We start from the raw sequence: 224,111 nt of genomic DNA, 5'->3' as shown, positions 1-224,111 counted from the left end.
GCCGATACATGCCGCGGCAAGGGCGGCCGCGATACAGGACAGGTGCGGGCGCTTGCCGCTACGGCGATGATCCGGTCTCATCGTTGTCTCCTCCTTTTTGATATTACTGTATGCGTGTTATTGTTTTGCGCATACTGTATGAGCAAAAGAAAGGGGTGTCAACGAAGAAAAACCCGGCCATGCCCGGTTGTCCTGGCTTGCGCGCGGAGCTAGTGCGCCTGCACGTCCTCGTCGCGCAGGCCCATCGCTGCGCGGTAGGCGGCCTTGACCTCGTCCGGCTGTCCGGCCTGGAACGGATAGTCGGCCAGGTGCTTGCCCAGTATGGGATGCGCCAGCAATTGTTCGCGGGTCAGGCCCTCGGTGAACAGATGGCGTCCGGCTATGGGCAGCTCGACGCATTCGTTCACGGCCGGGTCGCGGATCAGCCCGCTGGGATCGCGTCCATCCGCCACGGCGTCCATGTCCTCGCCGAAGCGCTTGCGCAGCATGGCGATGCCGCGGTCGCTGGAGGCCAGGTTTTCCTTGGTGCGATCGGCGATGGTGCCTTGCCCGACCCAGGCCACGAAATCCTGGTTCATGACGTGGCTGGAGATCCAGCGGCCGGTGTCGGGGTCCACCACGGGGCCGTGCCAGGCCGGGATGGGCCCTTGTTCATAGGGCTCCTGTTCCTTGGGAACGCGCGAGAAGGCCCAGGCGATGCTGAGCGTGTTCTCGTCGTCGATGGGGATCCGCCATTCGATGTGGTCGCCCAGGCAGAACGCCTGTGGCCACAGGCAGACGCGGCCGACGGTCCACAGGGGATGGCGCTCGCTGGTGTCTTCGCGCAGCCGCTTGTAGATGATGCCGTAGTCGAATTCCTCGAAATCCACCTTGATGTGCGTGGGCGCGTAGGGGCCGGTCTCGCCCTTGAGGCGAATGCTCCAGTTCGAGTGCATCCATTCGAAGTGCACGGGATCGATGGAGTTCTCCTGGCACTGCAGCCAGTTGCAGGGAATCTCGGAGATGACGATCTGGGCGAAGCCGTTCTTCCAGGTGAAGGGTTCCCAGTTGGGAACCAGCGGCGCGGGCTGCGGGCCGAGATAGGCCCACAGCATGCCGGCCTTCTGTTCCACCGGATAGGCGGTGATGCGCAGGCGTTCCTTCATGCGGGCATGGGGCGCCGCGATGTCCTCGTAGGGTTGCTCGGTACAGCGGCCGTCGCGGTCGAACAGCCAGCCGTGGTAGTTGCAGCGAAGGCCCGATTGCTCGACGAAGCCATAGGACAGGTCCGCCCGCCGGTGGGCGCAGCGCCGGTCGATCAGGCCGAAGTTGCCGCCCAGGTCCTTGTACAGCACGAGATCTTCGCCCAGCAGCCGGACGGGCTTGGTCTCCATCTTGTCGAATTCGCTGACCGCCGCGATGGGGTGCCAATAGCGCCGTAGCAATTCCCCCATGGGGGTGCCGGGCCCCACCTGGGTCAATTGACGGTTCTTCGCTTCGCTAAGCATGTGTCGTCTCCCTCTGCATCCGGCGACCACCATGCGGGTCTGCCTGCAAGTCGTTCATTGTTGGTGAATCAAGTCTGCTATTTAACATACAGTATGCGTGTTAGGGTGTTCGTGTCAAGATGGAACCTCGCGCGTGAACGCGGCGCGTCCGTGCCGCTGGCGATGTTTCTGGGGAAACTCCTTGCCAGGATTATAGACTTAATCTATATAATGGTATTACAGTTAGTGCAAACAAAGCGAAGGCCTTCAACGGAGTGCAGGACAGAGATGAGACAAGACCAAGCGAATGCCGCCAGCAAGGGCGGCGAAGTCATCCCCGCGCAATCGGTGGGCGAAGCCTACCTGGCATTGCTCAAGCAACGCGGGATCGACTATTTCTACGTCGGAGCGGGTACCGACACGGTCTCGATCGTCGAGGCCTACGCCCGGGCGGACCAGTCAGGCATCGCGTTCCCGAAGCCCGTCCTGTGTACGCACGAGAACCTCGCCGTGGGCATGGCGCACGGCTACTTCATGATTTCGCAGAAGCCCCAGGCCGTGATGCTGCATGTCAGCGTGGGGGCGGCCAATGCCGTGTGCGGGATCATGAATGCCGCGCGCAGCCAGGTCCCGATGCTGTTCACGGCCGGGCGCACGCCGCTGTTCCAGGACGGCAAGCGCGGTTCGCGCAATGGCGAGATCCATTGGGCGCAGGAGATGCTCGACCAGGGCGGCATGGTGCGCGAGCTGGTCAAGTGGGACTATGAATTGCGGGACGGTTGCAACATGGAGCAGGTGGTCGATCGCGCCATCGGCATCAGCATGGCCGAGCCGCGCGGGCCCGTCTACCTGATGCTGCCGCGCGAGATCCTGGCCCAGGAAGTGGATGGCTTCCGGCCATCCATGCCCGTGGCCATCCCCGCGCCGCCCCATCCGGATGTGGCGGCCGTACGCGAACTCGCGCGGCGGATCGCCGCGGCCAGCCATCCGGTCATCGTCACCACCGCCAGCGGCGCGGATCCGGAAACCGTGGGCCTGCTGGTCAAGCTGGCCGAACGTTTCGGGGTGGGCGTGGCCGAGGCGAAAGCCCGCCACACGAATTTTCCGTCCAGCCACGCACTGCACCTGGGACATGACGCGGATGCGGTCTTCGCCAAGGCCGATGCGCTGCTGTTCCTGGAAACCGACGTGCCCTGGATCCCGGGCAAGACGCGCCCGCGCGACGAGGCCTTCGTCGCCCATGCAGGCACCGATCCGCTGTTCAACCGCTACGCCGTGCGCAGCTTCCGCTCCGATCTGACTCTGACGACCAACGCCCGCGCGCTGATCGAGGCCTTGCATGCGGCGCTGGAAGAGCAGGGCGCCGCGGACACGGCGGCGGCCCGCCGCGCCGCACTGGAGGCGTCGGCCGACGCCACGCGGCAGGCTGCGCGCAACGTCATGCAGCGCGTGCTGGCCAAGGACGGCCCCATCACCAAACTGTTCCTGACGCACTGCCTGGACGAGGTGCGTCCGCAGGACGCCATTCTCGTCAACGAGTACTCGGCCATCCGGCCGCAGATGCGCTTCGACGAACCCGGCACCTATTTCGGCAATCCTTCCGCCGCCGGCCTGGGCTGGGGCCTGCCGGCCGCGCTGGGCGCGCAGCAGGCGGCGCCGGACAAAACCGTCATCTGCGTCGTGGGCGACGGCGCGTACATCTTCGCCAATCCTGCCGCCTGCCATCATGCCGCGGCGGCGCACAAACTGCCGGTGCTGACCGTGGTGTTCAACAATGCCCGCTGGGAAGCCGTGTATCGGTCCACGCTCACGGTGTACCCCGGCACGCATGCGGCCCGCTATGCGGAAGAGCACGAGACCAAGACCGGTCCGCTGTCGTCGCTGGATCCGGTGCCGGACTTCGAGAAGTACGCCGAAGCCTCCGGCGGCTGGGCCGAGCGCGTGACGCGCCGCGAGGACCTGGTGCCGGCGCTGCGGCGCGCGCTGGAGGTGGTGACGAAGGAAAAGCGCCACGCGCTGCTGAACGTCATCGGCGCCTGATGGGGGGAGCCGTACCGTGAGCGCCAGCCTCCACGTGCATATCCGCGCCATCCGCTACGAGGCGCAGGCTGCCGCCCTTCACCGCGGGTGCTCCGGTTGCCGGGGCGAGCGCCTGGTCCTGGATCTTTGAGCGGGGCGAGGCGCCGCCCCGTGGCCGTCAGGCGCCGGCCAGCCGCTTCTCCACCAGGCCCTGCACCGCCTTGTCGTAGCCCGTCGCGAACTCCGCGAATACCGGGTCCGATTCCATCGTCTTCCACCAACGCGCGATGCGGCCCGTGCCCGAGGTCGGATCCGCGAGCCCGAACATGGGCGCGGCCACGCGGCGGATCTGGACCATGGGCGGCAGCAGCGCGCAGTCGGCCAGCGATGGCTGGCTGCCGGCGGCGTACGGCCCATCGGCCATGTGGCGCTCGACGTGGGCCAGCCCCGCGGCCAGGCCCTCGAGTGCCGCGGCGCGGGCCTGCTGGTCGGCATCGGCCACGCCCACCTGCCGCATCAGCGTCGTGCTGTGCGCCGCTGCGTACAGGTCGTAGACGCGCGCGATGAGACGGGCCCGCGCCTTGTCCTGCGGCGTACCCGGCAAGCCGGGGCGCTGCGGATGCAGCTCTTCCAGGAATTCACAGATGACGCTCGACTCCGGCAACAACTGGCCATCGTCCGTTTGCAGCACCGGGATCTTGCCGATGGGGTTGATGGCCTTGAACTCCGGCGAGTGCAGGCCGCCGGGCGGCGATTCGCGCGTCAGGTCCAGGCCCTTGAGCCGCGCGAACAGCATGACGCGGGCGGTATAGGGCGAGGGAGGGAAGCCGATGAGTTTCATGAAGTCTCCTTGGGGGGGCGGGTGGCGCATGGCTTGCGCCATAATGTATATAGTAATACAGTATGCGTAATTAAGAATCAACATCAAGGCAGGGGACAGCCATGCATATCGAGTCGGTGTCGTGCATCGACGACCTTCGGCGCGCGGCGCAGGCGCGGATCCCGCGATTCGCCTACACCTTCCTGGCCGGCGGCGCCGGCAACGACGCCGGCGTGCGCCGCAACGAGCAAGCGCTGGCACGCCTGCTGTTCGCACCGCGCGGCATGGCGACGGGGCGGGTGGATGCGAGCGTGCGATTGTTCGGCCGGACCTATGCGCAGCCCTTCGGCTTCGCACCGGTCGGCATGGCGAACCTGGCCTGGGCCGGGTGCGATCTCATGCTGGCCGAGACGGCCCGGCGTGAATCGCTGCCCTATGTGGTCAGCGCGGCCGCGTCCACCGACCTGGAGACGCTGGCAGGGCGCGCGCCCGACAGTTGCTGGTTCCAGCTCTACATGCTGCGCGACGACGAACTCAACTTCGCGCTGCTGGACCGGGTGGCGGCGGCGGGCATCGAGGTCCTGGTCGTGACCGTGGACACGCCGGTACGCTCGCGGCGCAACGGTTCCATACGCGAGCGCTTCGAGCAGCCGTTCCAGCCGCATCCGCGCTTCGTGCTGGACGTGGCGCGGCATCCGCGCTGGGCCCTGCGCACGGCGCGCGCCGGCATGCCCAACCTGATGAACTATGCGCGCTACGTGGAAGGGGGCGACATCCACCGGGTGGCCGCCTTCATGAAGGCTCAGTCGCGCGGCGGCGTGAGCTGGGACGATATCGCCATGCTGCGCCGGAAGTGGAAGGGGCCGCTGGTGATCAAGGGCATCCTGGATGCCGGCGATGCCTCGCGCGCGGTCCGGGAGGGCGCCGACGCGGTCTGGGTATCCAACCACGGCGGCCGGCAGCTCGAATCCGCGCCGGCCACCATTTCGGTGCTGCCGGCGGTGCGGGAGGCGGTGGGAACGCTGCCGGTGCTGTTCGACAGCGGCGTGCGCGGCGGCGAGGACATCGTCAAGGCCGGCGCGCTGGGCGCGACGATGGCCTTCTGCGGACGCGCGCCCATTTTCGGCGCGGCGGCGTTCGGCGCGGCGGGCGTCGCCAAGGCATACGCGGTGCTGGCCGACGAAGTCCGGACCACGCTGGCGCAGATCGGCTGCCGCCGTTTCGCCGACCTGTCGCCTGTCTTCATCCATCGCGGCGCACCCGGACAGGGCGAGCCGGCCCGGGTGTCCGCGGCCCGCGCGGCCTGACGGGTGTCCCACCGTGCCGCGGGTTATTCCGGGCTGATGCCTTCGGTCTTGATGACCTGTTTCCAGCGGTCGAATTCGGTGCGGGTGAGCCGGCCCAGGTCCTCGGGCGAGCCCAGCACCACGTTGAAGCCCGTATCGGCCAGCGCGGTGCGCATGGCCGGCGCGTCGAAGATGGCCTTCAGCTCGCGGTTGAGCCGCGCCACGACAGGCTCCGGGGTTCCCGCCGGCGCGTACAGCCCGACCCAGACCGCCAGCCGATAGCCGGGATAGCCCAGTTCCTCCAGGGTGGGCACGTCGGCCATCAGGGGCGAGCGCGCTGCACCCGTCTGGGCGATGGCCTTGAGCTTGCCCGAGGCCACCAGCGGCCGCGCCGCCTCGATCGGGGCGATCATCATGGTCACGCTGCCCTGGACCACGTCCATGATCGCGCTGTTCAGGCCGCCGGCGGGTATGTGGCGCATCTTCACCCCCACCATGTTCTGCAGCACGGTCGTGTACAGGTGGGCGGTGGAGGCGATGCCCGGCGAGGCATAGGACGCATCGTCGGGGCGGGCCTTGAGCAGGGCCACCAGTTCCTTGAAGTTGCCGGCTGGTGTGTTCGCGCCGGTGATGACGACCTGGGCGCTTTCGGCGATCTGGCCCACGGGCACGAAGCTCTTGACCGGATCGTAGGGCGTGGGGCGAAAGGCGGGCGTGATGACCAGCGTGGTGGGGCCGACCATGAGCGTATGGCCGTCCGGCGCGGCACCGGCGGCGTAGGCCGTGCCGATGATGCCGCTGGCGCCCGACCGGTTCTCGACATAGGTGTTCTGGCCCAGTCGTTGCGACAGTTGTTCGGCCGCGCGCCGGGCGATGGCGTCCGCGCTGGTGCCCGGACTGTAGGGAACGACGATCTTGACCGCGCGGCGGGGGTAGGGCGACGAGGCGGCCGGGTCGGGCTGCGCCTGGACGCCGGTGCAACAGACGAGCAGCCCGACCGCAAGCGGCAGTCCGGCTGAGAACGGGAACGCGTGAACCATGGCTGTCTCCATGCTGGGGTGGGCCGGCTTTCTACGTGCCGGACTCTATCTATAATATATAATATATATGAAATTAGACAAGAGAAAAGCATGAGCGCACGCGGCTCCGCCCGCCGTCTCGGGTCAGGACAGCGGGCGGAGCAGGACTCGAGGGGGAGGGGCGTCAGTCCGCGCGCGAGGCGGTGTCCGCTTCCTGGGACAGCGTCCTGGCGCGCTGGTAGGCCAACCGTTCCCGCATCAGCCTGGCCGCTTCCACGCCGTCGGCGGACTCGATGGCCTCGAGCAGCAGTTTGTGGTGGCGCACGATGCGGACCGCCGATGCCGAAGTGAGGTTGGGGCGCAGCACCGGTTCGAGCACGAAACTCAGCGCGTGGAACTGCGCAAGCAGGATGCGGCTGTGGGACGCGCGCACGATGGCTTCGTGAAAGCGCATGGATGCATCGGCGAAGCGGTCGAGCTCGCCTTTCAGCGAGGACAGCTCGGCCAACACGCCGCGCAGATGCTCCAGGTCGGCCTCGTCGCGCCGTTCCGCCGCCAGCCTGGCGGCCATTTCCTCGATCGCCATCTGCGCGTCGAACACTTCGCCCGAGGTGATGCCGATGAGCTTGAGGTGGATGGCCAGCGCGTCGGCCAGCCGGTCCGGGTTGCCTTGGGCGACCCAGACGCCGCCGCGGGCGCCCATGCGGATCTCGACGATGCCCAGCCCTTCCAGCGTGCGCAGGGCGTCGCGCGCCGCCATGCGGCTGACGCCGAACTGCTCGGACAGCGCGGCTTCGCTGCCCAGGAACTGTCCGGCGACGATTTCCCGGTTCAGGACCGCCGCCCGTATCTGCGCCACGATGCCGCCCGACAGCGTGGCGTTGGGGACGGCTGCCCACGAGGGGGGCGAAGAAAGAGGCTTGCTGACCAATCCTGATCCTTTGAGGACAAAGCGTGACGGCGGTGGACCGCATTATAGGGCGCCGTGCCTTGCTTGGTTTAAGTATGATATATAATATATATAGGCATGGAGCCTCGCGCTCTTCCTTTCTATCCTTAGACACTGGCTGATCATGCTGAACCAAGAAAAGAACGAGTTGCTGACCCGCGTGGGGCGGGGCACGCCGATGGGGGAACTGCTGCGGCGCTACTGGATGCCGGTCGCGGGCGTCACGGAGTTCGACAGCCGCGCAACCAAGGCCGTGCGCTTGTTCGGCGAAGACCTGGTGCTTTATCGCGACCTGGAAGGCAGATGGGGGCTGGTCGATCGCCATTGCCCGCACCGCCGGGCGGACCTGGCCTACGGTTTCCCGGAGTCCGAGGGCCTGCGCTGCAACTATCACGGCTGGCGCTTCGGCGCGGACGGCGCATGCCTGGAGCAACCCTACGAGGACGTTGCCCATCCCGAGGCGCGCATGAAGGACCGCATCCGGATCACGGCCTATCCCGTCCAGGAAAAGGCCGGTCTGCTGTGGGCCTACATGGGACCGGCCCCGGCGCCGCTCCTGCCCGACTGGGAGGCCTTTTCGTGGCCCAACGGCTTTCGCCAGATCGTGCTGTCGGAAATCCCCTGCAACTGGTTCCAGTGCCAGGAGAACTCCATCGATCCGGTGCACTTCGAGTGGATGCACAACAACTGGAGCCTGCGCCAGCAGGGGGTGCTGCAACCCTATTCGCCCGTGCACAAGGAGGTCGGCTTCGACGAGTTCGAGCATGGCTTCCTGTACCGGCGGGTCCGGGGCAACGGCAGGAAAGAGGACCCGCTGTGGGCGGTCGGGCGCGTCTGCCTGTGGCCCAACGCGGTGTTCCTGGGGGACCACTTCGAGTGGCGCGTGCCCATCGACGACGAGAACACGCTGAGCGTGTGCTGGTCCTACACCCGCGTTCCCCGGGAAAGCGAACCGTATGTGCAGCCCTCCATTCCCACCTGGCACGGCCCCATCCGCGACGAGCGCGGCGACTGGATCTCGTCGCACGTGATGAACCAGGACTTCGTGGCATGGGTGGGGCAGGGGCGTATCGCGGACCGCAGCCTGGAGAACCTGAGCGCCAGCGACCGGGGCATCACCATGATCCGCAAGAAGTTCTTCGAGGAACTGGACGCTGTGGCGGCAGGCGCGGACCCCAAGGGAGTGATGCGCGATCCGGACAGGAATCACCGGGTGGAACTGCCCCTTGCCTTTCGCGAGATCCTGACCGGCGGACTGCCGCTGGCGGAACTGAAGGCCCATCCGGTGTTCGGCCGGCACCTGCACGACTATGTCTTCCAGGCCGGACAGCCCGAACCGGTGGCGCGGGCGTATCGCCAGGCCATGGGACTGGAGGATGACGGAGGCCACTGAGTCCCTCCGCGCCGCAAGGGCCGGGACTGGTCCAAATGCGGCGGATATGTATAATACTGTATGAGTGTTATAGCGAGGTTGGAGGAGACCCACCCATGATCATCGATTGCCATGCCCATGTAAGCGCGCCCACGGAACTGTGGGCCTACAAGGCGAGCCTGCTCGCCAGCCGCGGCAGCCACGGCCGCGGCAAGGTGAAAGTCACGGACGACGAGATCCGGGCCGCCGCCAACAAGGCCGAGACCTGGCCGATGGGGCACCTGGACTACCTGAAGAAACACGGCACGGACCTGCAGCTGGTGTCGCCCCGTCCTTTCCAGCTGATGCAGTCCGAGCGTCCGGCGCGGATCATCGACTGGTTCACCGAGGAGTGCAACAACATCATCTACCGGCAGACCCAGCTTTTTCCGGAGACCTTCGCCGGCGTGGCGGGCCTGCCCCAGGTGGCGGGCGAGCCGATCGAGCGGGTGCTGCCCGAACTGGAGCGCTGCATCCGAGAACTGGGTTTCGGCGGCTGTCTGTTGAACCCCGATCCGTTCGAGAACGGTTCGGAAGAAGCGCCGCCGCTGGGCGACCGCTACTGGTATCCGCTGTACGAGAAGCTGTGCGAACTGGACGTGCCGGCGCACATCCACGGCACGGGATCGCGTTCCGAGCGCGTGCCCTATTCGCTGCACTTCATCAACGAAGAGACGGTGGCGGTATTCGGCCTGCTGAACTCCAACGTCTACAAGGATTTCCCCGACCTGAAGGTGGTGGTCAGCCACGGCGGCGGCGCCATCCCCTACCAGCTGGGCCGCTTCCAGGCGCCCTCGCTGCGGCGGCCCGAGGGCGACCGCTTCACCGATCGCCTGGAAAAGCTCTACTTCGACACGGTGCTGTATACCGAGGAAGCGCTGCGCCTGCTGATCAAGACGGTGGGCGTGGACCGCTGCCTGTTCGGCACGGAGTGCCCCGGCGTGGGGTCGTCGGTCGATCCGGCCACGGGCCGCTCGATGGACGACGTCAAGCCGCTGATCGAGGGCTTCGACTGGCTGAGCGCGGCCGACAAGAAGAAGATCTTCGAGGACAACGCCCGCAAGGTCTTCAAGCTGCGGCAGTAGGAACCAGGACGGGGCGCCGCCGGCGCGCCCCGTGCCCGAAGGGACGGACATGAGCACGACCGCCAATGCGCCCGCGCTGCGCACCCCCGTATCGCTGCTGACGGGCTTCCTGGGCAGCGGCAAGACCACGCTGCTGGGCCGCCTGATCCGCCATCCGGGCATGGCCGACACTGCGGTCATCATCAACGAGTTCGGCGAGATCGGCCTGGACCATCATCTGGTCGAGGCGGTCAGCGGCGAGGCCGTGCTGCTGGCCAGCGGCTGTGTCTGCTGCACGATACGCGACGACCTGGCCGCCACGCTGCGCGAGCTGCACGACAAGCGCGAGCGGGGCGAGATCCCGGCCTTTCGCCGGGTCGTGATCGAGACCACCGGGCTGGCCGATCCCGCGCCCATCATTCATTCGCTGCTCAGGCACGCCGATGTCCGCCAGCTGTATGCGCTGGACAGCGTCATCTCGACCATCGATGCCGTCAACGCGGAGGCCCAGCTCGACCGCCAGCCCGAATCCGTGAAGCAGGCGGCGGTGGCGGACCGCCTGGTACTGACCAAGACCGACCTGGTGGACGAGGCGCGGACCGAGGCCCTGCTGGGGCGGTTGGCGCGCCTGAATCCCGGGGCCGACGTGGTGCGCGCCGACCGTGGCGAGGTGGACCCGGCGCGCCTGTTCGAAGTGGGCGCGCTGCCTCGGCACCGCGCGGCCGATACCGGCGATGAACCGGAACCGGACGGGTACCTGGCCGGTGTCATGCGTCACGTCTGCGGCCCGGATTGCGAGCATGCGGGCAGGGCGGGCCGGCACGACGCCGGCATACGCACGCACGCCTTCCGTTTCCAGCAGCCCCTGGACTGGGAACGCGTCAGCGCCTGGCTGGGCGGGCTGGCCTATTTCCATGGCGATGCCCTGTTGCGGATGAAGGGCCTGTTGAACCTCAGGGGCGAAAGCGCGCCGGTCGCCGTGCACGCGGTACAGCATCTGTTCCACGATCCCGTCACGCTCGCGCGGTGGCCTGACCAGGATCGCGATTCCCGCCTGGTGTTCATCACCAAGGGCCTGGACCGGGAGGTGATCGCCGATGCGCTCGCCCTGGCCATGGCCGAGGACTGACCATGACAACGAATCGAACGCACGCCGTGATCCAAGGAGACGGAAATGGCTGAGGTAGTGTGCGCGCTGGCGTGCTCGCACGGCCCCTTGCTGGCGACGCCGCCGGACATGTGGGACCTGCGCGCGGGCGCCGATCGCGAGAACAAGCGGCATTGGTACCGCGGCAGGCAGATGGACTACGCCACGCTGCTGGCGGAACGGCAGCCGGGCTTCCACGACGAGGCCAGCCTGCCGCAGCGGCAACTGCGCCACGACGCCTGCCAGCGGGCGCTGGACGAGATGGCGCGGCGGTTCCGCGCCGCGCGGCCGGACGTGGCCATCATCCTGGGCAACGACCAGCGCGAGGTCTTCCGCGAGGACCTGACCGCCGGCTTTACCGTCTATGCCGGCGACGAGATTCCCAACACCCCCTTGTCCGAAGAGCAGGTCCGGCGCCTGCCGCCCGGCGTCGCGGTGGCCGAGGAAGGCCACTGCCCGCCAGGGGGCGCGATCTATCCGGGCGACAGGCGGACCGCCGAGAGCCTGGTGCAGGCCTTGGTGGCCGAGTCCTTCGACGTGGCGGTGTCGTACCGGCTGCCCGGCGGCGCGGATCGCCAGCACGGCATTCCCCACGCTTTCGGCTTCATCTACCGCCGCATCATGGAAGATGCGCCGCCGCCGTCGGTGCCCGTCTTCACCAACGTGGGCGTGCCGCCCAACCGGCCGCTCACGCGGCGCTGCCTGCAGATGGGGCATGCGCTGGCCAAGGGCATCGCGGCGCTGCCGTCCGATCTGCGGGTGGCCATCGTGGCCTCGGGCGGCTTCACCCATTTCGTCGTGGACGAAGAACTGGACCGCCGGATCCTGGACGCCATGCGCAGGGGCGACGAGGCGGCGCTGGCCGCCGTGCCCGAGTCGCATTTCGAGGGCAATACCTGCGAGATCAAGAGCTGGTATCCGCTGGTGGCGGCCATGAACGACCTGGGCCGCAGGATGGAAGTGATCGACTACGTGCCGTGCTACCGGACCGAGGCCGGGACGGGCAGCGGCATGGCCTTCGCGTCGTGGCAATGACGCGGCGCAAGAACCGAGGGAATGCAAGACATGGATAGCAAGGACATCGTGCGGCGCATGCAGCGCATCGACAGCTGCGCCTTTTCGGATGCGCTGGACAAGCTGGGCTTGAAAGGGACGGTGACGGGCCTGCCCAGGCGCGCCGCGAGCCGCCGCATTGCCGGGCGGGTGGTGACGCTCAAGCTGGTCGAGGCGTCGCTGGCGCCCCGCCACGACGGGCCGCCCCGGCACCTGGGCACCACCGCCATCGAAGCGGCCGAGCCCGGGGATATCGTCGTCGTCGAACAGCGCACGGGCGTGGACGCGGGATCGTGGGGCGGCATCCTGTCGCTGGGCGCGAAGCTGCGCGGCCTGGCGGGCGTGATCGCCGACGGTCCGGTGCGCGATGCGGACGAGGCGCACGAGTACGACTTCCCCATCTATGCGCGCGCCACCACCGCGTTCACCGCGCGCGGCCGCGTGGCCGAGGCGGGTACCAACGTACCCGTGCGGATCGGCGACGTGACCGTCCAGGCCGGCGACTACGCGGTCGCCGACAGCAGCGGCGCGGTGTTCATACCCGCCGAGCAGGCCGAGGCCGTGCTGCGCGTGGCCGAGGAGATCGCCGCGCGCGAGGCCGCCATGGCGCGCGCGCTGATGGCCGGCCAGCGCATCACCGACGTGATGGGCGCCAACTACGAGAACATGCTGGCCCGCTGAAACGGGGCGGCGCAACGACGAACGACCGGAGACGACATGGACAAGAACGTAGAACGCATCGCCAGGCTGGATACCGCCACGCTGAGCGATGCGCTGGACCGGCTGGGCATCCAGGGCCAGTGCCACGGCATCAAGCCCCGCACCGCCGGTTTCCGCCTGGCGGGACGCGCCTTCACCATCCTGTATGGCCCCGCTTCCACGCCGCCGGGCACGGTGGGCGATTTCATCGACGACGTGCCCGACGGCCACGTCGTCGTGCTGGACAATGGCGGACGGGTGGATTGCACCGTGTGGGGCGACATCATGACCGAGATCGCCCACCGCCGGAAGCTGGGCGGCACCGTGATCGACGGCATCTGCCGCGACGTGTCGCTGTGCATGGACCTGGGCTACCCGGTCTTCAGCCGCGACCACTGGATGCGCACCGGCAAGGACCGCGTGCAGGTCGAGGCCACCAACGTGCCGGTCAATATCGGCAACGCCCGTGTCGCGCCGGGCGACCTGCTGCGCGGCGACGCCGACGGGCTGGTCGCGGTGCCGCAGGCGCACGAGGAAGCCGTGCTGGCGGCGGCCGAGGAGATCGCGATGGTCGAAGACCGCATCCGCGAGGCGGTGCGGGGCGGCATGCGCCTGGACGAGGCGCGGCGCGAGTTCGGCTATCACACCCTGCAAACGAGGAAGAAATGAGCCAGAGCCGTTTCCCGTTCATGTCGCTGCCCACCGTCACGGTGGATATCGAGCGGCCCAGCCCGGCCCAGCTGGAGCAGGCCGCGGCGCTGCCCAGTTCGACGCTGCACGAGGCGGCCGGCAAGATCGGCGCGCTGCCGTCGGCGATCAAGCCGGTGCATCCCTCGTTCCGCATCTGCGGTGCCGCCGTGACGGTACAGTCGCCGCCGGCCGACAACCTGTGGCTGCATCGCGCCATCGTCGCCGCGCAGCCGGGCGACGTGCTGGTGGTGCACGTCGGCGGCCACTACGAGGCGGGCTATTGGGGCGAGGTCATGTCGCAGGCGGCTCGCGCCCGCGGCCTGGCGGGGCTGGTCATCGACGGCTGCGTGCGCGACGGCGCCATCCTGGAGCGCTTCGGCTTTCCCGTCTTCGCGCGCGGCCTGTGCATACGGGGCACGGGCAAGGACTTCGATGCGCGCGGCTGGATCAACGCGCCGACGCTGTTCGGCGACGTCACCGTGCAGCCGGGCGACCTGATCGTGGGCGATACCGACGGCGTGGTCGCCATTCCCCGCGCCCGCATCGACGAGGTCCTGGCCAAGGCCCGCCAGCGCGAGGAGGATGAGGCCCGCATCATCGAGCGCCTGGCGGCAGGTGAAAACTCCCTGGACATCTATAACTGGAACCGGTGACCGGCTATAGGAGGAACAGCGTCGCCAGGCCCAGGAAGATGAAGAACCCCATGGTGTCGGTCGCGAAGGTCAGCAGGACCGAGGAGCCGATGGCCGGGTCCTTGCCGAAGCGGCTGCGGGTCAGGGGGACCAGCATGCCTATGCAGGCGCCGACCAGCAGGTTCAGGACCATGGCGGCCATCATGACGAGGCCGAGCGAGTAGCGGCCGGAGATCGCCCAGGCGAACAGGGCGGCGACCGCGCCGCCGCCCAGGCCCACCACCAGCGCGATTTCCAGCTCGCGGCGCACCAGCTTGCCGACGTTGGCCGAGTTGATGCGGCCCACGGCCAGAGCCCGGATGATCAGGGTCATGGTCTGGTTGCCGGAGTTGCCGCCTATGCCGGCGACGATGGACATCAGGAAGGCCAGGATGACGATGTGGCCCACGGTGTCCTCGAAGCGCGAGGCGACGAAGGCGGCGGTCGAGGCGGTGCACAGGTTGACCAGCAGCCAGGGCGCGCGGTTGCGGATGGCCTGCGGGATGGGGGCGAAGATGTCTTCTTCCTGCAGGCCGGCCTTGGACAGCGCCTGCTCGTCCGAGGCCTCGCGGATCACGTCCACCACCTCGTTCACGGTCACGCGCCCGATCAGGCGGCCCACGGCGTCCACCACCGGCGCCGACACCAGGTCGTAGCGCTCGAACGCGGCGGCGGCCTCGTCGGCCTCGTCCAGCGGCGCCAGGGTCAGGATCTCGGTTTCCATCACGTCGGCCACCTGCGTATCGGGGTCGCTGACGATGAGGCGGTTGATGGCCAGGCTGCCCATCAGCTTGTCGTGCCGGTCGACCACGAAGATCTGGTCGGTGTGGTCGGGCAGTTCCTGCAGGCGCCGCAGGTAGCGCAGCACCACTTCCAGCGTGACGTCGTTGCGCACGCGGACCATCTCGAAGTCCATGATGGCCCCGACCGAATCCTCGGGGTAGCTCATGACCTCGGTCAGGCGGGCGCGCTCCTCGTCGGTCAGGCCCTTCTGGACCTCGGCCACCACCTCGGGCGGCAGGTCGGGGGCCAGGTCGGCCAGCTCGTCGGCCTCGAGGTTCTCGGTCGCGGCGACCAGTTCCTCCTGGTCCATGGTCGAGATGAGCGACTCGCGGACCCAGTCGGCGACCTCCAGCAGGATCTCGCCGGCGCGCTCGGGACGGACCAGTTGCCAGACCGCCTGCCGGTCTTCCTTGGGCAGGGATTCGAGGATGAAGGCGATATCGGCCGGATGCAGGTCCTCGAGCAGCGCGCCGAGTTCGGCGTCATGCTGGCGATGGACCAGGGCCTCGACCAGCGGGGCGCGGGTATCGCCGGCTTCCTGCCGGTGGACCAGTTCTTCGACCAGGTGCTGGCGTCGCAGCAGTTCCTGGACATGCTCCAGGGCTTCCTGGGCATCTTCGGGCTCGAGCCGGTTGCGCTCGAGCGATTTGAGTTGGGTTGCTTGTTCGACCATCGCGCGGGAAAACACAAGACGGCCCCGCACGGGCCTTGGGTCTGGCGCCTGACGCGGGCGGACTCAGATGGGGCTCGAACGGAGGCCGGGGAACAAAAGGCCGGCTGGTAGTAAGGGTCTAGGTCGTGGCTGTGAGGCCATACCGGAAAAGCAGCACGCATGCACTGCGAAGTTGACGACGCCGCAATTGTACGCGCGCCACATGACATTCGGCCGCATTGCCCCGCCGGTTGGCGAGTTTGGTTGCAATTGAGTCACGGAATGGCCGCGCCTGGCATCCAGCGCAGCAGGCGGTCAGTGCGCGAGGCGAGGTAGGCCGAGCCCCGGTTCTTGTCGTAGAACCGGGGCCGGGGCAGCATGGAGGCCAGCCGCGCGGCCTGGTAGGACGACAGGTTGGCGGCCGAGGTATTGAAATAGTGGCGGGCCGCTGCCTCGGCGCCGAAGACGCCTTCGCCCCATTCGGCGATGTTCAGGTACAGCTCCAGGATGCGCTGCTTGGTCATGACCAGCTCGATCATGTAGGTGATGACCACTTCCTGGCCCTTGCGCAGGTAGTTGCGGGAGTTAGACAGGAACAGGTTCTTGGCGACCTGCTGGGTGATGGTGGAGCCGCCGCGCATGGGCCGCGAAGGCGGCTTGCGGCCGCGAGCCATCGCGCGTTCGGTCGCTTCGGCCAGTTGGCGGTTGTGGTCGTAGGCCTTTTCGACGGCGTTCCAGTCTATGCCGCCATGTTCCAGGAAATTGGCGTCTTCGGCGGCCACGGCGGCGCGCTTGAGGTTGTTGCTGATGCGGCCGTAGTCCACCCACTGGTAGTTCAGGCGCCGGTGGGGATCGCGCTCCTGCAGCCGCGCGAGTTCGCTGCGCATGATCGAGGTCGAGCCCGGCGGCATGTAGGCATACCAGAGCACCCAGCCGAACAGCCAGACCTGGTACAGCAGCACCAGCGCCACCGCGGCCAGTACCAGGCGCATGGCCATGCCCGCGACGCGGGCGGCAAGCGAGCGGCGGCGGACGGGGCGCGCGGGGCGGCGGGGAGGCATGTCAGGCGGAAAGCAGCTTGCGCAGGGCGGCCAGCACCGGCGCCGGATCGGGCCGCACGCCGCGCCAGATGTGGAAGCTCTCGGCCGCCTGGCCGACCAGCATGCCCAGGCCGTCGGCGGTGGCCGAGGCGCCGTCGGCCATGGCCTGGCGCAGGAAGGCGGTGGGGCGGGCGGCGTACATCAGGTCGTAGGCCATCGCGCCCGCGGCGTAGGCGCCAGCCGGCAGAGGGGGGGCTTCATCGTCCAGGCTGCTGGCGGTGGCGTTGATCACGAGGTCCCAGCCGCCGCCGGCCGGCAGGTCGGCATAGCCGCTTCCCCGCAGCGTGGCCTGGCCGGCGGGGAACGAGGCCGCCAGTTCCTCGGCGCGGGCCGCGGTGCGGTTGGCGATGTCGATGCGGGCACAGCCGGCCTCGATCAGCGGCAGCAGGATGCCGCGCGCGGCGCCGCCGGCCCCGGCCAGCAGCACCCGCGCGCCGGCCAGGCGGACGCCCAGCCGCCGCAGGTCGGCGATCAGGCCGACGCCGTCGGTGTTGCAGCCGTGCAGCCGTCCGTCGGCCATCCACAGGGTGTTGACCGCCCCGGCCGCCATGGCGCGGGGGCTCAGCTGGGCGCGGGCCAGCTCGAAGGCCTGCAGCTTGAAGGGGACGGTGACGTTCAACCCGCCGCCGCCCGCGGCGAAGAAGCCGGAGACCCGGGGGGCGAAGTCGTCGACGGGCGCGCAGATGGCCTCGTAGGTGAGGTCCTGGCCGGTCTGCTCGGCGAACCGCGCGTGTATCCAGGGCGATTTGCTATGGGCGACGGGATTGCCGATGACGGCGTAGCGGGTGGGAGCGGAGGACATCAGCCGGGTTTCGCGAGTAGCTTGTCGTTGGTGAAGTACCAGGTGCGCGTGATGGCCAGCACGTCGGTGTCGCGCGCGATCTGGGGCGGGAACGGGGCGAACGGCGTGGCCAGCGCGACGATGCGCCTGGCCGCATCGTTGAGTATTTTATGTTCCGACGGCTTGTCGATGTCCATGCGTTCGACGGTGCCGTCGCTGCGTATATATACCGTCATGCGCAGGGAGCCGTATACCTTGCCGCGGGCCGCCGCCGGGTAGTTCTGGTTGCCCAGCGTCTCGACCCGCTGCCGCCACTGCTCGACATACACCGCGAAGCGGTATTCCGAGGTGGACGGGGCGAAGAAGTGCCGGCGCGGGCGCTTGTTGTAGTCGTCGACGCGCTGGGAGATCTCGGCGAACTGGCGGGCGAGCTGTTCGGCCCGTACCTGGGTGGGGTTGCGTTCGGGGGCGGGCGCGCCCAGCGGACCGGGAGGCGTGGGCGCCTGGCCGTGGTCGCGCGACAGCGAGGCGGCCAGGCGGCGCTGCTCGGCTTCCAGCGCGGCCTGGCGCTGCTGCAGTTCGGCCAGCAGCTTGCCGTCGCGGCTGGCGGCCGAGTGCGGCACCGGCGCCTTGGCATGCCCGGCGGCGGCATCGCCGCCGCCATCGCTGGCGACCTGCGCCCGCAATTGGGCCTGGGCCGGGGCGTGGCCGGTGCCAGCGTTGAGCAGCACCACTTCCAGCCCGTCGTCGCGTTCGGGGCGCGTGGGCCCGGGCGCGGTGAAGTGCAGGGCGAACAGGATGAGGTGGGCGAACAGCGAGATCGCCAGCGCACTCATCAGGTAGCGCCGGTCGGGCCGGGTGGTCCAGTCCTCGGCCAGTTGACCGAGGACGCGCGCGCCGGCGCGCCGGAGCCGGCGCGCCGGCGGATCCTGCGTGGAAGAAGGCCGGGGGCCGGAGGCCGCGGGCTTGCCGTCAGGGGGAAGGGGGGGAGCGGGGGGATGCGACACCCCGCGATTGTAAAGCGTCAGGCGGGGGCGGATGGCCGCACGGCATAGCGCGGCGGGCGGCCGGACAGGCCGTCTTCCAGGCTTTCGAGCATCATGTCGAGCTGCACCAGGATGGCGGCGGGCGATCGGCCCGAGATGTGGGGCGTCAGCACGACGTTGTCCATGCCCGCCAGTTCGGCCAGCAGCGCGGCGGGCGGCTCGGGTTCTTCCTCGAGCACGTCCAGGCCGGCCCCGGCCAGTTGCCCGGCGCGCAGCGCCTCCAGCAGGTCGTCGGTCTTGAGCACCGATCCGCGCGCGACGTTGATGACGACGCCGCCCGGCCCCAGGGCCTGGAACATTTCGCGGTTCAGCAGGTGGCGCGTGCGCGGCCCGCCGGGGCAGCAGGCGAACAGGAAGTCGCTGTTGCGGGCGAGTTCGAGCGGGTCGGCGTAGTAGGTGCCGGGCGCGCCCGGCTTGGGGGAAGGGTTGTGGTAGCCGATGTCGGCGCCGCAGGCGGCGGCGCGTTCGGCGACCATGCGGCCGATCTGGCCCAGGCCGATGATGCCCACCCGGGACTTGTTCAGGCTGGCGCGGGGGGCGCGCAGGGACGTCCAGGCTTCGCCGCGGGCCAGCCGGTTGCTCAAGGTCCGCAGGCCCCGCGCCAGCGCGAGGGCCAGGCCTATCGCATGGTCGGCCACCGTGGCGGCATTGGCGCCGGGGGCGTTGGTGACCACGATGCCCCGGGCATGGGCGTCGGCGATGTCGATGTTTTCGGTACCCGCGCCCATGGAGCATATCACCCGCAGGCGCGGCAGCCTGTCCATCTGGGCGGCGGTCAGGCCGGTCGAGCCGTTGGTGACCACCGCTTCGACGTCGGCGACGGCGGCGGCGCCGAAGTCCGGCGCGCTCTCGTGCAGGCGGTAGTGCCGCGCGATACCGTCGCGCAGCGCGGGCGGCAGGGGAATGATGGACAGGACGTGGCGGGTCATGGGTGGTTCTTTCCTGGAATGGGGATGCGCCGCGCGGGACACGGCGCACGGGCCGAACCGTTTCAGGCGGCCGGCTTGACCTCCTTCACGGCGCCCTTCCAGCCATTTTCCGTGATGTCGAAGACCGTGCCGTCCGGCATCCGGTATTTGACCTCATAAAACACGTTGGGGTCGGTTTCCTTGCGGCCGGTCAGGTAGGTGCCGCCGGCTTCGGTGATGCGCTTCTCGGCGGCTTCCAGGTCGTCGACCCACATGCCGAAGTGGATCACGCCGCGCACATCCTTCAGGCCCGCATAGCCGGGCACGGTCTCGTTGGCGAAGTTCAGCAGCGCCACGTTCATGACGCCGTCCGTCATGTAGATGCCCCGCATGGCCTTGCCGGCCCGGGTCATGCCGAAGGCCTTCTCGAAGAATTGGGCCGCGGCTTCGGGATCTTCCACCGAGAGAGCGATGTGCCTGAGTTTTTCCATGAGTGCTCCTGGTCGTTCAAGGGCTGATGGGGCTTCCCATCTTTTGGTGTTCCATTCTATATTACAGGTATACCAAAATTAATAAAGGATTTTTGTTGTAGTTTTTTTGGATACCTGTAATCGATTTGGCATGTAAGTTGCATCGGATGTCTCCGTGTGGCCCGGCGCCTCGGGTGAGCGCGTCGTGGGCCACTCCACCAAATCTGGAGCTCGGAATGAACAAGCAACGCAGGTCTTGCATGAAGGCGGGGGCCGTGGCCCTGGCCATGGCGGCATCGGGGGTGGCATGGACGGCCGGCGCGGCCGCGGATTCCTGGCCGGTGCGGCCCATCACCATCGTGGTGCCCTACGCACCGGGCGGCAACACCGACCTGATGGCGCGGCTGATCGGCGAGCAGCTTGCCAAGGCCTTGCACGTGCCGGTGGTGGTCGACAACAAGGCCGGTGCGGCGGGCCTGATCGCGGCGGAGTACGTGGCGCGATCGCCGGCCGACGGCTACACGCTATTCATGGGCACGCTTACGCAGATTTCCACGGCGCCGTTCACCAACAAGATCCGCTACGACCCGGTGAAGGACTTCGTGCCCATCGCCAACGTGGGCGGCAATCCGTTCGTGATCACGGTCAATGCGCGCGTGCCGGCGCGGGACGTGCAGGAGTTGATCGCCTATGCCAAGAAGCATCCCGGCAAGCTCAACATGGGGAACGCCGGCGTGGGCGGGCTGACGCATCTCTCGGCGCTGGTCTTCGCCAAGTACACGGGCATCGACGTGGTGGAAGTGCCGTACAAGGGGGCGTCGCTGGCGCTGGGCGACGTGGTGGCCGGACAGATCGACATGTATTCCGGCAACCTGTCCGAGGTCGTGCCCTATGCCCGCGACGCGCGCGTCCGGTTGCTGGGCGTGTCCAGCAAGAACCGCGTCAAGCAACTGCCGGATGTCCCGGCCCTGGCCGAATCGGTGCCCGGCATTCCCGAGGTCGAGACCTGGAACGGGCTGCTGGGGCCGGCGGGCATGCCGGCGCAAGCCGTGGACCGGATCTCCGGCGCGGTCCTGGCGGCGCTTGCCGATCCCGTCTTCCGCAAGAAGCTCGAGGACGCCGGCATCACCCCGCTGCCCGAGGCCAAGGAGCAGTTCGCCCGGCGCATCCGCCGCGACATCGAAGTGTGGAAACCGATGATCGAGATGGCCGGCATCAAACCCGAATAATCCAGGAGGAGGATCATGATGCAAGCAGACAAGCAGCGCGTTCTCATCGTCGGGGCCGGCCCCGTCGGCATGGTGTGCGCGCTGGCGCTGAACCGGCAGGGCATACCGGTGACCGTGTTCGAGCAGGAGCCCGGCCCGGTCAAGGACCAGCGCGCCGCGTCCATCCACCCGACCACGCTGGAGATGCTGGACGAGCTGGACGTGACCCGGACCATCGTGCCGCGCGGCCTGGTTTCCGAAACCTACCAGTACCGCGACCGGGTCAGCGGGAAACTGATCGCGGAGTTCGACCTGCGCGGGATGGCGGACGTCTTCCGCTTCCCCTTCGTGCTGCAATACGAACAGTACAAGCTGACGGGGGACATCGCGCAGCAATATGCCGACGAGTCGGATTTCGACGTACGCTACGGGCATGCGGTCGAACAGATCGAGCAGCATGCCGATCAGGTCGAGATCTCGGTCCGGGGGCCCGACGGCATCCGGCGCTATCGCGGCGCCTACCTGATCGGCGCGGACGGCGGGCGCAGCACCGTGCGCAAGGCCGCCGGCATCCCGTTCGAAGGCTTCACCTACCAGGAACGTTTCATCAAGATCGCGACCAGCTTCGATTTCCAGAAAGCCCATCCCGACTACGCCTATCGCAACTATTTTTCGGACCCGGACGAGTGGTGCAACCTGTTCAAGGTCCGGGGCGAGGCCGGGGAAGGGCTGTGGCGCGCCATTTTCCCGACCCGCGTGGACGAGTCCGAGGACGAGGCGCTGAGCGAACGGGGCGTCGAGGCCAGGCTGCAGAAGTTCTTCCCCAAGGCCGGGCGCTACGAAGTGGCCTACTGCAACGTGTACGGCGTGAACCAGCGCGTGGCGCAGACCTTCCGGCGCGGCCGCCTTCTGCTGGCCGGCGATGCGGCGCACGTCAACAATCCCATCGGCGGCATGGGCATGAACGGCGGCATCCACGACGCCATCAACCTGGCCGGCAAGCTGGGCGCGGTGCTGAGAGGCGGGGACGACGCCCTGCTGGACCAGTACAGCCGCCAGCGGCGCCATGCCGCGGTGGCCTTCGTGCAGGCGCAGACCATCGCCAACAAGAAAATGCTGGAAGAAAAAGACGAGGCCAGCCGCCAGAAGAAATTCGAAGAGCTGGCGCGCATCGCGGACGATCCGGCCGGCGCGCGGCAGTACATGCGCCGCGCCTCGCTGCTGGAGAGCCTGGAAACCGCCAATGCCATCACCTGAGGACACCATGATCGATCCCACCCGCACGCTGGGCAGCCTGCCGCCCGAGCAGGCCGCCGAACTCGAGCGCGCCGGCCCCATCTGGGGCACCGACATCAATCGCTTCCGCGACCTGGTCGTCAAGCTGTACTCGCCGCTGGTGGCGGCGGCGCCCAAGGACGGGATGACCGTCGCGCGCAATCTGCCCTACGGGGACAGCGCGCGCCAGGTGCTGGACATCTTCACGCCCGACGGCGCGCGCGATGCCGACGTCGTGGTCTTCGTGCACGGCGGCGCCTTCATTCGCGGGTCCAAGAGCGCCAATGGCCATATCTACGACAATGTGTCGTACTGGTTCGCGCGCCAGGGCATGGTGGCGGTCAACATGGAATACCGCCTGGCGGGCGAGGCGCCGTTCCCCGGCGGCGCCGACGACGTGGCCGCCGCCGTGCGCTGGCTGGCCGGGCACGTGTCCGCCCATGGCGGCAATCCGCGCCGCATGTTCCTGATCGGACACTCGGCGGGCGGCACGCACGTGGCCACCTATTGCTTCGATCCGCGCCGGGGCTATCGGCCCGATCCCGGCGTGCTGGGCGCGGTGCTGGTCAGCGCGCGGCTGCGGGCCGACACGCTGCCGGGCAATCCCAACGCCAGGGCGGTCGAGGCCTACTTCGGCACCGATCCGGCCCGCCACGAGGCCGACTCGCCCATGGCGTACGCCGCCGAGTCGGACCTGCCGGTGATGATCGCCATCGCGCAATACGAGAATCCCTACCTGGACCTGTACGGGCTGGAGTTCTGCCAGCGCGTGGCCCGCGCGCGCGGCTACGTCCCGCGTTTCGTGCAGATGATGCGGCACAACCATACGTCCATCGTCGCCCATTTCGACAGCGGCGAGGAAACGCTGGGCCGCGAGATCCTGGACTTCTTCCGCAGCATTGCCTGAGCTTCCCATTTAGAGGTTTCCATGAGTGACTCCGCCACGCTGGCCACCCGTGCCCAGCCGCTGGGCAAGTATCCCCACTACAAGACCATGGGTGACAGCATCTACCTGTCCGGCATCAGCGCCCGGCTGCCCGACGGCTCCATCGCCGGTACCACCCGCCATGCCGACGGCAGCGTGACCCGCGACATCGAGGTCCAGACCCGGGTGGTGATCGAGAACGTGCGGGCGACGCTGGCCGAGGCCGGCGCGACCCTGGCCGACTGCATCGACATCCTGGTATTTCTGACCGATATGAAGGATTTCCCGAAATACAATGCCGTCTACGGCGAGTATTTCGATGCAGGCGGCCCCACCCGCACCACGGTGGCGGTCAGCGAGCTTCCGCGTCCCGACATGATCGTCGAGATGAAGGTGGTGGCATGCCGGCCCCGGCCGTGACCGCATGCGTTACAGACCTATCGGGTAGTCATGTCCACGATTTCCTCCAAGATCTCCAAGCAGCTGGCTGAACAAATCATCGACGGCACCTATCCGCCGGGCACCAAGCTCGAGGAGCGGTCGCTGGCCGAGAAATTCAACGTGTCCCGTACGCCCATCCGCGAGGCCTTGCGCGAACTGGGCAGCCGGGGGCTGGTGGAGGTGATGCCGCGCCGGGGCGTGGTGGTCGCTTCCATCGGGGTCAAGGAACTGGCCAAGCTGCTGGAGGCCGACTGCGAGCTGGAAGCGCTGTGCGCGCGGCGCGCCGCCGAATGCATGACGGCGATGGAAAAGAAAGAGCTCGAGTTCATCTACGAGCAGAGCGCCGAGTTCGCCCGGAACGAGGACGTCGCCGGCTATCTGAACAACAACCGCCAGTTCCACGCCCATATCCTGGCCGGCGCCCACAACGAGGTGCTGGCCTCGATGGTGGCCGACCTGCGCGAGCGGCTGGCGCCGTTCCGCCAGGCCCAGGCCCACGTGAACGACCGGCTGTCGGTGTCGCACGACGAGCACGAGCCCATCGTCAAGGCCATCCTGGGCGGCGACCCCGAGGGGGCGTACAACGCCATGCGCAGCCACCATGCGCGCCTCAGCAACCACGTGCTGCGGCTGATCCGCTCGCGCCAGGACGAGGACGCCTGAGCCTGCGGGGCCGGCAGGCGACCGCCGCAAGCCGGCTCAGGCCCCTTCTTCCGGCTTCGGTCCGTCGCCCGGGGCGGGGGCGCCGGCGTCGTCCAGGCGCTGGTCCGTGGGATCGGGGCCGTCCGCCGCATCCGTCTCGGCGATCTCCGCCGCGGTTTCGGCCGTCGGCTCGTCCTCGATGTCCTCGGCGCCCCCCTGCGCATCCACCACGTCCAGGAAGCGGCAGTCCAGGCTCAGGTCGAGTTCGTCGTCGCCCATGATTTCCAGCAGCACGTGGCGGCCGCGCTCCAGCTCCGGCAGGGTACCCACGCGTGTATAGAAGGGCGCGTCCTTGAGCCTGACCAGGTCTTCGCGCAGGACCACGGCCTCTATGCGGCGCAGGCCCTGCTGCTTGATCCAGCGCAGGCACCAGAAGCGTTCCATGGCCTGCTGGAAGTCGGCATAGGCGCCGTACTTGGCCTCGAAGGCGCTGATGACGGCGTACAGGTCGGCTTCGCGGGGCTTGAAGGGGGCGACCAGGCGCGCCGACACGCCGTGCTCGATGGCGGCGATCAACTGGCCCTGGTTGACCAGGTCCACATAGCGCCGCAGCGGCGAGGTGCACCAGGCGTATTGCGGCACGCCTATGGAATCGTGGGGCGCCGCGGCCGTTCCCATCCGTACCCGGCCCATCTGCTGCGAGCGGTAGATGCCCGGCACGCCGCACGACGACAGCAGTCCGCCCCAGAGGTTGTTGGCCAGGATCATGTATTCGGCCACCAGCCGGTCCAGCGGCGCGTTGCGCTTGCGCTGCTCGATGCGCACGTGCGCCGATTCGGGGTGGTCGGGGTCGCCGTCCACGTAGAAGCTGAAATCGACCCGGTTGTTCGACTCGGGCTTGCCGCGGACTTCGTCGCGGCGCCGGGACAGGGCCTTGGCCAGCCGCCACAGCGGGCGGAAGACGTGGCCGTAGGGCAGCTCGGCGGCGGGGTCGTCCAGCTGTTCCTCGCCGATCAGGTCGTCCAGCGTGTTGTGGCGCAGGTTTTCGCGCACGACGATGCGCTCGATGCGCGATTCGTGAGACAGGATCTCGCCGGTGTCGGGATGGGCCACGACGTACAGCGACAGGGCGGGCACGGGCCGGCCGGCGTCCAGCGAGAACGCGGCGATCACCTCGTCGGGCTGCATCGGGATCTTGGCGCCCGGCATGTAGACCGTCGACATGCGCGCGCGCGCCAGCGCGTCCAGGTCACTGTCGCGCGTGACGGCCAGGGCCGGGACGGCGATGTGGATGCCGACCCGGAGCGTGCCGTCGTCCAGCGCCTGCACCGATAGCGCATCGTCGATCTCGGTGGTCGTGATGTCGTCCACCGAATAGGCTTCGACGTCGGCCAGCGGCAGGTCGCGGGCGATGGCGGGCACCTCGGCCGGGGCGAAGCCCGTGCCGCGCGGAAAATGCTGCGCGTAGAAGCGGCGCTTGTGGATGGCGATCGCGCTGGGGAAGGCGCCCAGGTTCATCAGCAGCCGTTCGGGGCGCATCTGCAACTGGGTGCAGGCGGCGTCCAGCGCCTTCCATTCCAGGGTGTTTTTGTCGGGCTTGAACAGCAGGGTCTCGGCCTGCCGGGCCAGCGGCTCGGGCAGGGTGCCGGCCTTGATCTCGTCCACCCAGGCTTGCTGCTGTTCGGCCTGGCGCTTCTTTTTTTCCAGGGCCGCCAGCGCGGCCGCCAGGATGTCGGGCGGGGCGGGACGGTACTTCCCCTTGCCGCGGCGATGGAAATAGACCGGCGCGCCGTGCACGCGCAGCAGCATGGCGGTCTGCTCCACCGGGGTGGGCGCGTGGCCGTAGTATTCCTCGGCCAGCACCGGGATGTCGAAGTCGTCCTTGGGCGCGCATTCCCACAGGAATTCCAGGTCCAGGTCCTGCGAGGCCGCGTCGGCCTCCTTCAGCAGGGCCTCGGGCGACGGCTGCTCGAAACGCACGATGACCGCGGATTTCTTGATCTTGCTGCGCTTGCCGCTGGCCGCCTCGACCTGCAGGCTGGTGTCGGTTTCGCTCAGGACAGTGGCGGCCTTGAACCCGCCGTCATCCTCGTAGAGGACATGCATCGTGTGTTTACCCTGGGATGGATTCGTCGTCTGCCGCGGCGTCGGCGAAAGCCAGGACGCCGGGCAGGTAATGCTCGAAATCGGAGATGCCGTGGTCGCCGCCTTCGATGATGTGCTGCCACGCGCCCGCGTAGTGGTCGCGCATCTCGCGCCAGTCCAGCACTTCGTCGCCGGTGGCCGCCAATAGATAGTAGCGGCAGGGGCGGGTGATGCGCGCGACGGCGTAGGCGCGCAACTCGTCCACGTGGCCGGCGGTGAAGCTGAAGGGCTGGCCGTCGTGGTAGGACAGGTGTTCGCCCACCTGCGTGGCGAGGTCGCGCGCGCCGTGGACGACGGGATTGAGCAGGGCGGCGCGGCAGCCCAGCCGTTCGGCCAGCCAGGTCGCGTAGTAGCCGCCCAGCGAGGAGCCCACCAGGGTCAGTTCGCCGCCGTTCGCGCGCGCATGCCGCTGCATGTCGCGCGCCAGCGGCTCGGCCAGCTCCATGGCCTCGCGCGGGCTGGCCGGCAACTGCGGGCAGGCCCATTCGCGCCGGCGGCCGCGCTCGGCCATGGCCTGCGCCAACTGCCGCGCCTTGGCCGAGGCAGGAGAGGAACGGAACCCGTGCAGGTAGAGCAGCATCATGCCGAGCCGGTACCGGGGGCACGCTCGCGCAGCGCCCGCAGCAGTTTGTCGTGCACGCCGCCGAAGCCGCCGTTGCTCATCACCACCACGTGGTCGCCGGGCCGCGCCGCGGCCGCGATGGCCGCGACCATGGCGGACAGGTCCGACCAGCCGCTGGCCCGGGCGCCCAGCGGGGCCAGGGCCTCGGCCGGGTCCCAGCCCAGCGCGTGCTTGCCGTCCTGCGCGCCGAAGCAGAACACCAGGTCGGCGTCCTGCAGCGAGCCGGGAAGCTGCGCCTTCATGGCGCCCAGCTTCATGGTGTTCGAGCGGGGTTCCAGGACGGCCAGGATGCGCTCGCCCGGGACCCGGGCGCGCAGGCCCGCCAGGGTGGTGGCGATGGCGGTGGGGTGGTGGGCGAAGTCGTCGTAGACCCGCACGCCGTCCACGGTGCCGCGCAGCTCCATGCGGCGCTTGACCCCGGCGAAGCGGCTCAGGGCCGCCACGGCGTCCGCCGGGACCACGCCCACGTGCTCGGCCGCCGCGATCGCCGCCAGGGCATTCATCCGGTTGTGCTCGCCGCTCAGCGTCCAGGCCACGCGGCCTGCGGACGTGCCGCGGTGGATGACTTCGAAGGCGCCCGATGCGTCCTCCGGTCCCGCCTGCCAGTCGCCTTCGGCGCCGAACGTGACGGTTTCCGACCAGCATCCGCGCGCCAGCACGCGGTCGATGGCGGGCGTGCGGGTGGGCGCGACGATCCGCCCCTGGCCGGGAATGGTCCGGACCAGGTGATGGAATTGGGTTTCGATCGCGGCCAGATCGGGGAAGATGTCGGCGTGATCGTATTCCAGGTTGTTCAGGATGGCGGTGCGGGGCCGGTAGTGGACGAACTTCGAGCGCTTGTCGAAGAAGGCCGTGTCGTACTCGTCGGCCTCGATCGCGAACACCGGCCGCCCTGTGCCCCGGCCAGGCGAGAGGCGCGCCGACACGCCGAAGTCCTGCGGCACGCCGCCCACCAGGAAGGACGGCTGCAGCCCGGCCGACTCCAGGATCCAGGCCAGCATCGAGGTGGTCGTCGTCTTGCCGTGCGTGCCGGCCACGGCCAGCACGTGGTGGCCGGGCAGGACATGTTCGCCCAGCCACTGCGGGCCGGACGTGTAGGGCAGGCCTTCGTTCAGGATGGCTTCCATCAGCGGGTTGCCGCGGCTTACCACGTTGCCGACCACGAACAGGTCCGGCGCGAGCGCCGTCTGGCCGGCATCGAAACCCTCGATCAGTTCTATGCCTTGTTCCATGAGCTGGGTGCTCATGGGCGGGTAGACGCCGGCGTCGCAGCCGGTGACGCGGTGCCCGGCCGCCCGCGCGATCAGCGCCAGGCCGCCCATGAAGGTGCCGCAGATGCCGAGTATGTGTAGATGCATGGTTGCCTGCTTCCGGTCGGGGTATGGATTGTAGACGCCCGGGCCGGTCCGGGCCGTCGCGGGGCCGGGCCGGGGACGAAGTATGATGTCGGGGTCACCTCCTCGGAGCAATCATGTCGTTTTCTTCTTTGCGCCAGGAAATCGCCGCCGCCGCGGCCCGGATGATCGCCGAGGACGGGCTGGACTACAGCACCGCCAAGCGCAAGGCGGTCAAGCAACTGGTGGGGGCCGGCAGCCTGCCCCGCGGCGACGTGCTGCCGGACAATGACGAAATAGAGAACGAGGTCCGCGAATATCAGGCCCTGTTCATGGGGGATACCCAGCCCGCGCGCCTGGCCAGGCTGCGGCGGGTGGCGCTGTCGGTCATGGACCTGCTGGAACGATTCCAGCCCTATCTGGTCGGTCCTGTCTGGAACGGCACCGCCGGCGAGCATTCCGACATCGCCCTGCAGTGCTTCGCCGACTCATCCAAGGAAGTCGAGATATTTCTCCTGAACCATGGCATCAAGTACGAAGTGGGCGAACGCCCGGATTTCCGCGGCCGCGGCAAGGTCGAGGCCCTGTACTTCCTCTGGCAGAAGGAAGGCGTCATGTTGAGCATCTATGATGGCCTGGCGCTGCGCGGCGCCTTGAAGCCCGGCCCCGACGGCCGCGCCGAGCGCGGCGACGCGCGGGCCGTGGCGCGGCTGCTGGACGACGTCGAGGGGCGGATGCAGGGGCAAACGGCATGAGCGCGCCCAAAGGGGGCGCGGCCTCCCGCGGGGAGGACGGCGCGCGACAGCAGGGGAGTACGGCGAGCGGATCTTCCCGCCGCCGGCTGCTGGTGTACGGCGGCACCGGCCTGGCGGCGGCCCTGGTGGGCGGCGGCGTGGCCTGGTGGCGCCTGGCGCCGACCGCGGCGTCCGACCGGGCGGTGAACATCCTGTACGCGCAGACCCTGGAAGGGCTCGACGGCCGTTCCTATCCGTTCCAGCAATGGCGGGGACGGCGCCTGGTGGTGAATTTCTGGGCGACCTGGTGCCCGCCCTGCGTGGACGAGATGCCGGAACTGGACATGCTGCACCAGGAATTCGCCAATACCGCGCAGTTTGTCGGGATCGGCATCGATTCGGCCGCCAACATGCGGAAATTCGTTGAAAAAGTGCCCGTAGGTTATCCTTTGCTGATCGCCGGCAACGTCGGTACGGAACTGGCCCGCGAGCTGGGCAATGCCAGCGGCGGACTGCCGTACACGGTAGTGATCGACGAAAAAGGGGCGGTAATCCATCAGTATTCCGGCCGGATCAAGCCCGATACGTTGCGGGGCGTGCTCAGGCCCGCCTGAAGGCGTCCCTACACCCGGGACATCCCCGGGGGGTGGGATGGTCCCGACATGGCAGAATCGTCGAATTCGTTACAATTGATAGACAATATGGCGTGTTTTGCGTAAAAATCGCGCCCTTCCGTATCGCATCGCAGGCATATGGCCCATCGCATCCTGGTTCTGCACGGCCCGAATCTGAATCTGCTCGGCACGCGCGAGCCCGGTATCTATGGTGCGACGACACTGGCCGACATCGATGCACGGCTGCAGGCCCTGGCGCAGCAGCACGGCGCGTCGCTCGCCTCGTTCCAGAGCAACCATGAAGGTGCGCTGGTCGACCGCATCCAGGCGGCCGCGGGCGAAGGCGTCGATTTCATCGTGATCAATCCGGCGGCCTACACGCACACCAGCGTGGCGGTCAGGGATGCGCTCGCGGCGGTGGCGGTGCCGTTCATCGAAGTCCATTTGTCGAACGTGCACAAGCGGGAAGCCTTCAGGCACCGTTCGTATTTCTCCGACCTGGCCGTTGGCGTGATCGCCGGGCTGGGCGCCGATGGCTATGAAGCGGCCGTGCGCTACGCGCTGTCGCATTGAAGAAAATTACTGGGGAAGCCCCATGGATCTTAGAAAACTGAAAACCTTGATCGACCTGGTTGCCGAATCCGGCATCGCCGAGCTGGAGATCACCGAAGGCGAAGGCAAGGTGCGCATCGTCAAGTTCGCGCAAGGCGGCCAGCTCGCCGCCGCGCCCGCGGTCCAGGCCTACCAGGTCATGCCGCAGGCCGCCCCCGCGCCGGCCCCGGCAGCCGAAGCCGCGCCCGCCCCGGCGCCCGTCGTGGCCCAGGGCCACGTCGTCAAGTCGCCCATGGTCGGCACCTTCTATCGCGCGCCCAATCCCGGCGCCGCGGCATTCGTCGACGTCGGCCAGGCGGTCAAGGAAGGCGACCCGCTGTGCATCATCGAGGCCATGAAGCTGCTCAACGAGATCGAGGCCGACAAGGCCGGTACCATCAAGGAAATCCTGGTCGAGAACGGCCAGCCGGTCGAATACGGCCAACCCCTGTTCGTGATCGGCTGACCGGTCGACACCATGCGCATCGACACCCTGCCCGTTGATGCGCTTCACACCGTGTTATCAGTCGGGCGCCGGGACCGGCGCGCCAGTCCCGGCAAGGCATCGTCCGCCACGACGCCGCCGGAGGAAGCCGCCCCGACCAGCCGTCCGACTTTTTCAGGACATTCGTTCATGTTTGAAAAGATCCTGATCGCGAATCGCGGGGAAATCGCCCTGCGCATCCAGCGCGCCTGCCGCGAGCTGGGGATCAAGAGCGTGGTCGTGCACTCCGAGGCCGACCGCGAGGCGAAGTACGTCAAGCTGGCCGACGAGTCGGTCTGCATCGGGCCCGCGCCGTCGCGCGAGAGCTACCTGAACATGCCGGCCATCATCTCGGCGGCCGAGGTCACCGACGCCGAAGCCATCCATCCCGGCTATGGCTTCCTGTCCGAGAATGCCGATTTCGCCGAGCGGGTCGAGAAGAGCGGTTTCGTGTTCATCGGCCCCAAGCCCGAGTCCATCCGCATGATGGGCGACAAGGTCAGCGCCAAGCAGGCCATGATCGCGGCCGGCGTCCCCGTCGTGCCCGGTTCCGACGGCGCGCTGCCCGAGGATCCGAAGGAAATCATCCAGATCGCCCGCAAGGTCGGCTATCCGGTCATCATCAAGGCCGCCGGCGGCGGTGGCGGACGCGGCATGCGCGTGGTCCATACCGAGGCCGCGCTGCTCAACGCCGTGACCATGACGCGGTCCGAGGCCGCGGCGGCGTTCAACAATCCCGACGTGTACATGGAGAAGTTCCTCGAGAACCCCCGCCACGTCGAGATCCAGGTCCTGGCGGACGGCCAGCGCGGCGCGATCTGGCTGGGCGAGCGGGACTGCTCGATGCAGCGCCGCCACCAGAAGATCATCGAGGAAGCGCCGGCGCCTCACATTCCGCGCCGGCTGATCGACCGCATCGGCGACCGCTGCGCCGACGCCTGCCGCAAGATCGGCTATCGCGGCGCGGGCACGTTCGAGTTCCTGTACGAGAACGGCGAGTTCTATTTCATCGAAATGAACACCCGCATCCAGGTCGAGCACCCGGTCACCGAGGCGATCACGGGCGTGGACCTGGTGCAGGAGCAGATCCGCATCGCCGCCGGCGAGAAGCTGCGGCTGCGCCAGCGCGACATCGTGTTCCGCGGCCATGCCATCGAATGCCGGATCAATGCCGAGGATCCGTTCCGCTTCACTCCCAGCCCGGGCCGCATCACCAACTGGCACGTGCCCGGAGGCCCCGGCATCCGCGTCGATTCGCACGTCTACAACGGCTATTTCGTGCCGCCCAACTACGACTCCATGATCGCCAAGGTCATCGCCTATGGCGATACGCGCGACCAGGCACTGGCGCGCATGCGCATCGCCCTGTCGGAAATGGCGGTCGACGGCATTTCGACCAACATCGCGCTGCATCGCGAACTGCTCCAGGATGCCCGCTTCATCGAAGGCGGAACCAACATCCATTATCTGGAGCATCGCCTGTCCCAGCGTCCGGACTGAAGGTAGCGAGTCCGTATGCGCGAACTGGTGTTCGACTGCCCCGAGCAATTGGCCGAGCCGCTGTCCGACGCGCTGCTGGAAGCGGGCGTGTTGTCGGTGTCGGTCGAGGATGCCGATTTCGGCACCGAGGCCGAACGGCCCTTGTTCGGTGAGCCCGGCCTCGAGCCGGAAACCCAGGCCTGGTCGCGCAATCGCGTCGTGGCGCTGCTGCCCGACGGCGAGGATCCGGCCCAGTTGCTGGCCCTTGCCTGCGCGGCCTGCGGCATCGACGACACCCCTGCCTGGCAATTGCGCGAGGTGCCGGATGCCGACTGGGTCCGCCTGACCCAGTCGCAGTTCGAGCCCATCGAGGTCGATGCCCGCATCTGGATCGTGCCGACCTGGCACGAGGTGCCGGACCGCCCGGGCACCATCTCCATCCGCCTCGATCCGGGCCTGGCCTTCGGCACCGGCAGCCATCCCACCACGCATCTGTGCCTGGCCTGGCTGGCCGCCAATCTGCGGGCTGGCCGCAGCGTGCTGGACTACGGCTGCGGTTCGGGCATCCTGGCGATCGCCGCGCGCAAGCTCGGCGCCGGCGAAACCGTGGGCATCGACATCGACCCGCAGGCGGTCCAGTCCGCCCAGGCCAATGCGCAGGCCAACGGGGTCGAGGTGCTGACCGGGCTGCCCGATGTGCGCCAGGGCTGGCGCGCCGACGTCGTGGTGGCCAACATCCTGTCCAATCCGCTCAAGGTGCTGGCGCCCATGTTGTGCGATCGCGTGTTGCCGGGCGGCGACCTGATCCTGTCGGGCGTGCTCGAGCGGCAGGCCGACGAAGTCGCGCGGGCGTATGCGCCATGGATCGAGATGAAGGTCTGGCGCGCGCTGGACGGTTGGGTCTGCCTGCACGGGCAGCGTCCCGCCTGACGGACGCCCGGCATGACGCTCGCCACTCGCTGCCCCCAGTGCGCCACGGCGTTCCGGGTGGCCCCGGACCAGATCAAGCTGCGTGGCGGCTGGGTGCGGTGCGGGGTCTGCAACGAAGTCTTCGATAGCAGCCAGAGCCTGATCGAGCTGGACCCGGCCGGCGGCGCGCCGCGCCCGGTGGCCGCCGGACCGGCCTTTCCGCCCGAGGCGCCAATCTCTTCGCCCGAGGCGCCGGCTTCCCCGCCCGAGTCGCCGGTCGAGCCGCACGTGCTGCGCCGGCGCGGAGAAGGCCTGGTCGCCTCCATGCAAGACGATGGCAGCCAGGCGCCTACGCCGGAACCCACGCCCTCGTTCTCTTCGCCGCTGGCCGTTGCCGCCGGCGAAGCCGGCGTGCCGGACCGCGAGGCAACGCCGGGCGCCGAGTCCTTTCCGGTCGCGGGCGCTTCGCCGAAGCCGGCCTTGACGGACGAGGCGGCCGATGGCGCCCTGCCTTCGGTGCTGCGATCCCGCCGCGCCGCGCCGGCCACGGCATCCGACGGTGCGCCGGTCCAGCCGCCGGATGCGGAGGTCGGACCCGCCGTCGCCGTCCCGACGACGCCTGCCCTTGGCTCCGCCGAAGACGCACACGCTCCCATCGTGGGCGAATCCCGCCCACGCGAACGGGAGTCCCGCGGCGACGAGGCGCCCGATTTCCTGGACGAAGAGGCCCGGCAACGCCGGCGGCGTGCCCAGTGGCTGTGGGGCCTGGCCGCGCTGATCGCGCTACTGGTCCTGCTGGCTCAGGCGGCCTGGATCTTCCGTGCCGAGATCGCGACCCGCGTGCCCATGCTCCGTCCCGCCATGGAGCGGCTGTGCCAGCGGTGGCAGTGCACGGTCGGCTACCCCCGCGCGCCCGAACTGCTGGTCATCGAGTCCTCGTCCGTCGAGCCCTGGTCGCCCGAGTCGCCGGGATTTGCGCCTCCCATCGCCGACGAGGCCGAGCCGGTGCCGGGCGAGTCCGCCGGCATCGTGCTGCCGACGCGCCAGCTGGCGCTGCGGATGGTGTTGCGCAACCGCGCCACCTTTCCGCAGTCCTGGCCCGCCATCGAACTGTCGCTGATGGACCTGTCCGACGCGGTGGCCGCCCGCCGCGTGCTGCTGCCCTCGGTCTATCTGTCGCCCCGGGATTTCGCCCAGCCGCTGGGACCGCTCCAGGAGCGGGTCCTGCGGATTCCCATCGAAACCATCGACGCCCACGCCACCGGCTACCGCGTCGCCATCTTCTATCCGTGACCGCCATGGCCCATCCCGAAACCGCTCCCGTCATCATCTGCGGCTCCGTTGCGTTCGATACGATCATGGTGTTCGAAGGCAAGTTCCAGGAGCACATCCTGCCGGAGCAGGTGCACGCGCTCAGCGTGTCCTTTCTCGTGCCGTCCATGCGCAAGGAGTACGGCGGCTGCGCCGGCAACATCGCTTACAACATGCGGCTGCTGGGCGGCACGCCCGTGCCCGTGGCCACGGTGGGCGAGGACGCGGGCGACTACCTGCGCCGCATGCGCGAGCAAGGCACCAACGTCGACTGGGTCAAGGTCGTACCCGGCACCTTCACGGCGCAGTGCTTCATCACGACCGACCTGGCGGACAACCAGATCACCGCATTCCACCCCGGGGCCATGTCGGCGGCGGCCACCAACGACCTGACCGGCGCGCCCGGCGTCTGGGGCATCGTCGCGCCCGACGCGAAGGACGGCATGTTCGCCCATGCGCGGCGGCTGCACGCGCAAGGCATCCCCTTCATCTTCGACCTGGGGCAGGCCATGCCGCTGTTCAACGGCGAGGACCTGGAGGAAATGCTGGCGCTGGCGCAGGTGCTGACCGTCAACGATTACGAGGCCCATGTGGTCGAGCAGCGCACGGGCCGCAGCATGGCGGACATCGCCGCGGGCCTGCAGGCGGCCATCGTGACCCGGGGCGAGAAAGGCTCGACGCTGCTGACCGGCGGCCAGGAGATCCACATCGATCCCGTCAAGGCCGAGGCCGTGGTGGACCCCACCGGTTGCGGGGATGCCTATCGCGCCGGGCTGCTGTACGGCCTGACCGTGGGATGGCGCTGGGAAGACTGCTGCAAGCTGGCCAGCCTGATGGGCGCCATCAAGATCGCCTGCCGGGGCCCGCAGAACCACCAGATCAGCCGCGAGGAGATTTCGTCGCGCCTGGAACGCAGCTACGGGCTTTCGCTGCCGCAAGGCTGATGCGATTCGCCGTGGTCATGGTTTGAAACAACCTGGGCCGGTCGGGGGCGGGCGCCCAAGGGCCGGTGGGCGAACCGACAGGGTATAAATCCAGTCCAAGATCTTTGTTTCATACCAAGAAGAGGGCGCTGCGGCGTTTCTCCGCTTTTCCATCAGGATGGCTCTATGAACCCAAGCAATTCGTCTCTTTCCCTGGCTGCCGGGCGCGGGCGCGCCCTGGCGGTGGCTGCCGCGCTGTCGGCGCTGGCGCTTTTGGCCGGATGCGCGACGGGCAGCAACTCGGCGTCGGTCTATGACCGCAACCAGGCTCAGCGCGAGCAGGTGGTGCGCATGGGGACGGTGGAGTCGGTGCGACGCGTCACGATCGACCGCGGCCAGACCGGCGTGGGCACGGCCGGCGGCGCGATCGTCGGCGGCGTGGCGGGCAGCAGCATAGGCGGGGGCCGTGGCCAGATCATCACCTCGGTGCTGGGCGCGATCGCCGGCGGCATCGCCGGGCAGGCCGTGGAAGGCGGGATGTCCAAGCGCGAAGGCCTGGAAATCACCGTCCGCTTCCAGAACGGGGAGTTGCGCTCCATCGTGCAGGAAGCCGACGAGATGTTCTATGTCGGGGACCGTGTGCGCGTGTTGAGCGGCACCGGCGCCACCCGCGTCACGCACCTGTAAGGCAACGAGGCCGGCGCCGCTTGCCCGGCGGCGCCGCATCGATACCGGGGCGGGCCCTGGGCCCGCGTGGCCTTACAGCCCGAAGATGGGCAGGCCGATGCGGGACAGCACCATCAGCGCGATCTGCGTCAGCAGGAACAGGACCAGCGGCGACAGATCCAGGCTACCCAGCGAAGGCAGCACGCGCCGGATCGGATCCAGCAGCGGGGCCGTCAACGCGTGAAGGACCGGCATGGCCGGCGCGCCGGGGTTGACCCACGACAGGATCACCATCAGCAGCGTGACCCACATCACCAGATTGATGGACCACTTGAGCATCAGCATCAGCGCGATCCACAGCCCCTCGGGCAGCATGGAAAGCGGATTGCCCCCCGCAACCAGGATGATGGCCGCCAGATAGACCAGCGCCGTCAGCCAGGCCGCCACCAGGCAGGCCCAATCCACGCCACCCCGCCCCCCCAGCACCCGCCGCAGCGGAATCACGATCCAGTCCGTGACCTGGAACACGGTCCGCGAAATGGGGTTGTACGGCGGCATCCGCACGAACTGCAGCCACAAGCGCAGCAACAGCACGGCCCCGTAAAGGGTGAAAACGACGTTGAGCAAAAACCGGGCGATATCGCCAACCATGAGGACTCCGGGCACCGTACTGCTGTTCAGCAGGTTGTAAGCAAAAGATTATAACCCCCCCCCCCTACGCGCTGACGCGCGCCCCCCAGGGGGCGGCACTGGCGGACCGGCAAAGCCGGATCCGCGGTGCCCTGGATCAAGGCAAGCAAGCGGTGCTTCGCACCGAGATATCCTACGCAGACCCAGGATGCGGTGGATCCGGCTCCGCCGGTCCACCCGCATCGCCCCCTGGGGGGCGCGCGAAGCGCGTAGGGGGGGCCACAAAAAACCCCGCCAAAGCTCGCACCTTGGCGGGGTTTGAATCAGAGCGCAAGGCGCTCCGATTAGGGCTTACGGGCGGCTGCCCGTAGGGAAGGGCCAAGCAGCGGCAGGGTTGAGCGCCGTTTTCGCGCCCGGCGCAGCCGCGGTGGACGGCGCAGGGGCAGGCTTTTTGGCTGCAGGCTTCTTGGGAGCAGCCTTCTTGGCCGGCGCCTTCTTCGCAGCAGGCTTCTTGGCAGCAGCGGCCTTCTTGGCCGGGGCCTTTTTCGCCGCGGGCTTCTTGGCGGCGGCAGCCTTCTTGGCCGGGGCCTTCTTGGCTGCGACCTTCTTCACTGCGGCTTTCTTAGCCGGAGCCTTCTTGGCCGCAACCTTCTTCACTGCGGCTTTCTTGGCCGGAGCCTTCTTGGCCGCGACCTTCTTCACTGCAGCTTTCTTGGCCGGGGCCTTCTTGGCCGCGACCTTCTTCACTGCGGCTTTCTTGGCCGGGGCCTTCTTGGCCGCAACCTTCTTCACTGCCGCCTTCTTGGCCGGGGCTTTCTTAGCCGGGGCTTTCTTGGCTACCGCTTTCTTCGCGGCCTTCTTGGCTGTCGCCATGGTCTGCTCCTTTACGAGACGTTCAGGGACCCAGAACACGAACCCGCTCGGACCATCCTCACGGGCTATTCATCGGCGCAAGCCCTGCTGGTGAACGAAACCTCAACAGCGGAATCAGTTTGCGCTAATGAATGCTGCACACAGCCATTCGACATACCCCGCAACTGGTGCGACCCATGTCGAATGACTTGGCAGGCGGTTTCCCGCCTGCCGGATGACACCCCCGTTTGCCCGGCCGCCAATGCTTCGTCTTCGACAAAGCAACATGCGCAGGGGCCGGATGGTGCGCTGGGCGAGGGGACCTGCCCCATGCGCCGCGTCTGAACTCATCCGGGCCCTGCCGGGCGCCCGAGGGCGCCTGATCCTGTCTACGTGTGGTCTAGTCCCAGCTCAGCGCCCCGCCGGTCTGGTACTCGATCACACGCGTTTCAAAGAAATTGCGTTCTTTCTTCAAGTCGATCATTTCCGCCATCCACGGGAAGGGGTTCTCTTCCTGCGGGAACAGCGGTTCGATGCCGATCTGCTGGCAGCGGCGGTTGGCGATGAAGCGCAGATACGATTTGAACATCGGCGCATTCAGGCCCAGCACGCCGCGCGGCATGGTGTCTTCGGCGTAAGCGTATTCGAGTTCGACCGCCTTGCGGAAGAGTCCGCGGATTTCCTCGCGGAATTCCGGCGTCCACAGATGCGGGTTCTCGAGCTTGATCGTGTTGATGAGGTCGATGCCGAAGTTGCAGTGCATGGACTCGTCCCGCAGGATGTACATGTACTGCTCGGCCGCGCCGGTCATCTTGTTCTGCCGGCCCAGCGCCAGGATCTGGGTGAAGCCGACGTAGAAGAACAGGCCTTCCATCAGGCATGCGAAGACGATCAGCGACTTCAGCAGGGTCTGGTCGGCCTCCGGCGTGCCCGTCTTGAAGTTCGGGTCGGCGATGGCGTCGATGAAGGGGATCAGGAACTCGTCCTTGGCGCGGATGGACGGAACTTCATTGTAGGCATTGAAGATTTCCGACTCGTCCAGGTCCAGGCTTTCGACGATGTACTGGTAGGCGTGGGTGTGGATCGCTTCCTCGAAGGCCTGGCGCAGCAGGAACTGCCGGCACTCCGGGGCGGTGATGTGGCGATACGTGCCCAGCACGATGTTGTTCGCGGCGAGCGAGTCGGCCGTGACGAAGAACCCCAGGTTGCGCTTGATGATGCGGCGCTCGTCCTCGGTCAGGCCCTCGGGGTTCTTCCACAGCGCGATGTCGCGCGACATGTTGATTTCCTGCGGCATCCAGTGGTTGGCGCAGGTGGCCAGGTATTTTTCCCAAGCCCACTTGTACTTGAACGGGACCAGCTGGTTGACGTCCGTCTGGCCGTTGATGATGCGCTTGTCCGCGATGTTGACGCGACGCGAGGAGGCGGCGCCGGGCGCCGCAGCGCCCGCGGCCAGCGCGACCTCGTCGAACGCGCCGGCGTGTTCGCGCGGCGCGGCGGTGCCCGCCGGCTGCAGGGCCGGCGTGGCGGAGGGGGTGGATACTTCTTCGTCCCAAGACAACATAGATCGACTCCGGTATTCAGCGGGGGTTATTGGCAGGCTTCGCACTCTTCGAAGCCAGGGTCACCCGGCTTCATGGTGCATACCGCCCCGACGATTTCCGGTTCCGGAAGGTTGGTGCCCGCCGCGGACATTCCCGCATTGGACGAGGCCGTGGGCACGGCGTTCAATTCGCCGCCGCGTCCGGTCGATTTTTCAGCGCTGGTCGCACCCAGGGTGCGCAGGTAGTAGGTGGTCTTCAGGCCGCGCTGCCAGGCCAGCTTGTACGTCTCGTCCAGCTTCTTGCCCGATGCGCCCGCCATATAGATATTGAGCGATTGCGACTGGTCGATCCACTTCTGGCGGCGCGCCGCGCATTCCACGAGCCAACGGGGCTCTACCTCGAAGGCCGTCGCATACAGCTTGCGCAGCTCGGGAGGCACCCGGTCGATCTTGGCGAGACTGCCATCGAAGTACTTCAGGTCTGCGATCATCACCTCGTCCCACAGCCCGAGCTTCTTGAGATCACGCACCAAGTAATCGTTGACGATCGTGAATTCGCCGGAGAGATTCGATTTGACGTACAAGTTCTGATAAGTCGGTTCAATGCACGCAGATACGCCAATGATATTGGAAATCGTCGCCGTCGGGGCAATAGCGATGCAGTTCGAATTGCGCATGCCATGCAGTTTGATGCGCTCGCGCAACGCATTCCAGTCCATCGACGCGCTTTCGTCGATGTCGACGTAGCCTCCGCGCTCTTCGCGCAGCAGCTTGATGGAATCCTGCGGAAGAATGCCGCGGTCCCACAGCGAGCCTTCGAACGACGAGTAGCGGCCGCGTTCCTCGGCCAGTTCGGTCGACGCGAGGTAGGCGTAGTAGCACACCGCTTCCATCGAGCGGTCGGCGAATTCGATGGCGGCATCCGACGCGTAGGGCACGCGCATGATGTGCAGCGCATCCTGGAAGCCCATGATGCCCATGCCGACGGGACGATGGCGCAGGTTGGAGTTGCGGGCCTTGTCGACGGCGTAATAGTTGATGTCGATCACGTTGTCGAGCATGCGCATGGCGACGTGGATCGTGCTGCGCAGCTTGTCGTGGTCGAGCTCGACCGTGCCGTCGGCGTTGGTCTTCAAGTGCGCGACGAGGTTGACCGACCCCAGGTTGCAGACCGCGATCTCGGACTCGTTGGTGTTCAGCGTGATCTCGGTGCACAGGTTGGAGCTGTGGACGACGCCGACGTGCTGCTGGGGCGAGCGGATGTTGCAGGGATCCTTGAACGTGATCCACGGGTGGCCGGTCTCGAACAGCATCGAGAGCATCTTGCGCCACAGCGACATGGCCGGGATCTTCTTGAAGAGCTTCAGTTCGCCGCTGGCGACCTTGGCTTCATAGCCCAGGTAGGCCTTCTCGAATTCCTTGCCGACCTTGTCGTGCAGGTCGGGGCAGTCGGACGGCGAGAACAGGGTCCATTCGGCATTGTCCATGACGCGCTTCATGAACAGGTCGGGGATCCAGTTGGCCGTGTTCATGTCGTGGGTGCGGCGGCGCTCGTCGCCGGTGTTCTTGCGCAGTTCGAGGAATTCCTCGATGTCCAGGTGCCACGTCTCGAGGTACGTGCACACGGCGCCCTTGCGCTTGCCGCCCTGGTTGACCGCCACCGCGGTGTCGTTGACCACCTTCAGGAAGGGGACCACGCCCTGGCTTTCGCCGTTGGTGCCCTTGATGTGGCTGCGCAGCGCGCGCACGGGGGTCCAGTCGTTGCCCAGGCCGCCGGCGTACTTGGCCAGCAGCGCGTTTTCCTTGATGGCGTCGTAGATGCTTTCCAGGCTGTCGGCCACCGTGGTCAGGTAGCACGACGACAGCTGCGAGTGCAGGGTGCCGGCGTTGAACAGGGTCGGCGTCGAGCTCATGAAGTCGAACGACGACAGGATGTTGTAGAACTCGATGGCGCGGGCTTCGCGGTCGGTTTCTTCCAGGGCCAGGCCCATCGCGACGCGCATGAAGAAGGCCTGCGGCAGCTCGATGCGGGTGCCCTTGATGTGCAGGAAGTAGCGGTCGTACAGGGTCTGCAGGCCCAGGTAGGTGAACTGCAGGTCGCGCGTATCCTTCAGCGCCGCGCCCAGGCGCGCCAGGTCGAAGGTGGCCAGCTTGGGGTCAAGCAGGCCGCCCTCGATGCCGCGAGCGATGAACTGCGGGAAATATTCGGCGTAACGCGTGGCCATGGCGGCTTGTTCGACCTCCTCGCCCAGCACTTCCTTGCGGATGGTGTGCAGCAAGAGACGTGCCGTGACCGTGCTGTAGGCCGGATCCTTTTCCAGCTGCGAGCGCGCGGCCAGGATGGCGGACTTGAAGATCTCGTCGGTGGAGACGCCGTCGTACAGGTTCTTGACGGTTTCCTTGAAGATGCCCTCGGCCGAGACGAATTCCTCCAGGCCCGAGCACGCGGCCTGGATGATGGCCTGCAGGTGCTGGGGGTCGAGCGGGATGCGCAGGCCGTTCTCGGTGACGTGCACGACCGCCTGGTCGGGCGAGGTGTGCATCAGCGCACGCTGCTGGGCGCGCTTTTCACGGTACAGCACGTAGGCGCGCGCGACGTCATGCTCGCCGGAGCGCATCAGCGCCAGTTCGACCTGGTCCTGGATGTCTTCGATATGGACCGTGCCGCCGCTGGGCTGGCGGCGGACCAGCGCGTGGACGACCTGTTTGGTCAGGCCTTCGACGAGCTCGCGCACACGCGCGGAAGCAGCGCCCTGGCCACCGTTGACGGCCAGGAAGGCCTTGGTCAGCGCGATGGAAATCTTGCCGGGTTCGAATCCGACCACGGCGCCGTTGCGCCGGATGACCTTGTGGTCGGAATACGCGGTCTGGTCGGCTTCGGTCTGTGCGGGCTTGGAAGCTAGCGGCGCAGCGGTCGATTGGGCCGAGGGAGTCGAGAGTTGCATAAGGCCTCCTGGATGCATGAAGGCGCGGGGGGCCGCGCCGGTACTCGGTGTTCTGGGATTTGCAGCGAATATTCTTGATTACAAGGGCGTCAGGCCGCGCCGGAGCGCGGCTTGGGGCCTAACGACGAGGTGCGCGGCAGTGGCCGCCGCACATCCGGGCTGGTCTGGATAAGCCATGTTTTCCCCCTCCCTTGCAGCGCGGGCACTACATCTAGTGGTGTGTGACCGGCAAGGCACTAATTCTAGGGGGGTGCAGATTGTACGGCAAGTGTCAAAATGTTGCTGGCGGAGAGAATCCGGCGCTCGCATAGGCAAATCGGGCTCTATTTATTAGACAGCCAGCAACCATGCGTGTTTCACGACGAAAGGTGCACGAGGCACGCGTGAAATGCGGCGTTTGCAGCGCGTGAAACAGAGCGGGCGCGGGCTGGGCGTGGGCGGGCCGGGGTTGGCGAGGGCGAGATTCTACAGGAGGGGAAGGGCGGTCCAGCCCGTTTCCCGGCCGTAGCGGGCCCAGTCGAAGGCGGGGCCGGGGTCGGTCTTGCGGCCGGGGGCGATGTGCTCGTGGCCGCGGACGGCCTGCAGGGGGTAGCGGGCGCGCAGGGCCGGGGTGAGCCAGGCCAGGGCGCGGTACTGGGCGTCGGTGAAGGGCACGGTGTCGCAGCCTTCGAGTTCGATGCCGATGGAGAAGTCGTTGCAGCGTTCGCGGCCGTCGTGGCAGGAGACGCCGGCGTGCCAGGCCCGGCGGTCGGTGCTGGCGAACTGGACGATGGCGCCGTTGCGGTCGATCAGGAAGTGGGCCGAGACCTTCAGGCCGCGCAGGCAGTCGAACCAGGGGTGGGCATCGCAATCGAGGGTGTTGGTGAACAGGGCCTCGACGTAGGGGCCGCCGAATTCGCCGGGCGGCAGGCTGATGTTGTGCAGGACCAGCAGCGAGATTTCCGTGCCGGGGGGCCGCTCGTCGGTGTTGGGGGAAGGGACCCGGCGCACGGCGGGGTGGTCGATCCAGCCCTGGCCGTCCAGCCGCGCGGCGACGTTCATTTGCCGGGACCCTTCAGCGAGTGGGCCAGGCTGCAATAGTTATAGCCCTTGCGCCGCACGGCTTCGGACGGCGGCAGGTGGATGCCGCAATGGGCGCAGCGCACCATGCCGTCGGCCGGGAAGCGGCTGGCGTCGGCCCGACGCGATTCGCGGCGGTGGCCCTTGACCGCGCTGCGGGCGGCGATGCGGGCCACCAGCAGGGCGACCACGATGACGAACACCCAGAAAAGTAGCTTGCCCATGGTGGTTGGGGGTCCTGGTTTCTAGCGGTGCAGGATGAACTCGAGCACGAACCGGGTGCCGGTGTAGGCCAGCAGCAGGAAGGCGAAGCCGACCAGCGTCCAGCGCAGCGCGATGCGGCCGCGCCAGCCCCAGACCTGGCGTCCCAGCAGCAGCAGGCCGAAGGTCAGCCATGAGAGCAGCGTGAAGACGGTCTTGTGGTCCAGGGGCAGCGCGGTGCCCGACAGCGACTCGGAGATGACGATGCCGCTGATGACGGCCAGGGTCAGCAGCACGAAGCCGACCCAGATCAGCCGGAACAGCAGGCGTTCGAGCACCAGCAGGGGCGGCACGGCGTCGAACAGGCGGGCGTAGACCCGGGCCGAGTGCCGGGGCTGGGGCGGGTTGCTGGCCGAGATGTCGTGCAGGCGCCGGTCGGCCGAGGCCATCAGCAGCGCGTGCAGGGCGGCGATGGTGATCATGCTGTAGGCGGCCAGCGCGATGGCCAGGTGCACGCGCAGCCAGCCGCTGTCGGCATGGGCGATGACGCGGCCCTCGGGAAAGACCACGGGCAGCACGGTGCCGATCACGCCCAGCGGCATCAGCCAGAGCCGCAGGCCGTCGATGGCCACCCACAGGCTTTCGGCCCAGAAGACGACCAGGCCCAGCCACAGCGCGGCCGAGATGCCCAGAGCGAAGCCCAGCTTCAGGTTGCCGTCCCCCAGCATGGCCTGCTGGACCGCCAGGCCGTGCAGGATCAGCACCAGCGCCAGCCCCAGGCGCTCGGCGGAGCCGGTCCGGGGTTCGGGGTGCGACGAGACGGCTCGCCACGCGAATACCGTCAACAAGGCGTAACCGGCCGCAGCCAGTGCGTGCAATACAATTCCCATATCCATGGAAGTGTAAGCGAATCCCATTCATGCTCGATAACCTTACCGCCCGCCTGTCGCGCGTCGTCAAGACCCTGAAGGGGGAAGCGCGCCTGACCGAGGCGAATACGCAGGAAATGCTGCGCGAAGTCCGTCTGGCGCTGCTGGAAGCCGACGTGTCCCTGCCGGTCGTGCGCGAGTTCGTCGCGCGGGTCAAGGAAAAGGCGTTGGGCGAGGACGTCATGGGCAGCCTGACGCCCGGCCAGGCGCTGGTGGGCGTGGTCCACAAGGAACTCACCGCCCTCATGGGCGGCGACCTCGGACCCCACGCGAGCGAGCTGTCGCTGGCCCAGCAGCCCCCCGCCGTGATCCTGATGGCGGGCCTGCAGGGCTCGGGCAAGACCACCACCACCGGCAAGCTGGCCCGCTGGCTGGCCGAAGGCGGCCATGTCCAGAACGGCCGCAAGACGGGCAAGAAGAAGGTGCTGGTGGTCAGCGCCGACGTCTACCGTCCCGCCGCCATCGAGCAGTTGAAGACCGTGGCCGCGCAGGCCGGCGTCGACTTCCTGCCCTCGTCGGCCGACCAGGCGCCCGAGGCCATCGCCCGCAACGCGCTCGACCATGCCCGCAAGCACCATTACGACGTGCTGATCGTCGATACGGCCGGCCGCCTGGGCATCGACGAGGCGCTGATGAACGAGATCCGCGCGCTGCATGCCCTGCTCGAGCCGATCGAGACCCTGTTCGTGGTCGACGCCATGCTGGGCCAGGACGCGGTCAACGTGGCCAAGGCCTTCAACGACGCCCTGCCGCTGACCGGCGTGGTCCTGACCAAGCTGGATGGCGATGCGCGCGGCGGCGCCGCGCTGTCGGTGCGCCACGTCACCGGCAAGCCGCTGAAGTTCGTCGGCGTGTCCGAGAAGCTGTCCGGCCTCGAGCCCTTCCATCCCGAGCGCATGGCGCAGCGGGTGCTGGGCATGGGCGACATCCTGTCGCTGGTCGAGGAAGCCCAGCGCGCGATCGACGTGGACGAGGCGCAGAAGCTGGCCGCCAAGCTCAAGTCGGGCGACAAGTTCGACCTGAACGATTTCCGCGCCCAGATCGCGCAGATGAAGAACCTGGGCGACATGGGCTCGCTGCTGGAGAAGCTGCCGGCGCAATTCTCGCAGGCGGCCTCGCAAATCGACAGCAAGCAGGCTGGCAAGCAGATCCGGCGCATGGAAGGCATCCTGAACTCCATGACCGAGCTCGAGCGTGCCAAGCCCGAGCTGATCAAGGCCTCGCGCAAGCGCCGCATCGCCACCGGCGCCGGCGTGCAGGTGCAGGAGGTCAACCGCATGCTGTCGCAGTTCGAGCAGATGCAGGCCATGATGAAGCAGATGAAAAAAGGCGGCATGGCCAAGATGATGCGCGCCATGGGCGGCATGAAGGCGCTGCGCGGCATGAAAGGCTTGCCTGGACTCAAGTAAAGCCCCGACAATCGCGGTTCCGTGGTCCCGTCTCCAGGAACGATGAGCGCAGCGCCGCAGCCAGGCCGTCTAGTGTGGGATGCCGCAGCCGGCGACGGCCGCCTGTCGGTCGAGGGCGACTGGTCGCTGGCGGGCTTCGAGGCCCTGCGCCGCGAGACCGCCCGTTTCGATGCGGTCCCCCAGGTGCGCGTGCTGGACCTCAGCCGGCTGGGCGTCCTGGACACCGCGGGCGCCGCGCTGCTGGTCGACCTGCTGGGCGCGGAGCGCCTGCCCGGGTTGCTGGCCTCCGGCCCCCCGGTGGAGGCATCGCGCCGCGCCTTGCTCGACACCATCATCCGCGCCCAGGGCGCGGTCCAGCAATGCAAGCCACCCGAGCCGCCGTCGCCGGTGGCCGAGCTGCTGTGCCACGTGGGCGAAGCCGCCGAGCAGTTCTGGAAGCACGCCGCGGGCCTGTGCGGGTTCATCGGCCTGACGCTCGAAAGCCTGGGCCGTTCGCTGGTGCGTCCGCGCACGTGGCGACTCACGGCCACCGTCGCCCAGATCGAGCAGATCGGACTGAACGCCGTTCCCATCATCGCCTTGCTGACTTTCCTGGTCGGCGCCGTCGTGGCCTTCCTGGGCGCCACGGTGCTGCGGGACTTCGGCGCCACGCTCTATACGATCAACCTGGTCGGCTTCGCCTTCCTGCGCGAGTTCGCCGTGCTGCTGACCGCCATCCTGATGGCGGGCCGGACCGCCAGCGCCTTCACCGCGCAGATCGGCTCGATGAAGGCCAACGAGGAAATCGACGCCATCCGGGCCCTCGGGCTCGACCCCATCAACATGCTGGTGCTGCCGCGCGTGCTGGCCATGCTGGTGTCGCTGCCCGTGCTGACCTTCATGTCCATGCTGACCGGCATCGCCGGCGGCATGGTGGTCTGCGCCTGGAGCCTGGACATCCCGCCGTCGCTGTTCCTGTCCACCCTGCGCGAGAGCCTGGACGTGCGGCATTTCTACGTGGGCATCGTCAAGGCGCCGATCCTGGCCTTCATCATCGCCGTGATCGGCTGCCTGGAGGGCTTCAAGGTCAGCGGCAGCGCCCAGTCCGTGGGCGAGCACACCACCTCCAGCGTCGTGCAGGCGATCTTCATGGTGATCCTGATCGACGCGCTGGCGGCGCTGTTCTTCATGGAGATGGGATGGTGACGGCCGACGAACCCATCGTGCGCGTGCGCGGGCTGGTCAACCGCTTCGGCGCCCAGACCGTGCACGAAGGGCTGGACCTGGACATCCGCCGGGGCGAGATCCTGGGCGTGGTGGGCGGGTCGGGCTCGGGCAAGTCGGTGCTGCTGCGTTCCATCGTGGGGCTGCGGCGGCCGACCGCCGGCAGCGTGCAGGTGTTCGGCCAGGCGCTGGACGAGCTGTCCCCCGAGCTGCGTTCGCGCCAGGAGCGCCGGATGGGGGTGCTGTTCCAGCGCGGCGCGCTGTTCTCCTCGCTGTCCGTGACCGAGAACGCCGCGCTGCCGCTGATCGAGCACGCGGGCCTGGCGCGGCCCGAGGCCGAGCGGCTGGCGCGGCTCAAGCTGGCGCTGGCGGGCCTGCCGGTCGAGGCCGGCGCCAAGTCCCCGGCCTCGCTGTCGGGCGGCATGGTCAAGCGGGCGGCGCTGGCGCGCGCCCTGGCGCTGGATCCCGACCTGCTGTTCCTGGACGAGCCCACGGCGGGACTGGATCCGATCGGCGCGGCCGCCTTCGACGACCTGATCCGCACCTTGCGGGACGCGCTGGGGTTGACCGTGTTCCTGGTCACGCATGATCTGGATACGCTCTACGCCATTTGCGACCGGGTGGCGGTGCTGTCGCAGCGCAAGGTGCTGGTGGTGGACCGGCTGGAAGTGGTGGAGCGGGTCGACGATCCGTGGATACAGGAGTATTTCCAGGGGCCGCGCGGACGCGCGGCGTCGCGGGCGGCCGAACGGCCGCGCAAGGAGGAGTAGATGGAAACCCGGGCGCATCATGTCGTGATCGGCCTGTTCCTCGTCATCGCGGTGACGGGGGCCCTGCTGTTCGCGCTGTGGCTGGCCAAGAGCCATTCGGACGCCAGCGTGGCGCAGTTCGACATCGTGTTCAACGAAGCGGTCAACGGACTGTCCGAGGGCAGCGCCGTCATGTACAGCGGCATCAAGGTGGGCGACGTGGCGCGGCTGCGGCTCGATCCCGTGGACCCGCGCAAAGTGGTGGCGCGGATACGGATCGCCAGCGACGTGCCGGTCAAGGAGGACACGGTGGCGCGCCTGCGCCTGACCGGCGTCACCGGTACCTCGGTGATCCAACTCGGCAGCGGCACGCCCGAGAGCCCGCGCCTTCTGCCCAAGGGCGACGAGGTGCCGGTCATCGTGGCCCTGCCGTCGCCCATCACCCAGCTGCTGGCGGGCGGCGAGGACCTGATGCTGAACATCAACGAGATGGTCGCCAGCGCGCGCCAGATCATGTCGCCCCAGAATGCCCGGCAGATCAGCCGCATCCTGGAACATCTCGAGGAAAGCACCGCCGAGCTGGCCGCGCAGCGCGAGGGCTTCGCGAAGCTGAGCGGGCAACTGGGCGAGATCGGCCGGCAGACGTCCGAGGCCCTGGCCAAGGCCAACTCGCTGATGACGCACACCGACGAACTGGTCGGCTCGCAGGGGAAGGACACCATGCAGAGCGCCCAGCAGGCCATGGCCTCGTTGGCGCGCGCCAGCGACAGCATCGACCGGCTGGTGCAGGAGAATCGCGGCGCGCTGGGCAGCGGCGCCCAGAGCCTGAGCGAGCTGGGCGGCGCGCTGCGCGAGATGCAGGCGACGATGGCGTCGCTGCGGGCCATCACCCGCCGCCTCGAGGACAATCCGGCCGACTACCTGCTGGGCCGCGAACAACCCAAGGAGTTCACCCCATGAGACGCGCGGGCGCAATCATCCGTTGGGCGGGCATGTCGCTGGCGGTGCTGGCTTCGGCGTGCACGCTGCTGCCGGAACAGAAGACGGTCGACATCTACCGGCTGCCGGCCACGCAGGCGGCGCCTGCGCCGGGAGGCAGGGCCCAGGCCTGGTCGCTGCGCATACGCAGCCCCCATGCCAACGCCGTGCTGGACAGCGCGCGCATCGCCGTCATCGTCCAGGGCGACCAGATCAGCACCTATGGCGGAGCGCGCTGGACCGACGCGCCGCCGACCCTGGTGCGCACCCGCCTGGCGCAGGCCTTCAGGCTGGACGGCCGCGTCGCGTCGGTGTCGACCACCGACAGCAACGTGCGCGCGGACCTGGAGCTGGACAGCGACCTGCGGGCCTTCCAGAGCGAATACCGCGGCGCGGTGCCCCATGCGGTCGTCAGCCTGGACGTGCGGTTGATCTCGACCTCGACGCGGCGCGTGGTGGCCTCGCGCAGCTTCGAGGTCGCGCAGCCGGCAGGCGGGGTCCAGGTGCCGGCCGTGGTGTCGGCCTTCGGCCTGGCCACCGACGCGCTGGCCGCGCAGGTGGTCCAGTGGGCGGTGGAGCAGGGGGCCGCGGTTCAATCCGGCAGGCCGGAGTAATCGCCGCCCGTACCGGGATTGTGGACGTCCTTTTTTGTGGATACCATCAACTATATGGTTGATTTAATCAATCATATACGGGCGCCCGCCAGCGGCGCCGATGACCACATGGCCAAGGAGACGTTCGATGATCGTTCTGGAAAGGGTGGGGCGCAGGGTCGGAGGAGTGTTCTGCATGGCGGCGGCCGCTTGGGCGGGAGGAAGCGCCGGAGCCGCCGAACCGCCCGCGGCGGGATTTCCGGGGCGCACGGTCCAGGTGATCGTGCCCTATCCGCCGGGCGGCCTGACCGACGGACTGGTCAGGCAGTTGGCGGCCGAGCTGGGCCAGTCATGGAAGCAGAGCGTGGTCGTGGAAAACCGGGGCGGCGGCGGCACGACCATAGGCACCGCGCAGGTGGCCCGTGCTCAGCCTGATGGCCATACCCTGCTGTTCACCAGCACGGGCCTGGTCACCAACCAGATCCTGATGAAATCGCTGCCCTACGAGGCGGACGCCCTGGCGCCCGTGGCGATGGGCGGCACCGCGCCCAACGTGCTGTACGTGCGGCCCGGGCTGCCCGTCCGGTCGGTGGCCGAACTGGTGGCCTATGCGAAGGCCCGGCCCGGCGAGGTGAAGTTCGCCTCGACCGGGAACGGTTCGAGCCCGCACCTGACGGCCGAGCTGCTGGCGTCCCGCGCGGGCATTTTCATCCTGCACGTGCCTTACAAGGGGGCGGGGCCAGCCTTGACCGACCTGCTGGCCGGCCATGTCGATGCCATGTTCCACTTCCCCGCGTCCCTTGCCCTGGCCAGGCAGGGCAAGCTGCGGGCGCTGGCGGTGGCCGCCGACGAGCGCCTGGCCGACGCGCCGGACCTGCCCACCGTGGTGCAGGCGGGCGTGCCGGGCGTGGTATCCGGAAGCTGGTTCGGCTTCTTCGTGCCGTCCGCGACGCCGGAGGCGATCCAGGACAAGATCCATCGCGACGTGGCGCAGGCCCTGCGGGCGCCTGCGGTGCAGCGCTACATGCAGGAGTCGGGACTGGTGTCCCCGCCCATGTCGCGCGCCCAGTTCTCGGCCTTCATCGAGCACGAGCGCGACAAGTGGGCCGAGGTCATCCGGACGCGCAACATCCGGCTGGAATAGCGGCGGTCAGTTGGCCTGCGCCAGCCGGGCCAGCGTGGCGGCCAGCGCTTCGCCCACGGGGATCTTGGCGGCCGCTTCGTCGCGGCGGCCCTGCAGTTCGATCTGCCCCTCCTTCAGGCCGCGGTCGCCGATGGTGACGCGCACCGGCACGCCGATGAGCTCCCAGTCGGCGAACATCACGCCCGGGCGTTCGTCGCGGTCGTCCAGGATCGCGTCGACGCCGGCTTCCTTCAGGCCTTCGTAGAGCTTGGTCGCGGCTTCGCGCACCGCTTCGCTCTTGCCCCAGCCCACCGGGCAGACGACCACCTCGAACGGCGCCAGCGCGCGCGGCCAGATGATGCCGCGCCCGTCGTGATGCTGTTCGATGGCGGCGCCCAGCAGGCGCGTGACGCCTATGCCGTAGCAGCCCATCTGCAGCAGCGCGGGCTTGCCGGTCTCGTCCAGGTAGGTGGCCTTGAGCGCCTCGGAATACTTGGTGCCCAGGAAGAACACATGGCCGACCTCGATTCCGCGCTGGATCGCCAGCGGGCCGCTGCCGTCCGGCGACGGGTCTCCGTCGACGACGTTGCGCAGGTCGGCCACCAGGTCGGGCTCGGGCAGGTCGCGTCCCCAGTTCACCCCCACGTAGTGGTGGTCGGCCTGGTTGGCGCCGGTGACGAAGTCGTGCAGGTTGGCAACGGTGCGATCGGCCACCACCTTGACCGGCTTGGCGGTGCCCACGGGCCCGATGAAGCCCGGCACGCAGCCGAAGTGCTCGACGATCTCGGCATCGGTGGCGAAGCGGTAGCCACGGTCCAGGCCGGGGATCTTGCCGGCCTTGATCTCGTTCAGTTCATGGTCGGCGCGCACCAGCAGCAGCCAGATCTGGACCGGCTTGCCGGGCTCTTCCGGTTCGACCGCCAGCGCGAGGGATTTCACGTGGCTGGCCAGCGGCAGGCCCAGCATCTGGGCCACGGCTTCGCACTTGGCGGCGCCGGGGGTCGGGGTTTTCTCCAGGGCCCGGCCGGGCGCCGCGCGCTGGGCGACCAGGCAGGGGGCCTCGGCCAGCTCGATGTTGGCGGCGTACTGCGTGGCCGGGTTGTAGACGATGAGGTCCTCGCCGGTGTCGGCGATGACCTGGAATTCATGGCTGCGCGTGCCGCCGATGGAGCCGGTGTCGGCCGCCACGGCGCGGAAGGTCAGCCCCATGCGGGTGAAGATGCGCATGTATGCGTCGTACATGGCGTCGTAGCTCTTCTGGGCGCCGGCTTCGTCGCGATCGAAGGAATAGGCGTCCTTCATCGTGAACTCGCGGCCCCGCATGACGCCGAAACGCGGCCGGCGCTCGTCGCGGAACTTGGTCTGGATGTGGTAGAAATTCTTGGGAAGCTGGCGCCAGCTGTGGATCTCGTTGCGGGCGATGTCCGTGATGACCTCTTCCGAGGTCGGCTGCAGCACGAAGTCGCGGCCGTGGCGGTCCTTCATGCGCAGCAGCTCGGGGCCGTACTGTTCCCAGCGGCCCGATTCCATCCACAGCTCGGCGGGCTGCACCACCGGCATCAGCAGCTCGAGCGCGCCGGCGCGGTTCATTTCCTCGCGGATGATGGCCTCGACCTTGCGGATGACCCGCAGGCCGATGGGCATATAGTTGTAGATGCCGCCGGCCAGCTTGCGGATCATGCCCGCACGGGTCATGAGCTGGTGGCTGACGATCTCGGCGTCGGACGGTGCTTCCTTGAGGGTGCCGATATGGAACTGCGATGCGCGCATTGCGGTGCTCACGTGGGTGGATACGAGTTCGGCCCCCTGGGCCTATAATTGACTCAATTGTATGAGAATCGCTGGGGTGGCTCATGCTGGATCGTGAAGGTTACCGTCCCAACGTCGGCATCATCCTCGTCAACCAGAAGAACGAGGTCTTCTGGGGCAAGCGCGTCAACGAACATTCCTGGCAGTTCCCGCAGGGCGGCATCAAGCACGGTGAAAGCCCTGTCCAGGCGATGTTCCGCGAGCTCCACGAAGAAGTGGGCCTGCGGCCCGAGCATGTCCGCATATTGGGTAGAACACGCGACTGGTTGCGCTATAACGTGCCCGAACACTTCGTCAGGCGTGAATGGCGCGGGCACTACAAAGGTCAGAAGCAGATCTGGTTCCTGCTTCGGATGCAGGGGCGCGATTGCGACGTCTGCCTGCGGGCGTCGTCGCATCCGGAGTTCGACGCGTGGCGCTGGAGTTCCTACTGGGTTCCGCTGGAATCGGTCATCGAGTTCAAGCGCGACGTCTATACGCTGGCCTTGAACGAGCTTGCGGTCGTGCTCTTCCGCCGGAACCACGAGACCCGGTACCTGCGCCAGCACATCGGTTCGCACCGGCGCGGCCAGGGCGAACCGCAGGCGTCCCTGTCCAAGGAAGCGCCCGAGGTCTGACCCTCGCGACTCCGCCGCGAGGGTTCGGGTATCGTGTCGGGTGCAACCTGTATATGGAAAACACTTATGCCTAGTCAGTTCGCCGGGGCGCGTCCTGCCCGCCGGCCCCTGCGCGCCGCCGCCTGGGCCGGCGCCGGATGCCTGACCCTGCTTCTTGCCGCCTGCGGCAGCCAGCCGCGAGGCGAGGGCAACTACCTGCTGGACGACATCGATGCCCAGCGCACCTTGCCCGATGCCGGATGGGAAGCCCTGAAGTCGGAATTGCCGCCCGTGCCCACCGAGGCCGACGTGCTGCCCGTGGAAAACCTGTCGCGCAACGAACGTTTCCGCTTCGGCGTGGATCCGCGCTCCATCCAGATCGCCCCGGGGCTGATCGTGCGCTATACGCTGCGCGCGGTCAGCGACATGGGGGCCGAGAACATCTCGTACGAGTCGGTCCGTTGCGGGACGCGCGAGTGGCGCACGGTGGCGCTGTACCGGCCCGGTGCCGGCTGGCAGCGCCCGGTGCACGACGAGTGGCGCCCCTTGCTTCCCAATACGATCCAGCACCTGCTGCGCAACGGCGTGCTCTGCTCGGGCGGCGGCCCGGCCGGCGCCAAGGCGTCGGACCTGGCCTATCGCGTGCGCCACTGGGACCGCTACGCCGACGCCATGGCGGGCCGCAACACGCAGTGACCGGCATGCGGGCGGGCGGATGATCCCGCCTGGGCCGCCGTCAGCAGCCGACCAGCGTCACGGTGATGCGCCTGCGGTGCGGGCGCCGGCGGTGTTCCCACAGGTAGACGCCCTGCCAGGTTCCCAGCGCCAGGTCGCCGCCGGCCAGCGGCAGCGTCACGCTTGCCGCGGTCAACGCCGCCCTGACGTGGGCCGGCATGTCGTCCGGGCCTTCGGCATCGTGCGCATACAGCGGATCGCCGTCCGGGACCAGGCGTGAAAAATAGCGTTCCAGGTCGGCCAGCACGTCGGGATCGGCGTTTTCGGTCACCAGCAGCGAACAACTGGTGTGGTGGGCGAAGACGTGCGCCACGCCGGCATTCATGCCGCTTTCCCGCGCGTGGCGCCGGACGTGCCCGGTGATTTCGATCAGGCGGCGGCCGGGCGTCTCGATGGTGAAGGCGTGCTGGGCCACGAGGGCTGGAGAGGTTTTCATGGCGCGGGCATCCTGCGTGCACAAACAAAAACGCACAGCCTGAGCTGTGCGCTTGCGTGCCTGGCTACAGGCTTGTCGACCAGATCAATGGTCGGGGCGAGAGGATTCGAACCTCCGACTCCTGCGTCCCGAACGCAGTACTCTACCAGGCTGAGCTACGCCCCGACTTGTCGGTCCGGCCTGCCGGCTACGGGCTGTACAACTTGCCCGGCAGGCCGTCTTGCTTTTTTCAGCGATCTCGGTTGATCGCGAAAGCGCAGAATTCTAGCAGAGAATCCCGGAAAGCGGAAACGGGGTAGCCGGAAATCGCCGTGATCGCCGCGTCCGCCTCGATCCGGGCCCGGGCGCGGGTGTAGTCCAGGGCGTCCGATTCCCGGATCGCGGCGGCGACGGCGGCGAAATCGCCTTCGCCGTTTTCGATCGCGGTGCGCACCAGTGTCTGCTGCGCCGGCGTGCCCACGTCCAGCAGGCGGATCAGCGGCAGCGTGGGCTTGCCTTCGCGCAGGTCGTCGCCCAGGTTCTTGCCCAGCGCCTCGGCCTCGCCGCTGTAGTCGAGCACGTCGTCGATCAGCTGGAATGCCGTGCCGGCGCGCCGGCCGTATTCCGCCGCCGCGGCTTCCTGGTCGGGCGTGGCGCCGGCCAGCACCGCGGCCAGCTGGGCCGAGGCCTCGAACAGCCGGGCGGTCTTGTAGCGCACCACCTGCAGATAGCGCTCCTCGGTCACCAGGGGGTCGTGCACGTTCAGCAGTTGCAGCACCTCGCCCTCGGCAATGACGTTGGTGGCATCGGCCAGGATCTGCATGACGCGGACCGAGCCGGTCTCGACCATCATCTGGAACGAGCGGGAATGCAGGAAGTCGCCCACCAGCACGCTGGCGGCGTTGCCGAAGACCGCGTTGGCCGTGGCGCGGCCCCGCCGCAGCGCCGATTCGTCGACCACGTCGTCGTGCAGCAGCGTGGCCGTATGGATGAATTCCACCACCGCGGCCAGCAAATGATGCTGCTGCCCCTCGTATCCCAGCGCCCGGGCGACCATCAGCAGCAGGGCAGGCCGCATCCGCTTGCCGCCCGCGCCTATGATGTAGTCGGCGATGGTGCGGATGAGCGGGACGTCGGAGTCGAGTCGTGCCCGGATGACGGCATCGACGCGCTGCATGTCGTCGGCAATGGGGGCGAACAGGGTCGGCAGGCTCAAGGGGAATCCGTGGGTAGACTGGCCGTTGCCGGCCAGGTGTGCAACAAAAGCCGAGATGCAACAACCGGCGGCATGGCGTACAGAGAGGCCCGCGAGCGGGCGGCGGCGCCCGAAAGCGCCGTGGCAACGAAATTATACCGGGGCTGTGCGCGGGGCGATGCCGGGATTGACGCCGCGGTACAACTCCGGTTATAGTCTATGGTTCGACCCCCATTGGGGGTTCGAGCTTTGAACAATCCAAGAGGTCATCCCATGTACGCGGTCATAAAAACCGGTGGCAAGCAGTATCGCGTTGCCGCTGGCGAAAAACTGAAGATAGAACAGATACCGGCAGACATCGGGCAAGAGATCACGCTGGACCAGGTCCTGGCAGTGGGCGAAGGCGATCAACTCAAGATCGGCGCGCCTCTTCTGTCCGGTGCCGTGGTCACGGCCAAGGTTCTTGCACACGGTCGCCACGACAAGGTCCGCATCTTCAAGATGCGTCGGCGCAAGCACTACCAGAAGCGCCAAGGCCACCGTCAAAACTACACCGAAATCCAGATCGGCACCATTTCCGCCTGATGGGAGCCCGGCGCGGCCGGGCACCGGAATGTAGGCAAGAATCGGTAACGAACAAGCAGGAGTGCAAACATGGCACAGAAAAAGGGCGGCGGTTCCACACGGAACGGCCGCGACTCAGAAGCGAAACGCCTGGGCGTCAAGGCCTACGGCGGTGAATTGATCCCGGCTGGCTCGATCATCGTGCGCCAGCGCGGCACCCGTTTCCACCCCGGCGTCAACGTCGGCGTGGGCAAGGACCACACCCTGTTCGCGCTGGTCGACGGCCGCGTGCAGTTCGCGGTCAAGGGCGCCCTGCGCAAGCATACCGTCTCGATCGATCCTGTGTAAGTAATAGACCCCCCTACGCGCTGACGCGCGCCCAGCATGGTGAGCCCCCAGCCGCTGCGCGGCAGCCCCCCGAGGGGGCCGGGGCCCGCCTTGGGGCGGCCCGGCGCCGGGCCCCGAGGGGCGGCACTGGCGGACCGGCGGAGCCGGATCCGCTGTGCCCTGGATCTGGGCTTGGCTTCGTGGGGTAGGGTATGTGGTCACGGGGAGCCTTGGCTCCCCGGAAAAATAGCGCCGCCGCGCGATGTTACGCGTGGGGGCTTTTTTTTATGATCGCGCTAGTATTGGCACTTGCACGGTCATTTCTTTTGAATCTTTGAAACCCCGCCGCCGCGCCTCCCGGGATGCGGTGGATCCGGCTTTGCCGGTCCACCCGCATCGCCCCTGGGGGGCGCGCGAAGCGCGTAGGGGGGGGCATGAAATTCGTCGACGAAGCCACCATCGAGGTAGTTGCCGGCAAGGGCGGCAATGGCGTGGCGAGCTTTCGCCGCGAGAAATTCATTCCCTTCGGCGGACCCGATGGCGGTGATGGCGGGCGGGGCGGCAGTGTCTACGCCGTGGCCGACCGCAACATCAATACGCTGATCGACTACCGCTACGCCCGTCTGCACCGCGCCCAGAACGGCGAGCAGGGCAGCGGTTCCGACCGCTATGGCGCCGGCGGCAGCGACATCACGCTGCGCATGCCGGTGGGCACCATGGTCTACGACGCCGAGACCAACGAGCTGCTGTTCGACCTGGCTACCCATGGCCAGAAGGTCGTGCTGGCCGCCGGCGGCAACGGCGGCCTGGGCAACCTGCACTTCAAGTCCAGCACCAACCGCGCGCCGCGGCAGTTCACCCACGGCCGCCCGGGCGAACAGCGCAAGCTGCGGCTGGAGCTGAAGGTGCTGGCCGACGTCGGCTTGCTGGGCATGCCCAACGCCGGCAAGTCCACGCTGATCCGCAAGCTGTCGAACGCCCGGCCCAAGGTGGCCGACTACCCGTTCACCACCTTGCATCCGAACCTGGGCGTGGTGCGCACCGATGCCGAACGCAGCTTCGTGATCGCCGACATTCCCGGGCTGATCGAGGGCGCGTCCGAGGGCGCCGGGCTGGGGCACCAGTTCCTGCGCCACCTGTCGCGCACGCGCCTGCTGCTGCACCTGGTGGACGTGGCGCCCATGGATCCCACGGTGGACCCCGTGCACGAGGCGCGTGCCATCGTCGAGGAATTGCGCCGCTACGACCCGGCCCTGTACGAGAAGCCGCGCTGGCTGGTGCTCAACAAGGTCGACATGGTGGACGACCCGCAGGGCCTGAAAGAGGCGTTCTGCCTGGAGTTCGGCTGGGACGGCCCGGTATTCTGCATTTCCGCGCTGGCCGGCGACGGTACCCAGGAACTGGCCTGGGCCGTCCAGAACTGGCTGGACGAGCAGCGCGAGGCCGAGCAGGCCTTCGACGAGGACCCGCGCTTCGTCGAAACCCAGGCGTCCGCGGCCAAGCCGGCGCCCGTCCGCCGCCGCCCGCCGCGCCGTGCGCCGGCCGATGGCGGTGACGCGGGGCCGCAGACGCCCGAAGATGCCCCCGACGACGGCGGCGATGCCGGCGGCGAAGGCGGCGATGGTGGTGGCGACGGCGATTGAGTTCCACGATGAATAGCACTTCCGTGATCGCCGCCGCCCGGCGGCTCGTGATCAAAGTAGGCTCCTCGCTGGTCACCGACGAGGGACGCGGCCTGGACCGGCGGGCGCTGCTGCGCTGGGCCGGGCAGATCGCGCACCTGCGCGCGCTGGGCAAGGAAGTCGTCCTGGTCTCCAGCGGCGCCATCGCGGAAGGCATGCTGCGCCTGGGCTGGGACAAGCGGCCCACGCTGGTACCCGAACTGCAGGCGGCCGCGGCGGTCGGCCAGATGGGCCTGGCGCAGGCCTACGAAAGCGTATTCGCCGAACATGCGCTGCATACCGCGCAGATCCTGCTGACCCATGAGGACCTGTCGGACCGCACGCGCTACCTGAACGCGCGGTCGACGCTGTTCACGCTGCTGCGCCTGGGCGTGGTGCCCATCATCAACGAGAACGACACGGTGGTCACCGACGAGATCAAGTTCGGCGACAACGACACCCTGGGCGCGCTCGTGACCAACCTGATCGAGGCGGACGCCCTGATCATCCTGACCGACCAGGCCGGGTTGTATTCGGCCGATCCGCGCAAGCATCCCGACGCGAAGTTCGTGTCGCATGCGCGCGCGGGCGATCCCGAACTGGAGTCCATGGCCGGCGGCGCCGGCAGCAGCCTGGGCAAGGGCGGGATGCTGACCAAGATCCTGGCCGCCAAGCGGGCGGCCGGCAGCGGCGCGCATACCGTGATCGCGTCGGGCCGAGAACCGGACGTGCTGGTGCGGCTGGCCGGCGGAACCTGCATAGGGACCGAACTGCGCGCCTCGCTGCCGCTGTTGTCGGCGCGCAAGCAATGGATCGCCGACCACCTGCAACTGCGCGGACGCGTCACCGTGGACGAGGGAGCGGCCCTGGCGCTGACCCGCGACCACAAGAGCCTGCTGCCCATAGGCGTGACCGCGGTCGAGGGCGAGTTCGAGCGCGGCGACGTCGTGGCCTGCGTGGACGCCTCCGGCAAGGAACTGGCGCGCGGGCTGATCAACTACTCCTCCGGTGCGACCCGCCGCATCATGCGCCAGCCCTCGAGCCGGATCGAGGCGCTGCTGGGCAGCATGGAAGAGCCCGAGCTCATGCATCGGGACAACATGGTCATCCGCTGACCGCGATTCTCCGTATATCGACGGCAACAACCCAGGCACGGGGGCGACGTTCCGATGGACGTCGTCCCCGTGCCTCTGTTATTTTGTGTACGCTGTACACATTTGTCGTCCCCACCCATCCACCATGCCGCGTGCCGGCATGAGGAGCTCATCCGTGACTGCCGACCTAGACCGCCGCAAACGCTGGCTGGCCCTGATGGTGCTGTGCCTGGGCGTGCTGATGATCGTGCTCGACACGACGATCGTCAACGTGGCGCTGCCTTCCATCCGCGATGACCTGAAGTTCTCCGAGACCGCGCTGGTCTGGGTGGTAAACGCCTACATGCTGACTTTCGGCGGCTTCCTGCTGCTGGGCGGGCGGCTGGGCGACCTGTACGGGCACCGGCGGCTGTTCGTCGCCGGCATCGCGCTGTTCACCCTGGCGTCGCTGGCCTGCGGGCTGGCCCAGTCCCAGGCCGTGCTGGTGGCGGCGCGCGCGGTGCAAGGCCTGGGCGGGGCGGTGGTTTCCGCGGTGTCGCTGTCCCTGATCATGATGCTGTTCCCCGAGCAGGAGGACCGCGCCAAGGCCATGGGCGTCTACGGCTTCGTGTGCGCGGGGGGCGGCAGCATAGGCGTGCTGCTGGGAGGCTTCCTGACCAGCGTGCTCAGCTGGCATTGGATCTTCCTGGTCAACCTGCCCATAGGCGCCGCCGTCTACGGCCTGTGCATGGCGCTGCTGCCGGCGAAGGGCGGCCAGCCCGGCGAGCGGCTGGACATGGCCGGCGCGGCGGCCATCACCGCCTCGCTGATGCTGGCCGTGTATGCGGTGGTCAATGGCAACGAACGCGGCTGGACCTCTTTCCATACATTGGGCTTGCTGGGCGCCGCCGCCGTCCTGCTGGCGGCTTTCCTGGCCATCGAGTCCCGGGTGCGCGCGCCGCTGATGCCCCTGGCGCTGTTCCGGCTGCGCAACGTGGCCACGGCCAACGCGGCGGGCGTGCTGTGGGCCGCCGCCATGTTCGCCGCCTTCTTCATTTCCGCGCTGTACCTGCAAGTGGTGCTGGGCTACAGCCCCATGCAGGTGGGCCTTGCTTTCCTGCCGGCCAACATCATCATGGCGGTGTTCTCGCTCGGCCTGTCGGCGCGGCTGGTGATGCGCTTCGGCATCCGCGCGCCGCTGGCCTGCGGGCTGGCGCTGGCGTCGGTGGGGCTGGCGCTGTTCGCGCGCGCGCCGATCCAGGGCGATTTCCTGATCGATGTGCTGCCCGCCATGTCGCTGCTTGGCCTGGGCGCGGGCATCGCGTTCAACCCCATGCTGCTGGCGGCCATGAACGACGTGGACCCCCGCGATGCCGGACTGGCCTCGGGGGTGGTGAATACCTCGTTCATGATGGGAGGCGCGCTGGGCCTGGCCGTGCTGGCCAGCCTGGCGGCGGCGCGCACGAGTTTCCTGCTGGAGCGGGGCGCCGCCGAGGCGGCCGCGCTGAATGGCGGCTACCAGCTGGCCTTCGCCCTGGGCGCCGCATGCGGCGCGGTGGCCGCGGTCCTGTGCGCGATGCTGCTGCGTCCGCCCGCCACGGCACGGGCGGGCGATTCCGCGCCGGCGGCGTAGCGGCGCCGGGCGGGCCGGGGCGGGAGGGGTACGGTCGGGCCAGATGCGCGCGGGCGTCGCTCGCGCTACCATCTGCCTGCGTCTTGGCCGACGCCTCCACGCAACGCAGGTTTCACTAGGTCTCCTCCGTATGCGCTACATCCTTTCGCTGGACCAGGGCACGACCAGTTCGCGCGCCCTGCTGATCGACCACGCCGGGCAGATCGTCGCCGTCGCCCAGAAGGAATTCCCCCAGTTATTCCCCCGTCCGGGCTGGGTCGAGCACGACCCCGAGGACATCTGGCAATCGCAACTGGCCGTGGCTCGTGCCTGCCTGGCGCGGGCTCCCACCTCGCTCGTGGGCAACGGTTATTCGCGTGCGCCCGCCATCGCGATCGGCATCACGAATCAGCGCGAGACCACGGTGCTGTGGGACCGCATCACCGGCAAACCGGTGGCGCATGCCATCGTCTGGCAGGATCGGCGCACGGCCGATCGCTGCGACCAATTGCGCCGGGAAGGGCATGAGGCGCTGATCCAGCGCAAGACCGGGCTGGTGCTGGACGCCTATTTTTCCGCCTCCAAGCTGCAATGGCTGCTGGACCACGTGCCGGGCGCCAGGCAGCGTGCGCGCAACGGCGAACTGGCTTTCGGCACCGTCGACGCCTGGCTGATCTGGAAGCTGACCAACGGCCGCGTGCACGCCACCGACGCCAGCAATGCCTCGCGCACGCTGCTGTTCGACATCCATCGCATGGCCTGGGACGAGGAATTGCTGGACGTGTTCGACATCCCGGCCAGCGTGCTGCCCGCCGTGGTGCCGTCGTGCGCGGTACTGGGCGAGACCGAGCCCGATCTGTTCGGCGCGGCGGTGCCGATCGCGGGCGTGGCGGGCGACCAGCAGGCGGCCACGTTCGGGCAGGCCTGCTTCGAGCCCGGCATGGTCAAGAACACCTATGGCACCGGCTGCTTCATGCTGATGAACACCGGCACCGTGCCCATGCCCAGCCAGAACAAGCTGGTGGCCACGGTCGGCTGGCAGGGGCCGGCCGCCGCCGATCCGGCCACGCGCACCGCCTATTGCCTGGAGGCGTCGGTGTTCATGGCGGGCGCCACCATCCAGTGGCTGCGCGACGGCTTGAAGATGATCGCCAGCGCCCCCGAGGTCGAGCCGCTGGCCGCCAGCGTGGCCGACGCGGGCGACGTCTACCTGGTACCGGCCTTCACAGGACTGGGTGCGCCCGACTGGGACGCCTATGCGCGCGGCACGCTGATCGGCCTGACGCGCGGCACGACCCGCGCCCACATCGCCCGCGCGGCGCTGGAGTCGATCGCGTTGCAGGCCACCGATGCGCTGACCGCGATGATGGGCGATTCCAGCCTGGCCATCCGGGAATTGAGGGTGGACGGCGGCGCCTGCGGCAACGACCTGCTGATGCAGATGCAGGCCGATTTCCTGGGCGTACCGGTGGTGCGGCCCCAGGTTACCGAGACGACGGCGCTGGGCGCGGCCCACCTGGCGGGCCTGGCCACGGGGTTCTGGGCCGACGGGGCCGAGATCGCCTCGCAATGGGCGCTGGACCGGCGCTTCGAGCCGTCGATGTCCGAGACCGCCCGCCGTGCCAAGGTCGAGCGCTGGCGCGAGGCGGTCGCGCGCTCCCGCGCGTGGGCCCGGACTTGACCGTGTCCACGCAGGCGCCGCTGCGTACCGACCGGGCCGGGTTGCTGGCCCGGCTGGCCGAGCCCCGGGATTACGACGTGGCGGTGATAGGCGGCGGCGCCACCGGCCTGGGCGTGGCGCTGGATGCGGCCACGCGAGGCCTGCGCGTGGTGCTGGTCGAGGCCCATGACTTCGCCAAGGGCACCTCCTCGCGCGCGACCAAGCTCGTGCACGGCGGCGTGCGCTACCTGGAGCAACGCAATTTTCCGCTGGTGCGCGAGGCTTTGCGAGAACGGCAGATCCTGTTGCGCAACGCGCCGCACCTGGCGCAGCCGCTGCCCTTCGTCGTGCCCGCCTACCGGTTCTGGGAAAAACCGTACTACGGAACGGGCCTGGTCCTGTACGACGTGCTGGCCGGCAAGGCCGGCCTGGGGCGCACGCGCTGGCTGGACGCGCGGGCCATCACGGCCCGCCAGCCCGGGCTGCGGACGCAGGGGCTGCGCGGCGGCATCGAATATTGGGACGGCCAGTTCGACGATGCCCGGCTGGCCATCGCACTGGCGCGCACCGCGGCGCGCGAGGGAGCGCTGCTGGTCAACCATTGCGCCGCCGTCGGCCTGGTCCGTGAACAGGGCAGGGTGGCCGGCGTGCGGTGCGAGGACCGCGAAACCGGCCGCTCGTACGTCCTGCGCGCCGCCTGCGTGGTGAACGCCGCGGGCATCTGGGTCGACGCGGTGCGGCGCCTGGACGCCCGCGCGGAGGCGGTCGAGGACACCATCGTGTTCAGCCAGGGCGCGCACGTGGTCGTATCGCGCGACTTCCTGCCCGGGGACCGGGCGCTGCTGGTGCCCCGCACGCGCGACGGCCGGGTGCTGTTCGCGTTGCCCTGGATGGGCAGGACCGTTATCGGCACCACCGATACGCCCCGGCCCAGCCAGGAGCTGGAGCCGCGCCCGCTGGCCGAGGAAGTGGACTTCCTGCTGGGCGAGGCCGGCCGCTACCTGGCGCGCGCGCCAGGTGTCCGCGACGTCTCCAGTGCCTGGGCGGGCCTGCGTCCGCTGGTGCGCCCGGCGGAACACGCCAGCACCAAGGATGTCAGCCGCGAGCACGTGGTGCGGGTCGAGGACGACGGACTGGTCACCGTGGCCGGCGGCAAATGGACCACGTACCGGGCCATGGCCCAGGACACGGTGGATGCCTGCCTGGATGCCGGCCTGTTGAAATCCGCCGGCCCCTGCGCGACGGCCGACCATCCCCTGGTGGGGGCCGAGCCGGGCAGGCACAGCATCGGCGATGCGCCGGGCCTGTGGGGATATGGCAGCGAACGGGATGCGGTGCTTGCCCTGCCGGGCGCCGATCGCGAACTGGGGGGCGGACTGACCGAGGCCATGGTGCGCTTTGCCGCGCGCCACGAATACGCGCGCACGGTCGAGGACGTGCTGGCGCGCCGCTCGCGCCTGCTGTTCCTGGATGTCCGCCTGGCTCGCGAGCTGGCGGACGAGGTCGGGAGGCTGATGGCCGAGGAGACCGGCGTCGACGCGGGCGCCGGGGCGTTCCGCGATCTGGCGGACAGCTACTTGCGCTGGCCGGCGGATGCGTCCTCGTCGGGCACCACCAGCTTCTCCAGGTAGGCCAGGTCCTCGCGCAACAGCCGCAGGGATTCCTTGACGTCCGGCACCCGTGCCCGGCGCGACTCGTCGCGCCGCAGGGCGTGGATGGCCATGTCGGCGATGGCCTCGGCCACTTCCTGCTGGCCCAGGCGCCCGCTGGGCTTGAACCACCACGCGGTCCAGTTGCACATGCCGATCAGCCCGAAGGCCGCGACGTGGGGGTCGGCCATGCGGAAATGGCCGAGCTGGATGCCGCGTTCGATGATGCCGCTGAAGTCCGCCAGCACGCTACGGCGCGCCGTATGCATGGAGGCGCGCTGGCGCTGCGTGAGATCCGATTCATTGCGGTCGGCCACGCGGAACTCGGCCGGGCGCGACAGGATGAGGTTGGCGTAGTCGGTGACCAGCTCCCGCAGGGCTTCGGCCGGATCGCGGTCCTGGCGGGAGACGGCGGCGTTGGCCAGTTCCCGGGCCGAGGTCAGGATCTCCTCGGTCAGCGCCCGCAGGATCGCGTCCTTGTTCTTGAAGTAGTAGTAGACGGCGGTACGGCTCAGGCCCAGCGATTCGGCGATGTCCTGCATGCTGGTGCCGCCCGTGCCGCGTTCGATGAAGAGCTTGGCGGCGGCGTCCAGGATGGCGCTGCGCAGGACTTCCCCTTTCATCGTCGCCTTGGTGGGAAGCTCGTTCACGGATAGGGACTTTCCAGGATATGCGGCCGGAACGGGTGCCGGCCCAGGGGCCGATTATGGCATGTCGAAACCCCGTCTTCCCAGGGAAAACGGGGATGGTCGCGAATTTTTTTGACACGTCTGTCTGAATTTCTACGTGTATTGACATATTAGTCAAAAAATAGTCGAATGTGACAAAAGACGGTTGCACCAGCCGTCCGCGTCACCAGGAGACCCATCGTGAGCACCGGCGCCAACGCCCCCCAGCACGTCACCGCAGGATTCTTGAACACCGACTGGAACCCCCGCGATCTTCCGGCCGGCGCCTCCACCCGCAACGTCGTCCTGCGCACCGATGACGACGCCGCCACCACGGGTTCGCTGTACCTGCCCGCGGGCCCCCGGCCCCGGACCGTCGTGTGCGTGATGCACCCGCGCGAATTCATGGCCTGCCACTACCTCATCCCCGACATCGTCGGCGCCGGCTACGCGGCCTGGTCGCAGGGCGCGCGCTCGGTCGGCAACGACCTGCGCCTGGAGCACGAGACCGCGCTGCACGACGTGGCCGCCGGGCTGGCCTTCCTGCGGGGCCAGGGGTTCGAGCACATCGTGCTGCTGGGCAATTCGGGCGGCGCGGGCCTGTATTCCTTCTACGTCCAGCAGTCCTCGCTTCCGCCCGCCGAGCGCATCGCCCGCACCCCGGGCGGCAGGCCGTCCGGCCTGGCCGGGCTGGAGATGCCCGGGGTCCAGGGGCTGGTGCTGGTGGGACCGCATCCCGGGCAGGGCGCGCTGCTGATGAATTGCATCGATCCCTCGGTGCTGGACGAAGGGGACGCGCTGTCGGTCGACCCCGCCCTGGATCCGCTGAATCCCGGCAACGGCTATCGCCCCGGCGGACAGGCGCGCTATGCGCCGGAGTTCGTCGCGCGCTACCGGCAGGCCCAGCGCGCCCGCGTGGAACGGCTGGATGCGCTGGCGCGGCAGTTCATCGCCCAGCGGCTGGCGGCGCGCAAGGCGCTCAAGGGCCGCGAGGATGCCTCCCAGGCCGAGCGCCGGGCGGCTGCCCATACCCCCGTGATGACGGTCTGGCGCACCGATGCCGACCTGCGCTGCCTGGACCTCGGCCTGGATCCGTCGGATCGGCATCCCGGTTCGCTGTGGGGCCGCGATCCCTACGCCTCGAACTACGGCGCCGTCGGCTTCGCGCGCTTCTGCACGCCCGAGAGCTGGCTGTCGACCTGGTCCGGCCTGTCGTCCAACGCCAGCCTGGCCGCTGCCGCGGGTGCCATCGTCCAGCCTACCCTGGTCATCGAATACACGGGCGACCAGGCCTGCTTCCCGGGCGACGTGCGCGCCATCCACGACGCCCTGGCCACGGCCGACAAGCGCCATCTGCGGGTGCGCGGCGACCACCACGGCCGCGCGCTGACCGAGGGCGAGGAGCCGGGCCGCTACGAGGCCGGCCGCCAGCTGGCGGCCTGGCTGCGCGAGCGTTTCGCGCACTGACCATCATCCATAGGCAAGGGGAAACGACATGAGCAGCAGCCCGAACGCCAGCGCCACGCTGGCAGGCAAGACGACCGCAGCCGCTCCCGGGGCGCCATCCGCCCACGGGCTGGCGCTGCGCGGCGTCGATCACACCGCGCGTCCCACCTGGAAGCTGCGCGAGACCGTCGCGTTCTACCGGGACATCCTGGGCCTGCCCCTGATCCACGTGATCTCGGCGCGCGGCTGGGGGCCGGCCACGCATCCGGACTTCCTGCATTTCTTCTTCGACAGCGGCAACGGCAGCACCATCGCCTTTTTTTATTACCTGGGCTCGGAGCCGCCCGAGGCCATGCGCGACCGTCCGGTCATGGCGCCCGTGCCCGACGACCACGTGTTCGACGCCACCCACACCGCCTGGCTGGTCCAGGGGCAGGACGAGCTGCGCGCGTGGAAGAAGAAGCTGGAGGATGCCGGCCTGCAGGTGTCGGTCGAGACCACCCATGAAGTGATCGAGTCGATCTACGTGCGCGATCCGAACGGCTACTTCATCGAGTTCACGCGCAAGCTGCGTCCGCTGACCCAGGTGGATGCCCTGGACGGCCACCTGACGCTGCAGGCCGCGCTGGAAGCCGAGGACGAGGCCCGGGCCGGACAGCGGCGCGTGTCGGACATCGCCGAAATCTGGTCGCGCAAGGCCCGGCTGGTGGCCGAGCACGTGCAGCCCGGCCAGGCGCAGGCCACGCCGGCGGTGCGCATCTTCGTGCCCCGCGTGCGCGAGTTCGCCGCCATCGTCGAGGATGCGCGCGGCCGCGGCGATTGCCGCGTACAGGCCCTGGGCGACTACGACCGCATCGAAAGCGACGGCCCCATCGAGTTCCGCCGCAAGACGCTGGGACTCAAGCCCGCCATCTGGTATGGCCTGTTCACTGGCGGCGTGCAGGGCCGCATCGAAACGCTGGACCGGGACCGGGTCCGCATCGTTCCAGAGGCCGCCTGAAGTCAGGGCGGAGGAGACCACCATGCAAGACATACGGCACCCGATAGAAGGGGTCATCTACCATCCGGCCGAACGCGCCGCATCCTACCTGGACAGCGGCGCGTGGATGCGGTCCTCGGTGGGCGACGCCCTGCGCGCCACGGCGCGGCGCCTGCCCGGCAAGACGGCGTTCATCTCCGACGAGGGCAGCCTGAGCTTCCAGGAACTGGACGAGCAATCGGAACGGCTCGGCGCTGCGCTGCTGGAAGCGGGCCTCGCGCCCGGCGACCGCGCCATCTTCCAGATGGGCACCACGCTGGAAACCGTACTGGCGCTGGCGGCCTGCTACAAGGCCGGCATCGTGCCCGTCTGCTCGCTGCCCCAGCATCGCGAACTGGAGATCGGCCAACTGATCCGGCAATCGGCGGCGCGCGGCTATTTCGTGCAGGCCGATTTCCATCCCAGCTTCGACCTTGCTGCCTTCGCCCGCAAGATGGCCGAAGGCAGCGATACGCTGCGCCATCTGGTCGTCGCGCGTGGGCCGGCGGGCGAGGGCGGGCTGTCCCTGCGCGACCTGATCGCCGGCATGCCGCTCGCGGCCGCGCGCCGGCGCCTGGCCGAGGCGCCGCCGGGACTGGGCGACGTGCTGAGTTTCCAGCTCTCGGGCGGCACGACGGGGATGCCCAAGATCATTCCGCGCTTTCATGCCGAATACCTCGGCCATGCGCTGGCCTGCGCGGGCATGTACAAGCTGCGCGAAGACGACCGCTTCATGTGGGCGCTGCCGTTGCTGCACAACGCGGCCCAGGTGTACGTGCTGATCCCGGTATTCGCCATGGGCGTGTCCGCCGTGCTGATGCCCAGGCTGGACCTCGTCCGCATGCTGGAGCTGATCGAGGAACACCGGGTCACCCGCGCCGTCTCCATCGGCCCCATCGCCCCGCAGCTCATGACCTATCCGGACCTGGCCAGGCACGATCTGTCGGCCTTGCGCCTGTTCATCACCATGAGCCGCGCCGATCGCCTGGAGGCGCACCTGGGCGTGCCTTGTTCCAACCTGTTCGGCATCACCGAGGGGCTGCTGCTGGGGTCCCCGCCCGACGCGCCGGCCGCCAGGCGTTTCCAGACCCAGGGCTGCTCCGGCTGCCCGCAGGACGAACTGCGCCTGCTGGAGCCCGATTCGGAAAAGCCGGTGGCGCCCGGACAGATGGGCGAACTGTGCTTCCGCGGTCCCTCCACGCTGCCGGGCTTCTTCAACGCGCCCGAGGCGAACGCCCAGGCCTATACGTCGGACGGCTTCTATCGGACCGGCGACATGATGACCGCCCACGTGGTCGACGGCGTCACCTGCTACGCCTTCGAAGGCCGGCTGCGCGACAACATCAACCGCGGCGGCGAGAAGATAGGCTGCGAGGAGGTCGAAGGGCTGGTGGGCGCGCACCCGGCGGTGGCCGAGGCGCGGCTGGTGGCCATGCCCGATCCCGTCTATGGCGAGAAGGGCTGCATCTACATCGTGCCGCGCCCCGGGCAGACCGCGCCGCAGGTCAAGGAACTGGCGGACTTCCTGGTCGCCCAGGGCCTGGCCAAGTACAAGTGCCCCGAGCGGGTCGAAGTGATCGACGCCTTCCCGGTGACCAAGGTGGGCAAGCTGGACAAGCCCGCGCTCAAGCGCATGATCGCCGAGAAGCTGGCGGGCGAGACCGGTGCCCAGGACCAGGATCCCGGGCAAGGGAGCCCGGCATGACCAGCACCGAACACGTGCTCTCGAGCACGCCCTTCGTCGTGCGCCGCCGCGTCAAATGGGGCGACTGCGACCCCGCCGGCGTGGTCTACACCGTGACCTTCGGCGAATACGTCATCTCCGCCGTCGAACTGTTCTACGGCATGCTGTTCGATTCCACGCCCCAGCGCGTCAAGGACGAGCTCGGCTTCGGCACGCCCAGCCGCGCGCTGTCGTTCGACTTCCGCGGTTCGTTGTGGCCGGACGACGAATTCGACATGCGCGTGACCGTGGAGGACATCCGCCAGCACACCTACGCGCTCGACATCACCGCCACCACGGCGGCCGGGCAGACCGCCTTCATCGCCAAGCTGACCCCCATCTGCGTCGCCCGCGGCGAACGCCGGGCCATCCCCGTGCCCGGCGTGCTGCGCGACGCCTTGTCCTCTTATCAGGCCGCCTGCGGCGCCGCCGCGACGGCAGGGAGCCCCGCATCATGAAAATCGCCGTCATCGGAGCCGGCCCCGCCGGCCTGTACTTCTCGCTGCTGGCCAAGAAGCACGACCCGTCCCACCAGATCCACGTCTACGAACAGAACCCCGCCGGCGCCACCTACGGCTGGGGCGTCGTGTTCTCGGACGTCGGCCTGTCCTTCCTGCAGGAGGCCGATCCCGAGTTCTTCAAGGCCTTCGTGGCCCACCACGAACGCTGCGACTACATGGAGATCGTCCACCGCGGCACCCACGTCCAGGTCCACGGCAACCACTTCTCGCGCACCGCCCGCATCGACATGCTGCGCGTGCTGGAAGACGCCTGCCGGCGCGAGGGGATCGAGATCGAACACGACCGCCGGATCGACGACGTATCCGCGCTGGCGCGCGAGGTGGACCTGGTGGTGGCGGCCGACGGCGGCAACAGCGCCGTGCGCAAGCAGTTCGCCGACCACTTCCAGCCCAGCTTCGAGAAGCGGCGCAACAAATTCGCCTGGTACGGCACCCGCCAGCGCTTCCACCCGGTCTCGCTCATCTTCCGCGAGACCCCGCACGGCGTGTTCATCGCCCACAGCTACCAGTACAGCCCCGAACTGAGCACCTTCCTGGTCGAGGTCGATCCCGACACCTGGCGGCGCGCCGGCCTGCACGAAGCCAGCGAGGACGAGAGCCGCCGCTACTGCGCCGACGTGTTCCGTCCCGAACTGGGCGGCAACGAACTCCTGACCAATCGCTCGCTCTGGTTCGAGGCCAACATCGTCCGCAACGAACGCTGGACCTGCGGCAACATCGTCCTGCTGGGCGATGCGCTGCGCACCGTGCACTTCTCGCTGGGCTCCGGCACGCGCATGGCCATGCAGGACGCCATCGCCCTGCACCAGGGGCTGGTGCGCCACCCCGGCGACCTGCAGCAAGCCTTCGCCGCCTTCGAAACCCAGCGCCGCCCCGCTTCGTCCAGCTTCCAGAACGCCGCCGCGCGCAGCCTGGACTGGTACGAAAACGTCGCCGACAAGATGCATCTCGACCCGGTCTCGTTCGCCTACGACTACATGCGGCGCACCGGCCAGGTCAGCCATGAAGACCTGAAACAGCGCGACCCCCATTTCGCGGCCGCGTGCGAGGCGCTGTCCTGCCACCAGCGGACGCCCGCGACAGCCTGATTCCCCCACACCAACGAAACACACACGAGGAGACACCATGAAAACCATCCTGCGCGGCGCCGCCGCCCTAGTCCTGGCCCTGGGCGCCGGCCATGCCGGTGCCCAGGCCCCCGCCTATCCCTCCAAGCCCGTGCGGATCGTCCTGCCGTACTCGGTCGGCAGCGGTCCCGACGCCGTCACCCGACTGGTCGGCGAAAAACTGTCCAAGACCTGGGGCCAGCCCATCATCGTCGAGAACAAGCCTGGCGCCAACGGCTGGCTCGCCATCGGCGACGTCAAGCGCGCCGCGCCCGACGGCCTGTCCCTGGTCGTGGTCGACAACACCCACATGACCCTGCACCCGCACCTGTACAAGAAACTGCCCTTCGACCCCGTTGCCGACTTCGAGCCCGCCTCGCCCGTCTACACCACCAACTTCTTCATCGTCGTCTCGGCCAAGTCCCCCTGGAACAACGTCGCCGACCTCATCGCCGACGCCAAGGCCAAGGGAGGCAACCAGACCTACGGCACCTGGGGCCTGGGCAGCGTCGCGCACATCGGCGCCTCCATGTTCCAGACCCAGACCGGCACCCACATGACCCACGTGCCCTTCAAGGAACTGCCGCAGCTCTACACCGCCGTCGCCACCGGCGAAGTCGACTGGGCCTTCGGCACCGCCGCCACCGTGGCCCAGCTCTACCAGGCCAAGAAGGTCAAGCTGCTGGCCCTGGCCGCGCCCAGGCGCCTGGCCCTGTATTCCGGCGTGCCCACCGTCTCGGAGGCCGGCGGTCCGGCCAACTTCGAACTCAAGACCTGGGTCGCCCTGTTCGCGCCCAAGGGCACCCCCAAGGCCGCCATCGACGCCATCAACAGCGGCGTCGCCAAGGCCGTGGCCGAGCCCGACGTGCGCAAACAGTTCGACACCTTCGGCTTCGAAGCCTGGCCCGCCTCGGCCGCCGACCTGGCCCAGGCCGTCAAGGCCGATACCCAGCGCTTCGAATCCGTCGTCAAGCTCGCTAATATCACCCTCGACTAAACCGCGCAGGAAACGCCATGACATCCCGCCTCTACCGCATCGGCCAGATCGTCCCCAGCTCCAACACCACCATGGAGACGGAAATCCCGGCCATGCTCCGCGCCCGCGAGGCCATCCGGCCCGAACGCTTCACCTTCCATTCCAGCCGCATGCGCATGCACAAGGTCACCAAGGAAGAACTCGAAGCCATGAACCGCGAAGGCCTGCGCTGCGCCGCCGAACTGGCCGACGCCCGCGTGGATGTCATGAGCACCGCCTGCCTGGTCGCCATCATGGCCATGGGCCTGGGCTACCACCGCCAGACCGAACGCGAGCTGGCCGAGGTCGCGCGCGCCAACCACTGCGACGCGCCCGTCATGACCTCGGCCGGCGCGCTGGTCGAGGGATTGCACCGCCTGGGCGCCAAGCGCATCTCGCTCATGGCCCCCTACATGCGCCCGCTGACCGACCTCGTCGTGAAGTACATCGAGAACGAAGGTATCGAGGTGGTCGACGCCAAGTGCTTCGAGATCCCCGACAACCTGGAGGTCGGCCGGCGCGACCCCATGCAACTGGTCGAGGACGTGAAGACGCTGAATACCCGCGGCGTCGACGCCGTGGTGCTGTCGGCGTGCGTGCAGATGCCGTCGCTGCCGGCGATACAGGTGGTGCAGGACCGGCTGGAGGTGCCGGTGGTCTCGACGGCGGTGTGTACGGTCAGGGGGATGCTGGAGAGGCTGGGGCTGGAGGCCGTGGTGCCGGGGGCGGGGGCGTTGCTGGCGGGGTAGGCCGGGTCAGGACGCGTAGCCGTCCGGATTCTGCGATTGCCAGCGCCAGCCGTCGGCACACATGTCTTCCAGGGTGCGGGTGGCTTGCCAGCCCAGGAGAGCCTGGGCGGCGGAGGGGTCGGCCCAGCATTCGGCGATGTCGCCGGGGCGGCGGGGTTGGAACTCGTAGGGGATCTTTCTGCCGCTGACCGTGCTGAAAGTGCGCACCAACTCCAGGACGCTGGTGCCCCGTCCTGTGCCCAGGTTGATTGCGGTAAAGCCCCCCATCGTTTCCTGGGCGTGTTCAAGTGCCTTGACGTGGCCGATGGCCAGGTCCACGACATGGATATAGTCGCGCACCCCGGTTCCATCCACCGTGGGGTAGTCGTTGCCGAAGATGTTCAGATGGGAACGTTTGCCAACCGCGACCTGGGTGATGAACGGAAAAAGGTTGTTGGGTATGCCCTGCGGCGCCTCTCCCAGCATCCCGCTGGGATGGGCTCCGATGGGGTTGAAATACCGCAGACAAATGGCCCGTCGTTCGGGGAACGCCGCGCACCAGTCACGCAGGACTTGCTCCACCATGGCTTTCGTCTGGCCATACGGATTCACCGGCGCGATCGGATGCCTTTCGGTGTACGGCTGTTCGCGCGGAATACCGTAAACGGTTGCGGATGAACTGAAGACGATGGTGCGGACCCGTGCCCGGTCCATCGCCTGCAGCAGGGTCAGCGTCCCGGCGACGTTGGTCTGGTAGTAGTCCAGCGGTGCAGCGACGGATTCGCCCACCGCTTTCAGGCCGGCGAAGTGCACCACCCCCTGGACGGAGGCTCCGCGTGCCGCGGCCTGGCGAAATACTGCATCCAGCGTGGCGGCATTCCTGATATCTCCTTCGATGACCTCGAGGGCATGGCCGGTCAACGCTTCGACACGCCTGAGCGCATGCATCGAACCGTTCGAAAAATCATCGAGGACGATCGGGCGATAGCCGGCTTGGATGAGCTCGATCAGGGTATGGGGCCCGATGTAGCCGGCGCCGCCGGTGACGAGCAGGGTCGGGCTGGAAGCTCGCTGCAAGGCGTGACCTCGAAGGCTGGATGACATGGCGCCAACCATACCGGACCGGCGCGTGGGCATTGTAACGAAAAGCGCGGGTATTCCCGTGGATGAGCGAGATGGTCGGGTTAAACTGCGGCTTCGCCGTCGGCCGGCCCCGTGTCGGGCTTTTTTTCTTCGTCTTCTAGGACTACTGCCAGATGGGACTTGTTCCAATCATCCTCTCCGGAGGCAAGGGTACGCGCCTGTGGCCGGTGTCTCGGGAACTGCATCCCAAGCCTTTCATTCGTTTGGCGGATGGTGAAAGTTTTCTCCAGAAGGCGTATCGGCGGGCCATCGGGCTCGACGGCGTCTCCCGGGTCATTACGGTCACGAACCGGTTGCTGTCGTTCAAGACGATGGATGAATATCGGGCGCTTGGCCTGTCCGAAATCGAATGCGGCATGATCCTGGAGCCTGTGGGACGCAACACGGCGCCGGCCTTCGCCGCCGCCGCGGCGACTGTGTCTCGGCGATTCGGGCCGCAGGAGGTATTGCTGTTTCTGACCGCCGACCACCTGATCGAGGATATTCCCGCGTTCACGCAGGCCGTGGAGCAGGCGGTTCGACTGGCAGAGTCCGGCAGGATCGTGACGTTCGGAATCCGCCCGGACGCGCCGGAGACAGGCTATGGCTACATCGAGGCATCGGGATCCGACGTGCTGCGGTTCGTTGAAAAGCCTACCCAGGAACGGGCGCAGGAGTTTCTTGCCAGTGGCCGATATCTTTGGAATTCGGGCATGTTCTGCGTGCGCGCCGACGTGGCCGAGGCCGAGCTGAAGTTGCACGCAGCCGATGTCTGGCAGTTCGCCGAGCAAAGCGCCGCATCGGCGCGCGTGCTGGAAGGGCGCCACGAATGGCAGGTCATGCTCGACGAGGCGGCCTTTGCCCTCGCGCCTGATATTTCCGTCGATCACGCTCTCATGGAAAAAACCGAAAGGGCGTCGGTCGTGCCTTGCGACATAGGCTGGAGCGACATCGGGTCCTGGGCGGCGTTCGGCGAGCTGTTTCCCAAGGACGGCGACGGCAACCGGATCGATGGCGACGTCATCGCGGTCGATACCGTGAATTGCTATGTCCATAGCGATGCCAGGGTCGTCGGTACCGTAGGTTTGAAGGATCTGGTCATCGTCGATACGCCCGATGCCTTGCTGGTCGCACATCGGGACAACTTGCAGGACATCAAGCAGGTCGTGGCGCGGCTCAAGCAACGTGGGGACGATGCCTACCAGATTCATCGAACGGTCCACCGTCCTTGGGGCACCTATACGGTCTTGGAAGAGGCGCAGCGGTACAAGATCAAACGCATCGTCGTTCATCCCGGGCAGACCCTTTCCCTGCAGATGCACCACCATCGCAGCGAGCATTGGGTCGTCGTAAGCGGCATGGCGAGCGTGACGAATGGAGATCAGACTTTCCTCGTGCGTAGCAACGAGTCCACGTATATCCCTTCTGGCCACAAGCACCGGCTGGAGAACCCGGGGATCATCGATCTTGTCATGATCGAAGTGCAAAGCGGGGAGTACCTGGGCGAGGACGATATCGTCAGGTTCGAGGATGCCTATGGCAGGGGCTGAATGGGTGAGGTGGAAGCGCATGGCCATGTTCATCTTGCCGGAGGCATCGCCTGAAACATGTCTGATGTGAACGAGCCTTTCATTTCCGGCCTTGTCTCGGTCGTCATGCCTGCGTACAACTCGGCTGCGACCCTTGCTGCGGCCATCGAGTCGGTGCTTGCCCAGGAGTACGGCGAACTCGAGCTCTATGTCGTGGACGACCATTCCGTCGACGCGACTCGTCGTCTTGCCGAGGCATTCGGGAAGAAGGATGCCAGGGTCCGTGTGCTGAGCACGGACTCGGGCAAAGGCGTCGCTCCCGCCCGCAATACCGCGTTGCGCCGTTGCAGGGGGGAGTTCGTAGCCTTTATCGACGCGGACGACAGGTGGGACCCTGAAAAACTTCGGGTGCAACTGGCAGCCCTGTCCGATTCCGGCCTTGCCCTGGCCGCGACGAGTTACCGTGTCGTGGACCAGCATGGCGCAGACTGCGGCCTGGTCCGGATCGACGGAACCGCCGGCTATGGCGACCTGCTGAAAGGCAATGTGCTGGGCTGTTCCACGGTCTTGGTCGATCGCACACGGACAGGCACTTTTCTGATGCCCGAGGAAGTCAATGAAGACTACCTGACCTGGCTGGCTTTGACGAAAAAATACGGGCCGGCGTTGTGCGTTCGCCAGGTGCTTGCCACCTACACCAAATCCAGCGCATCGCTATCGGGTTCCAAGCTGCGTGCGGCACAATGGCAGTGGCGCGTCTATCGCGAGGTGCTGAAGTTTTCGGCCGTTCGCTCCGCGTATCTGTTCGCTCACTACGCCTGCAGAGGCGTGGGAAAGCATTTCTTTTCCGGCCGTTCGGCTGAGCGGCCGTCGTCGAATTCAGCATGATAGTTTTCATCCGCTCACATGTTCCCCAGCTCGATGGAAGGATGCGGAAATACCGGCAGGCCTTGGCGGAAGCCGGCATGCGGACTGTCGCCCTGGGCTGGCTGCGGGGCGAGAGCATTCCGAATGTGGACGAAGCCAACGACGCCTTTTACCGGCGCCCGGCTCCGCTGGGAGGCGGCTGGCGGAACGTGCTGAATCTCGTGCTTTGGAATGGTTTCGTATTGCGGTGGCTGTGGCACAACCGGCGCGATATCGATCTCGTCCACGGTGTGGATTTCGACTCCTGTCTTCCCGCCTACGTGTTCAGTCGCTTGCGCCGGGTGCCTTTCGTGTTCGACCTCTACGACAAATATACGGAGACCCGCGGCATGGCGGGCCCGGTCGCGGCTGTGATCGACACGCTGGAATCCTGGGTGGCGAGCAAGGCCGATCTCGTCCTGCTGGCCGATGCATCACGCTACGAACAGCATGGCTTGCGCCCGTCTTCCCGCATCCGGGTGCTTGAAAACGTGCCAGTGTCCGGGCACGACTTGTCCTATCGGGCGGTTCAGCCGCAGGTGCCGATACGTATCGGCTATTTCGGTGTCCTGGAGGAACGCAACAGGGGACTGGAAGATCTGATTGCCGCCTGCACACGCTCGGCGGGCAAGGTGGAGTTGCATCTGGCCGGTTATGGTCCGGTGGCGCCGTTGGCGCGAGAGGCGGCCCGACAGCATGAAAACGTGACGTTCCATGGCGCGATGGACGTGGCGGCGGGCCTCTCCTTGATGTCGTCGATGGACGTCGTGGCGGGTTTCTATTACCTGACCGTGCCCAATCACCGCTTTGCCGCTCCCAACAAGTATTACGAGCATCTGCTGCTGGGGCGACCGTTGCTGACGACGAAGGGGACGCCACCCGGGGACAAGGTCGGTCAATATGAAACGGGCTGGGCATTGGACGAAGGTGAAGCCCCTATTCTGCAGTGGCTGGCTGATGTCGGCCCGGCAGAGATCGAAAGGCGTGGCCGAAATGCCCGGATGAAATGGGATACGGAGTACGAGAACTATTACGAGGAGAACTATGCCGGGTTTTATGCCGAGTACGTGCGCGGCCGGATTGCGGCGCGCAGGAATGACCGGGTGAAATGATGAAAGTCCTACTCGTATTTGGCACTCGCCCCGAAGCCATCAAGATGGCGCCGGTATACAAGGCGCTGATGGCCGCCAAGGGCGTGCAGGCGGAAGTGTGCGTTACGGGACAGCACCGGGAAATGCTGGATCAGGTTCTTGACTGGTTCCGGATGAAGCCCGCCTACGACCTGAGCGTCATGAAGAAGAACCAGTCCCTGTCGGACATCACTTCCCGCATTCTGACTCGGATGGATGAGGTCTTGTCGGCATCCAGGCCGAACCTCGTGCTCGTCCATGGAGACACCAGCACGACCTTCGCTGGCGCGTTGGCGGCCTTCTATCACAAGATTCCCGTGGGCCACGTCGAAGCCGGCTTGCGCACGCACAATCTGCTTTCGCCGTGGCCGGAAGAGGCCAACCGCCAACTGACTTCGGTGTTGACCCGCTTCCATTTCGCTCCGACGACGACGGCGCAGCGGAACCTGCAGGGCGAAGGGATCGCCGCAAGCAACATTCACGTCGTGGGTAATACTGTCGTGGACGCCTTGCTCGAAACGGCTGCGCGTTTGAAGAGCGAAACGCTGGAACTGGAGATGCGTGCGCGTTTTTCCTTCATTCGCCAGGATGCCCGCATGATCCTGGTGACCGGACATCGGCGCGAGAATTTCGGAGCCGGTTTCGAACAGATCTGCGCGGCGTTGAAACAACTGGCGCAGCGGAAAGATCTCGACATCGTCTATCCCGTCCATTTGAACCCGCAGGTGCGAGAGCCGGTTCAGCGGGTGCTGGGGAAAATCAGGAACGTGCACCTGATCGAGCCGTGCGACTACATGTCCTTCGTGTGGCTGATGCAGCGCTCGTACCTCATCCTGACCGATTCGGGAGGCGTCCAGGAAGAGGCGCCGTCGTTGGGCAAGCCAGTCCTGGTCATGCGGGATACGACCGAGCGGCCCGAAGCCGTGGAGGCGGGAACGGTCAAGCTCGTGGGGACCGATTCGGACAGGATTCTGGACGAGGCCTGGGCCCTGCTGGATTCCACGGAAAAATATCGCGCCATGGCGGAAAGGCACAATCCCTACGGAGATGGCCGCGCCGCCGAACGGATCGTGAGCTGCCTGCTACAGCAGTTGCCGTCCTGAAGACGGGGCTGCTGTGTCACGTGTCTGGCGTGTCACCTGCCTGTTTCCAATTGCTTGAATAGCGCATCCCACAGCGCGCCTACTTTCTCCATCCTGTAAGCCTGCGCTGTCTTCAGCGCTACGAGGCTCATGGCTTGTCTGACGGCGGGGGCGTCGATCAGCGTTTTTATTCCCTTGGCCAGCGCACCAACATCTTCCGGGGCGCACAGCAGGCCGTCGACCTGATCCGTGATGATGTCCCGCGGACCGAAGTCGCAATCGAACGAGACGATGGGCAGTCCGCAGGTTTGAGCCTCCAGCATGACCAGGGGAAAACCTTCGAATCGAGAACTCACCGCCAGCAGTGACGCGGTCTCGTAGAACGAAGCCAGATCGTTCGAAAAGGGAAGAAACTCGACCGAACTTCCCAGGTCCAGTTCCTGGGCCTGCCGCTCCAGCTGTGTGCGCAGTTCACCTTCGCCGATTATCGACAGGCGCCAACCGGCAACATCACTCCTTATGAGATGCCATGCCGCCAACAACAGGTCGAACCCCTTTTGATGGCTGCAACGTCCCACGGCTAGAACAATTGGCTGTCTTGTCCGTCCAGCGGACGGCACGAGGTTTACCGGATTCGGTATTTGCACGACAAGCCGGTTGTATCCGTGCGCTTCATAGTAGCGTCGTTGCGTGGAGGTCAGTGCGATCAGGGCGTGGGCCCTGGGGTACAGCAACCGGCATAACCAGCGAGTGTGCCGTCCAAACCCGCGCGGGTTGTTGTGGTCGCATATCACCAGTTTGAACCTTCGGCCGAGCATGAGCAGGAGCAGGGCCGACCAGGGGCCATTTGCGACCACGACATCGGCCGAGGCCAGCGCCGCACTCTGTTTCAGGCGGCGTAGAGCCTTCCAGTACTCGAGCAGACGTTGCCAGCGGCTGCTCCTTTCTTTCCCGCCCAGGCTGTGAACCGCCACCCTCGCATCGAGATCGTACGGAGGAATGACGGGTTCTTGCCTGATCAGTAGCGTCACTTCGTGGCCTTGTTCCGCCCAGTGGCTGCTCATCAAGCTCATGACGCGCTCGACTCCGCCTTTTATCCTGAACTCATCGTAGACTGAGACGATTCTCAAAGCGCACGCACTCCCATACGCGATTTACGAAGCTTGAAAAATACGGTACCCATGCCGATTGATGCGGCGGTCGTATATCCAGCGATCAGCCCGGCGATGCCAGTCAGCCATTCGCCCCGATCGCCCAGCCACAGCACCAGGAAGCACACCAGGAATCCGCCCAGCCACTTCGCGGCAATCAACCTGAAGTACCTCAGGCGTACCAACAAGGCCGTGACCCCGGTATCGAAGAAACCGACTACCGTGATCCACGAGGCTGCGCGCAAGATTTCCTGCACTTGCACGAATCTTTCCCCAAAAATCGCGGTGGTAAGTAAACCGGAGAAGAGATAAAAACCAATGACGGCTGCGAGCCCCAGGCACGTCAATATTATCAAGAGCCGTCCGGCGTTTCTGGCCACTATTGACAGGTTCTCATGTCGATACAAGAGTCTTGGGGCCAGGGCTGTCATGACGACAGGCCCGAAGAACATGACACTATCCATCAGACTCATGGCCGCGGCGTATTCGCCAAAAATCGCTGGCGGCAGTGAAATGCCTAGAACCAGCCGGTCCATGCGCTGCATGCCTATCATCAAGGCAAGCCCTAACCATACGGGGACGCTCGCCCGAAGCAATCTCGCCGTGTGTCGCCGCGTTGGACGCCAGTCCCAGGGCCGCCCGTCATCCGCGATGAGGTAGACGTAGGCAGCGGCGATGACGATGGTTTCAGCCAGGTAGATTGCCAGCATCGAGAGGACACCGCCGCCCAGCGCGGCGACCCCGGCGATAGCCACCAGCTTCAGGACACTTGTCTGGAAGCGGATGCGCGCGATCACTCTGGTATTGGACGCGGATTCTCTGATGATCCGCAGGATATTGAAGGGTTCCGCGATGAGCAGACTCAGCGCCATGATGGCCACCCCTTGTCCGACCGTGCCGCTGAACCAAAACAATCCGCTCGTTGCCATGAGAAGCATGGCAACGCCGCCAAGGGCCAACCGGATCAATAGTGCAGAACCCAGGATGCCTTGCCGGGATTTTACGTAGGACAGTTTCACCAGATCCGGAGCGATGACTTCCGCTCCGCAGCCCAGCGTAACTGCGGAAAAAATGAACAGCACGGCAAGTACGTACTGAAATTCGCCGTAATGCTGGGGACCCAGTGCCCGGGCAATGATTCCTATGGATATGAAGGAAAAGGCCAGTTGCACGGCCTTCTCCATGGATAGCCATGCCAGACTATGTATGCTGGGATTTCGCAGCAGATTTGCGCAGCGGTCGAAACGCATGGAGGGCGGGCCTATATCGATAGTCGCGGCATTCAAGCAGATTCAGAGCTTTCTTCGGATAGATGCCTTCGTGATGCTCGCGCGAGCCCGCATACCCGTGCTCCTTGCCCTGGAGCCCCTGGGTGCCACGGTTTTCAGAAGATGCGTGCGCGGATCATGCCTGGCGAACTGCTCTGCAGTCCGTGTCATGTCGTTTCGACCGACGCCATGCAAGCCAACGGTTCCATGCAGAGCCGGCGGCGATTGCATCGGGACTGATGGCGAAGAACAGCCACAGGAAGGGAAGATGGAAGTACGCGCCCTTCAGCAGGAATACCCCTATCAGTAATAATGTTGATGGCCGGTAGCTCGTGAACAAGTAGGCAGAAAAAACAAGCAGGATGACGATGCCGACAACCAGGCCGTAGGTGGTAAGAGTGGTGATGGGAAAGGTCAGGTCGTTCAGCGCCTGGTAGTACATCGGGTCGCCGCTGATATAGCCTTCCAGTCCATAGCCGGTTGCCCACAGCGTTGGGGTTTTCAAAAATTCTTCGATTACCTGGAATTTTACCTGCGTGCTCGGATCATTGTTGTTTCCAACCTCGGCCGAACGGGTCACGGCATGTCCCAGCGGACTGTAGGCGTCGCTCGGGATTATTTGTGAAAGAAAATATTGTCCGCCGAAGTAAACGACTATCGCGATCAGGCCGACACGAATGTTGATGAATAAGAGAATCAGGAAAAAAACGACCAGAGCGAGCAGCGACGAGGTAAGCACAAGGGATATCATGCCCGCCCACCAGAGCGTGGTCATTTTTCTCTGGCGGACATAAAGTGCAATGCAGAGCCCGGCCATGACCATGGCGTAAAGGGCTGGTTCGTCAAAAACCCCGGTCGGCCGGTACAAATCTCCCTGGAGCGATCGGTGTCCCTCTCCTCCCAAGGCATTGCCTATGTCCAGATCATAGCCCCAGCCGTACCATGCGATGAGCTGCGCGACCATGACCGTCAGGTGGAGCGCAAGGCACAGCTTGATGGCTTTTGTGGTTGCGTCGGAGTACTGGTTGTAGGCATGAACGAGCGTGGGAGTCAGCACGCAGCCGAAGCCGATCATCAGCGTATTTTTCAGAGATCGGCTGGAAACGGGAGGAACGAGAATATATCGGGCGACGAAATAGGCGGCGATGATGGCCGCCAATAATATCAGGCGCCGGTCGATCTCGAACCGCTGTCCAGAGGACACATGCAGTGCGACGAGCCCGCATGCGGACAGGGCCCAGCCGTAGGCGGCGATCGATGAAAAACCCAATGCGGTATCGAAATACAAGGTGGGCAACAAGATGGAGAGGAAAATCAGTCCATCGTGCAACGGTTTCGAATTTTTCAAAGAAAAAATCACTAAAAATATGATGTAAAAATCATGATGGCTGGCTGCGCCGGAAAACATGGATTTTCCGGCGCTTGACCGCATTTCGTCAAGGTTGAGCGCGGAGTTTTTTGTCGACCGAGGTGTTTCTTAGGTTTTTACTCTTTGGCGCCATGTCTGCCTGTAACTGATGGCGACGACATGCGAACTGTCGTGCGCCCGTCCTTGGTGATCGGAATACTCCATCAGGTCAAAATTGGATTTACTGCGAAGGCCACGGCGATGCCAATGCCGATACCAGCGGCAATTTCCAACGAGTATGCCCCATGCGGTCAGAGGCGGTGGATGACCGAAACACCCTACGGCCAGTTTGTTGATTGCCGTCGCGTGCTTGCCCACTTGCCGGCGCAGGCTGCTGGCGTCGAGCGTGACGATAAAGGCCAGCGTGATAGCTACGCCGAAAGCGGGATGTTCGACTCCCCTCTTGAGGGCGATCAGCGCGGCCGTGCTGCTGACGAGGGCGCTATGGTTGCTGGGCAGGCCACCGTACCACAACACCAGCGGCGCGAACAGCGTCCGGCCGCACACCGTCGCAAGTATTTTGCGCGATGACGGTACGCTGACCTACACCTACGATGCCAACGGCAGCATGCTGACGGGGGCGGGTCACACGGTAACCTACACCGGCTTCAATATGCCGGCCACGATCACCGGCAACGGCACCACGCTGTCCTTCGTGTACGACGACACGCATCAGCGGGTCAAGCAGATCGCCCCTCGGGCACGGTGTACTACGTGCATCCGGACAGCGTCAGCGGCCTCTTCTACGAGAAGGAGGTCAAGACCGGCGGGTGACCGAACACAAGCACTACATCACCGCCTCGAGCGGCACGGTTGCGATCTACACGACGCGCAGTACCAATGTGACGACGCTACGCTATCTGCACAAGGATCATCCGGGTTTAACCAACGCGATCTCGGACGAGACCGGCGCGGTGGTCGAGCGGCTGGCCTACGATGCGTGGGGCAAGCGGCAGTTCCCCAACGGCACGACCGATCCGGGCAATACGCTGGCAGGCGTCAATACGGATCGGGGCTTTACGGGGCACGAGCACCTCGAAGAAGTGGGGCTCGTGCACATGAATGGGCGGATCTACGATCGGCGCATCGGCCGCTTCACGAGCGCCGATCCGATGATCCAGGCCCCGTACAACCTGCAGTCCTACAACCGCTACTCCTATGCATTTAACAGTCCGCTCAATGGTGTCGATCTGTCAGGGTATGGACTCCTTAGCTTTATAAACGATATCTTTGATGCCGTCGGGGATCTCATCGGCAGTGTCGCCAAGGGGGTCAGCAGCATCGCTGAGTCCAAGGTCGGGCGCATGGGCCTGTCCATTGGGGTGGGCTATATGACGGGGCAATGGTACCTGGCAAATTTCGGAGGATGGAGCGGAGCTAGCGTGGCGGCCGGCGCTCTAGGAGGTTTCTCCGGAACGATGGTGGCAACGGGCGGGGACTTCGAAGCTTCGGTAAAAGGGGCAATTATTGGGGCAGGGTTTGGTTGGGCGGGTGGCCTTAAAGGGAACCTGATCTATGCGGGGCATGCGGCCGTAGGATGTGCCAGTGGAGAGTTGCAGGGCGGTGGGTGCCTGCGCGGTGCCGCCTCTGCCGTGGCGGGTAAGCTGATGACGGTCAATACAAAGGGCTGGGAGGACTATGAGCGATTCGCCATGACCGTCGCGGTGGGTGGAACAGTCTCAGTCATCGGTGGTGGACAATTCGCCAACGGCGCCATGACATCTGCCTTTGGGTATCTCTACAACCAAATGGCGCATAAAGCCTGCCTTGGGAGTGGTAGTGTGATGTGTAAGGCGGCACCCTCGCAAATTGAGCGAGAGGCGGCTGCGCGCACTGCTTCTCTGGAGCCGGGACTACAGGGTGTATATCCGGAAGTTGCTTTGGTGCCGGCTGGTCGCGGGGTTTCATTATTACGAAACTTAGTAAATTTCTTCACACGAGATGAACTCGTAATCCATTGGGGAACCAATAAGAACGATAGTTCCCATGCTATGCGATGGGTGGAAAGCAAAGGGCTTGATGTAAATCAGGTGCAAAATGCCATTCGTCAAGACTTGATCGTTCGCGACGTCCAGGCTCTTCCACCCGGGGGGGTGGGTGGACACAACCCTGTCAATGTACAAGGCGTTACTGTCCGCTATTCCGCTTATAAGTTCGATGATGGAGCGATTAATGTCGGATCGATTCGAACCCGCTAAGAAATGGAGAAAGCTCACAAAAGCAGAGGCGAGTCTCGTCGCTCGATTATGGCAAGGGAAAGATACTCTGCTTGTCGTGCATTCAGTTGCAGAATTACTCGCAAGAAACATGGGCGACGGATATTGTTTACGACTGTCTCGACCTGATCAAATCAACGTCGAGCGACAAGGATATGAAGCCTCTGCCTTTGTTGGCGATGCTGTCGACTATGACCAGGTTATGGTTCAGGCAGTTCTCGTGATCGGATTGGATTTTTATCCATTAGAATTAGAAATTTTTCGCCAAGACGGAAAATATCTAAACACCCCTTTAGAAGAACTAGATTTCCACTTAGTAAGAGAAGACTAGATAGAGATGGCATGTTATTTTTCTGGTAATTTCCCCGCAAGACTGGTGAAGTCAGAAGTAGAGTTTTCTCATTGAGGAGTTCTACAGCATGAAGAAGTCGAGATTCACGGACAGCCAGATCATCGAGGCGATCAAACGGGTGGAAGCCGGATTGGCGGTGCCGGAGCTGTGCGGAGTGTTGGGCATCAGCTCGGCGACGTTCTACGAGTGGCGTTCGAAGTACGGCGGCATGGATGTGTCGCTGATGGCGCGGATGAAGGAGCTGGAAGCCGAGAACGCCCGGCTGCACAAGATGTACATTGAAGAGAAGCTCAAGGCCGAGATCGTGTCGGAGGCGCTCGAAAAAAAGTGGTGAGGCCATCTCGCCGCCGCGAGATGGCCCAACGTGCCGTGCAAGAGCGAAGCGTATCGATCCGGCGGCCTGCCAAGCATTTCGGGTCAGCTAGACGTGCTATCGATATGTGGCCAAGGCCGACGCCGAGAACGAAGAGATTGCCACTTGGTTGCTGCGCCTGACCGACAATCACCGCAACTGGGGCTTCGGGCTGTGTTTCTGTACCTGCGCAATGTCAGAGGCTACGGATGGAATCACAAGCGCGTGTACCGGATCTACCGCGAGCTTGAGTTGAATCTGCGGATCAAGCCGCGTAAGCGGCTGGTGCGGCTGGCGCCCGAGCCGTTGACGGTGCCGACGGGCTTCAACCAGGTGTGGTCGATGGACTTCTCGCTGCCATCCGAACGCGTGATCCGTGCGCTCAAGCAGATCATCGGCTGGCGTGGCCGGCCGTTGGCGATACGTTGCGACAACGGCCCGGAATATCTGAGCGCAGCGATCGTCGAATGGGCGGGTCGATGGGGCATCACGCTCGAATATATCCAGCCGGGGAAGCCACAACAAAACGCCTACGTTGAGCGGTTCAACAGGACCGTTCTCTATGAATGGCTGTCCCAATATCACTGGACGACTTGGATCACGTCCAGCGCGTCGCCACCGACTGGATGTGGTCCTACAATCACGAACGCCCGAATATGGCCCTGAGCGGCTTTATCCCTAAATAGCGGTTGGCCATGACCGTCTGAATCCACAGCCGTTAAAAATGGGGGGATTACCCATCGGCGTGCCCCCGCCGAACCAACCGCAGCACCCACTGCCCAAAATCATCCACAAACAAGAACACCACCGGTATCACCAGCAAACTCAAAAACGTCGACGTGATCAACCCTCCCAGCACCGCGATCGCCATAGGCGACCGGAAGCTCGGGTCCGCGGCTCCGTAGCCGATCGCGATCGGCAGCATCCCGGCGCCCATCGCCATGGTGGTCATGATGATGGGCCGGGCCCGCTTGTGGCAGGCGTCGATCAGGGCATCCCAGCGGCTCATGCCGGGCACGGCCGGCCGCACGTCGGTGGCGGGGTGTCCCCGCCGCGCCAGGATGGCGTATTCGACGAGCAGGATGGAGTTCTTGGTGGCGATGCCCATCAGCATGACCAGGCCGATCAGCGAGGGCATGGAGAAGCTCTTGTGCGCGATGAGCAGGCCGACGAAGGCGCCGCCCAGTGACAGGGGCAGGGCGGCCAGGATGGTGACGGGGTGCAGGAAGTGCTTGAACAGCAGCACCAGCACGACGTAGATGCACAGCACGCCGGTCAGCATGGCCAGGCCGAAGCTCTGGAACAGTTCGCCCATGACTTCGGCGTCGCCCACGGTGGCCTGGCGCACGCCAGGCGGCAGGTTCTTGATGGTGGGCAGGTCGGCCACGCGCTGGGCGACTTCGCCCAGGTCCATGCCGGCCAGCTCGATCTCGAAGTTGATGTTGCGCGAGCGGTCGTAGCGGTCGATGACGGACGGTCCCGCGGAGAAGTCCAGGGTGGCGACCTGGTCGAGCAGGACCGGGCCTCGCGTGCCGGGCACGGACAGGCGGCCGAGCAGGGAGAGGTCTTGGCGCGCGGCCTGGTCCAGGCGGACGACGATGGGGACCTGGCGCTGGGACAGGTTGAGCTTGGGCAGGGAGATGTCGTAGTCGCCGACGGTGGCGATGCGCAGGGTGTCGGCGATGGCGCTGCTGGTGACGCCCAGGTCGGCGGCGCGGGCGAAGTCGGGGCGTACGGCGATTTCGGGGCGGATGAGGCTGGCGGTGGACGAGATATTGCCCAGGCCCGGTATGGTGCGCAGTTCCTTGGAGACGGCCAGGGCCGCCTGGTTCAGCGCGTCGGGGTTGTCGCCGGTCAGCACGAGCACGTATTTGTTGTTGGAGCCGCCCAGGCCGACGCGGCTGCGTATGCCGGGGATTTCCTGCAGGGCGGCGCGCATGTCTTCTTCGATGCCTTGTTTCCTGGGGCGGTCTTCGCGCGGGTCGAGCTGGATGGTCAGGGTGGCCTTGCGGACTTCGGCCGCGCCGGACATGGAGAACGGGTCGCCGCCGGCGGTGCCGCCGCCGATGGTGGTGTAGACGCTGCGCACGTGGGGGACCTTGGCCAGCCGCAGGCGGACGAGTTCGGCGGTGTCCAGGGTCTGGGCCAGGGTGGAGCCGGGCGGCAGCTCGACCACGACCTGGGTCTGGGAGTTGTCGTCGGCGGGCATGAAGCCGGCGGGCAGCAGCGGGATCATGCCGATCGACAGGAGGAAGAAGACGGCGGCGCCCAGCACGGTCAGCCAGCGGTGGCGCAGGCAGGCGGCCACCCAGCGCATGTAGGTCTGGAGCCAGCGCGGTTCCTTGCCGGCATGCACGACGGGCTTGAGCAGGTAGGCGGCCATCATGGGCGTGAGTACGCGCGCGACGATGAGCGAGGCGAACACGGCCAGCGAGGCGGTCCAGCCGAATTGCTTGAAGAAGCGTCCGGCGACGCCGCTCATGAAGGCGGTGGGCAGGAAGACGGCGATCAGGGTGAAGGTGGTGGCGACCACGGCCAGTCCGATTTCGTCGGCGGCTTCCATGGCGGCCTGGTAGGGGCTCTTGCCCATGCGCAGGTGGCGCACGATGTTCTCGACTTCGACGATGGCGTCGTCCACCAGGATGCCGATGACCAGGGACAGCGCCAGCAGGGTGATGACGTTGATCGAGAATCCCAGGAAGTACATGCCTGCGAAGGCGGGGATGACCGACAGCGGCAGCGCGACGGCGGAGATCAGCGTGGCGCGCCAGTCGCGCAGGAACAGCCAGACGACCAGCACGGCCAGCAGCGCGCCTTCGTACAAGAGGCGCATGGAGCCGTCGTATTCTTCCTGGACCGGCGTGACGAAGTTGAAGGACTCGGTGATCTGCAGGTCGGCATGCTGGGCCTTGAGTTCGTCCAGCGCGCGCTGCACGCCCGCGGCAACGTCCAGTTCGCTCGCGCCGCGGCTGCGGGCCACCTCGAAGCCGACGACGGGCTGGCCGTCGAGCAGGGCGGCCGAGCGCCGCTCGGCGATGGTGTCGGTCACGGTGGCGACGTCGGATAGCCGGATGGACCGGCCGTCGCTCAGGACCAGCCGCAGGCCGGCGAGTTCTTCGGCGGTGCCCACGGTGGCCAGGGTGCGCACGGGTTGTTCGGCGTCGCCGATGTCGGTGCGGCCGCCGGAGCTTTCGCGCTGCACCTGGCGCAACTGGCGCGAGATGTCGGCGGCGGACGCCCCCAGGGCCTGCAGGCGCTGCGGGTCGAGCGCGATGCGTATCTCGCGGGTTACGCCGCCCACGCGGTTGACCGCTCCCACGCCGGGCACGTTCAGCAGTTTGCGGGCGACGTCGTTGTCGACCAGCCAGGACAGCGCTTCGTCGTCCATGCTGCTCGCGCGCACGGTGAAGGCCAGCACGGGCTGGCCTGCCAGGTCGACCTTGTTGATGATGGGGTCGCGCAGGTCGGCAGGCATGTCGGCGCGCACGCGCGAGACCGCCGAGCGTACATCGTCCACCGCTTCCTGCAGGGGTTTTTCCAGCTCGAACTCGGCGGTCAGGCTGACGCTGCCATCCTGGATCTTGGTGTAGACGTGCTTGAGGCCCTGCAAGGTGGCGATGGAGTTCTCCAGCTTGCGGGCGACGTCGTTCTCCAGTTGGCTGGGCGAGGCCCCGGGCAGCGAGGCCGTGACCATGACCATGGGCAGGTCGATGTCGGGGAAGTTCTGCACCTTCATGGCGCTGAACGACAGCAGGCCCGCGAAGGTCAGCAGCACGAACAGCATGACCGACGGAATGGGGTTGCGTATGGACCAGGTCGAGACGTTCATCGCGTCGGCTCTCAGCGCGTCACGGCGGTGGCAGGGGTGGCCGCGGGAGCGGGCGTGTCGACCACGCGCACCAGGTCGCCGTCGGTCAGGAAGCCCGCGCCGCGCACGGCGACGCGGTCGGTGGGTGCGAGGCCGTCCAGGACCTCGACCCGGTCGCCGTCGCGCCGTCCCGGCTGGATCTTGCGCTGGGCCACCCGGTTGTCCGCGCCTACGACGAAGACGTAGTTGAAGGCCTCGCGCATGACGACGGCTTGCTGGGGCACCGTCAGGCCCTGTGCGGAGCCCAGTTCGAATTCGCCGCGCGCGAACATGCCGGCCTTGGCCGAGGAGTTCGGCGCGCCGGCGCCGGGCAGGTCGACGTAGACCAGGGTATTGCGCGTTTGCGGGTCGACGGTGGGGCCGATGGTGCGGACCTTGCCTTGCAGGCGTTCGCCGCTGGCCGCGACGACGGTGACGGGGTCGCCCACGCGCACGCGGCCGACCTCGGCGGAGGTGACCTCGCCGCGCCATTCCAGGCGGCCCTTGCGGATCATGCGGAAGAGTTCGGTGCCGGCGCCCACGACCGCGCCTACCGTGGCGGTGCGCGACGAGATGACGCCGCTGTCGGGCGCGCGGACCTGCGTGAATTTCAGGCGCAATTCCTGCGCGGCAAGGCTAGCCCGGGCGGACTCCACGCGCGCCTGGGCGGTCTGGCCGCCGGTCACGTACTGGTTGATCTGCGATTCGCTCAGGGCGCCGGAGGCTTTCAGGGACTGGGCGCGCTCGGCGTTGGCGCGGGCCTCGGCGGCGCTGGCCTCGGCCTCGGCCAGCGCGGCGCGGGCCTGGGCGATGTCCGCGCGCACGGTTTCCTGCGCGAAGGTGGCCAGTACCTGGCCGGCCTTGACGGTATCGCCCACGTTGACCAGGACGTCCTGCAGGCGCAGGCCGCCGATCTCGGCGCCCAGGCTGGCTTCCTGCCAGGCCATGATGTTGCCATTGGCCTGCAGGGCGAGGCGCAGGGACCGCATCTGCGGCTGGGCGACGGTGACGGTCAGGGCTGGCCGGACGGCCGGGGCGGCGCCGGTGTCGGCCGCGCGCAGGGCGGGCGCGAGGAAGGCGCCGGCCAGGATGGCGCCGAGCACGGCGGCGGCGATGAGAGGGCGTAGCGGCATGGACGGGATCATGGTTGGGGTGGGGCCGGGGCGGCAACGAGCCCTGCGGCGACGAGGTTCGTGAGATGTCGTCAGGAAGGGTTGGCGGCAGGCTTCGCGGAGGCCGACGGCGGCGTGTCCGGAGGCGCCGGCGCGTCCTGCCGCCAGCCGCCTCCCGCCGCGCGGTACAGCGCGATCCAGGCCGCCATGCGCTCGCGCTCCAGCGCGGACTGGGTGGTGCGCGCCGTCAGCAGCATGCGCCGCGACTCCTCCAGTTCCAGCAGGCTGGCCAGGCCGCCGCGATAGCGCTGCTCGGTGGCTTCGAACGAAGCCTGGTATCCCTCGACCGCGGCGCGCGCGTCGGTGGTGCGCGCGGCCGTGCTTTCCAGGTTGACCAGGGCTTCCTCCACTTCGCGCACGGCCTGGCGCGCCGTGGCGCGATACTGCGTGACGGCTTCGTCGTAGCGGGCCCGGGCAGCGTCGATGTCGGCGCGGTGGCGGCCGCCGTCGAACAGCGGCAATGACACCGACAGCGGACCGATGGACCAGGTCGAGACATCGACGTTCATGCCGCGTGCCTTGAACGAGGCCGCGCCCACGCTGCCGGCCAGGGTCAGGCGCGGGTAGCGCTTGGCCTGGGCGCTGCCGACCTCGGCGCTGGCCGCCGCCACGTTGCGATCGGCGTTGAACAGGTCGGGGCGTTGCGCCAGCACGGCGGCCGGCAGGTGGTCGATGGCGAACAGCGTGTCGGACGGAGGTTGCGCCGGCGCGGCCAGCCGGGCACGCAACTCGGGTTCGTCCAGCGCGGTCAGCGCCACCAGCGCCTTGACGCTGATGTCGCACGAGGTCCGCTGCTGGCGGGCGCGGGCGGCGGCTTCGGCGCTGCTGGCGCGCGCCAGCGCGGCGTTGGCGGTGGACTGGAAGCCCGCGCGCATGGCGAGGTCGGTCAGGCGCGCGCTTTCCGCGCGCGAGGCCGCGTCCGATTCCTGGATGGCGAGCTCGCGGCGGCAACTACGGAAGTTGTTCAACTCGTTGGCGACTTCCGCGGCCACCGAGATGCGCGCGTCGTGCCATTGGGCCTGCGCGCCCTCCAGGCGGGCCTGCGCGGCGTCGCGCGTGGCGGCGTTGGCGCCGAACAGGTCGATCTCCCACGAGGCCTGCAGGCCGGCCTGGTTCTGCGTGGCGATGCCGCCCGCGATCTGCGAAAAGCCGCGGCTGGTTTGCGCCGTGGCGTCGAGCGTGGGCCCCAGGGCGGCGCCGGCGGACACGCGGGCGGCCCGGGCCTGCAGGAAGCGCGAGCGCGCCGTGCCCACGGTCGGGCTGGCCGCCTGTGCCGCTTCGATCAATCCGGGCAGGGCCGGGTCGCCGGTCTGTTGCCACCATTGCAGCAGGCGCTGCGGGTTGGAGTCATGCGGCAGGGAGGGTTCGGCGGAGGCGGGCAGCGAGGCCTGCCAGCCGGCCGGCGTGGCCAGCGGCACGGACGGCGCGGGCGGTTGCAGGCTGCAGCCGGCAATCAGCAGCAAGGCCAGGCCCAGACCGGCCGGGCCGGGGCGTGGCGACGAAGAAACAAAGGACTGGGCGCGAGCGAGAGGCATGCTGGAGGCGCGGATGCCGGCGGGATCGCCGCCGGTCCGCACAGTTAGAGTGCATGGACGACTCGATAGCGTAATCGAAAAGGTATTAGGAAGTCGTGAATATCGAGAACATTTCTCGATACGGAAGGGCACGGATGCAGCCCGGGGGCGGGCGGGCCGCCCGCCACGCTCCTACCGGGACAGCGAGGCCAGGTCGTAGCCCGCCACGCGCTTGTAGCCGTTGGAGATGGCGGCCAGTTCCTCCTGGCTGATGACATCGTCGATGTGCCGGAAGGGGCGATCGCCCGTGCGCTCATACACTTCCTTCAGGATGGCGTCCGGCGGCGTCTTGCGGTTGGTCAGCACGATGTCCGTCGTCGCGGGGCGGCGCTGCGATTCATATCGCGCCAGCGCGGCCGGCACGTCCGGCTCCGCGGCCAGCGCGGCAGCCAGGGCGCGCGCGTCCAGGATGGCCTGCCCCGCGCCGTTCGAGCCGCGCGGCACCATGGGATGCGCCGCGTCGCCCAGCAGGGTGACCCGGCCCTGCGTCCACCAGGGCAGCGGGTCCTGGTCCACCATGGGAAATTCCAGCAGGACGTCCGCGGCGCGGATCATGGCGGGCACGTCCAGCCAGTCGAAGCGCCAATCCTCGAAGACGCCGATGAAGTCCTCCAGCCGTCCGCGCCGGTTCCAGTCGCGGCGCTCGTAGCGGGGCGTCGTCACTTCGGCCACCCAGTTGATCAACTGGCATCCATCGGCGTCGAGCGCGTTGCGGATCGGGTAGATGACCATCTTGCCCGGCGTCAGCCAGCCGCCGCGGACATAGGTGGCGCCGTCGAAATAGGGCTTCCAGCGGGTGACGCCGCGCCACATGTTGACCCCGGAGTAGACCGGCTCGCCTTCGGCGGGATGCAACTGCTTGCGGATCACCGAGTGCAGGCCGTCGCAGGCGATCAGCGCATCGGCCGCGCGGGGACCAAGGGAGTTGCCGGCGGGATCGACGAACGAGGCGGTGACGCCGCCGGGCGTCTGCGTGAAACCGGTGCAACGATGGCCCGCGACGATGCGGTCCGCGCCCAGGCGCTCGCGGCAGGCCTCGAGCAGGATCATCTGCAGGTCCCCGCGATGGGCCTGGAACTGCGGCCACTCGTAGCCCGCCTGTCGGCCGGTCGACTCGGAATAGACGTGCTGTCCGAAGCGGTTGAAGAAGGTGGTGGTCGTGGTGGTGACGGCCACCTTCGCCAGGGCCTCGTTCAGGCCGAGCTCGCCCAGGACCCGGGTCGAGTGGGGCAGCAGGCTCACGCCCACGCCCAGCGCCTGGATTTCCGGCGCCGCCTCGAAGACCCGGGCGGCGATGCCCATCTTGTGCAGCGACAGCGCCAGGGTCAGGCCGCCTATGCCGCCGCCCACGATCATGACTTCCATGAAGACTCCTCTTGGTGTGGTTGGGATATGCGTGCTATTGGGACGCCAGGCCGGCCTGGCGGATGACGCCGGCCCAGCGCCTGAGGTCGTCCCGCGTCAGCCTGGCCAGGTCGTCTGGCGTGCCGCCGCTGGGCTGCAGGCCTTGCATGGAGAGGCTCTTGACCACGTCCGGCATCTTCAGGATCTGCGCGACCTCGGCGTTCACCTTGCCGACGATGGCCGGCGGCGTGCCGGCGGGCAGGTAGAGGCCGTACCACATGTCGACGTCGACGTCGGCGATGCCGGAGGCCTCGGCCAGCGACGGGATGTCGGGCGTCACGGCGGTGCGCCGCGTGCCGCCGGCGGCCAGCATCTGCATCTTGCCGGCGCGGGCGAATTGCAGCGCCTGGTGGACGGGAACGAAAGCCAGGTCAACCTGGCCCGACAGCACGTCGTTGACCAATCCGCCCGAGCCTTTGTAGGGCACGTGGACCACGTCGACGCCAGCGCGCTGCTTGACCAGCTCCATGGCCAGGTGGTGAGGCGTGCCGGTGCCGGGCGAGCCGTAGTTGAGCTTGTGCGGCTGCTTCCTGGCCAGCTCGATCAGTTGGGACACCGACTTGGCCGGGAGGTCGGGGCGGGTCACGAGCGCCAGGCTGCCGATGGCGATGGGCATCACCGGCGTGAAGTCCTTTACCGGATCGAAGGTGACGCCCTGCATGAAACTCGGCGTCATGATGATGGTGTTGGCCGTCATCAGGTAGGTGTAGCCGTCGGGCGCGGCCCGCGCGGCCAGGTCGGTGCCGATGTTGCCGCTGGCGCCGGGGCGGTTCTCGACTACCGCCGCGTACTGCCAGGCCTCGGATAGTTTCTGGCCTATGGTCCGGCCCAGCACGTCGATGCCGCCGCCTGCCGAGAAGGGCACGATGATGCGGATGGGGCGAGTGGGATAGGGTTCGTCCGCCTGGACCGCGCCGGCGGCCAGCGCCAGCAGCCAGGCACTACAGAACGAGCGACGGGAGAAGCAGCGGCGGGTGGGCATATCGACCTCTCTGGTGGGACAGGAACGATCGCCATTCAATACGAGCTTTATACGCGAGTGAAATATGAATAAAGTATGAATTGATCAGGTATCTGCATCAATGCACCGACATGAACATCTCCCACCGCCAGCTCAAGGCCTTCCTGCTGCTGGCCCAGCAGCGGAATTTCTCCCGCGCGGCCGAGCAACTGCACATCGCCCAGTCGGGCCTGAGCCTGATGATCCGGGAACTGGAAGGGCAACTGGGTTTCCGTCTGTTCGACCGCACCACGCGGCAGGTCACGCTGACGCAGTTCGGCGCCGAGTTTCGCGCCGTGGCCGAACAGAACGTCAAGCGGATCGAGGAGATCGTGGAGCAGGTGGGGAGATCGGCGCAGCGTGCCAATACCACGCTGTCGATCGGCGCGCCGCCGCTGACCTGTTCCTATCTGCTGCCCCCGGTCGTGGCGGCCTTCGAGCAGCGTCATCCGGGCGTGCGCCTGACCGTCGTCGACACCGACCTGCCATCGGTGTCCAGCATGGTGCGTGCCGGGCACCTGGACGTCGGGCTGGGCATGTTCATCAAGGCGGCGCCGGGCATGTTGCGGCAGCCGCTGTTCCACTTCTCGCTGGTGGCGGCCAGCGCCGCGCCGAAGTTCCAGCTGGCGCGGTCGCCACGTTCCTGGAGCGCGCTGGCGGGCGAGCAATTCATCAACCTGCCCTTCGACAACCCCTTGCAGCAGTTGATCGACAAGAACCTGGCCCTGGTGGGCCACGAAGGTCCGCCGCGCTTCGTCGTCAATTTCATCGAAACCCAGATCGGCCTGGCCGAGGCCGGGCGCGGCATCGCCATCCTTCCCTCGACCGCCGTCCCCGCCTGCCGGGGCCGCGGCATCCGTCTCGAGCCGCTGGGCCCGCCCCTGGTCGAACTGGAGTTCTACGAACTGCGCGACCGCGGCCGCAAGCTGCCGCCGTGCGCCGACGATTTTTGCGATCTGCTCAAGCGCTCCATTCCCCGCGCCGTGCGAGGCGGGTAGGGGGCGGCAAAAAAAACCGGACCGTTTCCGGTCCGGTTTTCCCAGCGTACGCCCAGGGGGTTCTGGGCGCTTGCAAGGAGCGCGCGCGGCGCTCCCGCCGCCGATTTAGAACATGTGACGCAGGCCGACGCCGAACTGGCGGGTGGTCTTGTCGCCGGTCGTGACGGCGCTGCCGTAGTGACCGACGTTGTCCATGTTGCTGAAGAAGGCATAGGCGTTGGTACGACGCGACAGCGGGTAGGTGTAACCGACGCTGAAGCCTTCGATGTCCCAGTCCTTGGCTTTCTGGTACGAGCCGAACAGCGAGCCGGGGCCGACGGGAGCCGACGCGCCGACCATGTACGACAGGGTCTTCTTGGCGAAGCGGCCGTTCCAGCCCGGGATGTCGCCAACGTTGACCGCGACGTTGCGCTGGTCGGCGATGGCGGCATGCAGCTTGACCACGCCGAAGTCATAGGTACCGCCCAACTGGGTCGAACGGCCGACGTTGCCGCCGGTCGAGGGCTCGACCTGGTCGTAGGTCAGGGCGACTTCGACGGGACCGTTGGCGTAGCGCAGGCCCGAGGTGATGGCGCGGTTGTTGGTGCCGGCGACCGGGGTTTCGCTGGTCGAGCGGTTGAAGCTGTAGCCGATGGCGCCTTGCAGGCCGTTCCAGGTCGGCGTGAAGTACATCACGCTGTTGCTGTTGCGGACCTGGTTGGCGGCGATGAAGGTCGAGCCCATGCCGGCCTGACGGAAGGTCGTGCCGAACGGATCGATGTTGGTGAAGAATTGCGAGCCCAGGATGAACTGGCGGCCCAGGCGGATTTCACCCAGCGTGTTGGACGACAGGCCCACCCACGATTGGCGGTTGAACAGGCCGGACTGGGTGGTGGTGCCGTCGTCGGCGTTGATGCCGGCTTCCAGCAGGAAGTTGGCCTTCAGGCCGTTGCCCAGGTCTTCCGAGCCACGCAGGCCGAAGCGGGAATCGCTCTGCAGGCCGCTGTCCAGCGCGTTGCGCGCCTTCATGCCTTCGGTCTTGGTATACAGGTAGCCCATATCCATGATGCCGTACAGGGTGACCGAGCTTTGCGCTTGCGCGGTACCAGCCATGCCGGCCAGAACGGCGGCAGCGATCAGGGTCTTTTTCATTCGTACATCTCCATGATTGATCTGGCTGTCGCGGCAGACGGGGGGTGCGAGGCGCCGGATGGAATGCGCGGATCCATCGTCGGGTATCCGTTTGCTGCGGGAAAACCAGAGCTTCCTGGTAGGAAGTTGTTCATATTGCAGCAAAGAATGCGGGTTACTACCAAGTCGAGAGACGAATGAAGGCCGGGTTTTTACTTATTCTTACGGCTTTCGTTGTTTTTGCGCAAAAAACCAACGAAAAAGCCCGTCTCCAGGCAAGCCGAAGACGGGAAAACACTCACTGCTGAAGTAAGCACTTCGAAACATGGGCCGGATGCCCCGGCCCATGCCTGAGCCGGGCTTAGAACTTGTGCTGCAGGCCGATGGCGATTTCGCGCTTGTCGCCCAGGGCCTTGTTGTCCGTGCGGACGATCACGTCGGTGTACTGGTTGAACAGGGCGTAGATCATGGTGCGCTTGGACAGCGTGTAGTTGTAGCCGATGGCGTAGCCATTGATGGCCTTGTCGGCGCGGCCGGCGTTGATGTTGGCGTTGTCGTTGCGCTGGTAGGTGGCGAACACGGAGTGCGCGCCGAACGGCACGGTCACGCCCAGCAGGTACGAGTTCTCCTTCTCGGCGTTCGACTTGTAGCCGGAGTTCTGCAGGCGGCCGTAACCGGCGTGCAGCTTGGCCACGCCGAAGTCGTAGGTGGCGCCCAGCTGGATGTTCTTCAGGTCGGAGCCGCCCACGCCCGCACCGGGAGCCAGGTCGGCCGCGTTCTTCTGTTCGTACGTCAGGACGGCCAGCAGGGGGCCGTTCTGGTAGCGCAGGCCCAGCGAGTAGGCGGCGTTGTCGGCGTCGTTGCCGGCGGTTTCGCTGCCGTTGGCGTTGAAGCTGTAGCCGGCGCCGACCTGGAAGCCGCTGAACTTGGGCGACAGGTAGAAGGCGCTGTTGCTGAAGCGGTCATCGATGCCGCTGACGTTGAAGACGGTCTTGCTCTGGGCCTGCGAGTAGGCGTTGCCGAAGGGGTTGATGGCGCCGCGGAACCAGTTGAAGCCCAGGGAGTCCTGGCGGCCCAGGCGGATTTCACCGAAGTTGCCCGACACACCGACCCAGGCGGCGCGGTCGAACAACTGGCCGCTGGCGCTCTGGATGCCCGTGTCGGCCTTGAAGCCGCTTTCCAGCTGGAAGTTGGCCTTCAGGCCGTTGCCCAGGTCTTCCACGCCACGCAGGCCGAAGCGCGAGCTGCCGGCGATGCCGCTTTCCAGCCCGTTGGTGGCCGATTGGCCATCCTGCTTGCTGTTCATGAATCCCATGTCGACGATACCGTACAGCGTCACGCTCTGGGCTTGCGCGGTGCCGGCGAAGCCAGCCAGCAGCGCGGCGGCGATGAGGGTCTTTTTCAATTGAGAACTCCAGATGGATTTGTGTGATGTGGCACGAGGGCGTTGCTCAAGTGCTCGGACGAGAGGATGACGATCCAACATGAGGCGAAAATGACAACGGGGTTGCGTCGCGCCGGACGTTGTTCAAGAACAACGAATCGGGGATTGCCTATACTGGAATCTGTTCATGTCGCTGTCCGGCCATGTCCGGACCGGAGGTCGCAATGTCGGGAACCGCATCCTTTCGCCGTATTTCCCTGCTGGACCGGGTGCTGTCCGAGGCGGATCGCGCCGTGCGCGTGCTGACGGGGTCGGTGTCGGCGCAGCGGCCGAATCCGGCGGGACGCCTGTCCGCCGCTGCCGAGGGGACGTCCGGGGACGCTTCGGGCCCGGCGTTGACGGAAACCGAGCGCAAGCACGCGGCCGGCCTGATGCGGGTCAATCATGTGGGGGAGGTGTGCGCCCAGGCGCTGTACCGGGGCCAGGCGCTGGTCTGCGACAAGCCGGAGACACGCCAGGTATTCCTGGACGCGGCGGCCGAAGAGACCGATCACCTGGCCTGGCTGGACGACCGCCTGCGCGAGCTGCGTTCGCATTCCAGCCTGTTGAATCCGTTCTGGTATGCGGGGGCCTTCGGGCTGGGCATGCTGGCGGGCAAGGCGGGCGAGGCCTGGAACCTGGGCTTCATGGCGGAAACCGAGCGGCAGGTGGAGCGCCATCTGGACGGACACCTGGGTACGCTGCCGGCCAGTGATGCGCGTTCGCGCGCGATCGTCGAACGGATGGCCGCCGACGAGCGCCAGCATCGGGTGACGGCGGAGCAGCGTGGCGGCGTCGAGCTGCCCGCTCCGGTGCGGGCAGCGATGCGGTGCGGGTCCAGGCTCATGACCTCCACCGCGTATTACCTCTGACGCGCTTCAGTCGGCTTCGACGATTTCCACCGACCAGGTCAGTTCCGCGGTCTTTTCGAGCATGGCCGAGGCCGAGCAGTACTTTTCGTGGGAAAGCTGCACTGCACGCTCGACCGCCGCGGGCGGAAGGTTCTTGCCCGTTACCGTGAAGGCGAAATGGATCTTGGTGAAGACCTTGGGGTCGGTGTCGGCCCGCTCGGCCTTGAGCGCCACCGTGCAGCCGCGCACGGCATGGCGGCCGCGCTTCAGAATCAGGACGACGTCGTAGGCCGTGCAGCCGCCTGTTCCGGCCAGCACCAGTTCCATCGGCCGGGGCGCGAGGTTGTTGCCCCCGCCGTCCGGCGCGCCATCCATGACGGCGACGTGTCCGCTGCCCGTCTGGGCGGTGAACAGCATGCCCTGGGGGCCGCCCCAGCTTACGATGCATTCCATGATATTCCTCGTGCTGCGATAGAAAGTTGACGATCAGCACGATGATAGCGGGTGGGAGGCAGGTTTCGCGGTTGTCGCCGGCTCCGGCCATGTTGCGATGCGGCGAAAACTGCGACAAATGGTCGCGCCCCCTGCCGGAGCTGTTCCAGGGCCGGATTTTTTCTCCGCAACGTTGCGGAGTGGTGGGATGGTTTGTGTATAACTTATTGATTGGTAAGGAGTTTTTTGTCGGCATCCACATCGGTTTTTGTACGTAGGCAACAACCCTTAGGGGTTCTTGCATCGCACAAAAGATCTCTCTATAATTAACCCAACGGATGACGCTTTGTATGTCGACACGGCCTCGGGCCCCTCGGCATCGTCGGATAGCCCCGCAAAGCCCATCTACCGGTGTCTCCTCCACCCTCCTCCTTTGGTGGATTAGCCCGAAGCCGCAAGGCTTCGGGCTTTTTTTTGCCCGTACCATGCTGCTTCGCATCAAAATATGTCGACAGCACATCCGCATCCATGGCTGAGCAAGCCTGAGTCGCCTGAAAAGGATGGGGAGGGGCGCGCAGAACCGCGCTAAAAAAGGACTTAACTTGTTGATATAAAAAGAATTTTGCCTGTTGAAAATTGATACCGCATGGTGGTGAACAGGTCAAAAAAACTTCTTGCATCGCACAAACCGCTTCCCTATAATGGGTTCAACGGATGACGCTTTGTATGTCGACACGGCCCCGGGCCCCTCGGCATCGTCGGATAGCCCCGCAAAGCCCATCTACCGGTGTCTCCTCCACCCTCCTCCTTTGGTGGATTAGCCCGAAGCCGCAAGGCTTCGGGCTTTTTTTTGCCTGTTTTCGGATCAGCGCATCATCGTGCCGCCACCCGTGGAGCCGCCATAGCTGCCGCCGGTCGAGCCGGCGCCTTGCATCAGCGCGCCGTACCGCTGCATCAGGGCAGGATCCTGCTGGACGGCTGCGTTGATGGCGTTGAACTCCCGCACGGTCAGCCCTTCGCTCCAGACAGCCTGCGCCTTGCGGCCATTGGCTTCGTCGAAAGTGGCGTTGGTGGGCTCGCCGCCCGCGGTGGTGGCGGCGGCCGCCCCGGTTCCGGGCGACACCGCGTTCACTTTCCTGGCGGCGTTGGCGAAGCGCTGCAGCTGATCGTCGGTAACCGACTGCGGCGATATCGTCGAGGCCTGCTGGGTGGACGTGTCGCGCTGGGGCGCCGCGCAGGCGGCCAGTCCCGCGGCCACGGCTCCGGCGGCCAGCATCGTCTTGATCGTTTTCATCGGACGGTTCTCCATAAGGCACTGTGAACGGCCTAGTGTCTGCCCTTAAGTGGCGCCGGGATCTTTTCTTATGTATGGATGTTTATCAAAGCATGAAGCGCGGCCGTGGCATCACAGGGGAAGCGGGCGGTGGCGTCGGATATCGTTACAGCTGGACCGGGGGCCGGATGGCTGCCGCGGGTGGGTCGGCGCATGGCCTTTGACTTTGCGGGATATTCCGGGTTACCATCTTCTGCTTACCCTTTTTCCGTACCTGCAGTTCACAATGCCGAGGCGGGATCGGGGTGACTGCCGTCAGGAAGCCCGTAGGGGGCTTTACGGGCACCAGATATGTCACAGAGATCATCATGAAAACCTTCGTTGCGAAACCGCATGAAGTGACGCGTGACTGGTACGTGATTGACGCCAAGGGCAAAGTCCTAGGTCGTGTGGCCAGCGAAGTCGCACGCCGTTTGCGCGGTAAACACAAGCCTGAATTCACGCCTCACGTCGATACCGGCGACTACATCGTCATCATCAACGCCGCCGATATCGTCGTCACCGGCAACAAGGCGCAGGACAAGCGCTACTACCGCCACTCGGGCTATCCCGGCGGTATCACCGAAACCACGTTCCTGAAGATGCAGCAGCGTTTTCCTGGTCGTGCGATCCAGAAGGCCGTCAAGGGCATGCTGCCCAAGGGTCCCCTGGGCTACGCCATGATCAAGAAGCTGAAGGTGTACGCAGGATCCGAACATCCGCACACCGCCCAGCAGCCCAAGCTGCTGGACATCTGAGGAGCCGCGCATGATCGGTAACTGGAATTATGGAACCGGCCGCCGCAAGACCTCGGTGGCGCGCGTGTTCCTGAAGAAAGGCTCGGGCAAGATCACCGTCAACGGCAAGCCCGTCGACGAGTACTTCGCTCGCGAGACCGGCCGCATGATCGTTCGCCAGCCGCTGGAACTGACCGGCCACCTGGAAACCTTCGACTTCCACGTCAACGTCCACGGTGGTGGCGTGAACGGGCAGGCCGGCGCGGTGCGCCACGGCATCACCCGCGCGCTGATCGACTACGACGCGACGCTCAAGTCCGCGCTGTCGCAAGCCGGCTTCGTGACTCGCGATGCCCGCGAGGTCGAGCGCAAGAAGGTCGGTCTGCACAAGGCGCGACGTCGCAAGCAGTTCAGCAAGCGCTGATCGGCTTCGATCCCCCTCGTCCCGTTCCGGCTCCGGCCGGCGGGCGAGACAAGAAAGGCCGCAGCGATGCGGCCTTTTTTTCGCTTTGAGCGGCGCTCGCCCGAAGGGGCGTCACATCGATGCTGCCGAGCGTGGGGTATTCTTATTCATCACATGTCGCAGGGCACCGTCCCGCTTTCCCGGGCCGGGAAGCGCAAGGGACTCCAGGAGATTGCAATGGCCAAGATCAAGGTAGGTATCGTCGGCGGCACGGGCTACACCGGCGTGGAACTGCTGCGCCTGCTGTCGCAGCACCCGAACGCGGAGCTGACCGCGATCACCTCGCGCAAGGAAGACGGCATGCCGGTGGCCGACATGTACTCCAACCTGCGCGGCAAGGTGGACCTGGCGTTTTCCTCGCCCGACAAGGCCAGGCTGACAGAGTGCGACGTGGTGTTCTTCGCGACGCCCCATGGCGTGGCCATGGCGCAGGCGCAGGAACTCCTGGCCGCCGGCGTCAAGATCATCGACCTGGCCGCCGATTTCCGCCTGCAGGACCTGGCCTCGTTCGAGAAGTGGTACAAGATGCCGCACGCCTGCCCGGACGTGCTGCGCGAGTCGGTCTACGGCCTGGTCGAACTGAACCGCGAGAAGATCCGCGGCGCACGTGTCGTGGGCAATCCCGGCTGCTACCCGACCACCGTGCTGCTGGGCCTGGCGCCGCTGCTCGAGGGCCGGGCCAAGGCGTCGCCGCTGGTGGACGCGTCCACGCTCATCGCCGATTGCAAGTCGGGCGTGACCGGTGCCGGGCGCAAGGCCGAGCTGCACATCCTGTTCTCGGAAGCCAGCGACAACTTCAAGGCCTACGGTGTGTCGGGCCATCGCCACCATCCCGAGATCGTCGAGCACCTGCAGACCCTGCACGGCGGGCCGGTAGGGCTGACCTTCGTGCCGCACCTGACGCCCATGGTGCGCGGCATGCATTCGACCATCTACGCCCGCATCGACCCGAAGGCGCGCGACGTCGATTTCCAGAAGCTGTTCGAGCAGCGCTATGCCGATGAGCCGTTCGTCGACGTGATGCCCGCGGGCAGCACGCCCGAGACCCGCTCGGTGCGTGCCTCCAACATGATCCGGATCGCCGTGCACCGGCCCGGCAACGGCGACCAGCTGGTCGTCCTGGTGGTGCAGGACAACCTGGTCAAGGGCGCATCCGGCCAGGCCGTGCAGAACATGAACCTGATGTTCGGGTTGCCCGAGGACGCCGGGCTCGGCCAAGTGGCGGTGCTGCCCTGATGAAGCGGCGGCCGCTGTTTCCGGCGCTGGTGCCGCGCAGGCTGCGGCGCGGCGCGGGGCCGGCTGCGCGGGCCGACGGGACGGGACTGCCCCCTGCCTCGCCGTGGCGGATCGTGGTCCTGGTATTGCTGCTGGCGCTGGGCGCTGCCCTGGGAACGGGGCTGTACGAGTCGGCACGCCGAATCTTCGGCGGGCCGCAGGTCTCGGCATCCGAACTGGCGCAATTGCGCGCCGAGCACCAGCGGCTGATCGCCGACAACGAGCGCTTGCAGGGCAGCCTGGCAGCCGCGGAAAGCCGCCTGGAGATCGAGCGTGCCGCCAAGGACCAGCTCGCGGCCGATTTGCGGGCCGCGCAGAAGGAAATGGGCGACATGCGCAATGACCTGGCATTTTTCGACCAGCTCATTCCCATGGATCCGCGCCAGGCCCAGGTCAATATCCGTTCCGCGGAACTGGAGCGGCAGGGCGAACTGCTGCGCTATCGGGTGCTCCTGATGCGCGGCGGGCGCCCCTCGGGCGAGTTCAGCGGGCGCTTGCAATTCTCGGCGTCCGGCGTGCGCGCGGGCGCCGCCACCACGATAGACCTGCATCCGTTCTCGGTCCCGACCGACGCGCTTGCAGGGGACGGCGCCCCGGTCGCGGCCCGGCCGGCCGCCGACCCGCTGGCCGTGCGGTTCCGGCAGTATCAGCGCGCCGAGGGATCGCTCGCGGTCCCGGCCGGCTTCGTGGTGCGCAGCGTCACGGTGCGCGTGGTCGAGGGAGGCGTGGTGCGCTCGCAAAGCACCGTCAACCTGCCGGCCTGAGGCCGCGGGCTTGAACCTTGGCGGTGCGCCCGCATCTAACGGGTGTGGCCGCCGGCTGTAGTGTCCCTGGCGGCGCCAGGGTTGAAATCAAGCGCCAATAGCGGTTGAATTACCCATTAACCAGATGATTTACAGCGCATGCGCGGCACGGGCCGCGCCTACGCGCAGGCAAGGAGCAGTCATGAACGCAGCAGTCGAACAAGCCAGCCTCGAGGCCCCGCCGATGGGTCTCGTCTTCACCGATGCGGCGGCCGCCAAGGTCAAGGAGCTGATCGATGAAGAAGGCAATCCGGCGCTCAAGCTGCGCGTCTTCGTGCAGGGCGGCGGCTGTTCCGGCTTCCAGTACGGCTTCACCTTCGACGAAGACGTCAACGAAGACGATACGCAACTGGACAAGAACGGCGTGCAACTGCTGATCGATTCCATGAGCTTCCAGTACCTGGTCGGTGCCGAGATCGACTACAAGGAAGGCCTGGAAGGCGCGCAATTCGTCATCAAGAACCCGAACGCCACGTCCACCTGCGGCTGCGGGTCGTCGTTCTCGGTATAAGGCGGGGGCCCACAGGGGCCGCGCCGTTCCGTCCTTTCTTCCAGGGCGCCCTCGCGCAAGCCAGGGCGCTTTTTTCGTTTTCGCTCCTGACCGGTCCGCCCGGCGTGCTTCATGGCTCTCATCGCTCTGACCGACATTGAACTGGCCTACGGCCACGTCCCTCTTTTGCACCGTGCCAGCTTCTCGGTGGAGGCGGGCGAGCGGGTGGGGCTGATCGGCCGCAACGGCACCGGCAAGTCCTCGCTGCTCAAGCTGCTGGATGGCCGCTCCCTGCCCGACGACGGCCTCATCTCGCGCCAGGACGGCCTGAAGGTCGCCACGGTGGAACAGGAGCCGGTATTCGACGAATCGGGCACGGTGTTCGACGCCGTCAGCGAGGGCCTGGCCAAGGGGCGCGACCTCTTGCGTGCCTACCAGCGCCTGACCCACGAACTGGCGGAAACGGCCGGCGGAGCGGACCACGACGCGCTCCTGGCCCGGCTGCAATCCCTGCAGGCGGAGCTGGAGGCGCACGACGGCTGGACGGTGCAGGCGCGGGTCGAGGCCACGCTGGCCCGGCTGAACCTGCCCGCCGATGCGCCGGTGGCCGGATTGTCGGGCGGTACGCGCAAGCGCGTGGCGCTGGCCCGGGCGCTGCTGGGCGATCCCGATCTGTTGCTGCTGGACGAGCCCACCAACCACCTGGATTTCCAGGCCATTGCCTGGCTCGAGGAATTGTTGAAGGCCTTTCCCGGCAGCATTGTCTTCATCACCCACGACCGCCGCTTCCTGGATGCCGTCGCCACTCGCATCGTCGAACTCGACCGCGGCGAACTCGCCAGCTTTCCGGGATCCTTCTCCACCTACCAGATGCGCAAGGCCGAGATGCTGGAGGCCGAACGGCTGGAGCAGGCGCGTTTCGACAAGCTCCTGGCCCAGGAGGAAGTGTGGATACGCAAGGGCGTCGAGGCGCGCCGCACGCGCAGCGTCGGCCGGGTCAAGCGGCTGGAGCAGCTGCGCCTGCAGCGGGCCGAGCGCCGCGAACGCATGGGCAAGGTCAGCATCGACGTGGCCGAGGGACAGCGTTCGGGCAAGCTGGTGGCCGAACTGACCGATGTGTCGAAGTCGTTCGGCGACAAGGCCGTCATCCGCTCGTTCTCGACCACGGTCATGCGCGGCGACCGTATCGGCCTGATCGGACCGAACGGCGCGGGCAAGACCACGCTGCTCAAGCTCATTCTGGGCGAACTGGCCCCCGACACGGGTTCGGTCAGGCAGGGCACCAATCTGTCGGTGGCCTACTTCGACCAGATGCGCAGCCAACTGGACGAGGACATGGCCCTGGCCGACGTCATCAGCCCGGGCAGCGAGTGGATAGAGATCAACGGCCAGCGCAAGCACGTGATGAGCTACCTGGGCGACTTCCTGTTCGCGCCCGAGCGTGCCCGCTCGCCGGTCAAGAGCCTGTCCGGCGGCGAGCGCGCGAGGCTGCTGCTGGCGCGATTGTTCGCGCGGCCGGCCAACGTGCTGGTGCTGGACGAACCCACCAACGATCTCGACATCGAGACGCTGGAACTGCTGGAGGAACTGCTGCAGGACTACTCGGGCACGGTCTTCCTGGTCAGCCACGATCGCATGTTCCTGGACAACGTCGTGACGCAGACCATCGCCTACGAAGGGGATGCGCGCTGGCGCGACTACGTGGGCGGCTACGACGATTGGGCGACGCAGCGCGCCAGGGCCGAGGAAGCCAGGTCGGCCGCGGCCAAGCCCGCGCGCGAGGCCGCCCGCGACGAACCGGCCGCTCCCGCGCCGGAGAGAGCCGCTCCCGCCAAGCCCGGCCGTTCGCGTCTGAGTTCCTGGGAAGCGAAGGAACTGGAGGGCCTGCCCGACGCCATCGCCGCGCTGGAGGCCGAGCAGCAGGAACTGAACGGGAAGCTGGCCGACGGATTGATCTATCGCGACGATCCGGCCGGCGCGACCGCCATCCAGCAGCGCCTGGCGGCGATCGAGGACGAACTGATGGCCAAGCTCGAGCGCTGGGAACTGCTGGAAAGCAAGCGGGGCTGACCCTGCGCGGTTTCAGCCCGCATCAGGCCGTCCGGTGTCGTCGCCCTACGCAGGGTAATAGGCGCCCAGCACACGGGGACCGGCCGCGCCGGTCACGGCGGGCAGGTTGCCGGACAGGCCGGCGACATGGCGATGGGCCAGCCAGGCGAAGGCCAGGGCCTCCATTTGCTGGGCAGGCACGCCCGCGTCGTCGCTGGGTGCGACGGGGCAGGGCAACGCGTCGGCCAGGGCCCGCATCAGGCCGCCGTTGCGTGCGCCGCCACCGCAGACCCACACCTGCTCGCAGGCGGGAAGCTGGCGGCGTATCTCGCGCGAGACCGTTTCGACCGTCAGGGCCTGCAGCGTGGCCTGCACGTCGGCCGCGGCCAATACGCCGTGGCGGGCCTGCCAGGCCTGCAGGCGCTGGTCCAGCCATGACGTGTTGAACAGGTCGCGTCCGGTGGATTTGGGCGGCGGGGCCGCCAGCCACGGTTCGGAGGCAATGAGTTCCGCCAGCAGGTCTGGCCGCATGGTGCCGGAGGCGGCGTAGCGGCCGTCTTCGTCGTAGTCCCGGCCGGTATGCCGGGCGCACCAGGCGTCCAGCAGCAGGTTGGCCGGGCCGGTGTCGTAGCCCACCACGCCGGCGGGCGACAATAGCGTGACGTTGGCGATGCCGCCCAGGTTGACCACGGCGCGCGGCCGGTCGGTGCCGAATATCGCCGCGTGGAAGGCCGGCGCCAGCGGGGCGCCATGCCCGCCCGCGGCCAGGTCGCGACTGCGCAGGTCGGCCACGACCGCGATGCCGGACAGTTCGGCCAGGCGGGCGGGGGCGTTCAATTGCACGGTGTAGCCGGCATCGGGACGGTGGCGGACGGTCTGCCCGTGGGCGCCGATCGCGCGAACCCGCGCGGCGTCCAGGCCGGTCCGGGCCAGCAGTTCGGAGATGACCTGCGCATACAGGTCCGCCAGGGCCAGGCCGGCTTGCGACATCCTGTGGATCTCGTCCGGACCCGGCGTGTTCAGGGCCAGCAACTCCGCCCTCAGGGCCGGCGGCATGGCGACGTCGGCATGCGCGAGGATGCGGGGCCGGCCGCCGTCGAACACGGCGGCCACGCCATCCACGCCGTCCAGGCTCGTTCCGGACATCAGGCCGATGTACGGTTCGGCCATGGCGGACGGCCTTATTGGGCGGCCAGCGACATGTCGCCCGCCGGCATGCTGTAGTCCTTCAACTGGGCGAGCAGCGACATCTGGTGGCGCAGGGGATCGGTCTGCTGCTTGAACAGCGCCAGGCCGCGGGCGCTGAGCTCGGGGGCCTGCGGCAGGGCGACGGTGAGCGGATCGACCGGCTTGCCGGCGATGCGGAACTCGTAGTGCAGGTGCGGGCCGGTGGCCCAGCCGGTCGAGCCGACGCGGCCGATGAACTGGCCCTGGCTGACGCGGGAGCCCTTGGACAGGCCCGGCGCGAACGCGCTCATATGGGCATACAGCGTGGAATACTGGCCATGGTGGCGGACCACGACCACGTTGCCGTAGCCGTTCTGCTTGCCGATGAAGTCGATGGTGCCGTCGGCGGTGCTGCGGATGGGCGTACCGGTGGGCGCGCCGTAGTCCACGCCCTTGTGCTCGCGCCAGGTTTTCAGGATGGGGTGGAAGCGGCGCGAGAAACCGGAAGTGACCCGGGTGAACTCCATGGGCGCGCGCAGGAAGGCCTTGCGCAGGCTCTTGCCGTCGAAGGTGTAGTAGCCGCCGCTGACGCCGGGCTGCTGGTCGAACCAGACGGCCTGGTAGGGCGTGCCCTTGTTGACGAATTCCAGCGCGATGACCTTGCCGGCCCGCACGTAGTTGCCCTGGTGCGTATAGGTTTCGTAGACCACGTTGAAATGGTCGCCGCGGCGCAGGTCGCGGTGGAAGTCGATGTCGCCCGACAGGATCTCGGCGATCTGGGTGGCGACGCTGTCGGGGATGTCGGCGGCATCGGTGGCGCCGAACAGCGAGCTGTAGATCTCGCCGTGGGCGATGCGGGTCTCGCGCTCGGTGTCCAGCTGCACGTCGCGGGCCGACAGGCCTTGCGCGGAGCGTTCGATCTGCAGCATGCGCGAGACGACCTTGTCGCCGGACTCCGCGCCCGGGGTATGGATGTAGCGCAGCCAGCGGACTTCGCCCAGCGCGTCGGTGGAAGCCTGGACCACGCGGCCGGGGTAGAGCTGGTAGAAGCTGCGGGCGTCCGGCGAGGTGCGGATGAAGCGCTCGAGCTCGGGATCGTCCACGCCCAGGCGGTTCAGCAGCGTGGCGACCGAGTCGCCGCGCTGGACGCGTTCTTCGCGGATGAAGTCCGGCGCCTTGGCCTCCTGCTCGGCGACCTGTTCGGACAGGTCCGGCAGGGCCAGCGACTCGACGATGCGGGTCGTGGGCAGGGTCGAGGCGTCCGGCGCCAGCGGCGCGACGCCGATGGCGGCGGCGGTCACGAACAGGCCGGCGGCGCCGGTGCCGATGACGATGCGGCGTTTCAGCGGCGACGAGGTGATGGTCAGGGTGGCGGGATGGGAGGTGATGCGGGAGAGGGTTTGTTGCACCGCTGCGGCGATGCGCTTGAGCATCGCGCCGGCGATGCCGGAAAACTTACGGTTCATGCGGCCTGGCCCCTGGGGTCGGTTGGGCTAGAATTGCTTCGGAGTGCGGGTCCGGAGCGCGGCGTGTCTCGGGCCCCGTTGTATTGCCGCAACTTTGTTGCGCAGCACAAATAGCGTCGCTGGGCTCGATTCATGAACCGAACCCGCGCCTTCATATTTGTAACAACGGGATATCGCCGAAACGGGCCGAGTATATAGAAACTCCCCCGGGCCTGCCAATACGATTGTTTACACTTGACACACTTTCCAGAGCTGTCCGCGCCATGACCGAAACGAAACCCGACTCGTCCGTATCCCTCCCCTCTGGCACGCCCGGGGCGGCGGCGACATATCCGGTTACACCGGAGGTCGAGCGGGACCTGGCGATCGTGCGGCGCGGTTGCGACGAGCTGCTGGTCGAGGCCGAGTTCGCGCGCAAGCTGGCCCGCAGCCGGGCCACCGGCGTGCCGCTGCGCATCAAGCTCGGCCTGGATCCCACCGCGCCCGACATCCATCTGGGCCATACGGTCGTCCTGAACAAGATGCGCCAGTTGCAGGAACTGGGCCACACGGTCATCTTCCTGATCGGCGACTTCACTTCGATGATCGGCGATCCCAGCGGCCGCAACGCCACCCGCCCGCCGCTGACGCGCGAGCAGATCGAGGCCAACGCCAGGACCTACTACGCCCAGGCCAGCCTGGTGCTGGACCCGGCCCGCACCGAGGTCCGCTACAACTCGGAATGGTGCGACCCGCTGGGCGCGCGCGGCATGATCCAGCTGGCCTCGCGCTACACCGTGGCCCGCATGCTGGAGCGCGAGGATTTCACCAAACGTTTCAAGGGCGGCGTGCCCATCTCGGTCCACGAGTTCCTGTACCCCCTGATGCAGGGCTACGACTCGGTGGCGCTGAAGGCGGACCTGGAGCTGGGCGGCACCGACCAGAAATTCAACCTGCTGGTGGGGCGCGAGCTGCAGAAGGAATACGGCCAGGAGCCCCAGTGCATCCTGACGATGCCGCTCCTGGAAGGGACGGACGGCGTCGAGAAGATGTCCAAGTCCAAGAACAACTACATCGGCATTTCCGAGGCGCCCGAGTCGATGTTCGGCAAGCTCATGTCGATCTCCGACACGCTGATGTGGCGCTACTACGAGCTGCTGTCGTTCCGGTCGCTGGAAGAGATCGCCGGCTTGAAGCGCGAGGCCGAGGCCGGCCGCAATCCGCGCGACATCAAGGTGATGCTGGCCCAGGAAATCGTTACACGTTTTCATTCGGCCGCCGCTGCCGAACAGGCCCTGGCGGACTTCGAGGCTCGCTTCAAGCAGAAGGCCATTCCCGACCAGATGCCCGAGGTCTCGATCGCGGGCGCGCCGCTGGGCATCCTCCAGGTGCTGCGCGAGGCGGGGCTCTGTGCCTCGGCCTCCGAGGCGCAGCGCAACATCGAACAAGGAGGCGTGCGCATCGATGCGGCCAAGGTCGAGGACAAGGGCCTGAAGCTGGACGCCGGCACCTACGTCGTACAAGTTGGTAAACGAAAGTTCGCGCGCGTCACGGTACGATGAGGGACCGGAGTCGCTTTCCGGGCCGGCGCGAACCATCCCGCCCCGCGCCGCCTTTGGCACACCATGCCAGGTAGACGATTTTTAGGAGTATCGCGATGAAGCTCTGGAGCAATTCCTTCATGGATGGCGAACCCATCCCGGCGCGTTATGCCTTCGGCAAGATCGATCCCAAGACGCAGGTGACGCTGTCCGACAACGTCAATCCCCATCTGGCCTGGGACGACGTGCCCGCCGGCACGCAATCGTTCGCGATCATCTGCCACGACTACGACGTGCCCAGCAAGGGCGACGACGTCAACCAGGCCGGCAAGCAGGTGCCGGCCGATCTGCCGCGCGTGGACTTTTTCCACTGGGTACTGGTGGACGTGCCCGCGGGCAAGACCGAAATCGAGGAAGGCGAGTTCTGCAACGGCGTGACGCCGCGCGGCAAGGCCGGCCCGATGGCTCCCGGCGACACCCGCCAGGGCGTCAACGACTACACCGGGTGGTTCGCCGCCGACCACGACATGAGCGGCGATTACTACGGCTACGACGGCCCGTGCCCGCCGTGGAACGACTCCATCATCCACCACTACGTGTTCACCGTGTATGCGCTGGACGTGCCCAGGGTCGACGTCGACGGCAAGTTCGGCGGGACCGACGTGCGCCGCGCGATCGACAAGCACGTGCTGGGGCAGGCGGCCATCACGGGCACCTACACGCTGAATCCGGCCCTGGCGCCGCGCCGGATCGCGCCCAATGACTGAGCTCTGGCTGATCCGGCACGGCGAGACCGAATGGAACCGGTTGCGCCGGGTGCAGGGGACGCTCGACATCGGCCTGAATGCGCTCGGCCGCGCCCAGGCCGAGCAGGTCGCCGCCCGGTTCCGGCCCGGGCGCGACCGCGTGCATGCCATCTATAGCAGCGACCTGGCGCGGGCCCACGATACCGCCCGTCCCACCGCGGGCAAGCTGGGACTGGAAGTGCGGCTCGATGCCGGCCTGCGCGAACGCAAATACGGCGTCTTCGAAGGGCTCAGCTTCGACGAACTGGCCGAGCGCCACCCGCAGGCCGCGGTGGCCGTGCGCGAACGGCATCCCGACTACGAACTGGACGGCGGCGAATCGCTGCGCCAGTTCCATCATCGCGTGGTGGCCACGCTGGACCGCATCGCCGCCGCCAACAAAGGCGAGCGCGTACTGGTGTTCACCCACAGCGGCGTGCTGGACACCGCCTACAGGCATGCCGAGGGATTGTCGCTGCGCGCCGAGCGCCGGCACACGCTGCACAACGTCAGCATCAACCGCCTGCTGATCGACGGCGCCCGCTGGCGGGTGGAGAGCTGGGGCGACGTGGCCCACCTGGAAGGCGCCGGGCAGGACGCCTGGGAAGAGCCGGCCGACGCGGCCTAGGCTGCGGGGCCAGCCAGCTCGCCGTGGACCTCAAGCAACTCGAATATTTCGTCAGCGTGGCCGAGCTGGGCGGTTTCACGCGGGCGTCCATCGCGCTCGGCATCGCCCAGCCCGCGCTCAGCCGGCAGGTGCGCCAGCTCGAGATCGAACTGGGGCAAAGCCTGCTCAGGCGCACCGGGCGCGGAGTGGTGCCCACCGAGGCGGGACAGATGCTGCTGGAGCACGGACGGGGCATCCTGCACCAGGTGGCGCGCACCCGAGAGGAGCTGGGACGGTTGCGCGGGGCCCTGGCCGGCCGGGTGGCGATCGGCCTGCCGCCCCGCTTCGCCAAGATGCTGACCGTGCCCTTGACCCGCGCCGTGCGCGCGCGGCTGCCCGAGGCGGCGCTGTCCATATCCGAGAGCCTTTCCACCGGGCTGCAGGAGTCGCTGCTGAGCGGCCGGCTGGACATCGCGCTGTTGTACAACCCGGCACCGTCACCGGACATCGACAGCGTCGTGCTGCTGGAGGAGGACTTCTACCTGGTCACCCGCCGCCAGGGGCGGGCGCGCAAGTCGATCAGCGTGCGCGAGCTGGCCGACGAGCCCTTGGTGATCCCGACCCGGCCCAACACCATACGCATGCTGGTCGAGGCGGAACTGGCCAACATCGGGCTGCATCCGCGCATCGCCATGGAAATAGACGGTGTGGCCGCCATGCTCGACCTCGTGGCCGAGGGCGTGGGAGGCGCGGTGCTGTCGGTCAATGCCGTTCGCACGTCGGGCCGCGAGGAGGTGTTCCGCGCGGTACCCATCGTCAAGCCGCGCCTGCGCAGCAAGCTGGCGCTGGCGGTCAGCGCGCAGCGCCCCGCCACGCGCACCCAGCAGGCCATGCAGGACATCATGCGCGAGCTGGTGCTGGGCCTGCGCATGTAGCGGCGCGAGCCCGGCGCAGCCACGCCAGCCCCGCCGACGTGCCGCCCGGCTGCGCGCCCAGCCGGGGGTGGTATTCGCAGCCGACCCAGCCGTCATAACCCAGTTCGTCCAGCAGCCCGAACAGATAGGGATAGTTGATCTCGCCGGTATCCGGCTCGTGCCGGTCCGGCACGCCCGCGATCTGCACGTGGCCGACGTGCCCGGTGGGCAGGTAGCGGCGCAGCCGGGCGGCCAGGCCGCCTTCCACGATCTGGCAGTGATAGAGATCCATCTGGATCTTCAGGTGGGGCGAGCCCACTTCGCGGACGATCCCATGGGCCTGATCCTGGCGGGTCAGGAAAAAGCCCGGCACGTCGCCAGGGTTGATCGGCTCGATCAGTACCGTGCGCCGGTCGCGCGCGGCCAGGTCCGCGGCCCAGGCCAGGTTCTCGACGTAGGTGGCGTGCAAGGCCGGGAGATCCGCCTGCGCAGGGATCCGGCCGGGCATGACGTGGAGGTTGTCGCAATCGAGCGCCGACGCGTAGTCGAGCGCATGTAGGAAGCTGTCGCGGAATTCGCGGCGCCGGTCGGGCAGGCAGGCGATTCCGCGTTCATCCGGGTGCGACCTGGGCGTGGCGTTGAAGAACACCAGGCGCAGCCCGTGATCGCGCAGCCGGGCCGCCAGCTCCGCTTTGGCATGGTCGTAGGGAAAGAAGAACTCGACCGCCGTGAACCCGTCCCGCATCGCGCAGCCGAACCGCTCCAGGAAGGGGCGGTCGGGATAGAGCATCGAGAGATTGGCGGCGAAGCGGGGCATGGTCGATGGCTCCGTGGGGCGTTCAGACCGGGGTCAGGACCTGTCCGCCGCGGAAGTAGGCGTCCAGGTTGTCGCACACCAGCCGTTCCATGTCGGCGCGCGACTCGCGCGTGAAGCCGGCGATGTGCGAGAGCGCCACGACCTGGTCCATGTCCAGCAGGGGCTGGGGCACGTCGGGCTCGTTTTCGAACACGTCCAGGCCCGCGCCGCCCAGCCGGCCTTCCTGCAAGGCCCGGACCAGCGCCGCCTCGTCGACCACGCTGCCGCGCGCGATGTTGACCAGGATACCTCGCGGGCCCAGCGCATCCAGCACTTCCGCGTCGACCAGGTGGCGGGTGGCAGGGCCGCCGGGGCAGGCCACCACCAGGAAATCGGCCCACCGGGCCAGTTCCACCAGCGAGGGCTCGTGCTCGTGCGGGCTGCCCGCGACCGGCCGGCGCGTGTGATAGCGCACCACCATGTCGAAGCCGGCCGCGCGGCGCGCGACGGCCTGGCCGATGCCGCCGAAGCCCAGCAGGCCCATGTTCTTGCCATGCACGCGGGTCATCAGCGGACGCTGCCCGGTCTTCCAGCCGCCGGCCCGCACGAAGCGGGTCGTGACGGAAATGCCGCGCGCCACGTCGATCGCCAGGCCCATGGCCAGGTCGGCGACGCAGCCGTCCAGGACGCGCGGGGTATTGCTGACCTGCATGCCCAGGCGCCTGGCGGTTTCGACGTCGATCTTGTCGTAGCCCACGCCGAAGTTGGCGATGACGCGGACATTGGGCACGGCGTTCAGGATGTCGGCGCCGCAGGCGTCGCGCACGTGGATCGCGATGCCTTCGAACGCGGGGCCGTGCCCGGCCAGGAAGGCGGCGCGATCGGGCTGCTTCCACAGCGGGGTGACGTCGTAGTCGCGCGCCAGCCGCTCGTCGGCGGGGGCGGTGATGGGGCCGATCTGCAGGATGCGGTGCTTCATCGTGGGCTCTCCCGGGGTCAATCGCGATAGCTCGTATCGCGTCGGTCCAGCATCCGCAGCAGGGCCGGCCACTCGCGTTCGCCGTGGGGGGGATGGGTGCCGTCCGGATTGGGCGTGGGCGCGTGGCGCAACTGCTGATAGGCGCGCTCGGTCACGGCCGGCGCCGGCATGTGCAGCGGGCTGCCGGCCGACAGCGTCAGCAACTGTGTCTGGCATGCCCGTTCGAGCCGCTGCATGTTGACGAAGGCCTCGGCCACGGTCCTGCCCACGGCCAGCAGTCCGTGATTGCGCAGGATCATGACGTCGCGGTCGGCCAGGTTGGCGGCCAGCCGCCGGCGCTCGTCCACGTCCACCGCCACGCCTTCGAAGTCGTGGTAGCCCACGCCGCCGGCGAAGCGCATCGCGGTCTGGTTCAGCGGCAACAGGCCGCATTCCAGGGCCGAGACCGCCATGCCCGCCGGCGTGTGGGTATGCAGGACGCAGGCCACGTCCGGGCGCGCGCCATGGATCGCGCTGTGGATCACGTAGCCGGGCAGGTTGATCGTGTACTGCGCATTGGGGTTGTGGATCACCTTGCCGGCCAGGTCGACCTTGATCAGGCAGGACGCGGTGATCTCCTCGTACATCATGCCGAACGGATTGATCAGGAAGTGCTCGTCGTCGCCCGGGACCCGCGCCGAGATGTGATTGAGGATCATGTCGCTCATGCCGAACAGGTCGATCAGCCGGTAGCACGCGGCCAGGTCTATCCTCGTTCGTCTTTCCGCCTCGGTGATGGCGGCGGTCGTTTCCTGCGGCGCCGAAGGCGCCGTGCTGCGGTGGGTCATGACGTTTCCGTTTGCCTGGTCGGGTTTCATTGCTTCTCGATGCCTGCTTCTTCGATGACGACCCGCCACTTGGCGGCGTCCTTGCGGAAGACCTCCTTGAGCGCCTCCGGCGTGCTGGCGCGCGGCTCTATGCCCAGCGCGATGAAGCGCTGGCGCACGTCCGGCGCCTGCAGGGCCTTGCCGATCTCCTGGTTGAGCTTCTGCACGATCGCGGGCGGCGTGCCGGCGGGGGCGACGATGCCGTTCCACGAATCGGATTCATACCTGGCCAGGGCCGGGTTGCCGCTTTCGGCGATGGTGGGCACGTCGGGCAGGAACCCTATCCGCGCGGGCGCCGTGGTCGCGATGGCTCGCAGCGACCCGCCGCGGATCTGGCCCAGCACGCCCGTGACGGTTTCCATCGCCACCTGCACATTGCGGCCGCGCAGCGCGGCGATGACGTCGCCGGTGGACTTGAACGGGACGATGGGCACGTCCAGTCCCGCCATCGTCGCGAACAGGCGCGCGGAAAGATGCTGGGCGCTGCCGACGCTGATCGTGCCGATGTTGAAGTGCGCCGGATCCCGGCGGGCGGCGCCGACGACGTCGTCGACGGTCTTGAGCGGACTGTCCTTGTCGGCCACCAGCAGGAAGTGGAAGGTACCGATGGTGGAGATCATCGAGAAGCTCTCGACCGGATCGTAGGGCAGCGACTTGAACAGATAAGGGCTGAACGCGTTCTGCCCGCTGACCAGCAGCAGGGTGTAACCGTCCGGGGCGGCACGGGCCACCATGGACGCGGCCGTGATGCCGCCGGCGCCGGGGGCGTTTTCGACCACTACGCTCTGACCCATGGATTCGGCCATTTTCTGCGCCAGGGTACGCACCACGGTATCGCCCAGCCCGCCCGGGCCGAAGCCGACGACGATCTTGACCGGCTTCTGCGGGAAGGCCTGCGGCCACGCCGCCAGCGGGGCCAGGAGGGTGGCGAGCGCTAGCAGCAACGGGGAAAGGAGCCCGCGCGGGGGCGGGCGATGATGGCGGTCCATGGCGTCTCCTGATGATCCGGCAGTGTCGTCCTGCCTGGAAGAGCATTGTGGTCGGGCGCGGCGCTGGCCGATACCGCGTTCCATGGACAGCTGTTATGCCGTTTTGATATGGCTGCCCTCGCCGTAGGGGTTTCCGCCGTCTGAGCGCCCGAAGTCGATCGGCTATGCTTGCGCCTTGATTTCCACGCACCTTCCCGACATGGCCACTTCCACCTCCCGCACCGTTTTCCGGGCGCCGGCGGCAACCTCGGCACGGAACTGGTGGTGCGCGCCGCGGCCGACAGCAATACCTTCCTGCTCGGGCATACGGGTACGATCGCCATCAATCCCGCGCTGTACAAGAACCTGTCGTTCAACGCCTCCACCGACCTGCAGCCGGTCGCGATGTTCGCGTCGTCGGCGCTGCTGCTGGTCGTGCCGGCGGCCTCGCCCGTCAAGAGCGTCGCGCAGCTGGCCGACGCGCTGAAGGCCAAGAATGCCGACCTGTCCTATGCGTCCAGCGGCGCCGGCACGGGCGGCCACCTGACGGCGGAAATGTTCCTGCACGCGCTGGGCGCGCGCGCCGTCCATGCGCCGTACAAGGGCACGGCGCCGGCGCTGGCGGACGTGGCCGGCGGCCAGGTGGATTTCAGTTTCAGCGTGATCCCGGCCGCCATGGCGCTGGTCAAGGCCGGCAAGCTGCGGGCCCTGGCCGTCACCAGCGCGAAGCGGCTGGCGCTGCTGCCGGACGTGCCGACCGTGGCCGAATCCGGCGTTTCCGCGCTGGCGGGTTTCGAAAGCACGCTGACCTACGGCATCCTGGCTCCCAAGGGCGTGCCGCAGGCGGACGTGGCGCAGCTTGGCGCCGAGATCCTGAAGGCGGCGTCCACGCCCGAATTCCAGTCCAAGCTGGGCATCGAAGGCGCCGAGCCACTGCTGGGCGGCGCGGCCGAGTACGCCCGTAAGGTCCAGGAAGAAAGCCGCAAGTGGTCCGAGGTGGTGAAGTTCTCGGGGGCGTCGGTCTAGCGGCCGTCGCGGGCGGAATCGGGAGGCTGCTCAGACCGGATTCAGCACCTGCCCCGTCCGGAAATACGCATCCAGGTTGTCGCACACGCGGGCTTCCATGTCCGCCCGCGATTCGCGGGTGAAGCCGGCGATGTGCGAGACGGCCACTACGTTGTCCATCTCCAGCAGGGCCTGGGGCACGTCGGGCTCGTTCTCGAACACGTCCAGGCCCGCGCCGCCCAGCCGGCCTTCCTGCAAGGCCCGGACCAGCGCGGCTTCGTCGACCACGCTGCCGCGCGCGATGTTGACCAGGATGCCCTGCGGGCCCAGCGCCTCCATGACTTCGGCGTTCACCAGGTGGCGGGTGGCGGCGCCGCCGGGGCAGGCCACCACCAGGAAATCGGCCCATCGGGCCAGTTCCACCAGCGAGGGCTCGTGCCGGTACGGGGTGCCCGCGACCGGCCGGCGCGTGTGGTAGCGCACGTCCATGTCGAAGCCGGCGGCGCGCCGGCCGATGGCCTGGCCGATGCCGCCGAAGCCCAGCAGGCCCATGTTCTTGCCGTGCACGCGCGTCATCAGCGGGCGCTGGCCGGTTTTCCAGCCGCCGGCCCGCACGAAGCGGGTCGTGACGGAAATGCCGCGCGCCACGTCGATCGCCAGGCCCATGGCCAGGTCGGCGACGCAGCCGTCCAGCACTTCGGGCGTGTTGCTGATCTGCATGCCCTGGCGCTTGGCGGCCTCGACGTCGATCTTGTCGTAGCCCACGCCGAAGTTGGCGATGACGCGGGCATTGGGAAGGGCGTTCAGGATGTCGGCGCCACAGGCGTCGCGCACGTGGATCGCGATGCCTTCGAACCCGGCGCCGTGCTCGGCCAGGAAGGCGGCGGGGTCGGCCTGCTTCCACAGCGGGGCGATGTCGTAGTCGCGCGCCAGGCGGGCGTCGACGGCGGGCGTGATGGAGGCGATCTGCAGGATGCGGTGCTTCATCGGGAGAGTCCTGGAAGTCGGTTGTCGGTCGCGGTCAGGGTGCCACGATAGCCCATGTTGCGCCGCCGCGCAGACGTGCGCCAGGGCGCTCGAGACTGGGGTAAACTAATTCTTGCCTTCACCCTGCGTGACTGGCGACTCTAGGCTTCGGGGCCTAGGTGGGTTTACCACAAGGAAGCGCAGGGTTTCGGCGGTTAGGTTCGTCCCGTCCGGGGCGTGGCCGCGCCGCCCGCCGTTCGCCTGGGCAGCCGTTAGGCAGATTCGTAGATCGCGTCACGCCGTCTTTCGTTTCGGCTGCCCTGCCGCGCAGGCGCAGCAGGGCGATGTGGCGCGGTTTCCGTCATATCGGCTGGCCGTCGCGTTGAATCCGTCGGTTGGCCCCCCGTTCTGCACAGGAAGGAAACCGTCATGTTCGACCGCAACCGCACCATCGCCCAGGCCGATCCCGAGCTCTGGTCCGCCATCGAGCTGGAAAACCAGCGCCAGGAACAGCACATCGAGCTGATCGCCTCGGAAAACTACGCCAGCCCGGCCGTCATGCAGGCGCAGGGCACGCAGCTCACCAACAAGTACGCCGAAGGCTATCCCGGCAAGCGCTATTACGGCGGCTGCGAGTTCGTGGACATCGTCGAGCAGCTGGCCATCGACCGCGCCAAGCAGATCTTCGGCGCCGACGCCGTGAACGTGCAGCCCAACTCGGGCTCGCAGGCCAACCAGGGCGTGTACATGGCCGTGCTCAAGCCCGGCGACACGGTGCTGGGCATGAGCCTGGCCGAGGGCGGCCACCTGACGCACGGCTCGCCGGTCAATGCCTCGGGCAAGCTCTACAACTTCCTGTCCTACGGCCTGAACGCCCAGGAAGAAATCGATTACGACCAGGTCGCGCGCCTGGCCGCCGAGCACAAGCCCAAGCTGATCGTGGCCGGTGCCTCGGCCTATGCGCTGCGCATCGACTTCGCCCGTTTCGCCGAGATCGCCAAGGCCAACGGCGCGCTGTTCATGGTGGACATCGCTCACTACGCCGGCCTGGTCGCCGGCGGCGCCTATCCCAACCCGGTCCCGCACGCCGATTTCGTCACCTCGACCACGCACAAGTCGCTGCGCGGCCCGCGCGGCGGACTGATCATGTGCAAGGCCGAGTTCGAGAAGGCCGTCAACTCCGCCATCTTCCCGGGCATCCAGGGCGGTCCGCTGGAGCACGTCATCGCCGCCAAGGCCGTGGCCTTCAAGGAAGCGCTGGATCCCTCGTTCAAGCAGTATGCCGCCCAGGTCGTGGCCAACGCCAAGGTGATGGCGGAGACGCTGGTCGAACGCGGCCTGCGCATCGTGTCCGGACGCACCGAGAGCCACGTCATGCTGGTGGACCTGCGCGCCAAGGGCATCACGGGCAAGGACGCCGAACTGGCGCTGGGCCAGGCTCACATCACGGTCAACAAGAACGCGATCCCGAACGATCCGGAAAAGCCCTTCGTCACCAGCGGCGTGCGTGTCGGCTCGCCGGCCATGACCACGCGCGGCTTCAAGGAAGACGAGGCCCGCCTGACCGCCAACCTCATCGCCGACGTGCTGGACAACCCGCGCGACGAGGCCAACATCGCGGCCGTGCGCGAGCGCGTCAACGCCCTGACCGCGAAGTTCCCGGTCTATGGTGGGTAGTAGGGCTCACCCCCTACGCCCTTCGGGCGCCCCCTCAAGGGGGCGGCGCTGGCGGACCGGCAAAGCCGGATCCGCTGCGCCCGGGGGGGCTGGTCTTAGAGAGGGAGTCGCACGCATGGACGCCATTTTGGCCGAGGACCGCAGATGAAGTGTCCTTTCTGTCGCCATGAGGACACCCAGGTGATGGACACCCGGGTGCTGGAAGAGGGCAGCGCCATTCGACGGCGCCGCCGCTGCACGCATTGCGATCGGCGCTTCACCACCTATGAGCGGGTGGAGTTGTCGCTGCCGGCGGTGGTCAAGCGCAATGGCAGCCGGTCGGAGTACGACCAGGGCAAGCTGCGCGGCAGCCTGATGCTGGCGCTGCGCAAGCGGGCCGTCAGCGCCGACGCGGTGGAAGCCGCCGTCACGCGCATCGAGGAAGCCCTGATGACCAGCGGCCTGCGAGAGGTGCCCTCCGAGCGCGTGGGCGAGCTAGTCATGCAGGAGCTCAAGAAGCTCGACAAGATCGCCTACATCCGCTTTGCCTCGGTCTACAAGAGCTTCGAGGACGTGGATGAATTCACCGACGTCGTGCGCGAGGTCCAGGGGCCCCGGCCTCCCGGCGCGAAGTCCTGATCGCCGATGAGCGCCGACATTCCCGAACGTCCCGAGGATGCCGCCTGGATGCGGCGCGCGCTGTCGCTGGCCGACGGCGTCATGTATACGACTTCGCCGAATCCGCGCGTGGGCTGCGTCATCGTGCGCGACGGCCAGGTCCTGGGCGAAGGCGCGACCCAGCCCGTGGGCGGGCCGCATGCCGAGGTGCGGGCGCTGCGCGACGCGCAGGCGCGCGGCTTGTCGGTGGCAGGCGCCACCGTCTACGTCACGCTGGAACCCTGCAGCCACCATGGCCGCACGCCGCCATGCGTCGATGCGCTGGTCGCCGCCGCGCCGGCGCGGGTCGTCGTGGCGATGGGCGATCCCAATCCGCGCGTCAACGGCGAAGGCCTGGCTCGGCTGCGCGCCGCGGGCATCGAAGTCACCGCGGGCGTGTGCCTGGACGAGGCGCTGGCGCTGAACGTCGGCTTCGTCGCCCGCATGAGCCGCGGCACCCCCTGGCTCTGGGCGAAGATGGCGGCGTCGCTGGACGGGCGCAGCGCGCTGCCCAACGGGCGGTCGCAATGGATCACCGGCGAGGCCGCCCGCGCCGACGGCCATCACTGGCGCGCGCGCAGTTGCGCCGTGCTGACCGGCATCGGCACCGTGCTGGCCGACGATCCCCGCCTGGACGTGCGCCATGTGGCGACCACGCGCCCGCCGCGCAAGATCGTGCTGGATACGCATCTGCGCATGCCGGCCGCTGCGCGCCTGCTCGACGGCACGGAAACCTGGGTCTTCACGGCGCGCGAGGATGCCGGGCGGGTCGCCGAACTGGCGGCGCGCAATGCGCGGGTCATTTGCCTGCCGGGCGCGGATGGCCGCGTCGACCTGCCCGGCGTCATGCGCTGGCTGGGGCAGCACGACATCAACGAAGTCCATGCCGAGGCCGGCGCGGTGCTGACCGGCGCCTTGCTGCAGGAGGGCTGCGTGGACGAATTGCTGGTCTACATGGCGCCCATGGTGTTGGGCGAGGGCGCCGGCATGGCGCGCTTGCCCCTGATCGAGGATCTGGGCCAGGCACGCCGTTTCCAGTTCGTGGACGTGCGCGGGCTGGGCCCGGACGTCCGGCTGCGGGCGCAGGACCCGCGGCGGCTGGCGGCGGCTCGCGCGGCCGCCACGCCCGCGCGGCGGGCCTGATCCGCCGCCGTCAGGGCGCCGTCCGGCTGCCCAGCGTGCGCGAGAGCTCGGCGGCTTCCCGCATCACCATTTCTCCGAATTCCTGGATGCGATCGGCGGGCAGCCGCGCGCCGGGGCCGAATACGCCCAGCGAGCCCGCCACCTGGCCGCTGCGATCGAAGAAGGGCGCGGCGATCGCCACCGCGCCCTGTATCAGTTCATCCCTGCTGACGGCATAGCCCCGGCGCCGCACCATGTCCAGGTCTTCGGCCGGCCGCTCGATGTCCAGGCCGCGCTCGGCCGCGTAGCGGCGGCGGTCCTCGTCGCCCTGGCCGATGTTGGCCAGGATGGCCCGGCCGCTGGCGCCCACCGATATGCGCTCGCGATAGCCGATGCCGCGCTTGAAGCTCAGGGGCTGGGGACTGGGCAGCTCGGCGATGCAGAGCCGGTCTCCGCCTTGCAGCACGAACAGGGCCACCGTCTCGCCGGTCTGCTCGCGCAGCCGCTGCATGGGCGGCGCCGCCAGCGCGCTCAGGTCCAGGCTGGAAGTCCAGACGTGGGCCAGCTGGCCCACCGAGGGCCCCAGGCGGAATTTCTGCGGATCGCCCTCCGATACCACGAAGCCGCACTGCTCCAGCGTGTACAGCAGGCGGTACAGCGTGGGCCGGCTCAGGTCCACGCGCTTGAGCAATTGCCCCACCGTCAGCTCGTAGTCCGTGGCCGTGAAGGCCAGCAGGATTTCCAGGGCCCGGTCCACGGCCCGCACGCTTTCGCCCGGTTTCTCGGTTTCCGCCACGCCTTTCCTCGTTCGTCTCTGTCCATCCAGCCCGACATCGTAGCCGAGCCGACGCCCGGTTCCGTGGGCGCCTGCCCGTTGACATTCCGTTTTATGTCCGTAGAATGGACTCAATTATCACAGAACGGACATTTCCTGCAGGAGGCAGTGGAGTCATGAACAAGGAAACCTCGGAAATCCTGGTGCGCACCGGCCCGGGCACGCCCATGGGCAATCTGCTGCGGCGCTACTGGGTCCCCATCCTGAAATCGAGCGAGATCGCCGAGCCCGACTGTCCCCCGGTGCGCGTGCAGATCATGGGCGAGAAGCTGCTGGCGTTCCGCGACAGCAGCGGGCAGGCGGGGCTGATCGACGAGTTCTGTTCGCACCGCGGCGTGTCGCTGTACTTCGGCCGCAATGAAGAGGACGGCATCCGCTGCGCCTACCACGGCCTGAAGTTCAACCGCCTGGGAGAGTGCGTGGACGTGCCGTCGGCGCCGCAAAGCTGCAGCCGCATGGGCATCAAGGCCTATCCGTGCATCGAGCGCGGCTCCATCGTCTGGGCCTACATGGGGCCGCCGGAAACCCAGCCCAGCCTGCCCGAGGTGGAGTGGTGCTGCCTGCCGGAAAGCCATATCTACGTGTCCAAGCGGCTGCAGGAGTCCAACTACCTGCAAGCCATGGAAGGCGGCATCGATACCAGCCACGTGTCGTACGTGCACCGCTACGAAGTCGACGTGGATCCGCTGCACCAGGGCACCAAGGCCAATGACTACATCAAGGCCGACGGCAACGTGGTGTTCGACATCGAGAAGAACGAGTTCGGCCTGTCCCTGTACGGCCGCCGCAATGGCGAACCCGATTCGTACTACTGGCGCATCACCCAGTGGCTGTTCCCGTGGTTCACGCTGATCCCGCCGTTCGGCGACCACGCCCTGGGCGGGCACGTCTGGGTTCCCATCGACGATCACAACTGCTGGGCCTGGAGCATCAACTTCCATCCCGACAAGCCGCTGTCCGAACAGGAGCGCGCGGACCTGGACGCGGGCCGGGGCATCCATGCGCCCTGCGATCCCGTTACCTTCCGCCCCCTGGCGAACAAGGACAACGACTACCTGATCGACCGCGTGGCGCAGAAGGAGAAGCGCGCCTACAGCGGCGTGTTCGGCTTCGCCATGCAGGATGCGTCGCTGCAGGAAAGCATGGGCCCCATCCAGAACCATGAGGCCGAACGGCTGCTGCCCACGGATCGCGCCATCGTCATGGCGCGCCGCATGCTGCATGAAGCCGCCGTGGGGCTGGCCAACGGTTCGGAGCCGCCGGCGCTGGACGGCGCCGCGCAGCGCGTGCGCGCTGCGGGCGTCTTGCTGGACCGTGGCGCGGATCCGATGGAGTGGGCCAGGAAACACCTGGCGGACGGCTTGAACGAGCCGGTCTACAGCGTGTAGCCGGCCGCTTCGATAACGAGAGGGTAAGGAGACTTTCATGCATGCATTGCTACGCAAGGCGGCCTGTGCGCTCGCCGTCTGTTCCGTCGTGCCGGCGGCCGCGGCCGCCGGCGAATGGGCACCCACCAAGCCCGTGCGCATCATCGTTCCCATCGTGGGCAGCACCAACGACGTGCTGGGACGGCTGGTGGCGTCCAAGCTCGAAGGCATACTGGGGCAGCCGGTCATCGTCGAGAACAAGCCGGGCGCAGGCGGCAACATCGGCGCGGACCTGGTGGCCAAGTCGCCGCCGGACGGCTACACGCTGCTGGTGGGCTACAACGGGCCCATCGCCATCAACAAGACGCTGTTCGACAACATGCCCTACGATCCGGTCACCGACCTGGCGCCGATCACGCTCGCGGTCAGCTCGCCGCAGTACCTGGTGGTCAATCCGGGGTTGCCGGTCAAGAGCGTGGCGGATCTGGTGGCCTGGTCCAAGGCCCATCCGGGCAAGCTGTCGTACGGGTCGGTGGCCACGGGCAGCGCCTCGCACCTGACCATGGAGATGCTGAACGAGGCCTCGGGGCTGGGCGCCACGCACGTGCCCTATCGCGGCGCCTCGCCGGCCCTGGTCGACCTGGTGGCGGGCAACGTGCAGGCAGCCTTCATGGTGCCCGGCAACGTCCAGCAGTATGTGAAGGAAGGGCGGCTCAGGCTGCTGGCCTCGACGGGCGAGAAGCGCTTTCCCAGCACGCCCGACATTCCGACCATGATCGAGTCGGGCTATCCCCACTTCGTTGCCACGTCGTGGATCGGCTTCCTGGCGCCGGCCGGCACGCCGCGTCCCATCATCGACCGCTACAACAAGGAGATCGTGAAGATCCTGCACATGCCCGACGTGCAGCAGAAGCTGCGCGACATGGAGTTCGAGGTCGTGGCCAACACGCCGGAACAGTTCGGCGCGTGGATACGGACCGAAGTCGAACGCTGGGGCAAGGTCATCAAGGCCACCGGCGCGAAGGCGGGGTAAGCCATGGCCAGACTCGCAGAACGCAGGGCCCTGATCACCGGCGGCGGCGCGGGCATAGGCGCCGCCATCGCCCGGGTCTTCTGTCTGGAAGGCGCGGCGGTGCTGCTGGTGGACCGCGATGCCGACGCGCTGGCGCGCAGCGCCGCGGCGCTGCGCGAGCAGCATCCGGAGGCCCGGGTCGAGTGCCTGGCCGCCGACGTGGCCGACGAGGATGCGGCATTGAACGCGGCCGAGCTGGCCCGGCGGACCTGGGGCGGGCTGGACGTCCTGGTCTGCAACGCGGCCATGCGCAACTACTCGCGCCTGTCCGAAGCCCGGCCCGAGGAGTGGCGCGCCATGGTGGACGTGAACCTGGTCGGTACGGCCAATTACTGCCGTGCCGCGCTGCCCGCCCTGCGCGAGTCGGGCAGGGGCAGCCTGGTGATCGTGTCGTCGTGCTACGCGGTGACGGGCAGGGCGGGCATGGGCATCTACGATGCGACCAAGGCCGGCCTGCTGGCGATGACCCGCACGCTGGCGTTCGAGGAAGCGTCGCACGGCGTGCGCGTCAACGCCGTATGTCCGGGATCGACCCTGACCGAGTTCCACGTGGACCGGGCCCGGGCGCGCGGCCAGGCGATCGAGCAGTTGAAGGGCGAGCGCAGCGATACCTCCCTGCTGGGCCGCTGGGCGGCACCCGAGGAAATCGCCTGGCCCGTGCTGTGGCTGGCCTCGGACGAAGCCTCGTTCATGACCGGGACCCACGTGCTGGTCGATGGGGGCCTGTCGGCGATGTGATGCGCAAGATGCGCACTACCGGCCCGTTTTCTTTATCATGTCCCCATGAAGCGTGGCCGGCGAGGGGGTGCCCGGCTCCGCCGAACTTGTCAGGGGGACGGGATCCGTGCATGCGTCGACGTCCGGGGGCCGGAGGTATCGCCCAAGTGGTGATGGGCAATGGCGGCGGAAGGCGGGTGGGTTTGCGGCCTGGCTGGCCTTTGTCCTGCATGCGGGCGCGGCGGCCCAGGCGCTGCCCGCCCTGAGCTATCAGGCGGCGCAGCAGCAGGTACTGGCGCGATCCGACAAGCTGGGCGCGGCGCGGGCGGCGGTCGAAAGCAAGGAGCTCCAGCTCGAAGGTGTGCGCCATCTGGGCGGGCCCTCGCTCAGCGTGTCCGCCTCCCACATCCGCTACGAAGCCAACGCCAATCTCAGCCTGTCGGGGCTGAACAACATCGGTATTCCACTGCCCCTGCCTTCCAGCGTGGAACTGGAGCGGCGCGGCTCCCTGACCAACAAATCCCTGATCGGCATCTGGCCGCTCTATCTGGGCGGGGCCACCGACGCGGCGCGCGGCCTGGTCAACGCCCAGGCCGACGAAGCGCGCGCGGACGCGACCCAGGCCGGCTACGAAGTGCAGACCACGCTGGCCAAGCGCTATTTCGCCGCGCAGCTCGCCGCGCGCGCATGGGACCTGCGCCGCGAGGCCCTGCGCGCCATCGGCGAACACGACCGCGCGGCCGAGCGTATGATGGCCGAAGGCACGATTGCCCGCGTCGACCGGCTGCAGGCACGGGTCGCGCTGGAAGATGCGCGGCGGGAAGAGCGCAAGGCGCAGGACACGCTCGAACTGGCGCAGGTGGCCCTGGGCCGCACGCTGCGCATGGACGAGGCCGTGCGGCCTTCGACGCCGCTGTTCATCCTGACCCAGTCCATCGAACCGCTGTCGTACTTCCTGGAGGCCGCCATGCGCGGACATCCCGCGCTGGGCAAGGTCGCGGCCAAGGAAGAACAGGCGCGCCAGCTGCATGCGGTGGAAACCGCCACGCGGCGCCCGCAGGTGTTCGCCTTCGGCGGGCACCAGATCCGCAGCGAGAACGGCAGCTGGCTGGTGGGCGTGGGCGTGCGCTGGACGCTGTGGGATTCGCTGGACCGGCCGGCGCTGGACGCCGCCAGCGACAAGACCATTCTCCAGGCCCGGCTGACCGAGGCCCAGGCGCGGCAGGACATCAGCCTGCTGGTGGAAAGCAAGTGGCGCGCGGTGGATCAGGCGCGCCGCCAGTTCCTGGCGACCGGCGCCAGCGTCGAACTGGCCGACGAGGTGGTGCGCCTGCGCACCAGCGGCCTGCGCGAAGGCGTCAGCACCGCCACGGACCTGATCGATGCCGAGACCAACCGCGCCAAGGTGCAGACCGAAAGGGCGCAGGCCGCCTACGACTACATCCAGTCCCTGGCCGAACTGCTGGAGGCCAGCGGGCTGGGCGGCGAATTGACGCGTTACATCGAACGGGCGGACGTGCGCCTGCCGCTGGCGGCCGTGGCCGCCGACCCCGTCCGCGGCCCCTGACGACAACGAGACCGAGCTGCCATGAGCGCAAGAAAATCCACTCTCGCCATTGCCATTGCCGGCATGCTGGTGCTGGCCGTCGTCGCCTATGGCTTCTGGCGCGCGTCGCGGCCCGCGCCCGAGCAGTTCCAGGGCTACATGGAAGCCCAGGAGACCGACGTCGCCGCCAAGATCTCGGCGCGGGTGGCCGAGGTGGCGGTGAAAGAAGGCGACAAGGTGGAGCGTGGCGCGTTGCTGGTGCGCCTGGACAGCCCCGAGGTGGCCGCCAAGATGGCCCAGGCCCAGGGCGCGCTGGCGGCGGCGCGCGCGGTGCAGGCCAAGGCCGATCGCGGTGCCCGCCCGCAGGAGATCACGATGGCGCAGCTGAACTGGCAGCGTGCGCAGGCGGCGGCCGACCTGGCCGAGGTCTCGTTCCGCCGCGTGGACAACCTTGCCCGCGAAGGGCTGGTGGCCGAGCAGAAGCGTGACGAGGCGCGCGCCAACTACCACGCTTCGCGCGATGCGGCGCTGGCGGCGCGGGCGCAGTACCAGCTTGCGCTGGACGGCGCGCGGCCCGAGGACAAGGAGGCGGCGGCGGGCCAGGCCCGGCAGGTGGCCGGCGCGCTGGCCGAGGTCGAGGCGGCCGAGGCCGAGGTCAATCTGAAAAGCCCCGTGGCCGGCGAGATCGCCAAGGTCTATGCCAAGGTCGGCGAGCTGTCGCCGCAGGGCGTGGCGGTGGCCACCGTGGTCGATCTGGCCGACCAGTGGGTCGTCATCAACGTGCGCGAGGATCGGCTCTCGCGTTTCGCCGTCGGCTCGAGCTTCCAGGCCGAACTGCCCGCGCTGGACAACCGCCGCGCGGATTTCAAGGTCTATTACGTCTCCGTGCTGCCCGACTTCGCCACCTGGCGCACCACCCGCGCCAGCCAGGGGTTCGACGTCCGCACCTTCGAGGTCCGGGCTCGTCCGCAGGCGCCGATAGAAGGCGCGCGCCCGGGCATGAGCGTGCTGGTACGGTGACGCCATGAGCGCAGCGGCGGGACCTCCCCCGCATACGGCCGGCGGGGCCGCGCCCCGCGAAGCGCGGCCGGGCGCCTTCCGGCGCGCGGCGAGCCGGGAGGCCGCGTGGCTGCGCCGGCATCCGCGCGAACTGGCCATGATCAGCTGGGTACCGCTGCTGGCCGTGCTGCTGCTGTGGTGGATGTTCTCGGCCGGCATTCCCACGCGCCTGCCCATCGCCGTCGTGGACGGCGATCATTCGGCCCTGTCGCGCCAGTTCGCGCGCATGCTGGAGGCGGCGCCGGGCTTGCGCGTCGCGCGGCGCGACGCCAGCCTGGCCGAGGCGCGGGCCGGCATGGAGCGGGGCGACGTCTACGCGGTGGTGGCGGTCGAGCGCGACTTCTCCCGCGACATCAAGCGCGGGGCCAGCGGCCACGTCACGCTCTACCACAACGCGCAGTTCTACACGGTGTCGGGCCTGGTTCTGCGCGATGTGCAGACCGTGGCCATGACACTGTCGGCCGGCGTCGAGATGGCAGCGCGCAACCGCCGCGGCGAGCCGGCGCAGTCGGTGGCGGTCAGCGCCGAGCCGGTTCGGGCCAGTTCGCTGGCCTTGTTCAACCCCAGTCTCAACTACGAACAATTCCTGGCGGCCGCGCTGGTCCCTGCGCTGCTGCACATCCTGGGGATGACGGCCGGCGCCTGGACCGTGGGCCGGGAGATCCGCGACCGCACGGTGGGCGCCTGGCTGGCGGCGGCCACTGGCGCGCAGGCCCGTCCCGACGGCGGCGTGCGCGTCGCGGCGGGGCCGGCCCTGGCGGCATTGGCCGGCAAGCTCGCGTGGCCGTGGGCGGGGCTGTCCGCCGTGGGCCTGGCGGCCCTGCTGTGGCTGACCTGGGGCCGGGGCTGGCATCCGCCCGGCAGCCTGCCGTGGGTAGCCGTGGCCCTGATGTCTTTCATTGCCTTGTCGATCGCGATGGGGGCCGCCGCCGCGCTGGCGACGCGATCCCTGCGCACGGCCTTGTCGCTGGCCGGCATCGTGACGGCGCCGGCCTTCGCCTTCAGCGGCATGGGCTTCCCGCTGGCCGCCATGCCGGCCGGTGCGCGTGCCTGGGCGCTGGTGCTGCCCTATACGCACTACATCCGCCTGCAGGTAGAGCAATTGCAGATGGCTGCGCCCCTGCGCCATTCGTTGCCGGCCTTCGTGCTGATGCCGCTGGGCGCGGCGCTGCTGGCGCTGGCGGGCGCGTGGCTGCTGTGCCGCGTGGCGGCCGAGCCCGCGCGCTGGGGAGGCCGCTGATGGACGCGCGCGGCTGGGCCGCGGCCTGGCGAGACACCCTGGCTGAGCTGCTGCGCGACAAGGGCGCGCTGCTGCTGATCGTGCTGGCCCCGGTCTTCTACGGATTCTTCTATCCCTGGCCCTATGCCACCGAGGTCCTGCAACGCGTGCCGGTGGCCATCGTGGACCTGGACCACTCCAGCCTGTCGCGCCAGATCGTGCGCTACGCCGATGCCAGCCCGGACCTGCGCGTGGCGATGGTGACCGGCGACGAAGAGACGGCACGGCAGGCGATGTGGCGGGGCGAGATCGAAGGCTATGCGCTGCTGACGCGAGACCTCAGGCGCAATGTGCTGCGCGGCCGGCCGGCGCCGGTCGTGGTCAGCACCAACGGCAGCTACGCGCTCTACAACAAGGCGGTGATGACCGGCTTCACGGCCGTCGTCGGCACGGTGTCGGCCGGCATCGAGATCGCGCAGCGTACCGCGCACGGGCAGGGGCGGAACCAGGCCATGGCAGGCCGCAGCCCGGTCGGCGTCAGCGCCGTGGCCCTCTACAACCCCACCGGCGGCTATGGCAGCTACGTCGTGCCGGCGGTGGCGTTGATCATCATGCAGCAGACGCTGCTGATGGGCGTCGCGATGCTGGCCGGCACCTGGGCCGAGGCCGGCCGCCTGCGGGCGCCGGCCAGGGTCTGGCTGGGGCGCGTGCTGGCCTTCTCCACCGCCGGTCTGGTCGCGGGGCTGGTCTATTTCGGCTGGATCTTCTGGTTGCAGGACTACCCGCGTGGCGGCAACCCGCTGGGGGCGCTGGTCCTGCTGCTTTGCTATGCCCCGGCGATCAGCGTGGCGGGGGCGCTGCTGGGCGCCTGGCTCAAGGACCGCGAGCAGGCCTTGCAGGTATGGCTGTTCACGTCGCTGCCCATCGCCTTCCTGTCCGGATTCGCGTGGCCGGTGGAAAGCCTGCCGCCCGTGTTGCAGGCGGCACGCTGGATCTTTCCCAGCACCGCCGGCATCGATGCCTCGCTCAGGCTGAACCAGATGGGGGTGCCGCTGGCCGACGTGGCGGGATCGCTGTCGTGGCTGGCGGCCTGGGCGCTGGCGGGCTTTGCCGCGCTGGCCTGGTGGATGCGTCCCCGGGAGCCGGGGACGCTCCGCGGGGACGTCAAATCTGCGTGATGAACTTGGTCACCAGGTAGCCGTCGAAGGTCTCGACGCCGCCTTCGCTGCCTATGCCCGAGTCCTTCACGCCGCCGAAGGGCGTCTCGGCCAGGGCGACGCCGAAGTGGTTGATGTTGACCATCCCGGCTTCCAGGCCGTTGGACACGGCGGTCGCGGTCTTGAGCGAGTTCGTGAACACATACGAGGCCAGGCCGAAGGGCAGGCTGTTGGCGCGCTTGAGCACTTCCTCGATGGTCTTGAAGCGCGTGACCGGGGCGATGGGGCCGAAGGGTTCCTCGGTCATCAGCTTGGAGTCGTCGGGGATGTCGGTCACGACCGCGGGCGAGAAGAAATAGCCTTTTTCGCCCATGCGCGAGCCGCCCGTCACGACACGGCCGCCGCGCTGGCTGGCGTCGTCCAGGAAGGTTTCCATGGCCATCAGCCGGCGCTCGTGGGCCAGGGGGCCCATTTCCACGCCCTTGCCCAGGCCGTCGCCGACCTTGATGGAGGCGATGGTGTCGGCGAAGCGCGCCACGAACTTGTCGTAGGCCTTTTCCTGGACGTAGAAGCGGGTCGGCGATATGCAGACCTGGCCGGCGTTGCGGATCTTCATGCGCGCCAGCATCTCGGCCGCCGGCTCGACGTCGGCGTCGTCGAAGACCAGCACCGGGGAATGGCCGCCCAGTTCCATCGTGGTGCGCTTCATGTGGGCGCCGGCCAGCGCCGACAGCTGCTTGCCCACCGGCACCGATCCGGTGAACGAGATCTTGCGCACGATGGGCGACTCGATCAGGTAGGTGGAGATCTCGCTGGGCACGCCCCAGACGATGTTCAGCACGCCGGGGGGCAGCCCGGCGTCGTGGAACAGCTGGGCCATGGCCACGACCGCGCTGGGCGTGTCTTCCGGACCCTTCAGGATGATGGTGCAGCCGGCGGCGACGGCCGCGGAGACCTTGCGGATGGCCTGGTTGAACGGGAAGTTCCAGGGCGTGAACGCGGCGCAGACGCCCACCGGCTCGCGTACGACGAACTGGCGCACCGCCGGGTTGCGGGGAGGAATCACCCGGCCGTAGATGCGGCGGCATTCCTCGGCATGCCATTCTGCATGCTCGGAGCAGGTCATGATCTCGGCCACGGCCTCGGCCAGCGGCTTGCCCTGGTCCAGCGTCAGGTTGCGCCCGATGTCCTGGGCACGCTCGCGCGCCAGTTCGGCCACCTTGCGCAGGATGCGCGAACGCTCCAGCGGCGAGGTCTTCTTCCAGCTTTCGAAGGCCCGCTGGGCCGCCGCCAGGGCCCGGTCCAGATCCGCGCGCGAGGCGTGCGGCAGCTTGCCGAGCACTTCCTGGGTGGCAGGATTGATGACATCCTGCTCGCGGCGATCGCCGCCTTGGATGAATTCGCCGTCGATGTAAAGGGCGAGGTCCTGATACATGCCAGTCTCCTGAGGTCGGAGTCCGGGACGTTCCGGACTCCGGAAGCGAAAAGCAACCCCATAGACTAGCACGGCCTGGCGATTTTCCGCATGAACCGCCCGCCCCGCATGCTATCTTCCCGGGTACTTTTCCTTACCCCGAACCTTGCGTATTTCCCGCGGCATGCCGGCAGGACGACACCCGAAAACACAGCCCGGCGACAGCCCCCGCTACCGGCAGATCCTGGATGCCTTGCTGGCTCGCATCGAGCACGGCATCTATCCGGTGGGCGGCCACGTCCCCACCGAAGGCGAACTGTGCCGCGAGTTCGAGGCCAGCCGCTACACGATACGCGCCGCGCTGGCCCGCCTGGTCGAGCACGGCATGGTCGAACGCCGCCCCGGAGCCGGGACGGTGGTGCTTGCGTCACGGTCGCGACGGGCCTACCAGCAGTCGATCGCCTCGCTGTCCGACCTGTTCCAGTATGCGCTGGACACGCACGTGGAGATCCGCGCCTCGACCCTGGTGACGCTGGACGCGGCCACCGCCGCCATGCTGGGCGCGCGCGAGGGCGACCGCTGGCTGCAGGTGGACAGCGTGCGCTGGACCGAGCGGGGTGGCACGCCTATCTGCTGCACCAGTTCCTTCCTGCCCGAGCGGCTGGCTTGGATAGGGCCCGAGCTGCCCGGCTGCGTGGGACCCTTCTATGCCCACATCGAGGCGCGCGCGGGCGAGCCCATCGTGCGGGCCACGCAGGAGATCCGCGCCGAGCCCATGCCGGCCCACCTGCGGCCGCTGCTGGACGAGCGGGCCGACGCGATCGCGCTGTGCCTGATCCGCCACTATTTCTCGGCGGTGGGCAGCGTCATCTGTTCGTTCAACTGGCACCCTGCGGCCAGCTTCAGTTACCGGATGGAGATCGAGCGCCGGGGTTAGCGGGAACCGGCCTTAGGGGTTCATGTGCTCGGTCCGGCCTTGCCCGGGGCGCCTACATGATGGCCGGCTTGTCCACGTGCGGCGCGCGGGCGCCTTCGGCGGCCAGTTCGGCCGGCAGCGATTCATTCCATAGCCGCGCGATGTAGCGTTCGCCGGTGCGGCCATTGGAGGCGTCCGAGCACAGCCACAGGATGCCGCGCCGCATGATGGAGGCGGGCAGCAGGTTGCCGTCGGCGCCTTTCCTGTTGGGACCGCCGGGAAGGAAATCGGTGTCGGCCGCGCCGCCGGGCAGATAGACGTTCACGTCCACGCCCGTGCCCGTCAGGTCCTGCGCCCAGATGCGCGAGGCGGCCTCCAGCGCGGCCTTGCTCGGCCCGTAGGGCGAATAGCCCCGGCGCACCATGGTCTGGTCGCTGGTCGAGATGTTGATGATCTTGCCGAAACCCTGGGCCACCATCAGCGGTGCGGCGGCGCGCGCCATGTTGAAGGCGCCGTTGATGTTGGTGTCGATGATCGCCCGCCAGGCCTGCGGGTCGGTCTGCCAGAAGCGCGCGGGCTCGGTGGTGAAGGTGTCGCTGATGACGCCCATGCCTATGCCGGCATTGTTCACCAGCACGTGCAGCGCGCCGAAATGGTCGCGGATCTCGGCCACCGCGCGCGAGCAGTGCTCGAAGCGCGTGACGTCGGCGACGATGGCGAACATGCGCCCGATGCCGGCCGTGGCCTGGGCCTGCGCCATGGTCTCGTGCATGGCGTCCGAGGCATGGGCGCCGGTGATCGCCACCCGGGCGCCCGCCGCCACCAGCGCCAGCGCCATTTCGCGTCCCAGTCCGCGCGTGCCGCCGGTGACCAGCACGACGCGGTCGCGCAGGGATGCCGTGTAATCTGCCGTCATGACGTTCGCTCCTGGAAGAGGCGCCCACGCGGCCGCACCGTCCGGTGCCCGTATCGCGCCGTGCATGTCCCAGTGTAGCGGCTTGGCGGGGGCGCAGGGGCATTCTGAGGCGCCGCGATGTCGATTTGTCCGGACAAAGTTATACTGCCCCTGACCACAGATACGGGGGACCCGGCATGGACGGCCACGTGGAGATCATCGACGTCGTACCGCGCGACGGCATCCAGAACGAGCGCGTGCTGTTGCCCGCGGCTGACAAGATCGAGCTGATCCGCCGCATCGCCGATGCCGGCGGCAGGCGGATCGAGGCGACGAGTTTCGTCAATCCGAAGCGGGTGCCGCAGATGGCCGATGCCGAGGCCGTCATGGCGGGCGTCGAGCGCCGTCCGGGCCTGTCGCTGATCGGCCTGGTGCTCAACGAGCCGGGCCTGGCGCGGGCGCGGGCGGCCGGCTGCGACGAGGCCAACGTGGTGGTGGTCGCCAGCGAGACCTTCTCGCGCAAGAACCAGGGCGCGGGCGTGGCCGAGGTGGTCGCGGCCGCCTCGGCCATCCTGGCGGGCGCGCGGGCGGCCGGCATGCGTACCTCCGTCACCGTCGGCGCCGCCTTCGGCTGCCCCTTCGAGGGCGAGGTGCCCGCGCAACGGGTGCTGGCCCTGGTGGAGTCGCTGCTGCCGGCCCGGCCGGACGAGATCGCGCTGGCCGACACCATAGGCTGCGGGGTGCCGAGCCAGGTACGCGAGCTGTTGGCGGGCACGCGCGCGCTGGCGCCGCACGCGCGCCTGCGCTGCCATTTCCACAATACGCGCAATACCGGCATCGCCAACGTGCTGGCGGCGCTGGAAGCGGGCGTGGATGCCCTGGACGCCAGCACGGGCGGTTTCGGCGGCTGCCCCTTCGCCCCGGCGGCCACCGGCAACATCGCCACCGAGGACGTCGTCTACATGCTCGAGCGCATGGGCGTGGCCACCGGCATCGACCTGGACGCCGTGCTGCGGACGGCGCAGTGGCTGGGTGAGCGGCTGCAGCGGCCCGCCATCGGCGGCGTCAGCCGCGCCGGCCGCTTTCCGGCCCCGGCGCCGCAGGCCTGCGCATAGCGGTCCCGGCCGCGTCGTGGACTATCATGGCGTCCTGAGAATGACGTGGAGTGGGTACGACGATGGACAACGTCGATCTGGACGTCCTGCGGCGCCTGGCCCAGTGGCGGCGGGAAGGGCACGAGGTCGTGCTGGGCACGGTGACGCGCACCTGGGGCTCGGCGCCCCGGCCCATCGGCGCGATGGTGGCCGTGCGCGGCGACGGTTCGATCGCCGGTTCGGTGTCGGGCGGTTGCATCGAGGACGACCTGTCGGACAAGGCGCGCACCGGTGCCTGGCCCACCGGCGTGCCCAGCGTGGTGCGCTACGGTGTCTCGGCCGAGGAGGCCACGCGTTTCGGCCTGCCCTGTGGCGGCACGCTGGAACTGGTCCTGGAGCCGGTCGCCGACCATAGTGGCGTGGAAGAGCTGCTGGCGGAGCTGACCCAGGGGCATCGGGTGCTGCGCCGGCTGGACCTGGCCACCGGCCGCGCCGTGCTGGAGGCCGCCCGCGACCGTGCCGACACGCTGTCGCTGACCGACTCGGAACTGGTTGCCACCCACGGGCCGAGCTGGCGCCTGCTGATCATAGGCGCGGGGCAGATGTCGCAGTACCTGGCGCAGATGGCGCTGGCGCTGGACTACGAGGTCATCGTCTGCGATCCGCGCGAGGAATATACGCAGGGCTGGGAGGTGCCGGGCGCGAGGCTGGTGACCACCATGCCCGACGATACCGTGACCGAGATGCGCCCCGATCGCCATACGGCCATCGTCGCGTTGACCCACGATCCCAAGCTGGACGACCTGGCGCTGCTGGAGGCGCTCAAGTCCCAGGCCTTCTACGTTGGCGCCATCGGTTCGCGGGCCAACCAGGCCAAGCGCCGCGAGCGGCTGGTCGAGTTCGACCTGACCCCGGACGAGGTGGCCCGGCTGCACGGCCCGGTGGGCCTGCGCATCGGGGCCCGCACGCCGCCCGAGATCGCCGTGGCCATCCTGGCCCACATGACGGCCGAGCGCTACGGCTTCCACAAGCTCGAATTCGAGGCGCCGGGCGCCGGCGCGTAAACTATCGCGCCTCGTCGTTTTCCGGATCCCCGCCGTGCCCGCCGTCGTCAACATCGCCGCCTACCGTTTCCTGACCCTGGACGACCTGCCCGCGCTGCAGGCCGCGGCGCGCGACCGGGCCCTGGCGTGCGGACTGAAGGGTACGGTGCTGCTGGCGCACGAGGGCATCAACCTGTTCCTGGCCGGCACCCGCCCGGGCATCGACGCCTGGCTGGAGTGGCTGCGGCATGGCCCGGACTTCGGCGGCCGGCTGGCGGGCATCGAGGTCAAGGAAAGCCTGTCCGCCCGGGTGCCGTTCCGCAAGCTGCTGGTGAAGATCAAGCGTGAGATCATCCGCATGGATCATCCGGCCATCCGTCCCGAAGCCGGCCGGGCGCCGGCTGTCGATGCCCGCACGGTGGCACGGTGGCTGCGCCAGGGCCGGGACGACGAAGGGCGGGAGGTCGTCATGCTGGACACCCGCAATGCCTTCGAGGTCGATCACGGCACCTTCCGGGGCGCGATCGACTGGCGCATTTCCCGCTTCACGCAATTCCCGGCGGCCGTGCAGGCGCACCGGAACGACCTGGCGGGCAAGACCGTGGTGAGTTTCTGCACCGGCGGCATCCGCTGCGAGAAGGCGGCCATCTACATGGCGCGAGCCGGCGTCGAGCACGTCTACCAGCTCGAGGGCGGCATCCTGAAGTATTTCGAGGAAACCGGCGGGGAGGGCTACGACGGCGAGTGCTTCGTGTTCGACGGGCGCGAGTCGCTGGATCCGGCGCTGAGGCCCCGGCTGGACGGGGTGGACGACCCGATCCCGGCGCCGTAGGCTGCGCTGCGCGCCGCCCCCTTGCTGTCCCGGCATCCGGGTAAAATACCCGGTTTCCCCGTATCGGCCGACCGCCCGCGCCGCCGCCGGTACAACCCCGCAACCCCGCGCCGGACGATCTTCATGTCTGCATTCATTTCTCCCGTTCCCACCCCCGGCGGCTCCTCGGCGATCTCGTCGGTGCCGGAAATCGTGGCCGAGCTGCGCGCCGGCCGCATGGTCATCCTGGTCGACGAGGAGGACCGCGAGAACGAAGGCGACCTCGTCATGGCAGCCGAGTTCGTCACGCCCGAGGCCATCAATTTCATGGCCCGCTACGGACGGGGCCTGATCTGCCTGACGCTGACCGAAGAGCGCTGCCGCCAGTTGAACCTGCCGCTCATGGTGTCGGCCAACGGCACCAAGCACGGTACCAATTTCACCGTTTCCATCGAAGCCGCCCAGGGCGTGACCACCGGCATCTCGGCGGCCGACCGGGCCCGCACGGTGCAGGCCGCCGTGGCGCGCGACGCCAAGCCGTCCGACCTGGTGCAGCCCGGCCACATCTTTCCGCTGAAGGCGGCCCGCGGCGGCGTGCTGGCGCGGGCCGGCCACACCGAAGCCGGTTGCGACCTGACCGCCATGGCGGGGCTCACGCCCGCCTCGGTCATCTGCGAAGTGCTCAAGGACGACGGCTCCATGGCCAGGCTGCCCGACCTGATCGAGTTCTCGCGCCAGCACGGCGTCAAGATCGGCACCATCGCCGACCTGATCCAGTACCGCAGCGAACACGAGTCGCTGGTGCAGCGCGTGGCCGAGCGGCCGATCCGCACGGCGCACGGCGTCTTTCGCGCGGTGATGTACCGCGATACGCCCAGCGGCGCGCCCCACCTCGCGCTGGTCCATGGCGAGATCCATCCCGAGCGCGAGACCCTGGTGCGCGTGCACGAGCCCACGTCGCTGCTCGACGTGCTGGAAGTGGCCCGCAGCACGCACAGCTGGAGCGTGCCCAGCGCCCTGGAAGCCATTTCCCAGGCCGAATCCGGCGTGGTCATCCTGCTCAACTGCGACGGCACGGCCAGCGACCTGGCGGCCGAGTTCCAGCAATTGATCGACCAGGACCGCACCGGCGCGGCCTGCGGCGACGCGCCGGTGCGCATGGACTTGCGCACCTATGGCGTGGGCGCGCAGATCCTGAAAGACCTGAACGTCGGCAGCATGAAGCTGCTGGCACGGCCGGTCCGCATGCCCAGCATGACCGGCTTCTCCCTTACCGTGACCGGCTACGAGGCCGGCCATGACCAACCCCCCACCAAGGACGGCGCCCCATCATGAACCCCTATACCATGACTCCCGATCTGAATGGCGAAGGGCTGCATATCTGCATCGTGCGCTCCCGCTTCAATGAAAACATCGGCGAACTGCAGCTGCAGGCCTGCCTGGAAGAACTCGGCAAGCTGGGCGTGGACGAGCGCGACATCATGGTCGTGTCGGTGCCCGGCGCCCTGGAACTGGGCGTGACGCTGGCCCAGCTCGCCCACACCGGTGAGTTCGACGGACTGATCGCCCTGGGCGCGGTGATCCGCGGCGAGACCTACCACTTCGAAGTGGTCAGCAATGAGAGCGCGGCGGCCATCAGCCGCGTCGCGCTCGAGACCGGCATCCCCGTCGCCAACGGCGTGCTTACCACGGAAACCGAGGAGCAGGCGGTGGAGCGCGCCGCGACCAAGGGCCGCGACTGCGCGCAGACCGCCGTCGAGATGGCGAACCTGCTGGCCACCCTCGAGCCCGAGGAGGACGACGAGGACGAGGACGACGAAGATTTCGACGACGAGGAAGAACAGGATGACTGAGGCCAGCCGCCAGAACGCGCGCAGCGCGCGCCGCCGCGCGCGCGAGTTCGCCCTGCAAGGGGTGTACGAGTGGCTGCTCAAGGGGGGCGACGCCGGCGAGATGGGCGAGATCGACGCTCACATGCAGGACGGCGAGGGTTTCGCCGAAGCCGACCTGGGCCATTACAAGGCGCTGCTGTACGGCGCCGCCCGCGACGCGGCCGCGTTGCGCGAACGCTTCGCGCCCTTCCTCGACCGCCAGGTCGAGGAGCTGTCGCCGGTCGAGCACGGCATCCTGCTGATCGGCACCTACGAGCTGCAGAACCACGTCGAGATTCCGTACAAGGTCGTCATCAACGAGGCCGTCGAACTCGCCAAGTCCTTCGGTGGCACCGACGGCTTCAAGTTCGTCAACGGCGTGCTGGACAAGCTCGCGGCCGAAGTCCGCGCCGCCGAGGTCCAGGCCGGCCGTCGGGGTTGACGGTGCCTGGCCCGGGCCGGGGGAGCTGGCATGAGCGGTGAGTTCGAACTCATCCGCCGGCATTTCACCCGGACGGCGCCGGCGGGCATGCTGGGGGTGGGCGACGACTGCGCGCTGCTCTCGCCCTCGGCCGACGCCACGGCGGTCAGCACCGACCTGCTGGTGGAAGGGCGCCACTTCTTTCCCGACGTCGATCCACGCGCGCTGGGCCACAAGTCGCTGGCCGTGAACCTGTCCGATCTTGCCGCCATGGGCGCGAAACCGACGGCCTTCGTGCTGGGGCTGGCGCTGCCGCGCGTGGACGATGCCTGGCTCTCGGCCTTCGCCGCCGGCCTGTTCGCGCTGGCCGACGCCTACGGCTGTCCCCTGGTCGGGGGCGACACCACGCGCAGCGACGCGGGCACGACCCTGTCCATCACGATCTTCGGCAGCGTGCCCGCCCAGGCGGCGCTGCGCCGCTCGGGCGCCCGCCCTGGCGACGACATCTGGGTGTCGGGTACGCTGGGCGACGCCGATCTCGCGCTGCGCCTGCTGCTGGGCGAGCGGGACGTACCGGTGGCGGACCGGGCGGCGGTGCTGGCGGCGACCCGCGGCGCGCTCGAATGGCCCGAGCCGCGCGTGGCGCTGGGGCTGGCGCTGCGCGGCCTGGCCAGCGCGGCGATCGACATCTCGGACGGCCTGCTGCAGGATCTCGGCCATGTCCTGGCCGCCAGCGGATGCGGCGCACGGTTGTGCGCCGATGACGTGCCGGTGTCGCCGGCCGTGGCGGCCCTGCCGGCGCCCTGGCGGCGGCGCTGCGCGCTGGGCGGCGGCGATGCCTACGAATTGTGCTTCACCGCGCCTGCGGAGGCCCGCGCCGGGGTGGCCGAGGCGGCCGCGCGCGCGGGCGTGGCGGCCACGCGCATCGGCGCGGTGGACGCCGGCCCCGGCCTGCGGGTGGTGGACGCCGGCGGCATGCCGGTGCCGGACCTGCCCCGAGCGGGCTTCGATCACTTCCCGATGCCGGTCGATCCGGCGGCGGGCTCCTTGCCTGAGACATCATGACCGACATTTCCTCCGCCGGCCCGGTGCCGGCGAGTCCCAGCTTCGGCTGGATGCGCGCGCGCCTGTCGCGCACCATTGCCTTCGGCCTGGGCAGCGGACTGATCCGCCCGGCGCCGGGAACCTGGGGGACGCTGCTGGCCTGGGCGCTGTGGCAGCCCTTGACCATGGTGCTGGGGGCGCCGTTGCACCAGGCGATCTTCCTGGCGGCGGCATTCGTCGTGGGCATCTGGGCCTGCGACCGCACGGGACGCGACCTGGGCGTGCCCGATCATGGCGGCATGGTATGGGACGAGATGGTGGCCTTCTGGACCGTGCTGTGGCTGATCCCGGATTCCGTGGTGTCGCAGGCCTTCGGCTTCCTGCTGTTCCGCCTGTTCGACATCCTCAAGCCGCCCCCCATCGGCCATTTCGACCGCCGGCTCAAGAACGGCCTGGGCGTGATGTGGGACGACATGATCGCCGCGTTCTACGCGCTCTTGGTCTGCGCGCTGTACTGGCGTATCGTCGCTCAGGCCTGACCGGGGAGATCGACATGTTCGACCAGGAATCGCTAGATCTGTCCGCCGCCTTGGGGGGCGCCCTGCAGCCGGCCGGCTGGATGCTGGCGGCCGCCGAATCCTGCACCGGCGGGCTGGTGGCGGGGCTGGTCACGGCCGTGGCCGGTTCCAGTGCCTGGTTCGACCGGGGGTTCGTCACCTATACCAACGCGGCCAAGGTGGCCGAGCTGGGGGTGCGGGAAGACACGCTGGCCGCGCATGGCGCGGTCAGCGAACAGACCGCGGGCGAGATGGCGGCCGGGGCGCTGAAGGCGGCGCGGACGCAAATGGCGGTGTCGACGACCGGCATCGCCGGCCCCGGCGGCGCGACGCCGGGCAAGCCCGTGGGCATGGTGTGCTTCGGCTGGGCATGGACCACGCCCGAAGGCATGCGGGTACGCACGGCCACGCATCTGCTGGCGGGAGACCGCACCGCCGTGCGCATGCAGGCGGTGAAGATCGCGCTGCGCGGCGTGCTGGAAGCGCGGGCGCTCGCGGCGGGGCCGCTTCAGAACGAGTAGGCCAGGCCCACGCTGCCGAAGGCGGCGGTTTTGCGCTCGACGATGGGGCTGTCGGCCGCGTCGCCCATCAAGGTCTGCACGCCCAGCAGCGTGACGACGCGCCAGCGCTGGTCCAGCCGGTAGGTCCAGAGCGCGAAGGCCGAGCCCGAGCGCAGGCCCGAGGACGGCCGGTAGGCCGCAAGTCCCGCGCCGCTGTGCGAGGATTGCTCGGGCGTCACGCCGAACCAGGTCTGCATGTGATCGCGGTTACCCCATTCCAGGCCGGCGCCGACCTGCACATCGTGCTTGCCGCCCTGCCAGATGGCGTAGGAACCGCGCGCGGCCAGGGTGCCGCCATAGCCGCTCTTGGCCGCCTGGGTGTAGGACAGCGACGCCCGCCATCTGCCGGGCGCCCAGTCGGCGAACACGCCGTACTGGGCATGGGCATCGATGTCGCCCAGGCCGGACAGCCTGTCGGACCGGCTTTCCTTGCGGCCCAGGCCGAAGCCGGCGCGTACTCCCACGCTCAGGCCGGGGGCGACCTCGGTCTTCAGGCCCAGCCCGGGCAGCCCCTGGCTGTTCGAGATGAAGAAGGGGCCGCGCTGGAAATTGAGGATGGGCGCCGGCAGTACGCGATAGCTGTCGGCGCCGGGATAGGCCGGGATGACGGCAATGCCGCCGCCCACGAGGTCCTGCCCGACGGCGGGCTGCATGGCGCCCAGCAGGAAGCAGAGGCAGAGGCTGCGCGGATCCTGGATCATATGGCTGGCTCCTGGAACCCGCCGCCGCGGGCGGTTCCGAATGTGGACATGAAGGCGGCGGCCAGCCCGGCCCGGGCATGAGCGCGAACCAGCCGCCACCGCGAATTCTGGGCGGGGCGGTTTAAGAACTTTTTAAAATCGGGCGACGATACTGGCCTGCGCCGGCCGACACGGCTGCGCGCGCCACTTATCCGAACCAACGGGAAACCGATCTTGCGCATCCTGCTCGTAGAAGACGACGCCATGCTTGCCGATGCGCTCGTCACCGCGCTGGGCCAGCACGACACCGCGGTCGAATGGGCTCGCGATGCCGCCGCGGCGCGGCTGACGCTGATCGACCACGACTACGCGGCGGTCCTGCTCGACCTTGGACTGCCCGGCGGCTCCGGGCTGGGCGTGCTGGCCGCCATGCGTGCGCGCTACGACACGACACCGGTCATCATCATGACCGCGCGCGACCGCCTGAGCGACCGCATAGGCGGCCTGGACGCGGGGGCCGACGATTACCTGGTCAAGCCCTTCCAGGTCGACGAACTGCGGGCCAGGCTGCGCGCCGTGCTGCGCCGCAGCCTGGGACGCGTGGCCCCGGTGCTGCGCAGCGGCGACGTCGAGCTCGATCCGGCCTCGCGCTCGGTCGCCTGCCGGGGACAGCCGGTCGCGCTCAGCGCGCACGAATACCGGACGCTGCTGGCGCTGATGGAAAAGGCGGGCAAGGCCTTGTCCCGCACGGCGCTGGAGGAGGCGGTCTACGGCAGCGACGGCGTGATCGAAAGCAATACCGTGGCGGTCTACGTCCATCAATTGCGCCGCAAGCTGGGCGAGGACCTGATCGAGACCGTGCACGGCTACGGCTACCGGTTGCGGGAGGCGCGATGAGATCGCTGCGCGCGCGCCTGTTGACGGGCATCGTCGCGACCATGCTGCTGACCTGGGCGGGGTCGTTCCTGTGGTACCGGGCCGAGGTCACGCGCGAATCGAGCGGGGAATGGGACGCCGCGCTGCGCGAGGTGGCGAACCTGACCCTGTTGTCGCTGCCGGTCGGGCTCGAGAACAACGTCGCCGAGCGCGGTTTTTCGCTGCCGGGCGAGCAGCGGCTGGACACTTCCCAGCTTAAGATGACCTTCCAGGTCTGGAACCTGGCGACCGGCGGCAGCGTGCTGCATTCCCCGGCCGCGCCCGGCCGGCCCATCGTGCCGGACATGCGCGACGGCTACGCCACCACCCTGGTGGGGGGCGAACCCTGGCGCGTGTATGCCGTCTCGGACGCCAGCAAGCGGATACAGGTGCAGGTGGGCAAGCCGCAGTCGCTGCTGCGCAAGGAGCTGCACGAGCGCCTGACCCGCGGGTTGATGTTCGTCGGCATACTGGCCTGCATGCTGGCCAGCGTCGTCGGCTGCCTGGTCCAGTGGTCGGTCCTTCCCGTCACGCGGTTGTCGCGCCGCATCCTGCAGCGGCGCCCCACCGACCTGCAGCCGTTGCCGGCCAGGGAACTGCCGGTGGAACTGCGTCCGCTGGTGGAGTCGTTCAACGGCCTGCTCGGACGGCTGGACGAGACCATGCAGAACGAACGGCGTTTCCTGGTCGACGCCGCGCACGAGCTGCGCACGCCGCTCGCGGTCCTGACGGTGCAGACCGAGAACGCCCTGCGGTGCCAGGATCCCGTGCAGCTGCGTGCCGAACTGGGCAAGCTGCTGGCGACCACGCAGCGCAGCGCGCGGCTGTCCGAGCAATTGCTGGACATGGCCCGGCTGGATGCCAACGGTTTCGGCGAAGACGACGTGGAACTGCACACCGTGGTGTCCGTGATCGCGCGGGACTTCGAGACGGGCGCCGCCGAGCGGGGCCAGCGCATCAGCCTGGACACCGAGGACTGCCTGGTGCGCGGCCGGGTCGATCCGCTGGGCATCCTGGTGCGCAACCTGGTCGACAATGCGGTGCGCTACGGCGGCCGCGACGCGCACATCGCCGTGGCCTGCCGGCGCGAAGCCGGCGGCGTGCTGCTGACCGTGGCCGACGATGGCCCCGGCGTGCCCGAGTCCGAGTACCGGCGCATCTTCGACCGCTTCTACCGCGTGGCGGGCACCACCGAACGCGGCAGCGGCATCGGCCTGTCGCTGGTCGCGCAGATCGCCGAGTCGCACGCGGCATCCATCCAGGTGGGGACCGGCCTGCGCGGGCGCGGCCTGGGCGTCCGGATACGGTTCCCGTCCGTGCGGACCGCCTGAGCCGGCACGCTTGCCTCAAGCCCGGGGCGGTGCGCGCCGGGCTTCGTCCGCGCGGGCCTCGGCCAGGATCCAGTCGCGGAACGTGCACAGATGCGTGTCGTACTGCAGCCGCTCGGGATAGATCAGGTAGAAGGCGTTATCGATGGGGACGCGCAGGCCGAAGGGCGCGACCAGCCTGCCCGCCGCCAGGTCCTCGGCCACGAGCGCATGCTGCCCCATGGCCACGCCCAGTCCCTCCAGCGCCGCCTGGTAGGCCAGGCTGACGCTTTCGAAAGTCATCCCGCGATCCGGGTCGATGTCCCCCGCGCCGGCGGCCTCCAGCCAGGTCGGCCAGTACTCGGGCCGGGCCACCGATTGCAGCAGCGTGTGCCGGGCGAGGTCGCGCGGATGGGCGAGCGGGGCGCGCCCATCCAGCAGCCGGGGGCTGCACACCGGCAGCAGTTCGATGCCGACCAGGAAGCGCGAGATCACGCCGGGCCAGTCGCCGCGGCCCATGCGGATGGCGACGTCGGCGTCGTGCTCGGTGAAGTCCACCGGCTTGAGCGAAGTGGTGAAGATGGCGTCGCGGCCAGGATTGGCGGCGTGGAATGCGGGCAGCCGCGGCACCAGCCAGCGCATCGCGAAGGTCATCGGACACCAGATGTGCAGCGGCTTGTCGCGCACGCCCTGCATGGCGCGCTGGGTAGCCTCGCCGATGTTGTCGAACACATCGTTCAGGTCGTCCAGGTAGCGCCGGCCCACCGCCGTCAGCCGCACTTCGCGGTTGACCCGCTCGAACAGCCGGGCTCCCAGGAATTCCTCCAGGACCATGACCTGCCGGCTGACGGCGCCGGGCGTCACGTGCAGTTCGCGCGCGGCACGCGTGAAGCTCAGGTGGCGCGCCGCCACCTCGAAGGTGCGCAGCGGATTGAGCGGGGGCAGGCGAGTGGCCATCTCTATGAGTAAAAGTCAATCATATTGACTATAAATCGATTGATGCATATTGGGAAAGCGATGAGAATTTTTCACACATGAAGACCGCCGCCGCGGATAGGCCGCAGGCGGCGGCGCGCCTCATTCCTCACGGAGACCACGCATGACCAAGACGCTGCTGGGCAAGATCGCCCCGGAACGGGTAAGGAGCCTCGACATCGAGCGCCCGCCCAAGGACCTGATCGAGGGCTTCAAGGCGCTGGGCGACGCCACCGGCATCGTGTCGGACGTCATGGACCACCTGGGCATCGCCGGAACGCTGCCCGGCTCGCTGCTTCGGCCCACCATTCCCGGCGCCACCATCGTCGGCCCGGCCATGACCCTGCGCAACACGGTCATGACCGGCCATCCGGTCGACAACGCGCGCGCCCACCGCAACGGCATGGCCGAGATCGAGGCCCACAACATCGCGGAGCAAGGCGACGTACTGGTGATCGAGGGCGTGCCCGGGCTGTCGAACATGGGCGGCATCTCGGCCCAGGTGGCCAAGCGCCAGGGCGAGATCGGCGCCATCGTGTCGGGCGGGGTGCGCGACGTGGCGCATTCGCGCCGCGTCGGTTTCCCGGTGTGGGCCACCGAAGTCTCGCCCATCACGGGCAAGTGGCGCATCGAGACGATCGAGATCAACGGCCCGGTCCAGATCGAGGGCATACGCGTCAATCCCGGCGACCTCGTGGTGGCCGACGACACCGGCGTCTGCTTCATTCCCCGCGATCGCGCCCGCGAAGTGCTGGAGCTTTCGCGCAAGCGCGCCGCCGCCGAGGACGCGCGCTGCGATGCGATCGATCGCGGCGTTGCCATCCGCGACCTGCCGTCGGCCAGTTGAGCCGCGCGCCGGCGGTATCGCGCCGGCGACCCCGCCGCCCCGGCCACGGCCGGGGGGCCACCAGGAGACACCAACGTGCAAAGACATTCCCGCAAGCGTGGGCGGCCGGCGCTCGCCTGCGCCGCTGCCGCGCTCTTCAGCGCCGGCGCCTGGGCGGCCCCGGATTATCCTACCCAGCCCATCCGCCTGATCGTGCCTTTCGCGCCCGGCGGCGGCACCGACATGATCGCGCGTGTCGTGGGCAAGAAACTGGGCGAGCGGCTGGGCCAGCCCGTCATCGTGGACAACCGCCCGGGCGCCAGCGGCATCATCGGCGCCGAGGCCGTGGCCCGCTCGGCCCCGGACGGCTACACGCTGCTCATGGCCACGACCGCGATCAGCTCGAACGGCAGCCTGTACAACACGATTTCGTATGACCTGAAGAAGGACTTCGCGCCTGTCTCGCAACTGGCCAACGCGCCCGCCGTGCTGGTGGTGAATCCCGGCCTGCCGGTGGCCTCGCTGCAGGAACTGATCCGCTATGCCCGCGAGCGGCCGGGGCAGGTCAACTACGCTTCCTATGGCGTGGGCACGGCGCCGCATCTGGTGGCCGAACTGTTCCAGCAGAGCAGCGGCACCAAGCTCTACCACGTGCCCTACAAGGGTGGCGGCCCGGCCGTGCTGGCGACCTTGTCGGGCGAGACCCAGCTGCTGTTCCCCAGCCTGGTGCCGGTGATGAACCACATCCGCAACGGCAAGCTGCGGGTGATGGCCGTGGCTTCGGACAAGCGTTCCCCCAGCCTGCCGGAGGTGCCCACTTTCCGCGAAGCCGGGATGGAATTCGAGACCGGCACCTGGTTCGGCATCGTGGCGCGCGGCGGCACGCCGGCGCCCATCGTGGCACGGCTGCACAAGGAAATCGTCGCGCTGCTCAATGACGCCGACGTGCGCAAGTCGATCTCGGACGAGGGGGCGGAGGTCGTGGCCAGCCCCACGCCCGAAGCCTTCGGCAAGCTGATCCAGGCCGAGGCGGACCGCTGGGCCAAGGTGGTCCGCACCGCCGACATCAAGATCGAGAAGTGACAGGGGCTTTCGTCCCGCAACGGGGACCTAGCTGCGGCCGGGGCGAAAGCCGTTGATGGCGTCGCGGGTCTCGCGCGCCACGCGCGCCGCGGCCTCGCGCCAGTCGTCGCCGCCGCTGGCGTACAGGATGGCGCGCGACGAATTGATCATCATGCCGGTGCCCGCGGCATTGCATCCCGCTTGCACCGTGGCCTGCACGTCGCCACCCTGGGCGCCCACGCCGGGCACCAGCAGCGGCATGTCGGCGCCGATGCGGGCGCGCACCGCCGCCAGCTCGGCGGGGAAGGTGGCGCCCACCACCAGGCCGAGCTGGCCGTGGCGGTTCCATTTCTTCGCCACCAGGTCGGCCACGCGCAGGTAGAGCGGCTCGCCGCCGGCTTCCAGGAATTGCAGGTCCGAACCGCCGGGGTTGGAGGTGCGGCACAGCACGATCACGCCGCGATCCGGCCAGGCGAAATAGGGTTCGATCGAATCCGAGCCCATGTAGGGGCTGACCGTGACGGCGTCGGCGCCGTAGCGCTCGAAGGCCTCGGCGGCATACTGCTCGGCCGTGGAGCCGATGTCGCCGCGCTTGGCGTCCAGCACCAGCGGGATGTCCGGGTGGTGTTCCTTGATGTGCCGGCACAGCGCCTCGAGCTGGTCCTCGGCGCGGCGGGCGGCGAAATAGGCGATCTGGGGCTTGAACGCGCACGCGTAGGGCGCGGTGATGTCGGCGATGGCGCGGCAGAAATCGAAGATGCGGTCGGCCCGTCCGCGCAGTTCGGCGGGAAAGCGGGCGGGATCCGGGTCCAGGCCGACGGTCAGCAGGGAGTCGGACGCGGCCCAGGCCTGCGTCAGTTTGCGGGTGAAAGACATGGTGCGAGGGGAACGGAGTCGATCCGACATTGTAGGATCATCCGGCCAGCGGCGCGAAACGGCCCGCCGCCCCCCGTGGGAGCGGGTCAGGCCAGCAGCCGGCCCGCCAGCACGTGTATCCAGAGCCCCGCCGAGAACAGCAGGGACAGCATCACCGCGGCGCTGCCCAGGTCCTTGGCGCGGCCCAGCAGCGGGTGGGTTTCCACCGACAGGGCGTCGGCCAGCGCTTCCACCGCGGAATTGAGCAATTCCACCACCAGCACCAGCAGCATGCTGAACAGCAGCAGCAGGACTTCGGTGGTGTCGCGGCCCAGCCAGACCGCCGCAGGCACCAGGATGACCACCAGCGCGACTTCCTGGCGGAACGCGGCTTCGTATTTGAGCGCGGCGCCCAGGCCCTGCAGCGAATAGCGCCAGGCGCGGAAGACCCGCTGGAGGCCGCCGGTGCTCTTGTAGGGAGAATGCTGTTGATCGGTCATCGGAGCGGGGTAGGGAAGGGTCGGCCGCAGGATACAGCGAAACGCGTCCGCGGCGCATGCTTCGGGTTTGCAACAATGGTCGGAGCCGGACGCCGATGTTGACATAGAACCCGCTGGAAAATTCCCTACCAATACCAAGAAGGAGACGCACCCATGAGGCATTTCCCGTCATCGGCCCGTGCGGCCTGCCTGGCCGCGCTGGCGTCCCTGGCGCTTGCCGGTCCCGCCGCCGCGGCCTCGTACCCGGATAAGCCGGTACGCGTGGTGGTCGGCTTCTCGGCCGGCGGCACCACCGACGTGGCCGCACGCATCATCGCCAAGGAGCTGGGCGACGACCTGGGCCAGAGTTTCGTGGTCGAGAACAAGCCCGGGGCCGGCAGCAACATCGGCGCCGAGCTGGTCGCCCGCGCCAAGCCCGACGGCTACACGCTGTACATGGTGGCCGTCACCAGCACCATCAACCAGACCCTGTACAAGAACCTGAGCTTCGACATCGTCAAGGATTTCTCGCCCATCGCGCTGGTCATCAAGGTGCCCAACATCCTGGTCGTCAATCCGTCGCTGCCGGTCAAGAACGTCAAGGAACTGGTGGCCTACGTCAAGGCGCATCCGGACAAGCTCTCGTATGCCTCGTCGGGCAGCGGTACCTCCATCCACATGGCGGGCGAGCTGTTCAAGCTGCGGGCCGGCGTGGACATCCCCCACATCCCGTACAAGGGCAGCGCCCCCGCCCTGACCGACCTGATCGGCAACCAGGTGCAACTGATGTTCGACAACATGCCCTCGGCCTGGCCGCACGTGCAGGCCGGCAAGCTGCGCGCGCTGGCGGTCACCACCGCCGAACGCTCGGCCACCGCGCCCGAGCTGCCGACCATGATGGAATCGGGCTACGACAAGTTCGACGTGTCGTCCTGGTTCGGACTGATCGCGCCCAAGGGCACGCCGCCGGACGTCATCGCCAGGATCAACGCCTCCGTGCAGAAGGCGCTGGCCAAGCCGGACGTGCAGCAGCGCTTCAAGGACCTGGGCGCCGTCACGGCCAAGACCACGCCGGAGCAGTTCGGCGCCTTCATCAAGGACGAAGTGGAGACCTGGGCGACCGTAGTCAAGGCCTCGGGCGCGAAGGTGGAGTAGCCGCGCCCGCCGCTCGCGGCGTCAGCGCGCCGCGGCGGCCTCCCAGATGTCGGTCTCGCCGTCCAGGGGGCGCTGCAGCGAACGCTCCGGGATTTCCCAGACGATCAGGCGGGGCGGCGTGTCGCGGAATTCCTCGCTCTTGAAATAGGCCTGCGCGGCGCCGGCGAATTCGCCGCCGTCGCGGGCGACATTGACCACGCGGGTCTGTAGCCCGGCTTCCAGGAACGGGACGAAGTTCGAGTTGCGCGAGTAGGACGTGCCGATCAGGGCCACCCGCGGCAGGTCCGCGTCGCCGAACAGGTCGTCCTCGGTGGCCGGCGCGGCGGTGTCCGCCACCGGCGTGAAGGTCGTGCGCGGTTCCTGGTCCAGGGCTGGCAGCAGCGGGGCCGGCAGCCAGTCTATGCCGGCCAGCCTGATCAGGTCGCCCGCCAGCGGCTGCGGCTGGCCCCGCGTGATGGCGAAGGCCTGATGCGGCTTCAGTGCCTCGGCCGCCGAGGGCAACGCGCGGGCGGCCGCGGCGATGGCGCCGGCCGCCGCTTCGGCACCGGCTTCGTTCCAGTGGGTGTCGGTGCGCAGGAACCCCGGCACGGGCAGGCCGCGCAGGACGGGCTCCAGGTCCACCGTCCGCACGCCGCTGGCTTGCAGGATGCCGTTCCACTCGCGCAGGCGCCCTTCCAGCGCGGCCGGGCGATAGACGCCGCAGCGTTCGCTTGCCGCGATGCGGCTCTTGTCGGGCACCGTGGCCACGAGCAGTTCGATGCCGCGGGCGGCCAGCCGGGTCCGCAGGTCCGCGACTTCCCGGGCGCGCGTCCGCAGGGCATCGTCGCCGCCCGCATGCGGCTCCAGCTCGTCGGCCAGGAACAGCCAGTCCGGGCAACCCTGGCGCACGCGCGGGCCCAGGTCGCCCACGGCCAGCCAGCTCGCGCCGCGTTCCAGGCTGGCCGAGCCGGCGGGCAGCGGCGTTTTGGCCAGCGTGTCGGCGATCTCGGCGGTGACCCGTCCGTCCAGGAAGCCGGGCCAGTCGGGCGCGTGGCGGGTCAGCGGCAGCTGTTCGACCAGCAGTCCGTAGCCGTTGGACAGCAGGCCCGCCGCCAGAACGATGGCCATGACGCAGCCCGCGAGCGCGTAGCGGGGGCCGGGGCGGGAAGAGGTCTTGTCCATCAGAACTGGAAGTACAGGAAGGGGACCGCGCCGCGGCTGGCGATCAGCGAGAAGCCCAGCAGGAAGCCGGCCACCGGCCAGGCGCCGTCCCAGGCGCGCAGCAGCGCCGGCCGTCCGCCGCGCGCCAGCCAGGCGTCCACCGCCGGGTAGACGATGCACAGCACGCCCAGGACCATGGCCATCAGGTGGGCGGGACGAAGCTGGACGCGCAAGGCATCGCCCAGCGCGTAGCCGTTCAGGCCGAACTGGCCGGCGTACATGTCCAGGGCGGAGCCGAAGGAGTGCGCGCGGAACAGCGTCCAGGCCAGCATGACGAACAGCAGGGTCAGCACGCGCGACAGCGCGGCGGGCGGCTCGGGCAGCGACGCATGGCCCCACAGCCGCGTGCCGGCCAGGGCCAGACCGTGGGCGATGCCCCACAGCAGGTAGTTCCAGTTGTCCCCGCCGTGCCAGAGGCCGGCGATGGCCATGGTCAGCAGCAGGTTGACGTAGGTGCGCACCTCGCCCTTGCGGTTGCCGCCCAGCGGGATGTAGAGATAATCGCGCAGCCAGCTCGACAGCGACAAATGCCAGCGGCGCCAGAAGTCCTGGATGCTGGTGGCCAGGTAGGGATGGTTGAAGTTCTCGGGGAAGTGAAAGCCCAGCATCAGGCCCAGGCCGATGGCCATGGCGCTGTAGCCGGCGAAGTCGAAGAACAGTTGCAGGCTGTAAGCGAAGCAGCCCAGCCACGCGTCCAGGAAAGTGGGGGCGGACAGCGAGAAGGCGGTCTGCACCAGGGGCGACAGCGTGTCGGCGATCAGTACCTTCATGCCGAAGCCGATCATGAAACGGCGCGCGCCCTGCGTGAACTGGGGCCAGTCCACGGTGCGCTCGCGCAGTTCGCGCGCCACCCAGTCGTAGCGGATGATGGGGCCGGCGATCAGGTGCACGAACATGGCCTGGTAGGCGCCGAAGTTCACCAGGCTGCGGTCGGCCGGCACCACGCGGCGCTGCACGTCGATCAGGTAGGAGATCGACTGCAGCACGATGAAGGACAGGCCGATGGGCAGCGCGATCTTCTGCCAGGAAACGGGCATCGCGCCGCTCCATGACAGGACCTGGTTGAAGGTCTCGACCAGGATGTTGGCGTACTTGTACCAGCACAGCACGGACAGGTTGATCGTGATGAACGCCACCAGCATCAGCATGCGCTGGCGTTCGGTGCGGGCGCTGTCGATGGCCATGCCGCCTATCCAGCCAACCAGGATGAGCGCGATGAACAGCAACAGCAGCAGCGGGCTCCACCAGCCGTAGAAGATCCAGCTGGAGAACATCAGCACGGCATTGCGCCAGGACGCCGGCACGGCCGCGTAGACGAGCAGGAACAGCGGCAGGAACAGCGTGAGGAATTCCAGCGACGCAAAGACCATGGAGACGACCTGTGGGGGAACTCGGGAAGCGGGGTCAGCGGGTCAGTGCGTCGTTGGCGAACAGCGTGCGGGGGCCCTGGGGACCGGGAACGACCAGAACCGTATAGCGCTGGCCCGCCTCGAGCGCGCCCAGGTCGCGGGCCGCGCCTTGCGGCTTGCCGTCGCAGGTCAGTTCCACCGACACCGCCACGGGGTTGATCAGGCGGCGTTTGGTCTGGCCCTGGCCGACGTTCTCGAAGATGCCGATGTTGCGGCCGGCCGTGCGCAGCCCGGCCTGGCGGCAGGCGGGATCGGCGTTGTAGAGCGCCAGCGAGGCGCGCATGGCGTTGAAGTCGTCGGGCGATTCCTTGATGACCACGGTCGCTTTCTTGTCCAGCGCGACGACGGTGGCGAACTCGCCGGGCTTGACCGTGACCGACACCGGCAGGCTCTGGCCGCCTCCGGCCAGCGTGCCTTTGACCGGCTTGCTCGCGGCCACCGGCATGAAGCCGGAGGCGGGCTTGTCCGCCGGCAGCGCCAGCGTCGCGCTGGTGCCGGCGGCCTGGACTTCCAGCGGCCCGGCGGTGGCGTTGACGAAGCGCACGAAGGCCGAGTCCTCGGCGGGGCCCGTCGGATAGAGCGGGATGCCGGCCGCGTGCGCGGTCAGCGCGGGCAGGCAGGCCAGTGCTGCAGTCAGGGTGGGTTTCATTTGCCGTGAGCTTCCTTGAGTGCCGGGGAGTTGGCGAGCGCCTGCGTGATGGCCGAGCCCCACGCCTTGTAGCCGGCCACAGTGAAGTGTTGGCCGTCCACGGTTTTCCATTCGCCAGGCTTGGAGAATTTCAGCGAATCAACGTAGTCGCAGGGAGCGACGTTGGTGGCGAGAAAACGCGACATGAGCTGCACGCGTGCGTCGTTCTTCTTGTACTTGCCGCCGGGAGTGCCCCAGGGCGGCCCGACCCAGACGCAGCGCGTGTGCGTGTCGGCGATGGCCTTGGTCAGGCTGGTGACGCTTTGCCAGGCCCAGGTCTTGGGGAAGGCGCTCTTGTCGTACGAGGCCATGGTGTCGCCGATGATGATCACCACCACGTCTGGTTTGTCGGCGGCGATCAGCGTGCTGATGGGCGTGGTGCTCGCATCGGCGCCGCGTATGACGGGCCGGCCCTTGCCGACGCGGTCCGCGCCGCAATCGACCTTCTTCTGCACCAGCCAGTCCTGCGCGCTGGCGCCGCAGGCTCCGATCGAATGGACCTTGGCGCCCTGCCGGGTCAGGTCGTCGTGCAGCGCATCGATTAGGCTGCCGGTGATGGTGAGGTGGCTTTCCCCCAGGATCAGAAGGCTCAGGCCCGCAAGGATGGAAAGAGACATGATCGGTCGTCCGTGTGTGATGCGGGGCCGCGGGGCGGCCGGAAGGTCATTGCTTGGCCAGGGCCTTGGCGATCGCGTCGCCCCACTGCTTGTAGCCGGCCGGCGTGAAGTGCTGGCCGTCCACCGTGGCCCATTGCCCGGGTTTGGAGAATTTCAGCGAGTCGATGTATTGGCAGGGTGGAACGTTCATTTCCAGGAACTTCGACATCAGTTGCACACGGGGATAGGTCTTGCCGTACTTGCCGCCTTCGCTGCCCCAAGCCGGGCCCACCCATGCGCACTTGGTGTTGGTGGCGCCAATGGCTTTGACCAGCGACGTCGTCTGTTGCCAGGCCCAGGTCTTAGGGAAGTCCGGCTTGGTGTAGCCGGCCATCGTGTCGCCGAAGACCAGAACGACCAGGTCGGGTTTTTCCTTGGCGATCAACTGCGAAATGGGTTCGGTCGCGGCGGCCTTGCCCTTGACAACGGCCTTTGCGCTGCCGATGCGCTCGGCGCCGCCGCAGGCGCCGGGTGTGGCGGCCAGCCACTCGGCGGGCGTCGAGCCGCACACGCCTATGGTATGCACGCTCTTTGCCCCCTGCCGGAGCAGGTCGTCATGTAGCGACCCGATCAGGTAGGTGGGGGTGGCCAAGTGGCTGTCGCCTATGATGAGGATCGTCAGGCCAGCGATCAGTGAAACCATTTCGTACTCCGGTGATACCTACAGCAGTAAGAGGTGATTCGGGTCATTCGCTCGCATAGGGTGAAGCGAAGGGAGGTACCGGCATAGGAACCGGTCCGGTTTGCGGTTCGAGAGCGTAACGCACATAGATGCCGCCCTTGTACTGCCGGTAATCGCGCGCGTTGTCGATGCTGAAGTTGCCCCCCAGGAACCACTTGGGTGCGAGCTGATATTCTGCCGCCAGCGCTAGTCCATAGCCGATGCCGGTCTTGCTCTGGCCCGCATAGCTGGCCTGGGAGCCGTAGGCAGCGGCGATGGCTTCGGCCTGGGCCTGGCGGGCCGGGTCAGAGAAGTAGTTCGCGGCATCCTGCTTGATGTGCTGTACGCCGATCGAGCCCTTGACCTGGTAGCTGAAGCGGCCCTGGCGCTGCGCCCATGCCAGTGGCACGCTGAGCGCGACGAAGCGCTGCGGACTGAAATAGCCGCCATTGCCCACTGTGTAATAGGCCAGGTTCTTGTCATAGCCGAAGAGGGTCAGATCCAGGCCCGAGGTCAGGCTGCGGTTGGGTTCTCGTATGAGTTGCATGTAGAAACCCGCACCGCCCGAGAGCCGGCTGTTCGACTGCACGTTGTGGCCGTTCAGGCTGTGCCAGCCCAGGCTGCCGTAGAAGCCGTAGCCATCGTAGTTCAGGCCGCCGCGCAGGCGTCCGCCCGTGGCCGTCACGCCGCCCCAGCTTTCGCCGGTCCGGCTGTCGCGCGTGCCCGCGTAGGAGAGCACCGTGTCCGTGACCGCGCGGCGCGAGGCTTCCACGCCATAGGACAGGCGCGGGCCGTCCTCGTTGGCGACTTCGCCGTCGAAGCGGGCGCCGCCCACGATGTTCTGGTAGCGGAAACCGAAAGGCGTGACACCCAGGTCCAGCTTCAGCCCCGACAACTGGTAACCCACCGCGACGCCCACGCCGCTGGCGTTCTGCGAGCCGGGTGCGCCGACGGCACCCTGTTGCTGGGCATTCGCGGCGGCGGGGCCGCCGCCGAACTGGCTGCTGGACGCGAAATCGCCGCCGACCGAGCCGGCGCGCAGGGTGACCGGGGTGGCCTGGACATAGGCGCGGCCGTCGCCGACGGGGAAGTCCACCGTGACCGGCGTTTCCACGTCCAGCATGCGGCCCATGCCGCCGGCGCCGTTGTGCTGGCGCATGGTCGTGCCGACGGTGATGGTCGCGCTGCGGGCCTGCTGGATCGCATCCAGTTCTTCTTCCAGCGTCTTGGGCGCAGCAGGTGCGGCCGAGGCCCTGGCCAGGTTGGCCTGCGAGCCGTCGGGCCGGCGGAAGGGGGACGGCGGCAGGGTGGGCGCGGGTTCGAGCCCGATCACCGGGTCGGGAATGGCGCCGGGGGAAGGCGGCGGGACGGTACCCGGAGGCGGCGCCGATACCGTGGCGACGAATGGTGCCTGCACGGTCGCGGATTCCAGGTCCGCGCGGACCGAGGAGACGACCGACGCGGGCTCCGCGCTGGACGAGGCGCGCGCTGCCGGGACGGGCGCGGCCAGCGCCGCGGGCGCCGGCGCGGCAGCGGCGCGTCCGCCGTCTCCGCGTGCCGCCGCGGCGTAGGTTGCGGGCGCGGTGACCTGGGTACCGAAGACGGGGCCGCCGTAGGAGACGGTCGTCGTGTCCGCCGGTGCCGCGCCCGCCACCCGCTGGGCCGGCGGATTGCTGCGGACCTGGCCGGGGAGGCTGGCGAAAGGATTGTCGTCGTTGACCCGGGGGGCCGGCGCCGCTGCCACCGTCTGCTGGGCCGCCGGAACCTTGGCCGCGGCTTGCGCGGCCAGGGCCGCCTTCAGGTATTCCGCGGCCTTGCCGCTCTTGCCCATGCTGTTGTAGACCCGGCCCACCGAGGCCAGCACGGTCGGGTTCCTGGGGTGCAGGCTGACGGCCTTGGCCAGCGCGGCCTCGGCGTAGTCGGTATTCCTGGCCTGCACCGCGGCCTGGGCGGCGGCGGTCAGCAGTTCGGCATTGTCGGGATCCTTCTCCAGCAGTTGCCGGTGCAGGGCCAGCGCCTTGGCGCCGTCGCCGGCCGCCGAGTACATGCGCGCCAGCGCCCCCACGACCAGCGGGTCGTTGGGATACTTCGCCAGCATCGGGGCCAGCACGTCGTAGGCGTCGGCGATGCGGCCGCGCTGGCGCAGCGCGTCGGCCTGGCGCACGGTGTAGAGTTTGCGAAGATCGTCGAAGCTGCGGGTCTGCCGATCGTTCAACGCCTGCGTCTGCAATTGCCGCAGGATGCCCGCGGCTTCCGCGTCCTGGTCGGTCTTGAGCAGCACGACCGTGTATTGCAGCAGCAGGTCGTTGTCGGGGGTGGACGTGCGGGCCATTGCCTGGCGCAGCATGCTCAAGGCATGCATGTTGTCGCCGGCGTCGATGTAGGCCGACGCGAGCGAGCCGATCAGTGCCGGGCTTTGCGCCACCTCGGGTTCGAGCTGCGCGAGGATGGCCTTGGCCTGCTCCGGCTTGCCGGCCCGGGCGAGCGTGACCGCCTGCGACACCTGGTACTGGGTCCAGGCGAGTTTCTGCAGGTCGATGACTTCCTTGGTCCGATTGCGAGCCGGGATCCTGTCCAGCGTCTTGAGCGCCGCGTCCCAGTCCTGGACTTCGGCGGACAACAGGGCGCTGGCCTGTAGCGCGCCGGGGTCGTCGGGGTTGGTCAGCAGCAGGCCGTCGACCACGCCCCGCGCTTCGGCGATGCTGCCCGTCTTCAGGTACAGGCGCGCCAGATCCAGGCGCAGCCAGGCATCGTCGGGATTGACGCGCAGGCCGTCTTCCAGCAGCCGTCGCGCGGCCGGGTAGTCGCCCCGTTCGCTGGCCTTGCGGGCATCGTTGCGTGCCTGGGTGGCGCGCAACTGGCCGACGCCGCCCAGCTTCTGCTGGTCGGCCGGGCTCAGTTGCGAGACCAGCCGCAGCGCTTCCTCCATGCGGTCGGTCTGCGCCAGCACGTTCACCAGGCCCTGCAGCGCGGCAAGGTTGTCCTTGTCGCGCGCCAGCACACCGCGGAAGATTTTCTCCGCCTGGGAGTATTGGCCGCGCTCGGCCAGCACGCCGCCCAGCGCGACTTCGGCCGTCCGGTCGTTCTGCGACAGTTTGACGGCCTGTTCCAGTTGCTGCTGTGCCTTTTCCAGTTCGCCGGCTTCGCGGGCGCGTTCGGCGCTGGCGTTGAGCGACCAGTACCGGGCGACGCCCAGCACCTGTTGCCAACCGCCGCGCGAGCGCGGTTGCCGCGTGGCGCGCGTGAGGAATTCCACGGCCTCGTCGGGGCGGTCCTGCTTGAGGCGCAGCACGCCCATGCCGCCCAGCGCATCAGCGTGATTGGGGTTGGCCTGGAGCAGGGCGGACAGGTTCGCCTCCGCGCTGGTGAGGTCGCCGCTTTCCAGCTCCTTGAACGCGCGGTTCAACTGAGCATCCTGAGGAGACACCGCCGCGGGCTGGGCCGCGGCGGTCCTGGTAGGCTTGCGCGTACGGCTGTATTGCTGGCGGATCTCGGTGTCATCGGGGTGCGCCTTCAGATAGGCCTCGAACAGTGGCGCCTCGGCGGGGCGGGGATCGCCGTACCAGGTCAACGCCGCCCGCCAGCTTTCGTCGGCGTCGCCGCCGACGTCCTGGCGCGACGACAGCCTGGCCAGGCGGCGGATGCCCTCGGCCCGGGTGCTTTCCTTGCGGGTCAGCAGCTTGGCCAGCGCGAGCGAGACCTGGACGTTGTCGGGGCTTTCGCGTTGTAGCCGTTCCAGGCCCTGGCGCGCCTCGTCCCAGCCGTCGTTGGTGTAGCCGAGGTAGCCGTAGTATTCCAGCGCGATGCGGCCTTGCGGGGCCTTGCCGCCGAACACGGACCTGTACTGGGCCACGGCCTTGTCGAGTTCGCCGGAGCTGGCCAGCAAACGGGCCTGTTCGAGTGCCTTCGGATTGTCGCCAGCGCGCAGGGTGATCTCCTGCTCCAGCCGCACCGCATCGACTTCAGCCGTCCCCAGCGCGCGCAGCTGCGCCAGGTACTCCCGTGCGCGCGCGGGCCGGTTGGCCTTCAGTTCGAGCAGGCCCAGGTTGTACAGCGCCTCGGTGTTCTTGGGATCCGCCTGCAGCAGGCGCCCCCAGGCTTCGGCGGCGCGCGCGTCGTTGTTGCGGGCCTGCCAGTAGCGGCCCTGTTCGAGCAGCGACGTGGTCGTGGCCGAAGGCGTCTGCGCGGGGGCTGCCGGCGGGGTCTGCGCGTTCAGGCTGGGGGAAATGGCCAGGGCGGCCAGCAGGCCGGCCGTCAGAAAACCACCTCCAGCGCGGCCCGGGCTTGGGGCGGCCCGGCGCCGGGGCGCTAGCGAGCGACGGTGGGCGGACATGTTTTCTCCCAGGATAGTTGCACTTGTCCAGTGCTTAGGAATCGATAGCGTTCTTCGGCCCAGCCCAATCCAAACAGGCTGAGCACGACGTCGTAGTAGGGGGGCTGGCGGCCCGGACCTGCCGTGCGCAGGCTTTCGTCCAGCAGGGCCTGGGCGCGGCGCCGCTGCAGGTCGGCCAGCCAGGGCTGTTTCTTGGCCGTGAAGTAGGGCACCAGCGCCGACGAAAAGCCGAACGGTCCGGTGCCTTCGGTCTGGCCCGTCATGGCGCGTACGCGTTCAGGTGGCGTGCCGGCGCTCGCGGTCGAGGCGGCCATGCCGCGCAGGGCTTGCAGCATGGGGTCGGCCAGCGGATCGCTGGTGGGGGCCATGCCGGCCCACAGGTAGGTACGGATGGCGTCGTAGCTGCCCAGGTCGCCCTTGGTGGGGTCGACCACGAACAGGCCGCTGGCGGGCGAAGCGCCGCGATAGGCGACCCAGTCGGCCACGTAGCCCTTGGGGCTGACGGCGGCCAGCAAGGCCGCGGTGTTGTCGGCGATCCGGGCCCAGGGACCCGACGGCGAAACCGTGGCCAGCCGGCGCAGCAGCGGCAGCGGCAGGTAGCTGGGGTTGATCTGCCAGAGCGAGTCCGGCCGCGCGAAGCTGCTGCGGCCGGGAAGCAGCATGGGTCCGAGGCCCGGCAGCTCGACGGTCTCCTCGGCCTCGATGCGGGCCACGAGGGCGCGCGCGTCGCGCAGGTAGTCGTCGCGGCGCCATCTCTCGCCGGCCTCGAACAGCGCATACGCGAACCACAGGTCGGCATCCGAGGCGGAGTTGTCGTCCAGCACGCCCCAGGTGCCGTCTTCGCGCTTGCCCCAGTACCACGCGGGCAGCCGGGCGCCGATGTCGCCGCCGGCCAGGTTGTCGACGGCCCAGCGCCACATCCTGTCGAAGGCGGCCGCATCGTTGGCGACCAGGGCGAAGAACATGCCGTAGGATTGCCCTTCGGACGAGGAGTGCAGGCGCGGTGTGCTGGCGTCCAGCACCCGGCCGTCGGGCTGGATGAAGTGCGTCCCGAATGCCTGCCACAGCGGCCACGCGGGCGTGCACGCGTCCGGGCCGGCGGCCGCGCGGACGGCCGCCGGCCCGGCCAGCGCGAACGACAGCGCCGACGCCATGGCGGCCAGGCGCCATGGCAGCCGCCCGATGGCTGGGTGCGTCTTCATCTGGCCACCGGCGTCGCTCAGGCGTTCAGGCGGCGGGCCGCCCGGGCGCGAAGCGCGATGTAGACCAGGAGGCCCAGCAGCGCGATGCCGAACACGGCAAGCAGCAGCAGGATCCAGGGTTGGCGGGCGGCGTACCACTGGATGCTCTTGAAGAAACCCAGCGATCCCACGTAGTAGGTCGGGCCCGAGACCAGCGAGTCGACCTGCTTGCCGCGCACGACGGACACGCTGCCCTGGATGAACTCGGTCCGGTCTTCGCCGATCAGCGCATCCACGGCTTCGGCCAGGCCTTCGGGGCGGGTGGCCGAGATCGCGACCACGCTGCGGCCGCTGCGCAGCGGCGATTCGAAGCCCGCGAATACCACGCTGGCGCCATCGGTCGTGAAGGACAGCGAATTGCGGGCCTTGCCCGTGTCCTCGCGCGGATTGGGAACGACCCAGTTCCAGGCCTGGTAGACCCAGTCCGACAGGCTGAAGCGGCGGCCGCCCTCGGCCAGCGAGACGGGCAGCTGGCTGCTCCATTGCTTGAGCAGGGGCTGGTTGTCGCCCGATGCGATCACCAGCAGGTCCTTGTCGGCCAGGCCCGAAACCTGCTCGGCGCGCGCGACCGTGACGTTCAGCGCGGGATAGCCGGTCGATTCCGACAGGCGGCCCAGCACGCCCAGGTAGGTGCTGTACTCGGCGGTGCCGGCGCTGTCCGGAAGAATGATCGCGGTCTGCGACAGGTCCGCCATCCGGGTGAACGGGAAGCCGCTGTTGTGGAACACGGCCAGGTCGGGCAGGGCGATATAGTGCTTGAAGCCGGAGATGTCGATGGTCGAATCCGGTTCGATCGCGCCGCGGACGTTGTCGATGATCACGTCACGGCACTGGCCTTCCTTGATGTAGTCGTACTGGTAGCGGAACTGCAGCCGCGAGCGCGGCGGCATCAGCTGCAGCGGCAGCTCCATCTGCGCCCGCACGGGAATGCTGCTGTCCGTCTGGAGCTTGGCCAGCAGGCCTTCGCCGCCGTTCAGGCGTTCGATCGACGGCAGCGGGAACGACTTCACCAGTTGGTCGTTCACGCCCAGGGTCATGGTCGAGCTGGTCGACAGTTGCTGGGGCGTGTAGCGATACCGCAGGTCCAGTGGAATGCCGCTCTCGCGCCAGCCGAACAGATCGGGCGGCAGGCGCAGGTCGACCGGAATGGTGGGAGGCGCGAAGCCCGAGACGTTCAGGCTGGCGGGCGGCACCAGTTCGCCGAACTTGACCGGACGATCGCTGCGCAGCCAGTTGGGCGCGTCATAGGGCTTGCGCGGTTCGAGTTCCGCCAGTTGCGTGATGACCGCGCGCTGGCCGGTCAGCGCCTTGCTGCCCGTGACCACGGCCTGGGCGGCCCGCTTGAGTTCCTTGGCATCGCGGCCACCCAGCACCAGCAGCTTGCCGTACATGTCGTTGGGGTTGGGGACCAGGGTGACACTCGGCCCGCTGGGGGCGGGCAGGTCGAGCCCGCCCGAGCGCAGCTCGCCCGTGGTCAGCAGGATGGCGTTGCCCTTGGTGGGCAGCTGGTTGACGGCGGTCGGGAAGCGCGCGCCGCGGTAGCTCGCCAGCGCTCCGAACCACGACGACAGGATGCCGGCCGCCTCCAGGGTGGTGTTGTCCGGCGCGGCGGCGAACACGAAGGGCAGCGTCAGCGGCCGGCTGTCGCGCCGGTCGAAGAAGGGCAGGGGCAGGATGGACAGGTCGTTGGCCAGCACCAGCGGCGTGACCGTGAGCTCCAGCGTGCTGCGGTTGCTGACGTTGGCCCACAGGCTGGAGTGCAGGGGATCCTCGCACTCCATCGTGTAGTGGCCAATGAGCTGCACGTTCAGGTTGTTGAATTGCGTGATGAGCTGCGAAGGCAGGTCGACCACGGTTTCCTTGGGCTCGCCCGCGCTTTCCTTGGGCACCGGCACCGAGGCCGCGACTTCGCCATTGACCAGCACGTTGATGTGCGACAGGTCGGCCAGCAGCGCGGGCGAATAGGTGTAGCGCAGGCGCAGCCGCGCCGAGGACACGACCTCGTCGGCGCGGATGTCGAAGGGCAGGCTGAAGCTGCCTTCCACGCCGCGGATCACCATGGGCGCGCCCGCGCCGAGCTGCTTGAGCGTGACGCCATAGGTACGGCCGCCCGACACCAGTTGCTCGGGCTTGGCGGGGGACTCGCCGCCGGCCGGAGCCGGCTGGGTGGCGGCCTGCAGCGGCAGCGAGTTCAGCAGCAGCGCGGCGGCCAGCATCGCCGAGAGCGGCCTGGCGGACAATGCGTAGGCGCGCTTGCGGGGAAGATTTCTGGTTGTTGTCATCGATTCTTCATCCTGGTTTGGATAGGACGGGCTTGCAGGCGGGCGCGCACGGCCTGGCCTCCGTGTAGGGCGAGTTGCTTCATGCCGAGCACGCCGATGCGCACGACCTCGCGCAGGCCGACCAGCGGCGCGTCGGGCGTGTTCTGGCCCCAGTTCTCGGCCCAGGTGTCGGCGCGCGCGAAGGTCATCTCGGCCATTTCCACCTGCTGTTGCAGCGTCAGCGATTCGAAGCGCAGGCCCAGGTGGTGGTCGGTCGAGAACACGATGGTGGCGGGAAAGACCCGCTGCTCGGTGCCGCGGAACAGGGCCACGTGCAGTTCCTGCCCGATCTCCAGCCGTTCCAGTTCCGGCGGCAGCTGGATGCCCAGGCCGGTCGCGGAATAGTCGGTGGTGCTGCACGCCACGGTCTTGCCGTTCGGCAGGCGCAGCATGGCCGGGATCTGCGCGGCGACGCGGGGCTGCGAGCGGAACTGCCGCTCCTCGCGGGCGACGGCGATGCTCGCGCTGGTGATGATGATGTTGTAGAGGGTCCAGAGCAGGTTGATCGCCAGGGTGAACAGGCCGCCCGAGTCATAGTCGACGACGGCCAGCGAGATCAGGCCGGCGATCAGGCCGGCGATGTTCAGGGCCAGCAGCACGAGGTAGGGCTTGGCCATGTCCCAGTCGAACCACGCCTGGCCCTGGGCGCCGCCCTTGGCCGTGACGTTGAACTTGCCCAGCCTGGGGTTGATCAGGGCCAGCAGTGCCGGCCGCATGATGTACCAGGCCAGTACCGATTCGTAGACCTCGTTCCAGAACGAGTGGCGGAAGCGCCCCTGCATCCGCGAGCTGGTCAGGTTGGCGTGGATCAGGTGGGGGAAGGCATACAGCGTGATCATCAGCGCCGATGCCTGGAACACGTGTGCGCCGAAGAACAGGAAGGCCAGCGGCGCGGTCAGGAACACCAGGCGCGGCAGGCCGTAGAAGAAGTGCAGCATGGCGTTCAGGTAGCACATGCGCTGGCTCAGGCTCAGGCCCTTGCCGAACAGCGGGTTGTCGACCCGGAATATCTGCGCCATGCCGCGCGCCCAGCGCACGCGCTGGCCGATGTGGCGGGACAGGTTTTCCGTCGCCAGGCCGGCCGCCTGCGGGACGGCCAGGTAGGCCGTGTTGTAGCCCGCGCGGTTCAGCTTGAGGGCGGTGTGGGCGTCCTCGGTCACCGTCTCGGTGGCGATGCCGCCCACTTCCTCGAGCTGGCTGCGGCGCAGGACCGCGCACGAACCGCAGAAGAACGCCGCGTTCCAGAGGTCGTTGCCGTCCTGGACCAGGCCGTAGAACAGCTCGCCCTCGTTGGGCACCGCGCGGAAGGTATGCAGGTTCTTCTCGAACGGATCGGCCGAGAAGAAATAGTGGGGCGTCTGCAGCATCGCCAGCTTCGGATCCTTCAGGAACCAGCCTATGCAGATCTGCAGGAAGGAGCGGGTGGGGATGTGGTCGCAGTCGAACACGGCCACGTACTCGCTGCTGGTCAGCTCCAGCGCCGCGTTCAGGTTGCCGGCCTTGGCCGATTCGTTGTTGCTGCGCGCGATGTAGCCCACGCCCAGCTCGGAACAGAAGTCCTGGAATTCCTTGCGGCGGCCGTCGTCCAGCACGAAGATGTGCAGGCGGTCGGCCGGCCAGTCCAGCGAGACGGCGGTCAGCACCGACTGCTTCACCACGTCCAGCGGCTCGTTGTAGGTCGGGATCAGGATATCCACCGACGGCCAGGTCGCCGGATCGGCGGGCATCGCGGCCGGCAGCCGGCGCAGCGGCCAGATGGTTTGCAGATAGCCCAGCAGCAGTACCGACAGGGCATAGATCTCGGCCAGCAGCAGGCCGTAGCCGAAGGCGATGTCCAGCCAGCTCTGGAAATCCAGCGTCGAGGTCAGCCGCCAGTACATGTAGCGCAACGACATCGTCGCAGACAGCAGCACCATCAACACCGTCGGCAGGCGCCCCGCGACGTTGCGCAATACCAGCGCGGCCACCAGGGCCACCAGGGACAGCAGCAGTTGCGGCAGCGCTTCCAGCGGGGCGGTGATGACGACGGCCAGGCTGAAGCAGGCCACGGCGGCCAGCACGATCCGGACAAGCGGGTGGCTCCACAGCGGCAGCGCCGCCAGGCGGTCGGCGCGGGCGTCTGCCGGTGCCTGGCGGGAGGTGGGAACGGCTGGCGGCAGCGGACTCACGCGATTCTCCTTCGGGTCTGGCTCGGCTTCATGGATCAGTTCCTGAGCAGGCGCCGGAACAGCGCGGGCATGGCCTGGGGATCCGGCCGGCCGTCGTCGGCGTAGCCGCGCAGGCGTGCGAAGATCCCCGCGATCGGTTCGTCCGCGAAGGCCGGCAATGACGGAACCGGAGGCGGCGCGGCGGTCTGCGCGAGGGCGGGTTGGCCGGCGTCCGGACCGGCGGCCGGCTCCTGCGCCACGGATGCCTCATCGGCGGCGTGGAAGCGGGTGGGCGGGACGTACACGGTGGGCGGCTCCGCCGCCTGGTCGTCCGCGGCGCTGCCCACGGCTGGCACCGCGCGGCGCTGGGCCAGGGCGGGCCAGCGGCTCACGGGCGGCAGGGCCGACGGCGTGGCGGGCTGGAGCGTATCCTCCGCCTCGGGATGGTTGGTCGTATCCATGGCCACCTCAGGCCGCTGCGGGCGATCCCAGGCGCAAGCCTATGCCGCCGATGCTGTCGAAGTCGGAAACCTGCGAGACGCGCAGCCTGTCGCCGGCGCCCAGTTGCTCGAACCACTGCTGGTAGACACCCTCCAGGAACGAGGGCGTCCAGGCCAGGGCTTCACGTCCCAGCGCGGCCTCGAGGGGGGCGCAATAGTGCTGCAGGTGCAGATGATCGGTTTCGTCCGTGATCTCGACCCAGCCCCAGTCCAGGCGCGTCCAGATCTGGCTCATGGCCAGCTGGATGTCGTCCAGCGTGGTGCAGGCCGGCACGGGCAATTCACGCCCGAAGCGCCCGCCCACGCGGCGCATGAAGGTGCGCAATTCGGCGGCCGAGAATTTCTCGGCCAGTTCCTGCGCGGTCGATAGCAGGAAGATCTTCCACTGCACCGCGCACTGGCGGCCGGAAAGATAGCTGATGACGGAAGAAGTGGCGTCCATGGATGGTCCTTGTCTCGGATGATCGATGCGTTCGCGCGTGCCAAAGCACGGCGATTCCGGACGCGGATGCGGCGGAATGCGGGAGAACGCGAGTACGGGTGATGTGTCCCCCGAAGAGGGGATGGGACAAGGGCCTATTCGGCCGAAGAGAGTCTCTTCATGGGGTCTGCGCCCATTCTGGCAAGGCGGAGCTACGTGTTTCCGGCACGTATTCTTGAAGCATGACCTTGCGTCTGAGTGCCGTGGCCCGAGAGGAAAAAACCACGGGTAGGCGGGCAAAATTTATCCCACCGGGCAGCTGTGACGCAATATTTCATTGCGAGTGTTTATTTTTGAAAAACAAGCACTTAGCGGAATATATGTGTGCTGCGCAATTATCTGGTTACAAGAATTTGGCCATTTCCGATCATTGATATCGGACAAATAGGGTAGACGGGCGCCATGGATTAGGGTTAATCGGAAATTCGATCACAGGCCATGGCGGCCTCTGACTGCAAGACGGCCGGCTTCCATTTCTATGCGTTATGCGCAAAAAAAAGTTGACGCAAAACGGCGGTGTTGTTGCGCTGTGTTTACCATTCTGAACGGATGCCAGGCTTACCGCGCGTCGTGAAAAGATAGTTCCATAGCTACGCGCTCGCCCTGATGCACGCGGCTGATGCCGTGCTTCAGGTGGATCCGGTAGGGGCCACCCGAACCCCGGGGCGGCCCGCGTGGCCGCTGTCTGCCGAGCCAGGTCGCGTGCCGCCTCCGGGTCCAGCAGGCCCGGCAGCAGCGCATGGCCGTCCTGGTCCAGCCGTTCGGCGATGCCGGCCCAGTCCAGGCGGTCGATGGCGTGATGGATGCATGCATGCGAGCGCCCCTGGTCAGAACCCGGAAAGCGCCGCGGTTTCCATGGTGGCGGACTGTGGGGAGATCGCCTTCTCGTGTTCCAGCAGCCAGCGCTTGCGGGGCAGGCCCCAGGCATAGCCCTTGAGATCGCCGCTGCTGGCGATGACCCGATGGCACGGCACGATGATGGCGATGGGATTGGAGCCGTTGGCCGCACCGATCGCGATGGCCGCGCGCGGATCGTCGAAGCCCAGTTCGCGGGCCAGCTTGCCATAGCTCGTGGTGGTGCCGGCCGGGATGCCACGCAGCGCGGCCCAGACCCGGCGTTGCAGCGGCGAGCCGGCCGTCTCCGTCGGCAGGGCGTCGAGCGCGTCCAGCGTACCCGCGAAGTACCGGGCCAGGGCCCGCGCGATTCCGGCGGGCGGGGGGGCTTCGGCCAGCTCGACACGGCCGTAGTGTTCGCGCAAGCCTCGATGCAGGTACGCCTCGTGGTCGGCGAAGTCCAGCGCGCGCACGACCTGCCGCGCGTCCGTGACGAGCAGCATGCCGCCCATGGGCGACTCGATGCGGCTCAGCAAAAACAGGGTAGAGGGGGTGTTCATGGCGCATCACTCGCTTCGCTGAAGGCGAGGCCAGTGTAGGAACCCGGGCGCGGCCCGGCACTCCGCTCCTTGCGGTCGAATTCGCGGGATGGCCAGGCGCCGTCAATCCGGGTGGGGATTCGGGCGACGACGGCTGAACCGCTGTTCGGTGACTCTCGCCCCCCATTGTTCGCCTTCCGATTCCTCGACCAGGCGAAAGCCGAACGATTCGTACAAATGGCGCGCCGCGTCCAGGCCCTTGAACGTCCACAGACAGGTCTCCTGGAAACGGTCGTCCACGAACCGCATCGCGCGCGACATCAGCTCCCGTCCGACGCCCGTGCCGCGCAGCGCATCGTCGACGATGAACCATCGCAGATGGGCGATGCCCGACGCCGGATTGCCGTCCATGGCCAGGGAGGCCAGGGTGCGGCGGTTTTCCACGTAGAGCCACAAGGCCTTGCCGTCGGCGGGCAGCGCCTCGGCAAAAGTGGCCAGTTCCGTGGCCACCTTCTTTTCGAAGAAGGCGCCAAAGCCCCAGTTTTCCGAATAGAAGCGGGCGTGCAGGCTGGCGATGTCGCCGACGCAGCCAGGGCGGTAGCCCTCATGGATGCCGGCGGAGGGCTCGCGGGCCGTGGCTGCGGAGTCGGCGCCTTCGGCCAGGGCCTGCGCATACTGGGCCAGCGCGTGGACGAGCGCCCGCTGATCGGCGGGAACGATACGCCGCAGCGCGTTCGACACCTGGGCCGTGGCGTATCGATCGATCTTTTTCCGCAGGGCGTGTCCTGCAGGGGTCAGGTGAAGCGCGAACGAACGTCCGTCACCCGCCGCAGCCTGCCGCTTGAGCAGGCCGTCGGCTTGCAGCCTGGCAAGCTGCCGGCTCGTGTTCGACTTGTCCAGCTTCAGGAGACGGCCGAGGTCCTTCGCATTGATGCCGGGCGCCGCCCCGATCTCCAGAATGGCATGGACCGCCGACGGCGCAAGATCCGTATCCGCCAGCGTCGCCCGCATGAAGCCGAACTCGCGGACCAGTTTGCGGGAGAGTCCGCGAAGTTCCTGGACGAGCGAGTCGGGGGCGTGGGACAAAGCCGGCATGGGATCCACGGGTACCTGGTTCGAGGTTGCGCATCGCAACCAATGTAGTTGCGAAGCGCAACTCGGTCAAGGGGCTGCTTGGCGCAGGCAATAAAAAACCCGCTAGCCAGGCGCTTGCGGGGTTTCGGCATCGTCCCAGGGATGGGAATCACTTCGAGTTGAACTTGCCCTCGAGGGTATATTTCCGTTTCGGGATCTTCTCGCGCGCCTCGTTGTTGGATCCTGAAACGAAGATGACGTTGATGGAGTCGACGGGCTCCAGGTGGATCGGATACACGTCGCCGACTTCGCTGCTGTCGGTCGCTTCGACGATGATGGCCTGGGCGAGGCCGGAATAGCCCCCGCTCTGTTTCATGACCAGCTTGTAGCTGAGTCGATTCCGGTCCTCGTCGAAGCCCGAGGATAGCCAGAGCGGCTCCGGGATCTGGTAGTTCCGGTGGGTGATCAGCTCGATGATCGTGCTTGGGGTGCAATCGTTGACGGCCACCGGTTCGCCCTTGAACCGGGCCGTGTCGATGCGCACCGTGAACTTGCGGTTGCCCCCGTCGTCGCGATTGACGAACGAGCAATACGTCGCGCCGGACGCGGCGCCGCAAAATAGCGTGGCCGCCCCGAGCAGGGCGAGCCGGGCCAGGCGGCGATGGAAGATCCTGTTGTCCGAGTCCATGGCGGAGCGGTCCTTGCCAAGTGTGTATGCACGCCCATGGTATGAACCGCTATTCGGCGAGTCATCCTCCAAATGCGGTATTACCCGCCGAAACGAAAAAACCCGCGAGCACAAACGCTCGCGGGTTTCGAAGCAGCGTCCCGGGCGGGCCCGGGACCGGCGGCGGGGCTTCTTAGAAGTCCATGCCACCCATGCCGCCCATGCCACCCATGCCGCCGGGGGCGGGAGCAGCGGGCTTGTCTTCGACCAGCTCGACCACGGTGGCTTCCGTCGTCAGCAGCAGCGAAGCGACCGAGGCGGCGTTCTGCAGGGCGGTGCGGGTGACCTTGGTGGGGTCCAGCACGCCGGCTTCGACCATGTCGCCGTATTCGCCGGTGGCGGCGTTGTAGCCGTAGTTGCCCTTGCCGTTCAGCACGTTGTTGACGATGACGCTGGGCTCGTCGCCGGCGTTGGCGACGATGGTGCGCAGCGGCTCTTCAATGGCGCGCAGGACGATCTTGATGCCGGCGTCCTGGTCGGCGTTGGCACCCTTGGTGTCCTTGATGGCTTGCTTGGCGCGCAGCAGGGCCACGCCGCCGCCGGGCACCACGCCTTCTTCCACCGCGGCACGCGTGGCGTGCAGGGCGTCTTCGACGCGAGCCTTCTTTTCCTTCATTTCGACTTCGGTGGCAGCGCCGACCTTGATCACGGCAACACCGCCGGCCAGCTTGGCCACGCGCTCTTGCAGCTTCTCACGGTCGTAGTCCGAGGTCGCTTCTTCGATCTGGGTGCGGATCTGCTTGACGCGGGCCTCGATGGCCTTGCTGTCGCCGGCGCCGTCGATGATCGTGGTGTTTTCCTTGGCCACTTCGATGCGCTTGGCCTGGCCCAGCTCTTGCAGGGTGGCCTTTTCCAGCGACAGGCCGGTCTCTTCCGAGATCACGGTGCCGCCGGTCAGGATGGCGATGTCTTCCAGCATGGCCTTGCGGCGGTCGCCGAAGCCCGGAGCCTTGACGGCGGTGGTCTTCAGGATGCCACGGATGTTGTTGACCACCAGGGTGGCCAGGGCTTCGCCGTCGACGTCTTCAGCGATGATCAGCAGCGGGCGGCTGGCCTTGGCGACTTGCTCCAGCACGGGCAGCAGTTCGCGGATGTTGCTGATCTTCTTGTCGTGGATCAGGACGAAGGGATCGTCCAGGGCCGCGACTTGCTTGTCGGGGTTGTTGATGAAGTAGGGCGACAGGTAGCCGCGGTCGAACTGCATGCCTTCGACGACGTCCAGTTCGTTTTCCAGCGACTTGCCGTCTTCGACGGTGATGACGCCTTCCTTGCCCACTTTTTCCATCGCGTCGGCGATGATCTGGCCGATCGACGAATCGCTGTTGGCCGAGATCGAGCCGACCTGGGCGATTTCCTTGCTCGACGAGCAGGGCTTGCTGATCTTCTTCAGCTCTTCGATGGCGGCGGCGACGGCCTTGTCGATGCCGCGCTTCAGGTCCATCGGGTTCAGGCCGGCGGTCACGTACTTCTGGCCTTCGTGCACGATGGCCTGGGCCAGCACGGTGGCGGTGGTGGTGCCGTCACCGGCGTTGTCGCTGGTCTTGGAAGCCACTTCCTTGACGAGCTGGGCGCCCAGATTCTCGAACTTGTCCTTCAGTTCGATTTCCTTGGCGACGGACACGCCGTCCTTGGTGACGGTGGGGGCGCCGAAGGAGCGCTCCAGGACCACGTTGCGGCCCTTGGGACCGAGGGTGACCTTGACGGCGTTGGCGAGGACGTTCACGCCACGGACGACGCGGGCGCGGGCGTCATCACCGAACTGGACTTGTTTGGCAGCCATTTACGAAATTCCTTGGATGATGGTGTTGAATGCCGGGGGATCGGACAGCGGGCCGCGAGGGCTTACTGGATCACCGCCAGGATTTCTTCTTCGCGGATGACGAGCAGTTCGTCGCCGTCGACCTTCACGGCCTGGCCGGCGTACTTGCCGAACAGGACCTTGTCGCCGACCTTGACGTCGACCGGCAGCACCTTGCCGTCCTCGGTCTTCTTGCCCGGGCCGACGGCCAGCACTTCACCCTGGTCGGGCTTTTCGGCAGCGCTGTCGGGAATGACGATGCCGGACGCGGTTTTACGCTCGTTGTCCAGGCGCTTGACGATCACGCGATCGTGCAGGGGACGGAGGGCCATACAAACTCCTGATGTTCGAAGTTGACGTCTATTTGTCAGAAAAAGAGGCTGGAAAGCCGTTATTCGGCCGGTGCCGCGTCGAAACGCGGCGCTTGAGCCTGTTGCCGGAGGCCGGGACGCTGCCCAGGCAGCGTTGTTAGCACTCTATGCAATCGAGTGCTAATTATAGGGATGGGACAGGGGGCTTTCAAGGGGCAGGGTATACGGGACAGCCCTAGCCCGGTCCTTCTTGTCATATAGACAGCGCGGTCCGATGGGCCGCCCCCCAGGCACGGCTCAGGCGCCGCTGCGCGAGGTCATGCGCGTGGCGGCCGCCAGGAAGCGCGAGAACCAGGATTGCTGGACGGGATGGACGACCGCGCGCAGCGCGCGGCTGTAGTCCAGCGTCAGGCCGGGGGTCCAGGCCATGACCTGGGCGCGCTGGCGCACCTGCGCGGCAATCCACAATTCGGGCATCAGCAGGGTGCGCAGCACCTGCCGCACGCTGCGGCTGCGGTCGTCCAGCACGCCGTCCAGGGCGGACTCCAGCGCGTACGAGACCGAACTGGAGCAGTTGCGCCGCGTGAGGTTATAGATTTCCTGGTCGCGGTAGCGCTGCCAGAAGGCCTGGAGTTTCCCGTAGTCGTACCGCTCGAACCTGACCTGCCAGTTCGACGGACACCAGGCCTTGGACTCGGTCGCGTAGTCGGGCTGGAACTTGCCCGGCACGTCGTTTTCCTTGACCGCCTTCAATACGTTGAAGAACTCGGAGGGCGAGCGGTCGATGTCGACCGCGGGATACAGGCTGATGTAGGTCGACGGCGGCACTTCCATGGCGGCATGTCCGGTCGATATCACGCCCTGCACGTCGACGGCGGCGATGTAGCGGTTGAATACCGGCCGCGACACGGTCTTGTCCTTGGCCGAGCCTTCGGGGGTCCAGACGTGGACGGTCAAGGGGCCCGCCGGCGCCGGCTGCCGGGCAGGCGGCGGGCTGGCGCCGGCCCCGCGCAGGTCGGCCGGCGCCAGCAGGTCGAACATGGATGACTGCTCGCTCAGCTTGCGGGCGCGGGCGGCCACCCGCATGGTGTTGATGCCGGCGACCAGCATGGTGACGCCGATGAAGTAGGAGACCGTGCCGGCGTAGTGGGTGGGATAGGGCTGGAACAGGAACAGGCCGAACAGGACCTGGGCGCAGCCGCCCAGCACGGACAGGCGCCAGCGGTCGTAGCGCAGCACCCAGGCCGAGGCGATCTGGAACACGCCCAGCACGAAGTAGGCCAGGCCCAGGATGATGGCCAGCAGCAGGTTGCTGATGGAGCCGCCGGCCAGGATCAGCAGCGCGACCAGCAGGAAGATGCCGCCCTTGAAGGCCAGCACGGCCTTCTGGGCGCCCATGCCGCTGCCGGCGACCGTCAGCGTGACCAGGCTTTCCACCAGCAGCAGCGCGCCGAAGAGCGTCAGCGGGAAGTAGCGCGCGCCGTCCACGCCGTCCAGGGTGATGACCACGCCCAGGGCGGCCCAGGCGAAGCCGATCAGTAGCAGCAGGTGGATGTTCCTGCGGACGAAGCCGGCGCCGAACAGAAGCAGGGCAAGCTGGATCATGGTTTCCCTTATGCGCCGTGGTGCGGGGTGGGCAGCCGCCAGCTGCCGATGATGAAAGCGCCGTCGGGCCCCATCATGGCCCCCCGGTTCAGGTCGACGACCGTCGTCCACTGATCGGGCGCGGTCGCCAGGCGGAAGGGGAAGGGGCGCTCCAGCCCCGGCGTCCCGTCGGCGGCGCGCAGGCGGTCCCGCAAGCCCTGGCGGTCGTCCGGATGGACCTGCCGCAGCACTTCATCCAGGGTCCCGGGGCCGGGGCGGGCGTCGGGCGGCGCGTCCCAGACGATGGTGCCGGAGGCGAGATCCAGCCGGTACAGGGTCTCGCGGCCGCCGGTGCCGTCCGCGCCGGCCGTGCGCGGGCGCCGGATGCCACGGGTCAGCACCCGCACGAAGACCTGCAGCATGGCGACCGACACGAGATAGCACTGGGCAAGCAGCAGGGGCTCGCCCGGCAGGAAGCCGCGCAGGAAGAAAGGGCCGCGCCCGGCGTTGGAGTGATAGATGACGATGGCCGCCATGGTCAGCACGGCCAGCGAACCCATGCGGTTGCCGCCGCTGAGCGTGGCCACGGTGGCCAGCGCCAGCGGAATGCAGGCCAGTCCCAGCAGCAGCGGCGCCTCGGACATGGACGGGCGGTGCACGCCGAACACGTACCAGGTCATGGCCGCCAGCAGCAGCCACGCGGCAATGCCCACGGTACGGCCGATGGGACCCGGCGGCGCCTCGATCGTGCGAAAGCCCATGAATCCCATCAGCACCGAGACGCCGAACAGCACGCCGGTCACGGTGGCGGCCCACCATATCCACGCCAGGTCGGAGACGGCTTCCCACAGGACTTCGTGCTTGATCAGCGCCAGTCCCGCGCTGCCGCAAACCGCGGCGACGGCGCTGACCACGAAGGTGACGGCCACCCATCCGAGCACCGCGTGCAAGTCGTCCCGCCCCTGCGCATAGCGCTGCGACAGCCAGGCGATGCCGAGCGTGGAGGCGAGCGACAGGCCGGCGAGCCAGGCCGAGGGGATGAGGGGATGGCCGGTCAGTGCGGACAGCGCCAGGTCGGCGGCGAACAGCGCGGCGGTCAGGGCCGCCCAGGCCGCGCGCGGCATGGCGAAGAAGGCGGCGACAGCGACGCCGGCGGGGAACCAGACGAAGGACACCTGGGTGACGGGATCGTCCAGGGCGAACGACAGATAGGCGCAGGCCACGTAGAGCGCGGCCCAGAGCGCGATGCGTCCAAGCAAGCTGGCAAAAGACATGGCGGTTCCCGGTGGTTGTTCTTGTGGCCGTCGAAGCGGCTCTGCCCAGGCGAAAGTATAAGGACAAACGATGACACGGCCGCTTAGCGGCCGGTATTTTCCACCTTCTGCAATTCATGGTTGCCGGCCAGCGGCCCCTGGGGACGCGTGCCGTCCATGTAGAGCTGGATGAGCCGTCCCTCGGCCACGAAGTACTGCCTGCCGCCCGCGGCCTGGTCCAGGGTGATGCGGGTGCCGTCGGGCTGCCATGTGAAGCTGCCCTCGACGCGGTCGACGCGCGGCTGGCGGTCGAGATACTGGGTCTCCAGCTCGTAGCGGCCATCCTGGCGCAGCGTGAGCCGGGTCCGGATGCCGGGGCAGTCGGCGCAGGGCAGCGTGCCCTCGTAGACGCCGTCCCAGTCCAGCGCGTTGCGGGCGTTGTGCCCGTCGACGACGGGGCTGGCGGCTGGCGTGTCGTGTTCCCTGGACGGCGTGCCGCAGCCGGCGATGAGCACGGCTGCGAGGCATGCGAAGGCGGCGGTCTTCATGATGGCTGCTCCGGTTGCCGGCGCCCGCGCGAGGCATGGCGCTTCCCGCCAACGGTAGCAGGCGACGGCGGCCGCGCCGGCAACCGGATGTAAGAAGGATCAGAACAGCGAGCGTTCCGGGGCGCTGTCCTGGGCTTCAGGATCGAGCACCGCCTGGTTCCTGCCGCGCGACTTGGCGGCATACAGCGCCGCGTCGGCGCGGCTGATCAGTTCTTCCAGCGAGGTGCCGGAGTGCGGGAAGACCGCGATGCCCGCCGAGGCGCCTACCTGGGGCGAGACGCCCGGATAGGGTTCGGACAGCACCGCCACCAGGCTGTTGGCCACGGCCTCGGCGGCGGCCGGGCCCGCGCCGTCCAGCAGCACCATGAACTCGTCGCCGCCGTAGCGCGCCACCACGTCCGAATGGCGCACGGCGTCGGCCATGCGGCGCGCGGCGATCTGCAGCACGGTATCCCCCGTGCCGTGGCCATGGACGTCGTTGACGGTCTTGAAATGATCGAGGTCCACGGCGACCAGGGCCAGCGACGCCCGGGACCGTTGCGCGGCGGCGATCGCGCGCCGGGCCAGTTCCGCGAACAGGACCCGGTTGCTCAACTGGGTGAGCGGGTCGTAATAGGCAAGCTGGCGGGCTTGCTCGAGCGTACCGGCGGCGTGCTCGATGGCATCGGCCACGGCCGCCGTTTCCTTGAAGTGTGGTGGCGCCACGCTGACACGGTGGCCGGCGCCCAGCGCCAGGGCGGGTTCCACGAGGTTGCCTACCGCCTGTTCGATCCGGCGCGCCAACTGATAGGCCAGGCCCAGTCCGAACAGGATGGCCAGCAGGCCGCCGCCCGCCACCCAGGCCATGGCCCGGTATAGGTCGGCGGTGAAGGCCGCGGCGGGCGCCCCCACGGCGACGGTCCATTGGGTCGTGGCCAGGCGGCTGAACGCCGTCAGGACGGGAATCCCCTCCTTGGTCAGGCTTTGCAGCGTACCTTCGCGTTCATGGCGCACGGCGTCGGCCAGCGAGGACACGGCCCGCTGCCCGACGAAACGCGCTTCGTCGCGGGTCCGTCCCAGGATGGTCGCGTCGCGGTCGAGCAGGGCGGCCACCCAGCCTTCGCCCAGGGCGTGGCGGGTCATCAGGGCGCTTAGGCGGTCAGAACCCAGGTCGGCGAAAAGCAGATAGCGCGCTTCGCCGTCGATCAGGACGGGTACGCCGACGATGATGGTGAGGCCCCGGCCCTCCCGAGGCGGCCCCAGCCTTGCAACGAGCGGATGGCTGCCGCCGCTGGAGACCTGGGGCAGGTCGGGTAGCCTGACGGGCGGCGGGAGGACGCCGGGATAGGGCTCCGAAGTATCCAGCACCTCGTTGCCGCGGGTGTCCGTCAGGACGTAGCGGTCGATGTCCTGGTACTTGAGCGCTTCGATGGCCCGCTGGTGGAACGAGGCCAGGTCCGCGCGCACCAGGTCGGTGGAGCTTGCCAGCACGCGCAGGCCGGAGCCGATTCCTTCCACTTCCTGGTCCAGGTCGGCGGCCAGGCTGCGGGCGGCCAGGACGGTGGTTTCGTAGATGCGGGTCTTGCGCAGCGCGTAGGTCTCGTACACCGCGAGGCCCGCCACCAGCGTGGCGGGGAGCGTACAGACGACGACCAGGGCAAGCAGGCCGATGCGTATCGAGATCGTTCCGCCGCGCCGGGCTTGGCCGGCCGGCGTATCGGACGGAGGGGACTGCGCTGGAACGGATGTCATCTGCCATGGAGCGGGACCGCGAGGCCCGCTGCCTTGTTTTTGCCCAGCCTACCATGCGGGGCATCCGCTGCAAAATCCGTGCGGGCCTCAGGCGCCCAGTTCGTGCAGCCACAGGCGCAGCCCGTCCCAGGCGCGTCCGAACCACGATGCCGCCGGCACCGGCTGGAGGGCGACCAGCGGCAGGCGACGGGCCGGTTCGCCGTCGACGCGCACCTCGAGTTCGCCCACGCGTTGTCCCGCCGCCAGCGGTGCGATCAGGGGCGAGGCCGGATGCAGGATGCGCTCTATCCGTGCTCCCGGGCGCACGGTAATGTAGGTGTCGCGCTGGAACCCCATGGGCACGGCCGAGCGCGCGCCTTTCCAGACCCGCGGCGAACCGACCGCGTCGCCGCCCGCGTAAAGCCGCACCGTTTCGAAATTGCGGAAACCCCACTCCAGCAGTTCGCGGCTCTGCCGGGTACGGTCGCGGTCCGAGGCGGTGCCGACCACGACCGAGATCAGCCGCCGCTGGATACTGCCGCTGGCGCGCCGCGCGGTCGCCACGAGACTGTATCCCGCCGACTCCGTATGGCCCGTCTTCATGCCGTCCACGCTGGCGTCCAGCCACAGCAGGCGGTTGCGATTGGGCTGCGTGATGCCGTTGTAGGTGTACTGCCGGGTGGCATCGTAGGTACCGGCCAGGTCGGGAAAGTCGCGCACGATCCGGGCCGCCAGCACGGACAGGTCGCGCGCGGTCGAATACGTCTGCGGATCGGGCAGGCCGTGCGGATTGGAGAAGTGGGTCGAGGCCAGGCCCAGTTCCCCCGCCTCCTGGTTCATGCGTTCGACGAAAGCCTCGACCGAGCCGGCGACGCCCTCGGCCAGCGCGATCGCGGCATCGTTGCCCGATTGCACCAGCAGCCCGTACAGCAACTCGTCTATCGTGGCCTGCTTGCCGGGTTCGAGGAACATGCGGGAGCTTCCCGGCGCCACCTTCCAGGCCCGCGTCGAGACCGTGACCCGCGTGTCGCGGCCGACGGCATGGTCGCGCAGGGCCTGGAACACGACGTAGGCCGTCATCATCTTGGTGAGCGAGGCCGGCTCGATGCGCTTGTCCGGATCGTGCGCGCCCAGTACCTGGCCGCTGGTCGCATCCAGGAGCAGCCAGGCGCGGGCGGGCAGCGCAGGAACGGGGACGGCGGCGGGCGAGGGCTGGGCGTGGGCGGCGGCGATGCAGAGGGCGCAGGCCAGCGCCGCCACCATCTTCGAGATGGGCATGTCTTATCGGATGTCGTGAGTGGACTGGCGACCGGTGTCCGCGCTCCATCGGAAATAGGCCATGCGATCGCGCTCTTCAGCCAGGCGCAGCGCTCGCAGCCGCAACAGGTCCTTGCGGCCCACGAGCCCCACCAGCTTCCCGTTGGCGCGGTCGACGATGGGCACCCGTCCCACGCCGGCGAGCGCCATGCGGTCGGCCAACTGGCTGGCGAGTTCGTCCGGATAGGCGACCAGAAGTTCCCGGTCGGCCAGCAGTTCGCCCATGGGCTGGTCGCGGTTCTCCTGCTCGACCGTCCAGGCCAGGCTGTCGGCGCGGGTGACCTCGCCCACGACCACGCCCTGCGCATCGACCACAGGGTAGCTGGTGTGGCGGCGCTCCAGCGTGGTGAAGTGTTCCACCGCTTCGCCGACCGTCATCGAGGCCGGCAGCGTTTCCACCTGCCGTGTCATCAGGTCGGCCACCCGCACGAGATCGAACGGGTCCACATGATATTCGCGGGTGACGTGATGGCCGCGCCGGGCGATCTTCTCGGTCAGGATCGAACGCTTGAGCAGCAGCACCGTCACGCCGTAGGCGAACGCGCAGGCGGTAAGCACGGGCACCATCACGCCGAAGTTGCCGGTCAGCTCCACGGCGAACAGCGTGGCGGTGAGCGGCGCGCGCATGGTACCGCCCATCATCGCCGCCATGCCCAGCAGGGCCCAGAAGCCGGGCGAGGCATCGGGCATGATCGGCGTCGCCAGGGCGCCCAGCGCGCCGCCGAAGATCAGCAGCGGGGCCAGCACGCCCCCTGACGTGCCCGAACCCAACGCCACGGCCCAGATGACGACCTTGACCGCCAGCAGGAGCAGTACCGCGTGCAGCGCCAGGTCGCCGGCCAGCAGGTGACGGATGTTGTCGTAGCCCACGCCCAGGGCGGCCGGTTCGATCAGGCCGCCCAGCCCGATGACCACGCCGCCTATGGCGGGCCACCACATCCAGTGGATGGGAAGCTTGGCGAAGCCGTCCTCGGCGGCGTAGACCAGCGTCGTCAGCACGCCCGATCCCAGTCCGGCGGCGATGCCCAGCGCGGCGAAGGCGGCCACGTGCGCGGCCGAGACGTCGACCGCGCCGGCATAGGGAAACAGCGGCGCGCCGTCCATCACGAGCGGGCGGACGGCGGCAGCGACCACGGCGGCCACCGCCACCGGCAGGAAGCTGCGAGGCTTCCATTCGAACAGCAGCAGCTCCACCGCCAGCAGCAGCGCGGCCACCGGCGTGCCGAAGATGGCCGTCATTCCGGCAGCGGCGCCGGCCACCAGCAGCGTCTTGCGTTCGGCCGAACTCATGTGGACCATCTGCGCCAGCAGCGAGCCGATGGCGCCGCCCGTCATGATGATCGGCCCTTCGGCGCCGAACGGGCCGCCGGTGCCGATCGACACCGCCGACGACAACGGCTTGAGCACCGCCACCTTGGGCTGGATGCGGCTGCGGCCGATCAGGATGGCTTCCATGGCTTCGGGAATGCCGTGGCCGCGGATCCTCTCGGAACCGTAGCGCGCCATGAAGCCGATGATGAGGCAGCCGAGCACCGGCACGAACACCGTGGTCCAGCCCAGCGGCGTGCCGGCGATGGGCAGGTCTTCGAGCGACAGGCGGCCGTAGTAGGCGAGGTTGGTGCACAGCGTGATCAGCCGCAGCAGCAGCCATGCGGCGCCGACGCTGCACAGGCCGATGGCGGCGGCCAGGGCCATGAGCAGCAGGACTCGGCGGTCGGTCGTGAAATCGCCGAGCCGGGTAGAGGGTACGGAATGAGACATGATGAAGAGGCAGGGAAGGGGCGCCCCGGGCTTGGGATCGCCATATATATCGTACCACGACATATATTAGAATGCCCCGGGTGAAGAAGACCGCTTCCTCGTCGCGCGCCGCGCGGCCCAGCCTGTCGACGGCCGACTATGCGCTGCTGGCCGAGTTCCGCTATGCCTTGCGCCGGTTCATCGCATTCAGCGAGGACGCGGCGCATGCCATCGGCCTCGCGCCGCAGCAGCATCAGGCGCTGCTGGCGATAAAGGGCGCGCCGGGGCGCGACGGACTGTACGTGGGGGAGATCGCCGAGCGCCTGCTGATCAAGCCGCATTCGGCCGCGGAGCTGGCCGGACGGCTGGTGCGCATGGACCTGGTCGCGCGCATGGCGGACCCCGAGGACGGACGCAAGGTCCGGCTCGTGCTGACCGCGCATGCCGAGCAACTGCTGGAGGAGCTGTCGGCGGCGCACCTGGAGGAATTGCGCGCGATCAAGCCCTTGCTGACCCGGCTGCTCGCACGCTTCGACGACGGCGAGACGGACTGAACGGCGTCCTTGTCAATCCCTGGCGGACGCGCGCCGCAGCCGCCGGATGCCGGCGTGTCCCAGGACGAACTCCATGAAGGCCTGCGCCGCGGGCGAGACCGCCACGGTGGCGCGGTGCACGATCGACACCTCGCGCCGCACGACCGGGTCCTGCAAGGGCTTCCAGGCGATGACCCGCCGGTCGGCCAGCGCGGTCGCGTAGCCGGGCACGATGCCCACCCCTTGTCCCGCGGAGACCAATCCGATCAGCGTGCCGACGTAGGTCGCTTCCCCCGCCGGATCGAGCGCCAAGCCCGCCGCATTGCAGCCCCGCTCGGCCAGCTCGCGGAATACGCTGCCGCGCGGCAGCGTCAGCAGGCGCTCCTGTTCCAGCCGGCGCCATGGCAGGCGCCGCGCACGGGCGAACGGATGGTCCACCGGAAATATCGCGACCAGTGATTCCTCGAATAATTGCGTGTGCCGCAACTCGGCCTCGGTGCGCCGGAACGTTCCTATGCCCAGGTCGGCCGCGCCGCTGCGGACCTGCGGCAGCACCTCGTCCGGCAGCGAGTCCTTCAGGACGAGCTCGATGCCGGGATGGGCGGCCCGGAAGTCCGCGACCAGCGGCGGCAGCAGGGTGCCGGACAGCACGAGCGGCGCAGCCACGACCACGCGCCCGCGCTGATGAGCCACCCACTGGTCGACGTTGGCGATGGCATGGCCGATGTCGTCCAGGATGCGCTCGGCGCTGGCCAGGAATTCGCGGCCCACGGCCGTGACGTTGACGCTGCGCGTGGTGCGGTCGACCAGCCGCGTTCCCAGTCCCGTTTCGAGTTCGCGTACCAGCAGGCTGAGTGCCGACTGCGTGACGTGCATGGCGTGGGCCGCCTTGGTGAAGCTGCCGAGACGCGAGACCAGCACGAAGGCCTGCAACTGCCGCACCGTCAAATTCATGAGATCAGCTCATTTCTGAATAAGAAATATTCGTTTGAATTATAAGTGAGCCGATCGTGTAATACGGCCATCCATCATGAGAGTGGCCGGGCGGACCGGCCCCGGTCCAGGGAGACACGATGAATCACCGCACATGGCTGGCCGCGTTCTGCGTGGCCGCATCCGCGTGCGTGCCGGCGGCGGCCGGCGCGCAGGACAAATACCCTTCCCAGCCCATCCGGGTCCTGGTCGGCTTTCCGCCGGGCAGTTCCACCGACGTGGGTACGCGCCTGGTCGCCGGCAAGCTGGCCGCGGAGCTGGGCCAGAGCGTCGTGGTCGAGAACCGGCCAGGCGCGAGCAGCGACATCGCCGCGCGCGCCGCCGCCAATGCGCCCGCCGATGGCTATACGCTGTTCGTCGTCACCATCGCCAACGCCATCAACTCGAGCTCGCGCAATCCCGACCTGGTGGACGTGGTCAAGAGCTTCGCGCCGGTGGGGCTGGTGGGCAACGTGCCCAACGTGCTGGTCGCGCACCCGTCCCGCAACCTGAAATCGGTGGACGACCTGATCCGCGCCGCCAAGGCCCGGCCCGGCGGCATCACCTTCGCCTCGTCGGGCAATGGCACCTCGCCGCACCTGGCGGGAGAACTGTTCGCCAGCAAGGCGGGCGTGCAGTTGCTGCACGTGCCCTATCGAGGCAGTTCGCCGGCCATGGCCGATCTCCTGGGCGGGCAGGTCGCCATCATGTTCGCGCCCGCGTCCACCGCGCTGCCGCACATCCAGTCCGGCAAGCTGGTGGCGCTGGCGGCGGCCAGCAAGGACCGCATCGCCGCGCTGCCCGACCTGAAGACCTTGTCGGAGCTGGGGTTGAAAGACTTCGACACCTCGGTCTGGTTCGGCCTGGCGGCACCGGCAGGCACTCCCGAGGTGGTCGGGCGGCGCTTGTCCGCGGCCATCCAGTCCGCGCTGGATACGCCGGACCTGCGGGCGCAGTTCCGCGCGCAAGGCATCGAACCGGTCAAGGCCGGTCCCGAGGAAACCGCCCGCTACATCCGGGCCGAGGTCGACAAGTGGGCCGAGGTCATGCAGGCGGCGGGCGTCAAGCTGGAATAGCCCCACGCGGGCCTCATCATCACCACAGGAGCAAGACAAGCATGGCAAGAATCCAACTGGCCGAATGCCGGGAGTTCATGCGCGCGGCGCAGGAAAAGGCGCTGGAGATGGGCGTGCCGGTGTCGATCGCGGTCGTCAGCGCCGAAGGGCACCTGATCGCGCTGGAGCGCATGGACGACGCGGGCTTCATCACCCCCGACACGGCGCGCGCCAAGGCCTATACCGTGGCGGCCTTCCGTTCCATGAGCCCGCGCTTCCAGGATGGACTGCTCATCCAGCAATGGTTCAAGGAACGCAATCCGCAGATGCTGATCAATGCCTCGGTATTCACCGGCGGCCAGATCGTCGTCTCCGGCGGCTGCGCGCCCGTGTTCAAGGGCGACGAGATGGTGGGCGCCTACGGCATCAGCGGCGCGACCTCCGACCAGGACGAAGTCATCGGCCGCTACGCGCGCGAGAAGGCCGGCTGGGCGCACAAGCCCGCCACCGACGACACGCCGGAGGACGTGAAGCGGCACATCAACGAAATCTACGCCAAGGTGGGACTGGGCGACCGCGCCCTGTAGACAGCCGCGGCCGCGCCCGCCTTCAGGTCCGGCGGGCGCGCAGCGCCGCTTCCAGCCCGCCGGGGAGCGTGCCCGGCTCCGGCAGGTGCAGCATCAGGTCGAGGTATTTCCACGTCGAGCGCGAATGCTCGATCATCAGCGCCTGTGCGCGCGTGCCTTCCCGATTCTCGATAGCGTCGACGATGTTGCGGTGCTGCTCCTGCGCGCCGCGCAGGATGTCCCGCACGCCGGCCTTCGCCGACGCGGGAACGTCGGTGAACGAGTTGTTGACCGAGAAGGGAATGGCCACCAGCCGCTCGAGCGCCCGGGCCACCATGGGGCTTTGCGCGGCGCCGCAGATCAGTTCATGCAGCCGGTCGTTCAGGACGACGTAGTCGTTCTGGCGCCCGGCGACATCGGACGATCCCACCACCGCATCCAGTTCTTCCAGGCATTCGTGCATGGCCTTGAGGACGCGCGCCGGCGCGCCTTTTTCGGCGGCCATGCGCGCCGCCATGCCCTCCAGCGTGCCGCGGATCGAGATGGCGTCGAACACATCGTCTTCCGTGAAGCTGGACACCACATAGCCGCCCGAGGGCTGGAGGGAGATCAGTCCTTCCTCGCTGATGCGCTGCATGGCGGCGCGGGCCGGCGTGCGCGACACGCCGAAGGCGTCGACCAGCGCCTGTTCCAGCACCCGGTCGCCGGGTTTGAGCTTGCCTTGAACGATCAGGCCGCGCAGTCCGTAGACGGCTCTTTCTGTTTGCGACAGGTTGGGATCGATGTCCATGTGAGAGCGGGAGGCAGGGAAGCGGCAATTATGGTCCAGAACCTTCGTTCCTCATTCTTCGGATACGTTACGTATACAAAAATAGGGGTTTATGCGTAATAAATAAGCAAAAAATTGTTTTATTCAAATTTTACGTATACGCTGATTGGAAAATGAAGAACATGATTCCGTAAAAAAGTTTCCTCATCGTCCGCCAAAGGAGGCGAAATGTTCGTCAAGAATGCCTGGTACGTTGCCGCCTGGGCGAGCGAGGTGGAGGCCGCGCCCTTCCCCCGCACCCTGTGCGGTGTTCCCGTCGTGCTGTTCCGGGATCCGGGCACGGGCAAGGTGGCTGCCTTGCTCGACCGGTGCTGCCACCGCGGCACGCCCCTGCGGTTCGGCCAGGTCGTGCCGGAGGGCCTGGAGTGCGGCTATCACGGCATGGTGTTCGACGCGGCGGGCGCCTGTGTCCGCATTCCCGGCCAGGCCTCGATCCCGCCCAAGGCCAGGGTGCAGTCGTTCCCGGTGGTCGAGCAGGACGAGCTCGTGTGGATATGGCTGGGCGAGCCGGAGCAGGCCGATCCCGCCCGCATCGTCTCCTACCCCTTCCACAACGATCACGCCGTCTGGCCGCACAAGTGCCAGGTCTATCACGTCAAGGCCAGCTCCATGCTGCTGGTGGACAACCTGATGGACCTGACCCACCTGGCCTTCGTCCACAAGAACACCATCGGCGGCAATCCGAAGGCGCACGTCGAGGCCAGGATGACCGTCACACCCACTGACGACGGCCTGCACTTCATCCGCTGGCTGATGGACTCCGCACCGCCTCCTACCTACACCAAGGCGGTGTCCCTGGCCGATCGCATCGATCGGTGGATGGAGTTCCAGTACATCGCCCCTGGCACGGTGCTGCAGTGGACCGGCGGCATAGACAGCGGCAAGGGCGCGGTGGAAAACCGCAACCAGCCGGGTTTTTCGCTGCGCATCTTCCACGGGCTGACGCCGGAAACCGAGACTACCTGCTTCTATTTCTGGTCGGCGGCCAACGGTTATCGCCAGGACGACCCCACCGCGACCAATGCGCTGTTCCACGAGATCGACACGGCGTTCCGCGAAGACAAGGCCATCGTCGAGGCCCAGCAGGCCATGTTGACCGACCGCGGCGAACAGGGCCTGATCGACATCGTCTCGGACGCGGCCCGTATCCACATGCGGCGCGCGGTCAAGCGGATGATCGCGGCGGAAACCCAGGCCGAAACCGGCCACCCCCCAGGAGCAGGAGCATGACCATGCACGTATCGCGATCCCTCGTTCTGGCCGCGCTGTTCGCCTGCGGCGCAGCCGCCGCGGCGCCGGTGAAGATCGGTTTCCTGTCGACCTTCTCGGGCCCGGGCGCGGCGCTGGGCGCCGACCAGTACGACGGCTTCATGCTGGCCGTGGACCAGGAGAACGGCCGGCTGGGCGGCGTCGAGGTCAAGGTCCTGCGCGAGGACGACGAGATGAAGCCGGAGAAGGGCGTGCAGATCGCGCGCCAGCTGCTGGTGCGGGACCAGGTCCCCATCGTGACCGGCATCGTGTTCTCGAACGTCATGATGGCCGTGCATCGGCCCATCACGTCAGGGAAGGTCTTCCTGGTCGGCTCCAACGCCGGCCCGACGCCGATCACGGGGAAGGGCTGTTCGCCCTTTTTCTTCTCCACGTCGTGGAACAACGACCAGTTGCACGAAGCGGCCGGCGAACTGGTCAACCGCATGGGCTTCAAGCGGGTCTATCTGCTGGCGCCCAACTACCAGGCGGGCAAGGACGCCATGGAAGGGTTCAAGCGCACCTACAAGGGCGAGATCCTGGGCGAGGCCTTCAGCCGGGTGAACCAGCCGGACTATTCGGTGGAGATCTCCAACCTGGCCGCGGCCAAGCCGGATGCGGTCTATACGTTCTACCCGGGCGGCATGGGAGTGAACTTCACCAAGCAGTACCAGCAGGCCGGCCTGATGACGAAGATCCCGATGATCTCGGTCTCGACCATCGATGGCTCCACGCTGCCGGCCCTGGGCGACCTGGCGCTGGGCGCGGTCACGAGTTCGCCCTACGCGCCGGATCTGGACAATGCCGCGAACCGCGAGTTCGCCGGCGCCTTCCGCAAGAAGTACGGCCGCGAGCCTTCTCTGTATGCGGCCCAGTCCTACGATGCCGCGCGCCTGATCGCCTCGGCGCTGCGCCGCACCGGCGGCAATGTCGAGGACAAGGCGGCGTTCCGCGCGGCGTTGAAGGCGGCGGACTTCCAGTCGGTGCGCGGGTACTTTGCGTTCAACACCAACCAGTTCCCGATCTCACCGTTCTACCGGGTGGACGTGGTCAAGGGGGCGGACGGGAAGGCGGCACTTTCCAGCAAGGGGGTCATCTTCGAACGCAGCCACGACTCCTTCGCGCAGGAGTGCCGGATGGATTGAGCGGCCCGGCCGTTCTGCACGCGTCGTCACGAAGGAGAACTGACGCGGGAAAGCGCTTCGCCGGTTCGTGCCGCCGCGCGTTCCCGCTCCGCCATGCGTGCCAGCACCTGGCGGGTCAGCAGCGAGCCGGCATCGAAGGGAACGCTGACCACCCCATGGGCCACCGCGCCGTCGCGCAGGCGGTCGTGCAGGGCCTGCTGGGCTTCCAGCGCCACCACGTCCTGGTCCGCCACTTCCCGCGCGCCGCGGTCCATGCGTTCGAGCGTGGCCGGATCCACCCCTTCCCATTCCAGGGACACCCACGACCAGTAGTGCGTGGCGCCGCAGCCGTCGGGGGTCATGAAATGGGTAGTCGAAAAGGGGTAGCGTTGCTCCGGGGCCTGCGAAGCCCAGACGGCCTGGCGGATGCAGACGGCGGAAGGCGCGTGGAATTCGAAGCGCTGGTCATGGTCCATGGGCGCACCCAGGGGAAGCCCCATCACGTCCGACCACAGCGGTGGCGTGCTGGATTCGCGCATGATGCGCGTGCTGACCACCGTGTCGCCGTGCTCGCGCGCGCGGGGAATGACGCGGGCCAGTTCCGGGTGTCCCTGCTGGTCGTGATGGACGTAGGGCACGTGCGAGAAGTCCAGCAGGTTCTCGATCAGCAACTGATAGTGTGCGCGCAGGTGGGCGTAGTACGAGACCTTGGCCGAACCGTCCAGCCAAGGACAGGCGGGTACCAGCGCGGAATCGGCAAGCGCGGGATCGCCCGGCCATATCCACAGCATGTCGTGGCGTTCGATCAGCGGGAAGCGCTGGACGCGCGCATCGCGCGGAATGCGCGGGGACGAGGGGATGTGGACGCATGCGCCGCTGCTGTCGAACGTGAAGCCGTGATAGCCGCAGCGGATGTCGTTGCCCACCAGGGCGCTGCGCGACAGGGGAAATTGCCGGTGCGCGCAGGCATCGAGCAGGGCGACGGGCTCACCGGCCTCGGTCCGGTACAGCACGACGGGCGTTCCCAGCAGATGGCGCCCCAGCAGCGTGCGGCCGACCTCGGCCGAGGTGGCGGCGGCATACCAGGCGTTGCGGATGAGGGGAGAGGTGGACGGCGCGGACATGGCGGTATTTCCGTGGACGTTGGAAAGCCATCACGCTACCGGCGCGCCGCCGCCGCGGCCAACGAATAGTGGAAATACCCCGGATTCCCGCCGCAAATGCCCGCGCTCACGCGGGCGCGGCGCCGCCGTCCTGGAACAGCTCGGCAATGGTCCGCCGCAGCCAGGCGTGGCCCAGGTCGCGGTGGAAGCGTTCGTGCCACTGCTGGGTGATGTCCACCAGCGGCGCATCGAACGGCAGCGGCAGGAAGCGCACGCCGGGACTGCCCGCGCAGGCCTGCGCCAGGCTGGCGGGAACGGCCACCAGCATGTCGGTGCCGGCGATGATTTCCGGCAGGCCCAGGCCATGAGTGACCTGCAGCACCACCTGGCGGCGCAGGTTGTGCTCGGAGAACAGCTTGTCGATGACGTCCTCGAAGAACGCGTGGCTGCCCACGGCGGGGCGGTACACCACGTGTGGCGCGCGCATGTACTGCGCCAGCGTCATCGGACCGCGTATGGCGGGATGGTCGGCTGCCGCCATGCAGACGTAGTGGTCGCTGAACAGTTTCTGGCGGTAGAAACCCGCCTGGAAATGCAGGAAGAAGCCCAGCGCGAGATCGATCTCGCCCGCGGCCATCAGCCGCGGCGCATCGCGGGGCGAGGCCTGCAAGGTGACCAGTTGTATGCCCGGGGCCTCGCGCCGCAGCCGACCCAGCAGCCGGGGCAGGAAGACGCGCTGGCCGGTGTCGCTGGCATACAGGACGTACTGGCGCTGCGACGCGGCCGGCACGAAATCCTCGCGGTCGTCGATGGCTTGCCGGATCCTGTCCAGGCCCTCGCGCAGGGACGGCGCCAGGCGTTCGGCCATCGGCGTCGGGCTCATGCCCTGCGCGGTCTTGATGAACAAGGGGTCGTCGAAGGCGGCGCGCAGCCGGCGCAGTCCGTTGCTGACCGCCGACTGCGTCAGGCCCAGCTCCTCGCCGGCCAGGGTGGTGCTGCCGGTGCGCAGCACCGCGTCGAAGACAAGCAGCAGGTTCAGGTCCAGGGTATTCAGGTTCATGGCCCGGCAGCTGCCTTCAGGGCATGTCCGCCGTCAGCGCATGGTACATCCATCGTGGTAGGCGTCCTGGACTCCCTTCATCGGGGTTTCCACCGTCTTGAGGGCGACCTGGTGCTCGCTGTCGCGCACGACCTGGAACACGTGCAGGTCCTGGATGGGGAAATGGTTGTTGCCGAACTTGAAGTTGCCGCGCACCGAGTCGAAGCGGGCCGCCTTGAGCGCCGCCATGAAGGCGGGCTTGTCCGCGACGTTGCCCTTGACCGCGCCGATCGCCGCATCCAGCAGCCGGGCCGCATCGTAGCTGGTGGCGGCGTATTCCGATGGCGTGCGGCCATAGGCTGCCTCGAACGCGGACACGAAGCGGCGGTTTGCCTCGGCTGGCAGGTCGGGGCCCCAGGTGCTGCCCAGCAGCACGCCCAGCGCCGCTTCGCGCAGCGCGGGCAGCGACACGCCGTCGACCACCGCGACGGACATCAGCGGGATGCGGTCAGCCAGCCCTAGCTGGCGGTACTGGCGGACGAAGTTCACGCCGGGGCTGCCGGGGTAGAACGCGAAGACCGCATCGGGCTTGTGGGCCGCGACGCGCGACAGTTCGGCCGAGAAATCGAACTGGTCGAGCGGCGTGTGGATCTCTTCCACGACCTCGTTCTTGAAGTAGCGGCGGAAGCCGGCCAGCACGTCCTTGCCCGCCTGGTAGTTGGGCGCCATCATGACCACGCGCTTGTAGCCGCGCTGCGTCGCGTACTTGCCCAGCACTTCGGCCTGCTGGTCGCCCTGGCGCGACACGATGAACTGGTAGGGCGAGCACTTGTCGCCGGCGATCGGCGAAGGTCCGGCATTGGTGCCGATGACGAAGACCTCCCGCCGCGTGGCCAGCGGCTGCACCGACATCATGATGTTCGAGAAGGTGATGCCGGCGATGATGGGCACCTTGTCCTTCTCGATCAGCTTGCGCGCCACCTGCACCGCCACGTCGGGCTTGAGTTGCGTGTCCTCCCGCAGCACCTCCACGGGGACGCCGCCCAGCTTGCCGCCGGCCTGCCGGATGCCCAGCATGAAGCCGTCGTACATGTCCTGGCCGAGGCCGGCCTGCGGGCCGGAGAACTCGCCCAGGAACCCGATCTTGACGGGGGCCTGGGCGAAGGCAGGCAGGGTACAGGCGGCGGCCAGCAGCGCGGCGGCCGGAAGGACTTTCAGGGGCATCATCGTCTCCATCGTTCTGGGCGGCTCGCGGCCGTTCTTCCAGGCCCGCGCGGGCGGGCACCGGCCAGGAGACGGTATCACCGGGGTCCGGGCGGAATCTAACGAATAGCGTAAATACCCGGCATTTACCGGCGAAATGCGCGAGATGGCGCCGGGCCTATCCGCGAGCCAGCAGCGCCGCCAATTGCTCGTGCAACTGCTGCAGCCTGGCTCGTTCGACCAGCAGGAGCCCGCGGGTCTCGATGCCGTCCCCGGCCTCCTGGCGCGGTGATGCCGGCTGCCCCGACGCGGCTTCTTCCCGTGCCAGCATGGCCTGGGAATGGGCAGTCAATTGCGCGACGCATTCGAGGAACACGCCACGCCGGGCGGCGGACAGCCCCTCCAGCCATTCGGCGTTGCGCTCGACCGCATCGGCATGGATGCGCGCGTGCATGTCCACGCCCTGCGGTGTCAGAAGGAGATAGAACGAACGCTTGTCGGCAGGGTCGTCGCAGCGTTCCAGCAGCCCGCGTTCTTCCAGCTTGGCGACCAGGCGGCTGCCATGGCTCTTGTCCAGTCCGAGTTCGGCGCACAGCCGGCGCAACGAGATGGGCGCCTGCGCGCCGACGATGCCCAGGACATGACACTCGACGCTGCGCAGCCCGAAGCGGCGCTGGTGCCGCAGTTCGTTGCGGCTGGCCACGAGCGCGGCCAGCATCTCGAGCTGGAAGGCCGGCAGGGTCTTGAAGGATGCGAGCTTCTTCTTTGCGGCGGGCATGGCTGGGGCGGGAAGGCGAAACGCCAATGATAGGGGCGGCCGCGCGCGGCGGGGCGACTTTGCATGTCGTTGACAATGCAATGATATGTCGTTAATTTTAATATCGTTGCGTTTGCATATAAAGGGCCGTGGCGGATCCATCGCGCTCCAGGCCCGGAGGAGACCACCATGTCCTGTATCCGCCGTGCGTGGCAAGCCCACGCCCGCATTGCCGCGCGAGCGCTTGTCGCCGCGTCGCTGGCCTGGCTCGCGGCCGGCGCCGCGCATGCCCAGCCGTCGGGCACCGGCGGCTTTCCCTCGCGCCCGGTGCGCATCATTCCCTACGGTCCGGGCGGCAGCCCGATCGACCTGCTGGCCCGGGCCTATGCCGAACAACTTCGGTTGGCCTGGGGCCAGCCGGTGGTAGTGGACCCCAAGCCGGGGGCCAGCGGCATCCTGGCCGCGGACGCCGTCGCCAAGGCTCCGCCCGACGGCTATACGTTGCTCATCACCTTGCAGACGACGCACATCAACAATCCCATCCTTCACGACAAGCTGCCCTACGATGCGGCCAGGGATTTCCAGCCGCTGTCGCAGCTCGCCATCGGCTCCGGCCCGGTGCTGGTGGCCGCCGCTTCGGCGCCGTACTCGAACCTGGCCGAGCTGAAGGACTATGCCAGGAAGCACCCGAGCCTGACCTACGGCACCTGGGGCACCGGCACGATCGCCCATCTGTTCGGCGAGCTGCTCAGGCACGAAGCCATCCCGGGGCTGATACACGTGCCCTACAAGACCGAGTCCATCGCCCACCAGGACATGGAAGCGGGCCGGCTGGACCTGGCCTGGGCCAATCCGGGCACTGCCCGCAACATGTCGCAGGCGGGGAAGATGAAGGTCCTGGGCGTGCCGGGGCGGCAGCGCGCGCCCATACTCGCCGCCGTTCCCACGTTTCTGGAGCAAGGGCTCAAAGGCTTCGAGCTCGAAGGCTGGATAGGCGCCTACGCGCCCGCCGGTATTCCGCCCGCGGTGCGCGACAAGCTCGTGGCCAGCCTGCAGGCGGCCACCCGTACGGACGATGTGCGCGCCCGCATCGTCGATCTCGGATTCCAGCCGGTGGCCAACCGGCCAGATGAATTCATCGCCAATGCCCGCGCCGACTACGCCCGTTTCAAGCAACTGGTGGATGCCGCCGGGGTGACGCTGAAGAACTGAAACCAGGACACGAGGACGAGGGAACATGACGACCACGACATTGCCGGATGCCGGTACCGCCTACGAGCGCAAGCCCGCCACCTACAACGCCACGCTGACGCAGGTCGGCCGGGGCACGCCCATGGGCGAACTGCTGCGCCGCTACTGGCATCCCATCGGCGTGTCGGCCGACGCGAGCGAGGTGCCGCGCAAGGTGCGCGCGCTGGGCGAGGACCTGATCCTGTTCCGCGACCGCCAGGGGCGGCCCGGGCTGCTGTATCCGCACTGCGCCCATCGCGGCACCTCGCTGTACTACGGCCGCGTCGAGGACGGCGGCATACGCTGCTGCTATCACGGATGGCTGTTCGACGTGCAGGGCCATTGCACCGACCAGCCCTGCGAGCCGCAGGGCGGCCTGTCGCGCGACCGCATCCGCCAGCCCTGGTATCCCGTCGAAGAACGCTACGGCCTGATCTTCGCCTACATGGGGCCGCCGGACCGGAAGCCGGTCCTGCCGCGCTACGCCGCGCTGGAGAACCTGGCCCAGGGCGAGTTCATCGAGGCCAACGACCAAAGCATAGGCGGAGGCGGTCCGCAGGTCATTCCCTGCAACTGGCTCCAGCACTTCGAGAACGTGGTCGATCCCTTCCACGTCGCGATCCTGCACTCGAGCTTCAGCGGCACGCAATTCGTGCCGCAGATGGGTGTGATGCCCGAGGTCACGTTCGACTACACGGACGCGGGCGTCAGCGCCACGGCGGTACGGCGGCTGGACGACGGCAAGACGCTGCGCCGCGTGGGCGAGGCCGCGCTGCCCACCTTGCGGGTGATCCCCAGCCCCCGGCTGGCGCACTACGGCACCGTGGAGTCGCTGGGCTGGGTCCTGCCCATCGACGACACCAGCTTCCGGATCTACACGGCGGGCCGGGTGCGCCGCGCGGGCGACATCGCGCGTTCGCGGTCGCGCATGAACGGCAAGCTGTGGGAGGAACTGACCGAAGAGGAACACCAGCGCATGCCGGGGGACTACGAGGCCCAGGTCAGCCAGGGGCCGATCGCCTGGCATTCGGAAGAAAACCTGGCCACCTCCGATCGCGGCCTGGTCCTGCTGCGGCGCATGTTCAAGCAGCAGCTGGACATCGTGGCGGCCGGCGGCGACCCGATCGGCGTGAGCTTCGACCCGGACGCACCGCCTATCGTTTTCGCGGCGGGGAATTTCCTGGAATAGCGCGGCCCGTTCTTTCCTCCAGCACCCGCAGGATCTCGCCCCGCACCCAGGTGTGCAGGGGCGAGGTGTGCTGCCGCTTGGACCACACCATGAAGAACTCGATATCGCGCAGCGGCGCGGGCAGTTCGATCAAGGCCAGCGGGAAGTGCCGCTGGTGCACCTCGGCTACGCAGGCCGGCAGGGTGGTCGCGTAGTCGGTCTCTAGCAGCACGTAGGGCGTGATGCCGAAGCCCGACAGGTACGCCGAGAACGCCAGGTCGCGGTGGCGCGGCTTGAGCAGCCGGTCGAAGTTGGTGGGCCGGCCATACATCTGCGCGAAGGCGAACCACTGCAGCCGGTCCAGCTCGTCCAGCGACAGGCGCTTGCGCCGCGCCATGGGATGCGTGGCCGACAGCAGGCAGACCCGGCGGTCGGCGAACAAACGCATGGAATGGAAGCGCCGGGGAACCTCGCTGAAGAGGCCGATGGCGATGTCCATGCGTTCCGCGTCCAGGTCGTCGGGTATGAAGTCGCCGTGCACGGACTGGAAGCGGACGATCAGGCGGGGCGCCGCCGCGCGCAGGCGCTGCAGCAGCGGCGCACCCAGCAGCAGTTCGATGTGCGCCCCCGTCCCGATGTTGACGGTGCCGGTGGCCCCGGCGGGATCGAAGTCCTCGGGCGGGCTCAGCGCGTGCTCGATGCGGTCCAGCGCGTCGCGCACGACGGCATGCAGTTCCAGCGCGCGCTCGGTGGGCGTGAAGCGGCCTTTCGTCACCACCAGCAGCGGATCGTCCAGCGTGCGCCGCAGCCGCGCCAGCTCGCGGCTGATCGCCGGCTGGGTCTTGTGCAGCAGCGCGGCGGCCGCGGTGGCGCTGCGGGTCTTCATGAGCGCGTCGAAGGTCAAGAGCGCGTTCATGTCCATCCGGCGCAGGTTGGGCAGTTTCGCGCGGTCGGCAGGGGTATGTCTGGTGGTCATGATTGGGAAAGACTATACCAATTCTGGTATGGATGTCTTGCGATCCCGGCATTGGCCGGTGAGCGGGGCCGCTGGCTATAGTGCGCGGCATCCGGCCGCCAAAAGGCCCATCCTGGAGACACCATGAACCGTACCCTGAATTCGCGCGCGCGCCGCTGGACCGCGGCGCTGGCCGCCGGCAGCGCCGCCATGGCAGCATGCGGCGCCGTCGCGGCCGCCGACTTTCCCGCCAAGCCCATTACCGTGGTCGTGCCTTATCCTCCCGGCGGGACGCCGGACATCCTGGCGCGGGTGCTGGGCGAGACCCTGTCGAAGACGCTGGGGCAGCCCCTGATCGTCGAGAACCGGGTCGGCGCCAGCGGCAACATTGGCGGCCAGGCCGTGGCGCGCGCCGAACCCAACGGCTATACGCTGCTGATGTGCGCGTTCGGCTGCGCGGTCGCGCCCTCGCTCTATACGCCGGCGCCTTATGACGTGGTGAAGGACTTCGCGCCGGTCGCCATGATCGGCACCGTGCCCAGCGTGCTGGTCGTCAATCCCAAGGTGCCGGCCAAGTCGGTGGCCGAGCTGATCGCCTATGCCAAGGCGCACCCGGGCAAGCTCAACTCGGCCTCGTCCGGCATCGGTACTTCGGCGCACCTGGCGACGGAACTGCTCAACACCAAGGCCGGCATCGAGCTGACGCACATTCCGTACAAGGGGGCGGGCCAGGTCGCGGCCGACCTGCTTGGCGGGCAGGTCGACATGTACTTCGACAACCTGCCCGCGTCGCTGCCCAGCATCCGCTCGGGCAAGCTGCGCGCGCTGGCGGTGGCCAGCGAGAAGCGTTCGCCTTCCATCCCTGACGTGCCGACCTTCGCCGAGGCGGGCGTCCCGGATTTCCTGATCACCCCGTGGTTCGGCATCATGGCGCCGGCGCGCACGCCCGACGCGGTGCTGGACCGCCTGAACCAGGCCTTCGTGGCGGCGCTGAAGGCGCCCGAGGTGCAGACGCGCATGCAGCAGCTGGGCGTGGACGTCGCGCCAGGCTCGCGGCAGGCCCTGGCCCGGTTCATCGCAGGCGAGAACGAGAAGTGGAAAACCATCATCCAGGCCAACAAGATTCGCGCGGAATGAGCATGCACCATGCCGCCGGCGACGTCCGGCCCGGGCGCGCCGGCCCCTTGCGGCTGCGGGACATGGGCGCCTTCCACGTCGGCGGGCGCGAGATCGAGCTGCGGGGCCTGCCGACGCGCGAACTGCTGATGGCCGAAGGCGGGCAACCTGTGCGGGTGGATCCCAACGGCCACTATCGCGTCGAGCAGATGTACGCGCAATACTTCCTGGCGGACCCCGCGCCCGATCGTGCGCCCATCCTGTTCTGGCACGGCGGAGGCATGACGGGAGCGGCCTGGGAGACCACCCCGGACGGCCGGCCGGGATGGCTGCACTATTTCCTGCGGCGGGGCTGGGACTGCTACCTGTGCGATGCCGTCGAACGCGGACGCTCGGGCTTTGCGCGCGTGCCCGAGGTCTGGCCCGAGGCGCCCGTCATCCAGACCGCCGAGGACATCTACGAGCGTTTCCGCATCGGCCAGCCCGGCGAAGCCGGGCGGCGCGCTTCACAAGCTTATGCGAACACCCGCTTCCCGGTGGAGGCCTTCGACGGACTGGTCAGCCAGATGGTGCCCCGCTGGACCAGCACCGACGCGGCCGTGCTGGCCGGCTACCTGGCCTTGCTGGAGAAGACCGGCCCGGCCATCGTGGTCTGCCATTCGCAAGCGGGCGTGTTCGGCCTGCGCGCGGCCCACGCCCGCCCGGACCTGGTGCGGGCCGTGGTGGCGCTGGAACCGGCCAGCATTCCCGCGCTGGACGCGCATCGCCCTTACCGCGTTCCCACGCTGGTCGTGATGGGCGACAACATGGATACCGACCCGCGCTGGCCGCGCATGCGCGCCCGCATCCGCGGCTTTGTGGCCGCTCATGACTCGGTGCGGCTGCTGTCGCTGCCCGAAAGCGGCATTGCGGGCAATTCGCACATGTTGATGATGGACCGCAACAGCCTGGAGATCGCGGACATCGTGCACGAGTGGCTGGCCGGATAGCTACTTCAGTCCGTGCAGTTGTCAGAACGCGTGGCGCGACATGCCGCCGTCGACCGGAATGACTGTGCCGGTGACATAGGCGGCACGCGGCGAGCAGAGGAATATCGCGACGTTGGCCAGCTCCTCGGCTTCGCCGAAGCGACCGGCGGGTATCTCGTGCCGGGCGAACTCCAGCTCGCTTTCGATGGTGGGGTAGCGCAGCGTCATCTGTTCGCTGTGGATGCGCCCCGGCTGCAAGCAGTTGACCGTGACGTTGTCCGCTGCGACCAGGCGCGACAGGCCCTTGGCCCAGATGTGCACGGCGGCCTTGGCGCTGAACGCGGCGTTCAGTATCTTGGGTTCGGACGTGCCGGTGATGTTGACCACGCGGCCCCACCGCCGCTCGCGCATGCCCGGGATCAGCGCCTGGGTCAGTTCGCGCAGGCGGAAGAAGTTGAGCGTCATCCCTTCCAGCCACAGGTCCGGACCGGCGTCGAAGTCCAGCGGCCGGCTGCCCCCTCCTGCATTGACCACGATGTCGACGTGCCCGAAGGCCGTCCGCGCCGATTGCACGATGCGTTCCACCGCGGTTTCCTGATAGAGATCGGCCTCGATGATGTGCGGCGCAGGGCCGCCGGCGGCCAGGATTCCGGCGGCGATGTCTTCCAGCAGCGGCCGGCGGCGTGCCACCAGGGCAACCCGCACTCCCTGTGCGGCAAGACCGATGGCGGTGGCCTTGCCTATGCCCTGGCTGGCGCCGGTGACTATTGCGGTGCGATCGCGCAGCTGCAGATCCATGTGGGCTCCTTCAGTGTGGGCTCGATGCGTGCATGCATGAAGCGTTGTCGCGACGACGCCCCCGTTCTTGACGCGTGGGCGTCTTGAAGCGGGGGCGTCCGGGGCCCGCCTGTCGGCGGGCCGTTCGCGACGGCTGTGGTCAGACGTCGAAGAACACCGTTTCCTTGCCGCCGTCCGGCGTGTCCTGGATACGGATGTCGAAGCGATACACCACCTTGCCGTCGCGCTCCTCGCGCTTGGCGATCAGCGTGTCGCGGCGGACTTCCCATTCGATGCCGTTGATGATGGGGTCCTTGGCGTTGGCTGCCTTCTCGTCCTCGAAGTAGACGCGGGTATGCAGGCCGAGGTTGATGCCGCGGGCGAACAGGATCAGGCAGATGTGCGGGGCCTGCATCGTGCCGGCCCTGGCGCCGGGGACGGCTCCGGGCTTGATGGTCTCGAAGCTGTAGAAGCCGGTGTCGAAGTCGGCGCCGGTGCGGCCCCAGCCGCGGAAGGCGGGATCGATGGGCTTGTCCTGCGTGTCGGCGGGATGGGCGTACTTGCCGGCGGCGTTGGCCTGCCAGATCTCGACCAGCACGTCGCGCAGCACGGTGCCGCTGCCGTCGTACACCTGGCCTTCGAGGCGGATGCGCTCGCCCTTGGTCTCGGGCTTGACCAGGTTGTTGTCGAAGTTGTTTTCGAAGATGTCGAAGCCGGCCTGCTTGGGAGCGAGGCCGATGTGCACGTACGGGCCGCCCGTTTGCGAGGCGGTTTCAGGAAGGAAGGTGATTTGGGTGCTCATGGTCCTGCCCTCGATCAATTTTCAAACCAGGTGGCGGTGCGGCCGCGCACCGTGATGTCGAAGCGGTAGCAGCGGCTGTCCAGCGCGATGAAGTTGCCGATGTCCTGCATGGCGATCAGGCCGCGGACCTGCTCTTCGTTGCTGATGGTCTTGAGGATGGGGCAGTGCGGGATGAGCGGATCGCCTTCGAAGTACTGCTGCGTGATCAGGCGCTGGGCCCAGCCGTCGGCCAGGATGGAGAAGTGGATGTGCGAGGGGCGCCAGTCGTTGATGCGGTTGCGCCAGGGGTAGGGACCGGGCTTGATGGTGCGGAACATGTAGTAGCCGTTCTCGTCCGTCAGCATGCGTCCACAGCCGCCGAAGTTGGGGTCCAGGCTGCCGATGTAGGTGTCGTTCTTGTGGCGGTAGCGGCCGCTGGCGTTGGCCTGCCACACTTCGATCAGGGCATTCTTGACGGGGCGGCCGAACTGGTCGCGCAGGAAACCGTGGACGATGACGCGTTCGCCGATGGGCAGGCCGTCCTTGGCGAAGTTGGTGATCAGGTCGTTGTCCTTGGGGCCGAGTTCCTCGGGGCGGAAGACGGGCGAGGTGATCTCGGACAGCGTGCCGACGTTGGAGATCAGCGCCTTGCGCGGCGAGCGCAGCACGCTGGTCTTGTAGCCGGGGGTGTAGGCGGGCGGGTGCGCGTCGCTGTCGCGCTGCACGAAGACGCCGGTCGTCGAGGGAGGCAGAAGGGGATTGCTCATGTCTCTGTACCGTTTGTGGGAATGTTCGCAGGGGCAACTGTAGTCACGCCCCGGTCCAGGGGCAAGTGAAGAATATGCCGCCGTAATATAACGGTAGGGAATATCTTGGAACCCAGCCGGCCTTTAGGCGGGATCCCAGCCCAGGTCTTCGCACGCGGCCCGCCAGCGCACGGCCACGCCGCGCACCGTGTCGGCCATGTCCCCGGCCAGCGGTCGGCTGGTGCCCGGCTGCGCCTGGGTGAAGAGTCCGACCGCCTCGGTGGCGGCCCCGGGCACGCGGCGCGCCACCAGCACGCCCTGTTCGAGGTCGGCCTTGACGGTGCTGAGCGAGGCGAACCACAGGGCATCGCTGTTCAAGGCCAGATTGCGGGCCAAGGGGATGGCCAGGGTTTCCAGGCGGTCATGGCTGGCGCCGGAGCGCAACTGGCCCAGGAAGCTGTCGGCCGCCTGGTAGATGCTGGTGCCGGGCAAGGGCAGGATCACCGGGTGCGCCGGCGCCTGCCAGGCCTGCCACTCGGTGCGCGCCAGCGGGTGTTCCGGCCGCATGGCCACGACCAGCGGCTCGCTCCACAGCGGCTCGAAGCGCAGTTCCAGCATGTGGTCGGGCTCGGCCAGCCGGCCCACGACCACGTCCAGCTCGCCCTGACGCAGCCGCGCCAGCAACTCCGGATTCATGCCGGTCTCCAGGCGCACGGGGCCGTGGCGCCCGCGCGCGCGCCAACTGCGCAGGATCTCGTGCGGCAGGTCGACCGCCAGCGAGGGCAGCACGCCCAGCTTGACGGCGTCTCCCTCGGGGTCGCGGGCTTCGCCCAGCGCCATCTCCAGCGCCATCACGCCTTGGCGCGCATGCTGCACGAAGGCCATGCCCGCGGGCGTCAGGGCGACGCCGTGGCGCTGGCGGACCACCAGCGGCTTGCCGACGATCTCTTCCAGCTCCTTGATGATCTTGCTGACGGCGGGCTGGGTGATGGACAGGAACTCGGCCGCGGCGCGCATGTTGCCGTGCTGCGCGGTGGCGAGCAGGCAGCGGATATGTTGCAGGCGGATACGGTTGAGTTGCGGCGAGGTCATGCGGGCGGCCATCGTAAAGCCGTGATGGTACGGGCTTCCGGTGCCGCGGGCCAGCCGGCCGTCACTGCAGCCGTATGCCCAGCTCCTTGACCAGCGGCTCCATGGCGGCGCGGTCCTTGCGCACGGTCTCGGCCAATTCTGCCGGCGTGTCGGCCACCGGCACCTGGCCCAGCATTTCCATCTGCCTGTGCATGGCCGGCGTGGCCAGCACGGCCGCGACGTCGCGCTGGATCTTCGCGATGACGTCGTCGGGCGTGCCGGCGCGTGCCATCAGGCTGAACCAGGGTTCGGTCGAGAAACCCTTCAGGCCCGACTCGTCCAGCGTGGGGACGTCGGGCAGTCCGCTGAAGCGCTGCGCGCTGGTGATGGCCAGGGGGCGCAGCCGGCCGCTGTCGATCAGGCCCTTGGCGCTGGAAGGCGCATCGAACGAGATGTCGAGGATGCCGCCCAGCAGGTCACCCTGGGTCTTGGCCGCCGAGGATGAGGGAGCGTAGAGCACCTTGATGCCGGCCTGGCGCGCGATGCGTTCCCAGCCCACGTGGAAACCCGTGCCGATGGAGTAGGAACCCAGTTTCAGCTCGCGCTGGCGCGCGGCGTCGACGAAATCCTTCCAGGTCTTGAAGGGGCTGTCCTTCGGGACCAGGAAGATGAAGGGCGTGCGCGCCACGGTCGTGACGGGGGCCAGGTCCTTCCGCGGATCGTAGGGCATCCTGTCCACCGCGAAGGGCACGATGGTCATGGTCGCCGCGAGCATGGTGCCCAGCACGTAGCCGTCGGGGGGCGACGAGGCGACCGCCGCGCCGGTGATCATGCCGGATGCGCCGGCCTTGTTCTCGATGATGACGGGCTGGCCCCATTTCCTGGACAGCTCGGTGGCCAGCAGCCGCATGGTGACGTCGACCGGGCCGCCCGGCGTGTTGGGCACGACGATGCGGACGGGCTTGTCGGGCCAGGCGGCCAGGGCGGGGCCGGCGGCCAGCAGGGACAGGACGCACAGCGCCTGCCTGAGGAAAGCGGTCATGGTGATGGTCTCGCAGTGAAGGAGGTCAATCGAAGATCTGCATCGCCGGGGCAGGGTCCCAGCCGGGAGAGCCGCCGCGTATGAAGCGCAGCCACGCGGCGCGCATCCGCGCGGACAGGTCGCGTACGTGGCCGGGATCGGCGCCGGCCAGCATGGGGGCCGGGCCGAAGGCCTCCAGCGTGCCGAACAGCAGCGGCAGTTCGATGCAATGGCAAGCGCCGAAGCGCTCGGTAGGGCCGAAGTCGACCCGGTACGACCAGGCCTGGCGGCCCGCGCGCCGCGCGTCGTCGGCCCACTGGCGCGAGCCGGCGCCAAATGCCGCTTCGCCTACCGCGCGGCTATCGGCATCGGTGCCGTAGCCGGGGAAGGCCGCCATCTCGTCGCGCGTGGTGCCGACCAGCACGTCGCGGGCGCCGGCCCAGTCGGCCATGCGTGCCTGCGCATCGCGCGGCACGATCGTGCCGTCCGCGACCACGGTGAACAGGGGGCCGGCGTAGTTTCCGGCGGAGAGCGCGGACAGGACCGAAGGCGCTTGCTGGGCGTCCAGCAGTCGTTCGATGGGCAGCGCGCGCAGCGCCTCCAGGTCGGCCGCGCCGGCCGCTTCCATGAACAATTGGCCGAGCGCGTAAGCGTCTTCCAGGCTGCGGAAGCCCCGGCCCAGTGCGCCACTCTGGAGGATGGCACGGTGGAAGCGCGGCTGGCGCCCGCACAGCGCGGCGATGCAGCTCGCGCCGGCCGACTGCCCCATCACCGTGATGCGTCCGGCGTCGCCGCCGAACGCGCCGATATGGCGGACCACCCACTCCAGGGCGGCTTCCTGGTCCAGCAATCCCAGGTTGGCCGGCAGCCCGGGCAGGCACAGCCAGCCCGGGGCGCCCAGCCGGTAGTTGATGGCGACCACGACCACGTCGCCTTCCTCGGCCAGGCGCGAGCCGTCATACCAGGGCAGGGCGCCGGCGCCGCTCTGCCAGGCGCCGCCGTGTATCCAGACCACCACCGGCCGCGGGGCGCCGTCTGCCGCGGGCGTCCATATCGTCAGGTGCAGGCAGTCCTCGGACTGTTCGCCGTCCAGGTCGCCCATGACGTCGCGCAGCCGGGCCGGCCGTTGCGGCGCGATCGTGCCCACGCCCGTGGCGTCGAGCAGGCCGTTCCAGTCGGCGGGCTCGGGCGCGCGGAAGCGCAAGGCGCCCACCGGTGGGCGCGCGTAGGGAATGGCGCCGTAGCGGTTCACGGCCGGGCCGCGCAGGCCGCGTACCGTACCCTGGGGAAGCTGGACGTCTAGGGTGGATGCCATGGGGGGGGGGGCGGACTCCCGTGTTCTGATCCGGGCATCTTAGTGACGAAGGCCACCGCGTGGCTATGCGGGATTCGGACGAATCCATGCGAAAAGTGCAAGGCGTCCCGGCCTCAGGGGCCGTAGGGCAGGCCGGCTTGCTCCACGACCTCGGCCAGCGCGTCGGCGAAGGCGCGCATGTGGCGGCTGCCGGGCCGGTCCCGTCGCCAGATCGCCGCCATGGGAGCGGGCAACAGGCCCAGCTCCACCGGCAGCACGTGCACTTCGCCGCGGGCCTGCATGGCGGCGGCGACGCAGCCCGGCAGCATCCAGAGATGGCGGGCATCGCGGATGAAGTCGCGGCCGAACTCCAGCGACAGTGCGCCTATGGTCGCCGGTAGCGCCAGTCCCGCCTGCGACAGGTTGCTTTCCAGCTCGCGCTGGATCCGGCTGCCGGGCAGGGCGGTGATCCACGGGTAGGCCACGCAATCGGCCAGCGTGGCGTGGCCGGTGGCCAGCGGATGGTGCGGCGCGCAGGTCAGCGCCACCGGATCGGTGATGATGGGGTCGGCGCGGTAGATGTCCGGATTCATGGTCGGACGCGCCCGGCTCAGGAACACGTCCAGCGCGCCGCTGTCGAGGTCGGCCAGCAGGTCGTCGTGGTTGCCCGTCGTGATGGTCAGCGCGATGTCGGGGTGCCGTTCGCGGAACCGGCGCGCCGTGTCGGTCAGCGGCCAGCCCGAGAACAGCGAGAAGCAGCCCACCACCAGGCTGCCCTGTTCGCCCCGGCCGATGGCGGCCAGGTCCATCTCGGCCTTGCGCAGGTCGCCCAGCAACACGCGGCCGTGGCGGCACATGGCCTCGCCCAGCGGCGTGCAGGCCATGCCCTTGCCGGTGCGCTCGTACAGGCGGCCACCCAGCAGTTCCTCGATCTCGGCCAGCGCGCGCGACAGCATCGACTGGGTGCTGTGCAACTGCTGGGCCGCCTTGGAGAGATTGCCGGAATCGGCGATGGCCAGCACGATTTCCAGGTGCCGGATCTTGAGTTTGCCGTGAAAGGGAGTCATGAGCCTGCATCGACGAAGACCGCCACGCGGCGTCCTGCCGGTGGCGGAACCCCGGCCCGGCGCGGGCCGGGCCTGCGTCGGCAGTCTAGCTCAGCTACGGCTGCTTCGGCAGCGCGTAAGCGATCACGTAATCCCCACGGTCCGGCGATTGCCGCGCGCCGCCGGCCGAGATCACGACGAACTGCCGGCCGCTCTCGGGCGACACGTAGGTCATGGGCGTGGCCTGCGCGCCCACAGGCAGCCGGCCCTTCCACAGCTCCTTGCCGGTCAGGACGTCGATCGCGCGCAGGTAGTAGTCCTGCGTGCCGGCATAGAACACCAGGCCCGAGGCGGTCGTCAGCGGGCCTCCCAGCGTCGGCATGCCGATGGGGATCTGCAGGCCGGTCTTCATGCCGAGCGGCCCGGTGTCCTGCAGCGTGCTCATCGGCGCCTGCCAGACGATCTTGCGGGTCTTCAGGTCGACGGCGGTCATGGTGCCGTAGGGCGGCGCGTGGCAGGGCACGCCCAGCGGCGACATGAAGCCGTTCTTCGAGATGCCGTACGGCGTACCTTCCTGCGGCGCATAGCCTTCATGGACCGAGGCGGCCTTGGTCGGATCCGGCGTCTCGTCGCGCGGGATCAGGCGGGCCCACTGCGGCATGCGGATGTCGTTGATCACCAGGTAGTCGAGCGCGGGCACCACCGAGACGCCGCCCCAGTTCATGCCGCCGTAGTAGCCCGGGTAGATCAGCGTGCGGCGGTCGGCGCGCAGCGGGGTGAAGTCGCCTTCGTAGCGCATCTTGCGGAACTCGATGCGGCACCACAGCTGGTCGAAGAAGGTGGCGCCCCACATGCTGGCTTCGGTGAAGGGCTTGGTCCCGATGCCGGGCATGCCGACCGAGTAGGGCTGCGTGGGCGAGGTCCAGTCGCCTTCCTGCGCCCCCTGCGGCACGGGCACTTCCTTGACGTCGGCCAGCGGCGTGCCGTCGCGGCGGTCCAGCAGGAAGATCTGGCCGCGCTTGGTGGCCTGGATCAGCGCCGGGACCGTGCCGCCCTTGCCGTCGGGCAGGTCATACAGCGTCGGCGGCGTGCCCACGTCATAGTCCCAGAGGTCGTGGTGGGTGGTCTGGAATTTCCAGCGTTCGCGGCCGGTCTCGACGTCCAGCGCGACGACGGACGAGGCGTATTCCTCGGCCGCCTTGCTGCGGTGGGCGCCCCAGAAGTCCGGCGGCGAATTGCCGGTGGGCAGGTACAGCAGGCCGAGCTTGTCGTCGTAGGCGGGCGTGGACCAGACATTGGGCGTGCCGCGCGTGTACGAGCCGCCGTCGGGCGGCAGCTTGGTGATGGCGGGGTTGCCCAGGTCCCAGGCCCAGACGAGCTCGCCACTTTTCGCGCTGAAGGCGCGCACCGCGCCCGAGGGTTCGTCCACCGCGCGGTTGTCGTACACCCAGCCGCCGATGATGATCAGGTCGCGCGCGACCGTGGGCGCGGAGGTCTGGAAGTAGTAGCCGGGCTTGACCTCCCCCATGCCGGCCTTGAGGTCCACCGTGCCCTGGTTGCCGAAAGCCGCGCATGGCCTGCCGGTCCTGGCGTCGAGCTGGATCAGGCGGGCGTCGATGGTACTGAGAACGATGCGCTGGCGGCAACTGGCGTCGGCGGCGGCATCCGTCATCGAGGCGCTGGCGTCGTAGTAGCTCACCCCGCGGCAACGCTGCCAGACCGGCGAACTGGCCTTGGGATCGAACTTCCAGCGTTGCTCGCCGGTCTCGGCGTTCAGCGCGAAAACCTGGTTGTGCGGCGTGCACAGGTACACCGTATCGCCCACCTGGAGCGGCGTGTTCTGGTCCTCGGCGCCGTTGATCGCCGGTTCGCCGGTGCGGAAGGTCCAGGCGACCTGCAGGTTCCCGACATTGCTCTTGTCGATCTGGGAGAAGGGGGCGTAGCGGGTGCCCGCCGCATCCCGTCCGTAGTGGTCCCAGTCGCCGCCCGAGGCGGCGGCCGGCACCGCCGTGGGGGCGTCGCCCGTGGCGCTTACGGGGAAGTGGGGCTGGAACATCAGGAAGCCGAAGCCGGCCAGCGCCAGCACGCACAGCATGGCCAGCGAGTAGGCCCCCTTGTTGCCGCCCGGCTCGCCCACGGGGCGCAGCAGCGGGTGCAGCAGCGCGGCCACGAGCGCCAGCACGATCACGCCGATCAACCGCGGCACCAGTTGCCAGAAGTCGAGCCCGACTTCCCAGAAGGACCAGATCAGCGTACCGATGAAAACCAGCGCGAACAGCCAGGCCCCGGCGCGCGAACCCCGCGCGTAGCCCAGGCCGGAGAGGACCAGCCCCAGGCCCGCGATCAGGTAGTACCAGGAGCCGCCGAGCGAGACGAGGCGCACGCCGCCGACGCCGAGCACGAGGCCGATCAGGACGAGCACGATGCCGAAGATCAGTAGCGGAACGCGGCCCCGGCGATGGAGGGGATAGGTGGAAGGATCGGTCATGGATTTCTCCGAAAGTGGGCCTTCCGCGAGCGCAAAGCGAGGGCATGACACGGGCGCCGCCCGGCGAGGGGGGCCTTGCGCAGCGGCGCGGGGCGGGCTGCGTCGTTGTTCTGTAGTAAGAACATAACCCTTAGATGCGTAACGGTGTGTGACGTAAAGTTGCCGTGATGCGCAGAAGTTAAGGGTTAACCCGTATCCGGTCCGCGTGAAACAGGTAGAATAGGCGGCCATTCCGATAGGTCCCCCATGCCCAAACATGCCTTGACCATCGTGCTGGCGCTGCTGACCATGGTCGGACCGCTGGGCATCGATGCCTATTTGCCGTCGTTCCACGCGATCGGCGTCACCTTCGAGGCGTCGCCGCTGGCCGTGCAGCAGACCCTCAGCCTGTACATCGCGGGCATGAGCGTCATGACCCTGTTCTACGGCACCTTGTCGGATTCGTTCGGCCGGCGCCCGGTGATGCTGGTGTCGCTGGTGCTGTTCACGCTGACCTCGATCCTGGCCGCGCTGTCCACCAGCATAGGCATGCTGGTCGCGGTGCGGGTGCTGCAGGGCCTGTGCGCCGGCGCCGGCATGGTCATCGCGCGCGCCATGGTGCAGGACAGGTTCCAGGGCGGCGAGGCGCAGCGGATGATGGCCATGATCACCATGGTGTTCGGCGTGGCGCCCGCGCTGGCGCCGGTCCTGGGCGGCTGGCTGCAGGCCACGCTCGGCTGGCGTTCGGTGTTCTGGGCGCTGGCCCTGTTCGGCGCCGGCCTGTGGGTGGTCAGCCGGCAGGTGCTGCACGAGACCTTGCCGCCGGCCGGGCGCACGCCGTTCGACCTGCGCAGCATCGCCGCCAACTACCGGCGCTCGGTGACCAGCCCCCGGTTCGTGCTGATGTCCGTGGGCATAGGCCTGGCGTTCTGTGGACTGCCCTTGTACGTGGGCTCGGCCGCGGCCTACATCATGGACATCCTGCACCTGCCCGAGACCGCGTTCGGCTGGCTGTTCGTGCCCATGGTCGGCGGCCTGATGCTGGGCTCGGCCATGGCGAGCCGCTACGCGCACCGCATCCCGGCCGAGCGCATGGTCCGGCTGGGATTCCTGGTCATGGGGTTCGGCGTCGTGCTGTCCGTGATCTATACGAGCCTGTTCACGGCTGCCGTGCCGTATGCCGTGCTGCCCTTCCTGTTCTATACCTTCGGCCTGTCGCTGGCCTCGCCCAGCATGACGGTGATCGCGCTCAGCATCTTCCCCGAGATGCGGGGGCTCGCGGCCTCGATGCAGGGCTTCATCCAGATGGCGCTGTTCGCGCTGGTCTCGGGGCTGGTCGCGCCGATGGTGTTCGGCAGCGCGGCGGGCCTGGCCTGGACCCACGCCTTGCTGCTGGCGGTGGGGCTGGGATTCTGGGAGGCGGGTAGCCGGGCCCGGGCCAGGTCCGCCGCGCCGGCCGCCGGAGCCTGAGCCGGATTCAGACCTGCCGGCGCAGTACTTCCAGAAAGCTGCCCGCGGCGGCCGGCAGCGACCGGCCGCTCCGCGTCAGGATGCCCATCTCGCGCGAGACGCCGGGGCTGGCCAGCGGGATGGCGGCCAGCGCCGACATGTCGATCAGCCGGAGCGCCAGCCGCGGAATGGCGGCGATTCCCAGCCCGGCCGCCACCATCGCCCCCACGACCGAGATGTTGGCGCATTCATAGCGCGCCTGGACGGCCAGGCCGCATTGCGCCATGACCCGGTCGGCGATCTGGCGGATGCTGCTGGCCGGCCCGCTGGCGACCAGCGGCCTTTCCGCCAGCACCGACCACGACACCCGCCGGCGTGAAGCCAGGGGATCGCCGCGGCTGCACACGCAGACGAATTCGTCGCTGATCAGCGGCTCGAACGCCAGGCCGTCCTGCCGCGGCGGCGCCACCGAAATGGCGAAGTCCGCGCTGCCGTCCAGGACCCGCGTCCGCACGAATTCCGCCGATACGGGTTCGAGCGCGATCGTGACGCGCGGATGCGTCGCCTGGAACACCGACATGGCCCGGGGCAGCAGCGCGGCGGCGGCGGAAGGCAGGCAGGCGATGGCGATGCGGCCCCGGCGCCCGGCCACGAATTCGGACAGGTCGCTGAGCGAGTCATGGAATTCGCCCACGATACGGCGGGCGATGGGCAGCAGTTCCTCGCCCTCGCGGGTCAGCTCCACGCGTCGTGTGTTGCGATCGAACAGGCGGGCGTCGAGCTTGTGTTCGGCGGACTGGACGGACCGGCTCAGCGCCGGCTGGGAGACATGGACGCGTTCGGCGGCCAGGCGGAAATTGCGCAGCTCGGCCACGGCCAGGAAGGCTTCCAGTTCATGCACGGTCAGGGTCGATCGCATGCGGCCTGATCAATGATGAAAATGCATTAAATCAATATGATAAATGCACTTCTCATATCATGGCCGCCTCCCTACACTGGCCCGAAAAACCCCGGAGACGCCATGAACACCCGCCTGATTCCCTTTGCCGTGCTTGCATGCCTGCTGGTGGCCGGTCCTGCTTCGGCCCAGTCCTATCCTTCGCAGCCGATACGCATGGTGGTGCCGTTCGCGGCCGGCAGCGGCACCGACCAGGTGGCCAGGGTGCTGGGCCAGGCCATGACCGCGGCGGCCAACGTCACCGTGGTGGTGGAGAACAAGCCCGGCGCCAATGGCTTCATCGCGGCCCAGGCGGTCGCCACGGCGCAGCCCGATGGCTACACCATGCTGCTGACGACCAATACCACGCACGCGGCCAACCAGCATCTGTTCAAGCACCTGCCCTACGACCCGGTCAAGGACTACACCCCGGTCGCGCTGCTGCGCAAGGGCTACCAGATCATGGTGGTGCGCGCCGACTTCCCGGCGCGCAACGTGGCCGACTTCATCGCGCTCGCGCGCAAGCAGCCGGGCAAGCTCAACTTCGGCAGCGGCAGTTCGTCCAGCCAGGTAGCGGGCGAATTGTTCAAGCAGATGGCCAACGTCGAACTGACCCACGTGCCCTACAAGAGCAATCCGCAGGCGCTGAACGATCTCATGGGCGGGCAGATCGACGTGGTGTTCGTCGACACGACCTCGGCGATCACGCTGGTGCAGGGCGGCAAGCTGCGCGCCCTGGCCGCGACCAGCCCGGTTCGCCTGTCCATGCTGCCCGAGGTGCCGACGCTGGACGAGGCCGGCCTCAAGGGCTACGAGATGTCGTACTGGACCGCCGCCTATCTGCCGCGCGGCGCGTCCCGGGAAGTCACGGCCACGCTCAACAAGCTGTTGATCGACGCCGTGCGTTCTCCCGAGATGGCGCAGTTGATGGCCAAGACGGGTACCGAGGTCTCCACCAGCTCGCCGGCCGAGCTGGCCGCCTTCCAGGCGGCGGAGTCGGACAAATGGGCCCGCATCATCCGCGCGGCCAACATACAGCCGGAGTGACCCCATGACCAAGACGCGCGTGCGCATCGGCGCCGGTGCGGGATTTTCCGACGACCGGTTCGAGCCGGCGCTGGAGCTGGCCGAGCGCGGCGAGCTGGACTACCTCGTCTTCGAGTGCCTGGCCGAACGGACCATCGCGCGCGAGACGCTGTCGCGGATCAAGGATCCCGAGACCGGCTACACGCCCTACATGCGGGACCGCCTGCGCATGGTGATGCCCGCTTGCATGCAGGCGGGCATCCGCATCGTCACCAACATGGGCGCGGCCAATCCGCTGGGGGCGGCGCGCGTCATCCGGCGCGACGCGCTGTCGCTGGGGCTGCCGCCGCCGGTGGTGGCAGCCGTGGTGGGCGACGACGTGACCGAGATCGTGCGCGCGCATCCCGAGCTCCGGCTGCTCGACACCGGCGAGCCGGTGGAGTCGCTGCTGCCGCGCATGGCCGCGGCCAACGCCTACCTGGGCGCGGACATCGTCCGCGAGGCATTGGCCCGGGACGCGCAGATCGTGGTGACGGGGCGCGTGGCCGATCCGTCGATGTTCGTGGGCTGCATGCTGCATGGACTCGGGTGGTCCTATGACGACTATCCCCGCCTGGCGGCCGGCACCTTCACCGGCCACTTGCTGGAGTGCGCGGCGCAATTGACCGGAGGCTGTTTTGCCGACCCCGGGAAGAAGGACGTGCCGGACATGGCGCGCATCGGCTTTCCTTATGCCGACGTCGATGCCGACGGCTCGGTCCGGCTCGGCAAGGTCGCCGGCTCGGGCGGCCGCCTGGACGTGGCGACATGCACCGAGCAGGCGCTGTACGAGATCCACGATCCGGCGCGCTACATCACGCCCGACTGCGTGCTGGACATTACCGAGGCCGAGTTCGAGCAACTGGGTCCCGACCGCGTGGGCTTTCGCGGCACGCGCGCGGCCCCGCGCACCGATACCTACAAGGTCGTGGTGGGCTACCACGATGGCTGGATAGGCGAAGGCGAAGTCGGCTATGCCGGCCCCAACGCGGTGGCCCGGGCCCGCCTGTCCGAGCAGATCGTGCGCGAGCGCCTGAAGCTGCGTGGGTTCTCGTATCCGGAGATACGGGTGGACTACATAGGCATGAGCAGCCTGCACGGCATGGGCGCGGGGCGGCCCGAGCCCTATGAGGTGCGGCTGCGCGTGGCGGCGCGCAGCCCGGACAGGAAGGCCGCGCAGGCGGTGGGGTTCGAGATGCGCACGCTCAACGTCAACGGTCCGGCGGGCGGCGGCGGCACGCTGGAGGCGCTGCGCGAGGTCATCGGTGTGCGTTCGCTGCTGCTGCCGCGCCATCTGGTCCATCCCGAGGTCGTCATCGAGGAGCGGCCGTGAACGAACAGAACAGGAGGAGCGTCCCGTGAGCACCAAGGTCCACGAACTGGCTCATTCGCGCGCCGGCGACAAGGGAAACACCTCGAACGTCTCGGTCATCGCCTACGACCAGGCAGCCTGGGACATCCTGCGCCGGGAACTGACCGAGGAGCGCGTCATGCGCGCCTATGCGCACCTGGCCAGCGGGCCGGTCACGCGCTACGAGCTGCCGCGCCTGCGCGCGCTGAACTTCGTCATCGAAGGGGCGCTGGGCGGCGGCGTGACGATCTCGCTGGCGCGCGACGCGCACGGCAAGTCCCTGTCCTACCTGATGCTGGACATCGACCTGCCTGTTTGATCACGCCGTGTCCGGCCTGGCGCGTCTGCGTTCAGGAAAGCCTGCGGCCGGCGCCGCGCTCGCGCGCGAACGCGGCACCGGGCAGCCGCGGCCGCTCGGCAGCGGCCGGAGCGGATGCCTGTACGTCCCGCAGCCTGCCGGTGACCGGCCGCAGGGTCAGGGTCGTCCCCTGCGTGTTCCAGGCCGCGAGGTCATCGCCACGCCGCGCCATGCCGACATAAGGGCCGGCCTGCGACGGATACGATAGCCGCGGGATCTGCCACAGAATCGTTCCGTCGAGTCCGATGCCATACACGTTTTCGCCGCCGTGCCGCCGGTCGGGCTCGACCAGCACCGCCAGCGACCGCTCGAACGCGACGACCAGAACGATACGCCCGGGAAAGACGATATCCTCGCCCGCGGCCTTGAGCGTCAGGACATTGCGTCGATAAGCGTAGCGCAAGGCGGAACTCATGGCCGGTCCCTGATCCGCCGGTGTCAGTGGCGATGCTTCAGCACCTCTCGTTCGGTCTGTCGGTCGAGCATTTTCTGGGTGTTCGCGTTCTCCATCGCCTGCTGCTGCAGCATGCACTGGTCGTAGGCCGGCGTGCCGCGCGCGATGCCCAGGTTGTCGCACGCGCGCTGGAAGTTCTCGCGCTCCATCCTGTCCAGGGCGGCGCATCCCCCCAGGGCGGCAAGGGCAAACAGGCAGGCGGCCTTGCGGGCCCCGTGAAATCGCATCGTCATTTTCTTTCTCTCCATTTGCCGCCACGAATGTCGGCATGTCCTGGAGAACCGCATTTCTCCATCGGTAGAAATGGTAGCAACCACTTACCTGATGTTCGTTAAAATGGGATGGAAAATAGTCGGAATGTACGAGAATGATGAGTTTTTGACAGGGTGATCGGCGGGGCGGCGACAAGGGGGGAGATGGCGGTCTTGCTTGGCGACATTCCGGATCATTGGGGGCCGAAGTACGAATCGGGCGGGGTCGCAGCTACCCGTACCCGCGTCGGCCCGAACGAGATCTTCCTGCGCCCGTTGTCGCACATGGCGCTGGTCCTGTTCACCCCGCAGCCGGGGCGCCTGGTCTCGCTCAACAGTGATCGCCGAGTCGCCGGCCTTGCTCCTGCGGGAGCGCTGGAAATCATTCCGACCGGCTCGGACTTTTCCGCGCGGTGGCTGGTCGACAAGGAAAACCTGCTGGTCGCCCTGGAGCCCAGGCATCTTGCGCGGTTGGCGGGCCTCGAGTTCGGCCGGACCGATTTCGAGCTGCATCCGCCGCCCTTGGGCACCGTGGATGCGAGGATGATGCCGCTGGCGAAGATGCTCAAGGCGGAACTGGAGCGCGGCGAAGCATCCAATCCGCTCTGCCTGGATGCCCTGTCCACGCTGTTCGCGACGTCCCTGCTGCGGCATCATTCATCGCTGGCCGGGCGCGGCCGGGCCAGGCCGGCGGGCGGCATGGCCCCAGCCGCCTGGCGCAGGGTACATGACCATATCCAGGCTCACGTGGCGGAAGACATGTCCGTCGAAGTGCTGGCCCGGGTGGCGGGCCTGTCCCCCAGCCATTTCCTGCGGGCTTTCCGGCAGATGACCGGCCAGCCGCCGCACCAATATCTCCTGCGCCTCCGGCTGGAGCGGGCCGAGCGCCTGGTCACCACGACGTCCCTGCCGCTGGCGGAGATCGCCCGGTCCGCCGGGTTTTCCAGCCACAGCCACATGACGGCGGTCATGCGCAGGCTGCGGGCCGTGACGCCGAAGGAACTCAGGCGCGAAGCCCGTGGGCGGAAAGGCCTGCCGGGGCCGGGCGAAGCCGGCGGCGAGTAGGCGCGGGATCGGGCCGGCCCCTGTGCCTCAGTGATTGATGGCCGTGATCTTCACGTCGTTGCGCTTGCCGACGCCGCCGAACCAGATTTCGCCCGAGCCGATGGAGATGCCCTGCCAGTTGGCGAAGAGCTCAGGGTAGGCCTGCCGCGAGACGGCATCCTTGACCTTGGGCGTGACGATGCTGTCGTAGTCCGCGATGAAGTGGCCCGCATCGCGTATCGTCACGGCCTTGCCTTCCACGCGGGTCCGGAAAGGATAGTCGACCATCGCGGCGACCGCCGCCTTGTCCCCGGTTGCGACGGCCTGTTTCAGCTTGTCGAAGAACCCGCGATAGGGCGCATGTTCGCCGAACAGCGTGTCGAGCCGCGCGTCCATGTCGGCCGCGGTCTGTGCCATCGCGGCGCTGGCTCCGCCAAGGGCCACGAGGGCCGCCAGGCAGGCGCCCAGCAGTCGCCGCGTCGTCGTCTTTCGTTTTCCGTCTTGCATGGCAGCGTCCTGGGAAAGGGGGTCAGGCCGCGCGGACCTGGGCCGCCGGCCGGGCCAGCGCCCGGTGCACGCGGGCCAGGACTTCGGGGTCGTCCAGCAATCGCATGCGCGTGGGATCCGGCAGGTGTTCGGGATGCTTTTCCAGTACCTCGTCGACCAGCCGCGCGCGCGCCGCCTCGATCAGCGGGTGGCCGGGCAGGTGGCGGCCGGTGGCGAAGGCGCGCGCCAGCGCGTTGGCGGCGGGGTCCGTCAGCGCATCCATGAATCCGGGCGCGGGACGGGCCTGGTTTTCCTCGTTGTAGCGCGCGGTGTCGTGGAGCTCGCGCGGCGGAGATGTTTCCTCGGGTATGCAGAACAACCCGTCTTCGAAGGCGCCTTTCCCCAGGCTGACGCGGCTGGACATCACCGACAGCGGGATGGCCAGCAGCAGCGAAGCCAGGATGGGGATCATCCACCACAGAAAGTTCGGATTCAGCCAGGCGACCAGCAGGCCCCAGCACACGCCCAGCAGCGTCTGCAGGCCGTGGCGCCGGAAGGCTTCGCGCCAGGGCGTCTCGTTGTTGGCGCGGGCCGGCGATTTCCATTGCACCTTCCAGCCCAGGAACGCCGCCACCACGAAGCGGGTATGGAACAGCATGCGGATCGGCGCCAGCAGCATGGAGAACAAGACCTCCAGCAGCATGGACCACAAAAGCTTGCCCGAGCCCGCGTAGCCCTGCGCGCCTTTCACCCAGACCAGCAGCACGCTCAGTATCTTGGGCAGGAAGAGCAGCACCGCCGTGGTCGAGAACAGCGCGATGGCCTCCTCCGGATGCCACTGCGGCCAGATCGGGAACAACTGGTGCGGCGTGACGAAATACTGCGGCTCGGTCAGCGTGTGGACCGCCAGCAGCGCGGTGGACAGCGCCAGGAACAGGAACCACAGCGGCGCTGACAGGTAGGACATGACGCCGGTCAGGAACACGGCGCGGTGTACGGGGTGCAGGCCCTTGATCAGGAACAGCCGGAAGTTCATCAGGTTGCCCTGGCACCAGCGCTGGTCGCGCTGCAGTTCATCCAGCAGGTTGGGCGGCAGTTCCTCGTAGCTGCCAGGCAGGTCGTAGGCGATCCAGACGCCCCAGCCGGCGCGCCGCATCAGCGCGGCCTCGACGAAGTCGTGCGACAGGATGGCGCCGGCGAAGCTGCCCTTGCCGGGCAGCGGCGCCAGCGCACAGTGCTGGATGAAGGGCTCCAGGCGGATGATGGCGTTGTGGCCCCAGTAGTGGGACTCGCCCAGCTGCCAGAAATGCAGGCCGGCCGTGAAGAGCGGCCCGTAGACCCGGGTGGCGAACTGCTGCACGCGCGCGTACAGGCTGTCCATGCCCGAGGCGCGCGGGGCGCTCTGGATGATGCCGGCCTCGGGATTGGCGTCCATCAGCACGACCAGGCGCTTGAGGCATTCGCCGCTCATCACGCTGTCGGCGTCCAGTACCACCATGTAGTCGTACTCGCCGCCCCAGCGCCGGCAGAAATCGTCGATGTTGCCGCTCTTGCGCTTGACGCGCCGCCGGCGCCGCCGGTAATGGATACGGCCGAAACCCTCGACCGTCTTGCACAGCTCGACCCAGGCGCGCTGTTCCTGCACGCAGTTGTCCGGCTTGTAGCTGTCGCTCAGGATGAAGAAGTCGAACTTGTCCAGGACGCCGGCCCGCGCGACCGATTCGTAGGTCGCGCGCAGCCCCGCGAATACCCGGCCTACGTCTTCGTTGCAGATGGGCATGACCAGGGCGGTACGGGTGCCGGCGGATATGGGCACGCCTTCGGCCACGGTGGCCGAGATGCTGTAGCGGTCGCGTCCCATCAGCAACTGGAGGAAGCCCATCAGCGCGGTCCAGAAACCGGCCGAGACCCAGCAGAACAGCAGCGCGAACAGCAGCAGGATCGCGACTTCCAGGATCTGCCCGCCCTGGTAGGGCAGGACCGCCTTCATGTACCAGGTGGCAACGGCGGTCTGCGCCACCACGGCCACCAGCAGGGTCAGCCGGCGCAGCCTGCCGGCGATCTTCCAGCGCGGCTCGGGCGGGCGGGCGAGCCGCTCGGCGCGCGTCTTGTGCATCCGGCCCTGCACGCGGCGCCAGCCGCGCACGAAGGGATTGGTGACCCAGGGTTCGGGCACCATGGACGAGCGTTTGATGGCTGGCGCGGTCTGTACGCACACGCGTCCGGCTTCGTCGCGGCGGACGACACCGTATTCGTCCAGTTCGGGGCCGTAGGCCTCGAGCAGGGTGCGCTCCTGGGCATCGGCCTCGCCCGCGCGCAGGGCGTCTTCGTCGATCGCTGCGGACATGGAATCACTCACCCGTTTCATAGCCTGGCAACTGGTAGCTCCAGGTCTCGGAAACGGCGTTCTGCCCGTTGACCAGGCCCGCGCGCATCTCCACCGGCTTGGTCGGATCCTTGACCTTGATCCTCAGCGTGACGCGCCAGCCGCCGGTGACCGGATTGCGGCGCAGGCTGTTCTCGAGCACGTCGGCATTGCCGCCGGTGGAGAAGTTCAGGGAAACAGGCAGCGGAGGATCCTTGGGCTTGGCCGGAGCCGGGGCCGAGAAGTCGATCAGGAACGCGGTGCTGCCGTCGGGTCGGCGGATCAGGTCGGTGCCGCGCGTCTCGCCCACCGAGCGCCGGGTCTGCAGCACGCGGGCCAGCTTGGGGTCCTGCAGCCCCGCCTCGTTGCGCGTCCAGCGCAGGGTGTAGTTCATTTCCAGCGCCGTGCCGGGCTTGGGCTGGTGCTCGGGCACCCAGAACGCGACGATGTTGTCGTTGGTTTCGTCCGCGGTCGGAATCTCGACCAGTTCCACCCGGCCCTTGCCCCAGTTGCCCGCGGGCTCGACCCAGAGCGTGGGACGCAGGTCGTAGCGGTCGTCCAGGTCCTCGTACTGGCGGAAATCCCGCGCCCGCTGCTGCAAGCCGAAGCCGCGCGGATTCTCGACCATGAACGAACTGTTGGCCAGGCGGCGGGGATTGTTCAGCGGGCGCCAGAGCCATTCGCCGTTGCCGGCGTGGAAGGCCAGGCCGTCGGAGTCGTGCAGTTCCGGCCGGTAGTTGGCGGTGCCGGAAGGCTGCGCCGCGCCATATAGATACATGCTGGCCATGCTGGCGATGCCCAGCTTGGCGACCGGGGCGCGCAGGTAGACGCGCGAACGGACCTCGACCAGGCTGTCCTCGCCCGGGGTGATGGTGAACCGGTAGGCGCCGGTGGCACGGGGCGAGTCCAGCAGCGCGTAGATCACGATGTGCTTGTCGCTGTTGGCGGGCCGCGCGATCCAGAATTCCCGGAAGCGGGGGAATTCCTCGCCCGAGGGCACGGCGGTGTCGATGGCCAGGCCGCGGGCCGATACGCCATAGACCTGGCCCTTGCCGACCACGCGGAAGTAGCTGGCGCCCAGGAAGGACGCGAGTTCATCGTCGCGCTTGGCGGGATCGTTCAGCGGATAGAGGACGCGGAAGCCGGCGAAACCCAGGCCGCGCAGCAGCTTGGCATCGACCTGGCGGGGGCCGAAATCGAAGTCGGCGGGATCGTATTTGATCTCGCGGACGCCTTCGGCATCGATCTCGTTGATCTTGACCGGCAGGTCGAAGGCCATGCCCTGGTGATGGAAGGCGATCTGGAACGCGGTGCGGCCGTCGGCCCACAGATACTTGTCGCGCTTGGGCTGGATCTGCTGGTATTCGGCGTACTTGAGGTCGCGCAGTTCCTTGGGAAGCTGGCTCGTGGGCGCCTTGTATTTTTCGCCGGCGAGTTCCTTGGCGCGGCGGGCGACATCGAAGAAATCGAAAGCGCTGGCGGGAGCGGCGGCCAGGAGGCCGGCCGACAATGCCAGGGCCGGGAGAAGCATGCGGGCGGCAAACGAGCGCACCCTTGGGGAAGAAAGGGAGGAGTCAGTCACGGATCTTGGACGTCCGGCGTGGCCTGGAATGCTGAAACGGAGATTCTAGAGGCTATGGCCGCCCCTAGGGGGCTCCGGCGGCATACATGTACTACTGGATGTAGCCATGCGGCGCCAACCGGACCAGAATGGACGCCATTTTCACCAAATTGGTTCCCCGCGTGCCCGGGTTTGGGGCGAGCGCCTAGCGTCCCGATGCGGTGCCTTCGCGCCGCGGATCGGCGCCGGCCCTGAGCAGTCCGTTGCTCAGGACCTCGATGCCGTGCAGCCCGCTGGGCATGGACGAGACCGACACCGGGTGCCCCATGGCGCGCAGGGCGGGAGCCAGGCTTTCCAGCCTGGGGTCTCTTTCCAGTTCCGTGGCGTGGTTGCGGCTGCCGTAGTGGGGCAGGTCGATGGCGCTCTGGATGTCCAGGCCCCAGGTCAGGTTGGCCAGCAGCGCCTGGGCCACGTAGTTGGCGATGGCGCTGCCGCCGGGCGAGCCCACCACCAGCCGCAGCCGCGGGGTTTCGCCGCCGGCGCGCAGGACGATGGTGGGCGCCATGGTGCTGCGCGGGCGCTTGCCGGGCTCGACCCGGTTCGCCACCGGCACGCCTCGGTCGTCGCGCGGCGACAGCGCGAAGTCCGTCAGTTCGTTGTTGAGCAGGAAGCCGCCCACCAGGATCTTGCTGCCGAAGGCCTGCTCGATCGTGGACGTCATGGCGACGGCGTTGCCCTGGGCGTCCACGATGGACAGGTGGGTGGTCGAGGGCAGCGCGGGCGTGTCGTCGGCGCCATGGCGGGCGAGCGCGCCGTGCACGGGTTCGCCGGGCTCGGCCCGGCCCATCGAGCGGTCGGCCGAGATCAGCGCCGCGCGCCGGGCCAGGTACGCTGGGTCCAGCAGGGCGGCTACCGGCACGTCCACGAAATCGGGATCGGCCACGTAGCGGTCGCGATCGGCATAGGCCAGCCGCCCCGCTTCGGAAAAATAATGCACCGCGGCCAGCGACTCGGGTTGGGCCCGCGCGATGGGCGTGGCCTCCAGCACGGCCAGCATCTGCAGCACGGCCAGTCCGCCTGAGCCCGGCGGCGGCGCGCCGCAGATCACGTAGAGGCGGTAGGGCCGGCACAGCGCCTCGCGCTCGCGCGCCTCGTAGCGCGCCAGGTCCGAGGTGGACAGGTCCCCTGGCCGTTCGTGGGCGCGCACCGCCTCGACCATGGCGCGGGCCAGCGGTCCGCGGTAGAAGGCGTCGGCGCCTTCGCGGGCGATGCGCGTCATCGTGCGGGCAAGCGCGGGATTGCGCAATTGCTCCCCTTCGCGCAGGGCCGAGCCGTCCGCATGGAAGAAATAGGCGCGCGCGGCGGACTGGGCGGCCAGCCGGTCGTTGTCCCGCAGCAGCGCGGCCAGGCGCTGCGAAACCGGGAATCCTCGCCGCGCGCGGTCGATCGCGTCGTCGAACAGCGACTGCCAGGGCAGCTTGCCATGCCGGCGATGCGCCAGTTCCAGCGCGCGCAGCAGGCCGGGCACGCCGACCGACTTGCCGCTGTCGACAGCAAAGGCGAAGCGCATGGGCCGGGCGCCTTGCATGAAGCGGTCGGCGGTGGCCCCGGCCGGTGCCGTCTCGCGGCCGTCGAAGACCGTGACCCGGCCCAGGCGGGCGTCGTAGTGGACCAGGAAGGCGCCGCCTCCCAGTCCCGAGGACTGCGGCTCGACCAGGCCCAGCATCATCTGCGCGGCGATGGCGGCATCGACCGCGCTGCCGCCTCGCTCGAGCACGCGGTAGGCGGCCTGGGTGGCGAGCGGGTGGGCGGTGACCGCCATGAACCGCCGGCCCATGACGGCCTGCTTGGGCAGGTAGGCGGTCTGCGCCTCGGGATTGGCGTCGATGCCCGGATCGGGCGCGGCGGCCTGCGCCGCCGTGGCGAACGCGGCGCAGGCCAGCCAGAGCAGGCGCGATGCGCGGACGAGCGATGTCATGGATGAAGCTTCCTTGCGATGGCGGCTTTGCCGCGACCTTACCATCGGCCGGGGCAAAGCGGCTTACACTTGGAAACCCGCGCTTCCCCGGTTTCCATGACGACGCCCCATCCCCGCGTGCTCATCGTCGAAGACGACATGACGATCTCGGCCAACCTGTGCGCCTATTTCGAGGCCAAGGGCTACGTCGTCGATGTCGCCTACGACGGCCCATCGGCGCTGTACCGGCTCGGGGCCGATGCCTTCGATGCCATCCTGCTCGACATCGGCCTGCCGGGACTGGACGGGGTGACGGTGCTGCACCGCTTGCGCGCCGAACTGCACCAGGCCACTCCCGTGCTGCTGCTGACGGCGCGCGACGAACTGCAGCAGAAGCTCGACGCGTTCTCCCATGGCGCCGACGACTACGTCACCAAGCCCTATGCGCTGGCCGAGGTCGAGGCGCGCGTGCGGGCCTTGCTCAACCGCGCCTCGGGCCAGGTCGCCAATCCGGTGCGCCGCTTCGGCGCGCTGTCCTACGACGCCCGTACCCGCGAAGTGCGCGTGGCGGAGCGGCCGGTGCGGCTGACGCCCAAGGCGAGCCGCATCGTCGAGGTGCTGATTCGCGACCCCGGCCGGGTGGTGTCGCGCGCCGACCTGGAAAGCGCCCTGTGGGGCAGCGACGTGCCGGAAAAGGACGCCTTGCGCAGCCAGATCCACCTGCTGCGCAAGGCCTTGTCGGAAGCGGGCTTCGACGGACTGGAGACGGTGCACGGCGTGGGGTACCGCCTGTCCGGCGGGCCGGGGCACGATTGATGGCCGGCCCCGCCACGCTCAAGCAGCGGGTCATCTGGGCGCTGACGCTCGCCATCGCCCTGTTCGTGGGCGTGCAGGCCGTCGTTGCCTATCTGGTGCTGGACCAGCAGGAAGACCGCATCGTCGACCAGATCGTGATGACCGAGGCCGAGCGTCTCGTGCATCGCCTCGAGGCCGGCGAAATGGTGTGGACCGGGAGCGACATCCTGCTCGGCCCCAGCCTGCACGCCTGGGTAGGAACGAACGGCGACGTGCCGCGCGTGCTGGCCCGGCTGGGCCCGGGCCAGTACCAGCTCAACACCGAGGGCCAGGTCTGGCACGTGGCGGTGGCGGATTCGACGAAAGGGCGGGTGTACCTGCGCTACGACGCGACCGACAACGAGCACCGCGTCTACGAGTTCGGCGCCATCCTGCTGGGGCTCTGGCTGGCCTGCACGCTGCTGGGATACTGGACCGCCCGGGCGCTGGCCGGCCGGGTGGTCGGCTCGATGGTCGAGGTGACCGACCGCATCGAGTCGTGGGCGCCAGGCAGCCCCGGCATGAAAGTCGTGCGCAGCGACGAGGCGGGCCGCCTGATCGAAGCCTTCAATCGCATGCAGGACAAGGTGGACCAGTCCATTGCCCAGGAGCGCGAGTTCTCGGCCAACCTCAGCCACGAGATCCGCACGCCGCTGACCAGCATCCGGACCGACGCCGAATTGATCGCGCTGGAAGCCGAGCCGTCGGCGCAGGCGGGCCTGCGCCTGACGCGCATCGTGAATGCCGTGGACGAGATCGCGTCGACGCTGGAGACGGCACGCGCCATCAGCAGCGCCCAGGCCGGACCGCGCACCGAGGTCTCGCTCAGGGCCTGCCTGGACGACGCCTGGAGCGGCCTGGCCGAACGCGCCCACCGCGCGGGACTGGTCCTGGCCAACGACGTTCCCGAGACCGCCGTGCCCAGGCTGGATCGCTACGGGCTCCTGATCGTGCTGCGCAATCTCGTGCGCAATGCCATCGACCACGCGGCGCCCGCCACGCTGACCGCGAGCTGGACCGGCGAATGCCTGGCCCTCGCGGACAACGGCCCCGGCATTCCCGCCAGCGACCTGCCATTCGTCTTCGAGCGCTACTACAGTGGCCGCCTGCGCGACAGCCAGATGCCCGTCGCGGACGCGGCCGGCGTCCAGCGTGGCCTCGGCCTGGCGATTGCCAAGCGGGTGTGCGACATCCAGGGATGGCGGCTGACCGTGACGTCCAGCACCGACGAACTGCACCGGGGTACCCGTTTCCTGCTGTGCTTCGGGGAAGGGGCCACCCTGGCCGCGTCCTGAGGACGGGGCGGCCGTCCATGCCGGACGGCCGGGCGCTCAGGCGCCCAGGGCCCTGGCATGGAAGGCCATGTGGTCCTCCATGAATGTCGAGATGAAGTAATAGCCGTGGTCGTACCCCGCGTGGCGGCGCAGCTCCAGCGGCTGGCCTGCCTCCTGGCAGGCGGCTTCGAAAGCCTCGGGCCGCAACTGCGATTCCAGGAACTGGTCCGCCAGCCCCTGGTCGACCAGGATGCCTCCCGGGAAAGGTTGCCGCGCGGCACGCATCAATTCGGTGGCGTCGTATTGCTTCCAGGTCTCGCGGTCGGGGCCGAGATAGTTGCCGAAGGCCTTGTGGCCCCACGGGCAGTCGACCGGATGAGCGATGGGAGCGAATGCCGATACCGAGCGGAACTTGCCGGGATTGCGCAGGGCCAGCACCAGCGCGCCGTGGCCGCCCATGGAGTGGCCGAAGATGCCGGCGCGCGCCGGATCGCCCGGCAGTTCGGACGTCACCAGCCCGAACAACTCGTCCACGATGTAGCTGTACATCCGGTAATGGCGATTCCAGGGCGCCTGGGTCGCGTCCAGGTAGAAACCGGCGCCGGCGCCGAAATCCCAGCTGTCGGTCTCGCCCGGCAGGCCTGCTCCGCGCGGGCTGGTGTCCGGCGTCACCAGCATGATGCCGTGCTGCTGCGCGAACCGCTGCGCGCCGGCCTTGATCATGAAGGTTTCCTCGGTGCAGGTCAGGCCGGCCAGGTAGAACAGCACCGGCACGGGCCCCGCTTCGGCATGCGTGGGCAGGAAGACCGAGAAGCGCATCGGCAGGCCGATGGTGGACGAGTCGTGGCGGTAGAAGCGCTGCTGGCCGCCGAAGCACTGGTGCAGGCTGATCAGTTCGGGCATGTGGGGTCCTTGCGGCCGCCCGGCGCGATGGCCGGCGGCGGGGGCGGTGAGTCTTTCGGGTACGCTTGAGGGCCCGGCTCGCAGGAGCCGGCGGCTCGCGTCCCGGCACGCGAGGCTAACAGGAATCGCCGCCCATCGACAAGCCAGCCATGAGCAAAGCTCCGCACACCCCACCCGGGTCCGCCGCGCGGTACATCGCAAAGGACGAGCCCGGCGCGCTCCGGCGCCTCGCCCTGGACCGCATCCGCTTCGATCTGACGTCCATCCGCCTTTTCATCGCCACGGTCGAGCACGGCAGCATCTCGCGCGCCGCCGGGCGGCAGTGCCTGGCCGTGACCGCCGCCTCGCGCCGCATCGCGGAATTGGAGGCGCAGTTCGGCGTGGCCTTGTTCCAACGGCGGCCCCACGGCATGGTGCCCACCGACGCGGGCAGGGGCCTGCTTGCCCACGCCCGCGCGCTGATGCAGTCGGTCGAGCGCATGCACAACGACGCGGTGGCCCATGCGCAAGGCCACAAGGGCCTGGCGCGCGTGGCGGCCTGTACGTCGGCGGCGTTGCAGTTCCTGCCGGCGGATATCCGGGCCCATCAGGAGGCGTTCCCGGACATCGACATCGAGACGCAGGAGGGCACCAGCTACGGCGTGATCAAGGCCCTGGTGCAGGGAACGGCCGAGGTCGGCATCTACGAGGCCGGCGTCAGCGCGCCCCCGGCGACCATGCGCGCTCGCCCCTATCGCGAGGACCGGCTGGTGCTGGTCACGCATCGCGGCCATCCGCTCGCGCGCCGCCGGCAGGTAGGCTTCGACGACATCCTCCTCTGCGACCTCGTGGGGCTGAACGAGGACTCGGCGCTGTCCATGCTGCTGGTGCGGCTGGCGGCCAGCCGCGACGGCAAGCTCAATGTGCGAGTGCGAGCCCGCAGCTTCGACACTATGCTGGCCATGATCCAGGCCGAGCTTGGCGTGGGACTGGTGCCGCAGGGCGTGGCCCGGTGGCTGGCGGTCAGCAAGGCTTTTCGCCAGGTCGAGATCGCCGAGCCCTGGGCCCGGCGTCAGTTCGTGCTGTGCCATCGGCACGCGCCGGACATCTCCTCGGCGGCGCTGTCGGTGGCGGAGTTCCTGGCCGAGTCGGCGCAGCGGGAGCCGTTGCCAGCCTGAGTCCGCGGGAGGCATGCGCGAAACGCGAAACCTGCGTGAAAAAAATAGCAATGGCGGGAGCCGCCGCCCTTTGTCAGCATGCCTGGGGTCGCGCCGCGTGTGCGCGGCCGCAACCATGCCATGACACAAGGATATGCCGGTGAAGATCGCTCGCGTACATGCCACGCCTCTGAACGTGCCCCTGGACTATGCGGCCGGAGGCGTGCGCCGTTCGACCTCGCTGTCGGCCTGCCATGTCGAGGTGGAGACCGACGATGGGCTCGTCGGCCATGGCCTGACCGCGATCACGGAAGAGGAGGTGGCGGCCCACATCATCAACGCGGTGGCCGGGCCGGCGCTCGTGGGCCTGGATCCGATGAACCACGAGGCGGCCTGGAACAAGTTGTACTGGCTGCTGTGTCCGCGCGGGCAGACCGGCTATGGCATGCACGCCGTGGCGGCGCTGGACGTGGCCTTGTGGGACATCAAGGGCAAGGCGCTGGGACTGCCGGTCTGGAAGCTGCTGGGAGGCGCCCGATCGCGCGTGCCGGTCTACACGACCTTCGGTTTCAACTTCCTGGACCGTGACGCGCTGGCGGAGGCGGCGCGCGCCTGCGTGGCCGATGGCTTCTCGCACCTGAAGATGGTGGTGGGACACGGCGCGCTGCAGCGGCGCGACGAACCCCGGCCGCTGGACGAGGTCATCCGCGAGGACGCGCGCCGCGTTGCGGCCGTACGGGAGGCCGTGGGGGCCGGGCCCTCGATCTACATCGACGCCAACTGCAGCCTGGATGGCTTCCATGCCGAGAAGCTCGCGCTGTCCGTGCGCGACTGCGGCATCGCCTTCTTCGAAGAACCCGTGACCCAGAACGACGTGCGGTTGATGGCCGACCTGCGCCGCCGCACCGGCATCGCGGTGGCGGCCGGCCAGAACGAGGGGCTGGCCTACCGCTTCCGCGACATGCTCGCGGCCGGGGCGGTGGACTACGCCCAGCCCAACGTCGTCATCAGCGGCGGCTATACCCAGGCGGCCAAGATCGCGGGCATGGCCGAGGCGTACAACGTGCCGGTGGCCAACGGCGGCGCGTTCCCGCTGCACAACATGCACCTGCACGCCGGCCTGGCGCACGGCGGGCGGGTCGAGTGGCACCTCGTGGCCGTCGACATGATGAAGAAGCTCTATCGCGACATTCCCGAGCCGCGCGACGGATGGCTGGAGCTGCCCCACGGGCCTGGCCTGGGGTTCGAGCCCGACCACGAAGCCATCGCCGAGATCGCCAAGCTGCCCGGTTCGGCGGGCAAGGGCAAGGGGTAGCGCCAGCGCGGCACCATCCGATCCAGAACAAGAGGAGACACTCATGCGCATTGCCTTTCGCCGCCTGCTGGCCCTGGCGGTTCTGCTCATGCCCGCGCTGTCCGGCGCCGCGGGTGCCTGGCCCGGCGCCAAGCCGGTACGTCTCGTGGTGCCGGCCAGCGCCGGCGGCTCGCTGGACACGCTGGCGCGGCCGCTGGCTCAGGCCATGTCGGAAATCTCCGGCGGCCGCTTCATCGTCGAGAACGTCGGCGGCGCGGCCGGCATGATAGGCGCGAACAATGTGGCCAAGGCCGTGCCCGACGGACACACCTTCCTTTTCGGCGCCATCCACCACGTGATCCTGCCCATCGCGTATCCCAAGATGCCCTACGACACGGCCACCGATCTCGCGCCCATCGGGTTGATCGCCACCGTGCCCAACGTGGTGCTGGTGCGCAACGAGTCGCCGTTCAAGACGCTGGCCGATCTGATCCGCGCCGGTCGGAATTCCGAACAGGGATTGAACTACGGCACCGGGGGCAAGGGCGGGCTGCATCACCTGTCCACCGAGCACTTCAAGCTGCTGACCGGCGCCAAGATGCAGGCCGTGCACTACCGGGGCAGCGCGCCGGCGCTGACCGACCTGCTGGGCGGCCAGATCGACCTGATGTTCGAGACCATGCCCACCGCATTGACCCAGATCCACGGCGGCGCCCTGCGCGCGCTGGCGGTCACGTCGGCCCAGCGTTCTCCCGCGCTGCCGTCGGTTCCCACGCTGGCCGAGGCCGGCGTGCCGGATCTTTCCGTGACGACCTGGTACGGCATCTTCGGCCCCGCCAAAGTAGCCCCCGAGGTGGTCGAGCGCATGCGTGGACTGATTTCGCAGGCCTTGGCTACGGACAGGATCCAGGCCTTGTGGAAAGACTACGGTGCTACCGTGGACGGCCCTGGCGCCAGGGATTTTCCCGCCTTCGTCGCCAGCGAATTGCGCCACTGGTCCGACGTCGGCCGGCGCATCGAATTCAAGCCGGGCGAATGAGCACGGCCGTGCGGGCGCTGGCCCGCGCCTTGAACGCCGGCGATCTGCGGCACCTGGCCCGGCGCCGGTTGCCGCGCATGGTGTTCGACTACCTGGATGGTGGCGCCGAAGAGGAACTGACCCTGCGTGCGAACCGCCGGGCCTTCGAGTCCGTGTTCCTGTTGCCCAGGGCCTTGCGGGACGTCGGCGAGCGGAGCCAGTCCGTGCGGATCCTGGACCAGACGTGGTCGTCGCCGGTCGGCATTGCCCCCATCGGCCTGGCCGGGCTGTTCTGGCCCGATGGCGACGTCGCGGCCGCCCGGGCCGCCGCGCGCGCCGGCGTGCCGTACGTGCTGTCGACGGCATCCTGCAGCACCCTGGAAGCGGTCGCGCGGGCGGGCGGCAACCCGTGGTTCCAGTTGTACGTGATCGAACGCGGTCTGGCCGACAGCCTGGTCGAGCGGGCGCTGGCCGCGGGGTACCGGCATCTGGTGCTGACCACCGACGTGCCGGTCAGCGGCCGGCGCGAACGCGACCTGCGTCATGGTTTTTCCCTGCCCATGCGGTGGCGGGCGCGTACGTTATGGGACGTGGCGACGCATCCCCGTTGGCTGATGCAGGTCGCGCGGTATGGCGTGCCGCAACTGGCCAACCTGGCCTCGGCCGCGGCGGGAAACGCCCAGGCGCAGGCAGCGCTGCTGCAGCGGCGCATGGACGCGGGCTTCGACTGGGAGGCCTTGCGCCGGCTGCGCAGGCGTTGGCCGCACGCGTTGTGGCTCAAGGGCATTCTGCACGCCGATGACGCGCGCCGTGCCTGCGCCGAGGGAGTCGACGGCATGATCGTGTCCAACCACGGCGGACGCCAGCTCGATGGCGCGCCGGCCAGCCTGGAGGCGCTGCCCGCGGTGGCGCAAGCCGCGGGCGATCGGCCCGTGCTGCTGGACGGCGGCATCCGCCGTGGGGGCGACGTGGTCAAGGCGCTGGCCTCGGGCGCGCGTGGCGTGCTGATGGGACGCCTGCCCATGTACGGGCTGGCCGCGGCCGGAGAAGCGGGCGTGGCGGCCGCGCTGGACCTGGTCCGCCAGGACATCGACCGTGTCCTGGCGCTGCTTGGATGCGATGACGTGGGCAGCCTGGGGACGCCGTGGCTGGCGGCGCCCCCGGCATCGCGGCTCTAGTACAGCACGACCGAGCGTATCGACTGTCCGCTCTTCATGAGGTCGAATCCCTCGTTGATGCGTTCGAGGGGCAGGGTGTGGGTGATGAGCTCGTCGATCTTGATCTTGCCGTCCATGTACCAGTCGACGATGGTGGGCACGTCGGTGCGTCCGCGGGCGCCGCCGAAGGCCGAGCCTTTCCATTCCCGGCCGGTGACCAGT

At 68.0% G+C, this 224,111-nt stretch carries 208 protein-coding genes, 1 tRNA gene, 2 pseudogenes and 1 riboswitch (1 of these 212 running past the window's edge); of the genes and pseudogenes, 111 read left to right on the top strand and 100 right to left on the bottom strand.

Going from position 1 to position 224,111, the window contains the following annotated elements:
* Positions 1-101, top strand: the 3' end of a protein-coding gene (locus N5K27_RS07725; RefSeq protein ID WP_347944460.1) for a hypothetical protein. The gene continues 439 nt to the left of window position 1, outside the view; 101 of the gene's 540 nt are visible here — the last part of the coding sequence; its start codon lies beyond the left edge, outside the window; it ends in the stop codon at positions 99-101.
* Between the two features lie 108 nt (positions 102-209).
* Here the strand turns inward: N5K27_RS07725 and N5K27_RS07720 are convergent, their stop codons facing one another.
* Positions 210-1,487, bottom strand: a complete 1,278-nt coding sequence (locus N5K27_RS07720; protein ID WP_279815586.1) for an aromatic ring-hydroxylating dioxygenase subunit alpha — start codon at positions 1,485-1,487, stop codon at positions 210-212.
* A gap of 267 nt (positions 1,488-1,754) precedes the next feature.
* On the opposite strand from N5K27_RS07720, the gene N5K27_RS07715 reads away from it, so the two are divergent.
* Complete coding sequence (locus N5K27_RS07715) at positions 1,755-3,506, top strand: thiamine pyrophosphate-requiring protein (RefSeq protein WP_279815584.1); 1,752 nt, start codon at positions 1,755-1,757, stop codon at positions 3,504-3,506.
* Between the two features lie 157 nt (positions 3,507-3,663).
* On the opposite strand, the gene N5K27_RS07710 is transcribed toward N5K27_RS07715, so the two are convergent.
* A complete protein-coding gene (locus tag N5K27_RS07710; protein WP_279815582.1) occupies positions 3,664-4,326 on the bottom strand; it encodes a glutathione S-transferase family protein in 663 nt (220 codons plus the stop codon).
* A gap of 101 nt (positions 4,327-4,427) precedes the next feature.
* On the opposite strand from N5K27_RS07710, the gene N5K27_RS07705 reads away from it, so the two are divergent.
* A complete protein-coding gene (locus tag N5K27_RS07705; protein WP_279815581.1) occupies positions 4,428-5,612 on the top strand; it encodes an alpha-hydroxy acid oxidase in 1,185 nt (394 codons plus the stop codon).
* Positions 5,613-5,635: 23 nt separating this feature from the next.
* On the opposite strand, the gene N5K27_RS07700 is transcribed toward N5K27_RS07705, so the two are convergent.
* On the bottom strand, positions 5,636-6,631 hold the full coding sequence (locus N5K27_RS07700) for a tripartite tricarboxylate transporter substrate-binding protein (protein ID WP_279815579.1): 996 nt from the start codon (positions 6,629-6,631) through the stop codon (positions 5,636-5,638).
* A 163-nt stretch (positions 6,632-6,794) separates the two neighbouring features.
* Positions 6,795-7,541, bottom strand: a complete 747-nt coding sequence (locus N5K27_RS07695; protein ID WP_087841711.1) for an FCD domain-containing protein — start codon at positions 7,539-7,541, stop codon at positions 6,795-6,797.
* 142 nt (positions 7,542-7,683) lie between these two features.
* On the opposite strand from N5K27_RS07695, the gene N5K27_RS07690 reads away from it, so the two are divergent.
* The 7 genes from N5K27_RS07690 (at position 7,684) to N5K27_RS07660 (ending at position 14,276) form a co-directional block, all read left to right on the top strand.
* Positions 7,684-8,952 carry an aromatic ring-hydroxylating dioxygenase subunit alpha gene (locus N5K27_RS07690; protein ID WP_087841710.1) on the top strand — a complete coding sequence of 423 codons (1,269 nt, stop codon included), beginning with the start codon at positions 7,684-7,686 and terminating at the stop codon, positions 8,950-8,952.
* A gap of 95 nt (positions 8,953-9,047) precedes the next feature.
* Positions 9,048-10,055 carry an amidohydrolase family protein gene (locus N5K27_RS07685; RefSeq protein ID WP_087841709.1) on the top strand — a complete coding sequence of 336 codons (1,008 nt, stop codon included), beginning with the start codon at positions 9,048-9,050 and terminating at the stop codon, positions 10,053-10,055.
* Between the two features lie 49 nt (positions 10,056-10,104).
* On the top strand, positions 10,105-11,163 hold the full coding sequence (locus N5K27_RS07680) for a GTP-binding protein (protein ID WP_087841764.1): 1,059 nt from the start codon (positions 10,105-10,107) through the stop codon (positions 11,161-11,163).
* Positions 11,164-11,208: 45 nt separating this feature from the next.
* A complete protein-coding gene (locus N5K27_RS07675; protein ID WP_087841708.1) occupies positions 11,209-12,216 on the top strand; it encodes a protocatechuate 3,4-dioxygenase in 1,008 nt (335 codons plus the stop codon).
* 30 nt (positions 12,217-12,246) lie between these two features.
* Complete coding sequence (locus tag N5K27_RS07670) at positions 12,247-12,915, top strand: RraA family protein (RefSeq protein ID WP_279815576.1); 669 nt, start codon at positions 12,247-12,249, stop codon at positions 12,913-12,915.
* A 36-nt stretch (positions 12,916-12,951) separates the two neighbouring features.
* Positions 12,952-13,602, top strand: coding sequence for an RraA family protein (locus tag N5K27_RS07665; RefSeq protein WP_087841707.1), 651 nt, complete (start codon positions 12,952-12,954; stop codon positions 13,600-13,602).
* A complete protein-coding gene (locus N5K27_RS07660; protein WP_087841706.1) occupies positions 13,599-14,276 on the top strand; it encodes a 4-carboxy-4-hydroxy-2-oxoadipate aldolase/oxaloacetate decarboxylase in 678 nt (225 codons plus the stop codon). Before N5K27_RS07665 ends, N5K27_RS07660 begins: the two co-directional genes overlap by 4 nt.
* 4 nt (positions 14,277-14,280) lie before the next feature.
* Here N5K27_RS07660 and mgtE read toward each other — a convergent pair whose 3' ends face one another.
* The 6 genes from mgtE to N5K27_RS07630 all read right to left on the bottom strand — a co-directional run bounded on the left by mgtE (position 14,281) and on the right by N5K27_RS07630 (position 20,055).
* A complete protein-coding gene (gene mgtE / locus N5K27_RS07655) occupies positions 14,281-15,750 on the bottom strand; it encodes a magnesium transporter (protein WP_087841705.1) in 1,470 nt (489 codons plus the stop codon).
* Positions 15,751-16,004: 254 nt separating this feature from the next.
* Positions 16,005-16,727, bottom strand: a complete 723-nt coding sequence (gene mtgA / locus N5K27_RS07650) for a monofunctional biosynthetic peptidoglycan transglycosylase (protein WP_207958691.1) — start codon at positions 16,725-16,727, stop codon at positions 16,005-16,007.
* A 64-nt stretch (positions 16,728-16,791) separates the two neighbouring features.
* Entirely contained in the window at positions 16,792-17,631 is an 840-nt protein-coding gene (gene aroE, locus N5K27_RS07645; protein WP_279815572.1) for a shikimate dehydrogenase, read from the bottom strand.
* On the bottom strand, positions 17,631-18,617 hold the full coding sequence (locus tag N5K27_RS07640; RefSeq protein ID WP_279815570.1) for a TonB family protein: 987 nt from the start codon (positions 18,615-18,617) through the stop codon (positions 17,631-17,633). Before N5K27_RS07640 ends, aroE begins: the two co-directional genes overlap by 1 nt.
* A 17-nt stretch (positions 18,618-18,634) precedes the next feature.
* A complete protein-coding gene (locus N5K27_RS07635) occupies positions 18,635-19,585 on the bottom strand; it encodes an NAD(P)-dependent oxidoreductase (RefSeq protein ID WP_087841701.1) in 951 nt (316 codons plus the stop codon).
* Positions 19,586-19,647: 62 nt separating this feature from the next.
* Complete coding sequence (locus tag N5K27_RS07630) at positions 19,648-20,055, bottom strand: VOC family protein (protein ID WP_087841700.1); 408 nt, start codon at positions 20,053-20,055, stop codon at positions 19,648-19,650.
* Positions 20,056-20,270: 215 nt separating this feature from the next.
* Between N5K27_RS07630 and N5K27_RS07625 the strand changes: the two genes are divergently transcribed.
* From N5K27_RS07625 to N5K27_RS07605, 5 genes are read left to right on the top strand one after another with little or no spacing between them, the layout of a single operon-like run.
* Positions 20,271-21,263, top strand: coding sequence for a tripartite tricarboxylate transporter substrate binding protein (locus N5K27_RS07625; protein WP_087841699.1), 993 nt, complete (start codon positions 20,271-20,273; stop codon positions 21,261-21,263).
* 15 nt (positions 21,264-21,278) lie between these two features.
* Complete coding sequence (locus N5K27_RS07620) at positions 21,279-22,499, top strand: FAD-dependent oxidoreductase (RefSeq protein ID WP_279815568.1); 1,221 nt, start codon at positions 21,279-21,281, stop codon at positions 22,497-22,499.
* The gene (locus N5K27_RS07615) at positions 22,486-23,424 is read left to right on the top strand and encodes an alpha/beta hydrolase (protein WP_279815566.1); all 939 of its coding nucleotides are present in this window, start codon (positions 22,486-22,488) and stop codon (positions 23,422-23,424) included. The genes N5K27_RS07620 and N5K27_RS07615 overlap by 14 nt, the downstream gene beginning before the upstream one ends.
* Before the next feature lie 21 nt (positions 23,425-23,445).
* Positions 23,446-23,862, top strand: coding sequence for a RidA family protein (locus N5K27_RS07610; protein ID WP_087841697.1), 417 nt, complete (start codon positions 23,446-23,448; stop codon positions 23,860-23,862).
* Between the two features lie 30 nt (positions 23,863-23,892).
* Positions 23,893-24,546, top strand: a complete 654-nt coding sequence (locus tag N5K27_RS07605) for a GntR family transcriptional regulator (protein WP_087841696.1) — start codon at positions 23,893-23,895, stop codon at positions 24,544-24,546.
* 36 nt (positions 24,547-24,582) lie between these two features.
* Here N5K27_RS07605 and N5K27_RS07600 read toward each other — a convergent pair whose 3' ends face one another.
* Genes N5K27_RS07600 through mpl form a run of 3 tightly spaced genes read right to left on the bottom strand, consistent with a single transcriptional unit; the run spans position 24,583 to position 28,650 of the window.
* Entirely contained in the window at positions 24,583-26,631 is a 2,049-nt protein-coding gene (locus N5K27_RS07600) for a ribonuclease catalytic domain-containing protein (RefSeq protein WP_279815563.1), read from the bottom strand.
* A 7-nt stretch (positions 26,632-26,638) separates the two neighbouring features.
* Positions 26,639-27,253, bottom strand: coding sequence for a YqiA/YcfP family alpha/beta fold hydrolase (locus N5K27_RS07595; protein ID WP_087841694.1), 615 nt, complete (start codon positions 27,251-27,253; stop codon positions 26,639-26,641).
* The gene (gene mpl / locus N5K27_RS07590) at positions 27,250-28,650 is read right to left on the bottom strand and encodes a UDP-N-acetylmuramate:L-alanyl-gamma-D-glutamyl-meso-diaminopimelate ligase (RefSeq protein ID WP_087841693.1); all 1,401 of its coding nucleotides are present in this window, start codon (positions 28,648-28,650) and stop codon (positions 27,250-27,252) included. Before mpl ends, N5K27_RS07595 begins: the two co-directional genes overlap by 4 nt.
* Before the next feature lie 113 nt (positions 28,651-28,763).
* Between mpl and N5K27_RS07585 the strand changes: the two genes are divergently transcribed.
* The 9 genes from N5K27_RS07585 to N5K27_RS07545 all read left to right on the top strand — a co-directional run bounded on the left by N5K27_RS07585 (position 28,764) and on the right by N5K27_RS07545 (position 36,358).
* On the top strand, positions 28,764-29,381 hold the full coding sequence (locus N5K27_RS07585) for a hypothetical protein (RefSeq protein WP_087841692.1): 618 nt from the start codon (positions 28,764-28,766) through the stop codon (positions 29,379-29,381).
* A complete protein-coding gene (locus tag N5K27_RS07580; RefSeq protein ID WP_087841691.1) occupies positions 29,378-29,974 on the top strand; it encodes a TlpA disulfide reductase family protein in 597 nt (198 codons plus the stop codon). Before N5K27_RS07585 ends, N5K27_RS07580 begins: the two co-directional genes overlap by 4 nt.
* Before the next feature lie 138 nt (positions 29,975-30,112).
* A complete protein-coding gene (aroQ, locus tag N5K27_RS07575; RefSeq protein WP_087841690.1) occupies positions 30,113-30,547 on the top strand; it encodes a type II 3-dehydroquinate dehydratase in 435 nt (144 codons plus the stop codon).
* A gap of 22 nt (positions 30,548-30,569) precedes the next feature.
* Positions 30,570-31,031, top strand: coding sequence for an acetyl-CoA carboxylase biotin carboxyl carrier protein (accB, locus tag N5K27_RS07570; protein ID WP_087841689.1), 462 nt, complete (start codon positions 30,570-30,572; stop codon positions 31,029-31,031).
* Between the two features lie 168 nt (positions 31,032-31,199).
* Positions 31,200-32,549 (top strand): acetyl-CoA carboxylase biotin carboxylase subunit, encoded by a 1,350-nt coding sequence (gene accC, locus N5K27_RS07565; RefSeq protein ID WP_087841688.1) that lies wholly within the window; start codon positions 31,200-31,202, stop codon positions 32,547-32,549.
* Positions 32,550-32,564: 15 nt separating this feature from the next.
* On the top strand, positions 32,565-33,458 hold the full coding sequence (gene prmA, locus N5K27_RS07560) for a 50S ribosomal protein L11 methyltransferase (protein ID WP_087841687.1): 894 nt from the start codon (positions 32,565-32,567) through the stop codon (positions 33,456-33,458).
* A 12-nt stretch (positions 33,459-33,470) separates the two neighbouring features.
* A complete protein-coding gene (locus tag N5K27_RS07555; RefSeq protein WP_279815558.1) occupies positions 33,471-34,730 on the top strand; it encodes a DUF3426 domain-containing protein in 1,260 nt (419 codons plus the stop codon).
* A gap of 5 nt (positions 34,731-34,735) precedes the next feature.
* Entirely contained in the window at positions 34,736-35,692 is a 957-nt protein-coding gene (locus N5K27_RS07550) for a carbohydrate kinase family protein (RefSeq protein WP_087841761.1), read from the top strand.
* Between the two features lie 165 nt (positions 35,693-35,857).
* Entirely contained in the window at positions 35,858-36,358 is a 501-nt protein-coding gene (locus tag N5K27_RS07545) for a glycine zipper 2TM domain-containing protein (protein WP_087841685.1), read from the top strand.
* 72 nt (positions 36,359-36,430) lie between these two features.
* On the opposite strand, the gene N5K27_RS07540 is transcribed toward N5K27_RS07545, so the two are convergent.
* The 7 genes from N5K27_RS07540 to ccsA all read right to left on the bottom strand — a co-directional run bounded on the left by N5K27_RS07540 (position 36,431) and on the right by ccsA (position 44,463).
* Positions 36,431-36,988 carry a YggT family protein gene (locus N5K27_RS07540; RefSeq protein ID WP_087841684.1) on the bottom strand — a complete coding sequence of 186 codons (558 nt, stop codon included), beginning with the start codon at positions 36,986-36,988 and terminating at the stop codon, positions 36,431-36,433.
* Positions 36,989-37,318: 330 nt separating this feature from the next.
* Complete coding sequence (locus N5K27_RS07535; RefSeq protein WP_087841683.1) at positions 37,319-37,840, bottom strand: histone H1-like DNA-binding protein; 522 nt, start codon at positions 37,838-37,840, stop codon at positions 37,319-37,321.
* A 379-nt stretch (positions 37,841-38,219) separates the two neighbouring features.
* Complete coding sequence (locus tag N5K27_RS07530) at positions 38,220-39,383, bottom strand: ribonucleotide-diphosphate reductase subunit beta (RefSeq protein ID WP_279815554.1); 1,164 nt, start codon at positions 39,381-39,383, stop codon at positions 38,220-38,222.
* A 26-nt stretch (positions 39,384-39,409) separates the two neighbouring features.
* On the bottom strand, positions 39,410-42,307 hold the full coding sequence (locus tag N5K27_RS07525) for a ribonucleoside-diphosphate reductase subunit alpha (RefSeq protein WP_087841681.1): 2,898 nt from the start codon (positions 42,305-42,307) through the stop codon (positions 39,410-39,412).
* Positions 42,308-42,772: 465 nt separating this feature from the next.
* A complete protein-coding gene (ampD, locus tag N5K27_RS07520; protein ID WP_087841680.1) occupies positions 42,773-43,348 on the bottom strand; it encodes a 1,6-anhydro-N-acetylmuramyl-L-alanine amidase AmpD in 576 nt (191 codons plus the stop codon).
* A complete protein-coding gene (locus tag N5K27_RS07515) occupies positions 43,345-43,590 on the bottom strand; it encodes a PP0621 family protein (protein WP_087841679.1) in 246 nt (81 codons plus the stop codon). The genes ampD and N5K27_RS07515 overlap by 4 nt, the downstream gene beginning before the upstream one ends.
* A gap of 21 nt (positions 43,591-43,611) precedes the next feature.
* Entirely contained in the window at positions 43,612-44,463 is an 852-nt protein-coding gene (ccsA, locus tag N5K27_RS07510) for a cytochrome c biogenesis protein CcsA (protein WP_087841760.1), read from the bottom strand.
* 23 nt (positions 44,464-44,486) lie between these two features.
* Here ccsA and ffh point away from each other — a divergent pair, with 23 nt between their 5' ends.
* The 6 genes from ffh to N5K27_RS07480 all read left to right on the top strand — a co-directional run bounded on the left by ffh (position 44,487) and on the right by N5K27_RS07480 (position 50,572).
* Positions 44,487-45,905 carry a signal recognition particle protein gene (gene ffh / locus N5K27_RS07505; RefSeq protein WP_087841678.1) on the top strand — a complete coding sequence of 473 codons (1,419 nt, stop codon included), beginning with the start codon at positions 44,487-44,489 and terminating at the stop codon, positions 45,903-45,905.
* 42 nt (positions 45,906-45,947) lie between these two features.
* On the top strand, positions 45,948-47,090 hold the full coding sequence (locus N5K27_RS07500) for an ABC transporter permease (protein ID WP_087841677.1): 1,143 nt from the start codon (positions 45,948-45,950) through the stop codon (positions 47,088-47,090).
* Positions 47,084-47,878: an ATP-binding cassette domain-containing protein gene (locus tag N5K27_RS07495; RefSeq protein ID WP_207958688.1), complete on the top strand. Its 795-nt coding sequence runs from the start codon at positions 47,084-47,086 to the stop codon at positions 47,876-47,878. The genes N5K27_RS07500 and N5K27_RS07495 overlap by 7 nt, the downstream gene beginning before the upstream one ends.
* Positions 47,879-48,817, top strand: coding sequence for an MlaD family protein (locus N5K27_RS07490; RefSeq protein ID WP_087841676.1), 939 nt, complete (start codon positions 47,879-47,881; stop codon positions 48,815-48,817).
* Complete coding sequence (locus N5K27_RS07485; RefSeq protein ID WP_279815547.1) at positions 48,814-49,449, top strand: ABC-type transport auxiliary lipoprotein family protein; 636 nt, start codon at positions 48,814-48,816, stop codon at positions 49,447-49,449. Before N5K27_RS07490 ends, N5K27_RS07485 begins: the two co-directional genes overlap by 4 nt.
* Positions 49,450-49,624: 175 nt before the next feature.
* Positions 49,625-50,572 carry a tripartite tricarboxylate transporter substrate binding protein gene (locus tag N5K27_RS07480; RefSeq protein WP_279815545.1) on the top strand — a complete coding sequence of 316 codons (948 nt, stop codon included), beginning with the start codon at positions 49,625-49,627 and terminating at the stop codon, positions 50,570-50,572.
* A gap of 6 nt (positions 50,573-50,578) precedes the next feature.
* Here the strand turns inward: N5K27_RS07480 and N5K27_RS07475 are convergent, their stop codons facing one another.
* The gene (locus tag N5K27_RS07475) at positions 50,579-52,321 is read right to left on the bottom strand and encodes a proline--tRNA ligase (RefSeq protein WP_279815543.1); all 1,743 of its coding nucleotides are present in this window, start codon (positions 52,319-52,321) and stop codon (positions 50,579-50,581) included.
* An 83-nt stretch (positions 52,322-52,404) separates the two neighbouring features.
* Here N5K27_RS07475 and N5K27_RS07470 point away from each other — a divergent pair, with 83 nt between their 5' ends.
* Together N5K27_RS07470 and N5K27_RS07465 are read left to right on the top strand one after the other, a co-directional pair.
* Positions 52,405-52,977, top strand: a complete 573-nt coding sequence (locus N5K27_RS07470; RefSeq protein ID WP_087841672.1) for an RNA pyrophosphohydrolase — start codon at positions 52,405-52,407, stop codon at positions 52,975-52,977.
* 66 nt (positions 52,978-53,043) lie between these two features.
* Entirely contained in the window at positions 53,044-53,652 is a 609-nt protein-coding gene (locus tag N5K27_RS07465; protein ID WP_279815541.1) for a CNP1-like family protein, read from the top strand.
* Positions 53,653-53,692: 40 nt separating this feature from the next.
* On the opposite strand, the gene N5K27_RS07460 is transcribed toward N5K27_RS07465, so the two are convergent.
* The 3 genes from N5K27_RS07460 to ispB all read right to left on the bottom strand — a co-directional run bounded on the left by N5K27_RS07460 (position 53,693) and on the right by ispB (position 55,322).
* A complete protein-coding gene (locus N5K27_RS07460; RefSeq protein WP_087841670.1) occupies positions 53,693-54,127 on the bottom strand; it encodes a secondary thiamine-phosphate synthase enzyme YjbQ in 435 nt (144 codons plus the stop codon).
* A gap of 88 nt (positions 54,128-54,215) precedes the next feature.
* A tRNA-Pro gene (locus tag N5K27_RS07455) sits at positions 54,216-54,292 on the bottom strand.
* Positions 54,293-54,356: 64 nt separating this feature from the next.
* Positions 54,357-55,322 (bottom strand): octaprenyl diphosphate synthase, encoded by a 966-nt coding sequence (gene ispB, locus N5K27_RS07450; protein WP_087841669.1) that lies wholly within the window; start codon positions 55,320-55,322, stop codon positions 54,357-54,359.
* 252 nt (positions 55,323-55,574) lie between these two features.
* On the opposite strand from ispB, the gene rplU reads away from it, so the two are divergent.
* From rplU to N5K27_RS07415, 7 genes are all read left to right on the top strand, one after another.
* Complete coding sequence (gene rplU, locus N5K27_RS07445; protein WP_087841668.1) at positions 55,575-55,886, top strand: 50S ribosomal protein L21; 312 nt, start codon at positions 55,575-55,577, stop codon at positions 55,884-55,886.
* Between the two features lie 69 nt (positions 55,887-55,955).
* A complete protein-coding gene (gene rpmA / locus N5K27_RS07440) occupies positions 55,956-56,213 on the top strand; it encodes a 50S ribosomal protein L27 (protein ID WP_087841667.1) in 258 nt (85 codons plus the stop codon).
* Between the two features lie 413 nt (positions 56,214-56,626).
* A complete protein-coding gene (gene obgE, locus N5K27_RS07435) occupies positions 56,627-57,835 on the top strand; it encodes a GTPase ObgE (protein WP_279815536.1) in 1,209 nt (402 codons plus the stop codon).
* An 8-nt stretch (positions 57,836-57,843) separates the two neighbouring features.
* Positions 57,844-58,968 (top strand): glutamate 5-kinase, encoded by a 1,125-nt coding sequence (gene proB, locus N5K27_RS07430; RefSeq protein ID WP_165963331.1) that lies wholly within the window; start codon positions 57,844-57,846, stop codon positions 58,966-58,968.
* 154 nt (positions 58,969-59,122) lie between these two features.
* Entirely contained in the window at positions 59,123-60,559 is a 1,437-nt protein-coding gene (locus N5K27_RS07425; RefSeq protein WP_087841664.1) for an MFS transporter, read from the top strand.
* A 130-nt stretch (positions 60,560-60,689) separates the two neighbouring features.
* The gene (gene glpK, locus N5K27_RS07420) at positions 60,690-62,219 is read left to right on the top strand and encodes a glycerol kinase GlpK (RefSeq protein ID WP_279815533.1); all 1,530 of its coding nucleotides are present in this window, start codon (positions 60,690-60,692) and stop codon (positions 62,217-62,219) included.
* Positions 62,220-62,221: 2 nt separating this feature from the next.
* Entirely contained in the window at positions 62,222-63,829 is a 1,608-nt protein-coding gene (locus N5K27_RS07415; RefSeq protein WP_347944421.1) for a glycerol-3-phosphate dehydrogenase/oxidase, read from the top strand.
* On the opposite strand, the gene N5K27_RS07410 is transcribed toward N5K27_RS07415, so the two are convergent.
* Entirely contained in the window at positions 63,772-64,497 is a 726-nt protein-coding gene (locus tag N5K27_RS07410; protein ID WP_279815529.1) for a TetR/AcrR family transcriptional regulator, read from the bottom strand. The genes N5K27_RS07415 and N5K27_RS07410 overlap by 58 nt on opposite strands.
* A 219-nt stretch (positions 64,498-64,716) precedes the next feature.
* Here N5K27_RS07410 and N5K27_RS07405 point away from each other — a divergent pair, with 219 nt between their 5' ends.
* The 7 genes from N5K27_RS07405 to N5K27_RS07375 are packed head-to-tail and all read left to right on the top strand — an operon-like array spanning position 64,717 to position 72,093.
* Positions 64,717-65,982, top strand: coding sequence for an alpha/beta hydrolase (locus tag N5K27_RS07405; protein ID WP_279815527.1), 1,266 nt, complete (start codon positions 64,717-64,719; stop codon positions 65,980-65,982).
* A 28-nt stretch (positions 65,983-66,010) separates the two neighbouring features.
* Positions 66,011-66,961, top strand: coding sequence for a VOC family protein (locus N5K27_RS07400; protein ID WP_279815526.1), 951 nt, complete (start codon positions 66,011-66,013; stop codon positions 66,959-66,961).
* A gap of 22 nt (positions 66,962-66,983) precedes the next feature.
* Complete coding sequence (locus N5K27_RS07395) at positions 66,984-68,684, top strand: AMP-binding protein (protein WP_087841658.1); 1,701 nt, start codon at positions 66,984-66,986, stop codon at positions 68,682-68,684.
* Entirely contained in the window at positions 68,681-69,160 is a 480-nt protein-coding gene (locus tag N5K27_RS07390) for a thioesterase family protein (RefSeq protein WP_279815524.1), read from the top strand. Before N5K27_RS07395 ends, N5K27_RS07390 begins: the two co-directional genes overlap by 4 nt.
* On the top strand, positions 69,157-70,311 hold the full coding sequence (locus N5K27_RS07385; protein WP_087841656.1) for an FAD-dependent monooxygenase: 1,155 nt from the start codon (positions 69,157-69,159) through the stop codon (positions 70,309-70,311). Before N5K27_RS07390 ends, N5K27_RS07385 begins: the two co-directional genes overlap by 4 nt.
* 37 nt (positions 70,312-70,348) lie before the next feature.
* Positions 70,349-71,326 (top strand): tripartite tricarboxylate transporter substrate binding protein, encoded by a 978-nt coding sequence (locus tag N5K27_RS07380; protein ID WP_087841655.1) that lies wholly within the window; start codon positions 70,349-70,351, stop codon positions 71,324-71,326.
* Between the two features lie 17 nt (positions 71,327-71,343).
* A complete protein-coding gene (locus N5K27_RS07375) occupies positions 71,344-72,093 on the top strand; it encodes an Asp/Glu racemase (protein ID WP_279815523.1) in 750 nt (249 codons plus the stop codon).
* A 6-nt stretch (positions 72,094-72,099) separates the two neighbouring features.
* Here N5K27_RS07375 and galE read toward each other — a convergent pair whose 3' ends face one another.
* Positions 72,100-73,176: a UDP-glucose 4-epimerase GalE gene (galE, locus tag N5K27_RS07370; protein ID WP_279815522.1), complete on the bottom strand. Its 1,077-nt coding sequence runs from the start codon at positions 73,174-73,176 to the stop codon at positions 72,100-72,102.
* A 152-nt stretch (positions 73,177-73,328) separates the two neighbouring features.
* On the opposite strand from galE, the gene N5K27_RS07365 reads away from it, so the two are divergent.
* Genes N5K27_RS07365 through wecB form a run of 4 tightly spaced genes read left to right on the top strand, consistent with a single transcriptional unit; the run spans position 73,329 to position 77,862 of the window.
* Positions 73,329-74,744 (top strand): mannose-1-phosphate guanylyltransferase/mannose-6-phosphate isomerase, encoded by a 1,416-nt coding sequence (locus tag N5K27_RS07365; RefSeq protein ID WP_087841653.1) that lies wholly within the window; start codon positions 73,329-73,331, stop codon positions 74,742-74,744.
* Positions 74,745-74,801: 57 nt separating this feature from the next.
* Positions 74,802-75,611, top strand: a complete 810-nt coding sequence (locus tag N5K27_RS07360; protein ID WP_279815520.1) for a glycosyltransferase family 2 protein — start codon at positions 74,802-74,804, stop codon at positions 75,609-75,611.
* Positions 75,608-76,741, top strand: a complete 1,134-nt coding sequence (locus tag N5K27_RS07355) for a glycosyltransferase (protein WP_279815519.1) — start codon at positions 75,608-75,610, stop codon at positions 76,739-76,741. Before N5K27_RS07360 ends, N5K27_RS07355 begins: the two co-directional genes overlap by 4 nt.
* The gene (gene wecB / locus N5K27_RS07350; RefSeq protein ID WP_279815518.1) at positions 76,738-77,862 is read left to right on the top strand and encodes a UDP-N-acetylglucosamine 2-epimerase (non-hydrolyzing); all 1,125 of its coding nucleotides are present in this window, start codon (positions 76,738-76,740) and stop codon (positions 77,860-77,862) included. The genes N5K27_RS07355 and wecB overlap by 4 nt, the downstream gene beginning before the upstream one ends.
* 32 nt (positions 77,863-77,894) lie before the next feature.
* On the opposite strand, the gene N5K27_RS07345 is transcribed toward wecB, so the two are convergent.
* The 4 genes from N5K27_RS07345 to N5K27_RS07330 form a co-directional block, all read right to left on the bottom strand.
* Complete coding sequence (locus N5K27_RS07345) at positions 77,895-78,971, bottom strand: glycosyltransferase family 4 protein (RefSeq protein WP_279815517.1); 1,077 nt, start codon at positions 78,969-78,971, stop codon at positions 77,895-77,897.
* A complete protein-coding gene (locus N5K27_RS07340; RefSeq protein WP_279815516.1) occupies positions 78,968-80,176 on the bottom strand; it encodes an oligosaccharide flippase family protein in 1,209 nt (402 codons plus the stop codon). Before N5K27_RS07340 ends, N5K27_RS07345 begins: the two co-directional genes overlap by 4 nt.
* Before the next feature lie 220 nt (positions 80,177-80,396).
* Positions 80,397-81,668, bottom strand: coding sequence for a hypothetical protein (locus tag N5K27_RS07335; RefSeq protein ID WP_087841648.1), 1,272 nt, complete (start codon positions 81,666-81,668; stop codon positions 80,397-80,399).
* Between the two features lie 69 nt (positions 81,669-81,737).
* The gene (locus N5K27_RS07330) at positions 81,738-82,145 is read right to left on the bottom strand and encodes a divergent PAP2 family protein (protein WP_243724670.1); all 408 of its coding nucleotides are present in this window, start codon (positions 82,143-82,145) and stop codon (positions 81,738-81,740) included.
* 293 nt (positions 82,146-82,438) lie between these two features.
* Between N5K27_RS07330 and N5K27_RS07325 the strand changes: the two genes are divergently transcribed.
* From N5K27_RS07325 to N5K27_RS07315, 3 genes and pseudogenes are all read left to right on the top strand, one after another.
* Positions 82,439-83,866 carry an RHS repeat-associated core domain-containing protein gene (locus N5K27_RS07325; protein ID WP_165963333.1) on the top strand — a complete coding sequence of 476 codons (1,428 nt, stop codon included), beginning with the start codon at positions 82,439-82,441 and terminating at the stop codon, positions 83,864-83,866.
* A complete protein-coding gene (locus N5K27_RS07320; RefSeq protein WP_132980562.1) occupies positions 83,841-84,215 on the top strand; it encodes a hypothetical protein in 375 nt (124 codons plus the stop codon). Before N5K27_RS07325 ends, N5K27_RS07320 begins: the two co-directional genes overlap by 26 nt.
* An 88-nt stretch (positions 84,216-84,303) precedes the next feature.
* Positions 84,304-85,274, top strand: a pseudogene (locus N5K27_RS07315) (IS3 family transposase).
* A gap of 47 nt (positions 85,275-85,321) precedes the next feature.
* On the opposite strand, the gene N5K27_RS07310 reads toward N5K27_RS07315, so the two are convergent.
* The 5 genes from N5K27_RS07310 to N5K27_RS07290 form a co-directional block, all read right to left on the bottom strand.
* A complete protein-coding gene (locus N5K27_RS07310) occupies positions 85,322-88,417 on the bottom strand; it encodes an efflux RND transporter permease subunit (RefSeq protein ID WP_087841646.1) in 3,096 nt (1,031 codons plus the stop codon).
* Between the two features lie 11 nt (positions 88,418-88,428).
* A complete protein-coding gene (locus N5K27_RS07305) occupies positions 88,429-89,568 on the bottom strand; it encodes an efflux RND transporter periplasmic adaptor subunit (protein ID WP_243724671.1) in 1,140 nt (379 codons plus the stop codon).
* 71 nt (positions 89,569-89,639) lie between these two features.
* Positions 89,640-91,142: an efflux transporter outer membrane subunit gene (locus N5K27_RS07300; RefSeq protein WP_279815511.1), complete on the bottom strand. Its 1,503-nt coding sequence runs from the start codon at positions 91,140-91,142 to the stop codon at positions 89,640-89,642.
* A gap of 171 nt (positions 91,143-91,313) precedes the next feature.
* Positions 91,314-92,546, bottom strand: coding sequence for a flavin-dependent oxidoreductase (locus N5K27_RS07295; protein ID WP_279815509.1), 1,233 nt, complete (start codon positions 92,544-92,546; stop codon positions 91,314-91,316).
* Positions 92,547-92,580: 34 nt separating this feature from the next.
* Positions 92,581-93,567, bottom strand: a complete 987-nt coding sequence (locus tag N5K27_RS07290) for a tripartite tricarboxylate transporter substrate binding protein (protein WP_279815507.1) — start codon at positions 93,565-93,567, stop codon at positions 92,581-92,583.
* A gap of 110 nt (positions 93,568-93,677) precedes the next feature.
* On the opposite strand from N5K27_RS07290, the gene N5K27_RS07285 reads away from it, so the two are divergent.
* Positions 93,678-94,583, top strand: coding sequence for a LysR family transcriptional regulator (locus N5K27_RS07285; protein ID WP_087841642.1), 906 nt, complete (start codon positions 93,678-93,680; stop codon positions 94,581-94,583).
* 105 nt (positions 94,584-94,688) lie between these two features.
* Here the strand turns inward: N5K27_RS07285 and N5K27_RS07280 are convergent, their stop codons facing one another.
* Entirely contained in the window at positions 94,689-95,714 is a 1,026-nt protein-coding gene (locus N5K27_RS07280) for a porin (protein WP_087841641.1), read from the bottom strand.
* A 340-nt stretch (positions 95,715-96,054) separates the two neighbouring features.
* On the bottom strand, positions 96,055-97,098 hold the full coding sequence (locus tag N5K27_RS07275; protein ID WP_165963334.1) for a porin: 1,044 nt from the start codon (positions 97,096-97,098) through the stop codon (positions 96,055-96,057).
* A 203-nt stretch (positions 97,099-97,301) separates the two neighbouring features.
* On the opposite strand from N5K27_RS07275, the gene coq7 reads away from it, so the two are divergent.
* Complete coding sequence (gene coq7, locus N5K27_RS07270; RefSeq protein WP_087841639.1) at positions 97,302-97,988, top strand: 2-polyprenyl-3-methyl-6-methoxy-1,4-benzoquinone monooxygenase; 687 nt, start codon at positions 97,302-97,304, stop codon at positions 97,986-97,988.
* 6 nt (positions 97,989-97,994) lie between these two features.
* Here coq7 and N5K27_RS07265 read toward each other — a convergent pair whose 3' ends face one another.
* Together N5K27_RS07265 and N5K27_RS07260 are read right to left on the bottom strand one after the other, a co-directional pair.
* Positions 97,995-98,420, bottom strand: coding sequence for an OsmC family protein (locus N5K27_RS07265; RefSeq protein ID WP_087841638.1), 426 nt, complete (start codon positions 98,418-98,420; stop codon positions 97,995-97,997).
* Between the two features lie 844 nt (positions 98,421-99,264).
* The gene (locus tag N5K27_RS07260; RefSeq protein WP_165963336.1) at positions 99,265-99,693 is read right to left on the bottom strand and encodes a DUF4168 domain-containing protein; all 429 of its coding nucleotides are present in this window, start codon (positions 99,691-99,693) and stop codon (positions 99,265-99,267) included.
* A gap of 347 nt (positions 99,694-100,040) precedes the next feature.
* Here N5K27_RS07260 and rplM point away from each other — a divergent pair, with 347 nt between their 5' ends.
* From rplM to N5K27_RS07230, 6 genes are all read left to right on the top strand, one after another.
* Positions 100,041-100,469, top strand: a complete 429-nt coding sequence (gene rplM / locus N5K27_RS07255; protein ID WP_087841636.1) for a 50S ribosomal protein L13 — start codon at positions 100,041-100,043, stop codon at positions 100,467-100,469.
* Positions 100,470-100,479: 10 nt separating this feature from the next.
* The gene (gene rpsI, locus N5K27_RS07250) at positions 100,480-100,872 is read left to right on the top strand and encodes a 30S ribosomal protein S9 (RefSeq protein ID WP_087841635.1); all 393 of its coding nucleotides are present in this window, start codon (positions 100,480-100,482) and stop codon (positions 100,870-100,872) included.
* A 216-nt stretch (positions 100,873-101,088) separates the two neighbouring features.
* Positions 101,089-102,147, top strand: coding sequence for an N-acetyl-gamma-glutamyl-phosphate reductase (argC, locus tag N5K27_RS07245; RefSeq protein WP_165963337.1), 1,059 nt, complete (start codon positions 101,089-101,091; stop codon positions 102,145-102,147).
* Positions 102,147-102,950, top strand: coding sequence for a DUF6776 family protein (locus tag N5K27_RS07240; protein WP_087841633.1), 804 nt, complete (start codon positions 102,147-102,149; stop codon positions 102,948-102,950). Before argC ends, N5K27_RS07240 begins: the two co-directional genes overlap by 1 nt.
* A 181-nt stretch (positions 102,951-103,131) precedes the next feature.
* A complete protein-coding gene (gene erpA / locus N5K27_RS07235) occupies positions 103,132-103,500 on the top strand; it encodes an iron-sulfur cluster insertion protein ErpA (protein ID WP_087841632.1) in 369 nt (122 codons plus the stop codon).
* Positions 103,501-103,611: 111 nt separating this feature from the next.
* Entirely contained in the window at positions 103,612-105,549 is a 1,938-nt protein-coding gene (locus tag N5K27_RS07230) for an ATP-binding cassette domain-containing protein (protein ID WP_279815500.1), read from the top strand.
* A 45-nt stretch (positions 105,550-105,594) separates the two neighbouring features.
* On the opposite strand, the gene N5K27_RS07225 is transcribed toward N5K27_RS07230, so the two are convergent.
* Positions 105,595-106,698, bottom strand: a complete 1,104-nt coding sequence (locus N5K27_RS07225; RefSeq protein WP_087841630.1) for an anhydro-N-acetylmuramic acid kinase — start codon at positions 106,696-106,698, stop codon at positions 105,595-105,597.
* An 11-nt stretch (positions 106,699-106,709) separates the two neighbouring features.
* Entirely contained in the window at positions 106,710-108,161 is a 1,452-nt protein-coding gene (locus tag N5K27_RS07220; RefSeq protein WP_243724672.1) for a M23 family metallopeptidase, read from the bottom strand.
* A 263-nt stretch (positions 108,162-108,424) separates the two neighbouring features.
* Here N5K27_RS07220 and tyrS point away from each other — a divergent pair, with 263 nt between their 5' ends.
* From tyrS to N5K27_RS07200, 4 genes are all read left to right on the top strand, one after another.
* On the top strand, positions 108,425-109,702 hold the full coding sequence (gene tyrS, locus N5K27_RS07215) for a tyrosine--tRNA ligase (protein ID WP_279815497.1): 1,278 nt from the start codon (positions 108,425-108,427) through the stop codon (positions 109,700-109,702).
* A gap of 95 nt (positions 109,703-109,797) precedes the next feature.
* Positions 109,798-110,448: a YbhB/YbcL family Raf kinase inhibitor-like protein gene (locus N5K27_RS07210; protein WP_087841627.1), complete on the top strand. Its 651-nt coding sequence runs from the start codon at positions 109,798-109,800 to the stop codon at positions 110,446-110,448.
* The gene (locus N5K27_RS07205) at positions 110,441-111,094 is read left to right on the top strand and encodes a histidine phosphatase family protein (RefSeq protein WP_279815495.1); all 654 of its coding nucleotides are present in this window, start codon (positions 110,441-110,443) and stop codon (positions 111,092-111,094) included. Before N5K27_RS07210 ends, N5K27_RS07205 begins: the two co-directional genes overlap by 8 nt.
* Before the next feature lie 23 nt (positions 111,095-111,117).
* Positions 111,118-112,008: a LysR substrate-binding domain-containing protein gene (locus tag N5K27_RS07200; protein WP_087841625.1), complete on the top strand. Its 891-nt coding sequence runs from the start codon at positions 111,118-111,120 to the stop codon at positions 112,006-112,008.
* On the opposite strand, the gene otnI is transcribed toward N5K27_RS07200, so the two are convergent.
* The 4 genes from otnI to N5K27_RS07180 are packed head-to-tail and all read right to left on the bottom strand — an operon-like array spanning position 111,974 to position 115,617.
* Complete coding sequence (gene otnI / locus N5K27_RS07195; RefSeq protein ID WP_279815493.1) at positions 111,974-112,804, bottom strand: 2-oxo-tetronate isomerase; 831 nt, start codon at positions 112,802-112,804, stop codon at positions 111,974-111,976. The two genes, N5K27_RS07200 and otnI, sit on opposite strands and share 35 nt — an antisense overlap.
* A gap of 22 nt (positions 112,805-112,826) precedes the next feature.
* A complete protein-coding gene (locus tag N5K27_RS07190) occupies positions 112,827-113,762 on the bottom strand; it encodes a 2-hydroxyacid dehydrogenase (protein ID WP_279815491.1) in 936 nt (311 codons plus the stop codon).
* Between the two features lie 17 nt (positions 113,763-113,779).
* Positions 113,780-114,589: a class II aldolase/adducin family protein gene (locus tag N5K27_RS07185; RefSeq protein ID WP_087841622.1), complete on the bottom strand. Its 810-nt coding sequence runs from the start codon at positions 114,587-114,589 to the stop codon at positions 113,780-113,782.
* Between the two features lie 26 nt (positions 114,590-114,615).
* On the bottom strand, positions 114,616-115,617 hold the full coding sequence (locus N5K27_RS07180) for a tripartite tricarboxylate transporter substrate binding protein (protein WP_165963390.1): 1,002 nt from the start codon (positions 115,615-115,617) through the stop codon (positions 114,616-114,618).
* A 168-nt stretch (positions 115,618-115,785) separates the two neighbouring features.
* Here N5K27_RS07180 and N5K27_RS07175 point away from each other — a divergent pair, with 168 nt between their 5' ends.
* Positions 115,786-116,622, top strand: a complete 837-nt coding sequence (locus N5K27_RS07175; RefSeq protein ID WP_279815488.1) for a tripartite tricarboxylate transporter substrate-binding protein — start codon at positions 115,786-115,788, stop codon at positions 116,620-116,622.
* A gap of 30 nt (positions 116,623-116,652) precedes the next feature.
* Here the strand turns inward: N5K27_RS07175 and N5K27_RS07170 are convergent, their stop codons facing one another.
* On the bottom strand, positions 116,653-117,588 hold the full coding sequence (locus tag N5K27_RS07170; protein WP_279815486.1) for a 2-hydroxyacid dehydrogenase: 936 nt from the start codon (positions 117,586-117,588) through the stop codon (positions 116,653-116,655).
* 117 nt (positions 117,589-117,705) lie between these two features.
* Positions 117,706-117,841: riboswitch (ZMP/ZTP riboswitch) on the top strand.
* Between the two features lie 155 nt (positions 117,842-117,996).
* Here N5K27_RS07170 and glyA point away from each other — a divergent pair.
* The 3 genes from glyA to ribD all read left to right on the top strand — a co-directional run bounded on the left by glyA (position 117,997) and on the right by ribD (position 121,023).
* Positions 117,997-119,244, top strand: a complete 1,248-nt coding sequence (gene glyA / locus N5K27_RS07165) for a serine hydroxymethyltransferase (protein WP_087841619.1) — start codon at positions 117,997-117,999, stop codon at positions 119,242-119,244.
* A 144-nt stretch (positions 119,245-119,388) separates the two neighbouring features.
* A complete protein-coding gene (gene nrdR, locus N5K27_RS07160; protein WP_087841618.1) occupies positions 119,389-119,862 on the top strand; it encodes a transcriptional regulator NrdR in 474 nt (157 codons plus the stop codon).
* 48 nt (positions 119,863-119,910) lie between these two features.
* A complete protein-coding gene (gene ribD, locus N5K27_RS07155) occupies positions 119,911-121,023 on the top strand; it encodes a bifunctional diaminohydroxyphosphoribosylaminopyrimidine deaminase/5-amino-6-(5-phosphoribosylamino)uracil reductase RibD (protein ID WP_087841754.1) in 1,113 nt (370 codons plus the stop codon).
* A 10-nt stretch (positions 121,024-121,033) separates the two neighbouring features.
* On the opposite strand, the gene N5K27_RS07150 is transcribed toward ribD, so the two are convergent.
* Positions 121,034-121,798 carry an IclR family transcriptional regulator gene (locus N5K27_RS07150; protein ID WP_243724688.1) on the bottom strand — a complete coding sequence of 255 codons (765 nt, stop codon included), beginning with the start codon at positions 121,796-121,798 and terminating at the stop codon, positions 121,034-121,036.
* A gap of 155 nt (positions 121,799-121,953) precedes the next feature.
* On the opposite strand from N5K27_RS07150, the gene N5K27_RS07145 reads away from it, so the two are divergent.
* The 7 genes from N5K27_RS07145 (at position 121,954) to N5K27_RS07115 (ending at position 129,995) form a co-directional block, all read left to right on the top strand.
* A complete protein-coding gene (locus N5K27_RS07145) occupies positions 121,954-123,225 on the top strand; it encodes a Rieske 2Fe-2S domain-containing protein (protein ID WP_087841617.1) in 1,272 nt (423 codons plus the stop codon).
* Between the two features lie 37 nt (positions 123,226-123,262).
* Positions 123,263-124,237: a tripartite tricarboxylate transporter substrate binding protein gene (locus N5K27_RS07140; protein WP_279815480.1), complete on the top strand. Its 975-nt coding sequence runs from the start codon at positions 123,263-123,265 to the stop codon at positions 124,235-124,237.
* A gap of 3 nt (positions 124,238-124,240) precedes the next feature.
* Positions 124,241-125,014, top strand: coding sequence for an SDR family oxidoreductase (locus tag N5K27_RS07135; RefSeq protein ID WP_087841615.1), 774 nt, complete (start codon positions 124,241-124,243; stop codon positions 125,012-125,014).
* Between the two features lie 106 nt (positions 125,015-125,120).
* Complete coding sequence (locus N5K27_RS07130; RefSeq protein WP_243724687.1) at positions 125,121-126,560, top strand: TolC family protein; 1,440 nt, start codon at positions 125,121-125,123, stop codon at positions 126,558-126,560.
* A gap of 21 nt (positions 126,561-126,581) precedes the next feature.
* Positions 126,582-127,559 (top strand): efflux RND transporter periplasmic adaptor subunit, encoded by a 978-nt coding sequence (locus tag N5K27_RS07125; protein ID WP_087841614.1) that lies wholly within the window; start codon positions 126,582-126,584, stop codon positions 127,557-127,559.
* Positions 127,560-127,563: 4 nt separating this feature from the next.
* Positions 127,564-128,838, top strand: a complete 1,275-nt coding sequence (locus N5K27_RS07120) for an ABC transporter permease (RefSeq protein ID WP_176400852.1) — start codon at positions 127,564-127,566, stop codon at positions 128,836-128,838.
* Positions 128,838-129,995, top strand: coding sequence for an ABC transporter permease (locus N5K27_RS07115; RefSeq protein ID WP_087841613.1), 1,158 nt, complete (start codon positions 128,838-128,840; stop codon positions 129,993-129,995). The genes N5K27_RS07120 and N5K27_RS07115 overlap by 1 nt, the downstream gene beginning before the upstream one ends.
* On the opposite strand, the gene N5K27_RS07110 is transcribed toward N5K27_RS07115, so the two are convergent.
* Positions 129,982-131,409 carry an NAD-dependent succinate-semialdehyde dehydrogenase gene (locus tag N5K27_RS07110; protein ID WP_087841612.1) on the bottom strand — a complete coding sequence of 476 codons (1,428 nt, stop codon included), beginning with the start codon at positions 131,407-131,409 and terminating at the stop codon, positions 129,982-129,984. The two genes, N5K27_RS07115 and N5K27_RS07110, sit on opposite strands and share 14 nt — an antisense overlap.
* Positions 131,410-131,572: 163 nt before the next feature.
* Here N5K27_RS07110 and N5K27_RS07105 point away from each other — a divergent pair, with 163 nt between their 5' ends.
* A complete protein-coding gene (locus N5K27_RS07105) occupies positions 131,573-132,325 on the top strand; it encodes a GntR family transcriptional regulator (protein ID WP_087841611.1) in 753 nt (250 codons plus the stop codon).
* A gap of 52 nt (positions 132,326-132,377) precedes the next feature.
* On the opposite strand, the gene N5K27_RS07100 is transcribed toward N5K27_RS07105, so the two are convergent.
* A complete protein-coding gene (locus tag N5K27_RS07100; RefSeq protein ID WP_279815451.1) occupies positions 132,378-133,220 on the bottom strand; it encodes an SDR family oxidoreductase in 843 nt (280 codons plus the stop codon).
* Between the two features lie 176 nt (positions 133,221-133,396).
* Here N5K27_RS07100 and N5K27_RS07095 point away from each other — a divergent pair, with 176 nt between their 5' ends.
* The 9 genes from N5K27_RS07095 to N5K27_RS07055 all read left to right on the top strand — a co-directional run bounded on the left by N5K27_RS07095 (position 133,397) and on the right by N5K27_RS07055 (position 140,561).
* Positions 133,397-134,314 (top strand): hydroxymethylglutaryl-CoA lyase, encoded by a 918-nt coding sequence (locus tag N5K27_RS07095; RefSeq protein ID WP_279815449.1) that lies wholly within the window; start codon positions 133,397-133,399, stop codon positions 134,312-134,314.
* A gap of 62 nt (positions 134,315-134,376) precedes the next feature.
* A complete protein-coding gene (locus tag N5K27_RS07090; protein ID WP_087841608.1) occupies positions 134,377-135,357 on the top strand; it encodes an XdhC family protein in 981 nt (326 codons plus the stop codon).
* A 34-nt stretch (positions 135,358-135,391) separates the two neighbouring features.
* Entirely contained in the window at positions 135,392-136,168 is a 777-nt protein-coding gene (locus N5K27_RS07085) for a sulfurtransferase (protein ID WP_279815447.1), read from the top strand.
* A 123-nt stretch (positions 136,169-136,291) separates the two neighbouring features.
* Entirely contained in the window at positions 136,292-137,482 is a 1,191-nt protein-coding gene (gene ribBA, locus N5K27_RS07080) for a bifunctional 3,4-dihydroxy-2-butanone-4-phosphate synthase/GTP cyclohydrolase II (protein WP_087841606.1), read from the top strand.
* Positions 137,479-138,000 carry a 6,7-dimethyl-8-ribityllumazine synthase gene (gene ribH, locus N5K27_RS07075; RefSeq protein ID WP_087841605.1) on the top strand — a complete coding sequence of 174 codons (522 nt, stop codon included), beginning with the start codon at positions 137,479-137,481 and terminating at the stop codon, positions 137,998-138,000. The genes ribBA and ribH overlap by 4 nt, the downstream gene beginning before the upstream one ends.
* A complete protein-coding gene (nusB, locus tag N5K27_RS07070; protein ID WP_087841604.1) occupies positions 137,993-138,460 on the top strand; it encodes a transcription antitermination factor NusB in 468 nt (155 codons plus the stop codon). Before ribH ends, nusB begins: the two co-directional genes overlap by 8 nt.
* Before the next feature lie 30 nt (positions 138,461-138,490).
* Entirely contained in the window at positions 138,491-139,504 is a 1,014-nt protein-coding gene (thiL, locus tag N5K27_RS07065; protein WP_132980648.1) for a thiamine-phosphate kinase, read from the top strand.
* A 50-nt stretch (positions 139,505-139,554) separates the two neighbouring features.
* Positions 139,555-140,022: a phosphatidylglycerophosphatase A gene (locus tag N5K27_RS07060; protein WP_243724689.1), complete on the top strand. Its 468-nt coding sequence runs from the start codon at positions 139,555-139,557 to the stop codon at positions 140,020-140,022.
* A gap of 14 nt (positions 140,023-140,036) precedes the next feature.
* Positions 140,037-140,561 (top strand): nicotinamide-nucleotide amidohydrolase family protein, encoded by a 525-nt coding sequence (locus tag N5K27_RS07055; protein ID WP_087839820.1) that lies wholly within the window; start codon positions 140,037-140,039, stop codon positions 140,559-140,561.
* On the opposite strand, the gene N5K27_RS07050 is transcribed toward N5K27_RS07055, so the two are convergent.
* Entirely contained in the window at positions 140,549-141,301 is a 753-nt protein-coding gene (locus N5K27_RS07050; protein ID WP_243724686.1) for a MipA/OmpV family protein, read from the bottom strand. The two genes, N5K27_RS07055 and N5K27_RS07050, sit on opposite strands and share 13 nt — an antisense overlap.
* 213 nt (positions 141,302-141,514) lie before the next feature.
* Here N5K27_RS07050 and N5K27_RS07045 point away from each other — a divergent pair, with 213 nt between their 5' ends.
* Positions 141,515-142,177: a response regulator transcription factor gene (locus tag N5K27_RS07045; protein WP_087839819.1), complete on the top strand. Its 663-nt coding sequence runs from the start codon at positions 141,515-141,517 to the stop codon at positions 142,175-142,177.
* Positions 142,174-143,526, top strand: a complete 1,353-nt coding sequence (locus tag N5K27_RS07040; protein ID WP_087839818.1) for an ATP-binding protein — start codon at positions 142,174-142,176, stop codon at positions 143,524-143,526. The genes N5K27_RS07045 and N5K27_RS07040 overlap by 4 nt, the downstream gene beginning before the upstream one ends.
* A gap of 15 nt (positions 143,527-143,541) precedes the next feature.
* On the opposite strand, the gene gcvA is transcribed toward N5K27_RS07040, so the two are convergent.
* Positions 143,542-144,459: a transcriptional regulator GcvA gene (gene gcvA, locus N5K27_RS07035; protein WP_087839817.1), complete on the bottom strand. Its 918-nt coding sequence runs from the start codon at positions 144,457-144,459 to the stop codon at positions 143,542-143,544.
* Positions 144,460-144,601: 142 nt separating this feature from the next.
* Between gcvA and N5K27_RS07030 the strand changes: the two genes are divergently transcribed.
* Together N5K27_RS07030 and N5K27_RS07025 are read left to right on the top strand one after the other, a co-directional pair.
* Positions 144,602-145,324 carry a dimethylmenaquinone methyltransferase gene (locus tag N5K27_RS07030; RefSeq protein ID WP_087839816.1) on the top strand — a complete coding sequence of 241 codons (723 nt, stop codon included), beginning with the start codon at positions 144,602-144,604 and terminating at the stop codon, positions 145,322-145,324.
* Positions 145,325-145,399: 75 nt separating this feature from the next.
* Positions 145,400-146,386 carry a tripartite tricarboxylate transporter substrate binding protein gene (locus tag N5K27_RS07025; RefSeq protein WP_279815442.1) on the top strand — a complete coding sequence of 329 codons (987 nt, stop codon included), beginning with the start codon at positions 145,400-145,402 and terminating at the stop codon, positions 146,384-146,386.
* A 27-nt stretch (positions 146,387-146,413) separates the two neighbouring features.
* Here N5K27_RS07025 and pyrF read toward each other — a convergent pair whose 3' ends face one another.
* Positions 146,414-147,241 carry an orotidine-5'-phosphate decarboxylase gene (gene pyrF / locus N5K27_RS07020; RefSeq protein ID WP_087839814.1) on the bottom strand — a complete coding sequence of 276 codons (828 nt, stop codon included), beginning with the start codon at positions 147,239-147,241 and terminating at the stop codon, positions 146,414-146,416.
* 86 nt (positions 147,242-147,327) lie between these two features.
* Positions 147,328-147,720 carry a diacylglycerol kinase gene (locus tag N5K27_RS07015; protein ID WP_087839813.1) on the bottom strand — a complete coding sequence of 131 codons (393 nt, stop codon included), beginning with the start codon at positions 147,718-147,720 and terminating at the stop codon, positions 147,328-147,330.
* A 153-nt stretch (positions 147,721-147,873) separates the two neighbouring features.
* On the opposite strand from N5K27_RS07015, the gene N5K27_RS07010 reads away from it, so the two are divergent.
* Positions 147,874-148,854: a tripartite tricarboxylate transporter substrate binding protein gene (locus N5K27_RS07010; protein ID WP_087839812.1), complete on the top strand. Its 981-nt coding sequence runs from the start codon at positions 147,874-147,876 to the stop codon at positions 148,852-148,854.
* 21 nt (positions 148,855-148,875) lie between these two features.
* On the opposite strand, the gene N5K27_RS07005 is transcribed toward N5K27_RS07010, so the two are convergent.
* The 23 genes from N5K27_RS07005 to N5K27_RS06895 all read right to left on the bottom strand — a co-directional run bounded on the left by N5K27_RS07005 (position 148,876) and on the right by N5K27_RS06895 (position 177,947).
* Positions 148,876-150,015, bottom strand: a complete 1,140-nt coding sequence (locus tag N5K27_RS07005) for a cell division protein FtsQ (protein ID WP_279815438.1) — start codon at positions 150,013-150,015, stop codon at positions 148,876-148,878.
* Positions 150,015-151,424 carry an MBOAT family O-acyltransferase gene (locus N5K27_RS07000; protein WP_279815437.1) on the bottom strand — a complete coding sequence of 470 codons (1,410 nt, stop codon included), beginning with the start codon at positions 151,422-151,424 and terminating at the stop codon, positions 150,015-150,017. The genes N5K27_RS07005 and N5K27_RS07000 overlap by 1 nt, the downstream gene beginning before the upstream one ends.
* A 34-nt stretch (positions 151,425-151,458) precedes the next feature.
* Entirely contained in the window at positions 151,459-152,112 is a 654-nt protein-coding gene (locus N5K27_RS06995; RefSeq protein ID WP_279815435.1) for an alginate O-acetyltransferase AlgF, read from the bottom strand.
* Positions 152,109-152,768, bottom strand: a complete 660-nt coding sequence (locus tag N5K27_RS06990; protein ID WP_279815433.1) for an SGNH/GDSL hydrolase family protein — start codon at positions 152,766-152,768, stop codon at positions 152,109-152,111. Before N5K27_RS06990 ends, N5K27_RS06995 begins: the two co-directional genes overlap by 4 nt.
* Before the next feature lie 46 nt (positions 152,769-152,814).
* On the bottom strand, positions 152,815-153,450 hold the full coding sequence (locus tag N5K27_RS06985; protein WP_279815430.1) for an SGNH/GDSL hydrolase family protein: 636 nt from the start codon (positions 153,448-153,450) through the stop codon (positions 152,815-152,817).
* Between the two features lie 43 nt (positions 153,451-153,493).
* Entirely contained in the window at positions 153,494-157,801 is a 4,308-nt protein-coding gene (locus tag N5K27_RS06980) for a cellulose synthase subunit BcsC-related outer membrane protein (RefSeq protein ID WP_279815429.1), read from the bottom strand.
* Positions 157,777-159,003, bottom strand: coding sequence for a cellulose synthase complex periplasmic endoglucanase BcsZ (gene bcsZ, locus N5K27_RS06975; protein WP_279815427.1), 1,227 nt, complete (start codon positions 159,001-159,003; stop codon positions 157,777-157,779). The genes N5K27_RS06980 and bcsZ overlap by 25 nt, the downstream gene beginning before the upstream one ends.
* Before the next feature lie 17 nt (positions 159,004-159,020).
* Positions 159,021-161,324: a cellulose biosynthesis cyclic di-GMP-binding regulatory protein BcsB gene (gene bcsB, locus N5K27_RS06970; protein ID WP_279815425.1), complete on the bottom strand. Its 2,304-nt coding sequence runs from the start codon at positions 161,322-161,324 to the stop codon at positions 159,021-159,023.
* The gene (bcsA, locus tag N5K27_RS06965) at positions 161,321-163,450 is read right to left on the bottom strand and encodes a UDP-forming cellulose synthase catalytic subunit (protein ID WP_279815641.1); all 2,130 of its coding nucleotides are present in this window, start codon (positions 163,448-163,450) and stop codon (positions 161,321-161,323) included. Before bcsA ends, bcsB begins: the two co-directional genes overlap by 4 nt.
* 116 nt (positions 163,451-163,566) lie before the next feature.
* Positions 163,567-163,971: a hypothetical protein gene (locus tag N5K27_RS06960; protein ID WP_279815423.1), complete on the bottom strand. Its 405-nt coding sequence runs from the start codon at positions 163,969-163,971 to the stop codon at positions 163,567-163,569.
* Positions 163,972-163,978: 7 nt separating this feature from the next.
* Entirely contained in the window at positions 163,979-164,452 is a 474-nt protein-coding gene (gene bcsD / locus N5K27_RS06955) for a cellulose biosynthesis protein BcsD (RefSeq protein ID WP_279815422.1), read from the bottom strand.
* A 597-nt stretch (positions 164,453-165,049) separates the two neighbouring features.
* Positions 165,050-165,232: a 2OG-Fe(II) oxygenase gene (locus tag N5K27_RS06950; RefSeq protein WP_279815639.1), complete on the bottom strand. Its 183-nt coding sequence runs from the start codon at positions 165,230-165,232 to the stop codon at positions 165,050-165,052.
* Positions 165,233-165,318: 86 nt separating this feature from the next.
* The gene (locus tag N5K27_RS06945) at positions 165,319-165,885 is read right to left on the bottom strand and encodes a methylated-DNA--[protein]-cysteine S-methyltransferase (protein ID WP_279815420.1); all 567 of its coding nucleotides are present in this window, start codon (positions 165,883-165,885) and stop codon (positions 165,319-165,321) included.
* A gap of 102 nt (positions 165,886-165,987) precedes the next feature.
* Positions 165,988-166,959, bottom strand: a complete 972-nt coding sequence (locus N5K27_RS06940; RefSeq protein WP_279815418.1) for a bifunctional helix-turn-helix transcriptional regulator/GNAT family N-acetyltransferase — start codon at positions 166,957-166,959, stop codon at positions 165,988-165,990.
* Positions 166,960-167,107: 148 nt separating this feature from the next.
* Positions 167,108-167,626, bottom strand: a complete 519-nt coding sequence (locus N5K27_RS06935) for a hypothetical protein (protein WP_279815416.1) — start codon at positions 167,624-167,626, stop codon at positions 167,108-167,110.
* 172 nt (positions 167,627-167,798) lie between these two features.
* On the bottom strand, positions 167,799-169,445 hold the full coding sequence (gene groL, locus N5K27_RS06930; protein WP_087839800.1) for a chaperonin GroEL: 1,647 nt from the start codon (positions 169,443-169,445) through the stop codon (positions 167,799-167,801).
* Between the two features lie 62 nt (positions 169,446-169,507).
* A complete protein-coding gene (gene groES / locus N5K27_RS06925; protein ID WP_087781765.1) occupies positions 169,508-169,795 on the bottom strand; it encodes a co-chaperone GroES in 288 nt (95 codons plus the stop codon).
* Positions 169,796-170,071: 276 nt separating this feature from the next.
* Positions 170,072-171,379, bottom strand: a complete 1,308-nt coding sequence (locus tag N5K27_RS06920; protein WP_087839799.1) for an MFS transporter — start codon at positions 171,377-171,379, stop codon at positions 170,072-170,074.
* 8 nt (positions 171,380-171,387) lie between these two features.
* A complete protein-coding gene (locus N5K27_RS06915) occupies positions 171,388-172,632 on the bottom strand; it encodes an MASE1 domain-containing protein (RefSeq protein WP_087839798.1) in 1,245 nt (414 codons plus the stop codon).
* 83 nt (positions 172,633-172,715) lie between these two features.
* Positions 172,716-173,159 carry a copper resistance protein NlpE gene (locus N5K27_RS06910; RefSeq protein WP_087839797.1) on the bottom strand — a complete coding sequence of 148 codons (444 nt, stop codon included), beginning with the start codon at positions 173,157-173,159 and terminating at the stop codon, positions 172,716-172,718.
* 99 nt (positions 173,160-173,258) lie between these two features.
* Positions 173,259-174,890: a sensor domain-containing diguanylate cyclase gene (locus N5K27_RS06905; protein ID WP_279815410.1), complete on the bottom strand. Its 1,632-nt coding sequence runs from the start codon at positions 174,888-174,890 to the stop codon at positions 173,259-173,261.
* An 87-nt stretch (positions 174,891-174,977) separates the two neighbouring features.
* Entirely contained in the window at positions 174,978-176,147 is a 1,170-nt protein-coding gene (locus N5K27_RS06900; protein WP_279815408.1) for a D-alanyl-D-alanine carboxypeptidase family protein, read from the bottom strand.
* A 3-nt stretch (positions 176,148-176,150) separates the two neighbouring features.
* Positions 176,151-177,947: a chloride channel protein gene (locus N5K27_RS06895; RefSeq protein ID WP_279815407.1), complete on the bottom strand. Its 1,797-nt coding sequence runs from the start codon at positions 177,945-177,947 to the stop codon at positions 176,151-176,153.
* Positions 177,948-178,018: 71 nt separating this feature from the next.
* Here N5K27_RS06895 and N5K27_RS06890 point away from each other — a divergent pair, with 71 nt between their 5' ends.
* Positions 178,019-178,480, top strand: coding sequence for a MarR family transcriptional regulator (locus tag N5K27_RS06890; RefSeq protein WP_087839795.1), 462 nt, complete (start codon positions 178,019-178,021; stop codon positions 178,478-178,480).
* 12 nt (positions 178,481-178,492) lie between these two features.
* Here N5K27_RS06890 and N5K27_RS06885 read toward each other — a convergent pair whose 3' ends face one another.
* Positions 178,493-179,413 (bottom strand): LysR family transcriptional regulator, encoded by a 921-nt coding sequence (locus N5K27_RS06885; RefSeq protein WP_087839794.1) that lies wholly within the window; start codon positions 179,411-179,413, stop codon positions 178,493-178,495.
* Positions 179,414-179,532: 119 nt separating this feature from the next.
* Between N5K27_RS06885 and N5K27_RS06880 the strand changes: the two genes are divergently transcribed.
* Together N5K27_RS06880 and N5K27_RS06875 are read left to right on the top strand one after the other, a co-directional pair.
* Positions 179,533-180,507 carry a tripartite tricarboxylate transporter substrate binding protein gene (locus N5K27_RS06880; protein ID WP_279815404.1) on the top strand — a complete coding sequence of 325 codons (975 nt, stop codon included), beginning with the start codon at positions 179,533-179,535 and terminating at the stop codon, positions 180,505-180,507.
* 41 nt (positions 180,508-180,548) lie between these two features.
* A complete protein-coding gene (locus N5K27_RS06875; RefSeq protein WP_279815402.1) occupies positions 180,549-181,073 on the top strand; it encodes a heme-binding protein in 525 nt (174 codons plus the stop codon).
* A 22-nt stretch (positions 181,074-181,095) separates the two neighbouring features.
* On the opposite strand, the gene N5K27_RS06870 is transcribed toward N5K27_RS06875, so the two are convergent.
* Positions 181,096-181,842, bottom strand: a complete 747-nt coding sequence (locus N5K27_RS06870; protein WP_087839792.1) for a GntR family transcriptional regulator — start codon at positions 181,840-181,842, stop codon at positions 181,096-181,098.
* Between the two features lie 207 nt (positions 181,843-182,049).
* On the opposite strand from N5K27_RS06870, the gene N5K27_RS06865 reads away from it, so the two are divergent.
* Positions 182,050-183,111, top strand: coding sequence for an aromatic ring-hydroxylating dioxygenase subunit alpha (locus N5K27_RS06865; RefSeq protein WP_279815401.1), 1,062 nt, complete (start codon positions 182,050-182,052; stop codon positions 183,109-183,111).
* The gene (locus N5K27_RS06860) at positions 183,108-184,274 is read left to right on the top strand and encodes an ABC transporter substrate-binding protein (RefSeq protein WP_279815399.1); all 1,167 of its coding nucleotides are present in this window, start codon (positions 183,108-183,110) and stop codon (positions 184,272-184,274) included. Before N5K27_RS06865 ends, N5K27_RS06860 begins: the two co-directional genes overlap by 4 nt.
* Positions 184,275-184,300: 26 nt before the next feature.
* On the opposite strand, the gene N5K27_RS06855 is transcribed toward N5K27_RS06860, so the two are convergent.
* The 4 genes from N5K27_RS06855 to N5K27_RS06840 form a co-directional block, all read right to left on the bottom strand.
* Entirely contained in the window at positions 184,301-185,377 is a 1,077-nt protein-coding gene (locus tag N5K27_RS06855; protein WP_279815398.1) for an aromatic ring-hydroxylating dioxygenase subunit alpha, read from the bottom strand.
* Positions 185,378-185,483: 106 nt separating this feature from the next.
* On the bottom strand, positions 185,484-186,416 hold the full coding sequence (locus tag N5K27_RS06850; RefSeq protein ID WP_279815396.1) for a LysR family transcriptional regulator: 933 nt from the start codon (positions 186,414-186,416) through the stop codon (positions 185,484-185,486).
* A 33-nt stretch (positions 186,417-186,449) separates the two neighbouring features.
* Positions 186,450-187,619, bottom strand: coding sequence for an ABC transporter substrate-binding protein (locus tag N5K27_RS06845; protein WP_279815394.1), 1,170 nt, complete (start codon positions 187,617-187,619; stop codon positions 186,450-186,452).
* Between the two features lie 157 nt (positions 187,620-187,776).
* Positions 187,777-188,376 (bottom strand): MarR family transcriptional regulator, encoded by a 600-nt coding sequence (locus tag N5K27_RS06840; protein WP_165963354.1) that lies wholly within the window; start codon positions 188,374-188,376, stop codon positions 187,777-187,779.
* A gap of 168 nt (positions 188,377-188,544) precedes the next feature.
* Here N5K27_RS06840 and N5K27_RS06835 point away from each other — a divergent pair, with 168 nt between their 5' ends.
* Together N5K27_RS06835 and N5K27_RS06830 are read left to right on the top strand one after the other, a co-directional pair.
* Positions 188,545-189,567 (top strand): tripartite tricarboxylate transporter substrate binding protein, encoded by a 1,023-nt coding sequence (locus N5K27_RS06835; protein WP_279815391.1) that lies wholly within the window; start codon positions 188,545-188,547, stop codon positions 189,565-189,567.
* Positions 189,568-189,592: 25 nt separating this feature from the next.
* The gene (locus tag N5K27_RS06830) at positions 189,593-190,774 is read left to right on the top strand and encodes an aromatic ring-hydroxylating dioxygenase subunit alpha (protein WP_279815389.1); all 1,182 of its coding nucleotides are present in this window, start codon (positions 189,593-189,595) and stop codon (positions 190,772-190,774) included.
* On the opposite strand, the gene N5K27_RS06825 is transcribed toward N5K27_RS06830, so the two are convergent.
* Complete coding sequence (locus N5K27_RS06825; RefSeq protein ID WP_279815387.1) at positions 190,740-191,729, bottom strand: LysR family transcriptional regulator; 990 nt, start codon at positions 191,727-191,729, stop codon at positions 190,740-190,742. The two genes, N5K27_RS06830 and N5K27_RS06825, sit on opposite strands and share 35 nt — an antisense overlap.
* Before the next feature lie 123 nt (positions 191,730-191,852).
* Here N5K27_RS06825 and N5K27_RS06820 point away from each other — a divergent pair, with 123 nt between their 5' ends.
* Both N5K27_RS06820 and N5K27_RS06815 read left to right on the top strand, forming a co-directional pair.
* Complete coding sequence (locus N5K27_RS06820; protein ID WP_279815386.1) at positions 191,853-192,845, top strand: tripartite tricarboxylate transporter substrate binding protein; 993 nt, start codon at positions 191,853-191,855, stop codon at positions 192,843-192,845.
* Between the two features lie 2 nt (positions 192,846-192,847).
* A complete protein-coding gene (locus N5K27_RS06815; protein WP_279815384.1) occupies positions 192,848-193,813 on the top strand; it encodes a hypothetical protein in 966 nt (321 codons plus the stop codon).
* Between the two features lie 21 nt (positions 193,814-193,834).
* Here N5K27_RS06815 and N5K27_RS06810 read toward each other — a convergent pair whose 3' ends face one another.
* The 8 genes from N5K27_RS06810 to N5K27_RS06775 form a co-directional block, all read right to left on the bottom strand.
* Complete coding sequence (locus N5K27_RS06810; RefSeq protein WP_124690998.1) at positions 193,835-194,590, bottom strand: SDR family oxidoreductase; 756 nt, start codon at positions 194,588-194,590, stop codon at positions 193,835-193,837.
* A gap of 139 nt (positions 194,591-194,729) precedes the next feature.
* The gene (gene pcaG, locus N5K27_RS06805) at positions 194,730-195,371 is read right to left on the bottom strand and encodes a protocatechuate 3,4-dioxygenase subunit alpha (protein ID WP_087839823.1); all 642 of its coding nucleotides are present in this window, start codon (positions 195,369-195,371) and stop codon (positions 194,730-194,732) included.
* Positions 195,372-195,385: 14 nt separating this feature from the next.
* Positions 195,386-196,117: a protocatechuate 3,4-dioxygenase subunit beta gene (pcaH, locus tag N5K27_RS06800; protein WP_087839776.1), complete on the bottom strand. Its 732-nt coding sequence runs from the start codon at positions 196,115-196,117 to the stop codon at positions 195,386-195,388.
* Positions 196,118-196,240: 123 nt separating this feature from the next.
* Positions 196,241-197,188, bottom strand: a complete 948-nt coding sequence (locus N5K27_RS06795) for a LysR substrate-binding domain-containing protein (RefSeq protein WP_165963352.1) — start codon at positions 197,186-197,188, stop codon at positions 196,241-196,243.
* A gap of 61 nt (positions 197,189-197,249) precedes the next feature.
* Positions 197,250-198,209 carry a tripartite tricarboxylate transporter substrate binding protein gene (locus N5K27_RS06790; protein ID WP_087839774.1) on the bottom strand — a complete coding sequence of 320 codons (960 nt, stop codon included), beginning with the start codon at positions 198,207-198,209 and terminating at the stop codon, positions 197,250-197,252.
* Between the two features lie 25 nt (positions 198,210-198,234).
* On the bottom strand, positions 198,235-199,503 hold the full coding sequence (locus N5K27_RS06785; protein WP_279815376.1) for a carboxylesterase family protein: 1,269 nt from the start codon (positions 199,501-199,503) through the stop codon (positions 198,235-198,237).
* 113 nt (positions 199,504-199,616) lie between these two features.
* A complete protein-coding gene (locus N5K27_RS06780; RefSeq protein ID WP_279815375.1) occupies positions 199,617-200,549 on the bottom strand; it encodes a LysR family transcriptional regulator in 933 nt (310 codons plus the stop codon).
* Positions 200,550-200,643: 94 nt separating this feature from the next.
* Positions 200,644-203,016 carry a membrane-bound PQQ-dependent dehydrogenase, glucose/quinate/shikimate family gene (locus N5K27_RS06775; protein ID WP_132980633.1) on the bottom strand — a complete coding sequence of 791 codons (2,373 nt, stop codon included), beginning with the start codon at positions 203,014-203,016 and terminating at the stop codon, positions 200,644-200,646.
* A 246-nt stretch (positions 203,017-203,262) separates the two neighbouring features.
* Here N5K27_RS06775 and N5K27_RS06770 point away from each other — a divergent pair, with 246 nt between their 5' ends.
* Positions 203,263-204,465 (top strand): multidrug effflux MFS transporter, encoded by a 1,203-nt coding sequence (locus N5K27_RS06770; protein WP_132980632.1) that lies wholly within the window; start codon positions 203,263-203,265, stop codon positions 204,463-204,465.
* 7 nt (positions 204,466-204,472) lie between these two features.
* Here the strand turns inward: N5K27_RS06770 and N5K27_RS06765 are convergent, their stop codons facing one another.
* Entirely contained in the window at positions 204,473-205,363 is an 891-nt protein-coding gene (locus N5K27_RS06765; RefSeq protein WP_087839769.1) for a LysR family transcriptional regulator, read from the bottom strand.
* A gap of 102 nt (positions 205,364-205,465) precedes the next feature.
* On the opposite strand from N5K27_RS06765, the gene N5K27_RS06760 reads away from it, so the two are divergent.
* The 3 genes from N5K27_RS06760 to N5K27_RS06750 are packed head-to-tail and all read left to right on the top strand — an operon-like array spanning position 205,466 to position 208,116.
* Positions 205,466-206,428, top strand: coding sequence for a tripartite tricarboxylate transporter substrate binding protein (locus tag N5K27_RS06760; protein WP_087839768.1), 963 nt, complete (start codon positions 205,466-205,468; stop codon positions 206,426-206,428).
* Between the two features lie 4 nt (positions 206,429-206,432).
* Positions 206,433-207,779 (top strand): acyclic terpene utilization AtuA family protein, encoded by a 1,347-nt coding sequence (locus N5K27_RS06755; RefSeq protein ID WP_087839767.1) that lies wholly within the window; start codon positions 206,433-206,435, stop codon positions 207,777-207,779.
* Between the two features lie 25 nt (positions 207,780-207,804).
* Positions 207,805-208,116, top strand: coding sequence for a hypothetical protein (locus N5K27_RS06750; protein ID WP_087839766.1), 312 nt, complete (start codon positions 207,805-207,807; stop codon positions 208,114-208,116).
* A 31-nt stretch (positions 208,117-208,147) separates the two neighbouring features.
* Here N5K27_RS06750 and N5K27_RS06745 read toward each other — a convergent pair whose 3' ends face one another.
* Both N5K27_RS06745 and N5K27_RS06740 read right to left on the bottom strand, forming a co-directional pair.
* Positions 208,148-208,570 carry a hypothetical protein gene (locus N5K27_RS06745; protein WP_132980631.1) on the bottom strand — a complete coding sequence of 141 codons (423 nt, stop codon included), beginning with the start codon at positions 208,568-208,570 and terminating at the stop codon, positions 208,148-208,150.
* A 23-nt stretch (positions 208,571-208,593) separates the two neighbouring features.
* Positions 208,594-208,842, bottom strand: a complete 249-nt coding sequence (locus tag N5K27_RS06740; RefSeq protein WP_087839764.1) for a hypothetical protein — start codon at positions 208,840-208,842, stop codon at positions 208,594-208,596.
* A gap of 183 nt (positions 208,843-209,025) precedes the next feature.
* Here N5K27_RS06740 and N5K27_RS06735 point away from each other — a divergent pair, with 183 nt between their 5' ends.
* Positions 209,026-209,925, top strand: coding sequence for an AraC family transcriptional regulator (locus N5K27_RS06735; protein WP_279815370.1), 900 nt, complete (start codon positions 209,026-209,028; stop codon positions 209,923-209,925).
* A gap of 27 nt (positions 209,926-209,952) precedes the next feature.
* Here N5K27_RS06735 and N5K27_RS06730 read toward each other — a convergent pair whose 3' ends face one another.
* The 4 genes from N5K27_RS06730 to ggt all read right to left on the bottom strand — a co-directional run bounded on the left by N5K27_RS06730 (position 209,953) and on the right by ggt (position 216,294).
* Entirely contained in the window at positions 209,953-210,411 is a 459-nt protein-coding gene (locus N5K27_RS06730) for a hypothetical protein (RefSeq protein ID WP_087839762.1), read from the bottom strand.
* Positions 210,412-210,433: 22 nt separating this feature from the next.
* Positions 210,434-212,737, bottom strand: a complete 2,304-nt coding sequence (gene mdoH, locus N5K27_RS06725; protein WP_279815368.1) for a glucans biosynthesis glucosyltransferase MdoH — start codon at positions 212,735-212,737, stop codon at positions 210,434-210,436.
* Between the two features lie 4 nt (positions 212,738-212,741).
* Positions 212,742-214,286 (bottom strand): glucan biosynthesis protein G, encoded by a 1,545-nt coding sequence (locus N5K27_RS06720; RefSeq protein WP_087839760.1) that lies wholly within the window; start codon positions 214,284-214,286, stop codon positions 212,742-212,744.
* A gap of 235 nt (positions 214,287-214,521) precedes the next feature.
* Positions 214,522-216,294 carry a gamma-glutamyltransferase gene (gene ggt, locus N5K27_RS06715; protein WP_132980629.1) on the bottom strand — a complete coding sequence of 591 codons (1,773 nt, stop codon included), beginning with the start codon at positions 216,292-216,294 and terminating at the stop codon, positions 214,522-214,524.
* A gap of 96 nt (positions 216,295-216,390) precedes the next feature.
* Between ggt and N5K27_RS06710 the strand changes: the two genes are divergently transcribed.
* Positions 216,391-217,089: a response regulator transcription factor gene (locus tag N5K27_RS06710; protein ID WP_087839758.1), complete on the top strand. Its 699-nt coding sequence runs from the start codon at positions 216,391-216,393 to the stop codon at positions 217,087-217,089.
* Positions 217,089-218,402, top strand: coding sequence for a HAMP domain-containing sensor histidine kinase (locus tag N5K27_RS06705; protein WP_087839757.1), 1,314 nt, complete (start codon positions 217,089-217,091; stop codon positions 218,400-218,402). The genes N5K27_RS06710 and N5K27_RS06705 overlap by 1 nt, the downstream gene beginning before the upstream one ends.
* A gap of 36 nt (positions 218,403-218,438) precedes the next feature.
* Here N5K27_RS06705 and fghA read toward each other — a convergent pair whose 3' ends face one another.
* Positions 218,439-219,284, bottom strand: coding sequence for an S-formylglutathione hydrolase (fghA, locus tag N5K27_RS06700; RefSeq protein ID WP_087839756.1), 846 nt, complete (start codon positions 219,282-219,284; stop codon positions 218,439-218,441).
* A gap of 149 nt (positions 219,285-219,433) precedes the next feature.
* Between fghA and N5K27_RS06695 the strand changes: the two genes are divergently transcribed.
* The 4 genes from N5K27_RS06695 (at position 219,434) to N5K27_RS06680 (ending at position 223,910) form a co-directional block, all read left to right on the top strand.
* Entirely contained in the window at positions 219,434-220,441 is a 1,008-nt protein-coding gene (locus N5K27_RS06695; protein WP_279815363.1) for a LysR family transcriptional regulator, read from the top strand.
* A gap of 139 nt (positions 220,442-220,580) precedes the next feature.
* Complete coding sequence (locus N5K27_RS06690) at positions 220,581-221,735, top strand: mandelate racemase/muconate lactonizing enzyme family protein (protein ID WP_087839822.1); 1,155 nt, start codon at positions 220,581-220,583, stop codon at positions 221,733-221,735.
* Positions 221,736-221,778: 43 nt separating this feature from the next.
* On the top strand, positions 221,779-222,753 hold the full coding sequence (locus N5K27_RS06685; protein ID WP_087839754.1) for a tripartite tricarboxylate transporter substrate binding protein: 975 nt from the start codon (positions 221,779-221,781) through the stop codon (positions 222,751-222,753).
* Positions 222,750-223,910 (top strand): alpha-hydroxy acid oxidase, encoded by a 1,161-nt coding sequence (locus tag N5K27_RS06680; RefSeq protein ID WP_087839753.1) that lies wholly within the window; start codon positions 222,750-222,752, stop codon positions 223,908-223,910. The genes N5K27_RS06685 and N5K27_RS06680 overlap by 4 nt, the downstream gene beginning before the upstream one ends.
* On the opposite strand, the pseudogene N5K27_RS06675 reads toward N5K27_RS06680, so the two are convergent.
* Positions 223,907-224,111 (bottom strand): annotated as a pseudogene (locus tag N5K27_RS06675) (S-(hydroxymethyl)glutathione dehydrogenase); the annotation flags it as partial. The gene N5K27_RS06680 and the pseudogene N5K27_RS06675 overlap by 4 nt on opposite strands.

The organism is Pigmentiphaga sp. GD03639 (assembly GCF_029845405.1).
Taxonomy (GTDB): domain Bacteria; phylum Pseudomonadota; class Gammaproteobacteria; order Burkholderiales; family Burkholderiaceae_B; genus Pigmentiphaga; species Pigmentiphaga daeguensis.
This window is presented reverse-complemented; position numbering and strand designations above follow the sequence as displayed.

Excerpts from the sequence above, each read along its gene's own strand:
- N5K27_RS07720 (WP_279815586.1), bottom strand. The coding sequence starts at position 1,487 with ATGCTTAGCGAAGCGAAGAACCGTCAATTGACCCAGGTGGGGCCCGGC.
- N5K27_RS07715 (WP_279815584.1), top strand. The coding sequence starts at position 1,755 with ATGAGACAAGACCAAGCGAATGCCGCCAGCAAGGGCGGCGAAGTCATC.
- N5K27_RS07710 (WP_279815582.1), bottom strand. The coding sequence starts at position 4,326 with ATGAAACTCATCGGCTTCCCTCCCTCGCCCTATACCGCCCGCGTCATG.
- N5K27_RS07705 (WP_279815581.1), top strand. The coding sequence starts at position 4,428 with ATGCATATCGAGTCGGTGTCGTGCATCGACGACCTTCGGCGCGCGGCG.
- N5K27_RS07700 (WP_279815579.1), bottom strand. The coding sequence starts at position 6,631 with ATGGTTCACGCGTTCCCGTTCTCAGCCGGACTGCCGCTTGCGGTCGGG.
- N5K27_RS07690 (WP_087841710.1), top strand. The coding sequence starts at position 7,684 with ATGCTGAACCAAGAAAAGAACGAGTTGCTGACCCGCGTGGGGCGGGGC.
- N5K27_RS07685 (WP_087841709.1), top strand. The coding sequence starts at position 9,048 with ATGATCATCGATTGCCATGCCCATGTAAGCGCGCCCACGGAACTGTGG.
- N5K27_RS07680 (WP_087841764.1), top strand. The coding sequence starts at position 10,105 with ATGAGCACGACCGCCAATGCGCCCGCGCTGCGCACCCCCGTATCGCTG.
- N5K27_RS07675 (WP_087841708.1), top strand. The coding sequence starts at position 11,209 with ATGGCTGAGGTAGTGTGCGCGCTGGCGTGCTCGCACGGCCCCTTGCTG.
- N5K27_RS07670 (WP_279815576.1), top strand. The coding sequence starts at position 12,247 with ATGGATAGCAAGGACATCGTGCGGCGCATGCAGCGCATCGACAGCTGC.
- N5K27_RS07665 (WP_087841707.1), top strand. The coding sequence starts at position 12,952 with ATGGACAAGAACGTAGAACGCATCGCCAGGCTGGATACCGCCACGCTG.
- N5K27_RS07660 (WP_087841706.1), top strand. The coding sequence starts at position 13,599 with ATGAGCCAGAGCCGTTTCCCGTTCATGTCGCTGCCCACCGTCACGGTG.
- mgtE (WP_087841705.1), bottom strand. The coding sequence starts at position 15,750 with ATGGTCGAACAAGCAACCCAACTCAAATCGCTCGAGCGCAACCGGCTC.
- mtgA (WP_207958691.1), bottom strand. The coding sequence starts at position 16,727 with ATGGCCATGCGCCTGGTACTGGCCGCGGTGGCGCTGGTGCTGCTGTAC.
- aroE (WP_279815572.1), bottom strand. The coding sequence starts at position 17,631 with ATGTCCTCCGCTCCCACCCGCTACGCCGTCATCGGCAATCCCGTCGCC.
- N5K27_RS07635 (WP_087841701.1), bottom strand. The coding sequence starts at position 19,585 with ATGACCCGCCACGTCCTGTCCATCATTCCCCTGCCGCCCGCGCTGCGC.
- N5K27_RS07630 (WP_087841700.1), bottom strand. The coding sequence starts at position 20,055 with ATGGAAAAACTCAGGCACATCGCTCTCTCGGTGGAAGATCCCGAAGCC.
- N5K27_RS07625 (WP_087841699.1), top strand. The coding sequence starts at position 20,271 with ATGAACAAGCAACGCAGGTCTTGCATGAAGGCGGGGGCCGTGGCCCTG.
- N5K27_RS07620 (WP_279815568.1), top strand. The coding sequence starts at position 21,279 with ATGATGCAAGCAGACAAGCAGCGCGTTCTCATCGTCGGGGCCGGCCCC.
- N5K27_RS07615 (WP_279815566.1), top strand. The coding sequence starts at position 22,486 with ATGCCATCACCTGAGGACACCATGATCGATCCCACCCGCACGCTGGGC.
- N5K27_RS07610 (WP_087841697.1), top strand. The coding sequence starts at position 23,446 with ATGAGTGACTCCGCCACGCTGGCCACCCGTGCCCAGCCGCTGGGCAAG.
- N5K27_RS07605 (WP_087841696.1), top strand. The coding sequence starts at position 23,893 with ATGTCCACGATTTCCTCCAAGATCTCCAAGCAGCTGGCTGAACAAATC.
- N5K27_RS07600 (WP_279815563.1), bottom strand. The coding sequence starts at position 26,631 with ATGCATGTCCTCTACGAGGATGACGGCGGGTTCAAGGCCGCCACTGTC.
- N5K27_RS07595 (WP_087841694.1), bottom strand. The coding sequence starts at position 27,253 with ATGATGCTGCTCTACCTGCACGGGTTCCGTTCCTCTCCTGCCTCGGCC.
- mpl (WP_087841693.1), bottom strand. The coding sequence starts at position 28,650 with ATGCATCTACACATACTCGGCATCTGCGGCACCTTCATGGGCGGCCTG.
- N5K27_RS07585 (WP_087841692.1), top strand. The coding sequence starts at position 28,764 with ATGTCGTTTTCTTCTTTGCGCCAGGAAATCGCCGCCGCCGCGGCCCGG.
- N5K27_RS07580 (WP_087841691.1), top strand. The coding sequence starts at position 29,378 with ATGAGCGCGCCCAAAGGGGGCGCGGCCTCCCGCGGGGAGGACGGCGCG.
- aroQ (WP_087841690.1), top strand. The coding sequence starts at position 30,113 with ATGGCCCATCGCATCCTGGTTCTGCACGGCCCGAATCTGAATCTGCTC.
- accB (WP_087841689.1), top strand. The coding sequence starts at position 30,570 with ATGGATCTTAGAAAACTGAAAACCTTGATCGACCTGGTTGCCGAATCC.
- accC (WP_087841688.1), top strand. The coding sequence starts at position 31,200 with ATGTTTGAAAAGATCCTGATCGCGAATCGCGGGGAAATCGCCCTGCGC.
- prmA (WP_087841687.1), top strand. The coding sequence starts at position 32,565 with ATGCGCGAACTGGTGTTCGACTGCCCCGAGCAATTGGCCGAGCCGCTG.
- N5K27_RS07555 (WP_279815558.1), top strand. The coding sequence starts at position 33,471 with ATGACGCTCGCCACTCGCTGCCCCCAGTGCGCCACGGCGTTCCGGGTG.
- N5K27_RS07550 (WP_087841761.1), top strand. The coding sequence starts at position 34,736 with ATGGCCCATCCCGAAACCGCTCCCGTCATCATCTGCGGCTCCGTTGCG.
- N5K27_RS07545 (WP_087841685.1), top strand. The coding sequence starts at position 35,858 with ATGAACCCAAGCAATTCGTCTCTTTCCCTGGCTGCCGGGCGCGGGCGC.
- N5K27_RS07540 (WP_087841684.1), bottom strand. The coding sequence starts at position 36,988 with ATGGTTGGCGATATCGCCCGGTTTTTGCTCAACGTCGTTTTCACCCTT.
- N5K27_RS07535 (WP_087841683.1), bottom strand. The coding sequence starts at position 37,840 with ATGGCGACAGCCAAGAAGGCCGCGAAGAAAGCGGTAGCCAAGAAAGCC.
- N5K27_RS07530 (WP_279815554.1), bottom strand. The coding sequence starts at position 39,383 with ATGTTGTCTTGGGACGAAGAAGTATCCACCCCCTCCGCCACGCCGGCC.
- N5K27_RS07525 (WP_087841681.1), bottom strand. The coding sequence starts at position 42,307 with ATGCAACTCTCGACTCCCTCGGCCCAATCGACCGCTGCGCCGCTAGCT.
- ampD (WP_087841680.1), bottom strand. The coding sequence starts at position 43,348 with ATGAACGTCGCCGCGCGGCTGGACGGCCAGGGCTGGATCGACCACCCC.
- N5K27_RS07515 (WP_087841679.1), bottom strand. The coding sequence starts at position 43,590 with ATGGGCAAGCTACTTTTCTGGGTGTTCGTCATCGTGGTCGCCCTGCTG.
- ccsA (WP_087841760.1), bottom strand. The coding sequence starts at position 44,463 with ATGGATATGGGAATTGTATTGCACGCACTGGCTGCGGCCGGTTACGCC.
- ffh (WP_087841678.1), top strand. The coding sequence starts at position 44,487 with ATGCTCGATAACCTTACCGCCCGCCTGTCGCGCGTCGTCAAGACCCTG.
- N5K27_RS07500 (WP_087841677.1), top strand. The coding sequence starts at position 45,948 with ATGAGCGCAGCGCCGCAGCCAGGCCGTCTAGTGTGGGATGCCGCAGCC.
- N5K27_RS07495 (WP_207958688.1), top strand. The coding sequence starts at position 47,084 with ATGGTGACGGCCGACGAACCCATCGTGCGCGTGCGCGGGCTGGTCAAC.
- N5K27_RS07490 (WP_087841676.1), top strand. The coding sequence starts at position 47,879 with ATGGAAACCCGGGCGCATCATGTCGTGATCGGCCTGTTCCTCGTCATC.
- N5K27_RS07485 (WP_279815547.1), top strand. The coding sequence starts at position 48,814 with ATGAGACGCGCGGGCGCAATCATCCGTTGGGCGGGCATGTCGCTGGCG.
- N5K27_RS07480 (WP_279815545.1), top strand. The coding sequence starts at position 49,625 with ATGGCGGCGGCCGCTTGGGCGGGAGGAAGCGCCGGAGCCGCCGAACCG.
- N5K27_RS07475 (WP_279815543.1), bottom strand. The coding sequence starts at position 52,321 with ATGCGCGCATCGCAGTTCCATATCGGCACCCTCAAGGAAGCACCGTCC.
- N5K27_RS07470 (WP_087841672.1), top strand. The coding sequence starts at position 52,405 with ATGCTGGATCGTGAAGGTTACCGTCCCAACGTCGGCATCATCCTCGTC.
- N5K27_RS07465 (WP_279815541.1), top strand. The coding sequence starts at position 53,044 with ATGCCTAGTCAGTTCGCCGGGGCGCGTCCTGCCCGCCGGCCCCTGCGC.
- N5K27_RS07460 (WP_087841670.1), bottom strand. The coding sequence starts at position 54,127 with ATGAAAACCTCTCCAGCCCTCGTGGCCCAGCACGCCTTCACCATCGAG.
- rplU (WP_087841668.1), top strand. The coding sequence starts at position 55,575 with ATGTACGCGGTCATAAAAACCGGTGGCAAGCAGTATCGCGTTGCCGCT.
- rpmA (WP_087841667.1), top strand. The coding sequence starts at position 55,956 with ATGGCACAGAAAAAGGGCGGCGGTTCCACACGGAACGGCCGCGACTCA.
- obgE (WP_279815536.1), top strand. The coding sequence starts at position 56,627 with ATGAAATTCGTCGACGAAGCCACCATCGAGGTAGTTGCCGGCAAGGGC.
- proB (WP_165963331.1), top strand. The coding sequence starts at position 57,844 with ATGAATAGCACTTCCGTGATCGCCGCCGCCCGGCGGCTCGTGATCAAA.
- glpK (WP_279815533.1), top strand. The coding sequence starts at position 60,690 with ATGCGCTACATCCTTTCGCTGGACCAGGGCACGACCAGTTCGCGCGCC.
- N5K27_RS07400 (WP_279815526.1), top strand. The coding sequence starts at position 66,011 with ATGAGCAGCAGCCCGAACGCCAGCGCCACGCTGGCAGGCAAGACGACC.
- N5K27_RS07395 (WP_087841658.1), top strand. The coding sequence starts at position 66,984 with ATGCAAGACATACGGCACCCGATAGAAGGGGTCATCTACCATCCGGCC.
- N5K27_RS07390 (WP_279815524.1), top strand. The coding sequence starts at position 68,681 with ATGACCAGCACCGAACACGTGCTCTCGAGCACGCCCTTCGTCGTGCGC.
- N5K27_RS07385 (WP_087841656.1), top strand. The coding sequence starts at position 69,157 with ATGAAAATCGCCGTCATCGGAGCCGGCCCCGCCGGCCTGTACTTCTCG.
- N5K27_RS07380 (WP_087841655.1), top strand. The coding sequence starts at position 70,349 with ATGAAAACCATCCTGCGCGGCGCCGCCGCCCTAGTCCTGGCCCTGGGC.
- N5K27_RS07375 (WP_279815523.1), top strand. The coding sequence starts at position 71,344 with ATGACATCCCGCCTCTACCGCATCGGCCAGATCGTCCCCAGCTCCAAC.
- galE (WP_279815522.1), bottom strand. The coding sequence starts at position 73,176 with ATGTCATCCAGCCTTCGAGGTCACGCCTTGCAGCGAGCTTCCAGCCCG.
- N5K27_RS07365 (WP_087841653.1), top strand. The coding sequence starts at position 73,329 with ATGGGACTTGTTCCAATCATCCTCTCCGGAGGCAAGGGTACGCGCCTG.
- N5K27_RS07360 (WP_279815520.1), top strand. The coding sequence starts at position 74,802 with ATGTCTGATGTGAACGAGCCTTTCATTTCCGGCCTTGTCTCGGTCGTC.
- N5K27_RS07355 (WP_279815519.1), top strand. The coding sequence starts at position 75,608 with ATGATAGTTTTCATCCGCTCACATGTTCCCCAGCTCGATGGAAGGATG.
- wecB (WP_279815518.1), top strand. The coding sequence starts at position 76,738 with ATGATGAAAGTCCTACTCGTATTTGGCACTCGCCCCGAAGCCATCAAG.
- N5K27_RS07340 (WP_279815516.1), bottom strand. The coding sequence starts at position 80,176 with ATGGAGAAGGCCGTGCAACTGGCCTTTTCCTTCATATCCATAGGAATC.
- N5K27_RS07335 (WP_087841648.1), bottom strand. The coding sequence starts at position 81,668 with ATGTTTTCCGGCGCAGCCAGCCATCATGATTTTTACATCATATTTTTA.
- N5K27_RS07320 (WP_132980562.1), top strand. The coding sequence starts at position 83,841 with ATGTCGGATCGATTCGAACCCGCTAAGAAATGGAGAAAGCTCACAAAA.
- N5K27_RS07310 (WP_087841646.1), bottom strand. The coding sequence starts at position 88,417 with ATGAACGTCTCGACCTGGTCCATACGCAACCCCATTCCGTCGGTCATG.
- N5K27_RS07305 (WP_243724671.1), bottom strand. The coding sequence starts at position 89,568 with ATGCCGCTACGCCCTCTCATCGCCGCCGCCGTGCTCGGCGCCATCCTG.
- N5K27_RS07300 (WP_279815511.1), bottom strand. The coding sequence starts at position 91,142 with ATGCCTCTCGCTCGCGCCCAGTCCTTTGTTTCTTCGTCGCCACGCCCC.
- N5K27_RS07295 (WP_279815509.1), bottom strand. The coding sequence starts at position 92,546 with ATGGAAGTCATGATCGTGGGCGGCGGCATAGGCGGCCTGACCCTGGCG.
- N5K27_RS07290 (WP_279815507.1), bottom strand. The coding sequence starts at position 93,567 with ATGCCCACCCGCCGCTGCTTCTCCCGTCGCTCGTTCTGTAGTGCCTGG.
- N5K27_RS07285 (WP_087841642.1), top strand. The coding sequence starts at position 93,678 with ATGAACATCTCCCACCGCCAGCTCAAGGCCTTCCTGCTGCTGGCCCAG.
- N5K27_RS07280 (WP_087841641.1), bottom strand. The coding sequence starts at position 95,714 with ATGAAAAAGACCCTGATCGCTGCCGCCGTTCTGGCCGGCATGGCTGGT.
- coq7 (WP_087841639.1), top strand. The coding sequence starts at position 97,302 with ATGTCGGGAACCGCATCCTTTCGCCGTATTTCCCTGCTGGACCGGGTG.
- N5K27_RS07265 (WP_087841638.1), bottom strand. The coding sequence starts at position 98,420 with ATGGAATGCATCGTAAGCTGGGGCGGCCCCCAGGGCATGCTGTTCACC.
- N5K27_RS07260 (WP_165963336.1), bottom strand. The coding sequence starts at position 99,693 with ATGAAAACGATCAAGACGATGCTGGCCGCCGGAGCCGTGGCCGCGGGA.
- rplM (WP_087841636.1), top strand. The coding sequence starts at position 100,041 with ATGAAAACCTTCGTTGCGAAACCGCATGAAGTGACGCGTGACTGGTAC.
- rpsI (WP_087841635.1), top strand. The coding sequence starts at position 100,480 with ATGATCGGTAACTGGAATTATGGAACCGGCCGCCGCAAGACCTCGGTG.
- argC (WP_165963337.1), top strand. The coding sequence starts at position 101,089 with ATGGCCAAGATCAAGGTAGGTATCGTCGGCGGCACGGGCTACACCGGC.
- N5K27_RS07240 (WP_087841633.1), top strand. The coding sequence starts at position 102,147 with ATGAAGCGGCGGCCGCTGTTTCCGGCGCTGGTGCCGCGCAGGCTGCGG.
- erpA (WP_087841632.1), top strand. The coding sequence starts at position 103,132 with ATGAACGCAGCAGTCGAACAAGCCAGCCTCGAGGCCCCGCCGATGGGT.
- N5K27_RS07230 (WP_279815500.1), top strand. The coding sequence starts at position 103,612 with ATGGCTCTCATCGCTCTGACCGACATTGAACTGGCCTACGGCCACGTC.
- N5K27_RS07225 (WP_087841630.1), bottom strand. The coding sequence starts at position 106,698 with ATGGCCGAACCGTACATCGGCCTGATGTCCGGAACGAGCCTGGACGGC.
- N5K27_RS07220 (WP_243724672.1), bottom strand. The coding sequence starts at position 108,161 with ATGAACCGTAAGTTTTCCGGCATCGCCGGCGCGATGCTCAAGCGCATC.
- tyrS (WP_279815497.1), top strand. The coding sequence starts at position 108,425 with ATGACCGAAACGAAACCCGACTCGTCCGTATCCCTCCCCTCTGGCACG.
- N5K27_RS07210 (WP_087841627.1), top strand. The coding sequence starts at position 109,798 with ATGAAGCTCTGGAGCAATTCCTTCATGGATGGCGAACCCATCCCGGCG.
- N5K27_RS07205 (WP_279815495.1), top strand. The coding sequence starts at position 110,441 with ATGACTGAGCTCTGGCTGATCCGGCACGGCGAGACCGAATGGAACCGG.
- otnI (WP_279815493.1), bottom strand. The coding sequence starts at position 112,804 with ATGCCCCGCTTCGCCGCCAATCTCTCGATGCTCTATCCCGACCGCCCC.
- N5K27_RS07190 (WP_279815491.1), bottom strand. The coding sequence starts at position 113,762 with ATGAAGCACCGCATCCTGCAGATCGGCCCCATCACCGCCCCCGCCGAC.
- N5K27_RS07185 (WP_087841622.1), bottom strand. The coding sequence starts at position 114,589 with ATGACCCACCGCAGCACGGCGCCTTCGGCGCCGCAGGAAACGACCGCC.
- N5K27_RS07180 (WP_165963390.1), bottom strand. The coding sequence starts at position 115,617 with ATGGACCGCCATCATCGCCCGCCCCCGCGCGGGCTCCTTTCCCCGTTG.
- N5K27_RS07170 (WP_279815486.1), bottom strand. The coding sequence starts at position 117,588 with ATGAAGCACCGCATCCTGCAGATCGCCTCCATCACGCCCGCCGTCGAC.
- glyA (WP_087841619.1), top strand. The coding sequence starts at position 117,997 with ATGTTCGACCGCAACCGCACCATCGCCCAGGCCGATCCCGAGCTCTGG.
- nrdR (WP_087841618.1), top strand. The coding sequence starts at position 119,389 with ATGAAGTGTCCTTTCTGTCGCCATGAGGACACCCAGGTGATGGACACC.
- ribD (WP_087841754.1), top strand. The coding sequence starts at position 119,911 with ATGCGGCGCGCGCTGTCGCTGGCCGACGGCGTCATGTATACGACTTCG.
- N5K27_RS07145 (WP_087841617.1), top strand. The coding sequence starts at position 121,954 with ATGAACAAGGAAACCTCGGAAATCCTGGTGCGCACCGGCCCGGGCACG.
- N5K27_RS07140 (WP_279815480.1), top strand. The coding sequence starts at position 123,263 with ATGCATGCATTGCTACGCAAGGCGGCCTGTGCGCTCGCCGTCTGTTCC.
- N5K27_RS07135 (WP_087841615.1), top strand. The coding sequence starts at position 124,241 with ATGGCCAGACTCGCAGAACGCAGGGCCCTGATCACCGGCGGCGGCGCG.
- N5K27_RS07125 (WP_087841614.1), top strand. The coding sequence starts at position 126,582 with ATGAGCGCAAGAAAATCCACTCTCGCCATTGCCATTGCCGGCATGCTG.
- N5K27_RS07120 (WP_176400852.1), top strand. The coding sequence starts at position 127,564 with ATGAGCGCAGCGGCGGGACCTCCCCCGCATACGGCCGGCGGGGCCGCG.
- N5K27_RS07115 (WP_087841613.1), top strand. The coding sequence starts at position 128,838 with ATGGACGCGCGCGGCTGGGCCGCGGCCTGGCGAGACACCCTGGCTGAG.
- N5K27_RS07110 (WP_087841612.1), bottom strand. The coding sequence starts at position 131,409 with ATGTATCAGGACCTCGCCCTTTACATCGACGGCGAATTCATCCAAGGC.
- N5K27_RS07105 (WP_087841611.1), top strand. The coding sequence starts at position 131,573 with ATGCCGGCAGGACGACACCCGAAAACACAGCCCGGCGACAGCCCCCGC.
- N5K27_RS07100 (WP_279815451.1), bottom strand. The coding sequence starts at position 133,220 with ATGACGGCAGATTACACGGCATCCCTGCGCGACCGCGTCGTGCTGGTC.
- N5K27_RS07095 (WP_279815449.1), top strand. The coding sequence starts at position 133,397 with ATGGACGGCCACGTGGAGATCATCGACGTCGTACCGCGCGACGGCATC.
- N5K27_RS07090 (WP_087841608.1), top strand. The coding sequence starts at position 134,377 with ATGGACAACGTCGATCTGGACGTCCTGCGGCGCCTGGCCCAGTGGCGG.
- ribBA (WP_087841606.1), top strand. The coding sequence starts at position 136,292 with ATGTCTGCATTCATTTCTCCCGTTCCCACCCCCGGCGGCTCCTCGGCG.
- ribH (WP_087841605.1), top strand. The coding sequence starts at position 137,479 with ATGAACCCCTATACCATGACTCCCGATCTGAATGGCGAAGGGCTGCAT.
- nusB (WP_087841604.1), top strand. The coding sequence starts at position 137,993 with ATGACTGAGGCCAGCCGCCAGAACGCGCGCAGCGCGCGCCGCCGCGCG.
- thiL (WP_132980648.1), top strand. The coding sequence starts at position 138,491 with ATGAGCGGTGAGTTCGAACTCATCCGCCGGCATTTCACCCGGACGGCG.
- N5K27_RS07060 (WP_243724689.1), top strand. The coding sequence starts at position 139,555 with ATGCGCGCGCGCCTGTCGCGCACCATTGCCTTCGGCCTGGGCAGCGGA.
- N5K27_RS07055 (WP_087839820.1), top strand. The coding sequence starts at position 140,037 with ATGTTCGACCAGGAATCGCTAGATCTGTCCGCCGCCTTGGGGGGCGCC.
- N5K27_RS07050 (WP_243724686.1), bottom strand. The coding sequence starts at position 141,301 with ATGATCCAGGATCCGCGCAGCCTCTGCCTCTGCTTCCTGCTGGGCGCC.
- N5K27_RS07040 (WP_087839818.1), top strand. The coding sequence starts at position 142,174 with ATGAGATCGCTGCGCGCGCGCCTGTTGACGGGCATCGTCGCGACCATG.
- gcvA (WP_087839817.1), bottom strand. The coding sequence starts at position 144,459 with ATGGCCACTCGCCTGCCCCCGCTCAATCCGCTGCGCACCTTCGAGGTG.
- N5K27_RS07030 (WP_087839816.1), top strand. The coding sequence starts at position 144,602 with ATGACCAAGACGCTGCTGGGCAAGATCGCCCCGGAACGGGTAAGGAGC.
- pyrF (WP_087839814.1), bottom strand. The coding sequence starts at position 147,241 with ATGTCTTTCACCCGCAAACTGACGCAGGCCTGGGCCGCGTCCGACTCC.
- N5K27_RS07015 (WP_087839813.1), bottom strand. The coding sequence starts at position 147,720 with ATGACCGATCAACAGCATTCTCCCTACAAGAGCACCGGCGGCCTCCAG.
- N5K27_RS07010 (WP_087839812.1), top strand. The coding sequence starts at position 147,874 with ATGAGGCATTTCCCGTCATCGGCCCGTGCGGCCTGCCTGGCCGCGCTG.
- N5K27_RS07005 (WP_279815438.1), bottom strand. The coding sequence starts at position 150,015 with ATGGACAAGACCTCTTCCCGCCCCGGCCCCCGCTACGCGCTCGCGGGC.
- N5K27_RS07000 (WP_279815437.1), bottom strand. The coding sequence starts at position 151,424 with ATGGTCTTTGCGTCGCTGGAATTCCTCACGCTGTTCCTGCCGCTGTTC.
- N5K27_RS06995 (WP_279815435.1), bottom strand. The coding sequence starts at position 152,112 with ATGAAACCCACCCTGACTGCAGCACTGGCCTGCCTGCCCGCGCTGACC.
- N5K27_RS06990 (WP_279815433.1), bottom strand. The coding sequence starts at position 152,768 with ATGTCTCTTTCCATCCTTGCGGGCCTGAGCCTTCTGATCCTGGGGGAA.
- N5K27_RS06985 (WP_279815430.1), bottom strand. The coding sequence starts at position 153,450 with ATGGTTTCACTGATCGCTGGCCTGACGATCCTCATCATAGGCGACAGC.
- N5K27_RS06980 (WP_279815429.1), bottom strand. The coding sequence starts at position 157,801 with ATGTCCGCCCACCGTCGCTCGCTAGCGCCCCGGCGCCGGGCCGCCCCA.
- bcsZ (WP_279815427.1), bottom strand. The coding sequence starts at position 159,003 with ATGAAGACGCACCCAGCCATCGGGCGGCTGCCATGGCGCCTGGCCGCC.
- bcsB (WP_279815425.1), bottom strand. The coding sequence starts at position 161,324 with ATGACAACAACCAGAAATCTTCCCCGCAAGCGCGCCTACGCATTGTCC.
- N5K27_RS06960 (WP_279815423.1), bottom strand. The coding sequence starts at position 163,971 with ATGGATACGACCAACCATCCCGAGGCGGAGGATACGCTCCAGCCCGCC.
- bcsD (WP_279815422.1), bottom strand. The coding sequence starts at position 164,452 with ATGGACGCCACTTCTTCCGTCATCAGCTATCTTTCCGGCCGCCAGTGC.
- N5K27_RS06950 (WP_279815639.1), bottom strand. The coding sequence starts at position 165,232 with ATGCGCTGCTGCCGGGCCTGCTGGACCCGGAGGCGGCACGCGACCTGG.
- N5K27_RS06945 (WP_279815420.1), bottom strand. The coding sequence starts at position 165,885 with ATGAACACCCCCTCTACCCTGTTTTTGCTGAGCCGCATCGAGTCGCCC.
- N5K27_RS06940 (WP_279815418.1), bottom strand. The coding sequence starts at position 166,959 with ATGCCGGCTTTGTCCCACGCCCCCGACTCGCTCGTCCAGGAACTTCGC.
- N5K27_RS06935 (WP_279815416.1), bottom strand. The coding sequence starts at position 167,626 with ATGGACTCGGACAACAGGATCTTCCATCGCCGCCTGGCCCGGCTCGCC.
- groL (WP_087839800.1), bottom strand. The coding sequence starts at position 169,445 with ATGGCTGCCAAACAAGTCCAGTTCGGTGATGACGCCCGCGCCCGCGTC.
- groES (WP_087781765.1), bottom strand. The coding sequence starts at position 169,795 with ATGGCCCTCCGTCCCCTGCACGATCGCGTGATCGTCAAGCGCCTGGAC.
- N5K27_RS06920 (WP_087839799.1), bottom strand. The coding sequence starts at position 171,379 with ATGATCCAGCTTGCCCTGCTTCTGTTCGGCGCCGGCTTCGTCCGCAGG.
- N5K27_RS06915 (WP_087839798.1), bottom strand. The coding sequence starts at position 172,632 with ATGTCTTTTGCCAGCTTGCTTGGACGCATCGCGCTCTGGGCCGCGCTC.
- N5K27_RS06910 (WP_087839797.1), bottom strand. The coding sequence starts at position 173,159 with ATGAAGACCGCCGCCTTCGCATGCCTCGCAGCCGTGCTCATCGCCGGC.
- N5K27_RS06905 (WP_279815410.1), bottom strand. The coding sequence starts at position 174,890 with ATGACATCCGTTCCAGCGCAGTCCCCTCCGTCCGATACGCCGGCCGGC.
- N5K27_RS06900 (WP_279815408.1), bottom strand. The coding sequence starts at position 176,147 with ATGCCCATCTCGAAGATGGTGGCGGCGCTGGCCTGCGCCCTCTGCATC.
- N5K27_RS06895 (WP_279815407.1), bottom strand. The coding sequence starts at position 177,947 with ATGTCTCATTCCGTACCCTCTACCCGGCTCGGCGATTTCACGACCGAC.
- N5K27_RS06890 (WP_087839795.1), top strand. The coding sequence starts at position 178,019 with ATGCCCCGGGTGAAGAAGACCGCTTCCTCGTCGCGCGCCGCGCGGCCC.
- N5K27_RS06885 (WP_087839794.1), bottom strand. The coding sequence starts at position 179,413 with ATGAATTTGACGGTGCGGCAGTTGCAGGCCTTCGTGCTGGTCTCGCGT.
- N5K27_RS06880 (WP_279815404.1), top strand. The coding sequence starts at position 179,533 with ATGAATCACCGCACATGGCTGGCCGCGTTCTGCGTGGCCGCATCCGCG.
- N5K27_RS06875 (WP_279815402.1), top strand. The coding sequence starts at position 180,549 with ATGGCAAGAATCCAACTGGCCGAATGCCGGGAGTTCATGCGCGCGGCG.
- N5K27_RS06870 (WP_087839792.1), bottom strand. The coding sequence starts at position 181,842 with ATGGACATCGATCCCAACCTGTCGCAAACAGAAAGAGCCGTCTACGGA.
- N5K27_RS06865 (WP_279815401.1), top strand. The coding sequence starts at position 182,050 with ATGTTCGTCAAGAATGCCTGGTACGTTGCCGCCTGGGCGAGCGAGGTG.
- N5K27_RS06860 (WP_279815399.1), top strand. The coding sequence starts at position 183,108 with ATGACCATGCACGTATCGCGATCCCTCGTTCTGGCCGCGCTGTTCGCC.
- N5K27_RS06855 (WP_279815398.1), bottom strand. The coding sequence starts at position 185,377 with ATGTCCGCGCCGTCCACCTCTCCCCTCATCCGCAACGCCTGGTATGCC.
- N5K27_RS06850 (WP_279815396.1), bottom strand. The coding sequence starts at position 186,416 with ATGAACCTGAATACCCTGGACCTGAACCTGCTGCTTGTCTTCGACGCG.
- N5K27_RS06845 (WP_279815394.1), bottom strand. The coding sequence starts at position 187,619 with ATGCCCCTGAAAGTCCTTCCGGCCGCCGCGCTGCTGGCCGCCGCCTGT.
- N5K27_RS06840 (WP_165963354.1), bottom strand. The coding sequence starts at position 188,376 with ATGCCCGCCGCAAAGAAGAAGCTCGCATCCTTCAAGACCCTGCCGGCC.
- N5K27_RS06835 (WP_279815391.1), top strand. The coding sequence starts at position 188,545 with ATGTCCTGTATCCGCCGTGCGTGGCAAGCCCACGCCCGCATTGCCGCG.
- N5K27_RS06830 (WP_279815389.1), top strand. The coding sequence starts at position 189,593 with ATGACGACCACGACATTGCCGGATGCCGGTACCGCCTACGAGCGCAAG.
- N5K27_RS06825 (WP_279815387.1), bottom strand. The coding sequence starts at position 191,729 with ATGACCACCAGACATACCCCTGCCGACCGCGCGAAACTGCCCAACCTG.
- N5K27_RS06820 (WP_279815386.1), top strand. The coding sequence starts at position 191,853 with ATGAACCGTACCCTGAATTCGCGCGCGCGCCGCTGGACCGCGGCGCTG.
- N5K27_RS06815 (WP_279815384.1), top strand. The coding sequence starts at position 192,848 with ATGCACCATGCCGCCGGCGACGTCCGGCCCGGGCGCGCCGGCCCCTTG.
- N5K27_RS06810 (WP_124690998.1), bottom strand. The coding sequence starts at position 194,590 with ATGGATCTGCAGCTGCGCGATCGCACCGCAATAGTCACCGGCGCCAGC.
- pcaG (WP_087839823.1), bottom strand. The coding sequence starts at position 195,371 with ATGAGCACCCAAATCACCTTCCTTCCTGAAACCGCCTCGCAAACGGGC.
- pcaH (WP_087839776.1), bottom strand. The coding sequence starts at position 196,117 with ATGAGCAATCCCCTTCTGCCTCCCTCGACGACCGGCGTCTTCGTGCAG.
- N5K27_RS06795 (WP_165963352.1), bottom strand. The coding sequence starts at position 197,188 with ATGACCTCGCCGCAACTCAACCGTATCCGCCTGCAACATATCCGCTGC.
- N5K27_RS06790 (WP_087839774.1), bottom strand. The coding sequence starts at position 198,209 with ATGACCGCTTTCCTCAGGCAGGCGCTGTGCGTCCTGTCCCTGCTGGCC.
- N5K27_RS06785 (WP_279815376.1), bottom strand. The coding sequence starts at position 199,503 with ATGGCATCCACCCTAGACGTCCAGCTTCCCCAGGGTACGGTACGCGGC.
- N5K27_RS06780 (WP_279815375.1), bottom strand. The coding sequence starts at position 200,549 with ATGACTCCCTTTCACGGCAAACTCAAGATCCGGCACCTGGAAATCGTG.
- N5K27_RS06775 (WP_132980633.1), bottom strand. The coding sequence starts at position 203,016 with ATGACCGATCCTTCCACCTATCCCCTCCATCGCCGGGGCCGCGTTCCG.
- N5K27_RS06770 (WP_132980632.1), top strand. The coding sequence starts at position 203,263 with ATGCCCAAACATGCCTTGACCATCGTGCTGGCGCTGCTGACCATGGTC.
- N5K27_RS06765 (WP_087839769.1), bottom strand. The coding sequence starts at position 205,363 with ATGCGATCGACCCTGACCGTGCATGAACTGGAAGCCTTCCTGGCCGTG.
- N5K27_RS06760 (WP_087839768.1), top strand. The coding sequence starts at position 205,466 with ATGAACACCCGCCTGATTCCCTTTGCCGTGCTTGCATGCCTGCTGGTG.
- N5K27_RS06755 (WP_087839767.1), top strand. The coding sequence starts at position 206,433 with ATGACCAAGACGCGCGTGCGCATCGGCGCCGGTGCGGGATTTTCCGAC.
- N5K27_RS06745 (WP_132980631.1), bottom strand. The coding sequence starts at position 208,570 with ATGAGTTCCGCCTTGCGCTACGCTTATCGACGCAATGTCCTGACGCTC.
- N5K27_RS06740 (WP_087839764.1), bottom strand. The coding sequence starts at position 208,842 with ATGACGATGCGATTTCACGGGGCCCGCAAGGCCGCCTGCCTGTTTGCC.
- N5K27_RS06735 (WP_279815370.1), top strand. The coding sequence starts at position 209,026 with ATGGCGGTCTTGCTTGGCGACATTCCGGATCATTGGGGGCCGAAGTAC.
- N5K27_RS06730 (WP_087839762.1), bottom strand. The coding sequence starts at position 210,411 with ATGCAAGACGGAAAACGAAAGACGACGACGCGGCGACTGCTGGGCGCC.
- mdoH (WP_279815368.1), bottom strand. The coding sequence starts at position 212,737 with ATGTCCGCAGCGATCGACGAAGACGCCCTGCGCGCGGGCGAGGCCGAT.
- N5K27_RS06720 (WP_087839760.1), bottom strand. The coding sequence starts at position 214,286 with ATGCTTCTCCCGGCCCTGGCATTGTCGGCCGGCCTCCTGGCCGCCGCT.
- ggt (WP_132980629.1), bottom strand. The coding sequence starts at position 216,294 with ATGACATCGCTCGTCCGCGCATCGCGCCTGCTCTGGCTGGCCTGCGCC.
- N5K27_RS06710 (WP_087839758.1), top strand. The coding sequence starts at position 216,391 with ATGACGACGCCCCATCCCCGCGTGCTCATCGTCGAAGACGACATGACG.
- N5K27_RS06705 (WP_087839757.1), top strand. The coding sequence starts at position 217,089 with ATGGCCGGCCCCGCCACGCTCAAGCAGCGGGTCATCTGGGCGCTGACG.
- fghA (WP_087839756.1), bottom strand. The coding sequence starts at position 219,284 with ATGCCCGAACTGATCAGCCTGCACCAGTGCTTCGGCGGCCAGCAGCGC.
- N5K27_RS06695 (WP_279815363.1), top strand. The coding sequence starts at position 219,434 with ATGAGCAAAGCTCCGCACACCCCACCCGGGTCCGCCGCGCGGTACATC.
- N5K27_RS06685 (WP_087839754.1), top strand. The coding sequence starts at position 221,779 with ATGCGCATTGCCTTTCGCCGCCTGCTGGCCCTGGCGGTTCTGCTCATG.
- N5K27_RS06680 (WP_087839753.1), top strand. The coding sequence starts at position 222,750 with ATGAGCACGGCCGTGCGGGCGCTGGCCCGCGCCTTGAACGCCGGCGAT.